General features: G+C 57.5%; 205 protein-coding genes, 6 tRNA genes, 2 pseudogenes and 1 riboswitch. Of the genes and pseudogenes, 72 read left to right on the top strand and 141 right to left on the bottom strand.

Annotation, left to right across the window (positions count from 1 at the left end; all coding sequences use genetic code 11):
• The first annotated feature begins 97 nt into the window (after window positions 1-97).
• From QPL96_RS08910 to QPL96_RS08900, 3 genes are read left to right on the top strand one after another with little or no spacing between them, the layout of a single operon-like run.
• Window positions 98-1666, top strand: coding sequence for a phosphoenolpyruvate carboxykinase (ATP) (locus tag QPL96_RS08910; RefSeq protein WP_303287036.1), 1569 nt, complete (start codon window positions 98-100; stop codon window positions 1664-1666).
• 21 nt (window positions 1667-1687) lie between these two features.
• Entirely contained in the window at window positions 1688-3460 is a 1773-nt protein-coding gene (dauA, locus tag QPL96_RS08905) for a C4-dicarboxylic acid transporter DauA (RefSeq protein WP_303287035.1), read from the top strand.
• On the top strand, window positions 3457-5190 hold the full coding sequence (locus QPL96_RS08900) for an isocitrate/isopropylmalate family dehydrogenase (RefSeq protein ID WP_303287034.1): 1734 nt from the start codon (window positions 3457-3459) through the stop codon (window positions 5188-5190). The genes dauA and QPL96_RS08900 overlap by 4 nt, the downstream gene beginning before the upstream one ends.
• Before the next feature lie 555 nt (window positions 5191-5745).
• On the opposite strand, the gene QPL96_RS08895 is transcribed toward QPL96_RS08900, so the two are convergent.
• From QPL96_RS08895 to QPL96_RS08880, 4 genes are all read right to left on the bottom strand, one after another.
• Window positions 5746-6021 carry a type II toxin-antitoxin system RelE/ParE family toxin gene (locus tag QPL96_RS08895; protein WP_303287033.1) on the bottom strand — a complete coding sequence of 92 codons (276 nt, stop codon included), beginning with the start codon at window positions 6019-6021 and terminating at the stop codon, window positions 5746-5748.
• Window positions 6021-6287, bottom strand: coding sequence for a CopG family ribbon-helix-helix protein (locus QPL96_RS08890; protein WP_303287032.1), 267 nt, complete (start codon window positions 6285-6287; stop codon window positions 6021-6023). The genes QPL96_RS08895 and QPL96_RS08890 overlap by 1 nt, the downstream gene beginning before the upstream one ends.
• Window positions 6288-6337: 50 nt before the next feature.
• Window positions 6338-6490, bottom strand: a complete 153-nt coding sequence (locus QPL96_RS08885; protein ID WP_303287031.1) for a hypothetical protein — start codon at window positions 6488-6490, stop codon at window positions 6338-6340.
• Between the two features lie 269 nt (window positions 6491-6759).
• Window positions 6760-7665, bottom strand: a complete 906-nt coding sequence (locus QPL96_RS08880; RefSeq protein WP_303287030.1) for a LysR family transcriptional regulator — start codon at window positions 7663-7665, stop codon at window positions 6760-6762.
• A 118-nt stretch (window positions 7666-7783) separates the two neighbouring features.
• On the opposite strand from QPL96_RS08880, the gene QPL96_RS08875 reads away from it, so the two are divergent.
• Entirely contained in the window at window positions 7784-8770 is a 987-nt protein-coding gene (locus QPL96_RS08875; RefSeq protein ID WP_303287029.1) for a zinc-dependent alcohol dehydrogenase family protein, read from the top strand.
• Window positions 8771-8980: 210 nt separating this feature from the next.
• A complete protein-coding gene (locus tag QPL96_RS08870; protein WP_303287028.1) occupies window positions 8981-9793 on the top strand; it encodes an SDR family NAD(P)-dependent oxidoreductase in 813 nt (270 codons plus the stop codon).
• On the opposite strand, the gene QPL96_RS08865 is transcribed toward QPL96_RS08870, so the two are convergent.
• From QPL96_RS08865 to QPL96_RS08850, 5 genes are all read right to left on the bottom strand, one after another.
• The gene (locus QPL96_RS08865; protein ID WP_303287027.1) at window positions 9788-10048 is read right to left on the bottom strand and encodes a hypothetical protein; all 261 of its coding nucleotides are present in this window, start codon (window positions 10046-10048) and stop codon (window positions 9788-9790) included. The two genes, QPL96_RS08870 and QPL96_RS08865, sit on opposite strands and share 6 nt — an antisense overlap.
• Window positions 10026-11321, bottom strand: coding sequence for an EAL domain-containing protein (locus QPL96_RS08860; protein WP_303287026.1), 1296 nt, complete (start codon window positions 11319-11321; stop codon window positions 10026-10028). Before QPL96_RS08860 ends, QPL96_RS08865 begins: the two co-directional genes overlap by 23 nt.
• A 197-nt stretch (window positions 11322-11518) precedes the next feature.
• The gene (locus QPL96_RS19455; protein ID WP_368388910.1) at window positions 11519-11620 is read right to left on the bottom strand and encodes a hypothetical protein; all 102 of its coding nucleotides are present in this window, start codon (window positions 11618-11620) and stop codon (window positions 11519-11521) included.
• A 158-nt stretch (window positions 11621-11778) separates the two neighbouring features.
• On the bottom strand, window positions 11779-13356 hold the full coding sequence (locus QPL96_RS08855; protein WP_303287025.1) for a methyl-accepting chemotaxis protein: 1578 nt from the start codon (window positions 13354-13356) through the stop codon (window positions 11779-11781).
• 129 nt (window positions 13357-13485) lie between these two features.
• A complete protein-coding gene (locus tag QPL96_RS08850; RefSeq protein WP_303287024.1) occupies window positions 13486-14958 on the bottom strand; it encodes a sigma-54 dependent transcriptional regulator in 1473 nt (490 codons plus the stop codon).
• A 328-nt stretch (window positions 14959-15286) separates the two neighbouring features.
• Here QPL96_RS08850 and QPL96_RS08845 point away from each other — a divergent pair, with 328 nt between their 5' ends.
• From QPL96_RS08845 to QPL96_RS08820, 6 genes are read left to right on the top strand one after another with little or no spacing between them, the layout of a single operon-like run.
• On the top strand, window positions 15287-16657 hold the full coding sequence (locus tag QPL96_RS08845; protein ID WP_303287023.1) for a TolC family protein: 1371 nt from the start codon (window positions 15287-15289) through the stop codon (window positions 16655-16657).
• On the top strand, window positions 16654-17172 hold the full coding sequence (locus QPL96_RS08840; protein ID WP_303287022.1) for a biotin/lipoyl-binding protein: 519 nt from the start codon (window positions 16654-16656) through the stop codon (window positions 17170-17172). Before QPL96_RS08845 ends, QPL96_RS08840 begins: the two co-directional genes overlap by 4 nt.
• A gap of 12 nt (window positions 17173-17184) precedes the next feature.
• Complete coding sequence (locus QPL96_RS08835) at window positions 17185-17820, top strand: efflux RND transporter periplasmic adaptor subunit (protein ID WP_303287021.1); 636 nt, start codon at window positions 17185-17187, stop codon at window positions 17818-17820.
• Window positions 17813-20980 (top strand): efflux RND transporter permease subunit, encoded by a 3168-nt coding sequence (locus QPL96_RS08830; RefSeq protein ID WP_303287020.1) that lies wholly within the window; start codon window positions 17813-17815, stop codon window positions 20978-20980. Before QPL96_RS08835 ends, QPL96_RS08830 begins: the two co-directional genes overlap by 8 nt.
• Window positions 20974-21675 (top strand): response regulator transcription factor, encoded by a 702-nt coding sequence (locus QPL96_RS08825; RefSeq protein WP_303287019.1) that lies wholly within the window; start codon window positions 20974-20976, stop codon window positions 21673-21675. Before QPL96_RS08830 ends, QPL96_RS08825 begins: the two co-directional genes overlap by 7 nt.
• Window positions 21656-22951 carry a HAMP domain-containing sensor histidine kinase gene (locus QPL96_RS08820; protein WP_303287018.1) on the top strand — a complete coding sequence of 432 codons (1296 nt, stop codon included), beginning with the start codon at window positions 21656-21658 and terminating at the stop codon, window positions 22949-22951. The genes QPL96_RS08825 and QPL96_RS08820 overlap by 20 nt, the downstream gene beginning before the upstream one ends.
• 378 nt (window positions 22952-23329) lie before the next feature.
• Here QPL96_RS08820 and QPL96_RS08815 read toward each other — a convergent pair whose 3' ends face one another.
• The 11 genes and pseudogenes from QPL96_RS08815 to QPL96_RS08765 all read right to left on the bottom strand — a co-directional run bounded on the left by QPL96_RS08815 (window position 23330) and on the right by QPL96_RS08765 (window position 33236).
• Window positions 23330-24109, bottom strand: a complete 780-nt coding sequence (locus tag QPL96_RS08815; protein ID WP_303287045.1) for a zinc-binding alcohol dehydrogenase family protein — start codon at window positions 24107-24109, stop codon at window positions 23330-23332.
• 13 nt (window positions 24110-24122) lie between these two features.
• Window positions 24123-24461: pseudogene (locus QPL96_RS08810) on the bottom strand (transposase); the annotation flags it as partial.
• Between the two features lie 56 nt (window positions 24462-24517).
• Window positions 24518-24952: pseudogene (locus QPL96_RS08805) on the bottom strand (DsbA family protein); the annotation flags it as partial.
• A gap of 86 nt (window positions 24953-25038) precedes the next feature.
• Window positions 25039-25770: an SDR family NAD(P)-dependent oxidoreductase gene (locus QPL96_RS08800; RefSeq protein WP_303287017.1), complete on the bottom strand. Its 732-nt coding sequence runs from the start codon at window positions 25768-25770 to the stop codon at window positions 25039-25041.
• A 128-nt stretch (window positions 25771-25898) separates the two neighbouring features.
• The gene (gene lpoB, locus QPL96_RS08795) at window positions 25899-26498 is read right to left on the bottom strand and encodes a penicillin-binding protein activator LpoB (RefSeq protein WP_303287016.1); all 600 of its coding nucleotides are present in this window, start codon (window positions 26496-26498) and stop codon (window positions 25899-25901) included.
• Window positions 26499-26558: 60 nt separating this feature from the next.
• Complete coding sequence (locus QPL96_RS08790; protein WP_303287015.1) at window positions 26559-26963, bottom strand: YcfL family protein; 405 nt, start codon at window positions 26961-26963, stop codon at window positions 26559-26561.
• Between the two features lie 10 nt (window positions 26964-26973).
• Complete coding sequence (locus QPL96_RS08785) at window positions 26974-28494, bottom strand: COG3014 family protein (RefSeq protein ID WP_303287014.1); 1521 nt, start codon at window positions 28492-28494, stop codon at window positions 26974-26976.
• A 162-nt stretch (window positions 28495-28656) separates the two neighbouring features.
• The gene (locus QPL96_RS08780) at window positions 28657-30882 is read right to left on the bottom strand and encodes a PepSY domain-containing protein (protein ID WP_303287013.1); all 2226 of its coding nucleotides are present in this window, start codon (window positions 30880-30882) and stop codon (window positions 28657-28659) included.
• A 22-nt stretch (window positions 30883-30904) separates the two neighbouring features.
• The gene (locus tag QPL96_RS08775) at window positions 30905-31375 is read right to left on the bottom strand and encodes a DUF2271 domain-containing protein (RefSeq protein WP_303287012.1); all 471 of its coding nucleotides are present in this window, start codon (window positions 31373-31375) and stop codon (window positions 30905-30907) included.
• 58 nt (window positions 31376-31433) lie between these two features.
• Entirely contained in the window at window positions 31434-31835 is a 402-nt protein-coding gene (locus QPL96_RS08770) for a PepSY domain-containing protein (protein ID WP_303287011.1), read from the bottom strand.
• A gap of 87 nt (window positions 31836-31922) precedes the next feature.
• On the bottom strand, window positions 31923-33236 hold the full coding sequence (locus QPL96_RS08765; protein ID WP_303287010.1) for a ferric reductase-like transmembrane domain-containing protein: 1314 nt from the start codon (window positions 33234-33236) through the stop codon (window positions 31923-31925).
• A 168-nt stretch (window positions 33237-33404) separates the two neighbouring features.
• Here QPL96_RS08765 and QPL96_RS08760 point away from each other — a divergent pair, with 168 nt between their 5' ends.
• From QPL96_RS08760 to QPL96_RS08745, 4 genes are all read left to right on the top strand, one after another.
• Window positions 33405-34070 (top strand): response regulator transcription factor, encoded by a 666-nt coding sequence (locus QPL96_RS08760; RefSeq protein ID WP_303287009.1) that lies wholly within the window; start codon window positions 33405-33407, stop codon window positions 34068-34070.
• Window positions 34060-35388 (top strand): ATP-binding protein, encoded by a 1329-nt coding sequence (locus tag QPL96_RS08755; RefSeq protein WP_303287008.1) that lies wholly within the window; start codon window positions 34060-34062, stop codon window positions 35386-35388. Before QPL96_RS08760 ends, QPL96_RS08755 begins: the two co-directional genes overlap by 11 nt.
• Window positions 35389-35858: 470 nt before the next feature.
• On the top strand, window positions 35859-37859 hold the full coding sequence (locus tag QPL96_RS08750; protein ID WP_303287007.1) for a methyl-accepting chemotaxis protein: 2001 nt from the start codon (window positions 35859-35861) through the stop codon (window positions 37857-37859).
• A 108-nt stretch (window positions 37860-37967) separates the two neighbouring features.
• The gene (locus tag QPL96_RS08745; protein WP_303287006.1) at window positions 37968-38924 is read left to right on the top strand and encodes a peptidoglycan-binding domain-containing protein; all 957 of its coding nucleotides are present in this window, start codon (window positions 37968-37970) and stop codon (window positions 38922-38924) included.
• Window positions 38925-39193: 269 nt separating this feature from the next.
• Here QPL96_RS08745 and QPL96_RS08740 read toward each other — a convergent pair whose 3' ends face one another.
• Window positions 39194-39445, bottom strand: coding sequence for a YdcH family protein (locus QPL96_RS08740; protein WP_303287005.1), 252 nt, complete (start codon window positions 39443-39445; stop codon window positions 39194-39196).
• Window positions 39446-39623: 178 nt separating this feature from the next.
• Here QPL96_RS08740 and QPL96_RS08735 point away from each other — a divergent pair, with 178 nt between their 5' ends.
• Both QPL96_RS08735 and QPL96_RS08730 read left to right on the top strand, forming a co-directional pair.
• Window positions 39624-40592, top strand: coding sequence for a beta-ketoacyl-ACP synthase III (locus tag QPL96_RS08735; RefSeq protein WP_303287004.1), 969 nt, complete (start codon window positions 39624-39626; stop codon window positions 40590-40592).
• Window positions 40593-40725: 133 nt separating this feature from the next.
• Entirely contained in the window at window positions 40726-40998 is a 273-nt protein-coding gene (locus QPL96_RS08730) for a YebG family protein (protein ID WP_303287003.1), read from the top strand.
• A 32-nt stretch (window positions 40999-41030) separates the two neighbouring features.
• On the opposite strand, the gene QPL96_RS08725 is transcribed toward QPL96_RS08730, so the two are convergent.
• Together QPL96_RS08725 and QPL96_RS08720 are read right to left on the bottom strand one after the other, a co-directional pair.
• Entirely contained in the window at window positions 41031-43478 is a 2448-nt protein-coding gene (locus tag QPL96_RS08725) for a YbcC family protein (RefSeq protein WP_303287002.1), read from the bottom strand.
• Window positions 43475-45094 carry an NADH-quinone oxidoreductase subunit L gene (locus tag QPL96_RS08720; protein WP_303287001.1) on the bottom strand — a complete coding sequence of 540 codons (1620 nt, stop codon included), beginning with the start codon at window positions 45092-45094 and terminating at the stop codon, window positions 43475-43477. The genes QPL96_RS08725 and QPL96_RS08720 overlap by 4 nt, the downstream gene beginning before the upstream one ends.
• Window positions 45095-45207: 113 nt before the next feature.
• Here QPL96_RS08720 and QPL96_RS08715 point away from each other — a divergent pair, with 113 nt between their 5' ends.
• The 4 genes from QPL96_RS08715 to QPL96_RS08700 all read left to right on the top strand — a co-directional run bounded on the left by QPL96_RS08715 (window position 45208) and on the right by QPL96_RS08700 (window position 49456).
• Window positions 45208-46119 (top strand): LysR family transcriptional regulator, encoded by a 912-nt coding sequence (locus QPL96_RS08715; protein ID WP_303287000.1) that lies wholly within the window; start codon window positions 45208-45210, stop codon window positions 46117-46119.
• Window positions 46120-46209: 90 nt separating this feature from the next.
• Window positions 46210-47700, top strand: coding sequence for an NAD(P)/FAD-dependent oxidoreductase (locus QPL96_RS08710; RefSeq protein WP_303286999.1), 1491 nt, complete (start codon window positions 46210-46212; stop codon window positions 47698-47700).
• 79 nt (window positions 47701-47779) lie between these two features.
• Entirely contained in the window at window positions 47780-48457 is a 678-nt protein-coding gene (locus QPL96_RS08705) for a FadR/GntR family transcriptional regulator (RefSeq protein WP_303286998.1), read from the top strand.
• Between the two features lie 3 nt (window positions 48458-48460).
• A complete protein-coding gene (locus tag QPL96_RS08700; RefSeq protein ID WP_303286997.1) occupies window positions 48461-49456 on the top strand; it encodes a bile acid:sodium symporter family protein in 996 nt (331 codons plus the stop codon).
• 14 nt (window positions 49457-49470) lie between these two features.
• On the opposite strand, the gene QPL96_RS08695 is transcribed toward QPL96_RS08700, so the two are convergent.
• The gene (locus QPL96_RS08695) at window positions 49471-50115 is read right to left on the bottom strand and encodes a J domain-containing protein (RefSeq protein ID WP_303286996.1); all 645 of its coding nucleotides are present in this window, start codon (window positions 50113-50115) and stop codon (window positions 49471-49473) included.
• 149 nt (window positions 50116-50264) lie between these two features.
• Between QPL96_RS08695 and QPL96_RS08690 the strand changes: the two genes are divergently transcribed.
• From QPL96_RS08690 to QPL96_RS08680, 3 genes are all read left to right on the top strand, one after another.
• A complete protein-coding gene (locus tag QPL96_RS08690) occupies window positions 50265-52442 on the top strand; it encodes a TonB-dependent siderophore receptor (RefSeq protein ID WP_303286995.1) in 2178 nt (725 codons plus the stop codon).
• A gap of 95 nt (window positions 52443-52537) precedes the next feature.
• A complete protein-coding gene (locus QPL96_RS08685) occupies window positions 52538-53458 on the top strand; it encodes an ABC transporter substrate-binding protein (protein WP_303286994.1) in 921 nt (306 codons plus the stop codon).
• Window positions 53451-55394 (top strand): response regulator, encoded by a 1944-nt coding sequence (locus QPL96_RS08680; protein WP_303286993.1) that lies wholly within the window; start codon window positions 53451-53453, stop codon window positions 55392-55394. The genes QPL96_RS08685 and QPL96_RS08680 overlap by 8 nt, the downstream gene beginning before the upstream one ends.
• 48 nt (window positions 55395-55442) lie before the next feature.
• Here the strand turns inward: QPL96_RS08680 and gorA are convergent, their stop codons facing one another.
• From gorA to gspE, 11 genes are all read right to left on the bottom strand, one after another.
• Window positions 55443-56804 (bottom strand): glutathione-disulfide reductase, encoded by a 1362-nt coding sequence (gene gorA / locus QPL96_RS08675; protein WP_303286992.1) that lies wholly within the window; start codon window positions 56802-56804, stop codon window positions 55443-55445.
• Window positions 56805-56829: 25 nt separating this feature from the next.
• On the bottom strand, window positions 56830-57501 hold the full coding sequence (locus QPL96_RS08670) for a GNAT family N-acetyltransferase (protein ID WP_303286991.1): 672 nt from the start codon (window positions 57499-57501) through the stop codon (window positions 56830-56832).
• Between the two features lie 55 nt (window positions 57502-57556).
• Window positions 57557-58087, bottom strand: coding sequence for a type II secretion system protein M (locus tag QPL96_RS08665; RefSeq protein WP_303286990.1), 531 nt, complete (start codon window positions 58085-58087; stop codon window positions 57557-57559).
• Between the two features lie 4 nt (window positions 58088-58091).
• Window positions 58092-59396: a type II secretion system protein GspL gene (gene gspL / locus QPL96_RS08660; protein WP_303286989.1), complete on the bottom strand. Its 1305-nt coding sequence runs from the start codon at window positions 59394-59396 to the stop codon at window positions 58092-58094.
• Between the two features lie 2 nt (window positions 59397-59398).
• Entirely contained in the window at window positions 59399-60403 is a 1005-nt protein-coding gene (gene gspK, locus QPL96_RS08655) for a type II secretion system minor pseudopilin GspK (protein ID WP_303286988.1), read from the bottom strand.
• A gap of 6 nt (window positions 60404-60409) precedes the next feature.
• On the bottom strand, window positions 60410-61171 hold the full coding sequence (gene gspJ / locus QPL96_RS08650; protein ID WP_303286987.1) for a type II secretion system minor pseudopilin GspJ: 762 nt from the start codon (window positions 61169-61171) through the stop codon (window positions 60410-60412).
• Window positions 61171-61545, bottom strand: coding sequence for a type II secretion system minor pseudopilin GspI (gene gspI / locus QPL96_RS08645; protein ID WP_303286986.1), 375 nt, complete (start codon window positions 61543-61545; stop codon window positions 61171-61173). The genes gspJ and gspI overlap by 1 nt, the downstream gene beginning before the upstream one ends.
• Complete coding sequence (gene gspH, locus QPL96_RS08640) at window positions 61542-62072, bottom strand: type II secretion system minor pseudopilin GspH (RefSeq protein WP_303286985.1); 531 nt, start codon at window positions 62070-62072, stop codon at window positions 61542-61544. Before gspH ends, gspI begins: the two co-directional genes overlap by 4 nt.
• Before the next feature lie 6 nt (window positions 62073-62078).
• Window positions 62079-62531, bottom strand: coding sequence for a type II secretion system major pseudopilin GspG (gene gspG / locus QPL96_RS08635; protein WP_303286984.1), 453 nt, complete (start codon window positions 62529-62531; stop codon window positions 62079-62081).
• Between the two features lie 68 nt (window positions 62532-62599).
• The gene (gspF, locus tag QPL96_RS08630) at window positions 62600-63811 is read right to left on the bottom strand and encodes a type II secretion system inner membrane protein GspF (protein ID WP_303286983.1); all 1212 of its coding nucleotides are present in this window, start codon (window positions 63809-63811) and stop codon (window positions 62600-62602) included.
• Between the two features lie 3 nt (window positions 63812-63814).
• Complete coding sequence (gene gspE / locus QPL96_RS08625; protein ID WP_303286982.1) at window positions 63815-65323, bottom strand: type II secretion system ATPase GspE; 1509 nt, start codon at window positions 65321-65323, stop codon at window positions 63815-63817.
• A 166-nt stretch (window positions 65324-65489) separates the two neighbouring features.
• On the opposite strand from gspE, the gene QPL96_RS08620 reads away from it, so the two are divergent.
• From QPL96_RS08620 to QPL96_RS08605, 4 genes are all read left to right on the top strand, one after another.
• Window positions 65490-66137 (top strand): type II secretion system protein N, encoded by a 648-nt coding sequence (locus tag QPL96_RS08620; protein WP_303286981.1) that lies wholly within the window; start codon window positions 65490-65492, stop codon window positions 66135-66137.
• Between the two features lie 139 nt (window positions 66138-66276).
• The gene (locus QPL96_RS08615; RefSeq protein ID WP_303286980.1) at window positions 66277-67881 is read left to right on the top strand and encodes an FAD-binding oxidoreductase; all 1605 of its coding nucleotides are present in this window, start codon (window positions 66277-66279) and stop codon (window positions 67879-67881) included.
• An 8-nt stretch (window positions 67882-67889) separates the two neighbouring features.
• Entirely contained in the window at window positions 67890-69488 is a 1599-nt protein-coding gene (locus tag QPL96_RS08610; RefSeq protein ID WP_303286979.1) for a glycerol-3-phosphate dehydrogenase/oxidase, read from the top strand.
• Window positions 69478-71037, top strand: coding sequence for an FGGY-family carbohydrate kinase (locus tag QPL96_RS08605; protein ID WP_303286978.1), 1560 nt, complete (start codon window positions 69478-69480; stop codon window positions 71035-71037). Before QPL96_RS08610 ends, QPL96_RS08605 begins: the two co-directional genes overlap by 11 nt.
• 46 nt (window positions 71038-71083) lie before the next feature.
• On the opposite strand, the gene QPL96_RS08600 is transcribed toward QPL96_RS08605, so the two are convergent.
• The 18 genes from QPL96_RS08600 to QPL96_RS08515 all read right to left on the bottom strand — a co-directional run bounded on the left by QPL96_RS08600 (window position 71084) and on the right by QPL96_RS08515 (window position 89739).
• The gene (locus QPL96_RS08600; protein ID WP_303286977.1) at window positions 71084-72301 is read right to left on the bottom strand and encodes a D-amino acid dehydrogenase; all 1218 of its coding nucleotides are present in this window, start codon (window positions 72299-72301) and stop codon (window positions 71084-71086) included.
• Between the two features lie 163 nt (window positions 72302-72464).
• Window positions 72465-72563, bottom strand: a riboswitch (glycine riboswitch).
• 62 nt (window positions 72564-72625) lie between these two features.
• Window positions 72626-73252, bottom strand: coding sequence for a hypothetical protein (locus QPL96_RS08595; RefSeq protein ID WP_303286976.1), 627 nt, complete (start codon window positions 73250-73252; stop codon window positions 72626-72628).
• Complete coding sequence (locus tag QPL96_RS08590) at window positions 73245-74672, bottom strand: hypothetical protein (RefSeq protein WP_303286975.1); 1428 nt, start codon at window positions 74670-74672, stop codon at window positions 73245-73247. Before QPL96_RS08590 ends, QPL96_RS08595 begins: the two co-directional genes overlap by 8 nt.
• Entirely contained in the window at window positions 74665-77604 is a 2940-nt protein-coding gene (locus QPL96_RS08585; RefSeq protein ID WP_303286974.1) for a hypothetical protein, read from the bottom strand. The genes QPL96_RS08590 and QPL96_RS08585 overlap by 8 nt, the downstream gene beginning before the upstream one ends.
• Window positions 77597-78379 (bottom strand): hypothetical protein, encoded by a 783-nt coding sequence (locus tag QPL96_RS08580; RefSeq protein ID WP_303286973.1) that lies wholly within the window; start codon window positions 78377-78379, stop codon window positions 77597-77599. The genes QPL96_RS08585 and QPL96_RS08580 overlap by 8 nt, the downstream gene beginning before the upstream one ends.
• A 30-nt stretch (window positions 78380-78409) precedes the next feature.
• Window positions 78410-78574, bottom strand: a complete 165-nt coding sequence (locus QPL96_RS08575; RefSeq protein WP_303286972.1) for a hypothetical protein — start codon at window positions 78572-78574, stop codon at window positions 78410-78412.
• 30 nt (window positions 78575-78604) lie between these two features.
• The gene (locus QPL96_RS08570; RefSeq protein ID WP_303286971.1) at window positions 78605-79288 is read right to left on the bottom strand and encodes a TetR/AcrR family transcriptional regulator; all 684 of its coding nucleotides are present in this window, start codon (window positions 79286-79288) and stop codon (window positions 78605-78607) included.
• Window positions 79289-79333: 45 nt separating this feature from the next.
• A complete protein-coding gene (locus QPL96_RS08565) occupies window positions 79334-80038 on the bottom strand; it encodes an ABC transporter ATP-binding protein (protein ID WP_117617010.1) in 705 nt (234 codons plus the stop codon).
• Window positions 80035-80817: an ABC transporter ATP-binding protein gene (locus QPL96_RS08560; RefSeq protein WP_117617009.1), complete on the bottom strand. Its 783-nt coding sequence runs from the start codon at window positions 80815-80817 to the stop codon at window positions 80035-80037. Before QPL96_RS08560 ends, QPL96_RS08565 begins: the two co-directional genes overlap by 4 nt.
• Complete coding sequence (locus QPL96_RS08555; RefSeq protein ID WP_303286970.1) at window positions 80814-81761, bottom strand: branched-chain amino acid ABC transporter permease; 948 nt, start codon at window positions 81759-81761, stop codon at window positions 80814-80816. The genes QPL96_RS08560 and QPL96_RS08555 overlap by 4 nt, the downstream gene beginning before the upstream one ends.
• Window positions 81758-82627 (bottom strand): branched-chain amino acid ABC transporter permease, encoded by an 870-nt coding sequence (locus QPL96_RS08550; RefSeq protein WP_303286969.1) that lies wholly within the window; start codon window positions 82625-82627, stop codon window positions 81758-81760. The genes QPL96_RS08555 and QPL96_RS08550 overlap by 4 nt, the downstream gene beginning before the upstream one ends.
• Window positions 82628-82704: 77 nt before the next feature.
• On the bottom strand, window positions 82705-83928 hold the full coding sequence (locus tag QPL96_RS08545) for an ABC transporter substrate-binding protein (protein ID WP_303286968.1): 1224 nt from the start codon (window positions 83926-83928) through the stop codon (window positions 82705-82707).
• Between the two features lie 181 nt (window positions 83929-84109).
• Window positions 84110-85723: a long-chain-fatty-acid--CoA ligase gene (locus QPL96_RS08540; RefSeq protein WP_303286967.1), complete on the bottom strand. Its 1614-nt coding sequence runs from the start codon at window positions 85721-85723 to the stop codon at window positions 84110-84112.
• A gap of 3 nt (window positions 85724-85726) precedes the next feature.
• Window positions 85727-86092, bottom strand: coding sequence for a DUF6285 domain-containing protein (locus tag QPL96_RS08535; RefSeq protein ID WP_303286966.1), 366 nt, complete (start codon window positions 86090-86092; stop codon window positions 85727-85729).
• Window positions 86089-87114, bottom strand: a complete 1026-nt coding sequence (locus QPL96_RS08530) for a phosphotransferase family protein (protein ID WP_303286965.1) — start codon at window positions 87112-87114, stop codon at window positions 86089-86091. The genes QPL96_RS08535 and QPL96_RS08530 overlap by 4 nt, the downstream gene beginning before the upstream one ends.
• A complete protein-coding gene (locus QPL96_RS08525) occupies window positions 87114-88319 on the bottom strand; it encodes an acyl-CoA dehydrogenase family protein (protein ID WP_303286964.1) in 1206 nt (401 codons plus the stop codon). The genes QPL96_RS08530 and QPL96_RS08525 overlap by 1 nt, the downstream gene beginning before the upstream one ends.
• 10 nt (window positions 88320-88329) lie before the next feature.
• Entirely contained in the window at window positions 88330-89130 is an 801-nt protein-coding gene (locus QPL96_RS08520) for an SDR family NAD(P)-dependent oxidoreductase (protein WP_303286963.1), read from the bottom strand.
• 456 nt (window positions 89131-89586) lie between these two features.
• Complete coding sequence (locus QPL96_RS08515; RefSeq protein WP_303287046.1) at window positions 89587-89739, bottom strand: hypothetical protein; 153 nt, start codon at window positions 89737-89739, stop codon at window positions 89587-89589.
• 221 nt (window positions 89740-89960) lie between these two features.
• Between QPL96_RS08515 and QPL96_RS08510 the strand changes: the two genes are divergently transcribed.
• Window positions 89961-90830 carry a delta-class carbonic anhydrase gene (locus QPL96_RS08510; RefSeq protein WP_303286962.1) on the top strand — a complete coding sequence of 290 codons (870 nt, stop codon included), beginning with the start codon at window positions 89961-89963 and terminating at the stop codon, window positions 90828-90830.
• Window positions 90831-91031: 201 nt separating this feature from the next.
• Here the strand turns inward: QPL96_RS08510 and QPL96_RS08505 are convergent.
• Window positions 91032-91105, bottom strand: a tRNA-Cys gene (locus tag QPL96_RS08505).
• A gap of 60 nt (window positions 91106-91165) precedes the next feature.
• Window positions 91166-91241, bottom strand: a tRNA-Gly gene (locus tag QPL96_RS08500).
• Between the two features lie 287 nt (window positions 91242-91528).
• Between QPL96_RS08500 and QPL96_RS08495 the strand changes: the two genes are divergently transcribed.
• The 4 genes from QPL96_RS08495 to QPL96_RS08480 are packed head-to-tail and all read left to right on the top strand — an operon-like array spanning window position 91529 to window position 95059.
• Window positions 91529-92632 (top strand): ABC transporter permease, encoded by a 1104-nt coding sequence (locus QPL96_RS08495; protein ID WP_303287044.1) that lies wholly within the window; start codon window positions 91529-91531, stop codon window positions 92630-92632.
• Window positions 92633-92643: 11 nt separating this feature from the next.
• On the top strand, window positions 92644-93465 hold the full coding sequence (locus QPL96_RS08490) for an ABC transporter ATP-binding protein (protein WP_303286961.1): 822 nt from the start codon (window positions 92644-92646) through the stop codon (window positions 93463-93465).
• Between the two features lie 5 nt (window positions 93466-93470).
• Window positions 93471-94409 (top strand): MlaD family protein, encoded by a 939-nt coding sequence (locus QPL96_RS08485; protein WP_303286960.1) that lies wholly within the window; start codon window positions 93471-93473, stop codon window positions 94407-94409.
• Window positions 94406-95059 carry an ABC-type transport auxiliary lipoprotein family protein gene (locus tag QPL96_RS08480; RefSeq protein ID WP_303286959.1) on the top strand — a complete coding sequence of 218 codons (654 nt, stop codon included), beginning with the start codon at window positions 94406-94408 and terminating at the stop codon, window positions 95057-95059. Before QPL96_RS08485 ends, QPL96_RS08480 begins: the two co-directional genes overlap by 4 nt.
• Here QPL96_RS08480 and pgsA read toward each other — a convergent pair.
• The 6 genes from pgsA to QPL96_RS08450 all read right to left on the bottom strand — a co-directional run bounded on the left by pgsA (window position 94992) and on the right by QPL96_RS08450 (window position 100675).
• Complete coding sequence (pgsA, locus tag QPL96_RS08475; protein ID WP_303286958.1) at window positions 94992-95570, bottom strand: CDP-diacylglycerol--glycerol-3-phosphate 3-phosphatidyltransferase; 579 nt, start codon at window positions 95568-95570, stop codon at window positions 94992-94994. The genes QPL96_RS08480 and pgsA overlap by 68 nt on opposite strands.
• 7 nt (window positions 95571-95577) lie before the next feature.
• Window positions 95578-97440, bottom strand: coding sequence for an excinuclease ABC subunit UvrC (gene uvrC, locus QPL96_RS08470; protein WP_303286957.1), 1863 nt, complete (start codon window positions 97438-97440; stop codon window positions 95578-95580).
• Window positions 97424-98086 carry a UvrY/SirA/GacA family response regulator transcription factor gene (uvrY, locus tag QPL96_RS08465; protein WP_303286956.1) on the bottom strand — a complete coding sequence of 221 codons (663 nt, stop codon included), beginning with the start codon at window positions 98084-98086 and terminating at the stop codon, window positions 97424-97426. The genes uvrC and uvrY overlap by 17 nt, the downstream gene beginning before the upstream one ends.
• Window positions 98087-98186: 100 nt before the next feature.
• Window positions 98187-98438: a hypothetical protein gene (locus QPL96_RS08460; protein ID WP_303286955.1), complete on the bottom strand. Its 252-nt coding sequence runs from the start codon at window positions 98436-98438 to the stop codon at window positions 98187-98189.
• An 85-nt stretch (window positions 98439-98523) separates the two neighbouring features.
• A complete protein-coding gene (locus tag QPL96_RS08455; RefSeq protein WP_303286954.1) occupies window positions 98524-100143 on the bottom strand; it encodes a methyl-accepting chemotaxis protein in 1620 nt (539 codons plus the stop codon).
• A 127-nt stretch (window positions 100144-100270) separates the two neighbouring features.
• Window positions 100271-100675 (bottom strand): DUF1330 domain-containing protein, encoded by a 405-nt coding sequence (locus tag QPL96_RS08450; protein ID WP_303286953.1) that lies wholly within the window; start codon window positions 100673-100675, stop codon window positions 100271-100273.
• Here QPL96_RS08450 and QPL96_RS19450 point away from each other — a divergent pair.
• On the top strand, window positions 100665-100715 hold the full coding sequence (locus tag QPL96_RS19450; RefSeq protein ID WP_368388909.1) for a hypothetical protein: 51 nt from the start codon (window positions 100665-100667) through the stop codon (window positions 100713-100715). The two genes, QPL96_RS08450 and QPL96_RS19450, sit on opposite strands and share 11 nt — an antisense overlap.
• Window positions 100716-100876: 161 nt before the next feature.
• Entirely contained in the window at window positions 100877-101824 is a 948-nt protein-coding gene (locus tag QPL96_RS08445; RefSeq protein WP_303286952.1) for an AEC family transporter, read from the top strand.
• Here the strand turns inward: QPL96_RS08445 and QPL96_RS08440 are convergent.
• Complete coding sequence (locus tag QPL96_RS08440) at window positions 101821-102594, bottom strand: fructosamine kinase family protein (protein ID WP_303286951.1); 774 nt, start codon at window positions 102592-102594, stop codon at window positions 101821-101823. The genes QPL96_RS08445 and QPL96_RS08440 overlap by 4 nt on opposite strands.
• Window positions 102595-102679: 85 nt before the next feature.
• Here QPL96_RS08440 and QPL96_RS08435 point away from each other — a divergent pair, with 85 nt between their 5' ends.
• Entirely contained in the window at window positions 102680-102955 is a 276-nt protein-coding gene (locus QPL96_RS08435; RefSeq protein ID WP_303286950.1) for an acylphosphatase, read from the top strand.
• On the opposite strand, the gene QPL96_RS08430 is transcribed toward QPL96_RS08435, so the two are convergent.
• A complete protein-coding gene (locus QPL96_RS08430) occupies window positions 102952-103545 on the bottom strand; it encodes a GNAT family N-acetyltransferase (RefSeq protein WP_303286949.1) in 594 nt (197 codons plus the stop codon). The two genes, QPL96_RS08435 and QPL96_RS08430, sit on opposite strands and share 4 nt — an antisense overlap.
• A 27-nt stretch (window positions 103546-103572) precedes the next feature.
• Between QPL96_RS08430 and QPL96_RS08425 the strand changes: the two genes are divergently transcribed.
• On the top strand, window positions 103573-104178 hold the full coding sequence (locus QPL96_RS08425; protein WP_303286948.1) for a DUF938 domain-containing protein: 606 nt from the start codon (window positions 103573-103575) through the stop codon (window positions 104176-104178).
• Between the two features lie 202 nt (window positions 104179-104380).
• Here the strand turns inward: QPL96_RS08425 and QPL96_RS08420 are convergent.
• Window positions 104381-104471: transfer RNA gene (locus tag QPL96_RS08420), tRNA-Ser, on the bottom strand.
• 242 nt (window positions 104472-104713) lie between these two features.
• On the opposite strand from QPL96_RS08420, the gene QPL96_RS08415 reads away from it, so the two are divergent.
• Together QPL96_RS08415 and QPL96_RS08410 are read left to right on the top strand one after the other, a co-directional pair.
• Window positions 104714-105244, top strand: a complete 531-nt coding sequence (locus QPL96_RS08415; RefSeq protein WP_303286947.1) for an isochorismatase family protein — start codon at window positions 104714-104716, stop codon at window positions 105242-105244.
• 68 nt (window positions 105245-105312) lie between these two features.
• Window positions 105313-105972 (top strand): cupin domain-containing protein, encoded by a 660-nt coding sequence (locus tag QPL96_RS08410; protein ID WP_303286946.1) that lies wholly within the window; start codon window positions 105313-105315, stop codon window positions 105970-105972.
• Between the two features lie 62 nt (window positions 105973-106034).
• On the opposite strand, the gene QPL96_RS08405 is transcribed toward QPL96_RS08410, so the two are convergent.
• From QPL96_RS08405 to QPL96_RS08390, 4 genes are all read right to left on the bottom strand, one after another.
• Window positions 106035-106361 (bottom strand): hypothetical protein, encoded by a 327-nt coding sequence (locus QPL96_RS08405; RefSeq protein WP_303286945.1) that lies wholly within the window; start codon window positions 106359-106361, stop codon window positions 106035-106037.
• Window positions 106362-106468: 107 nt separating this feature from the next.
• Window positions 106469-107371, bottom strand: coding sequence for a LysR family transcriptional regulator (locus QPL96_RS08400; protein ID WP_303286944.1), 903 nt, complete (start codon window positions 107369-107371; stop codon window positions 106469-106471).
• Between the two features lie 41 nt (window positions 107372-107412).
• On the bottom strand, window positions 107413-108240 hold the full coding sequence (locus QPL96_RS08395) for a protein-glutamate O-methyltransferase CheR (RefSeq protein WP_303286943.1): 828 nt from the start codon (window positions 108238-108240) through the stop codon (window positions 107413-107415).
• A gap of 37 nt (window positions 108241-108277) precedes the next feature.
• Window positions 108278-109207, bottom strand: a complete 930-nt coding sequence (locus QPL96_RS08390; protein ID WP_303286942.1) for a chemotaxis protein CheV — start codon at window positions 109205-109207, stop codon at window positions 108278-108280.
• A 199-nt stretch (window positions 109208-109406) separates the two neighbouring features.
• Between QPL96_RS08390 and flgA the strand changes: the two genes are divergently transcribed.
• The 3 genes from flgA to QPL96_RS08375 all read left to right on the top strand — a co-directional run bounded on the left by flgA (window position 109407) and on the right by QPL96_RS08375 (window position 111072).
• A complete protein-coding gene (flgA, locus tag QPL96_RS08385) occupies window positions 109407-110108 on the top strand; it encodes a flagellar basal body P-ring formation chaperone FlgA (RefSeq protein WP_303286941.1) in 702 nt (233 codons plus the stop codon).
• 159 nt (window positions 110109-110267) lie between these two features.
• Entirely contained in the window at window positions 110268-110594 is a 327-nt protein-coding gene (flgM, locus tag QPL96_RS08380; protein ID WP_303286940.1) for a flagellar biosynthesis anti-sigma factor FlgM, read from the top strand.
• A 7-nt stretch (window positions 110595-110601) separates the two neighbouring features.
• Window positions 110602-111072: a flagella synthesis protein FlgN gene (locus QPL96_RS08375; RefSeq protein ID WP_303286939.1), complete on the top strand. Its 471-nt coding sequence runs from the start codon at window positions 110602-110604 to the stop codon at window positions 111070-111072.
• A gap of 31 nt (window positions 111073-111103) precedes the next feature.
• Here QPL96_RS08375 and QPL96_RS08370 read toward each other — a convergent pair whose 3' ends face one another.
• A complete protein-coding gene (locus QPL96_RS08370; protein ID WP_303286938.1) occupies window positions 111104-111862 on the bottom strand; it encodes a pilus assembly protein PilB in 759 nt (252 codons plus the stop codon).
• A 220-nt stretch (window positions 111863-112082) separates the two neighbouring features.
• On the opposite strand from QPL96_RS08370, the gene QPL96_RS08365 reads away from it, so the two are divergent.
• The 3 genes from QPL96_RS08365 to QPL96_RS08355 all read left to right on the top strand — a co-directional run bounded on the left by QPL96_RS08365 (window position 112083) and on the right by QPL96_RS08355 (window position 115299).
• On the top strand, window positions 112083-112703 hold the full coding sequence (locus QPL96_RS08365; RefSeq protein WP_303286937.1) for a peptidylprolyl isomerase: 621 nt from the start codon (window positions 112083-112085) through the stop codon (window positions 112701-112703).
• A gap of 4 nt (window positions 112704-112707) precedes the next feature.
• Complete coding sequence (gene mnmC, locus QPL96_RS08360; RefSeq protein ID WP_368388908.1) at window positions 112708-114597, top strand: bifunctional tRNA (5-methylaminomethyl-2-thiouridine)(34)-methyltransferase MnmD/FAD-dependent 5-carboxymethylaminomethyl-2-thiouridine(34) oxidoreductase MnmC; 1890 nt, start codon at window positions 112708-112710, stop codon at window positions 114595-114597.
• Window positions 114598-114669: 72 nt separating this feature from the next.
• Window positions 114670-115299: an HPP family protein gene (locus tag QPL96_RS08355; RefSeq protein ID WP_303286935.1), complete on the top strand. Its 630-nt coding sequence runs from the start codon at window positions 114670-114672 to the stop codon at window positions 115297-115299.
• 11 nt (window positions 115300-115310) lie between these two features.
• On the opposite strand, the gene QPL96_RS08350 is transcribed toward QPL96_RS08355, so the two are convergent.
• The 5 genes from QPL96_RS08350 to QPL96_RS08330 all read right to left on the bottom strand — a co-directional run bounded on the left by QPL96_RS08350 (window position 115311) and on the right by QPL96_RS08330 (window position 125711).
• Window positions 115311-118061, bottom strand: coding sequence for a hypothetical protein (locus QPL96_RS08350; RefSeq protein ID WP_303286934.1), 2751 nt, complete (start codon window positions 118059-118061; stop codon window positions 115311-115313).
• A gap of 136 nt (window positions 118062-118197) precedes the next feature.
• Window positions 118198-120234, bottom strand: coding sequence for an NAD-dependent DNA ligase LigA (gene ligA, locus QPL96_RS08345; RefSeq protein ID WP_303286933.1), 2037 nt, complete (start codon window positions 120232-120234; stop codon window positions 118198-118200).
• A gap of 73 nt (window positions 120235-120307) precedes the next feature.
• Window positions 120308-121405, bottom strand: a complete 1098-nt coding sequence (zipA, locus tag QPL96_RS08340) for a cell division protein ZipA (RefSeq protein WP_303286932.1) — start codon at window positions 121403-121405, stop codon at window positions 120308-120310.
• A gap of 126 nt (window positions 121406-121531) precedes the next feature.
• Entirely contained in the window at window positions 121532-125026 is a 3495-nt protein-coding gene (gene smc, locus QPL96_RS08335; RefSeq protein WP_303286931.1) for a chromosome segregation protein SMC, read from the bottom strand.
• A gap of 1 nt (window position 125027) precedes the next feature.
• On the bottom strand, window positions 125028-125711 hold the full coding sequence (locus QPL96_RS08330; protein ID WP_303286930.1) for a GntR family transcriptional regulator: 684 nt from the start codon (window positions 125709-125711) through the stop codon (window positions 125028-125030).
• Between the two features lie 291 nt (window positions 125712-126002).
• Here QPL96_RS08330 and QPL96_RS08325 point away from each other — a divergent pair, with 291 nt between their 5' ends.
• The gene (locus tag QPL96_RS08325) at window positions 126003-126935 is read left to right on the top strand and encodes a GGDEF domain-containing protein (RefSeq protein ID WP_303286929.1); all 933 of its coding nucleotides are present in this window, start codon (window positions 126003-126005) and stop codon (window positions 126933-126935) included.
• 3 nt (window positions 126936-126938) lie between these two features.
• Here QPL96_RS08325 and rluB read toward each other — a convergent pair whose 3' ends face one another.
• The 13 genes from rluB to sdhC all read right to left on the bottom strand — a co-directional run bounded on the left by rluB (window position 126939) and on the right by sdhC (window position 142074).
• Window positions 126939-127943, bottom strand: coding sequence for a 23S rRNA pseudouridine(2605) synthase RluB (gene rluB / locus QPL96_RS08320; protein WP_303286928.1), 1005 nt, complete (start codon window positions 127941-127943; stop codon window positions 126939-126941).
• 39 nt (window positions 127944-127982) lie between these two features.
• Complete coding sequence (gene scpB, locus QPL96_RS08315) at window positions 127983-128621, bottom strand: SMC-Scp complex subunit ScpB (RefSeq protein WP_303286927.1); 639 nt, start codon at window positions 128619-128621, stop codon at window positions 127983-127985.
• 43 nt (window positions 128622-128664) lie between these two features.
• Entirely contained in the window at window positions 128665-129498 is an 834-nt protein-coding gene (locus tag QPL96_RS08310; RefSeq protein WP_303286926.1) for a ScpA family protein, read from the bottom strand.
• Window positions 129499-129558: 60 nt separating this feature from the next.
• Window positions 129559-130773: a tryptophan--tRNA ligase gene (locus QPL96_RS08305; RefSeq protein WP_303286925.1), complete on the bottom strand. Its 1215-nt coding sequence runs from the start codon at window positions 130771-130773 to the stop codon at window positions 129559-129561.
• A gap of 124 nt (window positions 130774-130897) precedes the next feature.
• Window positions 130898-131770: a succinate--CoA ligase subunit alpha gene (gene sucD / locus QPL96_RS08300; RefSeq protein WP_303286924.1), complete on the bottom strand. Its 873-nt coding sequence runs from the start codon at window positions 131768-131770 to the stop codon at window positions 130898-130900.
• Window positions 131770-132936 (bottom strand): ADP-forming succinate--CoA ligase subunit beta, encoded by a 1167-nt coding sequence (gene sucC / locus QPL96_RS08295; RefSeq protein WP_303286923.1) that lies wholly within the window; start codon window positions 132934-132936, stop codon window positions 131770-131772. Before sucC ends, sucD begins: the two co-directional genes overlap by 1 nt.
• 36 nt (window positions 132937-132972) lie before the next feature.
• A complete protein-coding gene (gene lpdA / locus QPL96_RS08290) occupies window positions 132973-134415 on the bottom strand; it encodes a dihydrolipoyl dehydrogenase (protein WP_303286922.1) in 1443 nt (480 codons plus the stop codon).
• A gap of 35 nt (window positions 134416-134450) precedes the next feature.
• On the bottom strand, window positions 134451-135692 hold the full coding sequence (gene odhB, locus QPL96_RS08285; protein ID WP_303286921.1) for a 2-oxoglutarate dehydrogenase complex dihydrolipoyllysine-residue succinyltransferase: 1242 nt from the start codon (window positions 135690-135692) through the stop codon (window positions 134451-134453).
• A gap of 25 nt (window positions 135693-135717) precedes the next feature.
• Window positions 135718-138555 (bottom strand): 2-oxoglutarate dehydrogenase E1 component, encoded by a 2838-nt coding sequence (locus QPL96_RS08280; RefSeq protein ID WP_303286920.1) that lies wholly within the window; start codon window positions 138553-138555, stop codon window positions 135718-135720.
• Window positions 138556-138866: 311 nt separating this feature from the next.
• Entirely contained in the window at window positions 138867-139571 is a 705-nt protein-coding gene (locus QPL96_RS08275; protein ID WP_303286919.1) for a succinate dehydrogenase iron-sulfur subunit, read from the bottom strand.
• A gap of 14 nt (window positions 139572-139585) precedes the next feature.
• Window positions 139586-141358: a succinate dehydrogenase flavoprotein subunit gene (gene sdhA / locus QPL96_RS08270; RefSeq protein WP_303286918.1), complete on the bottom strand. Its 1773-nt coding sequence runs from the start codon at window positions 141356-141358 to the stop codon at window positions 139586-139588.
• A gap of 3 nt (window positions 141359-141361) precedes the next feature.
• On the bottom strand, window positions 141362-141706 hold the full coding sequence (sdhD, locus tag QPL96_RS08265) for a succinate dehydrogenase, hydrophobic membrane anchor protein (RefSeq protein ID WP_303286917.1): 345 nt from the start codon (window positions 141704-141706) through the stop codon (window positions 141362-141364).
• Window positions 141700-142074, bottom strand: a complete 375-nt coding sequence (gene sdhC, locus QPL96_RS08260) for a succinate dehydrogenase, cytochrome b556 subunit (protein ID WP_303286915.1) — start codon at window positions 142072-142074, stop codon at window positions 141700-141702. The genes sdhD and sdhC overlap by 7 nt, the downstream gene beginning before the upstream one ends.
• Before the next feature lie 477 nt (window positions 142075-142551).
• Here sdhC and gltA point away from each other — a divergent pair, with 477 nt between their 5' ends.
• Both gltA and QPL96_RS08250 read left to right on the top strand, forming a co-directional pair.
• Window positions 142552-143826: a citrate synthase gene (gene gltA, locus QPL96_RS08255; protein WP_303286913.1), complete on the top strand. Its 1275-nt coding sequence runs from the start codon at window positions 142552-142554 to the stop codon at window positions 143824-143826.
• Between the two features lie 116 nt (window positions 143827-143942).
• Window positions 143943-144815: an NAD(P)-dependent oxidoreductase gene (locus QPL96_RS08250; protein ID WP_303286911.1), complete on the top strand. Its 873-nt coding sequence runs from the start codon at window positions 143943-143945 to the stop codon at window positions 144813-144815.
• Window positions 144816-144901: 86 nt separating this feature from the next.
• Here the strand turns inward: QPL96_RS08250 and topA are convergent, their stop codons facing one another.
• The 3 genes from topA to fadB all read right to left on the bottom strand — a co-directional run bounded on the left by topA (window position 144902) and on the right by fadB (window position 151149).
• Window positions 144902-147544, bottom strand: coding sequence for a type I DNA topoisomerase (topA, locus tag QPL96_RS08245; protein ID WP_303286910.1), 2643 nt, complete (start codon window positions 147542-147544; stop codon window positions 144902-144904).
• Between the two features lie 248 nt (window positions 147545-147792).
• A complete protein-coding gene (gene fadA, locus QPL96_RS08240; RefSeq protein WP_303286909.1) occupies window positions 147793-148968 on the bottom strand; it encodes an acetyl-CoA C-acyltransferase FadA in 1176 nt (391 codons plus the stop codon).
• Window positions 148969-149001: 33 nt separating this feature from the next.
• A complete protein-coding gene (gene fadB, locus QPL96_RS08235) occupies window positions 149002-151149 on the bottom strand; it encodes a fatty acid oxidation complex subunit alpha FadB (RefSeq protein WP_303286908.1) in 2148 nt (715 codons plus the stop codon).
• A 427-nt stretch (window positions 151150-151576) separates the two neighbouring features.
• On the opposite strand from fadB, the gene QPL96_RS08230 reads away from it, so the two are divergent.
• A complete protein-coding gene (locus tag QPL96_RS08230) occupies window positions 151577-152395 on the top strand; it encodes a hypothetical protein (RefSeq protein ID WP_303286906.1) in 819 nt (272 codons plus the stop codon).
• Window positions 152396-152556: 161 nt separating this feature from the next.
• On the top strand, window positions 152557-152988 hold the full coding sequence (locus QPL96_RS08225) for a universal stress protein (protein WP_303286905.1): 432 nt from the start codon (window positions 152557-152559) through the stop codon (window positions 152986-152988).
• A gap of 59 nt (window positions 152989-153047) precedes the next feature.
• Here QPL96_RS08225 and QPL96_RS08220 read toward each other — a convergent pair whose 3' ends face one another.
• From QPL96_RS08220 to QPL96_RS08200, 5 genes are all read right to left on the bottom strand, one after another.
• Window positions 153048-153716 carry a hypothetical protein gene (locus QPL96_RS08220; protein ID WP_303286904.1) on the bottom strand — a complete coding sequence of 223 codons (669 nt, stop codon included), beginning with the start codon at window positions 153714-153716 and terminating at the stop codon, window positions 153048-153050.
• On the bottom strand, window positions 153713-155665 hold the full coding sequence (locus tag QPL96_RS08215; protein WP_303286902.1) for an ATP-binding cassette domain-containing protein: 1953 nt from the start codon (window positions 155663-155665) through the stop codon (window positions 153713-153715). Before QPL96_RS08215 ends, QPL96_RS08220 begins: the two co-directional genes overlap by 4 nt.
• A 2-nt stretch (window positions 155666-155667) precedes the next feature.
• The gene (locus tag QPL96_RS08210) at window positions 155668-156486 is read right to left on the bottom strand and encodes an MOSC domain-containing protein (protein WP_303286900.1); all 819 of its coding nucleotides are present in this window, start codon (window positions 156484-156486) and stop codon (window positions 155668-155670) included.
• A gap of 136 nt (window positions 156487-156622) precedes the next feature.
• Window positions 156623-156698: transfer RNA gene (locus tag QPL96_RS08205), tRNA-Gly, on the bottom strand.
• Between the two features lie 163 nt (window positions 156699-156861).
• A complete protein-coding gene (locus QPL96_RS08200; RefSeq protein WP_303286898.1) occupies window positions 156862-157464 on the bottom strand; it encodes a DUF924 family protein in 603 nt (200 codons plus the stop codon).
• Window positions 157465-157565: 101 nt separating this feature from the next.
• Here QPL96_RS08200 and QPL96_RS08195 point away from each other — a divergent pair, with 101 nt between their 5' ends.
• From QPL96_RS08195 to QPL96_RS08185, 3 genes are all read left to right on the top strand, one after another.
• On the top strand, window positions 157566-157940 hold the full coding sequence (locus tag QPL96_RS08195) for a sirohydrochlorin chelatase (RefSeq protein ID WP_303286897.1): 375 nt from the start codon (window positions 157566-157568) through the stop codon (window positions 157938-157940).
• Window positions 157941-158003: 63 nt separating this feature from the next.
• Window positions 158004-158921, top strand: a complete 918-nt coding sequence (locus tag QPL96_RS08190; protein ID WP_303286895.1) for a TIGR01777 family oxidoreductase — start codon at window positions 158004-158006, stop codon at window positions 158919-158921.
• 168 nt (window positions 158922-159089) lie between these two features.
• Window positions 159090-159165 (top strand) — tRNA-Glu (locus QPL96_RS08185).
• Window positions 159166-159211: 46 nt separating this feature from the next.
• Here the strand turns inward: QPL96_RS08185 and ccoM are convergent.
• On the bottom strand, window positions 159212-159364 hold the full coding sequence (gene ccoM / locus QPL96_RS08180; RefSeq protein ID WP_303286894.1) for a cytochrome c oxidase subunit CcoM: 153 nt from the start codon (window positions 159362-159364) through the stop codon (window positions 159212-159214).
• A 240-nt stretch (window positions 159365-159604) separates the two neighbouring features.
• Here ccoM and QPL96_RS08175 point away from each other — a divergent pair, with 240 nt between their 5' ends.
• From QPL96_RS08175 to pta, 3 genes are read left to right on the top strand one after another with little or no spacing between them, the layout of a single operon-like run.
• Entirely contained in the window at window positions 159605-162016 is a 2412-nt protein-coding gene (locus QPL96_RS08175) for an EAL domain-containing protein (protein WP_303286893.1), read from the top strand.
• 27 nt (window positions 162017-162043) lie between these two features.
• A complete protein-coding gene (locus QPL96_RS08170; protein WP_303286892.1) occupies window positions 162044-163261 on the top strand; it encodes an acetate/propionate family kinase in 1218 nt (405 codons plus the stop codon).
• A 6-nt stretch (window positions 163262-163267) separates the two neighbouring features.
• Window positions 163268-165430 carry a phosphate acetyltransferase gene (gene pta / locus QPL96_RS08165; protein WP_303286891.1) on the top strand — a complete coding sequence of 721 codons (2163 nt, stop codon included), beginning with the start codon at window positions 163268-163270 and terminating at the stop codon, window positions 165428-165430.
• A gap of 15 nt (window positions 165431-165445) precedes the next feature.
• Here pta and der read toward each other — a convergent pair whose 3' ends face one another.
• The 13 genes from der to trmJ form a co-directional block, all read right to left on the bottom strand.
• On the bottom strand, window positions 165446-166867 hold the full coding sequence (gene der / locus QPL96_RS08160; RefSeq protein ID WP_303286890.1) for a ribosome biogenesis GTPase Der: 1422 nt from the start codon (window positions 166865-166867) through the stop codon (window positions 165446-165448).
• A gap of 9 nt (window positions 166868-166876) precedes the next feature.
• Window positions 166877-168049 carry an outer membrane protein assembly factor BamB gene (gene bamB, locus QPL96_RS08155; RefSeq protein ID WP_303286888.1) on the bottom strand — a complete coding sequence of 391 codons (1173 nt, stop codon included), beginning with the start codon at window positions 168047-168049 and terminating at the stop codon, window positions 166877-166879.
• A complete protein-coding gene (locus tag QPL96_RS08150) occupies window positions 168049-168705 on the bottom strand; it encodes a tetratricopeptide repeat protein (RefSeq protein WP_303286887.1) in 657 nt (218 codons plus the stop codon). Before QPL96_RS08150 ends, bamB begins: the two co-directional genes overlap by 1 nt.
• A 53-nt stretch (window positions 168706-168758) precedes the next feature.
• Window positions 168759-170039, bottom strand: a complete 1281-nt coding sequence (gene hisS / locus QPL96_RS08145; protein WP_303286886.1) for a histidine--tRNA ligase — start codon at window positions 170037-170039, stop codon at window positions 168759-168761.
• Window positions 170040-170089: 50 nt separating this feature from the next.
• On the bottom strand, window positions 170090-171208 hold the full coding sequence (gene ispG, locus QPL96_RS08140; protein WP_303286885.1) for a flavodoxin-dependent (E)-4-hydroxy-3-methylbut-2-enyl-diphosphate synthase: 1119 nt from the start codon (window positions 171206-171208) through the stop codon (window positions 170090-170092).
• A gap of 35 nt (window positions 171209-171243) precedes the next feature.
• Window positions 171244-172179, bottom strand: a complete 936-nt coding sequence (locus QPL96_RS08135) for a RodZ domain-containing protein (protein WP_303286884.1) — start codon at window positions 172177-172179, stop codon at window positions 171244-171246.
• The gene (gene pilW / locus QPL96_RS08130; RefSeq protein WP_303287043.1) at window positions 172169-172930 is read right to left on the bottom strand and encodes a type IV pilus biogenesis/stability protein PilW; all 762 of its coding nucleotides are present in this window, start codon (window positions 172928-172930) and stop codon (window positions 172169-172171) included. Before pilW ends, QPL96_RS08135 begins: the two co-directional genes overlap by 11 nt.
• A gap of 85 nt (window positions 172931-173015) precedes the next feature.
• Entirely contained in the window at window positions 173016-174128 is a 1113-nt protein-coding gene (gene rlmN, locus QPL96_RS08125) for a 23S rRNA (adenine(2503)-C(2))-methyltransferase RlmN (RefSeq protein ID WP_303286883.1), read from the bottom strand.
• Between the two features lie 62 nt (window positions 174129-174190).
• On the bottom strand, window positions 174191-174619 hold the full coding sequence (gene ndk / locus QPL96_RS08120) for a nucleoside-diphosphate kinase (RefSeq protein ID WP_303286882.1): 429 nt from the start codon (window positions 174617-174619) through the stop codon (window positions 174191-174193).
• Window positions 174620-174687: 68 nt separating this feature from the next.
• Entirely contained in the window at window positions 174688-175836 is a 1149-nt protein-coding gene (locus QPL96_RS08115; protein WP_303286881.1) for an IscS subfamily cysteine desulfurase, read from the bottom strand.
• Between the two features lie 23 nt (window positions 175837-175859).
• Complete coding sequence (gene iscR, locus QPL96_RS08110; RefSeq protein ID WP_303286880.1) at window positions 175860-176357, bottom strand: Fe-S cluster assembly transcriptional regulator IscR; 498 nt, start codon at window positions 176355-176357, stop codon at window positions 175860-175862.
• Between the two features lie 77 nt (window positions 176358-176434).
• Window positions 176435-177208, bottom strand: a complete 774-nt coding sequence (gene cysE / locus QPL96_RS08105) for a serine O-acetyltransferase (protein WP_303286879.1) — start codon at window positions 177206-177208, stop codon at window positions 176435-176437.
• Window positions 177201-178064 (bottom strand): tRNA (cytosine(32)/uridine(32)-2'-O)-methyltransferase TrmJ, encoded by an 864-nt coding sequence (gene trmJ / locus QPL96_RS08100; RefSeq protein WP_303286878.1) that lies wholly within the window; start codon window positions 178062-178064, stop codon window positions 177201-177203. Before trmJ ends, cysE begins: the two co-directional genes overlap by 8 nt.
• Before the next feature lie 183 nt (window positions 178065-178247).
• Between trmJ and QPL96_RS08095 the strand changes: the two genes are divergently transcribed.
• Window positions 178248-179048, top strand: a complete 801-nt coding sequence (locus tag QPL96_RS08095; protein WP_303286877.1) for an inositol monophosphatase family protein — start codon at window positions 178248-178250, stop codon at window positions 179046-179048.
• A gap of 80 nt (window positions 179049-179128) precedes the next feature.
• Here the strand turns inward: QPL96_RS08095 and secF are convergent, their stop codons facing one another.
• From secF to queA, 5 genes are all read right to left on the bottom strand, one after another.
• Window positions 179129-180082 carry a protein translocase subunit SecF gene (secF, locus tag QPL96_RS08090; protein ID WP_303286876.1) on the bottom strand — a complete coding sequence of 318 codons (954 nt, stop codon included), beginning with the start codon at window positions 180080-180082 and terminating at the stop codon, window positions 179129-179131.
• Window positions 180075-181949, bottom strand: a complete 1875-nt coding sequence (secD, locus tag QPL96_RS08085) for a protein translocase subunit SecD (RefSeq protein WP_303286875.1) — start codon at window positions 181947-181949, stop codon at window positions 180075-180077. The genes secF and secD overlap by 8 nt, the downstream gene beginning before the upstream one ends.
• A 96-nt stretch (window positions 181950-182045) precedes the next feature.
• A complete protein-coding gene (gene yajC / locus QPL96_RS08080; RefSeq protein WP_303286874.1) occupies window positions 182046-182408 on the bottom strand; it encodes a preprotein translocase subunit YajC in 363 nt (120 codons plus the stop codon).
• Window positions 182409-182437: 29 nt separating this feature from the next.
• Entirely contained in the window at window positions 182438-183559 is a 1122-nt protein-coding gene (gene tgt / locus QPL96_RS08075) for a tRNA guanosine(34) transglycosylase Tgt (protein ID WP_303286873.1), read from the bottom strand.
• 14 nt (window positions 183560-183573) lie between these two features.
• Complete coding sequence (queA, locus tag QPL96_RS08070) at window positions 183574-184677, bottom strand: tRNA preQ1(34) S-adenosylmethionine ribosyltransferase-isomerase QueA (protein WP_303286871.1); 1104 nt, start codon at window positions 184675-184677, stop codon at window positions 183574-183576.
• 488 nt (window positions 184678-185165) lie between these two features.
• On the opposite strand from queA, the gene QPL96_RS08065 reads away from it, so the two are divergent.
• The gene (locus QPL96_RS08065; protein ID WP_303286870.1) at window positions 185166-185306 is read left to right on the top strand and encodes a cell division topological specificity factor MinE; all 141 of its coding nucleotides are present in this window, start codon (window positions 185166-185168) and stop codon (window positions 185304-185306) included.
• A 78-nt stretch (window positions 185307-185384) separates the two neighbouring features.
• Here the strand turns inward: QPL96_RS08065 and QPL96_RS08060 are convergent, their stop codons facing one another.
• From QPL96_RS08060 to QPL96_RS08040, 5 genes are all read right to left on the bottom strand, one after another.
• Window positions 185385-186587, bottom strand: a complete 1203-nt coding sequence (locus tag QPL96_RS08060) for a branched-chain amino acid ABC transporter permease (RefSeq protein WP_303286869.1) — start codon at window positions 186585-186587, stop codon at window positions 185385-185387.
• Between the two features lie 11 nt (window positions 186588-186598).
• Window positions 186599-187660: a branched-chain amino acid ABC transporter permease gene (locus QPL96_RS08055; protein ID WP_303286868.1), complete on the bottom strand. Its 1062-nt coding sequence runs from the start codon at window positions 187658-187660 to the stop codon at window positions 186599-186601.
• 40 nt (window positions 187661-187700) lie between these two features.
• The gene (locus tag QPL96_RS08050; protein WP_303286867.1) at window positions 187701-188426 is read right to left on the bottom strand and encodes an ABC transporter ATP-binding protein; all 726 of its coding nucleotides are present in this window, start codon (window positions 188424-188426) and stop codon (window positions 187701-187703) included.
• A 2-nt stretch (window positions 188427-188428) separates the two neighbouring features.
• Window positions 188429-189232 (bottom strand): ABC transporter ATP-binding protein, encoded by an 804-nt coding sequence (locus QPL96_RS08045; protein WP_303286866.1) that lies wholly within the window; start codon window positions 189230-189232, stop codon window positions 188429-188431.
• A 125-nt stretch (window positions 189233-189357) separates the two neighbouring features.
• Window positions 189358-190581 (bottom strand): substrate-binding domain-containing protein, encoded by a 1224-nt coding sequence (locus QPL96_RS08040; protein WP_303286865.1) that lies wholly within the window; start codon window positions 190579-190581, stop codon window positions 189358-189360.
• A 342-nt stretch (window positions 190582-190923) separates the two neighbouring features.
• On the opposite strand from QPL96_RS08040, the gene QPL96_RS08035 reads away from it, so the two are divergent.
• The 7 genes from QPL96_RS08035 (at window position 190924) to QPL96_RS08005 (ending at window position 198309) form a co-directional block, all read left to right on the top strand.
• Complete coding sequence (locus tag QPL96_RS08035; protein ID WP_303286864.1) at window positions 190924-191577, top strand: TetR/AcrR family transcriptional regulator; 654 nt, start codon at window positions 190924-190926, stop codon at window positions 191575-191577.
• Window positions 191574-192335 carry an enoyl-CoA hydratase/isomerase family protein gene (locus tag QPL96_RS08030; RefSeq protein ID WP_303286863.1) on the top strand — a complete coding sequence of 254 codons (762 nt, stop codon included), beginning with the start codon at window positions 191574-191576 and terminating at the stop codon, window positions 192333-192335. The genes QPL96_RS08035 and QPL96_RS08030 overlap by 4 nt, the downstream gene beginning before the upstream one ends.
• Window positions 192336-192427: 92 nt before the next feature.
• Window positions 192428-194911: an NHL repeat-containing protein gene (locus tag QPL96_RS08025; protein WP_303286862.1), complete on the top strand. Its 2484-nt coding sequence runs from the start codon at window positions 192428-192430 to the stop codon at window positions 194909-194911.
• Between the two features lie 171 nt (window positions 194912-195082).
• Window positions 195083-196618 carry a long-chain fatty acid--CoA ligase gene (locus QPL96_RS08020; RefSeq protein ID WP_303286861.1) on the top strand — a complete coding sequence of 512 codons (1536 nt, stop codon included), beginning with the start codon at window positions 195083-195085 and terminating at the stop codon, window positions 196616-196618.
• Window positions 196605-197003, top strand: coding sequence for a MaoC family dehydratase (locus QPL96_RS08015; protein ID WP_303286860.1), 399 nt, complete (start codon window positions 196605-196607; stop codon window positions 197001-197003). Before QPL96_RS08020 ends, QPL96_RS08015 begins: the two co-directional genes overlap by 14 nt.
• The gene (locus tag QPL96_RS08010) at window positions 197003-197383 is read left to right on the top strand and encodes a hypothetical protein (RefSeq protein WP_303286859.1); all 381 of its coding nucleotides are present in this window, start codon (window positions 197003-197005) and stop codon (window positions 197381-197383) included. The genes QPL96_RS08015 and QPL96_RS08010 overlap by 1 nt, the downstream gene beginning before the upstream one ends.
• Complete coding sequence (locus QPL96_RS08005; protein WP_303286858.1) at window positions 197377-198309, top strand: alpha/beta hydrolase; 933 nt, start codon at window positions 197377-197379, stop codon at window positions 198307-198309. Before QPL96_RS08010 ends, QPL96_RS08005 begins: the two co-directional genes overlap by 7 nt.
• Before the next feature lie 365 nt (window positions 198310-198674).
• Here the strand turns inward: QPL96_RS08005 and QPL96_RS08000 are convergent.
• The 13 genes from QPL96_RS08000 to QPL96_RS07940 all read right to left on the bottom strand — a co-directional run bounded on the left by QPL96_RS08000 (window position 198675) and on the right by QPL96_RS07940 (window position 210945).
• Window positions 198675-198761, bottom strand: a tRNA-Leu gene (locus tag QPL96_RS08000).
• 82 nt (window positions 198762-198843) lie between these two features.
• The gene (flgL, locus tag QPL96_RS07995) at window positions 198844-200082 is read right to left on the bottom strand and encodes a flagellar hook-associated protein FlgL (RefSeq protein ID WP_303286857.1); all 1239 of its coding nucleotides are present in this window, start codon (window positions 200080-200082) and stop codon (window positions 198844-198846) included.
• A gap of 18 nt (window positions 200083-200100) precedes the next feature.
• The gene (gene flgK / locus QPL96_RS07990; RefSeq protein ID WP_303286856.1) at window positions 200101-202137 is read right to left on the bottom strand and encodes a flagellar hook-associated protein FlgK; all 2037 of its coding nucleotides are present in this window, start codon (window positions 202135-202137) and stop codon (window positions 200101-200103) included.
• 5 nt (window positions 202138-202142) lie between these two features.
• A complete protein-coding gene (gene flgJ / locus QPL96_RS07985) occupies window positions 202143-203129 on the bottom strand; it encodes a flagellar assembly peptidoglycan hydrolase FlgJ (protein ID WP_303286855.1) in 987 nt (328 codons plus the stop codon).
• A gap of 8 nt (window positions 203130-203137) precedes the next feature.
• Window positions 203138-204235, bottom strand: a complete 1098-nt coding sequence (locus QPL96_RS07980) for a flagellar basal body P-ring protein FlgI (RefSeq protein ID WP_053115009.1) — start codon at window positions 204233-204235, stop codon at window positions 203138-203140.
• A complete protein-coding gene (flgH, locus tag QPL96_RS07975; RefSeq protein WP_011784617.1) occupies window positions 204232-204924 on the bottom strand; it encodes a flagellar basal body L-ring protein FlgH in 693 nt (230 codons plus the stop codon). Before flgH ends, QPL96_RS07980 begins: the two co-directional genes overlap by 4 nt.
• Window positions 204925-204952: 28 nt before the next feature.
• Window positions 204953-205741 (bottom strand): flagellar basal-body rod protein FlgG, encoded by a 789-nt coding sequence (gene flgG / locus QPL96_RS07970; RefSeq protein ID WP_011784616.1) that lies wholly within the window; start codon window positions 205739-205741, stop codon window positions 204953-204955.
• Window positions 205742-205828: 87 nt separating this feature from the next.
• A complete protein-coding gene (locus QPL96_RS07965) occupies window positions 205829-206581 on the bottom strand; it encodes a flagellar basal body rod protein FlgF (RefSeq protein ID WP_053115008.1) in 753 nt (250 codons plus the stop codon).
• Window positions 206582-206657: 76 nt separating this feature from the next.
• Complete coding sequence (locus tag QPL96_RS07960; protein WP_053115007.1) at window positions 206658-208547, bottom strand: flagellar hook protein FlgE; 1890 nt, start codon at window positions 208545-208547, stop codon at window positions 206658-206660.
• Between the two features lie 27 nt (window positions 208548-208574).
• Window positions 208575-209252 (bottom strand): flagellar hook assembly protein FlgD, encoded by a 678-nt coding sequence (locus tag QPL96_RS07955; RefSeq protein WP_303286854.1) that lies wholly within the window; start codon window positions 209250-209252, stop codon window positions 208575-208577.
• 18 nt (window positions 209253-209270) lie between these two features.
• A complete protein-coding gene (flgC, locus tag QPL96_RS07950) occupies window positions 209271-209720 on the bottom strand; it encodes a flagellar basal body rod protein FlgC (RefSeq protein ID WP_303286853.1) in 450 nt (149 codons plus the stop codon).
• A 44-nt stretch (window positions 209721-209764) separates the two neighbouring features.
• Window positions 209765-210163 carry a flagellar basal body rod protein FlgB gene (flgB, locus tag QPL96_RS07945; protein WP_303286852.1) on the bottom strand — a complete coding sequence of 133 codons (399 nt, stop codon included), beginning with the start codon at window positions 210161-210163 and terminating at the stop codon, window positions 209765-209767.
• A gap of 230 nt (window positions 210164-210393) precedes the next feature.
• A complete protein-coding gene (locus QPL96_RS07940; protein WP_303286851.1) occupies window positions 210394-210945 on the bottom strand; it encodes a nitroreductase in 552 nt (183 codons plus the stop codon).
• A gap of 156 nt (window positions 210946-211101) precedes the next feature.
• Between QPL96_RS07940 and QPL96_RS07935 the strand changes: the two genes are divergently transcribed.
• Together QPL96_RS07935 and QPL96_RS07930 are read left to right on the top strand one after the other, a co-directional pair.
• Entirely contained in the window at window positions 211102-211413 is a 312-nt protein-coding gene (locus QPL96_RS07935; protein WP_303286850.1) for an Mpo1-like protein, read from the top strand.
• Window position 211414: 1 nt separating this feature from the next.
• On the top strand, window positions 211415-212854 hold the full coding sequence (locus QPL96_RS07930) for an adenylate/guanylate cyclase domain-containing protein (protein ID WP_303286849.1): 1440 nt from the start codon (window positions 211415-211417) through the stop codon (window positions 212852-212854).
• Between the two features lie 48 nt (window positions 212855-212902).
• On the opposite strand, the gene queF is transcribed toward QPL96_RS07930, so the two are convergent.
• The 3 genes from queF to QPL96_RS07915 are packed head-to-tail and all read right to left on the bottom strand — an operon-like array spanning window position 212903 to window position 215462.
• Window positions 212903-213727, bottom strand: a complete 825-nt coding sequence (gene queF, locus QPL96_RS07925) for an NADPH-dependent 7-cyano-7-deazaguanine reductase QueF (protein ID WP_303286848.1) — start codon at window positions 213725-213727, stop codon at window positions 212903-212905.
• A gap of 14 nt (window positions 213728-213741) precedes the next feature.
• Complete coding sequence (locus QPL96_RS07920; protein WP_303286847.1) at window positions 213742-214515, bottom strand: ABC transporter permease; 774 nt, start codon at window positions 214513-214515, stop codon at window positions 213742-213744.
• On the bottom strand, window positions 214512-215462 hold the full coding sequence (locus QPL96_RS07915) for an ABC transporter ATP-binding protein (RefSeq protein ID WP_303286846.1): 951 nt from the start codon (window positions 215460-215462) through the stop codon (window positions 214512-214514). Before QPL96_RS07915 ends, QPL96_RS07920 begins: the two co-directional genes overlap by 4 nt.
• Window positions 215463-215715: 253 nt before the next feature.
• Here QPL96_RS07915 and QPL96_RS07910 point away from each other — a divergent pair, with 253 nt between their 5' ends.
• Entirely contained in the window at window positions 215716-216846 is a 1131-nt protein-coding gene (locus QPL96_RS07910; protein WP_303286845.1) for an organic solvent ABC transporter permease, read from the top strand.
• On the opposite strand, the gene QPL96_RS07905 is transcribed toward QPL96_RS07910, so the two are convergent.
• The 3 genes from QPL96_RS07905 to QPL96_RS07895 form a co-directional block, all read right to left on the bottom strand.
• Window positions 216836-218143 carry an HD-GYP domain-containing protein gene (locus QPL96_RS07905; RefSeq protein WP_303286844.1) on the bottom strand — a complete coding sequence of 436 codons (1308 nt, stop codon included), beginning with the start codon at window positions 218141-218143 and terminating at the stop codon, window positions 216836-216838. The two genes, QPL96_RS07910 and QPL96_RS07905, sit on opposite strands and share 11 nt — an antisense overlap.
• Window positions 218144-218317: 174 nt before the next feature.
• Window positions 218318-218881, bottom strand: a complete 564-nt coding sequence (locus QPL96_RS07900; protein ID WP_303286843.1) for a hypothetical protein — start codon at window positions 218879-218881, stop codon at window positions 218318-218320.
• Between the two features lie 110 nt (window positions 218882-218991).
• Window positions 218992-219270, bottom strand: a complete 279-nt coding sequence (locus tag QPL96_RS07895) for a PilZ domain-containing protein (RefSeq protein ID WP_303286842.1) — start codon at window positions 219268-219270, stop codon at window positions 218992-218994.
• 181 nt (window positions 219271-219451) lie between these two features.
• Between QPL96_RS07895 and QPL96_RS07890 the strand changes: the two genes are divergently transcribed.
• Complete coding sequence (locus QPL96_RS07890) at window positions 219452-220468, top strand: Fe(3+) ABC transporter substrate-binding protein (protein WP_303286841.1); 1017 nt, start codon at window positions 219452-219454, stop codon at window positions 220466-220468.
• A gap of 169 nt (window positions 220469-220637) precedes the next feature.
• Window positions 220638-222326 (top strand): iron ABC transporter permease, encoded by a 1689-nt coding sequence (locus tag QPL96_RS07885; protein ID WP_303286840.1) that lies wholly within the window; start codon window positions 220638-220640, stop codon window positions 222324-222326.
• Window positions 222327-222354: 28 nt separating this feature from the next.
• On the opposite strand, the gene QPL96_RS07880 is transcribed toward QPL96_RS07885, so the two are convergent.
• The 3 genes from QPL96_RS07880 to QPL96_RS07870 form a co-directional block, all read right to left on the bottom strand.
• Window positions 222355-222840 (bottom strand): thioesterase domain-containing protein, encoded by a 486-nt coding sequence (locus tag QPL96_RS07880; RefSeq protein ID WP_303286839.1) that lies wholly within the window; start codon window positions 222838-222840, stop codon window positions 222355-222357.
• 134 nt (window positions 222841-222974) lie between these two features.
• On the bottom strand, window positions 222975-224642 hold the full coding sequence (locus QPL96_RS07875; RefSeq protein WP_303286838.1) for an AMP-binding protein: 1668 nt from the start codon (window positions 224640-224642) through the stop codon (window positions 222975-222977).
• 415 nt (window positions 224643-225057) lie between these two features.
• Entirely contained in the window at window positions 225058-225867 is an 810-nt protein-coding gene (locus QPL96_RS07870) for a DUF6160 family protein (RefSeq protein WP_303286837.1), read from the bottom strand.
• 449 nt (window positions 225868-226316) lie between these two features.
• Between QPL96_RS07870 and QPL96_RS07865 the strand changes: the two genes are divergently transcribed.
• On the top strand, window positions 226317-229580 hold the full coding sequence (locus QPL96_RS07865) for an LAGLIDADG family homing endonuclease (RefSeq protein WP_303286836.1): 3264 nt from the start codon (window positions 226317-226319) through the stop codon (window positions 229578-229580).
• Between the two features lie 27 nt (window positions 229581-229607).
• A complete protein-coding gene (locus QPL96_RS07860) occupies window positions 229608-230303 on the top strand; it encodes an NrdJb (RefSeq protein ID WP_303286835.1) in 696 nt (231 codons plus the stop codon).
• Window positions 230304-230686 lie beyond the last annotated feature (383 nt).

Raw genomic sequence — 230686 nt, 5'->3', positions numbered from 1 at the left:
TGGGTTCTGCCATTGGGTCTGTACGCACTGGATTAGAATGTAATTATAATGTTATTATAATCATATTATGCTGGTTTCAGCAAAGGAGTATGGTTGAATGCACAATTCATCGTTCCTGCAAACGTCGCTCGGCCCCGTCGACCTAATCGAAAAGGCCATTCGCCGGGAGGAGGGTTTTCTTGATCGAAACGGGGCGTTGGTTGTCACCACTGGAAACCGAACAGGGAGATCAACGGCGGATCGCTTCATTGTCCAGGATGATCGCAGCGAGCTTCGAGTGGATTGGGGAAAGGTGAACCAGCCTTTCGATCCCAAGAGATTCGAGAGGTTGTGGGAGCGGGTTAATCACGTCCTGAGAGAGGACGAGCATTTCTGCTCTTGGCACACGGTCGGGGCCCATCCCGACCACGCTGTTCCGGTCAAGGTTTTTACCGACACCGCCTGGCAAAGCCTTTTTGCTCACAACATGTTTATCAAGACAGATGAAGCAGAAGCAACGGACGATCAACCATGGACCTTGGTCAGTTGTACGCGTTTTGTCTGTGATCCGAAGCGTGATGGCACCCACTCAGACGCGGCGTTGATTATCGATCTCACCAACCGCCGCGTGCTGGTTGCGGGTTTGCGCTACGCCGGTGAAATCAAAAAGGCAATGTTCTCAGTACAGAACTATCTGTTGCCTGAAAAGAACGTACTCCCCATGCATTGCTCTGCCAATGTTGGGAAAGCCGGGGATACCTGTCTCTTTTTTGGCCTGTCCGGCACGGGAAAAACGACCTTGTCTGCGGACCCTCAGTGCCATCTGATCGGTGATGACGAGCACGGTTGGGCAAAGGGCTCTGTGTTCAACATCGAAGGCGGCTGTTACGCGAAAACAATCAACCTTTCCCGGGAGCACGAACCGATCATATGGGATGCCGTTCGCTTCGGTGCGTTACTTGAGAATGTCGTCGTGGATCCGGTCACCCGTCAACCTGACTACACGGATACAACCCTGACCGAGAATGGTCGGTGCAGCTACCCTCTGGAGCATGTTGAGAAAAGAACACAGAAAAACCGGGCCGGAGAGCCCAGAACCGTTATTTTCCTGACCTGCGATGTGTTTGGGGTGCTGCCTCCTGTATCCATTCTTTCGCCGGAAGCCGCTGCATACCATTTTCTCAGTGGCTACACTGCAAGGGTGGGGTCAACAGAGATGGGTGGCGAAAAGGGCATAACCCCGACATTATCCGCCTGTTTCGGTGCACCGTTTATGCCTTTGCGCCCCCGCATTTACGCAGAATTACTTATGAAGCGCCTTGCGGAATTCGGATCCAGGGTATACCTCGTCAATACCGGATGGACGGGCGGTTCTGGAACGCCGGATGGAGATGGTCATCGTTTTCCGATTCCGGTCACCCGGGCCATCGTCGAAGCTTGCCGAAATGGGTCGCTCGATTCCGTTGACACCGAACAGCTCGATGTGATGAACCTGAAGATTCCCAAGCAGGTGCCGGGCGTTGACTCGAAGTACCTGAACCCTGCAAAGACCTGGGGCAATACCGATAGCTACTGGAAGGAGGCCACCAGGCTGGCGCGGTTATTTGATGACAACATCCGCCACCATGGCGTTCCTGAGCAGATTTTATGGGCGGGGCCAAGGGTTCGTGAGCAGATTCTGGATTAAGAAAAGGGATTAATTATCGCCATGCGAGAATTTCTGAGCAATTTGCCGGGTATCGCAACGGGGCTGCGTTCCGCCCTGAAAGACGGATACGGGATCGCCGACTTGCGCAAGGATGTGATGGCCGGCCTGACCATAGGTACCGTGGCCGTGCCCCTGTCAATGGCACTGGCCATAGCGACAGGTGTGCCACCGCAGCACGGTCTTTACACGGCCATCGTGGCGGGTGCGCTGATCGCATTGACTGGCGGGGCGCGTTTCAATGTGTCAGGCCCGACGGCCGCTTTTGTGGTAATCCTGTTTCCCATCGTCCAGCAGTATGGTCTGGGCGGCTTGCTCATTGCATCAATGATGGCGGGTGTGATCCTTGTGGCTTTGGGGCTCACCCGGATGGGGCGTCTGATCCAGTTCGTGCCGTACCCCGTGGTGCTTGGCTTTACGGCCGGGATTGCGGTCGTCATTGCTGTCTTACAGGTTCCCGACTTTCTTGGGCTGGAAACCGGAAAGCTGGGCGAACACTTTGTGGAAAATGTCTCGACGATTGTGGCTTCGTTGCCGACCATTAACCCGCTGGAGTTGGGGGTTGGTGCATTTGCCCTGGTGGTGATGCTGCTCTGGCCAAGGCTGCGGTCACCGATTCCGGCACCTCTGGTTGGTCTTGTTGTGGGGGCCGTTGCGGCCTATGGCATAAATGCGCTGACGGGCGATCCGGGATCTGCGGGTGCTGTGGAGACGATAGCCTCGCGTTTCACTTGGGAAGTCGGCAGTCAGACAGGGAGCGGGATTCCACCGATCCCGCCGACGTTCATGGCACCGTGGTCGCTGCCAGGTCCCGATGGTGAACCCCTGACATTGAGCTTTGTGCTGTTCAGTGAACTCCTGGGTCCGGCATTTGCGATCGCGATGCTTGGGGCCATAGAGTCACTGCTCTGCGCCGTGGTAGCAGATGGTCTAACCAAAACGAAGCATGATCCGAATGCCGAGTTAATCGGCCAGGGCCTCGGTAATATTGTTGCGCCGCTGTTTGGAGGCATCACCGCAACGGCAGCCATTGCACGGACCGCCACCAATATCCGGAGCGGCGCGCGATCCCCGGTTTCAGCGGTTATTCATTCGCTTGTCGTCCTGCTTTCCGTCGTTGCCCTCGCCGGCCTGCTCGGACTGGTGCCCATGGCGGCGCTTGCTGCGCTTCTGTTTATCATTGCGTGGAACATGAGTGAGGCAAGGCACTTTTTACATACGTTGCGCTCAGCCCCTGCCGGGGATGTGACGATCCTGGTTACTTGCTTTGGTCTCACGGTGGTTTTCGATATGGTTCTGGCCGTCGCTGTCGGCGTGGCGCTTGCCGCAGCACTGTTCATCAGGCGAATGTCATTGCTCACCGAAGCAAACCTGCTGGAAACCCATCATCACCCGACCAACATCGAGTTCCCTCCGGAAGTCGCAATCTATGACATTAATGGTCCATTATTTTTCGGAGCTGCGGAAAAAGCCCTGACCTCACTTCATTTGGTCGACCCCAAAATCAAAACAGTGATTCTGGATATGCACGACGTGCCGAGCATGGACGGAACGGCTATTGTTGCTCTGCAAGCACTGGTTTCCGAAATGGGCCATGATGGCATTCGGCTTATTATGGTCGGTTTGCAGCCAAGAATGATCGTGAAGCTGCGCCGTGCAGGAATCCAAAAGGTGGCGGGTGCATTGACTTACTGTAGAGACCTGGAACACGGGCAATCAGTGGCCTTGCGTTGGCAGGGAAAATACACTGCCAACATCACAGGGAAACGCCTATGAACAGCAGAATCAAGGTTATATCGCCTTTGGTCATCCTCCACGGGGATGAAATGGCTCAGATCGCGTTCGAACAGATTCTCGAAAAATTCGTGACCGCACGCCTCGATATCCAACTGGAGGAGATTGATCTTTCCGCGGAACATCGCCTGCTGACCAATGGCCAGGTGGTTATTGATGCCATCGATGCCCTCCAGCGTCATGGTGTGGGTGTAAAAAATGCCGGCATGACCGTAAACCGGCAGCAGCTGAAGGACTTGCTTCGCAAGCACCCGGACGTGGACGGCCACAACCTGCATCCTCTGGCGACCAAATCTCCAAACGGCGCTATCCGGAAGGGCATCAGTGGGAATATTACCCGCGAGGACATCCAGTTCCGAAACCTCAACATCCGCCGCCCCCAATGGGTCGGTCGCGACATTGAGGTTGATACCATGGAATTCGGCGGCATCAAGGACAGCTTTAACCAGCTTTCCACGGCAACCGGCATGGTCAAGCTGATGTTTGTAGGCAGTAGCGGCGACCCGGTGGAGCTTCACCGGCGAGAGATCCGCAAGGGCGATCCGTGGCTGCTTGCAACTAATGACATCGAGGATGTGAAAGCCTGGGCGCATCGCTTTTTTCAGCGTGCAATCGCAGAAAAACGGGACGTATACCTGGGCCTCAAGGATACGGTGATCCCCGGCTACGATGGGGCAATGCGCTCGGTGATCGAGGATATCTATTACAGTGACTACAAGAAGCAGATTGAAGACCTGGGGCTGAATTACTACTACGAACTGATCGATGCCCAGGCGGCCCGCATTGTTTCTAACCCGCCGGAGCGTGCGCTCTGGGGTGTGCCGGATAACACCACCGGGCGCAAACTGCTCAAGCTGGTGAATCAACTCAAAGAATTTGGCATCCCAGGCCGCGGAGCCCATGTGTCCATCTCACGGATGAGTGCTGGGGGCGGCGACCAGTATGGTAGCTTCAACATGGCGGCCAAGGAGGATGGCATTCTCAAGGTGATCGTCGACGGTGACGAGAAGCATGCCCGCCGGGTCCGGAAAGGCGATCCAATGTTGCTTATGTCCAATGATCGCGAAGCCATCAAGGACTGGGTTCTTCAGGTCTTCCGCGATGCGTCGCGCAAGGACAAAGAGGTGTATTTTGGCCTCAAACGCGAGTACATGGAATACGACGAGGTCTACAGCGATGTCATTACCGAAGTGCGCCGGGAGCTGGCCAGCGAGCATACACCACCGCCCTCGTTCATGATCATGCGGCCGTCCAGCCAGCTTAAAAAGATGATCACGGATCCGCCGAGAAACGCGCTGTATCCCTCCCAGAACCTGGATGGCGATATCTTCTCGGACATTTCCGCAGCGCTCGGTGGTAGTCTAGCGACTGCTAGTTCGATTATCGAGAGCAAGGACGGCACCATGCTGTTCGAAGCGCCCCATGGTACCGCTCATGATTTGTATCTCAAGTATCTGGAGAGCGACGGGAAAATCGCCCATTTCAACCCCTCGGCGTTGATCTTTGCGTTGGCCAACGCCTTAGAAACCCTCGGTGAGAGAGAGGGTAACGAGCCGCTCAGTCAATACGCCGTTCAATTGAAGGCCGCTTTAACCGATACGGTCGATCGGGGCATTGTTACCGCCGACTTGAAGGGAAAAACCGTCAATCAGGATTCCGAGAAGGTAGTTGATATGGCGGTTTTTTTGGACTCTGTAGAGGCCTTGCTTTAAGCATCGGTCTCAATTGCGCGCCAACTAACAAAGATGTTCACAATTTAAGTATTGAGGAACTATAAAGCGTTGCTTGGCTCTCTTTAAAAACTCAGAAATCTATACACCGATTTATGATGCACGCTTTTCACGGATGTCTTTCTAAAGGCAAATGTTCGCTTTTGTTTAAAAGCAGGTATCAGAAACCAAAGCTCAGCGGGCCGAGGAGGTTCATGAGAAGCACGATTTTCATGCTGTATGAAGTATCTAATGAACCAAGTCACGCCTCTGGCGAGCTAGGCCATTGTTCCATATAGATTTATTGAGGCTGGCTAGTTCGATGAACAACAACACCGCGCATAAGTTAAATAGTATACATCATGCGCAGTTAAGATTCTTAGTATCAAGGCTACCGGACTTAAACATTCAGAATCACCGGCTTTTGCTTCCGATTTCGATTACTAACTTGCCGGAAAACCGCTTGGCCATGAAATCCTCCTGGGCCTGCTCCCCCTTCTCAACCAGGTGGGGCGCAACTTGCGCACGAAGTCATAGTAGGTCGGTGGCAAAGCCATTTCAGCGGTCCTCTCGGGTATGCCACAGCCGCAGCACGTAGATGATCGAATCCTGAAGTTCGTAGCGAACCTCGTACTCCCCGACCAGAATTCGCCGTACCTCGCGCGGCTCGAACTGGAAAAGTTGCTCGCCGATGCGTGGGTTGGTCAGCAGAATGGTCGGGGCCTTGGTCAGCGCCTGCACCGTCCGCGCGGCGGCGGGCTTATTCACCGGAGCCAGGAACTCATACAAGCGCGCCAAATCGGAAAGCGCGTTGCTGGTCCACTTCAACTCCATCAACGTGGCACCGGCAGCGGCTGGTCGGTGCCAAGGCTATCGGCCCACGCTTGCACGGCCCGGTGGTCGATGACATGGCCGGCGGCTACGTCAGCCAGCGCTTCTTGGGTCAGCCTGTCGCGCTCCTCTTCCTGGGCGATCCAGGCGGAAAGCGCCTGCTTCATGATCCAGCCGCGCGAGCGCTCAAGTCGTGAAGCCATCTGATCCACCTTGTCGGCCAACGGAAGCGGCACATGTGCGGTCAGCACTTTGGTTGCTACGGTCATGTTGCACCTCTTATCGGAACTTGATCTTGCCGGAGCCGGAAACGCTGTGGTCACGGTGCGGCGGGTTGCCCATAGGCGGTGACGTCGCCTGAGCCTTCGATTTCGAGGTCCAGGCCCGCTTGCCGCAGATTGACATCGTTCTCAATGCGTTCCCAGGCCGAGTCCTTTTGGTTACTCGTCGCGGGTGGGCGGAAAATGTCCATCGGGCACGATTCTTTCCAGTGTAGCTTGATACATTTCAAATCATAGTGATTAGTTTTTAATCGGTCAAGCAAAATGCCAGATTGAGCTATGCCCCACCGGTCTCAGAGTTATGGTTGATTTGCCCTACACGGCAATCCATCATGCCATCAGTGCGATTGTTAAGGGATTCTCTGAAACAGTATTGCCATGACATCATCAGAACGATGAACCCTAAAGGAATCCTCTCAGGGCTAAACAAGCAGGCGTAAGGCAAAATCGAAAGTGAGGATCACTTCAGCCAAGGTGGCCTCCGGCCGATTCTCTCCACCAGAAAATCAATGAACACCCTGACCTTTGCAGTTAACACATTGGACTTCGGATACACCAACCAGAGCGCCGGCTCAGCGTCCATCCGGTAGTCTTGAAGCACCTGCATAAGAGCCCCCTCCGCAAGTTCTCCATGGACGCTCCACAAGGCATGCAAAGCAATCCCCGCTCCCTCCATGGTCGCAATCTTGTGACTCAAGCCATCGTCAATGATCAGTCGATTTTGCGAGCTGCGAGGGTTGAACTGCCCCTTTTCTCCCTTGGGACCGACCAACGCTATCGTAGTCTGGGATTTGAAGGCGACTAACTGATGAGAATGCAAATCATCCGGGTGCTCCGGCGTTCCCCATTTTGCCAGGTACTCTGGGGAAGCGCAGAATATGCGCCGATCGTCGGCCAGCTTCCGCGCTTTCAGGTTGCTGTCTGGCAGCACGGAATCCCTCAGTGCCAGGTCGAAACTGCCCTGAATGAGGTCCAGCTCCATATCCGACAGTCGCAGGTCCAGGTTGATACCCGGATACGTCTCCAGAAACGCTGGCACCAGTGGCACGATGTATTGCTGGGCGAAGGTACTGGATGCGGTGAATCGCAGGGTGCCAGACACATGCTCATTGCCAAAACCCATCGCGGCCATCGCGGCGTTCTCCTGCGCCAGAATTTCTTTGGCAAAAGGCAGGAACTCCGCGCCCTCAGTAGACAGCGCCACTTTACGGGTTGAACGGCGCAACAAGTCTGCTCCAATGGCTTTCTCAAGCTTGGCCAACCTCGCACTGGCAACGGCTGGCGGCATCCCCAGTTCCCGTCCGGCGGCACTTATGTTGAGCTTTTCAGCAGCCAGAACAAACAGCTTTATTCCTTCGGTGTCCACAACTTTATATCCATTTTACGAATTCTGAAAACCATTATTAGCCATTTATTCGTTTTTTGCGATCCGTTAATCTGTTCTTACACGCTTGGACAAACCACCTACGAACTGGAGTCACACAATGAAAGCAATGGTTCTTAATCAGTACGGCCCTGAGGCAGAGTTTGAGCAGGCCGACATGGCTGCGCCTTCTGCACAACCTGGCCAGGTAATCGTCCGCGTTGCGGCTATGAGCATCAACACCGTCGACACCATGATTCGCCAAATGGGCAAGGATCTCCCGCTGTCCCCGGACCTGCCGGCAGTGCTCGGAATGGACTTCGCCGGAACCATTGAAGCCGTGGGTGAAGGCGTAACCGGTTTTGCTCCCGGTGACGAAGTTTACGGATGTGCTGGCGGCCTTGCAGATCTTCAGGGTGCACTTGCCGAGTTTATGCCTGCCGACGCACGGCTGATTGCCCACAAGCCCAAGAGTCTGTCAATGCGCGAAGCAGCCGCTTTGCCGCTGGTTGGTATCACTGCATTTGAAGGTCTGCAAAGGGCGGGCGTGAAGGCCGGACAGAGGGTGTTGGTTCACGGCGGAACCGGCGGCGTTGGCCATGTAGCAGTCCAACTGGCCAGGCATTTTGGAGCCCATGTTTATTCAACGGCTAGAGGCGAAAAGGCATTCGACATACTCAAAGGCTACGACGCAACGCCGATCGATTACATGGCTGAATCCGTCGCCGACTATGTTGAGGCCCACACATCCGGTGTCGGGTTCGATGTGGTTTTCGATACGGTTGGCGGCGCAAATATGACCAACAGCTTTGACGCGGCTGCCCTGAATGGCCATGTGAGTACAACTGTCGCCATGGTTGAACTGGATCTGACCACCGCTCACTTCAAAGGACTGTCGATTCACGTGGTGTTCATGTTGATTCCCATGCTGCACAACCATCACCGGGAGGCGCACGGGAAGATTCTGGCGGAGCTTGCGCAGATTGTGGATCAGGGTGGCATGAAGCCGCTCCTGGATGAGCAGACATTCAGTCTCTCCGAAGTGGGCAAGGCCCATGATCGCCTGACCAGTGGCCAGGCCACCGGTAAGGTCGTCGTGGAGGTTTAACAATGCCGGCACTGAACGAGAGCACAAAGCCATTTGCCCAGATCAATCGCGGCTATAATGACGTGTTTCAGGCGAATCGATTGGGCATCGGCCTCGTTGCTCCGCAGGAAAGCTATACCAAGAGCCCAGTACCGTCGCGGATATTGAAGAAACGATCCTATACCTCGCAGAGGACCTGCTCCCCGAATTCCGGACACAAGGAAGCAAACCATGACCAAGAAAATACTGATTACCGGCGCCACTGATGGCATCGGGCTGGAAACTGCAAAACGTCTCTATTCCGGGGGCCACACGTTGCTTTTACATGGAAGAAACGCGGAAAAGCTGGCCGCGACAGAAAGAATGTTGGCAGACGGTACAGATGCTGGACGGGTCTATACCTATAAGGCGGATCTGTCGCGTCTGGCCGAAGTGGAATCTTTGGCAGACGCCATCACCAAAGAGCATGACCAGTTGGACATAATCATCAACAACGCCGGCGTCTTGCGTGTTCCTGAAACCGTCACCCAGGACGGACTGGATGTCCGGTTCGCCGTAAATACGGTTGCCCCGTATCTGCTGACTAAACGCCTTTTGCCGATCATGAGGCCGAGTTCACGGGTGGTTAACCTGTCTTCTGCGGCACAGGCTCCAGTGGAACTCGACGCCCTTCGGGGGAAAAAACGCCTTTTGGACGACATGTCGGCCTACGCCCAAAGCAAGCTGGCACTGACCATGTGGAACAATGGACTGGCTGCGTCACTTGGCAGCCAGGGGCCAGTATTCATGGCAGTCAATCCGGGCTCGTTGTTGGCATCAAAGATGGTTAAAGAGGGTTTTGGCGTTGCAGGAAAAAGTCTGTCGATTGGTGCCGATATACTCACCCGCACGGCGCTTTCAGACGAATTTGCCAATGCGTCAGGCCATTATTTTGACAACGACAAAGGTCAATTCGGGCCGCCCCATCCGGACGCTCTGAACAATCAGAAATGCGCTGCGGTCTCAGCCGTTATCGAAGAACTGATTGACCGCGCAAAGTCATGAAACATTCAGTCCGGCAAACGCCCGGCTTGCCGGACTTCTAACCTGCCAATTAAAGATTCTGGCTGGCGACCTCAATCGCCAACTTGCCGGAGAACCGCTTGGCCATTGCGGACCGGCGACCAGATCTGCCACCACCTGAACGCTGTCTTTTTCCAAAACGTCCAGTAGTGACTGGCCCCTTGCAATCACCTGATCAGCGCCGAGCTGACGGACCTCGTCAAACTTGGACTCACTACACACAGCGATCAGGCTCATGGCACGGATCTGTTTTCCACGTCCGCGCCTCCAGACAGGCCATACGTAATACATAGTAAGTTAATTGATGGGAAAGCCCGGCATGCTTCTCGGCTATGGGCACAAACTCGCCGGGACTGACGACACCCAATTCCTCATCATGCCAGCGAGCCAATGCTTCAAACTTTATTACTCGGGTGCCATCCGCAGACCAGATCGGCTGATAGTTCAGAGTAACGCGATGGTTCGTTATGGCCTTCCCGAGGCGGTTCTGAATCAGATAACTGCGCGTCGCACTGGCCTCCTCGCTGGGGTCATAGAAATCAATCTGGGCAGGAGATAACTTACAGGCTCGCTGCGCGCGATCTATCAGAAGCCGAGCCTCACTGCCGTCAGTTGGATAAACACTGATTCCGATACTGAATTCAGGGCGCAAATCGCGACCAGCGAATGCAACGGGTTCAGTCATTATGCCCATAATCCGCAGTGCCATGGTCGACGTCGATTGTCTTGAGTCGAAAGGCACGATCAGAGCAAGCCGGTCAGGTGCTACCCTTCCTGATCCCAATAGGCCTTCATTGTGCATTACAAGTCGATCAACAAACGCTTGCAGCACGCTATTCCAACCAGCACCTCCGCTCAGGCTGGCGATTGCGTCAAAGTTCTCTACGTGCAAGTGCAGGATGGCCAACTGGCTCTGCTCAGCCTCAGCGGTTCTTATCAGGCCCTCCAGAGTTTCCTCCAGTAGCATTTCGCCAGGAAGGCCGGTAAACGAATCCCGTAAAGTCGAATCCCGAAGGATCTGCCAGTCGTCCTTCAGTACCCTGTCGCGTTCGATTTCTGACTCCACCAGTCGAGCAAGCGCTTCAAGCTGGGCTCGTTCATTTTCACTAAGACGCCGGGGTGCATAATCCACCAGGCAAAAGGTTCCTACCGGTTGACCACTCGGACCATGCAGAACCGAGGCCGCATAAAAACGTATTGGAGGCGAGTCATTGACCTCTGGATGTTTTCTGAACAACTCGTCTTCAAAGGTGTCCTCAATCTCCAGAAAACCCAGTCCAAGAGTGTGCTGACATAGACTGTCAGTCCGCTTTACCTCAGGAATTTCGATTCCGAATTTGGATTTGAACCAGAGCCGCTCATGGTCAATGAAAGTAATGAAGGCGGTGGGAACATCGAACACGACTGATGCCAGGTGTAAATGTCGATCAAAACGTTCTTCCGGGGACGTGTCCAATACGTTGAGAGACGACGCCTCGTTGAGGCGGGCAGTTTCATCTAACGGTTTCATTATCCTTAACCTATATCGTTAGTACGCTATCGATATTAAAAGAAAACCACCAAACACCTAATTCTTTAAGGAAGGAGACCTTGGAAACGGCAGAACTGCTGGTTCAGAGGCAGAAGGATCTTTCTTGCGACGTACCACCTGTTGGAGACTGAGCACCGAGTCGTACATCATACCCTGAATATCCATCAGCGCCTTCCTCAGACTGCCAGCGCCCCGCTCTGTCGGGCCTCAATCGTGAACTGAAGACCCCACAACCGGCGCTGGAGACGTTTCGGACTGCGGCAAATCGAGTCGTCAATTAACTTCTTGCTGCACCGAGATCTTTCGGAAATTCACCTCCCAAAAACCATGCGTGTGACGGCCATTTCCTTTGCGGCGATAGTCAAACGTAACTCGCAGAGACCCTGCCCAGCGCATGACCGGACCTATCGGACCTCTGCGTTATTTGTGATCTCGATCAAACCTTGAAATGGGCAACTTGCGTATTGAGCCCCTCGGCAAGTCGCGCCAGCTCTTCACTGGCAGCCGAAACCTGTTCGGTGGAGGCTGCGGACTGATCACCCACATCGCGGATTGAGACGACATTCTGATTGATCTCTTCGGCAACTGAGCTTTGCTCTTCAGCAGCCGTTGCAATCTGACTGTTGTACTGGCGGATATCTTCAACCGCTTGCGCCATTTCCTGAATGACCGTACCGGCCAGTTGCGCTCGCTCAAGTGTCTGTTCCGCGAGTTTATTGCCAGTCTTCATGCTGGAAACGGATGATTCCGCACTGGCAACCAGGTTGCTGATCAGGGTTTCAATCTCGGCGGCGGAGCTTTGGGTGCGTTGCGCCAGTGACCGCACTTCGTCAGCCACCACTGAGAAGCCACGCCCGTGCTCGCCAGCACGGGCCGCCTCTATAGCTGCGTTCAGTGCCAGCAGGTTGGTCTGGTCGGCAACCGACTTGATCACGTCCAGCACAGTCGCAATGTTGTTGGTTTCAGTTTGCAGACCGTTGAGCTGCTCCATCACGTTGGCGCTTTGTGTATTCAAGTTTGCGACCAGTTCCAGCGTTTCCCGGACGGCCTTTTCACCATTGCCCGACTTCTCGCTGGCGTGATTGGCGGCCTCAAAGGCCGCTTCCGCACTTTTTGCCACATCATTGACCGTCGCAACCATCTCATTCATCGCAGTGGCCACCTGATCGGTCTGGGCTTGTTGTTCTGCCACACCCTGGCTGGTCTGGTTGGTTACCGTGGAAAGCTCTTCGGAAGACGAAGCTATGCTGGATGCACCAGTTTCGATTTCACGAATCAGTTCTCTCAGGTTGGTTATCATCGTGCCAAAGGCTGCGAGCAACTGACCAAATTGATCGCCGCGCTGGCTTTGAACATTCACGGCCAGATCGCCTGAGGCAACCTTGTTGGCAATATCTACCGCTTCGTCGATTGGCCGGGTGATTGATCGGGTCAATTTCCATGCAAGAACGATAGCCACAAGGAGCGCGATAATGGTCACGATAAAGATTTCTGCAACCGCGAAGTCATATGTTTCCTGCAACTGTGTCTGCTCACCGTGTTTCAACTTCTCCATCATATCGATGGTACTGGTCGCAACAGCGTACATTTCCTCTTCAAGGGGTCTGACGATATCTATTGGTCCGAAGATGGCCGTTTCGTACCTTTTCAGAAGAGCCTCGTAGGATCTGGCGCCCTCAAGAATCCGTTCTGCCAATTGAGGGCTCTCACTGCCTGCCTCTTGCATTTCAGTCAGAGGCACAAGTGCATTTTCAGCGTGAGCAACAAACTCAATGGCGCGATTTATGTATTTGGAATTCTGTGTGATCGCAAAGTTTCTTTCGTCTCTTTCCGCCTCCAGCAAGTCAATTTCGGCGGCGTTCGCGTGCTTCACAATCGAAACGCCGCGGTGATAGGCATCAAGCGACGAATAACCGACTCCGGATACGATGATGAGAAGGATGAGGAGGATGGCGAAGCTGGTAGCGAGTTTTTTTCCGACGGCAAGATTTCCGAAAAAATGTTTTAGCGGCATTACAATCTCCGATAGAGGGTCTTCTACCGGAAAGGCACTTAGCATGCCAACTGTTCATTATTTATTTTTCAGCGACTTATAGTCATGTCGAGAAATCTCAAATCGCGCATTCTCAAAATGGGATTCAGATTAGTTCCCGGGTATTTGCGCTCTATCCCACTGCTGTTTCTTGCGATAAATGGTTGAGACACCGATTTTCAGAAAGGCAGCAGCCCGCGCCACATTGCCGCCGCACTTATCAATGGCGGATTCGATGATGCGCTTCTCCTCAACCCAGAACGGCAGGATTTCCTGGTTACCTGAATCGGACTGAATCGCAGCAGCAACATCACCGGGACCGCCTTCGGTTCGTGGTACTGTAGCCACTTCCCCAAAGGCCGGAGGATTATTCCCAATCGCCCATGCCCTGCTGCCCTTTGATTTCTGAGACTGAATCGGATTAGGCAGCATCGACATCTCAACGACACTGCCCTCATTCAAAACCACCACATTCCTGATCACGTTGCTCAGCTCCCGGACGTTACCGGGCCAGTCATACTGCATGAAGACATTCTCAACATCCTTGCTAAAACCTCGAAAATCCTTCTTCTCGTCTTCTGCATGCTGTTTTAACAACGACTGAGCGATCAGCATTATGTCGCTTCCACGTTCGCGCAATGGAGGCATATGAACAGGAATTACGTGCAATCGATAATACAGGTCTTCACGAAAACGCCCCTCCTGCACTTCACGGAGCGGATCCCGGTTCGTTGTGCAAATAAAGCGAATATCAACTTTCTGCTCTTTGCTGTCTCCCACTGGAGTAAAGGTTCCCGACTGGATCAGCCTTAAGAGTTTGCTTTGAAGATCCAGCGGCATTTCTCCAATTTCGTCCAGGAAAAGTGTACCTCCAGACGCTCGCAGCGCAGCGCCGTCTCTAGCCGCCGACGCCCCGGTGAATGCGCCTTTTACGTGGCCAAATATTTCGCTTTCAATGAGATCACGGGGAATTGCGGCACAATTCAAAGCAATAAACGGAGCGTTGGCCCGAGGGCTCTCCGCGTGCAGAGCCTCTGAGCACAATTCCTTGCCGGTGCCGCTCTCACCAGTAATAAAAACCGACGCATTGCTCTTCCCGGCACTTTCGACGATACGGTAAACATTCTGCATGGGCAGTGAGGCACCGAGCATCCGATGAAACTGGTCACGCCTGTAGACTTTCTCGTACTGCTGAACAACTTCTTCGAGCTTCTGCTTTTTGAGGATGTTTTTGAGTGTGACCTCGAGACGAGCTTCGTCGAACGGCTTGGAAATAAAATCGCTGGCACCGCGCTGCATGGCATCAACCACCATATCAACGGAACCATGAGCGGTGATTACAATGACCGGCAGTGATGGCATCTCGGCCTGAATCTTATCCAGAACGCTCAGACCGCTCATGTCCGGTAACCTGACGTCGGTGATAACCACGTCAAAGTTCTGCTGGGCTAGCTGTTCCAGAGCTTCTGTGCCTGTATGGGCCACTCGCACAGCATAGTCACTCTGCAGAAAAATTTGATAGGCCTTTGCGCTAAAGGGGCAGTCCTCCACCAAAAGCACGCCCGGACGATTTTCACTCGACATAATCGCTTCTCTTATTGGATGGTTCAAACCACTGTTGTTCAAGATGCCTGCAGATGGACACAATAGCGAGCATATGCAACCTGCATCTTCTCTGCCACCCGCCCTACTCAGGTAATGGCAGCACCATCCGAACAGGCATTGAAGAGACTGGCCAAGTCTTCCAGTTCCTGAGTATTATGGTCAGGCGTTTGATTTCGCGGTTTTGGCGGTCTGCTTGCGCAGGTCTGAAATCACATCCTGCTGATACCAGCCTGCTCTTAACCCCTCCTTAACCCTGCCCACATTAAACTCCTCCCGAACTCAAACAAGCCTCGGGAAAACGGTGAATGTGTCCAAATTAATCTCAAGCGCGCCAATCATTCTTGTATTGAGCGCACTGCTTACAGCCTGCAGTACCCTCGGTAAACATCCGGATTACGAACACCTGGCCGAACAGGACACGATGAGGCTCGAAACCTGGTCCCAGATCAGCAGTGATACCGAGACCACATATCTTAACGAACTCCTGGATAGTCCTGTTCTGGAGGAAATTCTGGGTCAGGCAATGGAGAACAATCCAGAGCTGCAACAAACGCTGCTGGCCCTCGATATTCTGCAAAGCCAATACCTTGCTACCCGCGCCACTCAGTTGCCTACGGTTGACGCCGCCCTCAGTGGCAGCAAGACCGAAGGTGCCAATGCTGATTATACGGGATCAGTGACTGTGAGCTGGGAACTGGATCTATGGTCAAGACTCGCCAACGAGACATCAGCGGCTGCCAACGATGTCGCAGAACAGCAGGCGCTCTATCAGTATGCCCGGGATACCCTAGCAGCGGAGGTGATGCAAAGTTGGCTCAAGCTGATCAACCTCAATCAAGCCATTGCAATTGAGGAGCAACGCGTGGATCTGCTTGAAAGGAATGAGCAGTGGATTCTACAGCGCTATCGCTCGGGCATGGGCGATCTGGAGGATCTCGACAGTGCTCGGAGTACTGCGGCCAGCGCCCGATCAACATTGATTGGCCTCAAGGAATCTCTGCAACAACAGCAAAGGGCAATGAACCTGTTGCTTGGCCGGAGCCAGGGCAGCACTGTAATTGCGTCCGACTATCCGGAGGTCCTGGTTCCACTGGCCGATCTCCCCAACCAGACGTTGCAGCGTCGTCCGGACCTCAAAGCCGCCTACGCAGCCATAAAGGCAAGTGATCTCCGAACATCCGTCGCCTACAAGGAGATGCTGCCATCCATCAACCTCGAAGCCGCCCTCAGCGACACAGGAACCTCACCGGGTGATGCTTTGTTGCGGAATCCGGTGTGGTCATTGCTTGGCCAGCTAACGGCACCATTGTTTCGCGGCGGTGAGCTTCGGGCGAATGCAGAAGCAGCTGAACTGGCCACCGCCCAAAGCTATCAAGCCTATCGAGAGACATTACTGACCGCAGTAAAGGAAGTCGAGAATGCGATTAGCAGGGAATCGAGCCTCGGAGCGCAACGGGAGCAAATAGAAATCGCCCTCTCCAGTGCCCACAGCAACTTCAAACAGTATCAGCAAAAGTACCGGAACGGGCTGGTCTCGGTGCTGGACCTTTTAGAGGTGCAGCAATCGGCCTTCGATCTGGAGTCACAACTCAACGACTTAACTTACGAGCGCCTTGGCAATCGAGTCACGCTGGGACTCGCATTGGGGCTGGGAATCAAGGAGACCGATCAGCGATGATCCGACCATACGCAAAATGGCTAGTTCTGTTTGCCGCCATCGGCGTGCTGATCAGTGTATTTTTCTACAATGGCCAGAAGATCGATCAGCAGGAAAACCGGCCTCTGCCGGAACGAGAAGATAACGGTATTTCACCGGATGTCGGGGTCATTCAGGTAATCACCGAAACCCACACCGTCGCTCTCGAAGCCTTCGGTTCAGCCAGGTCCCGATTTCAGATTACTCTCTCCGCGCAGATTTCCGGCCAGGTCTCGGAGCTGGCGGCAGCTTTCGAAACCGGGCGTATCGTGCACAAAGGTGATCTTCTCTTGAGCCTGGAGGACAGCGATTACCGTGCTGCGCTTGCCAGCGCAAAAAACCAACTTGCCAGTGCGCGGGTTGATCTTCTTGAGGCCGAGAGAGAAGCCGAACAAGCAATAGCCGAGTGGAAGGGGTCCGGCTTGACCGGCGAACCCGACTCTCCTTTGGTCTTGCATGAGCCCCAGGTTGAGGAAGCCAAAGCCGCAGTCTCTTAAGCCAAGGCTGCAGTGGTCAGCGCAGAGAAAGATCTGGCGCAGGCCCATGTACAGGCCCCCTTCGACGCGTTGATTGTCAGTCGCAACGTGTCCCCTGGCAGTTACGTGCAGGCCGGAAGCAGCCTTGCCGATCTCTACAGCGCCGACCGGATCGAAGTCTCCCTGCCCCTTGCTCAGCGTGACTGGCAAAACCTACCGGATATTGAGGTACTTACCCAGGGAAGTTGGCCCGTAACATTAATCTCGGTCGAGACAGGCAAGCAGTGGCAGGGCTATATCCAGCGAACCGAGCTTCATCTGGACGAGTCCACCCGGCAGCGATCTGTTATTGCGGCTCTGGACCGGCCACTGGAAGAGCCGGAAATTCTTTCACCCGGAACCTTTGTGAGAGCCCTAATCCAGGGCAGGGAACTGGAGAATCTCTGGCGCCTTCCACCGTCCTCACTCAGCCAACGGGGAGAAATCTGGTACGAAACCGACGGAGTCCTGGCCAAATTCTCAGCAGATCCGGTCGCCAGTGACGAGCAGTCGATATATGTCCGTCCACCAGCATCGCTCTACAACGACAGTGTGAACGTACTGATTCATCCATTGAGCACCTACATGCCTGGGATGGGCGTCAACCCGGTGGAGACATCCAATGACTGATCAGCATTGGAAAAAAGGGATCATACCCTGGTTCGCCAATAATCCGGTCGCTGCAAATTTGCTGCTGGCACTCGTCATCGGTCTTGGACTGATGCAGGCCGGAGATCTGCGCAAAGAAGCATTCCCCAGCATAGAGCCCGACACTCTGACGATCTCGGTCAGTTACGACAGCGGCTCGGCCAGACAATCGGAGGAAGGCCTGGCTATTAAGATCGAGGAGCAGTTGGAAGAAGTTAACGGTATCAAGGATATCACGAGCTCCTCCACGGCGAGCGGAGCAACGGTCACGGTAGAGAAAAAGAGTGATTACGACCTGGACGTGCTTCTGCGGGACGTCAAGAACAAGGTGGATGCCATCTCCACGTTTCCGGCCAGCGCCAAAAGCCCCGTTATTGAAAAAGCCGAACGAGAGGAACACTCCCTTTGGCTGCAACTGCATGGTGACACGGATCGTCATACTCTGCAGCAATTGGCAGAAGAACTGAAATCCGACCTTCTTGCAAATGCTGACATCAGCCGGGTCAGTAAATCCGGATGGCTTGATCCCATGATGGCCATAGAGATCGATGAGGGGCGATTGCAGGCCTACGGTCTTTCCCTGACGGATGTGGAAGATGCGATTAATCAGGGGTCTTCCAGCACGATGACAGCGGTGCTGAAGAGCGAACAGGTCTACCTGCAACTGAAAGCCTCGCAGCAAGCTTACCTAAAAGAAGAATTTGCAGCGATTCCGCTGGTTACCAGCGGTGACGGTGTGATCGTTTCCCTGGGAGATGTCGCCTCTATCAACGACACCTATGACGACGACACCTCCGTGTTGTCCCGTTTTGCAGGCGAAAACAGTGTGGGCCTTCAGGTCATCACCACGGGTATGGATGACATCACCGAGACAGTTGAAGCCGCCAGGAAGGTTGTCGAGCAATGGCACAGCAACGGCAATCTGCCCCAGGGAGTAGAACTCACCAATTGGTACGATCGCAGCGGTTTTATCAGTGAACGTCTGGATCTGCTCATCAGTAATGCTCTGACCGGCATCGTGATGGTATTCGTGCTTCTCGCACTCTTCCTTAACCTGACGGTCGCCTTCTGGGTTTCCATGGGCCTGCCATTCATCTTTTTCGGAACCCTCTACTTTATGGGCGACCGTTTTGCCGGTCTCTCGCTGAATGAATTCACCACCTTCGGCTTTATCATGGCCCTGGGGATTGTCGTGGATGATGCTGTGGTCGTGGGCGAGAGCGTCTATACGGTTCGGAAGCAGGAGGGCGACACCCTTCGCAACACAATCCGAGGCACTCTCAGGGTCGCTGTACCCACGCTTTTTGGCGTATTCACAACGGTGGTCGCCTTTTATTCCCTGTCGAATCTCAGCGGAAAACTCGGGCAGATATACGCCCAGTTTGCAGCCGTGGTTACAATCTGCCTGTTACTGTCAATCGTGGAGTCCAAGCTCATCCTGCCGGCGCATCTGGCGCACCTCGATACCCATCGCAGAACCAGTCGCAATATTTTCCTTGAGGCCTGGCGACGCACCCAGCACGGCGCAGACTCCGGACTGCAGTGGTTCAACGAGCGTATCTACAAACCGATCATCGAGTGGGCTCTCGCTTACCGCTATGCAGTACTGGTGCTGTTTGCAGCCATGTTCGCACTGGTTATAGCTATGCCTTTCACTGGCGCTGTCCGGACCAGCTTTTTCCCGGATATACCCGGCGATACGATCCGGGCTGAGATTACAATGGAAACAGACGCAAGTTTTGGTCTCACCCACTCAGCCTTGCTGCTCCTTGAACAAAAGGCCCATAAAATCGACGAACAGCTCATTGCTGACGCAGGGGCCGAAGCAGAAACCGGCATCGCCAACCTTCAGGTGCTGGCTGAAAGTGACCAGTCCGGAAAAGTGACCGTAGAATTGACGCCAGATTCCCCCTACGACATCATCACGTTCTCTCGTCTCTGGAAACAGCAGTCCGGGACGCCCGAAGGGGTAAGAACCCTGAGTATTGCCAGCCGACCTGAGATGGTGGACGCGCTTCGTATCGAATTGCGAGCCTCTGACGATGGCCTTCTGACAGCAGCCGGCCGGGACATCAAGGAACAGCTCACCAATATTCCGGCCGTCAGCGGTATTGAAGATAACATCGAAGCCAGTCAGCCCCGACTTTTCCTGGAACTGAACGCTCAGGGCAAGGCACTTGGTGTCAGCATGGACTCCCTCGCCCAGCAAGTTCTTCAGGCCTTCAGTGGTCAGGTGGTCCAACGTTTCCAACGGAGCAATGACGAAGTCGAGGTGAAAGTCCGCTATCCGGAAAACGCACGCGAAAATCCGATCGACGTGCTCAATGCCAGTATCCGGACTGATGACGGCATCGTGCTACCGCTCTCGACGGTTGCCACAACGACCTATGGCTATGACCGAGACACCATTACCCGCATTGACGGCAAGCGTGCCTTGTATCTATCCGCTGATGTGGACAAGGATGTCCTGTCTGCATCGGAACTTGTAGCCAGCCTTCAGAAGGAACTGGTTCCTGCGCTGAAGCGGCAATACCCGGGGCTCGACATCAGTTTTGCCGGCGAAGCAGAGCAGCAGGCCGAAACCCAGACCTCCATGGTGCACGTATTCATGATCGCTATGTTGGTCATCTACATGCTACTGGCAATCCCTCTGAAATCCTATATTCAGCCAGTTCTGATCATGACCGCCATTCCGTTCGGCATCGTCGGAGCCATTCTGGGACACTGGGTGAACGACCTGTCCATCAGCATCCTGTCTCTCAATGGCATCATTGCTCTTAGCGGCGTCGTCGTGAATGACAGTCTTTTACTGGTTTCGCGATACAATGAACTGAAACCCGATGCTGACCACCAGCTCGAAGCCATCAGCAAAGCCTGCCGTAGCCGTCTCCGCGCCGTTTTGCTGACCTCATTCACCACCTTTGCCGGACTTGCACCCTTGTTGTCCGAAACCTCGGCTCAGGCTCAGTTTCTGATACCAGCCGCTGTCGCCCTGGGCTATGGGATTATGTTCGCAACCGTAATCACCCTGATCCTGATCCCGGTTCTCGTGGCTATTCAACACGACGTAGTTGAACGGTTCACAGAGATCCGCCACTGGTTTACTGTGAACCCGGATAAACAAGAGGCTGATCCATGTTAAAACTGCTACTGGCGGAAGACGATCTGGACCTGGCCCAGACACTCGTGCAATACCTCGAACTGGAAGGGTTTATCTGTGACCATGTCAGCAACGGCATAGCCGGATTTAAGCTGGTACAAAAAAACAGTTACGACGTCCTGTTGCTGGACATCAATATGCCCCGTCTTGATGGGCTTGGGCTTTGCCAACAGTTACGTGACCAGGGAAACGATACCCCTGTACTGATGCTGACAGCCCGCGACCAACTGGATGACAAACTCCAGGGGTTCAGTGCCGGCACGGATGACTATCTGGTCAAACCCTTTGAAATGGAGGAGCTACTAGCCAGGGTCCGGGCACTCTCGCACCGGCGGAGCGGCCAGAGCCAGAAACTCACTTGCGGTGATTTGCAAATGAACCTCAGTGAGCGAAGCGTCTGGCGAAGCGGTCAGGCCCTGAAACTGTCGCCCACGAGTTGGCGCTTGCTTGAATGCATTATGCGTGCCTCACCGTCCCCGGTATCAAGGGAGGTACTGATGGACGCTGCCTGGGGGGACGACCACCCCGACAGCAACAGTCTGAAAGTTCACATTTATAACCTGCGCAAGGCCATCGATGGCCCCTTTCCCGAGCCCCTCCTGCACACCATCAGCGGAGCCGGCTTTGCCATCAAACCTCCCGGAACAGGCAAAGCTAATGTTCAAATCCAGGATTAGCCTCAGAGCCGTACTGATTGTGTCCTTTCTGGCCTTGGGACTCATTTTGATCGCCGCCTACTTATTGGTTTCCAAAGAGCATTTCATTCGGGGGCTCGATGCGGCGATGGCGAGTAATATGGAAAAGACAGCCCGCACGTTCAGCGAGGTGATCGGCGCTGGGGAAAGGCAGCAGGCCAGAGAGTTCAGTGGATTTGACGTCGCGACACAATGGAGCAACTTGCCAGCTTATGCCCGTAGCGCCTTTCCCAATGGACCGGGTGAATCCGCCAACTTGCAGAAAAAAGCAGACCGCACTTTGTTCAGCCGCCCGGGGTCCATCATCTTTGCGATGCGCTACGACACTGCAAACGGTCCGCTTTATCTGAGCCAGAAACTCACGTCTCCAGAAGCATCGACAGTGCTCCCCCAAGCCGCCAGGCAAAACCGGATGTTCACCCTGACGGTCAGTGTCCTGGTTATTGGGTTTATTTCTATTGTTGGCTGGCTGCTACTTCGGCACGTGTCCCGCCCCATGGCCAAATTGCGAGCCTGGACCCATTCCCTGGACAACGAAAAACTCTCACATCCTGTGCCAGACTTTTCTTATCTCGAACTGAACGAAATGGCGGAGCTTATCCGAAACAGTCTTTCCTCGGTTCAGCAGGCAGTAGACCGCGAACAACGGTTTCTAAGACACGCCAGCCATGAACTCCGAACACCCATCAGCATAATCCGCTCCAACATCGAGCTGCAGCGAAAACTGGCACAGAAGCGTGAAAGGCTCGCGGACGAACAGAGCATCATAGATCGAATCGACCGCGCCAGTCTGACCATGAAACACCTTACCGAAACCCTGCTCTGGCTGAATTACGAGCCAGATATGCCACTGCAGTCTCAGACTGTCAACTTACCGGAGCTGATACGGGAGTTGGCTGCCGAGATGACGTATCTTTTGGCTGGAAAGCCTGTGACCACAGAAATCAGTACCCTTCCCTACAACTGCACTGTACCTCTGGTTCCTGCGCGCATCATTCTGGGCAACCTGATCCGCAATGCCTATCAACACTGCTGGGAAGGCACTGTCATCGTTGAGCAGCGTGAAAATCGCATTACGATCACTAATCCAGCAGAGTCAGATGCGCAGAACGCTTCCACAAAACCGTCAGAGAGCACCGGCTACGGGCTCGGACTGGAGCTGACCACCACCCTCAGTCAACGGATTGGATGGCATTACACCGCAAGTCGCCAGGGAAACGTTCATCATGTAATCGTTGAGATTGAGGCGTTCACATAAGCGCCTCAGGCAATATGAACTAAAAGAGTCTTTCTCCGTTCTTTACTTCAAAGTCAGGAGCCACAAGCGCTACAGCCCCGGCTTCGGTCTTGAGACCCGTTATCAGGCACTCGGGAACGAAAGGTTCTATCTGTTTGGGCGGAAAATTCGTCACCGCAAGCACTGCTTGCCCAGCAACTCATCCGGCTCATAGTGTAGTCCTCTGGATTGGTGAGAGTTACCGGGCCCACGGTCGATCAGTGTCTTGAGGATTCCCTCAGCGGTGCGATCTGAATCTGCGCGTTCATCCGGGAATTCAAGCGCTTCTACGGGCAGCCGCCGCAGTCGGTAACTATAGCGTTACCAATAACGGCCTGACACTGTCCGAGCACTGGTCGATTATTCGAAACCTTCCAACACAATCTTGCCCACGGCCGTTCCGGACTCGAGCTCAGCATGGGCCGTTCGCAGATGTTCAGCGTTGATTAGCCCAAGATTCTTCCCGGCCGTGGTGCGGATGTGGCCTTGGTCCACCAGGCTCGCCACCGTTTCCAACAGGTCATGCTGAACCTGAATGTCATCGACGCTGTGCATGGAGCGGGCAAACATGAACTCAATGTGCAGCGCCAGACTTTTCGATTTGATTTTCATGACGTCCAGGGACGCCGGGTCGTCAATCATAGCGATCTTGCCAAACGGCCGCAGCACCGCCACGTAGTCATCGAAATACTGATCGGTGGCGTTCAGGCTGGCCACGTGGGTGATCGAAGCAATCTTGCCTTCGGACACCAGCTGTTCGATCTGTGGCTGCAGAGGCTCTCTGTGGCTCACGACAAAATCCGCGCCCAGTGATTCCACCCATTGCCGAGACTCAGGACGGGAGGCCGTGGCAACCACAGTGGCTCCAGTAAGCTTTTTGGCCAACTGTATCAGGATGGAGCCAACTCCTCCGGCAGCACCAACCACCAGAATCACGTCGTCGGTCGGTGTGATTTCCCCGGCCACCCGCTGTTCAAGACCGAAATGGTCGAAGAGCATTTCCCAGGCCGTGATGGTAGTCAGGGGCAACGCAGCCGCCTCTGCATCAAGCAGGCTTGCGGGTTTGCGGCCAACGATACGCTCGTCCACAATCTGGTAATCAGTTGGACAACCTGATGGTGTCCCTAAGCTATGATCCAGTTGTTTCCCTGGCTCAGGCGGCCAAGGCTATGGGTTGCCCGTAGTACACCTCATCGGGTGTCTGGTAATCAAGGGTTTGGTGGTACCGGGTCTGATTGTAATGCCGGAAGTACCGGTGGAGCGCCTGCTTCAAGTGGTGTCCATCCTCGAAGGCTGTGAGGTAGACGCACTCATGTTTGACGCTGCGCCAGAGCCGTTCCACGAAGATGTTGTCATGGTAGCAGCCCTTTCCGTCCATGCTGATCCGGATGCCATGATCTTTGAGAACGCTTGTGAAGGCCTCACTGGTGAACTGGACACCCTGATCGGTGTTGAAGATCTCCGGCGTTCCATGGCGCTGTAAAGCCTCCTCTCCTGTCCAAAGTGCATTTCATCCTTGACGAAAAAGGTTGGGGCTCCGAATACGCCTCGTTGGACTGCGTCGTCCGTCACTTCCACGAGTGCAGTTTTTATTGCGGGCCGGCCAATTGCCGCCATCACTTCATCTGCATCAAATCCCGCTCCGGTCAGCGTATTCCTGAGCACTTCATGTGATGAGAGATCCTGGCCCTTCTCCCAGGCAGCCGAGAACATAGCGCGGTTGTATTCTTCAATCCGGTCCTCGGATAGTGCCCAAAGTGCTCCACGCATTGCGTTGACTGTGCTGAAAATAAAGTGCGGATTCAGTTGAAATGGAATGCCATAGTAATCGGCTTGGCGCTGGAAATCGGCTTTGATCCAATCCCATTTCGCAGGGATTGTGACTGGAGAGGTGTTGCCTGAGCCTTTGAATATGCCTCCAAGCACGATCAGCTTGTAATTTATACGCACAGACCCGCCTTCAGTAAGCTGCAACAACCGCATAAATGCAAAGTAAGACGCAGGGCTTATGAAATCGTAATAGAAGTCGATACGTTTGCTCATATCCAATACCTGTTGTGTGTAATGGTCTACCAGGACTCTGCGAATGGCCGCGCATCTTGCTCGAATGTCCAGGCCGAACAGGGCTGCTTATGGAGCTGCCAGTAGATTTCCGCGAGGTCGTCGGGCTCAATGATGCCCCCATCGCCCTTGCTGGCATAAAGATCAGGCAGAAATTCAGCGGTTGCCTCGTTGCGAATGAGGCCGTCAACAATCACGTAGGCGACATGGATACCCTGGGGGCTCAGTTCCCGGGCCATGCTTTGGGCCAATGCCCTCAAGGCATGTTTGCCACCGGCAAAGGCCGCAAAACCACGCCCGCCTCTGAGGCTGGCCGATGCTCCGGTGAACAGGATGGTGCCTTCGTTGCGAGGCAGCATCTTCCTTGCCACTTCCCGCCCGACCAGAAATCCTGCCAGCGCGCACATTTCCCAGACTTTTCGATAAACCCGGGTGGTGGTCTCGCAGATGTCGAACCGGACATTGCCTCCCACATTGAACACGGCCACCCGAAGGGGGCCCAGCTCGGCTTCCACCCGGTCGATCAGCTCGCTGACCTGTGCCTCGTCACGGGCATCGGAGTGAATCGCCGTCGCACTCGATCCCAGCGCAGTGATTTCGGCGCTCAGTGCACCCAGATCGCCGCGGCGACGGGTGATCACAAGGTGAAACCCTTCCCGCGCAAAGCGCCGGGCTATGGCCGACCCCAGATAGTCTCCTGCCCCGATCACCAAAGCGATTGGCTTGTCTGTGGTAGCCATTTTATTCTCCTGATCCATGCACGGTGCTGGTAAAAGCCTAGTGCACTCTGGTCCGCCGGCCCGCCATTTTTGTCAAAAAGCACAGCAAGTATTCGACGCATTGGCGTAGTCCGGAATTTCCTTCCCGGTCACCAGGCCACACCCTTATCCGACCCCCGCTTGATAATCGGGGTTTCGTTTTCCCAGATGGCCAGGCCGTTTTGGAGGTCGGTGAGGCTGAGCTGGAAGTAGTATTCCACCTGTTGTTCGTCTTTTACTTTATGGTTACGCTGGATGATCTTGCCGGACAGGCTCAGGTCCGGTGCTTTTAATGTGCCTTTTTTCTGCACGCCGGACTGATCGAATTCCTCGGAATTGCGCAGTTCACGGGCGGTTTCATTCATGGCGTCTTCGGCGCCATCAACGCCAACGGCGGTGGTTGTGATGACCTTGCCGGAGCGCAGCAGCCCCACACGGATTTTTTTCACCAGTTGATCCGTATCGATGCGCTGCATGGTGTCATTGACGATCCGGCTTACGGCCATCACGTAGCGATCTCCACCGGGGTTGTCCACGGCACCGCTGGAAAGCAGATCCTGCAACGCGGCGTCGGCGGCCCGTTCAAAGTCGCGGTAGTCCATAGTCATGGTGACCTCGCCATCATCGGCTGCCGGGTCGATGTAACGTGTTGGGGTCGCGCAGGCGGCCAGGAGTGTTGAACACAAAACGACGGGCACCCATTTATTCATAACTCATTCCTTTTTGCATAACGCACAATGACAGTTTTACAGACGGCAATATCATCCGGCTCAGGGTTCGCGGTCCTCACGCAGGTGAAGTTGATAGCTGACAACCTTTTCATGTGGCGCAGTCGCCGTGAAGAAACGGGTCTGGTTCGGGAGCACGCGGGCCGGACGGTATCCTTCACCGACACCGGGCACGACCATGCCCTCTGCATCAAACCAGGTGACAGCCCATTCCATCAGCGTATCCTGATACGCCTGCACCGCGAACTGGATTTTGAGCAGGTCGCCGCCGCCCGGCATGTCGATCCGCTTTTCGAGTAATTCGGTTACCGTCACAAAGCCTCCGATCTCGGGATCGACCCGGAGATCGTCGCGCTGCACGACTTCCCTTTCCGGCTGCAGGGGCGCGCAGGCGCCCAGCAAACTGGTTACGAGTATCAGAACGGCTAACTGCATCATTCTGGACATAGCGTCTCTCCTATAAAGATGCGGACGTCTGGTTTGAGGAGGCTGGCAGCACCAGGTATTGCCCGGGATTGCTGCCTTGCAGATCCAGTAACATTACCGTAGCCGGGCTGGCCGTGGTAGGCCGTTTGACGTAAATCAGCGTGAACGGCTGATCCGGCACCTTTATCTGGCCCAGCAACCCCTGCTGGCTGTCTTCCAGAGTGAGGTTGCCGTCGGCCGGTCGCTCCAGCCGGGCAACCTCCCAGTGATCTGGCAGGGCCTGCCAGCTCCGCAGGTCGGCCTGGGTGGTGGCCAGGGTGTAGATGATTGAGCCAATCTGACCAACAGCGCCCAGTTGTTCGGTGGCCTGATACTGCATGACCCCCTTGACCACCGCCGCTGAAATTGCGCGAGTCAGGATGCCTGGGAAGCGCGCCTGCATTTCCGTACGAATGACCCAGCCCATCCGGGCCATGGTGCCCGTGGTCGCTGACGGGCCGTCACCGGGGCTGACAATCAGGTTGCCGGGTACAGCGCGGCGGTCTTTGTAGCGCGGGAGCGTGATGGTGGCGAAAATCAGTGATGGTCGATCCCGAAGAGTCACAATGAGCGGTACGTCAAAGCGAACTTCCTCGAGTACCGGCCCCAGGCCGTTTTCGTAGAGCACCCAAACCATGGACGGCAACTCTTCCCGCCGGAGTCTGCCAGCAGCCAGTGACTGGGCCAACTCGGCGTCGGTGGCCAGCGTTGGGTTGCCCGGCGTCATACGGGCAACCCGTTCGAAGGAACTGACTGCACGATCAATATCCGACTGGCCGTTACCCGCGGCGAGAAAATACAGGCCGTGCAGGTAGGTACTGGCGGGCACGATATAATCGGCATACACGGCCCAACCCGCCGGATCACCGTAGCGGTCCTCCAGCACTGCGCGGAATTCCCTGCTTTCTGCGTTGCGGCGCACTGAGGCGACATTGGCGGGCCCGGACTGTGCCGCCTCGCGCTGGGTCCGAATGTCTTCGGCAAAATAATCCACCGCACGCCGGGTGCGGTCATCGGCGCGGTTGAATTCAATCCGGGCAAAGTCGCTGTTGCCCTTCGCCAGAAAAGACAGCCCCTTGTAGGTATTCACCAGAATGGCCTCAGACATCAGCGCGCGGTAATCCCGCGATGATTCGTTTACCAGTACCGAGACGACCTTTCCCATCGCAGAAGAAGCCACCGTTTGGGTATCCAGGTACTTCATGCCAGACTCTGCCCGGTCAAAGGCGCTGATGGCGGCATCGTAATCGCCCGCCAGGCGGTAGGCCTCACCCAGGTGCAGCAGTTCCAGTACCCCATCGCCGGAACGGCCGTTCTGCCCGCTGCCTTCCTTTTTCGGAGGCAGCGCCATGGCGTTGGCGGCAGACTGGTAATTGCCCCGATCATATGCATTATTAAAGGTCGCCATCCGGTCACGCTGCTGGAAGGCGGAACAGCCCACAATGCCCGGCAGGAGGATCATTGCTATGGAGAGGTTCAAAAAACGGCTTGGCAATCGGCTGTTCAACATCATTATCCCGAGCGGCGCCTGGAACTGGCAGGTCTGATAGAGAGTCCGAAGTCGTTGGCTTTGCCCCCCCTCAAGGTGAGGAAGAAAACCGCAGTTCGGACTCTGCCATGGCAAGAATACATCAAGTGAACCGGATATGTTGACGGACCACACGATCAGTGGCCCTCAGTAGACATCCTCCAGATACCGCCCCTCGGCCCTGAGAGTTTCTACATCGGTGCGCAATGGCTCAAGAATGTCTTCAATGACCTGCATGACCCCCGCTGCCATATCCCGGCCACCACAGACCAGAATCTGAGCCCCCTTTTCAACCATCTGACGCACGGCGATCTGATCCTGCCTGAGCTTATCCTGAACATAGACACGCTCGTCAGATCGGGAGAACGCCGTATTCAGTGCCGTCAGCCGATGATCTTCAAGGTAGCGCCCCAGCTCGGGTTGATACAGAAAATCCGACTGCGAACTGCGCCCACCCCAATAAAGATACATAGGATGACGTTCGGTATTTTTCCGGATAAAACCGGTCAGCGGGCCAATTCCTGCACCGGCACCAATCAGAATAATCGGAGTGTTACCAGTCGCTGGCCGAAAGCCAGGGTTATGGCGGATAAAGCCATCAATACATTGCCCAGGCCTGAGCTCGTGTAAATATCCGGAGCAAAGACCACCAGGCTGTTTACGTACGCATATCTCCAGAATCCCGTCACTGGCAGAGGATGCCAAAGAGTAAAATCGCGCGACCTGCCCATGCGGAGGCATGATACCAAGCAGATCGCCCGCTTCAAATGGTGGCAGAACTCTGCGGGCCCGGGAGAGAAACTTCGACCACCGGCCGCGGCCTGGCCCTGTCACCCTGAAACGCAGGATGCTGGTCGGTGCCTGCACGGCAAGCCCGTAATCTGCCCGCTCTACAAGTTCCAGCTTTACCGTAGGCGGCGGCAACGGATCGTGGGTCAGCGAAAGCGGAGTTCCAATAAGCTCACCGACCTTATCTCCCCATTCGCTGAATTGCGTGGCGCAACACCGATCAATCAGCTCAATAGTCTGTAATTGGCTCAGGCCTTTACTGGCGAGCGCCCCATCCACGTCCAGGGCAAACTGACAGAAATTCGGAAACTGGCTGTCACCAAAGCCCAGAACGGCATATTTCAGGGTCTTCTCGCCCCTGAAATCACTGAGTCTGGCCATGAACCGGCGAGCTGACGCTGGCGCGTCGCCGTCGCCATAGGTTGAGGTCAGTACAAAAAGCAGGGAAGCCTGCGGATAATGGTCAGCCAATGCGTTCATCTCGCTGCAATGCACGCGAAAACCTGCTTTGTTCAGGCTGCCATGGAGCTCTCGGGCAAACCCCCAGGTAGTATTACCTTCCGAACCGACGAGGATAATAGCATCAGCCTGAGAGACATCGGCATTGTCCGGAACCTGCCCTGAGGACCGGCGGCGTCGCCACCAGATGCTTATCCCTGTCACCGAGAGCACCGGCACGGTCAGAGCCGCAGCTCCGAGAATCAAACCCAGCCACCACAGGCCCTCACCGGTATGCAAACTGACCATCCACTGCTGGAACACGCTACCATCAGAGCGGGGCTGGTACTTCAGCAGCTCACCGGTCGCCTGATCAACAAATCCGGAACCGCCGCTGGTGGTCAGTGAATAGACATCCTGTGGGTCATCAGGATAGGGAAACACCAGTTCCCGAAATTCGCTGAGGTCCACATCCGAGAGGGCGCCCAGCGTTGCCACCGGAGCCGGTTGTCCACCAGAGACCTCAGCAGGAAAAGTCGGCCCGGTTTCGGGAGTTTCCGGCAACAAACCAAAGCGCTGTGCCGACATATAACTGCCGGTCAATGCCGACAGCAGCAACCCGAGAACGGCAAACCGGGCCAGTTCGGAATGAATCCGTTTGCTGCCGGAACCGGCGAATGGCCGTAACAATGCCTTCCAGCCGCCGGTCCGACGGACCAGCAGCAGAATTCCGGAGATGCAGAGAAGTAGCATCACGGCGGCCATCACCCCGGCCAGCCCCCGGCCTGCGTCATCCAGCAGAAACGAGCGATGCAGATCCCTGATCCAGGTAAAAAAAACCGATGGCTCATAGGGTGCAATGCCTTCGCCAGTCAAGGGATTAACGATATCCGCCCCGGGCTGGCCGTCACGGCTGTAATAAACGACTACTCCACCGGAAGGGCCACGCACAATCTGTTCAGTTCCCGGGTAATGGACCAAGACCCGTCCTGCCAGCTCCGCCACGCTTACCTCGCCAACAGCCGGGATCACGGCTGTTGCCCTGTCCATGGCGGGTGCCAGGGCCAGTACCGCCCCGGTGACGGCAAGCGTCACCAGGAACAACGCCACTAGCAGACCCGGTAAACCGTGCAATTGTCGCAACATAGCCTTAGCTCCTCCCAGTCCATCAAAAATCGTAGCGGAATGAACGAACATAGCCACGCCCGGTGACCGGCTTGCCGGAACCTTCAGTGGTCAGTGGTACGGCGACATCCGCCCGGTTGTCCCGCATATCTTCAACGGCGGTGTCGATACGGATCTCATGGCCCTTGTCGATCAGCGCATCGTCCAGGTTCAGGGTTACTTTCAGGGTGCGCCCGCTCGTTATACTGGCTCCGGTCAGGCCATCGTACTCCGCCGGATTAAGCCCGCTGCCTCGGGCCCAGCCACTCAGGTGCTTGTAGTATTTTGATTTTTTCCCCGCAACCCAGAGAGTCCCCTGATATTTGCCGGAAGCATCCGTAAGGTAAAGCGCCAGGTAGGCGCCATCGCCACCGTAGTTGAGTAACTCGGTCGTAAAGGTCACTTCACGAGCCTGTGCAAGAGCGGGTAAAGCAACCGCTATAGCCAGGGCCAGAGCAAAAAAGATCTTTTTCATACAGTCTCTCCGATAGAAACGTACAACGCGTTAAACAAGAACGGTCAGGATTGGCGGATCATTCGACCGTCACACTCGGGCGACCCTTGACGACACCATTTCGCGGAACCGGTGTCTCGCCAGTGCCCTGGCCGCCGTCACGAGCCTTTGCGCGGTTCTCTCCGTCGCTGTCATCGTCGTCATCGTCGTCCTCTTCCTCTCGCTCCATGTCCATCAATATCAGGGAGGCGGGTCTGAAAGAGGCCTCGGCCCGGTTACCCTCCGGGTCACGGCCTTTTACCTCATAACAACCGTCATCCACCTTGATGCGGTATACCGTCCAGCCCTCGGCTTCCAGTTTCTGGCGCAGGTTTTCCCGGGGCTGCCAACTGGCTACCGGGTCATCACAGTCATCATCGGCCAGCAAAGGAGGACTCAGAAACAAAAAAGCGAGGCTTAAAATCATGGGCTTGGTCTTCATGGGATGTCTCCTGTTGAATCCACAACAATCACTCTATGCTGATTACCTGACAATGGCCTGAACGCGCCCGCCCCTGATCGGCGAAGATCAGCGGAACTGGAAAGCCTCTTTATGGAATCGCGTCAGACGGAAGGGCGCAGCCCGCAACCCCTGTTGGATTACCCGCCCCAGTCCTGCAGGGCCACAGAACCATACTTCTTCGCCTGCAGTCGAGGGCCCACCGGTAGACAGCTTCTCTGCCGAAAGCGACTCACCCTTGCTGCTGTCATGAATCTGGAGATTAATGCCGGGAAAGTCCTGGCAAAGCTGCTGTAATCGCGCCACCATGGGGTCCTGGCCGGCATTTCGGGTGCAGTAGTGAAGGTCCGCCTCTGGCACCGTGGTCTTGTTCGTGCCAAGGGCCTCAAGCCACGCCAGGAACGGAGTCACACCGATGCCGCCGGCAATCCAGATCTGGTGGGACTTGCGGTTTCTTCGGTTGAAGTCGAAGCAGCCATAGGGGCCTTCAATCTTCACCGTTTGCCCTACCCTGATTTTGTGGCTGAGATCGCGCGTGAAGTCCCCGAGAGATTTAATGAGGAATGTGACTGTGCCATTTTCCTGGTCAGCACTGGCAATGGTGAACGGGTGGGCACCTTCCATTGTGTTAAAGGTCACCAACGCAAACTGTCCCGCACGGTGACCCCGCCATGCCGGACCCAGATCGCAGGTAACCTCGGTGACATACCGGGCCGGAGTTTTAACCCCGGTGACCGTGCCCCGGACCTGGCGACGACGGCCAACTCTGCCAGCCAGGGAAAGCCCGCTGGCGATGCTGCCTGACAAAAGCAGGACGGCCATCAGCATGCCAACCGGTTGCTGCCACCACTGAAGCGGTGTGAGCCACGCAGCATGGAAGGCAAGCAGCAGGTAAAGCGCGGGCATAACCCGGTGCAGATAACGCCAGTATTTGTAGGGGAACTTTCGCCACAGGGTAATCAGCAACATGGCGAACAATAGGTAAATGGCGAACTCGCCGACGTCTTCAGCGACATCACGCATGGCGTCTATAAACCCGGAATAATCCGGGTCGTGCAGCTTGCCAGCTTCGCCAAAAATCGACTCTATTACGTCATCCCCCATTTCAATCAGCCAGTGGGCGGCGGCGAATACCACCGCCAGAATGCCAGCCCATTTATGGCTGCGATAGATTTGGTCCAGTCCGCCTAGCGGTCGTTCCAGCCAGACCGGGCGCAGCGCCAGCATCATGGCCAGTGACATCAATGCAATGGATAACAACCCGCTGAGCAGCAGACTCTGGTCATAGACCGCCCAAGAGGATGCGGCACCCGGGGCCGCAGGCAGGTTCCAGGCCCAGAGACCGAAAACCAGCGCAATGAAAGGTAAAATTATCCGGATCATGACATCTCCTCCGATCGACACCTGGAATAGTTGGAATAAGGCTATCGTCCAAACCTGACAGCCAGCTGAAGGTCGATGGAGGGCGATTCATAACGTCCGGAGCCATTCAGGCTGCTGTCAGGTCCTGGCTGTAGTATCTTTCTCACTGGGTGGGATTAGAGGTGAACTATGCGGGTACTGTTGGTTGAGGATACTGCAGGGCTTGGCGAGGCCGTGCGGGATCAGATCGCGGATGACGGCCACGCAGTGGATTGGGTGCAAACCCTGGCCTTTGCCGAAGCCAGTGTTCAGACCACGGCTTACGACCTGATTCTGCTCGACCTGATGCTGCCGGACGGCCATGGCTTCGGTTTCCTGAGGGAGCTAAGGGCAACGGGAAACACGACTCCCGTAATCATCCTTACTGCCAGGGATCAGGTGTCTGACCGGATTGAAGGGTTGAACGCCGGCGCCGATGACTATCTGGTAAAACCCTTTGATCTTTCCGAGCTGTCGGCCCGCGTGGCCGCGGTAGCCCGTCGTTACCGGGGTAATCCGAGCCCACGGATACGGGTGGGTCATCTGGAGGTGGATCTTGGTGATCACCGCATCAGTCGCGACGGCAAACCGGTGGAGCTTACCGCTCGGGAGTGGGCGCTGTTCGAGGGCTTCATCCAGCGACCCGGAATGTTATTGTCGCGATCACAGCTGGAGGATCGCCTTTACGCCTTCGGGGCAGAAATCGAAAGCAACACCATCGAGGTTTATGTCAGCCGTTTGCGTAAAAAACTGGGGCGGGACGCCATTATAACGGTCAGGGGGATGGGCTACCGCCTGGAAACACATGACCAATAGAGCCAGCTTACAGAAAAACCTGGCCATCGGCCTCACACTCGGCGTCACCCTTCTCTGGCTGTTCGGCGTTGCCGCTTCCGGACTCGTGGCACAGCACGAAATGAACGAGGTTTTCGACAGTGCCCTGGAGGAAACGGCCCAACGCATTCTGCCGCTGGCCGTTACCGACATCCTGAACCGGGAAACTGGCACCGGAAGCCAACGGGCCCCTGCCCTGAAAGACCATGACGAATACCTCACTTACCTGGTCAGAGACAGGCAAGGCAACCTCCTGCTCCAATCCCACGATGCCGATTCCCGGGTTTTTGGCACATTACCCGGGGAAGGGTTTTCAAACACGTCAACACACCGGATCTACGGAGCATCTGCCGTCAGTGACACCATCTACATTGAGGTGGCTGAACCCCTGGCTCACCGGCGTGAAGCAGCATTGGAGGCGGGTCTGGCATTGCTGTTGCCTCTGATGTTGCTGATTCCGGTCAGCCTGCTGGGTGTCTGGTGGATTGTCCGGCTTTCCCTGCGCAAGGTGGTCGAATTTCAGCAATCGATAGAATCCCGTGGCGCTGGAGATCTGTCCCCCGTTGCGGGGGATCGATTGCCAAAAGAATTTGAGCCGATCGCCGTTGCCGTCAACCGGTTGCTGGAACGGTTACACCGCGCTCTTGAGGCAGAACGGAGTTTTACGGCCAACAGCGCCCATGAATTGCGAACACCACTGGCAACGGCACTGGCCAAAGTACAGCGACTGAAAACCCAGGTACAGAGTCATCAACTGAAGAATAATGTTGCCGAGATTGAGGAAGCTCTGCGGAGCCTCTCGATGCTGTCCGGAAAACTGCTCGAACTGGCGAAAGCCGAAGGAGGGGGCGCAATAGCAGAAAATCAGCACAACCTTGTGCCAATACTGGAAATGATTGTCAGTGATTTTGAGGGGCAGATGCCGGGGAGAATTATCCTCGACCTGCCCGGCAATGAAGTGAACTCCTTGCTGGATCCCGATGCCTTTGCCATCCTCGTCCGTAACCTGATTGAGAATGCCCTCAGGCATGGCGCCCATAAACAGCCTGTGGAGGTCAGCATGGCAAGCGACGGTACGCTGAGGGTATGTAATGATGGAAACATCGTACCCCCGGAACAGCTCGCCCTCTTACGGAACCGGTTTGCACGCTCAAAAACGGATGCTGCCGGTTCCGGCCTGGGCCTGGCCATTGCGGATGCTATTGCCACGGGTGCGGGTCTGATATTGTATTTGCGTTCGCCGGCAACAGGACGCCAGGACGGTTTTGAAGCGGAGCTTAATGTAGCAGGCGCCCGGTAAGTTCGCAGTATTGGCAGCGTGGGCCGATCTCATTACGCCTTGGACTGGGTTATTCCCAGCTGCCTGTTGACTGCATCCCGAATCTCCCGGTAACGACCAGGGTTATTGAACAATGCGAAAAGGCAAGTGACTCTTTTTCAGGATCGGAAATGCACCGCCGCCAGCGCCTTCAAACCGCACATCCGACTTGTACCGGCTTGCAACTCCGCTGCTTTTTGTTTCGACAAGCCAGGTTCCGGACGGGCCTACGATGTACACGCTTTACATGGGTGTCGTATTGGATTTCCCGCCCAGGTGGTTGACGGCATACTCGGCCACTTGCTCCGTCAGGACGCCAAAATTAACATCCGTCCCCGTTTCAATAACGACGGAGGCAGGTGAACTTTGTTGACTAAATTGTCACGTTCCACTCCAGATAATCTCTGTTTGGTCGTTAACTGAGGTATCGGCATTTTCGAAGAGGTTGTACAGTGACTTCCACCCTTGTTGAACCCATTGAGCGTCGCCTCGGCGTGCGCGGCAAGCTGCTGATTGCACCGGTGTTTATCCTGCTGCTGTTTGCGCTCGTCACTTTTTACAGTGTTCGCGAATTCCGGAGCCTGGATGATCGAATGGGCACTGTCGCCAGAGACCTTGCTCCCGAGACGGCGGTTGCAACGGGTGTTCTCATCAACCTTTACCGGTTGAGACTTTGGGTTTTCGACTATTACGCCACGGGTAACGAGGAAATCCTGTCCCGTCTCAAGCATCTGGAGTCTGAATTTTTCAACGACCTGGCAAATGCTCAGGCAAATATCCAGGCACCGGAACGCATCCGCCTGGTCAGGGAAATCGAGCAGGCCACCTCCCGGTACGTTGGTTTCTTCGAAGAGGAATTGGTCCCCGCCAAACAGCAAGTCCAGCGAATTGTTGCCGAAGAACTGGACCAGTATGGCCCTGCTGCTTCCAAAGCATTGCGCAGGGCTATGGACGGCATCACCAACCGGGAACCGGGCAGCCCACTCCGGGTCACGCTTGAGCAGCTGATCCACGACACACTCCTGATGAGAATGGCAACCCAGCGATATTTTTCGGATGGCACTGAAACCTCCGAGAAAGCACTGGGTTACGCCATGGAGGATGTATCGGATGCGCTTTCCTTTCTCGATATGGATGCCGTGCCCGGTTTCATACGCCAATACCTCGATACGGCCATTGAGGCACTGGAGAAATATCAGGCCTCGGTGAACAGTCTTTTGCTTCATCAAGGCGCCATGAACCGAACCAAAACAGAACAACTCGATGTTCTGGGCCCGGAAATTACGCAACTGGCGAGGGAGCTCGAACAAAAGGTTTTCGTTGCGATGGAGGCCGTGGCGGACGAGGCGGAATCAAAAACCGACACTGCTCTGCGCTTCATTATGGCCGCCTTCGCAACCTCTGTCGTGCTGGGGCTGGTGGTTGCCTACCTCCTTAGTCGGATGATGGCCGTGAGTGTGAAACGTGCCCGCGCAGAAATCCTCGGATACCTGGAAGACATTGGCAACAATCGTGGCAATGTCTCAACCCGACTCACCAAAGGACGCCCGGATGAAATCGGGGACTTCATATCAGCCGTCAATTCGTTTCTCGAAACCCTTGAGGACATAATCTCAAGGATTGCCACCGCATCCCGGGGCTTGACCAGCGAATCCGAGTCCCTGTCCGACATTACAGACAGGACGACAAAAAACTCCGAGCAGCAGAGAGACCAGATTACCCAGGTATCGGCGGCGATGCAGGAAATGGTTTCCACCTCCGATGAGATTGCCTCAAACACCAACGACACGGACGAATCTGCCCGGCAGGCCGCACGGCTGGCCGATTCGGGACAGGCAACCGTGACCAATGCAATCCAGTCAGTAACCCGGCTTGCGGAACAGGTGCAGGAAGGTTCCCTGCGTATTCAGCGCCTGGAACAGGAATCCGGTGAAATCGGTGGTGTCCTCGAAGTGATACAGAGCATCGCCGGGCAAACCAACCTCCTGGCCCTGAACGCGGCCATTGAAGCGGCCCGGGCGGGTGAAGCCGGCCGGGGATTCGCTGTGGTTGCGGATGAAGTCCGGGGGCTCGCCAAGCGGGTTCAGGATTCAACGGTTGATATTGAGCGGATTGTTTCGAACCTCCAGAGTGGCGCCGCGGGGGCCGTAGTTGATATGAGCAAGGCCAGACAGATGGCGGAGGAAGCCAGCGACGAGGCTGGCAGGTCCGGCGAAGCGCTGTCGGACATTCTGGCGGCAGTGAACCGGATTGTGGACATGACCACACAGATTGCGAGTGCCACCGAACAACAACGGGCGACCGCCGCGGAAATGACCCGGAATGTCGAGGCCAGCAGTGGCGCCATCGACGAACTGACTGGAGACATTTCTCACGTAAACGATTCCAGCAAGGCGCTTGCAGGCATGGCCGAAGAAATGGACAGCCTTGTTCGCCGGTTCCAGGTCAACTAATTACTCCGGTTGTTAACTGCGTCATAGGCGGCCCCGGTTATTGCTGATACTTTCAGGGCTCACGTTACGAAATGTAAACGTATACGGGCAGCCCGGAGGGATTCCGCCATGAAACGCTCACGCCATTGCCAGTTTCCTGGTTTTCGCACTCAGGCCGTTGTCCTGTTAACGGCGGCCACGGGCTTCAGTGTTGCCCATGCGGCGAACCCGGTGAATGTTATTTTTTCAGCAGAAAATGCCCTTTACGGCGCCGGCTATGACATCGGGCGTGCGGACGGCTGGTATGACAACAAGTTGCGGGCCGCTGTTCGGAACTATCAGGACAAAACCGGCCTTCCCACCAACGGTGACTTGGATTCGCAAACCCTGAAGGCGTTGGGTATACACACCACCGCCAAGACAACAGTCAACAGCAATGCTGTCGCCAGCCGTGAAGACGCTATGGCTGCACTGGGCTTATCGGAACTCAACCTGCGGCCACGGCCTCAAGCTGTGGTGAAAATGGTGCCGCGAAGGGAGGCAAAGCCCGAACCATCTGCACAATTGGTCTCAGCCCCCCAGGAAACGGGAACGGAAGAACCTCCTGCCACCGCTGAGGCGCCTGCAAGTAAGCCACCAGAACCTATCGACGATTCTGATGACAAAATCTTTGATAGTCATTTAGTTAAAAAGGCAACCTCAACTCCTTCTGAAGTTCCATTATCGGCCCCCACGGCCATTTTGGCAGTCGTATCCGAGTCGGCCAGTAAAACTGCGCCAGCCCCCGAACCCGAGACCAAAGTCGTCGACTCCGTACCACCAGCAAATAAAAAACCTGTAACGGCTGTTGCAGTGGTTGCCGTGGAGGCAGACGATTCACCAGCACAGCAACTGCCAGCAGAGCCAACAGGTACAGCCTCCCTTGAGCCTGAAATCGAGCCTGAAATCGACGTTACAGTCGCAGAACAGACTGCCGGCACTGACAACCCTGCTGCAACGAATCAGCCTGCGAAGGAGCCCCGGCGTAGCACCGGGGGCGGATTCTTCCGTGCGTTGTTTGATTTCTTCTTTGGCTGGCTGGTGTGAACGTCAGCCCTGCGCCCGGACACTGAGTTCCGAAAACGCTGAACTGATGATTTTCTCGCCAGCTCAGAAGGTTAGCGGTGCAATTGCCGGTCAGTTCTTCCGGATCAGAATTTCCAGAAAGGCGTGCTCAGTTTCTGTTCAATCAGTTCGGGTGAAAACCCGACATCGTTCAGCAACCGGCGATCCCTTGTCATAACCAGGTGGACGAAGTTGCAACAAGGGCTCTGAGCGCTTTCTCGTTAAATTCCGGTTACACATTCATTACGTTTTCATGATGCCTTGTCGTTTGAAAGCAACGCCTGGTAAAGATTATCTTTAAGCTGTGCACGCTTCTGTTTCATGCGATGCAGTTTGTCGTCACCAATGGGCGAACCCCTCTTTTCCAACCCCTCTATTTCCTGATCCAGCTCCGCGTATTCCCGGAATTTTTCATCGAACCTCGGATCGTTGCTCTTGAGTTCATCAATAAGGTCGCTGTACTGGGGAAATTCTTTGTGAAGCTCATGGCTGGAAATGCCCATCGTCTTGTCCTCCTCTTCTGTGCAGAGTTATGCATCGTGTCGATCAAAGGTGATCACCTTCAGCATAGACGAGCCTGCCAGTTTCTGGGCTTCTTTGACAAATCGCTAATTACCCACGAAGTTGCATGGGTATAGCATGGACGAACGTTAAACCAGTTATGTTTCGGGACACTCGCGAATGACCTTTGCACGAATTACCGGCACCGGCTCTTACCTGCCAGACAATATCGTTACCAATAAAGACCTTGAGAAAATGGTCGACACCACAGACCAGTGGATTCGCGAGCGCACAGGAATCGAACAACGACATATTGCCATTGAGGGGCAGACCACGGTCGACCTGGCCGAGCAAGCTGCGAGGAACGCCATTGACGCCGCTGGCATTAACGCTGAAGACATTGATCTGATTGTGTTCGCCACCTCCACCCCGGACAAGATCTTCCCGAGCTCCGCCTGCATTCTACAGGCCCGGCTGGGAATCCATGGCTGCCCCGCTTTCGATATTCAGGCAGTCTGCAGCGGTTTTGTCTATGCATTGGCAACGGCGGAAAAATTCATCAAAACCGGCAGCAGCAAGAAGGCACTCGTCATCGGGGCTGAGGTGTTCTCCCGCATCATCAACTGGGAAGACCGTGGCACCTGTGTACTCTTCGGGGACGGTGCCGGTGCGGTAATCCTGGAAGCCGATGACGAAACCGGCATTCTCTCCACGCACATCCACGCCGATGGCCAGTATGAAGAATTGCTTCATGTGCCCTGCGGTATTGCGGATGGTTATGACCAGGTAAAAGCCGGGCGCGCGTTTGTGGAGATGAAGGGTAACGAAGTGTTCAAGGTGGCGGTGAACACGCTCGGCAAGATTGTCGACGAAACCCTCGAAGCCAACCAAATGCAGAAATCGGATATTGACTGGCTGGTGCCCCACCAGGCCAATCTTCGAATCATCTCGGCGACTGCCCGAAAACTGAATATGTCCATGGACCAGGTTGTGGTTACCGTCGATCAGCATGGCAACACCTCTGCGGCTTCGATCCCCCTTGCCCTGGATGTCGCTGTGCGCGACGGGCGAATCAAGCGCGATGAGGTGATCCTGCTGGAGGCTTTCGGTGGCGGATTCACCTGGGGTTCCGCACTGCTGAGATACTGATTTTCCCTTCCCGTACCCTGTCTTTCCGGGCTTCGGCTATCGCTGAAGCCCAATTGCCATTGTGTTGGCAGCCCCCGGTCGGATAGACTGTGTTTTTATACAGTACCACTAACGCTCACTGCGAGGAATGACCATGGCAGTACAAGCAGTCTACTTTTCCGATAGGGACGGCCTGGATATGGCACTGAAAAATCCTGACACAATGCTGTTCACCTCAAAAGCCGAAGCCGATGCCCGGGACAAGGTCCTGGAGCTGGCTGAGGAAATTCAGGTATTTCTCAGACGCAAGGTTGAAGGCCTTGGCGATGACCTGGCCGAACGCTGCGCCATGGCTATCGCTGAACAGAAGGATCTGTTTCAGAAATCGCTCAAAAAGCCTGACCTTCTTAACGCGGAGCAGGAATAAGAGTCAGGGCGGCCGGTAAAGGCCGCCCTGACTCACGCTACGCTTCTCCACACCCCCTTCTCGTATTGCTCTACCCCATTCTCAGACATCCGGCACAGGCAGACCCACTGGTTCTGCACCAGGGCCGCCACGTCTGGCTGGCAATGAATCACCGACTCTATCCGCTGTGCCGGAGCATCAATCAGCACCGTCAGCCGAACCGGTTCGTGGCGCCAGAAGGTTCCGTCGTGCACCGATTGCAGGGGCAGGCCGATTCTCAGGTGCGACCCATTGCCCTCTACCACCCCCACATTGCCACCAACGACCGAATGAAGCAGTTTGTTCCCTGAGCCGTAGACGTCCGGAACCGTTACCGAAGCAAAGTACTGAAGGTTAATCCAGTTGGCTACGATCATCGGTGCGGCGAGCAGCCCTTCCAGCAGGCTGCCATCGGCATCCAGGGCGGGATCATAGTCGTGCAGGAATACCCGGCCGGAAAGATTCCTGCCGCGGGTTCTTGTCCGCCTGGCAAAGATGATGGCGGCATTGTTGGCCAACCCCCACTCCGGACGCACCTCCGACCAGTCTCTGGTCCTTGTCTCCATGGCTTCTTTCAACTGGTCATCCCCCAGCCCATTCAGTTTCAGTGGCGTTGCCCGCTCCTTGCGAACCCGAACGCCCGCCTTCTCAAACCCCGCCTCCAGATCCGCCAGCTTGTGAACGTGGGAATCCGGAATCAGGTGGCGGTCAGCAATGGTTACCTTGTCGGTGGCCGTGCAATGTTCGGCAGCCACGGCCCAGGTATAGTCGGGGATTCTTATACCCCGGGCGGCCAGCCCTGCCCGGATTTGGGGTTCGTTGACCAGGCGGGCGGCAAGGCGCGCATTGACGCCGCCACTCTGGCCGCCGCAGGCGCCGCAATCCAGTCCGGCCTGGTTCGGGTTGTTATCGGTATGACTGCCATGGCCAACAAACACCAGCAAGGGCGCAAAGCCGCCGGTTAAGGACATGCCCCGGAGCATGTTTTCTACCAGGGTTACCTTTTCCGCATCGGAAAGAGGATCGCCGCCATGGCTATGAACCAGTCGCCCTTCAACACAATGCTCATCATTGCTGTGCTGGCCACGCTTCAAGCTGTCCTTAAGCAGTTTCCAGGCCCAGGCGAGCCCGGTTGTTTCCACCATGGTGAATGTGGAGAGGCTGCTGTATTTCGCCTTTCTCACCGATTCCCGGACAATTTCTTTCTGATCCGATGCCCTGTTTTCAGCAAAGTCTTCCCGTAAGCTGCCTTTGGTATCGATTAACCGGTATGGCGCTGACAACAGCCCCGGCAGGCGTCGGACCGGCGCGAAAGGCCCGTGCTGCTGGTGCGCAATGGGCATTCCGAAAAAGCCCGCAAAACCGAGCGTCTGAACTCCGGGGTAGACCTCTTCCAGGTGCCGGCGCATTACTTCAGACCGCACATCGATACAGAAGACGGCCTGGGCTTGCGGCGTCTCGTCGCTTGGAACCGCAACCGGCTCGGCCGGTTGCCCGAACCCAAGCGCCTGCCAAAGAGCGCGCTGATAACCAAGCTCAAACGCACGCTGCCACACCCAGAGTCTGTTCCGGTCGCCTGCACGCCGTGCCCAGGCTCTGTGTTCCTGCCATTGGGCTTTCTGGGTGGGCGAGGCAAAGCCAGCGCCGAGCGACTCCCAGACCAACATGATGGCCAGCAGTTCTGCGCAGCGATCAGACGATGCCCCTTCCAGGCCGGCACGCCAGTCCTCTCCACGGCACCAGGACGCCCAGCCGTTCACCCGTAGCAACAGACTGTGGAACAGGGCCTCCAGCTCCTGACCCGAAACCCTGATGGCCTTGATTGATTCTTCAATGGCCTCATCCATGGTGTCCGGTACGGTGTTGAAAAACGCCCGGGCACCGGCCAGACCGGTTCTGAAATCGAGGGAACGATCCTCACGAACCGACTCGAGCCAGAATCCGAACAAACCCGTGTCGCATTCGCCTCGGGTCGCAGGCCAACGGCCCTGGCGCTGGTCAAAAAAAGCGCCACAGGTTTTCGAAACCTGATCACAAACAACTTCAGCCAGGCTCTCCTCACTATTGTCTGCGAAATTTTCCGAGCCTCCAGGAAACGTGCCAGGAATCGAGCCCTGCGCGGGAGCAGAGGTGTTCGGATGGCCAGGCCAGGCCAGATAATCCGAAAGACACCGCTCGTTGCCAAACTCCTCGATACTCGCCCTGAGATCCTCTTCCCGAATCCGGCCACCCTCCCAGGCCTCTCGGTAATACTCCAGGGGCATCAGCAAACTGATCCCGCCCCGCTCGTGCAGGAGCCGGTCTGCTTCCGCCGCCGTACTGTGCCTCAGGCCCCAGAAAGGGTTGACCGCAATCCACTGATCCAGCGGCCACACTGGCGCAATCAGATTACAGGCCTTGCGGAAAGACTCGCGCCAACCATCCTCCATTACCTGCAACTGCGGCACCGGTAAATTGGTCATGATCTTTCCTCCAGTCTGAACGGATGATGGGGAAGTCTACGAAACATTGACGGCACTCTCAGCGCGTCTGCCGCCAGCCTGCGGGTCAGCCGGTCAAACGGCAGGTCGAGGTAGAGCCCTTGCCGGAAGTGGGCGCCGAGCACCCGGGTTACCCGGAAACGGGCGCCCAGAACAATCAACAGCGAACACGCGGCCAGCAACGCGATCATTGCTGCCCCCAGTGCGTACCCGACCGCAGGAACGGCAAACCCCTCATGCACGGGTACAGCAGGCCCTACCAACCTATGGAGCAGTGAATAGACCGGAACCAGCAACACTGCCATACCTGCCAGCCAGAATTTGACTGCAGCCGTTGCGCCGGCCGGTATACCCATCGCCGCAGCCGCCACCGCCAGCACAAGCAGTGCTCCGAAAATCGCGTTGTGCTCCACAATCCAGGGAGCCTGGAACAGAATCAGGGTTGCAACCAGGCCGGTAGAGCCTGCCCAGAACAGCCGGTTGGTCACTGAAGACTCGGCAAAACCACCCGCCGCCGACACCACGACCGTCCGCCCGGAGGCCAGGAAGGAGTGGGCCTTATAAAGCGAGTGAGCCAACAGATGCAGCAGCGCCAGCGTGTAGGCTCCCATGCCGATTTCAAACAGCATGAACCCCATCTGCGCACAGGTGGACCAGGCCAGAGCATGCTTCACCGAGTACTGGGTCATCATGGTGAGAACCGCAACGACCGCTGTGAGGCCGCCAATCACCAGCAGTATCAGGTGTCCGGCGGTGAATCCGTCGAAGACCGGGAACAGCCGCAGCCACAGAAATCCGCCGAGGTTGATCACGCCGGCATGCAACAGTGCGGAAACCGGGGTCGGTGCCTCCATCACCCGGATAAGCCAGCCATGGAAGGGAACCTGGGCACACTTGAGAATGGCCGCCAGGGCCAGGGCCACCGAGGCCATGGTCAGCGCCAGCGAACCGCCTGCACGGGCCGTCTCACTCGCCACCATTTCTGGCAGGTAGAAGGTGCCGTAGTGCAGATACAGCAACACCACGCCGGACATCACCAGAACATCACCGGCGCGACTGACGATAAACTTCTGAACGGCTGCCATTCGAGCCTGTGGCCGGTCCTGGTAAAGTGTAAGGAGGTGGTGCAGGGCCAGGCTGACACCCATCCAGGCGCCCGCCAGAACCAGCAGGTTATTGGTGAAGACCAGAACCAGAACCGAGGCGATGGTCACCAGGAACCAGGGGAGGAAGCGATCACGGCCGGGATCCTGGCTGAGATAGTTGTTCGCATACCGCAGAATCACCCACCCAACGAACGCCACCATCAGGGCCATCCAGACGGCGATGCCATCCGGGTACAGGCCAAAGTGACTGCCGAGGGTGGCCAGGGTGTTGCTGTCGCCAACGACCACGGACTGGACGACAAGCAAGGTTGCAACCAGTAAAGACGAAGCCATTGAGAGCACCATCAGCCAGCCGGCAATGCGCCAGCAGTGATTCAGCTTCAGAGGGCTTTTCAGCCAACCGCTCAATCCGGCCAGGGCAAAAAGAGCCACCGGCAGCATCAGCCAGATGGCCATTACCAATAACGAAGAAAATTCAGCGATGGGATTCATAGGGACAAACCTTCTGTTTGGCGGAACCTTTCGGGAGTACTGTGCCCTTGCTCGAATGATATAAAAAATGGTTTATACTGATCAGTTCATTCTGTTTTTAAGAACAGTTGACGATGAAGCTCAATTACCACCACCTGTATTATTTCTGGAAAGTTGCCCGTACCGGCCACCTCACCCGGGCAGCAGACTCCCTGCATATTTCCCAGTCCGCCCTGTCAGGGCAGATCCGGAAACTGGAGGAAAGCCTCGGCCATGACCTGTTCATTCGGGAGGGGCGCCGACTCAAGCTGTCCGAGGCGGGACGCATGGCGTTCTCCTATGCCGAAGAAATCTTCCGGCAAGGTGAGGAGCTGTCGGCCCTGTTTGCCTCAGGCGCGCAGCCGAACCGGGAAATCCTCCGCATTGGTGCCGTCGCGACCCTGTCACGGAACTTTCAGGAGGGTTTTCTGCAACCCTTGCTGAATCGGGAGGATCTGGAGCTTAGCCTGCAAAGCAGCCACATTGATGAATTGCTGCGGCGTCTTTCAGCCCATCGACTGGACCTGATTCTTGCCAATCAGACAGTGCAGGGGGATGAGCAGAACCCCTGGCGCTCCCGTCTGATCGCCAAACAGCCGGTAAGCATCATTGGCCCGACGGGCCTGGAGATTCAGAGAGAGTTTCCTGAGATGCTCAGACACCGGAGCCTGATTGTTCCGGGCCCGGACAACAACATACGCCAGGCTTTTGATCAGCTTTGCGAATACCACAGGCTGCGCCCGCGCATTGCCGCAGAAGTGGACGACATGGCCATGATGCGACTGCTGACACGGGACACCGGGCACTTTGCCATCATGCCGCCAGTGGTGGTGCGGGACGAACTTAAAAGCGGCGCCCTGTCGGATTATGGCGCCCTGCCCGGCGTCTTCGAGGAATTCTACGCCATCAGCATCCGGCGCCAGTTCGAGTCCCCTGCACTCCGGGAACTGCTCTTGCAGACGTCTGATAATTTTCTTGCCCGACCACCGGTTGATCATTCTGACTAGCCAGTCTGGCCAAAAAAGTCATCCATCGGAGCCGCATAGAACCGTATACTGATCCCGAAAGGCCACAATAATAACGACGGACAGCCCTCAATGACCCAGCCCAGTGAACGTGAACGCCCGTCCATTCTGATCATTGGCGCCGGTTTCGGCGGCCTCGGAATGGCCATAAAGCTGACGCTGGCGGGCTACACCAACCTGACACTGCTGGAGAAGGCAAACCGGGTGGGTGGCACCTGGCGCGACAATACCTACCCTGGCGCGGCCTGCGATGTGCAGTCCCACTTCTACTCCTACTCCTTTGAACCCAAGCACGACTGGTCCAGAAAGTTTGGCCTGCAACGGGAAATCCTCGGCTACATGGAACACTGTGTTGTCAAATACCGGCTGGCCGACCACATCCGTTTGAATTCGGAAGTGCAGAACGCGGCTTTTGATGACAGCAACAACCAATGGACCCTTACCCTGGCCACCGGAGAGCGGTTGACGGCAAGCGTGCTGATCACGGCAACAGGCCAGTTAAATCAGCCCGCCTGGCCAAAACTCGATGGCCTTGAGCGTTTCAAAGGCAAGATGTTCCATTCAGCCCGCTGGGACCATGACTACGATCTGACGGGCAAGCGGGTAGCGGTTATCGGTACTGGCGCGAGTGCCATCCAGTTTGTGCCGGAGATTGCACCCAGGGTGAAACAGCTGGATCTGTTCCAGCGCTCTGCTGCCTGGGTGCTGCCCAAGCCGGATCGCCCCTTCAAACCCTGGGAACAGGCCTTGTTCCAGAAGATCCCGGTCTGGGACCGGATCTACCGCTATCTGATCTACTGGAAAAACGAGAGCCGGGCCCTGGCATTCACCAAATTCAGCGGATTGCTGGAGTTCCATGCCAACCGGGTAAAACGGGAAGCGAGGAAACAGGTTACCGATCCCGCAAAACTGAAACGCATCCTCCCCGACTACCAAATCGGCTGTAAACGCATTCTGATTTCCAACGACTGGTACCCGTCCATTAACCGGCCGAATGTAAATCTGGTGACCGACCCCATTGACCATATTGATGAAACCGGTGTGGTTACCCAGGGCGGCCACCACCATCCAGTGGATGCCATCATCTGCGGGACTGGTTTCCGGGCCTCGGAATTCCTCTCCCCCATGCGGATAGCCGGCCGGCGCGGAAAGACCCTGAACGACGCCTGGCAGAACGGTGCAGCCGCCTTCAAAGGCATCACCGTCAGCGGCTTTCCCAATCTGTTCATGCTGTATGGCCCCAACACCAACCTGGCCCACAACTCCATCCTGTATATGCTGGAGTCCCAGTTCCGTTATGTGCTCGATTGCCTGGATGCGCTCGGGAAATACCCCGGCTCCGCCATGGACGTCCGCCAGGACCGGCAGGACCGGTTTACCCATGTTGTTCAGGAGGGGCTTGAGCACAGTGTCTGGAACTCCGGGTGCAGTTCCTGGTACCTCGACGCCAATGGCCGGAATACCGTTAACTGGCCGGGGTTTACCTTTACCTACCGGTTCGCGACGCGACGGGTGGATACCGCGGACTATCAGTTTATTTATCCCTCTGAGCCACCTGCCTGAGGCAAAACCTTCATCAATGCTTGAAGCTTTCGCAAATTCATAGGATGATCGGTTCATCGGTTTGAGGGATGATAAACATATGCTAGAACGTATCCGCAAAGGCTCGCTGGTGGAAACCGCCATAGAAAACCTTCGAAATGCCATCGAAAGAGACGACTGGCCGGTTGGCCATCGTCTGCCGGTGGAATCGGAATTATCAGACGCTCTCGGGGTAAGCCGGAATACTGTCCGTGAAGCGGTCCGGGTGTTGGTGCATGTGGGAATGCTGGAAACCCGCCAGGGGGATGGCACCTACGTGCGCGCCACCCGGGACGCCGGCGAAACACTTCGCAGGATAGCCCGTACCCAGTTGGCGGATCAGCTGGAAGTGCGCATTATGCTGGAAACCGAAGCCGCCAAGCTGGCTGCGGCAAGGCGCACAGACCAGGATCTGCGAAACATGACCAGCGCCCTCGACGCGCGGGCCAAAGCCGGGGACGACCTGCAAAGCCGCATCCGCCATGATGAAGCCTTCCACCACGCCCTGGTGGCGGCCTCCCATAACCCCGCGCTGGCTGAGCTGTACGATTACTTCTCCCACGCCGTCGGCCAAACCATCGAGCAGACCGAAACCAATACCGATCTGCCGGAGCCCTCCCAGGAGGACCACGAACTTCTGCTGGCCGCGGTCCGTCGGCAGGATGAAACCAGGGCGGAGAACCTTGCCAGGGAATTATTGAAACCCAGCCTTCAGGCGCTCAAGCGGCAGGAGCCCTGAGATATGAAATTCAGGATTGATACCTTCACCCTGCTCCTGCTCGGCGCCATTGTTCTGGCAACGTTTCTGCCCGCCACGGGCCGGGCCGGAGACATGCTGGCGACCACCGGCACCGTGGCCGTCGCCCTGCTCTTCTTCTTCCACGGTGCCGCGCTGTCCCGTGAGCAGATTGTTTCCGGGGCCACCCACTGGCGCCTGCACATTCTGATCACCTCGCTCACGTTCATTTTTTTCCCGCTGGCGGTGTTGCCCATCAACGGACTGAGCGACGTTGTGCCGTCCTGGATGCCGAAAGATCTGGGCCTGGGGTTCCTGTATCTGGGTGTGTTGCCATCAGCGGTCTCCTCTTCCATCGCCTACACGGCCATGGCCCGGGGCAACGTGCCCGCGGCCATCTGCAGCGCCGCCGCCTCCAATGTCTTCGGCATGATGCTGACCCCCTTCCTGCTTCTGCTGTTGGTAAGCACCTCGGGTGGTGGAGACTTTTCGGTGGCCGAAGCGCTGAAAGGCATTCTCCTGCAACTGCTGCTCCCCTTCATGGCTGGCCATGCCATGCGGCCCTGGCTGGGCGGTTACCTGGCGCGGAACGAAAACCTGATGGCGCGTTACGATAAGTGTGTGATCTGGCTGATTGTCTACTCGGCGTTTTCCTTCTCGGTGGAAAGCGGGCTGTGGCAGAAACTGCCATTGCAGGCGATCCTGTTCGCTATCGCCTTGTGCCTGGGCCTGCTCCTGCTGTTTATGGTGTTTGCGCGGTTTCTGGTGCGGCGATTCGGCTTCAGCCTCGAAGACGAGGCAGCCGTGGTGTTTTGCGGTTCCAAGAAGAGTCTGGCATCAGGGTTACCCATGGCGAAGGTATTGTTCTCCGGCCACCCGGGCTTCGGGATGATTGTATTACCGATCATGGCCTACAACCAGATCCAGGTGATCGTCGGAGCCATTCTTGCGCAGAAATACCGTGAGAAAATTGAACAGGCCAATGCAGAAACAAAGGAATAGCCGGGGCCACGGTTTTAACCGCCACCCATTTCTCCAAAGAGCGTGGCAAGAATGACCAGACCCACAATCCAGCCGATGACCGCAGGCCAGAAATTGACCATCTGAGGTGGCTCATCCGCCTGCGCCTGCGCCATCTCCCTTTCTGGGTAATTGCGCTCATCCGGCAGACCCTGAACCTGCTTTATGCTGAACCAGTTAAACCAGTCCCGGAGAAACTGGGCCACAGGAGCCGGAAACGTGCCATTCTCAGCCATTGGGCGCAACTGCGGCTCGAGTTGCCGGCCGATCTCCCGGCGCAGTGGCGTCTGATCCGCCGGCGGTTCATTAAGAATCGCCTTCCAGATACCGACGTCCTTGCTCCGGGAGGCGTCGTTCAACAGTGCCTTGACCTGGATAACCACCTCACGGACAACCTGGCCGTCGCTGGCATCAAGTGGACGAGCAGCCACCTCATCCCCGCCCCGGTCCGGCTCCTGCCGCCGAACGGCTACCGACTCTTCCCCCGCTGGCTCCGGAGCATCACCCAATGCCTCCCGAAGCGCCTGTTCGAGGCGCCGGGCTTCGGCATCCGAGGCAAATTTTAGCTGTTGCTCATACGCATCCTGGATCCGCTGGCGATCACCGGTCGGTTCAATTCCGAGGATTTCCCAACAATTCATACAGCTGTAACTCCCGGCTCTGGCATTCATTACATTTTAGAGAGACAAAAAGACCGCAGTGCCCTACGATAGGCACTAACCTACGATAGGTACTAACCACTATAAAATCGTACCAACCTTATTTATCGGCAGATTATAGAACGTCAACCATGCACCAAGCGACAAAAACGGCAGGAGTCAAAAAGGGCCGCCTTTTCCTGACCTGCTTCAGCACCACTGTGATTGCCAGTGCGTTGTTGCCTTCGACAGGATTCGGCCAATCCTCCACATCTGATCTCATGCCCGGCCTGCTCGCCCTTGAGGGCGTGCAAACCGAGATACCCGAGGTTCTGACAACAACACGATTACGACAGTCAAAACTTCGGGTGCCCGGCACAACCACCGTCCTCACCGGCGACATGATTCGCGACCTGGGCATCATGAATCTGGTTGAAGCCTTCCGGCTGGTTCCTGGCATGGTCGTTGGTGCCTATGGCAGCAACAACCCGGTCGCCGCCTATCACGGAACTTCCCAGTACGAACAACGACGGATGCAGGTTCAGATCGATGGCCGCACGGCTTATCGGGTCAGCCTGGCAGACGTTGACTGGATCACCATGCCGGTGGCCCTGGAAAACATAGAACGGATCGAGGTGAGCCGTGGTCCTAACTCCGCCGCGGATGGTATCAACGCCTTCCTGGGCAGTATCAATATAATCACGCGCTCACCCCAGGACACCGCTGGCGTGGAAGCGTATGCAGCCGCAGGCTCCCGGGGCTTTGTCAGGACCTTTACCTCCGTCGGCGACGCCAGCCAGGCCGGTAGCTGGCGGCTTTCTTACGAAAAGCGCAAATCAGATGGTTTCGACACCACCAGGGATGGAGTAACCCCTTTTCACGATGGCAACAATGTCAACAACTTCAACTTTGACAGCATTATAAACATCGACAGCCGCCACTCCGTGGATGTCCGTGCCGGCGTGACAGATGGCATCAACGAAGAGGATGCTGACAGATCCGGTAAGTTCGGCGCAACAACATCCCCCGATATTATGGCCGATGACTACTACCTGCAGGTTCAGTTCAATGGCGCCACCTCCTCCAATCACTTTTATCACATCCAGGCCAGCCACCAGGTTCAGCAGCGCCGTCAACGCTGGTCTGTCAGAATCCCCGAACTACCGGAACCGGGAGAGGCCCCGCCAACTGCTCCGGATTTTTTGGCGGACCTGTTTCCTCCGGGAGTGCCGCTCCCTTCCCAGACCTCTCCGCTCATCGCAGACCTGAATGAGGATATCGAGGAATCCCGTCATGAATTCGAGTTTCAGGACACCATCATCTTCAATCCAGGCCTGAAACTGGTGTCTGGCCTGGGCTACCGCAACGACGGCTACGACTCGGAAACCTTCTTCAATGGCAAAGGCAGCACTTATCAGAGCCGGCTGTTCGCCAACCTGGAATACTCACCGATCCATTGGCTGACCCTCAATGCGGGCGGAAACTGGGAACGAACCACCACGACCGATGAGGGCTATTTTTCTCCAAGAATCGCATCCAATTTTATTTTGAATAATAACCACGCCCTGCGTTTTGTCTTCTCCCGGGCGGTGCGTACACCGGATGCTTTTGAACAGTCCCCCGACTGGTCCTACCGGCCGGCCAATGTGCGCCCCCCTTTCGAAGCGCTCGAGGGCACCCGCCTGCTGGTTGAGAATCTGGTGGATAGCAGCACCTCCACCTATGGAGAAGATCTCGATGAGGAGTGGATCACCTCCCGTGAAATCAGCTATTTTGGCCAGTTCCGGCTGGAGCAGGCAATCCTGTCCACGGAGATCCGGTATTTCAACGATGATTTTCGGGACATGATCAGCGGGGTCATTAACGAAGAAGAGTGGTTCATCGCTAACAACGTTGCAATGAAGCAGGAAGGGGTCGAACTTGAGACCTCACTCACATTCCCGGGCACCATGCTGCGAGCCACTTATGCTTACCTGGACCAGGAAGGGTATTATACCGGTGATCCTGACGCCCTCTCGCCCAAGGACCAGAGATATGTGGTCGGCCTGCTTTCCCGGCTGTCCGCCCGTCACTCGGGTAGCCTTGCCTGGATACAGGAGCTGCCATTCGAGTTACAGTCTTCGGTATCCTATTACTGGACTAACGAAGTCCGGGAGACTCGCTTCGAGCGCGCGGATTTTCGCCTCGCCAGGCGCGTTGACGGGCCGGACTACAGCTATTTGCTGGCTTTGACGATCCAGCATTATCTTGATCTTCAGGCCTGGATGAGCCCCGACAACCGGATTGAGGATCACAACCAGTTCTTTGTTGAGGCTGGGATTCGCTTCTGAGCACCTATTATGGACAGCATCTGACCCTGGACGGTATGAGGCACACATCAAACAGTTTTTTTGAAACGCGGAACCGAGCGCCGGTCCGAAGACTGGTGCTCCGGCTTTGCTTCGGCCTGCTGATCTGGGCATTTTGCCTCTCGGCTTTTGCCCAGGAGGAAGCCGCCGGGCGAACCGTCTTTCTCGCCGGCTCCGGCAATGGCGCCCTGGACCAGCATTTGACCGGCTTACTTCAGTCGCAAATGGGCGAAGGCGTCAACCTGCGCCCGATAACCGATGACCAGATTCCGATGATCGGGGAGGAGCCAGTCATCACTATTGGCCCCTCCGCCTTTTCACGGATTCGACAGGCCAACCGGAACGTGCCAATACTGGCCATGCTCGTAGACAGGTCGTTTCTGGACGCCTTTGCCGACCGCTCGCCGGGCCGGGTTTCCGGCATTCTTTACGATGTCCCCCTGATCCGCCAGGCACTGACAGGAAAGGCAATCCTGCCCCATGCGACCAGGATTGCCCTGCTGGCAACCGCCGACTCGGTGGAACTCTATGAACCACTGATTGATAAGCTGCCGGCCTACGGCATGTCGGCCAGAATTTTTCTGGTCGAGAGCAGCGACAAGCTGATTCCAACACTTGTTCGTGCCCTGGGCTACGGTGATTTCCTCCTCGCCGCGCCGGACAGCGCAATTTACAACCCGAGGACCATCAAACACATTCTGCTAACCGCCTACCGCCGCAACCGGATTGTCATCGGACCAACCCAGGCCTATGTGAAAGCGGGTTCACTGGCATCCAGTTATGCACCCTTTCCCGAGATGGTTCAGTTGGCCAGCCAATTTCTGGACACCTACTTTGAGACAGGAGAGTTCCCTCCGCCCTCTTACCCGGAGCAGTTCCGGGTAGAAATCAACAGACAGGTCGCGCGTTCCCTGAACATCCCATTGCCCAGCCGGGAGGACATTGCTGCCCGGGTGGATCGACAACTGACCGTCAACGGGGAGGCGGCTGATGAGTAATACACCCGCACTGCAGCGCCCGTTATCCCGCAAGCTGTTGCTCCTTGGGGCTCTGCCCGCCGTTACCATGTTCCTCGTGCTTATGGTGTTTTTCACATCGGCCCGGCTGGAGGATGCCCGCCGCGACTTGTCGGACAGCAGCCAGATGCTGGCAGACAGTCTGGCTCCGGCTCTGGAGTACGCGGTTGTATCCGGCAATACCCCGGCTCTGGACCAGATTCTCTCGCAATCCCTGCGCCGCAGCAGGGCGGGCTGGATTCGGGTATCGGATGTTCTGGGCGAGCAGATTGGCTTCGTTGCCCAAGGACCGGTGAATCCGCAGGAGAACCCGGAACGCTATCAGGTTTTTGAGGCAGAAATTCTCCAGCAACCTCTGGAACTGGGGTCTGAGCGCACTGCGGAGTGGTTTGAACCGGACTATGGCTTTGGTTCCGGCTCGCTGCGATTGGGAACAGTACAGGTCGGTGTCGGCACGGATGTCCTGGCGGAACGTCGCCAGGACATCCTCTGGACATCCACTGCTGTTGGTGTGGCGTTGCTTTTGTTCACCATCCTGATCATCAACCATTTCCTGACCACGATTCTCTCTCCGATCCGGGATCTGGCAGGCCGGATCAGCAAGCTGACCGCTGGCGATTACCAGGAACGGCCGTTGAATACCCATCAGACATCCCGGGAAGTTGTTGCAATTGAAGAACAACTGAATCAGCTCGCAAACCACCTGGCCGGCCTGCAGACCGCCCGGGATCAGACCCTGGCGGCGTCTGAAAGTGCTCGTGAAAGGGCGGAAACGGCAAATCAGGCGAAATCCGAGTTTCTTGCAACAATGAGCCATGAGCTACGTACACCACTCAATGGTGTGCTGGGCATGATTGACCTTGTCCAGGAAGAACCACTCAGCAACCGCCAGCGCGACTACCTCACCACGGCCCGCCAGTCCATGGACGATCTGCTGACCGTTATCGGCGACATCCTCGATTACTCCCGCATGGACAGCGGAACTCTCAAGCTGGAGAGCCAGAAGTTTGACCTCAGACAACTCATCTCGAACTGCACCGCCACCTACCGGCATGTGGCCGAGCAACAGGGGCTGGCTCTGAATCTCACATTTTACGGCGATTGGCCCGAGACCCCACTGGTAACCGGTGACGCCGCGCGCCTTCGGCAGGTGCTCGCCGGGCTGGTGGACAATGCCATCAAGTTTACCAGTGATGGCTTTATCAATATTCAGGCCGGCTGCTTCTGCCTTGAAGACAACTGCGTCATCCTGAACTGCTCAGTCAGCGACTCCGGGTCCGGCATTCCGGTGGAGCGCCTGCACGACATTTTTAATTCCTTTGAACAACTTGATAGCGGAAACGCCCGGCTGCACGGAGGTACCGGGCTGGGCCTGTCCCTGGTGCAATGCCTGGTGGAACTGATGGGCGGCCACATTCAGGTTGACACCGACCTCGGCAAAGGTTCCTCGTTCCGGTTCGAGCTGCCCTTTGAGCTGGCAAACGCCACCAGCCAGCCCGACCCCTCCGGCCCACCGCCACGGGAAGCCATCAACGGCACCCGCCACGCCCTGGTGGTGGAGGACAATCCCGTGAACCAACGCGTGGCCACCGCCATGCTCAGCCGGTTGGGCTTCCAGACGGACTCCGCCAGCAATGGCGAGGAAGCCCTGGAGAAGGTCACCACCAATCACACGGGCTATGACATCATTCTGATGGACTGCCAGATGCCTGTTATGGATGGCTATGAAGCCACGCGTTATATCCGGGAATGGGAACAGAGCAACGGCCAGACCGGCACTCCCATCATTGCGCTGACGGCGGATGTGCTGCCAGGCACGGAAAAAAGCTGCCTTGACAGCGGAATGAATGACTACCTGGCCAAACCGGTCCGAAAGGAAAATCTGCGCGAAGTACTGGGCCGCTGGATACAGCTTTGAGGTGGTTGGCGCCCTTGTGCGGGCGCCTTTCGGTGATTCAGGGCCGGTTCAGGCCACCGGCTCTCTCATGGTGACGAACTCTTCCGCCGATGTCGGATGAATACCCAGCGTGGAATCAAACTGCGCCTTGGTGGCACCGGCCTTGATGGCAATGGCGAGGCCCTGGGTTATCTCGCCGGCATCCGGCCCGACCATATGGGCCCCCAACACCCTGTCATTTTCATCGTCCACCACCAGTTTCATCAGGCTGCGTTCATCCCGTCCGCTGAGGGTGTATTTCATCGGCCGGAATTCAGAGCGATAAATCCGCAGGCGGTGCCCTGCTTCGCGGGCCTCCTCCTCGGTCAGGCCAACCGTACCGATGCTGGGCTGGCAGAACACAGCGGTGGGTATGGCGGAATAATCCATTTCGCCCTGGCCGTCACCGAACAGTCGCCTGGACAGCACCATGCCTTGCGCCAGGGCCACAGGCGTGAGCTGCGGAGTGCCAATCACGTCACCGAGTGCCGTAATTGAGGGGACGGCGGTCTGGAAATGGTCATCCACAACCACATACCCGGACGCGCTCAGCTGGACGCCCAGATCGGTCAGCCCCAACCCGTCGACCAGGGCCCGCCGGCCCGTTGCGGCCATCACCAGGCCGGTTTCCATGACTTCACCGTTACTGAGCTGCACCCGGTAATGGGCATTTTCAGCGTCAACGGATTCAATCGTGACGCCATACTTCAGGATGACACCCTTCTTGCGCATTTCGTTTTCCGTGAACCGGCGGACATCACCATCAAACCCTCGCAGGAACAGATCGCCGCGATACAACAACGTGGTCTCAACACCCAGCCCGGCCAGAATGCCGGCAAACTCAACGGCAATGTAACCACCGCCCCAGACGACTGCCTGTTTTGGCAGTTGCGGCAGGTAGAACATCTCGTTGGAGGTAAGAATGCACTCTTTACCGGGTACGTCCGGAACCACCGGCCAGCTGCCGGTGGCCACGGTAATGTGTTTCGCCGTATATGACGTGTCGCCGACCACCACCGTATGAGCATCAGACAGAGTGGCAGTGCCTTCGATAATCGTAACCCCGGTACTCTCAAGCAGCCGGCGGTAAATGCCGTTCAGGCGCTCAATCTCGGCGTTCTTGTTGGCGACCAGTCTGGGCCAGTCAAAACGGACATCATCAAGCGGGACCTGCCAGCCATAACCAGCCGCGTCTTCCAGCTCATCGTGAACGTGGGCACCGTATACAAACAGCTTCTTGGGTACGCACCCCACGTTGACACAGGTGCCTCCCAGGTACCGTGATTCCACCACGGCAACGCGGGCGCCTCGTTGCGCCGACATACGGGCAAGTCGAACACCGCCGGAGCCGGCTCCGATAACAATCAGATCAAAATCCTGCTGGTCAGACACAGCTTCCCCCGTTAACAATTAAAAATCAGGTACGGCCTGGCGCGGCTGTTTTGCTTTCCGGATGCACTTCCCGGAACAGAACGTGATCCTGAAAATCTCCGAGCTGGATCTTGCCCAGGCTTCGGAAACCTTCCGACTCGTAAAATGGCAGGTAGCGGCTGTTGCCAGTAACCAGAACCAGTCCGTTGCCCCGCGGGTTTTCCGCGCAGAGTTTTTCGACCGTTTTCAGCAACAAACGACCGTAACCCCGATTCTGATACTCGGGATTCACGCCCATCATTGGCAGTTGGTGCGCCAGTGGCTGAGGCAACATGTCACCGATCTTCTCGTGGTAATCCAGGTACCGGCGAGTAGAGGCGAAACCGGTCGTCAGCACCATGCGGATCCGCCAACTGATCTGCTCAGCCAGGTTCATCCGGAGTTCAGGTTTCCCGATGAAAGCAACGGCAACAAGCGTATCGTCCACCATCACGCCAATAGCATCCTGACCGAGCTCGAAGTACAGATCAATCAGTTCGCGTATGGTCGCCCGCACCCGTTGGGCATATCCGGGACGCCGGTGATCAAACAGGTACTGGAATGTCGGCTCATTCCGGTAGGCGTGGAACAGTATGGACCTGGCTTCATTACGCGCCGTTTCGTCCAGGCGAACAATGGCTGGTTCGGATGTGTTCTTGTTGTCGCTGCCGTTACTCATCGCGTCCTCTCCTGCGTCAGTTACGGGTAAGGAGGCCCGGAAACCGTTTTCAGAATCAGATGGCCAGTGTTAAACGAACGGATACCCGCCCCGGTTCACTTGCCCTGTCCATGGCGGCCTGGTCAATTACCACACCATGATTGCCATTCAGCAACTCCAGCCAAACCGCCACCTCTGCAAAAGGCGCGTTCTCAAGCCAGACCCGAATGGCGACATCTCCACTGGGCTCAAATCGCTGAAGCGACAGGCCCGCCTCACCGGCGGAACGGGTCACCAGCGCCATCAGGGCACGACCATCCCCGGGTTTGTCCGCAGTCGCCGCCGGGGTACTGGCGCCGGAACTTCCCAGACGCCGGATCGTCTGTTCGTTCGCCTGCATCCAGGCCAGCAATTCGCCGGCATTGTCCCGCGCAGCCACTGAGTGCTCGTAAAAGCCCGCAACCGGGCGCCAGACGGCAACGTAAAGAATGCCCAGAAACACCGCGATTGCGAGCACCGCCAGAGCCTGCTGGTCGCGCGGGGGCAACTGGTCGTATTGCGCGATGAGTTTGCCGACCACTGGCTGATCCTTGATTCTGGAAAACATACCGTTAGCCTCCTGAAACCGTCAGGCGGCCACGTGCACCGCTCGCTTCGTTAACAACAGAGCCGATCTTCGCCTCAAGGCCCTGGTTTGCCAACCCGTTTCGCAATGCGCTCAGGCGATCATAGCTATCCGCTCTCACATCCACGATCAGCTCACCCCGCGAGCGGCTGTAATTCACCGAGTTGAAGTTCACCGCCCGGCTACCCGGCAGGCGCGCGTATTGTTGGCCGGTGTATTTCATCAGGGTGATGAAGTCCACTTCCGGTCCATTGGAACCGGCAACCCGCAGTTGCCCTTCGATCACGCGCCTGACATTGCCGGCATGGGTCCGACGGTCATTGGGGAAGGCGTCGCGGTAGATGGCCATGGCCTCGCTTTGTAATTCTCCTGCCTGATTCTGGTAATAAAATCCCATTCCGGCATTCAACGCCACCTGAATCACAAACCAGACCGCCGCTACCGCAATCAACGGCTTCCAGGGCTTCAGCGGGCTTGCCTTGCCGGATTTCAAGGAAAACCTGCCCTGGCACAGATTCACCGGCTCACACCGGTGGTGGTGATGAGCGTAGGCCAGCAACTCAAGGGGCATGAGTTCCAGGACTTCCTTGCGCACCGCAAGACGCCCAGAGCCACTCAACTCGGCAATGGCCGATTGCTGGATGTCGAACTCATCGCCGGTACCATAGAGGGTGACCGGTATTTCCGCCACAACCTCTTCAGCGGAGGGTGCCGCAAGGGTATGGGCAAACATACCGAGGTTTGCAGACTGCATGCTCAGCCACTCGCCCCGTTCACTCACCATCATCGCGATATCGCCGTCAAGGCAGACCGACCAGCCTCCATCGGTGCGCGGCAATAACGAAGCGTCCGGATAGATGGCCTCCAGGCGCACGTGCTCCCAGCCGCTGAACAGGTGCACCCACTGCGCCATTCGTTCCCGGTCTATGGCTGCTACGCGGTAGCCCTGTTCGGTATGCCCCCCAAGTGCCAGGTGCACGGAATCAATGTCCTGGGCGATCTGTTCCTCAACAGCATAGGGTAATGCCTGGTTGATAAACCGGCTTTGCTTTGCGGGAATATCGGCCAGGCAGTATATCGCTTCCTCGCCGGGAATAAGGCCGATCAACAGAACGTTATCCAGGGCGTTCTGGCCCAGGGTCTGCTCAATGGTATCGCGACTGTCTCCGATGCCACGGGCCTGGGTATCACCACTGGCGTCGTGCAGCACCCAGTTGAACATCTGGGCACCGGGATCCTGGTCAGCGTCCGCAAACGGCGGTATCGGGCGGACGTAAAGGCGATAAGACATGATTATCCTTCTGAAATGGTAAAAGGCTCTTTGGTAATTCGGTTCTTCTGCCCGATATCCCTGTGGACCGTCTGGACTTCGCCTTCCGGAGTCCGGAACACGGTGCTGACCATATTCACAACACGGTTATCGTAGGTAATCCGTGAGGCAACTTCAAAAAACCGCGTCTGCAGCCCCAGGCCAACCGACTTCAGCCCGAGGCCGGCGAACTCTTGCAGGGCTAGAAAATCCTGAAGGTTCTCGAACCGTTCCTCTTTCCGCCGTGCAAGAATAGATGCGGCCTGGGCGTCCGTCAGATCTTCATGCAGCGAGCGAATCACCATGGCGGTGGCAGTATTCACATTAATTCCCGATCCGTTGACCGGCAGGGCCGCCACGTGGGGCCGCAGGGCCTGATAAATCCCTTTGGTCATGCCCTCGATCAGGCGCAGCTCGGTAACGGTGGTAAACGGCTGGTTGCCGGCCCGGTATCCCGGATTCGCCATCAGGTACTGGCCATCCTCGGCGCCATAGGCGGTGACTGTCTGGTCATCCGCGTCGATCCAGTCCACCAGTGAATCCACGGAAACGGCGGTTATGCCAAGTGCTGCAAAGAGCCGAACAAAACGCTCCCGGGCCACGGGATCCACCTTGCCAGTGCTGTCTGCCAGGTCGTTCAGATTCAGCCGGCCACCAAGGTCGTCAATCTGGACCTCAGCCACGCCATTGTTATCCAGCGGCAATACCGCCGCATTGGCGGCCCAGAACTCGTCCAGACTGTCGACCATCAGGTTTTTTTCCTTGTCCTCATTAAAATCCCTCCGCAGGATCTGACGGGCAAAGACCTCCGCACCGAGCGCGATACTCTGGCCCTGCTGCTGGGCCAGATAGTGGCCCGCCCTGAATACCCGGAGGCTCTGCTGCTGGGTCATGCCCGAGGCAAGCATGACCACCAGCGCCATGGCCAGTAGCACCATGATTAAAGCCACGCCACACTGGCGGTCAGGTAACGCCGGAATACGCGCCATAGCGGCCTAGCCTCCCTGCCCCGGCACGCCGGTGTTTTCACCCGGCTGTTCCTCGGTGCCATTCTCTTCGGTCTTGCTGGCAGCCTGGTTGGCCTGGTTAACGGCACCCTGGGCAATGGCCGGATCAAAATCCGGCAAGGCAAAGGTTCTGACCAGCGTTCCGAAGCGCTCATGCTCCAGGGTCACCTCCATACCCAGTGGCAACGGGGCATCCGGCCGGCTACCGGGTGTCAAGCCGGCCATAACCTCATCCGTCGGCCATTGCGGCTGCCAGCGGCGGTTCCAATCCAGAAACCGCACTTCCAGACGTTTGACACCCTCCAGAAGCAGCACATCGCGACTGTCATCTTCCTGGCCCTGATCCACCATCGGCCAGTACCGGCGCCGCAATTCGCTGCCGGTGTATTCCCAGCCAACGCGTTGCAAGCCACTGCGGCGGATGCCAAGGGGGTTGCGCCACCCCTGGCGGGTCAGCAACAGGGAGAAATCATCCTGACGGCTGGAAAGCGCAGGCAGGAAGTCGCCGTAAATGTCCCGGGCCGGCCTGTTGACCAGTTGCATAACATCGCGCTCCAGCAGCAGCATGGCCCGCTGCAGACCGTCGAACTGTTCAGCCAGCTCATTGACCCGGTCGCGGGAATTCACCACCCCGTTGATGACCTGCCACACTCCGAGACCGATAACAGCCGTGATGGTCACCGCAATCAACACCTCAAGCAGGGTGAAGCCAATTTGCGGGTTTTTACAGGACTGTCGGGACACGGCCATCATTGTGCGCCTACAAAAGCCGACAGGGTATGAACCGGAACCGGTGCCGCACCATCCTCACGGTAACGGGCGACCGTGACTTCAACCCGGCGCATTTTCGCCTCGGCGGTGGCCAGTATTGCTGTCGTCACCCGCCAGCGATATGGCCCGAAGTCGGTATCCTCGGAGTTCTCGGAGATTCCCGGAAGGTTTTCCTGCAGGCGGACTTCGTTGATCCGGTTATCCGCCAGCCAGCTCGCCAGGGTTTTGTCACGCACCCGTTCATAGCTGGAAATGTACTGGCTGCCCACTTCGGCTGCGGCGGTCGCAATCAGGCCGAAAACCAACAGGGCAATGAGCACTTCAATAAGCGTGAAACCTGTCTGCGTTTTCACCCGCCGCTCCCGTCATCGCCCGGTTTGCGCCACCTCATGGGCGACACACCATCAGAGGCCAGCACGTGCAGGGTGTCAGAGCCGTTGCCAATGGTGAACTCCAGCTCGAACGGCGTCGTCTCGCCACTGGAGAAAAACACCACGTCCGGGAGCAGGGTATCCTTTGATGAGACCAGTCTCGGCGCGCCGCTCTCAATGAATTCGGTAACGGTCAGCCACTCCGGAAGGCTTCGGGCCCGGAACAGTCGCTCGCCGGAGGCCTTCCAGTCCCCGGTCTGGTCCCGGAACGCCAGGAACTGGTAGCTGTCTTGCTCAAGCCTGAGCCCCAGTTCCAGATTATTGAGTACCGCCTGTTCGGAGGCCGTCTGCATCAGCAGATACAGTTCCCTGACCTCGTCCTCCAGCTCACGCTGCCGGGAGCTGCCGCCCATGGTAAATACGGCGAGTGACGCCAGCAGCCCCACAACCACCAGGACCACCAGTATTTCAATCAGGGTAAAGCCGGTATGCGGGGCTCTGGGCTGCACAATGGTTCAGCCCTTGGTGTTCCAGACACTGATATCGGCAGCGTCGCCGTCACCGCCTTCCTGGCCGTCGGAACCGTAGGAATAGAGATCATAAGGGCCCTCGGTGCCCGGGCTTACGTACTGGTATTCCGATCCCCAGGGATCTTCCGGCACGTTCTTCAGGTAGCCATCCGGGTTCCAGTTCCTGGGTTCCGGGCTGCCGCTGGGCTTCGAGACCAGCGCTTCGAGACCCTGCTGGGTGGACGGGTAATGGCTGTTGTCCAGGCGATAGAGATCCAGCGCGTTGGCAATGTTGCTCAACTGGGTTTCCGCCACAGTGACTTTCGCCTGATCGCTCCGGCCCATGATGTTTGGTGCCACGATGGCCACCAGCAGGCCCAGAATGACCATAACCACCATGATTTCGATCAGGGTAAAGCCCCGGCTGCGATTGTGTGTATTCAGGTTCTTGATCGTCATTGTCTCACTCGTCATTGGCATGGATTGCTTTCGGTTCGGATTCGTCTCCTGACAATCCGGCGCGGGTTTCATCCCACAAGGTTACTCATATTCAGAATTGGCAGCATGATGGCCAGAACGATGATCAGCACCACCACGCCCATCACCAGCAGCATCATCGGCTCGAACAACCCGACAATGGCGGCGATCCTGGATTGCAGGGTGCTTTCCTGCATGCGCGCTGTCCGCTCCAGCATGCTGTCAAGTTCGCCACTGGCTTCCCCACTGGCGATCATGTGCAGCATCATCGGCGGGAAATATCCGGTCTGGTCCAGAGAACGGTGCAGGGAACCCCCTTCACTGACTTTTCTGGCGGCGTCCCGCAATTCCTGCCTCAGAAAGTCGTTGGAGAGGACCTCACCGGCAATACGCATGGCTTCCACCAGAGGCACACCACTGGTGGTCAGAATGCTGAGGGTACTGGCATATCGAGCGGTATTCACCCCACGCACCATCCCGGAGAGCAATGGCAGATGTAGCAACCGCTTGTGAAACCAAAGCCGGAAACCTGGCTTGGTCAGAAAAAACCGGAACATCATCAACGCGGCGACCAGCAAGATAAACAGATAGACACCGTAATCCGCCAGAAATTCCGACACCGCCAGCATCGCCATGGTGAGCGTTGGCAGTTCCTGCCCCTGTTTCAGGAACACCTCAATAATGTCGGGCACCACGTAGGTGAGCAGGAACACCACGATGGCAATGGCGACAATACTCAGAATGATGGGATAGATGGCCGCCAACTGAATTTTCTGGCGGGCTTCCTGCCGGCTTTCGGTGTAATCCGCCAGCCGGTTCAGCACCAGATCGAGATGGCCGGCATGCTCCCCTGCGGCAACGGTGGACCGGTACAGCCTCGGAAACGCCCGTGGAAACTCCCCCAGGCTATCGGCCAGCGTGTAGCCCTCCATGACCTTGGCGCGAATAGCAATCAGCATGCTGCGTATTCTGGGTTTCGGAGACTGCTGTGCCGCGGCCGAGAGCGCCTGCTCGATGGGAATGCCGGACTGAATGAGGGTCGCCAACTGCCGGGTAACCAGGGCAAGATCCGCCGCGGCCAGGGAGCCCCGGCTGCTCAGAGGATTGCTGCGGGCCTGTTTCTCTGCTGCCGGCTCCACCGCCAGCGGTGTCAGGCCGCGTTCACGCAGTTGCTGGCGCACCGCCCTTGGGGCATCGGCCTCAACCACGCCCTGCTTCTGCTTGCCACGGGCATCCAGCGCCTTATATTCGTACGCCGGCATAGGTTACTGACCCCGGTGTGTAACGCGGAGCACTTCTTCCACGGTGGTTGCACCGTCCAGTATTTTCTGCACGCCGTCGGCGTGAATACTTGGGCCGTGCTGGCGGGCAACCCGCTCCAGGTCCAGCTCTCCGGCCCGTTTGTGGATCAGCGAACTGATTTCCTCAGAGATTTCCACCACCTCATAGATACCGATACGCCCCCGATACCCAAGCTGGTTGCAGTGGCTGCAACCCGTTGCCCGATAGATCGTGGGCGGATTGGCGGGGTCCTGCTGCAGGAATACGCAGTGCTCCTCGGTGGGCGTGTAGGGCTCCCGGCATTCCTTACAGAGCACCCGCACCAGCCGCTGGGCGACTATGCCCACCAGAGACGAGGAAATCAGGAACGGCTCGATACCCATGTCCATAAGCCGGGTGATGGCACCAACAGCGGTATTGGTGTGCAACGTGGAAAGTACCAGGTGGCCTGTCAAACTCGCCTGCACCGCGATTTCAGCTGTCTCCAGATCCCGGATTTCCCCGATCATCACCACATCCGGATCCTGGCGCAGAATGGCCCGAAGTCCCCGGGCGAAGGTCATATCGACCTTGACATTGACCTGGGTCTGGCCAATACCCGGCAGGTTGTATTCGATGGGGTCCTCAACCGTCAGGATGTTGCGACTGCGATCATTGATTTCCTGCAGGGAGGCATAAAGCGTGGTGGATTTACCGGAACCGGTCGGGCCGGTGACCAGCAAGATCCCGTAGGGCCGGTAAATCAGCTTGCGGAGGACTTTCAGGTCCCGCCCCGCCATGCCCAGGGATTCCAGGCGAATGGCGCCAGCCTGTTTGTCCAACAAACGCAGAACCACACGTTCGCCGCTGGACGACGGCATGGTGGACACCCGGATATCGACTTCGCGGCCGGCTACCCGCAGGGCAATCCGGCCATCCTGGGGCACCCGTTTCTCGGCAATATCCAGCTTCGCCATGACCTTGATCCGGGACACCAGCAGAGGTGCCAGCGCCCGCTTGGGTTCGACCACTTCCCGCAACACACCATCCACCCGGAAACGAACCACCAGCCGCTTTTCATAGGTTTCTATATGAACGTCCGAGGCACTGGTTTTCACCGCTTCGGTCAGGATGGCGTTGATCAGGCGGATGATTGGCGCGTCGTCTTCCTGTTCCAGCAAATCCTCGGTTTCGGGCACGGAATCGGCCAGTGACGCCAGATCCATGTCGTCGCCAATGCCCTCCACCATCTGCATGGCTTCGGCGGAATCGTTCTGGTAGGCGGAATTCAGGGCCTGGTCAAACCGGTCCGGACTGATCGTGGCAAAGCGGGCGCGACCGCCACTGATACGATTCGCTTCCGCCAGCGCCGAATGGGACGCCCCGGGCCGGACCAGGATCACCGGCTCGCCGGCCTCCGAACGGGTCAGGATGACGCCATTGCGCTTGGCAAAGGTAAAGGGAAGACGGCCCAGCGGAGCATCCTGAGGGTGAAGTTCAGTGTCTGTGGTCAAGGTCGTCCTCGTTCGTGAAACCCTTTTCGATTCAATCAATTCAGAAAGGCTACCACAGGATATGGACCCGCTGAATAACTCTATGCACTATACTGCCAATAAAACGCTGCAGTCTGATAACCTGTGGGCCTTTTCGCGGCCCACAAACTCGCATTCAGGATAATCAATGCTCCTAAACAATGAACGGCTCCCCGGGATTCTCGCGCTTCTGGCAGGGGCCGCCATGGTAGCCTTGACGACCTGGCAGGGTTACCGTTTCTGGCAGATGGAAAGCCGGCAAGGTGATTATGCCACGGTGCAGCCACTGGTCTCCGAGTCGGCTGCCCGGGAGCCGCCCGGCGTCAACCTGTCGTCCCTGGATCTGTTCGGGGCCGCTTCCCAACAAAGCGCGCCGACGGAGGTGGATACCGAGAACCTGCCTGAAACCAATCTCAGGCTGTTCCTTCGGGGCGTTCTGGCCGCCGATGGTGAGTTTCCCGGCAGCGCACTGATCGAAGACGACAAGAGCAAAACCGAAGCCTACCTGGTGGGTGACGAGCTGCCAGGCAACGCAACCTTGCGTTCGGTGCACCCGAAGCGGGTGATCATCGAGCGCTCCGGAAAACTTGAGAACCTCTATTTCCCGGAATCCGAAGATCGCAGCGGCATGTCCTTCACCGCTGATCAGGAGAACGAGCCAGCCGCCTCAACCCAGCCCATCGTGTCTTCCTCGCCCTCAACAACGCCCGCCACCGCCACCAGCGATGAGCAGCGTCGGGAGGAAATCCGCCGGCGCCTTGAGCAACTCAGGGAGCGTCTCCGGAACAATAACTGAGGCCCGGTTTCTGCCATGACTGCCTTTGAGCTCCGCTGGCGGCAAATGACAGCGTCCCTGGCGCCAACCGACAACGGCGCCCGGCGCAAACCCTATAGAATGCGCTCACATTCGTTTTAAATCCGGGAGGAAGAGAAAGATGCGACGCTGGAACGGCTGGGGCGATGAGACGTTCAATCTGGCAATGCCGGAACAGGGCCAGGACTTTCTGGCCAGCAGGATCGGGAACGGCCGTCCGCTGGCCGACACAACCCTGGAATCGGCTTGTGCCAGGGTGCCGGAAACCCGACTGCGTCCCGGTCTTGACCTGGAGACCCTGATCGATACCTCACCCGAAACGCGGGTTCGGCACGCCCGGGGCCAAAGCCTTGCTGACTGGCTTGCCATGCGCAGCGGCGATTTTGGCGTATACCCTGATGGCGTCGCCTTTCCGGTATCAAACGAAGATGTCCGGAAACTGCTTGCCTGGGCGGAGCAGCAACAGATCAACCTGATTCCCTACGGCGGCGGCACCAGCGTAGCCGGGCATATCAATCCGGTTGACAACGGCAAGCCCGTGCTCACCGTGGATATGGGCAGAATGAACCGCCTGCTGGATCTGGACCCGGACAGCCAGATTGCCACCTTTGGAGCAGGTACCCCCGGTCCACTTGTGGAATCCCAGCTTCGGGCCCACGGCTATACCCTTGGCCATTTTCCGCAGTCCTTTGAACTGTCCACCATCGGGGGCTGGGTGGCTTCCCGCTCCAGTGGTCAGCAGTCCCTGCGCTATGGCCGGATTGAGCAACTCTTTGCCGGTGGCCGAATTGAGACGCTGCAAGGCACCCTTGCCCTGCCCACTCTCCCGGCCTCGAGTGCCGGCCCGGATATCCGCGAGATGGTATTGGGCTCCGAGGGTCGGATCGGTCTCATTACCGAGGTTAAGGTGCGGGTAACCCGGCTACCTGAACACGAGAGCTTCCACGTTGTCTTTTTTCCGGACTGGGAGAATGCCCGCACCGCAAGCAGACTGCTGGTCCAGAACCGAACCCAGCTGTCCATGCTGCGCCTCAGTAACGCCGTCGAGACCGAAACGCAACTCGCCCTTGCCGGTCACCCCCGGCTGATCGGCACGCTGGAGCGCTTCCTGTCGCTCCGCGGCGCAGGAACGGGAAAATGCATGATGACATTCGGAGTCACCGGAAGCCGACGCCAATGCCGGAATGCCCTGCAGGAGGCCCGCAGTCTCTGCAAAGCCCACAAAGGGGTCTACACCGGTACCCGGCTTGGTGATAAGTGGGCCGCCAAACGGTTTACCATGCCCTACCTCCGGGAGGCGCTCTGGCAGATGGGCTATGCCGTCGACACACTGGAAACCGCAACCGACTGGGACAATGTCGATAACCTGCTGGGGCTTATCGAGACCAACCTTCGGGAAGGGCTGGCGGATAAACAGGAAAACACCCACGTGTTTACCCACCTGTCCCATTTCTACGGTCAGGGCTGCAGCATCTACACCACGTACGTCTTCCGGGTAGGCGACAGTTACGAGGAAACCCTCGCTCGCTGGCGAAGGCTCAAGACAAGCACCTCCGAACTGATTGTGAATAACCGGGGCACCATCAGCCATCAGCATGGTGTTGGCAAAGACCATGCGCCCTACCTGCCAGTGGAGAAAGGCGAGCTGGGCATGCTGGCGATCCGTTCCCTGTGCCACAGCTTTGACCCGGACGCCCTTCTTAATCCGAAGACCCTGGTGGAGTGAGATGAACGATGACGCGGGCTGAGACTCTTAAAGCACTGACAACCGACAACGCCGGGTTCGATGTGGTTGTGATTGGCGGCGGCATCACCGGGGCCGGCGTTGCCAGAGAAGCGGCGGGCAGCGGCCTGCGCACCCTTCTGGTTGAACAGAAGGACTTTTCCTGGGGCACGTCCAGCCGTTCCTCAAAGATGGTTCACGGAGGGCTGAGGTACCTGGGCAGCGGGCACTATGGTCTGACCCGGGACGCCGTCCGTGAACGGGAACGATTGATGGCGGAAGCACCGGGGCTTATCGGCCCGCTGCGATTCATCATGCCTCACTTCAAAGGCCAGTTTCCCGGGCCTCGCCTGTTTCAACTGCTGCTCAGGGCTTACGACTTCATCGCTCACTCTCCAAGCCGGCACTTTCTGAGCCCGGCCCAATCGGCGCTGTGGGTTCCCGGACTAACTACCGAAAATCTGGCAGGGGCCAGCGGCTTCACCGACGCCGTTACCGACGATTCCAGGCTGGTACAACGGCTGATTGCAGAGGCCCGCAGGGACGGTGCCATCTGTCTGAACTACACACGTGCCCAAGAAATAAAGCGTAGCCAGGGCAAAGTGTCCGGGCTGGTTATTCAGCCAGAGGAGGAAGACACTCCGATAGAGGTATCCACCGCTCTGGTGATCAACGCAACGGGCGCCTGGGCTGATAGACTCCAGACCGGCGGGAACGCCACCAAGGCCATGACCATCCGCCCCCTTCGCGGCAGCCATCTGGTACTGCCCTGGTCGTGCTTGCCAGTGTCCTGCTCGGTATCGCTGTTTCATCCGCAGGACCGTCGCCCGGTGTTTGCCTTTCCCTGGCAAGGTACAACCGTTCTGGGCACCACCGACCTGGACCATGAAGGCTGCCTGGATCAGGAGCCCGTCATTTCAGAGGCGGAAACCGAGTACCTGCTTCAGATCGCGTCTCGCCTGTTCCCGGGCATTCCCATCTCCCGATCCAACATACTCTCAACCTGGGCCGGAGTGCGGCCTGTGGTCACCGATGGCACGGGTAAAGCACCGTCAAAGGAAAACCGCGAACACTCGGTTCGACAAGACCAGGGGCTCATCAGCATTGCCGGCGGCAAGCTGACGACGTTCCGTGTGATTGCCCGGGAAGCCCTGAAAATGGGTCTCGGGGAACGTGCAGGCAGCCTTCTGCGGCCGGACAGCCTGGCGGTTTTCCAGACTGCGCCAACAGGGGTGCGGCCGGAACAGGTCAGGCATCAGACCTGGCAGAGACTGCAAGGATATTACGGGCCCGACCTGAATCAGCTGGTTGCATCGGGCCCCATGGAGCCTGTGGCGCCAGACCACCATTGGGATTTGCTCTGGGCAGAGCTGCTATGGGCCTGCGAGGCAGAAGATGTTCGACATCTGGACGATCTGCTGCTGCGAAGAACGCGACTTGGCCTGATTCTGCCTGAGGGTGGCAAGGCGCTGTTGCAGGCGATCAAACGACGCTGTCAGGCAGCGCTGGGCTGGGATGACAGGCACTGGGCAGAAGAAGAGACCCGCTACTTCGGTATTTACCGGAGCGCCTATTCCCTGCCCCGGAAGGAATCGCCCAATGCCAGCTAACCCCCTGATTCTGGCCATCGACAATGGCACCCAGAGCATCCGTGCCCTGCTCTTTGACACCAAAGGCAACCTGGTTGGTAAAGGCAAGCAGGAGATCGAACCCTACTTTTCCAGGCAACCCGGCTGGGCCGAGCAGCATCCGGAATACTTCTGGGAGCAGCTCGGTGAGGCCTGCAGACTGTTGTGGCAGACAACCACGGTAACGCCTGACCAGGTGGCCGGCGTTACCGTGACCACTCAACGGGGAACCGTGATCAATCTGGATGGGAACGGCCAACCGCTGCGGCCGGCAATCATCTGGCTGGATCAGCGCCATGCACGGGTTGATGGCCCCGTCAAAGGCCCCTGGGGCTGGCTGTTCAAACTGGCCCGTCTTGAAGACACCATCCATCGGTTCCGCGAGAAAACCCAGGCCAACTGGATTGTCCAGAACGAACCCGAGATCTGGGCCAAAACCCGGCATTTCCTCCTGCTATCCGGCTATCTCAATTACCGACTCACGGGGGAGTTCAAGGATTCGACCGGCAGCCAGGTGGGCTACCTGCCCTTCGATTACAAAAAACACCGCTGGGCCGGCCCCAGGGATTTTAAATGGCAGACCATGCCGGTCGAACCCGCCATGCTTCCGGAGCTGGCGCCGCCGGGGCAACCCCTCGGCTACCTGACCTGCGAAGCCAGTCAGCACCTGGGCCTGAGCAAAAGCCTGCCGGTGATCGCCGCGGCCTCCGACAAAGCCTGCGAGATTCTCGGCTCCGGCGGACTGACACCGGACATCGGCTGCATGAGCTACGGCACCACCGCTACCATCAACACCACCAGCCAACGGTATGTTGAGCCAATCAGGTTGATGCCGCCCTATCCTTCAGCGCTGCCAGGCCACTATTCCACGGAGGTGATGATTTACCGGGGCTTCTGGATGGTGAGCTGGTTCAAACGGGAATTCGGCCTGCGGGAGCGGAAAATCGCCGAACAACGGGGCGTTGAGCCAGAAGCCCTGTTTGATGAACTGGTCAAGGCCGTTCCACCAGGGTCCATGGGCCTGATGCTGCAGCCCTACTGGTCACCAGGGGTACGCCAGCCCGGGCCGGAAGCGAAGGGCTCCATCATCGGATTCGGAGATGTTCACACCCGCTCGCATATTTACCGTGCCATTCTTGAAGGGCTGGCCTATGCACTGCGTGAGGGTAAAGAAAAAATCGAAAAGCGCAGTGGCGTGAAGATCCGAAAACTCCGGGTCGCCGGTGGAGGCTCCCAGAGCGACGCCGCCATGCAACTGACCGCCGATGTGTTCGGACTCCCGGCCGAAAGACCGCACACCTATGAGACCTCCGGGCTGGGAGCTGCCATCGACGCCGCCGTGGGGCTCGGCCTTCATCCGGATTTCGAGACAGCCGTCGCCGAAATGACCCGGGTCGGGGACGTATTCCATCCCAACGAAGAAACCCGGGCTCTCTACCAGCGGCTCTATTCCGAGGTGTACCTGAAGATGTATCCCCAATTGCAGCCGCTGTACCGGAAAATACGGGACATTACCGGCTACCCAAGGTAACACATCCAGATAACGCAGCCGCCCTCCCTCCGCAAGACAGGCAGCCTCAGGAATCCCCGACCGCGCTCTGGGCCACCATCTCAGCGGTGATCGCCGACAGCGTCCAGCCCAGATGACCATGGCCGGTGTTGTAGAACACGGTCGGCAGGCGCCCCGGCCCGACCTTGGGCATCATGTTCGGCAGCATGGGCCGCAATCCAGCCCAGGGAACCACCCGGCGGGTACAAACCCCGGGGAAACACTGCTCAACCCAGCGGGTCAGCGGGCGGATGCGGTCATCCTTGATATCGCGGTTGTAGCCGCTGAACTCGGCGGTACCGGCAACACGGAAGCGGCCATCGCCAAGGCGACTGGTGACAATCTTGGTGGCATCGTCCAGCAGGCTGACCGTCGGCGCCGCTTTCCGGGAGGCCTCGTCGTCCAGCTCAACGGTGATGGAGTACCCCTTCACCGGATAGATGTTTACCCGGTCGCCCAGCTTGGCAGCCAGTGCCCGGCTGCCGACACCGGCACAGATCACCACGCCATCAAAGGTATCGCGGGATTGCTCCTCGCCATCGTGCGCGGTGACCCAGGCATTGCGATCATCGGCATTCAGTTCGGTGACCGTGTGACCATAACAGGTTTTAACACCAAGACGCTGGATCGCATCGGCCAGGCCGTTGGTGAACTTGTGAATATCTCCGGTCGAATCACTCTCGGTAAAAAAACCTCCGTAATAGTTGCCCGCCAGTGTCGGCTCGATGGCCTTCATTTCTTCGGGGGTCACTGCCCGGCGCTCCAGACCACCGGACGCCAGCAGTCTGGAAACTTTCGCGGCATGATCAAAGCCGGCCTTGTCGCGATAGATATGCAGGATGCCCTGTTTCTTGAGATCGAAATCAATCCCCTCCTCCTGCGCCCAGGCAAACAGGTGATCACGGGCGGCAATGGCCAGGCGGGCGGTTTCGGTGGTGTTTTGCTCGTACTGGGGAATGGCGGCAATGAACTCGGCGAACCAGCTCAGTTTGTGCCAGGAGGGTTTGGGGTTGACCAGCAAGGGCGCATCCCGGCGGGACATCCACTTGATGCCCTTGATCACAGTCTGCCAGTTGTTCCAGACTTCCGCATTCGAGGCCGAGAGCTGGCCACCGTTGGCAAAGGAGGTTTCCATCGCCGCATAACGGTGCTTCTCATAAACAGTGACGTCCAGCCCGCGCTTGGCAAGCGTATAAGCTGTAGTAATACCTGTGATACCACCGCCGATTACAGCGATTCGCTTCATTACAATCTCCGTGAGGCGCCCAGGGTTTCCTCTCTGCTCGAAATGGCAGAAAGCACCCCTTCCGTCACGGGACCTGAGAGATTCACGGCCGTTTCAGGGAAACCGGCCGCTTGCTCCTTCGGTGTGCCGACTGACGCGATTGTCGACAGCTCTTCGGAAAGTATTCATATCAGCGGTCCTTTTGCCTGAGAGTTTCCGGGGCAGTTGCTCCTTCGGCGCTGAAGGCTCGCTTGTGCGCTTCAGTCTCTCCCGCTGACATGTCTGATTGGTAATGAACGCCAACCAACGGGGACAAACATAGCAAATAACCGGGAGGCATGAAACCTACCCCTGCTCATACTCCCGAACCAGCTCCTGCAGAAAATAGAGCCCCGCGGAACTCAGGAAACAGCGACCGGCGCCGGAACGAAACAGCAGATTGCGTTTATCCAGATAATCCAGGGCTTCGGGGAAACCTTTTTCGAAGCGCGCTGCCCTGAGAATTTCCTGATATTCCTCATCGGCCGCCAAGGCGCTGAGGTCTTGCTCGTTCAATCCGGCATCCGGGCGGCCAAGGTAGTCCAGATCCCGACCGCTGCGTGCGAAATAACGCCCGATAATCAGCAGTACCACCTGCACCCGGAAGGCGTTTTCATCGTGCTCTTCGCTCTCGTCGTCACTGCTTTCCTTGAGGAAGAAAAACGCGCCGGTCTCATTGAGCACCAGCTCGCTGCCAAGATGCTCATAGAAGGTCCGGAAGTGGGACAGATGATTGTAAAGCAGGTTGTACAGCGGATTGGCGCGCAGCTCGGAGCGGTTGCTGTCCCACACATCACGCACAATCACCCGGCCAGCCTGGAACTCCCGGTAGACAGCGGCGCTGTGTGCGGGCAGGATCTGGTCGAAGATAGTCGACACTTGGGCATTGCCCGCGATTTCGGTGGATTCCATCGTGTCAGAGAATTCAGGCATGGTGTTGCTCTTCCTGGTTTGCCGGGATTTCGGTTTCGAGACGGCGCTTCCGGTAGACAAACTGTTCGCTGTCAGGTGACTGTTCCAGGGTTCGGAAGCGGTTAGTGGTGACAACCCGCAGGCCCTCCGGGGGTGAATTTACCAACCGGTTCAGGGCCGCCAGCAAGTCCGGAAAGCGATAGCCGGGGATAAAACCATCCAGGCGGCCGTGCAGTTCCCGCACCAGATCGGTGGTGGGCCGCAATTCCAGCATTTCCAGCCATTGATAGAGCTGGTTGATGCGATGAACGTCGATACGGGTGTGGCGGCCACTTCCGCCCACTTCCTGAAGAACAGGCACCTCGGCCTTACGGCGAAGATCGTTCAGCCGCAGTGCCAGTTCGCTGAACAGCAACTGATAGTAGCTGGACGAGTTACCGAAGGCGTAATGTTTTGGGCGCGGCTGGGCTCGCAGGCCCACCAGGAAGCCGGTACCACGGGCAAAGTGCCCACCCTCCAGCCACTTGCGGCGCAGGCTGAGGGTCTCGGTTTCACCCTTGAGTTCCTGCAGTTTGCCGTAGAAATACTCCATGGCGTTGTACTGGACCATGCCCTGGCGAGTCTTGCGCAGGAAGTGTTCCACCTCCTGGGCCACTGCCTGAATGGGTTTGTAGAGGGCGTTCAGGCTGATGGAGGAACGGAACAACTGGTCTGCCAGGCTGTGATCACCGTGGCTTTCCAGCAGCCGGACCATGGCTTCGAGGGTCTCAAACAGGTTGCTGCCATCGGGCAGGCGCGTGTCCGGGTTCAAAAACACCAGGGTCGGTTTGATGTGGCGCTCGTACAGGGTAACGATCCGCTCAAACAGGGTCTGGCGGAACTCCAGGTATTTCTCCGGCGCTCGGCTTGCGTCGCCGGACAGGTCCGCAAGCTGCGCACTGATGGTCTGCATGCGCAGGACATTCTGGCGCAGCAAGCCGATGAGCTGGCTCACCCGCTCGTTAAGATCATCCCTCAATTCGGTGTAGTCCGGGTCGGCGTCGCTGAAGCTGCTCGTTTCCAGACGATTGCGCACATCCCGCAACGTCACCAGATGCCCCCTCAAACGGGCATCGGTCAGTTCCTGGTACAGCGAGGCGTTGCAGGCCCGCATCAGGTTGATCAGGGCATCCTGGAACACCAGTCGCCGCTCACCCTCGGCCTTGATGATGTCAATCACCAGGCCGCTGCGGAACAGGTTGTCGGTGTTCAGCGCCAAACGCACCCGATCCCGGTCTGCCTTGCCGAGAGCGCTGGTATAGTCCATCACCTCGGCCACAAGGTCGCTTTCCCGGATATATCGGCTCTCGTTCCGATCCATCCGTTCGATCATCCGGAACAGAATCTTCGGGTGCTCGAACAGCAACCGGGTGGTGTCCAGGGTGCTGAAGCGTTTACTCATCCACCGGCTCCAGCAGGTCGGTCTGGGTCTGATCAGCCCACTGACTTAGCGATTCGCCGCTGGTGAAACCCTCTGCGCCGCCCCAGAACACCAGCGTGCGCTGCGGGCTGTAGGGGCGCGCGGTACGCATCTGTCCCACTTCCAGGTGCCTGCCGATCAAGTAGATCACTTCCGCGCTGGCACTGTGGGTGGCGGCGGAGAACAGGTTGAAGCCCTGGTTGCGTAAACGCTCCAACAACGACGGCATCTGGCTGATGTCCACGCTGGCCAGCTCGTCCAGCACCATGGGGAACGACAGCTGCACGCCGGGATACAGCACCCGCTTCAGCAGCCGGTACACCAGCTCCAGATTAATGAGCGCCGTGGTGGAGGTGGACTGGCCTTTCTTGTCCAGATTGGCGGCGTTTTCCTTGCGGGTGCGGTAGGAAATGCCGGTGATGACCTTGTCCATGGTCAGGCGTTTGCTGCCGCCCTCCCCGAAAAAGTCCGCCACGAACACCCGCAAACGGTCGTAGAACGCGTCCGACTGCAGCTGGTTGCCGTAAGGGTCGATATTGTTGGCTTCTTCCACCAGATTGCGGAATTTCGGGTCGGTGTGGATATCCACCCGGATTTCCACCAGATCGTTAATGCGCACGCCGTCCAGCTCGCGGTTGAGCTGCGCTTCAAAACGGGCAATGTGCTCGTGGTTGGATTTCAGGGCCTGCCGGTAGCTCGCCACGGTTTCGTTGTGGATAGCAACCTGCTGCTCTAATACATTCCAGCGCTCAGCCATGCCGGCAAACAGGTCCGACAGGCTTTTGAACGTTTCCCGGATAACCGATGACGCAGGACCGTCTTTTTGCAACTCGCCTTCGACATCTTCATGGATGCCCAGATAGACGAACTGACGCAGGTGATCGAGGATACTGCGTCGGCGCTCTTCCAGGTCGTCCAACTGGGTTTGCAGGTCATCGAACGCTGCAACAGAAACCTGCCCAATGGCCAGTGGCTGCTCGGCTTCCACGACTTTCAGATGCGAAAAACGGTGCTCCACAGTCCCCACGCTGCGGCTGAGGCCCGCCAGTTCCCGCTCCCGCTCTTCGATACGGTCTTTCTCGGCCCTGGCTTTGGCCGCTTTCTGCTGAACGGCATCCTGCTTTTCCTGCTCCAGTCGGGCCTGATCTTCCAGCCTGGCCAACTGTTCCTCCGCCGCCTGCTTTTCCTCGGTGGCGTCCCTGAGTGTGGTGGCTGCCGCCGGGTAACGGCTCAGGGTGTCCAGGTCTTTTTCGATGGCGCGGATCTCTTTTTCGGTGCGCTCGATCAACCGTGGCCGGTCATGTTGCTGATTGGCGGTGTCGGCCAGCTCAGAGCGTTCCTTTTCCAGGCCATGAAGTTCCCCTTCAATCTGCCGGCGCTGCTCTGCAAAGTCCGTCTGCCGGGCTGGCTGAGCCTGGTATTCGGCATCAAACCAGTCAAAGCCTTTATCACTGGGCACGAACAGTCGCGCGAAGGCTTCGATGGCCGCCTTGCTGTCGGCATCCAGATCCTGGCCCGGGCTGGCCATGACCAATCGGGGATCCACGGCGCGCAGCGGTGCAGCGGTGGCTTCTTCCAACTGGTTCTGCAACTGCCATTGTTGCTTGCTCTCCCGATCCTTCAGGGATTCCAGCTTGCGCTCAAGTTCCTGCCTCTTTTTCTCAATCTGCTCCAGCCGGATTTCCGCCTGGGCGGCACTCTTGAGGGCAGCCAGATGCCCTTTCTTACTATCGAGTTCCTCCCTCTGGATGTCCTCGATTTCCTGCAGGGTCATCTCCCCGTATTGGGACACCAGCAAATCGCCATCTTTCTGGTTCTGCTCGACCTGCTTAATGCGGCGGTCGGCAGAGCGAATCTCGCCTTTCAGGCCGCTCGCATCCTGCTCCAGTTTTTTCAGGGTTTGCACCACATGTCGCAGCGTCTCGTTCTGTTCATTGAACGCCTCCACCGCCGCTTTGCGCCTGGCACCAATGTCCTGCAAGGCGTTGGTGACGCCATCCCGAAAAGCGGCGAAATCGTGCTGACTGCGAAGCAGAGTCTGGTAGGCCTGATAATCCCGGTGGAGTTTTTCGAACCGGGGACGTTCTTTCTCGATTCGTGTCAACTGGGTTTGCTGCTGCTTTAACTGGTCATGCCGATTGAGGAAGTCGTCGATGTTGAAATCGAAAGCGTCGTCGGCAAACTTCTTGTCCGCCTCGATGATGCTGGCCACCGCATTGGCCATGGCCTGATCGTCCGCCTTCATTTCAAACAGCAGCAGGATCAGTGTGCGCAGAGACTGTACCCGGCGCTCGTCGGTCTCACCCAGTGGCAACACGGAATAGCGCACGGCATCCGCGTTCATTAACTCGCTGCTGTACAGCATGCGCTTGAGTCTGGCCGGGTCGCTCACCAGCCGGGTTTCCCTGGAGCGTTTTTTCAGGGTCTCTGACAAACGGCTGAACGACAATTCTGGCACGGCCTGCCCGATACCGTCCTCATCGTCACCATTCCAGAACAGGGGCCGCAGTTGGTCGTAACCCACCGGCACAAACGCTCGGCCATAGCTGAGTTGGCTGGCGCTGTCCCGGTACAGGATCTGGCAATGCACCCCGGCCGGGTTCACCGCTTCCATGATCAGGAAGCTGAACTGGCTGGGAAAGTAATGCTGATAGCTTTCCTCGTTGGTGTAAAAGCTGCCGGCGCTGGCATTGCGGAAAGCAAATTTCTTGCGGCTGTTCTTGAAATTGTTTTCCGGTAACAGGAACAGACGCAGGGAATTCAGCAGGCTGGACTTGCCGAGGTTGCCCGGCCCCAGAATCAGGCCATGGTTATCCACCGGGATTTCCACGTAACAGAAGCCGGCGGAATCCACCAGCACGAGGCGGCGTATGCCGAAGGTGAAATTACTTGGGCTCGCCTGGGGCTCACTCATCCAGAATCATCTCCTGTTCCATGAATTTTCCGGTGGTTCGAAAAGCCTCTGCCAAGGATACAAATCGGAGCGTTTCGGCCAACGAAAGCGCTTTGGTAAACCGTTCGGTGCTATCCGGTATCTTGCAGAAGCGGTTAAGCCACGGCTGCCAGTCGGCGGGTTGCACAAACCGGGCTTTGTCAGTGAGCGAAGCAGCGATCGTCGCAAACATTTGCAGACCACCCGCATCATAATCGAAGGCGCAGAATACGTCTTCATAGCCCATCAACCACTCAAGAATCGCACCCCGGGTAATCCGGTTGCCACCGCCCAACACCACGTCACACCCTGACAACTCCAAAGGTTTGCCCAGCACCTCACTGGCAAAGTTCAGCATCTGTCGATATTGGTGGAAATTACGTTCGTTCTCAACGATCAGCACACAGCGGGCACGCTGAAAGCCCATATCCACGGAATCGCACTCAATGACCACGACATCCGGCCGGCTGGAGGTCAGGCCATGATGGTAAACCAGAAGCAGGCTTACGTCTGTGCCATGGCGATGGGAGTTTCCCTTTTTCGCGGCATCCACTCGGCTCACAGGCGCCTTCGCTTCATTCTGCAGCGCTGCGAACGCGGTTTCATCCAGAACCGTGACGACCCACCGATTCGCTTGCACTTTTTCCGTGGCAAACACCTCCCGGTGGCGGCGGCGATACTGTTCAGGGAGCTTCTTTAAAAAGGCCTCATAGTTAATGGCCTGGCCTTGGAGGATTTTCTGAAGGTAGTCGTTCAAGGGCTTACCACCATCACTCTGGAATTGGCTTTATTTAAAGGTGTCGTCGGCGTTCATATCCGGCACACTGGCCAGACGCTCACCATTGGCCGGATTGGTTACCGGGAGTCGGTTGCCTGAGCGGGCCTGAACCCATTGGCCGTTGATATAGGCGCTTTCGCGCACAAGTTCCGGATTCGTTAATCTGATAGTCATCACAGTCCTCACAGGAGAGAGTCGGCGTCCTCAGAGCAAATAGCTTTCAATTACATCCCTGACAAACGCAGCGTAGTCATCAACGGCAACATTCTGGTCTCGGTATTTTCTGCGCTTCAGGTACCAGTCCTGCAACAGGGCCTTGGCCATCGAGGCAACAAGGCGGGCATTTCTTGAGCGGTAAACCCCCGCCTTGATGCCGTCTTCAATTAACTCCAGGAAGATCTCTTCGATCTCCAGCTCGATCGCAACCGCGTCGCGTTTTTCCTCGGCAGGCAGGCTCTTCGCCTCCATGTAGGAGAAGTAGAACCAGGCCCGCATCAGCTCGCTCAGGTACAGGTGCGCTTTGATCGCAGCAGACAAACGGTCACGGACATCCGGGACCTCTGCGGTGTAATAGAGCAGGGTTCGCCGCGTGATAATGAAGCCGTGGCTCTGGATCAGATGAATCAGGTCGTCCTTGTTGCGGATATAGGCATAGAGGCCACCCATGCTCATCCCGGAATCCGCACACAGGTCCCTGAGGGTCATGGCATGGAAACCCTTGGAGTTGGCCAGCCGCAGGGTCGACTCGATGATCCGGGTCAGGTTTCTGACCGCTGTCGGCTCCTTCTTGATGCTGATTCGTTCCTTGTTCTGACGGTAAACATCGCGGATCACATCCTCCTTGGACATGCTGAGTTCACCACGAAATGCCTCATAATTCTTGATCATAGCTGCCACGCCTGTCTGTTCCTGCGGCGGGGATTATAAGCCAGATTATGCGACCGAGAGGAACCGGTCCTGGGTGGCCTGATCAGCACGCAACTCATCACTGCTCGCTTCATGCACTACCTGACCCTTTTCCAGGATGTAGGCTCGCTGGGCATGCTTGAGGGCAAACCGCACGCTCTGGTCGGTGAACAGGATGGTTGTAGTCTGACTGAGGTCGTCAATCAGCTCACCAATCTGCTGCACAATAACCGGGGCCAGTCCTTCATTGGGCTCATCCAGCAGCAACAGTCTGGGCTGAATCATCAGGGAACGCGCCACCGCCAGCATCTGCTGCTGGCCGCCAGACAGGGTGGCACCGTCCTGGTCCGCCCGCTCACCAAGCATTTCGTACTTCTTGAGGATGCCATCCACCGTCCAGCGGGCGGTACTGCCCTTGCGTTGATAGGAGGCCACATCCAGGTTGTCCCGCACCGTCAGCCCGGGGAATATCCGGCGATCTTCCGGCACATAACCGATGCCTGCGCGGGCAATCCGGTGCGCGGGCCAGCCCTGGACCGGCTTGCCATCATAGATCACCTCTCCGGATCGCGGCGGCGTCAGCCCCATAATACTTTTCAGGGTTGTGCTCTTTCCCGCACCGTTACGGCCAAGGATGCAAACCGTCTCACCGGCTTCGAGCTGAAGGGTAACACCCTGGAGCGCCTGACTCTCACCGTAGAACGTCTGGATATTGCGAACATCAAGAATCATGGATTGGCCTCCTCGACCGCCTCGTCGTCTTCCTCACCCAGGTAGGCGACACGAACCTCCGGATGGTTCTTCACTTCCTCGGGTGTACCGGCAAACAGCTTTTCGCCACGGTGCATGACCAGAATCCGGTCCGCCAGGTTGAAAACCACGTCCATGTCGTGCTCGGTAATCATGAACGTGTAGTCACCACTGTCCGCAAGCTTCTTGATCAGCCGGGTGGTGCGCCGGGTTTCATCCGGGGTCATCCCGGCGGTGGGTTCGTCCAGCAGTACCAGCTTGGGTTGTGTCGCCAGCACCATGGCGATTTCCAGCAATCGCTTGTCGCCGTAACTGATGACTTCGGCACGCTGGTCCCTGAGGCTGTCGATGCCCAGGCGCTGCAGAAACTCGACCGCCTCCTGCTGAATTCCGGTGTTGCGGGAAGCAATGTTGAACAGCTTGCGGCTGTGGCCGTGATAGGCCGACAGCACCACCTCCACATTCTCCTGCACCGTCATCTCCGGGAAGATGTTATTGATCTGGAACGACCGGGATACTCCCAGCCGGCTGATCTTGTGGGGCGGCAGGCCGGTGATATCCCTGCCGTCCAGCATGATCTTGCCTTCAGTCGGCTGCATCCGGCCGGAAACCATGTTGTAGAAGGTTGTCTTGCCGGCACCGTTGGGGCCGATAATGGCAATGGTTTCCTTCGGCATGACCTCCAGGTTAATTCCAGATACCGCAGTGACTCCGCCAAAACGCTTGGTCAGGTTAGCTATGGTAAGGATTGGATTACTCATTTCTTCACCTCCATCCACCAGTCAATGACAGTACCCAGCAGACCCTTGCGGAAGAAAATCACCATCATGGCCAGGATGATGCCCAGAACCAGCATCCAGGACTCTGTATACGTGGTAATCCAGGTTTCCAACAATAAGAACGCCGCAGAACCAATGAAGGGCCCAAGGAAATATCCGGTGCCACCGAGGATGGCCATTAAAATCGGTTCGGCGGACATGGACCAGTGCAGAAGTTCCGGGCTCGCCACCCGCAGGAACGGGGCGATCAGGCCGCCAGCCAGGCCCGCAAAGGTGCCGGCAATGACAAAGGCCACCAGACGGTAGGTGCGTACGTTCAATCCGGCAAAGGACACCCGTTCCGGATTCTGGCGGATGGCCTTGAGAATCATGCCGAAAGAGCTGCGACAGATCACATAGAGCACCACCGAGGCAATGGCAACAATAGCCAGCACTACGTGGTAATAGACCGACGGATTAGCCAGGGTGAGATCAAGGCCGAGCCCGAAGGAACCCAGGGTAAACCCGGCAAGGCCATCACTGCCGTTGGTCACCGAGCGCCACTGGTAAGCGATGGCAAAGACCATCATGCCAAAGGCCAGGGTGAGCATGGCAAAGTACACCTCATTGAGCCGGACACTGAGGAAGCCGATCACCAGCGCCAGCAGTGCGGACGCCCCCATGGAAACCAGCAGGCAGGCCAGTAACGGCCACTCCAGATGGATCAGTACCAGTGCCGTGGCGTAAGAGCCGATGCCGAAGAAGGCGGCATGCCCGAAGCTCAGCATACCGGTATAGCCGAAAATCAGGTTGAAGCTGGCCGCGAACAGGCCCAGGATCAGGATTTCGGTAAAGATAAACACATAGAAATAGGAAGCAATCCAGGGCACTGCAATCAGCCCGGCGATCACCACAGCCAGAATGGCCATCAGAACCTTGGTCTTCATGCGGTTGCCCCCTTGCCCATGATGCCGGTTGGTTTGAACAACAGAACCAGCGCCATGCCCACGAACGGCAACAGCAGGTTCACTTCCGGCAGATAGCGGCCACCAAAGCCGTGAATCAGTCCCAGGATGATGGCACCGAGCAAGGCACCCGGGAAGCTGCCCAGACCGCCGATCACCACCACAATGAACGACTCGATAATGATCTTGTCACCCATGCCGGGATCCAGTGCACGCATGGGTGCGGCCATCACACCACCGACAGCGGCCAGCCAGGCGCCAAAGGCAAAGACGCCGGTCACCACCAGACGGGTGTTGATGCACAGGGCCTCGGCCATGTCCCGGTCCAGTGCGGCTGCCCGCATGACGCGGCCGACGCGGGTGCGGTTGAACAGGTACCACAGTCCGGCCAGCAACAGCAGGCCGACGACAATCACAAACAGGCTGTAGGTGGCAACGGAACTGCCCAACAGTTGCACCGAACCGGAAAGCAGCTGCGGCGGCTGGACCACATGAATACCACTACCCCAGATCATCCGCACACTCTCGTTGATGATCAGCAGGATGGCGAAGGTCAGTAGCAGGCTGTCTGCCACGTCCCGGGCATAAATGAAGCGCAACAGGACCCGGTCGATGATCACCGCCAGGATGGCGACACCCATCGGAGCCAGTATCAGGGCCACCCAGAAGGGCATGCCTGCAATATTGATCAGGGTGAAGGCCAGGTAGGCCCCCAGCATGTAAAGTGCCCCATGGGCAAAGTTGATGATGTTCAGCACACCGAACACGATATTCAGGCCCACTGCGATGATAAACAGCAGCAGCCCGATATCGAGACTATTCAGCAACGCCGCTCCGATGCCAGACATGGATTACCTCATTAGGTTAGGGCCGGTTCCGTAGCGCCCCGGAGGACGCCACGGCAAGCGTAAGAACAACAATCAGATCAGAGCTTGCAACCGGTCTCTTCGATAGTGCGGGCTACTTTTTCGCCGTCAAAGATCCGCAGGTTGGTCAGCGTGCGGATGCCGTGCTCCGGATGCATGGGGCCGGAAACACCCCAGTTCGGACTGACCATCGCCTGGTGATCACCCTCACGGAAAGTCACCGTGCCGTTCGGCGCCTCCAGGCTCATGCCGCTGAGCGCCCTGGCGACGGCAGGACCTTCGGTGGTACCGGCTGTTTCCATGGCCTTTTTATAGGCATAGATAGCCGCATAGGCCCCCTCGGCGTTGTAGCTCGGGGGAGTACCGTAGGCGTCGATGTACGCCTTGACGAAGCGATCATTCACCGCGTTGTCATAGGCCTCATACCAGTAACGCGTGGACAGATGCACACCCTCTGGCATTTCGTCGCCCAGGGCGGAGAGCACCTCGGTCGCGGCACCGACGGTAAACATCACCTCCAGGTCCTTTTCGAAGAACCCACGGGTATTAGCCTGGCGGATAAAGTTGACCAGGTCACCACCCCAGACGGAGATCAGCACACCCTCGGCGTCGGAGCCCATTACACGGTCAATGAACGGGGTGAAATCCTCGGCCCCGAAGCGCGGAAAGTTAGTCTCCGACATCAGGTTCACATCCGGCTTTATTTCCTTGAGGTAGTTACCGAAGAACTCCCAGGACTGATGGCCAAAGGCATAGTCCGGACCAATGGTGGTCCAGTTGGTGGCGTCGGTTTCCGCGGCCACCAGAGCGGCGGCTTTCATGTTCTGGGCCACGTTTACACTGATGCGGTAGGTAAACGGATTACACAGTTTGCCGGTGACATCCGGCGTCGCGGCGTGGGTGATGATCAGCGGCTTCTGCAGCTCTGGCATGGTCGGAACCATACCCTGGGCAACACCCGAGCTGTCCAGACCCACCAGGGCGTCAACACCCTCGGAGTAAACCAGTTTCCGGGCTGCCTGAATGGCTACCGATGCCTTGCCCTGGCTGTCCTCATAGACCATTTCGACCTGGCGACCCAGGATGCCGCCCGAAGCGTTGATTTCGTCCACCGCAAGGTTGATGCCCTTCTGGGCAAACTCACCGTAGGTGGCGGCACTGCCGGAGAGAATGTAGATGCCCCCGATCCGGATCGGATCCTCGGCATAACTGGTACCGGCGGTACCCAGCGTAGCGGCTGCGGTCATCGCAACCAGGAGTTTCCTGATGCTCGTTGTTTTCATGATAATGCTCCTGTGCTCTTGTCTTTGTTGTCACTGGAACTTGCAGGCCCGTTGAATCCGGCCCGGTTTTCATCGCTGTGAATGCGTTGTTCGCGCTATCGCAACCTCCCGCCGACCATGGTCAGCCCAATCATCGGGACAGCCCGGTCATCGTGACAGCCCGGTCATCGTGACAGCCCTGTCATCGTGACAGAGAGTCCCGGAGAATGTTTTTGCGGATCTTGCCGGTGGCGGTCTTGGGCAATTCACCAAGCACCACCTTCCGCGGCGCCTTGAAGTGCGCCATGTGCTCCCGGCAAAAGGCAATAATCTCCTCGGCGGTGGGTGTCTCGCCGCCGTCGACCGGATTGACAAAGGCACAGGGTACTTCGCCCCACTTTTCGTCGGCCATTGCCACCACCGCCGCCTCGGAAACCTTCGGGTGCCGGTAAAGGACCTCCTCGACCTCCAGGCTGGAAATGTTCTCGCCGCCGGAGATGATCACGTCCTTGGCCCGGTCCCGGATTTCAACATAGTGATCCGGATGCATGACGCCCAGGTCACCTGTGTGGAACCAGCCGTCCCTGAACGCCTTTTCCGTGGCTTCCGCATTCTTCAGGTAGCCCTTCATCACGGTATTGCCACGGATACAGATCTCTCCCATGGTGTCGCCATCGGCAGGCAGCGGTTCCCCACTGACCATATCCAGCACTGCGACCTCGTCCAGACCATGGGTGGGAACACCCTGGCGGGACATTTTCACTGCCCGTTCCTCCAGCGGCAGCTGCTGCCATTCCGGCTGGGGCACACACAGCGTCGAAGGCCCGAATGTCTCCGTCAGGCCATAAAGGTGGGTAATCCGGAAGCCGATCTCCTCCGCCTTGTGGATCACGCTGCTGGGGGGCGCCGCCCCACCCAGGGCAAAGTGGGCGGGCCGGGAGAGCGTCAGGCCCTCGCGCCCCAGCTCCTGCAGCAGCATGTTCATCACCACCGGCGCGCCGCACATGTGGGTCACACCGTAGCCCTCGATCCGGCGGTAGATTTCCATGGCGTCCACCTCCCGCAGGCAGACGTGGGTGCCGCCCACCGCCGTGATCGCCCAGGTGTAGGCCCAGCCGTTGCAGTGGAACATCGGCAGGGTCCACAGGTAGACGGTCTCGGCGGTCATATTGAATACCATGGCGTTGGTCATGGCCGCCAGGTAGGCGCCGCGATGGTGGTAGACCACGCCTTTGGGATTGCCGGTGGTACCGGAGGTGTAATTCAGGGTGATGGCGTGCCATTCATCGGCGGGCCGTTGCCAGCAGGCCTCCGGATCGCCCTCCGTCAGCAGATGCTCGTAGCCCAGGTCCGCCAGGCCCGCGCTCGCCCCCGCCTTGCGCTCGATGGCCACCAGCAGCGGCGACACCTCCAGCTCGGCAATAGCGGCCCGGACCTCGTTCTCCCACTGGGTGTCGTAGAACAGTACCCGGGCTTCGCCATGGGCCAGGACAAAGGATATCGTGGCCGCGTCCAGGCGGATATTGATCGAATTGAGCACCGCGCCGGTCATCGGCACCGAGTAGTGGGACTCCAGCATCTCATGACTGTTCGGGCATAGGATGGCCACCGTGTCGCCGGGATTGATGCCGCGGCGACGAAGCGCATCGCCCATCTGGCGACAGCGCTGGTAGAGCTGTTGGTAGGACAGTGTCCGGTCATCGTCGATGACTGCCCGCTTGTCCGGGAAGATCCGTGCCGAGCGCTGAAGCAGACTCAGTGGTGTCAGCGCGGAGTGGTTGGCGGCTGTCTTGTCGAGTTTGTTGTACTTGTTCATGCTTCACCGTTTCAGGTAGCCGGGGTTGTTGATCCGCAACCGGCCCTCCGTGAGGGTTCGGAGCACTGATCGCAGGGCCGGATCCGCTCCATCGAGGTGACGCTCCCGAATGGCCCGGGCAAGGGCTGTTTCATCTTCACCGGCGCTGGCTTCAAGGGATTGCTCTGCCAGGAATGCCTGGACGGTCTGGTCGGTTTGCTCCGACTGGCCCTGTTCGCGCTGCTCAAGCTCCCGGATTGCCATACCCATGGCATTGGCAACCATCAGCGCCTGATACTTGCGCTCTCCCGTCAGTTCCGGGGCCACTGAATCCAGCAACACCTGGCGGGCCTCGGTGAGCAAATCCCGGGTTTCCGGCTGATTGATCATAGCCCATCCTCCCGTTCCTGGATCTGGTTCAGCAGGTCGGATTCCATCTCGGCCACCATGCGGCCGGTCAGTGCCAGCTCCAGCGAACGCTGTTCACCGGACATGTGCCTGCGCGCCTGCTGCAAGGCGATCATCGCCCAGCGCACCAGGGCCATGACTTCCCAGTAACTCACCACCGCCGGATCAAGGCCGGTGCCGCTTGCTTCCCGGTAACCGTCCAGAAGATCCTGTTTAGCTCCAACGCCACCAACTTCCCGGTCATCCGCCCCGAACCGCCAACTGCGGCAACAGAGCCAGCCCAGATCCTCACAGGGATCGCTCCAGGCGGCGAATTCCCAGTCCAGGACAGCGGTCAGCTCGGCGCCATCCATCATGTAGTTGCCGGTCCGGAAATCGCAGTGGCACAGCACCGTCGGGCCCGGTTCCGGCGCATGGTCCTCCAGCCAGTTCAGCGCCCACTCCAGTACCGGATGGGGGTCACCGATTTCTTCCAGATAACGGCGATACAGCGCGACCCGACTCAGGGCCGGATTGTCCGGATCGGGCAGCGCCAGGAAGGCCAGCGACTCCTGCGGTGGCCGCACCATGTGCAGCCTGGCGAGCTCGGCACCCAGCCGACGCACGATGTGGCGACGCTGATCTTCGGTGAAATCCGCCCTGACCAGCTTGCGTGGAGACGCGCTGCCCGGCGCCCGGGTCATGACATAGAACACCCGCCCACTGACCTCAGTATCCTCGCACAGCCAGAGCGGCTCCGGGGCGGTAACCCCGGCCTGAAACGCCGCCTGCAAAACCTGGAATTCCTCGGGCCTGGACAGGCTCTCCGCCACCCCGGAGGGGGCGTCCTGCCGGACCACAAATGCCTGCCGCCCCGGCCGGCTGCCGCCCTCCAACTCCAGGGTCAGCCCGAAGTTGTCCTGGATGGCGCCCCCGGAGAGCTTGTCGAAACCGATAACCCGGGCACTCCGGGCGCCGGCTTGCCGGGCAATGAAGGCGCTGAATGTGTCGGCAAGCGCAGGCATCAGGCCTTCACCCCCCAGTGCCAGAAGTCCGTGCGCTCCGCCAGCAGAGTCTTCGAGAACACCATCTTGTGTATTTCCGAGGCACCATCCACCAACCGCGCCTGGCGGGCATAACGGTAGATCCATTCCAGCGGGGTATCCTTGGAATAACCCCGGGCGCCGCACAACTGAATGGCCGTATCCACCGCCTTGTGCAGGGTGTCGGCCACCGCGACCTTGGCCATGGAAACTTCCTTGCGGGCGAAGTCACCCTGGTCCAGCTTCCAGGCAGCGTGCATGGTCAATAGCCGGCCGATCTGGATCTCCATCGCGGCCTCGCCCAGCAGCCACTGCACGCCCTCGCGCTGGGCCAGGGTCTGACCGAAGGATTCCCGGGTATCGACATACTCGGTGGCAATCTCCAGGGAGCGACGGGCCAGGCCGAGCCAGCGCATGCAGTGGGTCAGACGGGCCGTGCCCAGGCGGATCTGGGTGACCTTGAGGCCGTCACCGACCTCCATCAGCCGGTTCTCATCCGAAATTTCCAGGCCATCGAACCGGAGTTCGCAATGGCCGCCGTGCTCTTCCGGCCCCATGATCGGAATCCGCCGGACGATCTCCCAGCCCGGATCGTCCTTGTGGAACAGAAAGGCGCTAAGTCCCTTGCGGGTGTCGTCAGACGTCCGGGCAATCAGAATGAAATGGGACGCTTCGGCGGCGCCGGTAATATAGTGCTTGTGGCCGTGGATGACCCACCGGTTGCCCTTGCGCGTGGCAGTGGTCTGCATCATGCCGGGATCCGAGCCGCAGCCGGGGGGCGGTTCGGTCATGGCAAACGAAGACCGTACCTTGCCCTCCACGATGGGTTTGAGCCAGCGCTTCTGCTGGGCCTCGGTCGCCACCTTCGCCAGCAGGATCATGTTGCCGTCGTCCGGTGCCGAGGAATTGAACACCACCGGCCCGAAAATCGAGCGGTTCATCTCCTCGTAACAGGCCGCCATACCGGAGACATCAAGCCCCTGGCCGCCCAGGCGCCCAGGAATCTGCAGGCACCACAGGCCCTGCTGTTTTGCCTTGGCGCGCATCTTCTCAAGGTGGTCGTGCGCAATGTTCTCATGCTCATCGTAGGCCTCCGGGTTCTGCTCCAGCGGCAACAGTTCCTGCTCCACAAAATCCCGGATGCGTTTTCGGTACGACTCGTTCCTGGCGTCCAGATTGAAGTCCACAGCCCACTCCTTACAGCGAGGATTGAAGATGACCACCATCCACCACAAGGGTGCTGCCGGTCATGTAGTCGGAAAGTCCTGAAGCCAGAAGCAGCAACGGACCGCTGAGATCATCGGCCTGCCCCAGACGACGCTGGGGGATGCGGCGGATCATTTTCTGGCCGGGTTCACTGGCGAAGAAATCACGGTTCAGGTCGGTTTCAATGTACCCCGGTGCCAGCGCGTTGACGCGGATACCGTAACGGGCCCATTCCAGCGCAAGGGCACGGGTCAGTTGCTCAACACCGGCCTTTGCGGCGGCATAGGGCGCCACGTTGCCGGCCACCCGATGGCCAAGGATGGAAGAAATCATGATGATGCTGCCGCCCTGGTTGATTGCGCAGAGGCGGCGCGCCGCTTCATTGCTGACCAGCCAGCAACCTTTGAGATTGGTGTCGATCACCCGGTCCCAGTCCGAACCGGCCAGGTCCAGGGCCTTCTTGCTGGTCGCCACGCCGGCATTGGAAACCACGACATCGGGGGTGGCGATGTCACCGGCCATGGTGTCGAACGCTTCAGTGACGCTTGCCTCGTCGGTGACATCCATGGTGACCACATGGATGCGGTCGGCATGCTCGGGAAATGCACCCTTGAGGGACTCCAGTGCCTCGCGGCGGCGGCCACTGACAATGACCGTGGCACCGGCCTCCAGCAGACATCGGGTAAAGCTGTGGCCCAGGCCGCCAGCCGCACCCGTAACCAGTGCAGTCTTGCCGTCAACGCGCAGGGGACGGTTTGTATTACCAGGGTTCGTATTATTGGAATTGTTCATATTTCGACCTCCGGAACATAAAAATAGAACGAGCGCTCGAATTATTCAAGCTTTAGATCGAACCAGGACCCGGAAACCAAAAATACCCCGGGGCTTTGAATTACGACCAAACCCGGATCGTGAGCACACTCATTGCGTACACAAATTGTGTAAAGGTTATGCAGACAATCAATGTCCGGGAAATCCGGGAAAAACTCTCAAATCTTCTTTTGTTTCTGGAGAGGTCCTGGAAGATATATTCCTCGACGCCCAAAGCAATGCAGTCATGAGGGGAAAGTCAGAAACTTCCGGTTCGACGCTCCTGGGCTTTTAACTGCTGTGTCGCGTTACTCATGGTATTCCCTGTTCAAAGATCAAACTTGACGGGTCTAGAGTGAAAATCAGGCCAATAGGAGAAGGGCGGTAACCCAACCGTTAAATCTGGTGCACTGGTTGCCCACGGCATCCAGTGCTTGTTCAAGTATCACCGGGCCGCGGAGCTTTCACTTTGTTCGGTGGCAGGTTGTACTGGCTGGTGGTGTTGACCACATGGGCCTTGAGCATCGCCCCGTGCTGGACGATGCGATCAATTTCAGGATAATGGCGGTGAGTGCTATGGTAAAAGTTCATGAGTTTTCACCCTTGTTGTGCTTCGTTGCCTTCCAGCTTGGCGGGCAACCACTAGGCTGAGGAGAAAACTCAATCAGTATCAATACGCGTCACTCGGACGGCCTTTTCGCCACTTTGCTCCGTAAAGCCCGCCAGTGTGCTCCGGGTTAGCGAGTCGTCACCTCCCCCAGCGCCAATAAGACAGACTCTCAACATCCACTAACTAAATAGGAGTTAAAATAATGGAAGCAAAAACGCTTTTCGTTCTAGCAACTGTGGCACTAATGCCATTTAACGTGATCGCCAAAGACACGCTATCTAGCGGTCAAGATCCAGTCTCGGATGAAGTCATTGCCCAGCAACGGGACAAGTTGGCAAAAAATACTGAGGGCAAGGGGTTTGGGCCTCAATCACCACGCGATATTGACTCGGTCAACGGTAGTAACAGTGTTGCTTTCAACGCTGCCCCTGCGTATTCGCAGATGAATCTGTGTAATATACACTTTCACAAAAATGCGGAGCACAAAGGCGGTGAATTCACCAAGTATGCCGGTAATGGTGATGGCCACGGATATCTGAGCGGTTACCAGTATTCAGGGCAATTGACAAAGGCGGAGTTATCCCCTCTCGACCACGAAGTATGCCCAAGCAAACACGGCAGCCTTTATCCTGGAGACACGATTGAGGTCCACTACGTACACTCAACCGCTCAGATAAATCCAGGACCAACTTTGGGTTCTTGTTTCAACGACTCGATTAAGAATCCGCAATTGCGCGTAGAGACTCAAGTTTATGTCCTCGTTAATGACAAAAGTGCAGGTAATTTCGGCGAACTAACCCAGTACGGAGAGAGAAACGGATTTCAACAAGCATTGAATATCCCTAACGATACCGGAACTTCTGTTCAATACGCCGGTTCCACCACAGGGCCTGGTTACAATGAAAAAGGCTCTCCTTTTCAGGTTGCCTGGGGCGTTCGCCCCAAAGTCGCTAAGGTCAATATTGAGTCGGTTGGCAAGTGGTGCAAAGGCAATGCCTTCGATGAAGACCATGCTCATGGGGTAAGAAATCTTGTCATGAACCCGGATCTCCTGTCCAAAATCACGCGATAGTGTTCGCGGAAAGGCCCAAGAATCGCTAACAGGGTCAATTAAGTCGGACTGTGTTGTCAGCGGCTGCGCTACGCTCGCCACTGACAACAGACCACGAGGGCTAACCCCCTAAAAATACTTTGGGTGTAATTTGGATATTTTTCGGGTGAGGAAATCAACAGAACTGAAATGCCATAAGGCATTGGTTTTTTGACATAAAAATGGAGGCGCGGGTCGGAATCGAACCGGCGTACACGGAGTTGCAGTCCGCTGCATAACCACTCTGCCACCGCGCCGGGAAAGATCGAAGAAATCGGATCTTTGTGCTCTCAGGTGGGCATTGAGAGACTTGAAATTGGAGCGGGAAACGAGATTCGAACTCGCGACCCCAACCTTGGCAAGGTTGTGCTCTACCAACTGAGCTATTCCCGCTCTTCGCCAAGAGGCATTGCCCCGTCAACGGCTGCGTATTCTACGGATTACCGTTCAGGCGTCAATAGTTTTTTATCAAGGTTTTGTTTTATGGGGGTTTGTGGGTAAAGTTTGGCCTATCACGAACACAAGATACGATGAAGCAGCTTCCCCACTGGCAGAGATTCACCGCACTCTCTAAGCTAGTGACTGGCCAGTAACATCACTTATGGATTCGACAGAACGTGCCCAGTCCCGTTTCTTCCAAGCAGACCGATCCACAAAGACCTTTCTCCGGCCCGGGCTCCGTGACCGTTGAAGCCGGCACCCTCAGGGTCGCCGGTGACTGGTTACTGAGCCATTACCGGGCGCTGACATCGGTGGCGTCTTCTGTGTCTGTACAAGAGATCAGCAGGTTACCGGTTGACCTCTCCCGATTGGACCGGATTGATACCGCCGGCGCCTCACAGCTGGCCTCGTTGGTCGGGCCGGACCGCTTGCTGGAAGCGGCATCGGCCCCCGGAGAGTTACCCCGCGAGAAATCCGCCCTGATTGCGGCCGTCTGCGAAGCGATGAAAGACCAGCCCCCACCGGGCCGTGCGACCCCCTCCCTGCTCTGGAGCTTTATCACCGGAACCGGCCAGAAGGTGGAAAGCATCTTCCGGCTGCTGTGGATTCTCGTGGGCTTTATCGGCCAGACCCTGGCTACTCTGGTCTGGAACCTGCCCAGGCCAGGACGCTGGCGAATGACGCCGTTTGTAGCGGCTGTTCATGATACCGGGCTGAATGCACTGCCCATCGTGGCATTGCTCACTTTTCTGGTCGGTGCCGTTGTGGCCTTCCTTGGCGCCACGGTACTGGAGAGCTTCGGCGCTACCATTTATACCGTCAACCTGGTGGCATTTTCATTCCTCCGGGAGTTCGGTGTGCTCCTCGCTGCCATTCTTCTGGCCGGCCGCACCGCCAGCGCTTTTACGGCACACATAGGCGCCATGAAGGTTAATGAAGAGCTGGATGCCATTCGCACCCTGGGGCTCAATCCCATTGAACTACTGGTACTGCCACGGGTAATGGCTATGATGGTCAGCCTGCCGATTCTTACCTTTGTCGGAATGATCTCGGGGATAGTTGGCGGGGCCGTGGTGTGTGCCCTGGTGCTGGATATCTCGCCCATTCAGTTCATGGCCATTGCTGAGCGCGATATTGCACTGAAGCATTTCCTGGTGGGTCTGGTTAAAGCTCCGGTTTTTGCCTTTCTGATAGCGGTTATCGGCTGCCTTGAGGGATTCAAGGTTGAAGGCAGTGCGCAATCCGTTGGGGAACACACAACCGCCAGTGTCGTCCAGTCTATTTTCATGGTCATTCTGCTGGACTCCATTGCTGCACTATTCTTTATGGAAATGGGCTGGTAATCATGGCGCTGATGAGTGCAACCCTAAAAACCAAAATCGCTACGGAACCCGTGATCGAAGTGCGCGAACTGTGCAACCGGTTCGGTGACCATATTGTCCATGAAAACCTGGAACTGGACCTTCTCAGGGGCGAAATTCTGGGCGTGGTTGGTGGCTCGGGAACCGGTAAAACCGTGCTCCTGCGAAGTATTGTCGGGCTCATCGCGCCCACCTCCGGCCATATTCGGGTCTTTGACCAGGACCTTACACAACTCCCGGCGAGGGCCCGTTCTAGGGTTGAGCAACGATTTGGCGTTCTGTTCCAGGGGGGCGCCCTGTTCACCTCCCTAAACCTGCAGGAGAATATCGCGGTACCCCTGATTGAACACGCCGGACTGAAAAGGCCGGAGGCGGAAAAGCTGGCAGGAATGAAACTGGCACTTACCGGGCTACCACCGGAGGCCGCCGTGAAATACCCGTCTGAACTCTCCGGTGGCATGGTCAAACGGGCGAGCCTGGCAAGAGCGCTGGCCCTGGATCCCGAAATCCTGTTTCTGGACGAGCCCACCGCCGGGCTGGACCCCATCGGCGCCGCTGGCTTCGACCGCCTCATTGTGACGCTACGGGACGCCCTTGGGCTGACGGTATTCCTGGTCACCCATGACCTCGACACTCTGTATTCAACCTGTGACAGGGTTGCGGTACTGTCACAGCGCCGCGTGCTGGTAGCTGATACTCTGGAGACGGTTGCCACCATGGAGGACACGTGGATTCAGGACTATTTTAACGGCCCCCGCGGCCGCGCAGCCAGTTACGCCTTCAGGGATCATTCACAGATACGAAATCAGGAGTAGTCACCATGGAGCCCAGGGCCCATCACCTGATCATTGGCCTGTTCACCATCATCGCGTTCGGGGCAGCCCTGATTTTTTCCCTGTGGCTGGCAAAATCATCTGCCGACCGGGAATGGGCTTACTACGAAATTGTCTTTGACCACGCTGTCAGCGGTCTGGCTGAAGGTAATCCGGTTCTTTACAGCGGCGTGCAGGTGGGTGATGTGATGACGCTGACCCTCGACTCAGAAAACCCTGGTCGTGTCCGGGTGATTGTTCGGGTTGATCAGTCTGTACCCATTCGTGACAACACCAAGGCAGGGCTCGTGCTGGCGAACATTACCGGGAGCATGAGTGTGCAGTTCAGTGGTGGCACCCCCGACCGGCCTGTACTTAAGGGGGATCGCGACAATCCCCCGGTGATCGTAGCGGCGCCCTCTGCATTCAATAGTCTCCTTACCAACGGCGAGCAACTCCTGGCCAAGGCGGACCTCCTGCTTACCAACGCCACCAAACTGTTGTCCGGGGATAACCTTGAGAACATGGCAGCCATTGCGCAGAACACCCGTGAAGCCACCGACGCCCTGATCGCCCGCCGGGAGCAGCTGTCGGCTCTGCTGGACCGGTTTGATGCTGCCGGCACTCGTGCCGAGGAGGCTGCCATCAAGGTTTCCCGGGTCTCGGATAACGCCAATGAATTGCTGCAGACTGACGGACGGCGGGTTCTGAAGTCCATGGATAAAACCCTAGAGGTTATTTACACCACCATGTCCAGAATCGATCAGCTGACGCGCGACAACCGGGGCGCCATGGATTCCGGGCTTCAGGGGATGGGTGAGCTAGCGCCTGCGCTGAGAGAGCTCAGGTCCACCCTGCGCAGCCTGAATCAGTTTACCCGCCGCCTGGAACAGGATCCCACGGGCACGCTGTTCGGTAATGAAACAATGAAGGAGTTGGCACCGTGACATTGAGCGCAATCGTCAGGCTTACGCTTATTCTTGGTATCGCCCTGGCCGGCGGCTGCACGGTGTTTCCGAACCCGGACCCACCCCGTGTTATGGACTTGGCTCTGCCCGAAGCAATCCAGCAGTCCGGGCAACCGGTTTCGGCCTCCCTTCGCGTCGATACACCCTACGCCTCAGAGCCTTTCAATGGTTCGCTGATTCTGGCCAAGCCAACGCCCCGGGAGTTCAGGGCCTATGAAGGTGTTCGCTGGCGGGATACGATGCCGGCGATGGCCCGGGACATGCTGGTCAGTACGCTTCGCCAGAGTGGCGCCTACACCAGGGTTATTACCGACACCAACCCGACCCAGGCGGAGCTTACCCTGGTAACAGAACTTTCGGGCTTTCACGCGGAGAATCCGGAATCCGAACCAGAGGTGGTAATTGAGCTGCACCTTCAGATGATTCACAACCGATCAAGGGCAAGCCTGTGCACCCGCCATGTCCGGGTTGAGGAGCCTGCTTCGGGCACGTCTGTTGACCAGATTGTTGAAGCCTTCGGCGCCGCTGGCAGCGACCTCGCCGCCAGGGTTATTGAATGGGCTACGAAGTGTGACTATCCGTCTCACCTGCCACCTTCTCCGGAAACAGATCAGCCCAGGCAGCCTTAAGATACAGCACCATGGACCACAGTGTGAGAGTTGCGGCGATGTAGAGCAGTGCCAGCGCAACATCGGCCCAGGGAACGCCGGGAGGAAACGCCAGCAACCCCACAATGGCAGCCATCTGCGCCGTTGTTTTGATCTTGCCGATGTAAGAGACGGCAACGCTGGCACGGCTGCCGATTTCCGCCATCCACTCACGCAGGGCGGAAATGACGATTTCCCGGCCAATAATAACGGTAGCCGGAATGGTCAGCAAAATTGCGGAATGCTCCTCGATGAGCACCGCCAGAGCCACGGCCACCATCAGCTTGTCAGCCACCGGATCAAGAAAGGCGCCAAACGGGGTGCTCTGGTCGAGCTTTCGGGCCAGGTATCCGTCCAGCCAGTCCGTGGCCGCTGCCAGCGCGAAAATTGCGGCACTCACGAGGTAGCTCCACCCCACCGGCAGGTAAAAAATCACCACAAACACCGGGATCATGATGATGCGTGAGAGCGTGAGGATATTAGGTATATTCATGCCGTCCTTACTCGTCGTGCAGTGCTGCGTATATGGTTTCCGCCAGTGACTTGCTGATGCCCGGCACCTTGGCCATTTCATCAACCCCGGCTTTACGGATTTCCTGTATGCCCCCGAAATATCGGATCAGGTCGCGGCGCTTCTTAGGCCCCACCCCTTCAATGCCTTCCAGTGTAGACTGCCGGCGCTTTTTGTCCCTTCGTGCCCGATGCCCGGTGATGGCGAAGCGATGTGACTCATCCCGGATGTGCTGGATCAGGTGCAGCGCCGGAGAATCCGCCGGCACCCGGAACAGGTCGCCGGTCATGGCGTCAATGAGCTGCTCCATGCCCGCGCGACGGGTCACGCCCTTGGCGACACCGATCAGCGGTATATCGGAAATCTCAAGCTCATCAAACACTTCCCGGGCAATGTTCAACTGTCCTTTACCGCCATCGATAAAGACCAGATCCGGGCGTTTGCCGTCTCCGGTCACCATCCGTTTGTAGCGGCGGCTCAGGACCTGGCGCATGGCGGCATAGTCATCGCCGGCGGTCACGCCCCCGATATTGTATAGGCGGTAATCGCTCTTCAGAGGGCCATTCTCATCGAAAACCACGCAGGATGCGACGGTATTTTCCCCATGGCTGTGGCTGATATCAAAGCATTCCATGCGTGAAGGCGTTTCCGGTAATTCCAGCAAATCACGCAGGGCCAGTAGCCGCCGGTACACGGTCTCCTTACTGGCAAGATGCGTGAGCAGGGTCTGGCGGGCGTTGGTCATGGCCAGTTCAAGCCATCGGCGCCGTTCACCGCGGACATTGCCACGAATCCGGGTTTCCCGGTTGGCGGACTCGGTGAGTGCCCGGGCGAGCAACTCCTGGCCCTCCACTTCAACCGGCACAAGGACATCCCGCGGAATCTCCCGGCGGGTGCTACCGCCAAAATAATACTGGCCAAGGAAGGCACTGAGCAGCTCGCCTTCGGTCTGTTCGATGGAGTATCGGGGAAAGTAGTCCTTGGTGCCCAGCACCCGGCCGCCACGAACAACGATAACCACAATACAGACAACCCCGGCATCCTGGGCAATGGCGACCACATCGGCATCTCCGCCTTCGCCATCCACCGACTGCTGTTCCTGAACGTGGCGCAGGTGGTTGATCTGGTCCCGGTAGGCCGCCGCCTTCTCAAATTCGAGGCTCTTCGAGGCCGCCTCCATGGCGTTCATCAGGTCATGGATGATGGCGGGGTTCTTCCCCTCCAGAAACATGGTCGCGTGGCGGATGTCCTGCTGGTATTCCTCCGGCGTGACATAGCCCACACAGGGGGCGGTACAGCGGTTGATCTGATACTGCAGACAGGGTCGCGTCCGATTCCTGAAATAACTTTCACTACAGGATCTTATGCGAAAAACCTTTTGTAGAACATTAAGGCTTTCCTTGACCGCTCCGGAGCTGGGAAACGGCCCGAACCAGGTTCCACCGCCTTTCTTGGTGCGTCCCCGACGAAACGTCAGCGAGGGATAGTCGCTGTGGGAGGACAGGTAGATATAGGGATAGGACTTATCGTCCCGGAGAAGAATATTATACGGGGGGCGCAACGACTTGATCAGGTTCTGCTCAAGCAGCAGGGCCTCGGTTTCACTGCCGGTAATCGTGACTTCGATTGCGGTAATTTTTGCAACCAGTGCTTCGGTTTTCGGCGCCAGGCCAGTCTTGCGGAAGTAGCTGCCGACCCGCTTTTTCAGATTACGGGCCTTGCCGACGTACAGCACCGAGCCACCCTCGTCATACATTCGGTAGACGCCGGGCCGCTCCGTGAGTCGCTTCAGGAAGCTCTTGCTGTCAAACTCCCCTATATTGTTACTCTCAGGGTCAGACCTTGTCGGCATCAAGCAACCCGAGCCGCACTGCCATCAGGGCCAATTCAACATCACTGGAAATTTCCAGTTTCTCGAAAATCCGGTAGCGATAGCTGTTGACCGTTTTCGGGCTCAGGCACAGCTTGTCGGAAATGTCCTGCACTTTCTGGCAGCCTACGACCATCATCGCAATCTGCATTTCCCGCTCTGAAAGCCGGTCAAACAGCGTCAGTTCACCGTCTTCGTCGCGGTCGCCGCCGCCAAGCTGTTTCAGCGCCATTTTCTGGGCGATTTCCGGGCTGATGTAGCGCTGCCCCGTATGGGCCATGCGAATGGCGCGAACCATCTCCCTGATGTCTGCGCCCTTGGTTATATAAGCCGTGGCACCGCTTTGCATCACGCGGGCCGGATAGGGGTCGTCCGCGCAGGCGGTAACAACAATCACACGAAGGGAATCATCAATCCGGAGGATGCGGCGGGTCGCCTCAAGCCCCCCGATGCCGGGCATACGGATGTCCATCAGGACAATGTCCGGACGCTGCTTGCGCACAAAATCAATCGCGTCCTCTCCGGAGGAAGCCTGCCCGATGACTTCTATGTCCGGGTTATCCGCCAGCATCCGGGTAATACCGGATCTCACCAGATCGTGGTCATCAACAACCAGTACCCTGATCAAAATTCACCTCGCACATGGCTTTCGGGAAAACAGCGCGATTGTAACGTTTAGTTCCGGCCCCGGGTAGGTGCAAGCCTAAATACCATAACAGACATGCCGCCTATGCAGGCACATCCAGGCCCGCGGCATTCTCTACGGGGTCAAACCAGACCACCAGATCGCCCCGGCGAACCGCAGCCAGCACTCGATTCCGTTCACCCATGGGGTTTTCGGTGTCGTTCAGTCCGTGAAAACGGGTGCAGTACTCTTCCACCAGGCCCAGAAGCTGATCCTCCGTTAACAGCCCGGTATCAACGGTAAACTTTTCCTGCCTGGGATCCTGCTGGGGCTGATGTTCGGTGCTGCTTGTCATACTACCTCCTGTGGGACCACCATAGTAAGGATAATAGCGGTGAGACAAAAGTCCGGCAGAACACACCGGGCGGGCTGCGCGTCTGTCAGACGTTTTCTCCGGCGGTCCTGAACCGAGCGATCAATTTTCGCATCGAAACGGATTCCTGCCTCAGGGCTTCGCTGATGGTTCGGGTCTGCTCAACACTACGGATCAATAAATCGGCGCTTTCATCGAGCGCCCTGGAACGGCGGCCCACCCGCCCGATCTCATCTCGCTGTAGCGCCACGGCAGAACTGATCTCGGCACTGTGGCTCTCCAGATCAACGAACTGCCCTTTCAACGATTCGAGGTGGCTCTTGAGTGCTGCCAGGTGTTCACGGTTGCTTTGGCCCGCCTCACGCATCTCGTCCAACTGGTCATCAACACTGCTGACTCCGGACACCAGATCCTGAACCCATTGGGAAATATCCCGGGTGGAATCGGACGTGCGGCGGGAAAGAGTCCGTACTTCATCGGCCACCACAGCAAAACCCCGGCCATACTCACCAGCCCGGGCCGCCTCAATAGCCGCGTTCAGGGCCAACAAATTGGTCTGCTCTGCAATATCCGCAATCACGCCGATTACCTGCTCAATCTTGCCGGTGGACTCGTTCAGGGCATGAATGGAACCGGAGACACGGGAAATCACATCCACCGTGTGTTCAGCCGCCGCTTCACTGTTCGTAAGCCGGTTCTGGACTTCGTCGTTAGCTGCAACCGCTGTTTTCACCGTGCTACCCGACTCGTCCGTGGCCCGCTGAATCGCCGAGACCTGATCGGCAATCGCCGCCATAGACTGGCTGACGTCATGGATCTGCTTCCGGGTGTTCTCAGACGCAGCCTGGAGCGACTCTGCACCGCTATCCAGGGCACCGGAGCGTTCATCCAGACTACCAGCGGCAGAGCGGATGTCTCTGATGAAATGCTCAAATCGGGAGACCAGCCCACCCAGTGCCTTTGCCACCCCGGCCACCTCGTCCCGCCCCTTCAGAACCGGTACCCGGGTCAGGTCTGCGTTTTTCTCCATGGCAACGAGATCGCGCTCCATCCACTGTAGTCGCAGGATCACGGACTGTCTCAGCCACCATGTCATGGCCACGACAATGAGCAGGAAGGACACGGAACCGGCGACCAGGAAGTTTTGTTGCCCCGAGAGGAACGAAAGCAATTCGTCGGCCCCGGTCGAAACCGATCCACGGCTTTCGATCTGGCGCTCGCTGATAGCCTCGAGCATCGGCTCCATCGTAGGGAACAAGTCAAAATCCACGACCTGCCCGACACGATAATAACTTTTCTCTCCAATACCCTCTTTCATCCGGGCCATCAGGGCCTGGACCCGTTTAAAGTTCTCCCTGTTCACGTTCGCCCAGCGTTTTAAGCCCTCCTCGGCCTCCAGTCTGGCCCAGTGCCCAGGCAACAGGTTTTCCAACCGGCTGAACTCCGTCTCAATCTCATCCCAGAGCAACAATTGGGCCTTGATCTTGAAGGCGAGATTCTGAAGGTGGCGATGATCCTGCTCCAGGTCAGCCAGTAGCCAAGTTTCATTAAGGTTGGTTTGGATCAGGGTTTCGGAGGCGCCCTCTGCTTTCAGGATAATGCTCCAGGAGAGAGCAGCGAGTCCTGCCAGGGCAAAGGCCGAGAGAAAAGCGAAAAACAAAATCCGGGTTCTTACTGTGCCGAACATGACAACTCCAACAGCGGGCTATGCCGCGGATGGTATGCCAATTTTGTGACCCTTTTATTGCAATCGTTGCGTCAGAAAATCATCTTCACTGTTCGGCTACCTGCCGCCGGACGCGGCGTTTGGTGTGCTAGATTCTGCCCTCAACGCTCGCCACAAGCCGGGAATCCTTCAGTGCCGCGGTGCGGTGCCTGACAACACCCTTGTATTCAGTGCTTTCGATCATGGCCATAAAGGCATCTATGGAGGGGTAGCGAACCAGGACAATCTGGTCCCAGGACTCATCCGGTGGCGCAATCAGCGAGCCGGCACTGCGGCCGGACCAGATAACCTCTGCGCCCACGGATTCCACACAGGCGGCGGCCTCCTTCATATACAGCTTATAGGCCTCCCGGCCGGACCGCTCCGGCGCCTCTTCCTTGTAACTGGCCCGTTCACGGAAACGCAGCAGGTTCAACATAACCACCGGCTGATCCTTGGGGGTATCCGCCAGTACCTTCTGCAGTTGCTCGGGCGTGGGATTAATGGCGTCCATCCTTATCCTCTTATTCTCATGGTTACGGCGCCTACTATAGCCTAGCCCCGATGGATGAACGCAAGGGTTTTCGTTACCTTTCATTCAGGCGGCCACCGGCCGGTGATCAAGGGAAAACCTGATGCCGTTAGGACTCCCAGCTTCCTCCTCGCTTATAATTCCTGTAATCGGTTTATACTCCTCTACCCAAGGCCGCCTTTGATGCCCCTGATTAACCTATTCCTGCAAACCATGGAAACCACACTGCCCGTGTTTGCCATGGTGTTTATTGGCCTCGGGCTTCGAAAGATCGGCTGGATTGACAATGCATTTGTGAACACGGCCTCAGCTCTGGTCTTCAAGGCGACCCTGCCGACCCTGGTATTCCTGAGCATCATCCGGGCCGATCTTGGGACCGCGTTCAATCCCGGGCTTCTGGTGTTTTACCTGGGCGCAACCCTGGCGAGCTTCGCAGCAACCTGGCTCTGGGCCCGCTGGCGCGTTGCCCGGGAAGACCGAAGCGTCTATGTTCAGGGCGCATTCCGGGGCAACTGCGGCATCGTCGGCCTGGCCCTCGCTGCCAACCTTTACGGGGACTTCGGCCTGTCTGCCGGGGGCATCCTGCTTGGACTGGTAATAATTTCCTACAACATACTCTCTGTGATCGTGCTGGTTGCCTACCAGCCCGGCCAGACCACGGACTGGCGGAAGATCTTTCACGATATTGTCCGGAACCCGCTCATCCTGGCGGTGGTTTTGGCCATTCCCGTTGCCGCCCTGGAAATCACACTACCAGGCTGGATAATGACAAGCGGTGACTATTTTGCTTCCCTGACCCTACCGCTCGCCCTACTCTGCATTGGCGCAACGGTATCGCTCAGCTCAATTCGAAGTGACAGCAAAACCGCGTTCAGCTCCAGCCTGATGAAGATGGTGACATTGCCCGCCCTGAGTACAGCTGCGGCCTGGCTTGTGGGCTTTCGTGGCCCCGAGCTGGGCCTGATGTTCCTATTCTTCGCCAGCCCCACCGCCGCGGCCAGTTTCGTGATGGTTAAGGCCTTGGGCGGCAATGATCGGCTGGCAGCCAATATCATTGCCCTGACCACCCTGTTGGCAAGTATTACCGTGACCCTGGGAGTATTCGTATTGCGAAGCGCAGGGCTGATCTAGGCCTTGCCACGGCCTACTGCTTCAATCGCGGCGAAACCAGCCTGGCAGCCTACCAGGTAACCGCCGCCAAACAGGTTGTAGTGGTTCAGGTAGTGGTAGAGGTTATAGATCTCGCGCTTCATGCCATAAACGTGCGTTCTTGGGTAAATCGCGCCGTAGGCCCTGTAGAACGCCTCCCCGAAGCCGCCAAACATTTCAGTCATGGCGATATCCGCCTCGCGGTCACCGCAGTAAACAGCGGGATCAATCAGCCAGGGGCCATCAGCGCCATAGAGCACGTTGCCATTCCAGAGGTCACCATGAAGCAGACTCGGGTGCTCACAATGGGCGTTCAGCCAATCAGTCAGCGTGGCCCCGTGCTCATCCAGAACCTTCTGGAAACGACTCCTCTGGCCCGCATCGCGGACACGTGAGACCTGGTAACCGAGACGGTCCCGAACGAAGAACTCGCCCCAGCTGTCACACCAGCGATTGGGTTGCGGTGACAGGCCAATGTAATTGTCCCGCCCCCAGCCGTAGTTCTTCTGACACAGAGCATGCATTCTGGCCAGCCCTTCGCCCAATACCGCGCGAGCCCAATCTGAGGCACCTGACGACTGTATGGCGGTGATTTCGAGTTCGTTTTCATCCACCCGGTGAACGCGCGGGACGCCAATGCCCATCACACCGGCCTCATCGAGTGCGCTGGCAAGGTATTCCAGGCCCTCAGCCTCGCAGATCAGGGCATCGGCGTAGCCGGTCGAGTTGTGTTTCAGATGCGTATTGGCCATCGGCACCCGCGCTCCTTGAAGTTGTGCTGCCCGAACCGGTAGATTGAAATAAAGCCTGACACGACACAATGAGCGGGGGCAAACCATGGACACCAAACGCTGGCAACTTCTCATATCCGGGCGGGTACAGGGCGTTTACTACCGCGCTTCCACGGAACAGAAGGCGTCCTCCCTGGGCCTGACCGGTTTCGCCCGCAATCTTCCCGATGGTCGGGTCGAGATTATCGCCGAAGGGCCCGAAGACCGGCTGGATCAACTGAAAACCTGGTGCGCGGAAGGGCCACCGGATGCCAGAGTGGACGCGGTTGATATCGCCCCGGAGTCCCCCACCGGGGAATTCAGCAATTTCAGTGTGCGCTAGGCAATTCGTTTGAGCCAGAAGGTCATTGGCTTGCCAGTTTCTTCCGGCTGGCCCACATCCTTCCAGGTGTAGGTAGTGGCCAGCTCCGGTACCTTGCGATAGCCGCGATTGTGCCAGAACTGGTCCAGGGGCTGGTAGCCGGCCGGCCTCAACGGATGGTCTGAGGGCCGCTCTACCGCGCAGAACCAGCAGTGCGTGAAACGACCCTGCTCCCGGGCATGGCCTTCCCGGTGGTCAAAAAAGGCCACCCCGATGCCCTGCCCCCGGTAATCCGGCAGCAGCACCGACTCGCCGAAATAGAAAATCTTTTCCGGATCATAACCCTGCTCGATAAACGGCCCTTTGAATTCTTCCGTTTCGTGATCCATCGGGATACCGGTTGCGGCACCAATAACCGACTCTCCATCCATTGCCAGAACGAACAGGCTCTCTGGCGAGCGGGCGTAGGTATCCAGATACTTACGTTCGTAGGCCATATCGCCGTCGTACAGGTAGGGAAAGCTGCGGAACACTTCGATTCGCAGACGTGCGAGATCATCAATGTATGAGTTAATCTGATCACCGCTGAGCCGGATCATCGATACCGCCATCTAATACCCCCTTTCAAAAGGTCGAGCATGCAACAGGACAAGCCGTTTTCCCAAGCCTGCGAGAACAATAAAGCGCCGATTCTGGAAAAACTGAAGGCACTTTTCAAACAGCCAGGCACCATTCTGGAGATTGGCACAGGCACCGGCCAGCACGCTGTGCACTTTGCCAGCCACTTGCCGCACCTGGTGTGGCAGCCCACCGATCATCCCAACAATGCCCAGCTCTCTCGGGCGTGGATCGATGACTCGGAGCTCACCAATATCAACGCGCCCCTGGCCCTGGACGTGCTCGGTGGAAGCTGGGCCGATCTGCCCGCCATCGACGGCGCGTTTTCTGCCAATACCGCCCATATCATGGGCTGGCAGGAGGTTCAGGCAATGTTTCGCGGTGTCTCGGAGGTGTTGCCGAAAGGGGGAATCTTCTGTCTGTATGGGCCGTTCAGCTATGGCGGTCGGCACACCAGTGAGAGCAATGCGCGGTTTGATCTATCGTTGAGAACGCAGGCGCCGCATATGGGGATACGGGATATGGAGGATCTGAAGGTGCTTGCTGAGGAAACCGGCTTTGTGCTCGAGGAGGATTTCGGGATGCCGGCTAATAATCGGTTGTTGGTATGGAGGAGGACGGAATGAGAAACCAGCGCCCCTTCGATTGCCGGAACCTGGAGAGGGAGGGATTATTCGGGCCTTTGGCCCTCACCCCTTCGGGGCCGTCGTCGCTTTGCTCCGACGTTCCTCAGCCTGCTTTGCAGACTTCGGTCGAACCCACGAGGGTTCTTTCTACCCTCCCTCTCCGCCAATAAAAAACCCCAGCATTTCTGCTGGGGTTTTGTATTGGCGGAGAGGGAGGGATTCGAACCCTCGATACGCTATTAACGTATACACACTTTCCAGGCGTGCGCCTTCAGCCACTCGGCCACCTCTCCAATAAACCGTTTCAAATCAGCGATGTCGTCACTGATTTGAGGGCGCAAACTTTAATGGTTTTACAGGCAATTGGCAACTCCCTTTGGAAAAATCGCCAAAAAATTTCAGGAATCGCCGACATTTCTGTTTACCGGTTGGACAGATTCAGGACTATGGTTAATGATGCCGGCAATAATGGACCAGCGGGCCATGGCGGGTACCTTTGGTCACCAGATGCGATATAGAGACGAGGAGAATAACAATGCTGATGAAAGCCGAGCAATCGACATTACTGCTGATCGACGTACAGGAAAAGCTCATGCCAGCCATAAGCCACGGTGAAGAGGTGGCTGACCGGTGTATTACGCTTGCAACCATAGCTGGCCTGATGGAAGTGCCGGTACTGGCCACCGAACAGCTTCCTGACAAGCTGGGCCATAATGTTGAGGCGATTCGGGAGCTTTGTCATCTGACTCTGGCGAAACACCATTTTGACGCCTGTCCCGACGGGCTCGTCGATCACCTTCCCGAAGGCCGGCAACACATCGTAATGGGCGGTTGCGAGACCCATGTCTGCATGATGCAGACCGCCCTCAGTCTTGTCGACGCCGGCTACAAGGTCTGGGTGGTGGCTGATGCCACGGGCTCGCGGAACGAGTTTGACCGTGACGTAGCCCTGGATCGCCTGTGCGAGAGCGGAGCACGGGTCGTGACCCTTGAAATGGTGGCATTCGAGTGGATGCGCCATTGCAAACACCCGCAATTCAGGAACATCCAGGCGCTGATCAAGTGAATGCACCCAGCACAGCGATGCCGACGTAAACCGGGCCCCGAAACCCCACTCAGTGCTTGAGGTTAGCGATGCTCAACATGGATTTTACCCGTAAGATCGTGATCCGGACTGCCGAGCAGGAATGGATTCCCAGCCCTGCCGGCGGTGTACTCAGAAAACCCCTGGCCAGAGAAGAAGCGGAGCGCGGGCACGCAACCAGCGTTGTTCGTTATGAGCCCGGAGCCTCATTCAAGCGGCACGAGCACCCACTCGGCGAGGAAATTCTGGTTCTCGACGGCGTGTTTTCCGATGAAACCGGCGACTATCCGGCAGGAACTTACATGCGCAACCCGCCAGGAAGTGGCCACGCCCCGTTCAGCAAGGAAGGCTGCACCCTGCTGGTGAAACTGCATCAGTTCAATGAGCGGGATCAGTCAACGGTGCGTATCGACACCACCAATACGCCCTGGCTCCCTGGCATTGGGGGCTTGCAGGTTATGCCCCTGCATGAGTTCGAGCATGAGCATGTTGCCCTGGTGAAATGGCCAGCAAATGAAGTCTTCCAGCCGCACAGACACTTCGGAGGCGAAGAGATTTTCGTACTGTCCGGGGAATTCCGCGACGAACATGGCCGCTACCCTGAGGGCACCTGGATTCGAAGCTCCCACCTGAGCCGGCACCACCCGTTCGTAGACAGAGAGACGATCATCTGGGTCAAAACAGGCCACCTACCGGTTAAAGCCCGATAAAAAGGGCCCCGAAGGACCCCAGGAATGGTTAGAGATCGCTGTGTGTTGCCAGCTGTGACTGCTTAACGGTCGGTCGCGACTTCGTGTGCGGGTCTGAAGACTGTTTCCTCTCCGGCCGGCACCGCGAACACGTGGTACGCCTCCGGACCAAACGGATCCAGTGCCGTATCAACATACTCAAAGCTGTCTGGCACAGGCTCTCCCGAGAAAGCGACGCGGAACTGCCGCTCCAGGGTGGGAGTGGTGACGTTCAAGGGCTGCTCCACCCAGAGGTAGACGGCCTTGTGGGGCACGATATATTCGCTGCGCACCACCCTGTAACCCTCTTTGAGCGTGAGCGTGGTAGGCTCCTTGCCCGGTTCCAGACGGAATTTGTGGATCGTCTTCATAGCTACTGCTCCTCTTCGGGTTGCTGCCTTTCATAAATCCATAATGGCCGGGAACACAGATCGATAAAATAAAATTTCCTGAGGTTTTTACATCGTTTTTTTCGAAGTTACTTCGGACTCTGAAAGTCGGGACGGGCCTCGCAGATAGCCCTGACGCCCTCATGGGCAATTTTTCGGCCACGGGTAATTGCAAAAAGCTCATCCACGACGCCGTTGATTGAGGCGATTTCCTCAACCTCATACTGTCGGCAGACCTCCTCCCGAATGACTGTCGGGGCCACAAACACGCCATAGCCCTGGCTTCCGAATACTTTGATCAATGCGCTGTCGTCTATCCGCGCAACAAGCTTCATCCGCACGCCATTGAGGGAAAACCAGTTCATAAGACGCTCAAAGTACGGTGCATCCGTAGCGTTGGCCAGCAGCGACTGACCATTGAGGGATTCCGGGAATCCGTCTTTCAGCCGGCCTGCCAATGCCGGCGCCGCAAACAGGCTCATGCTTGAGCCTGCCAACGGATGGACAGTAAGAGTGCCGTCCTCCTGAAGCTTTGGCATACAGTCTGTAAGGACCAGATCAAGCTCTTTGCGCTTGAGACTAAGGACCAGGTCTCCAGTGCGGCCCGTCTGGCACTCCAACTGGATTGACCGCTCAACCGCCATCGCCGGTTGCAGGAGATAATAGCCTATCAACTTGTGAATGGATGCGGAAATGCCGGCACGGAGCGGAAGGGGGCGCCCGGAAGGATCAAGCCGCAGGGTTTCAGTGAGCTCGCCGGTAAGCGCAAAAATGTCATCGGCATAACCAAGGATGAATCGCCCCAGATCAGTCAGGATCAGTTGTCGCCGTTCCCGTGAAAACAAACGACCACCGACTGAGGCCTCGAACGTCGCAAGCTGACCGCTAAGAGTCTGTGGCGCCAGTTCCAGAGCTTCGCTGGCCCGGGCAATGGAGCCTTCTCGACTGATCACCCAGAAATAATAGAGATGCCTTAGATTCAGCTGTTCCATTACGACGCCACAATCAGTACCCGGACATTCATGGGCATGGGTTATTTTTTCCTGTAGATAATACCGGGATGGCACTGGACCATCTCGTAAAGGTGAGGCAAACCATTAAGAGATTCAGAGGCACCAAGTACCAGATACCCCTCCGGATTAAGAGTGGCATGAATCCTGGTCAGGATGTCTTTCTTCGATTCCGCCGAGAAATAAATCAGAACGTTACGACACATCACAATATCGAATTTGCCAAGTATGTATCGCTCCAGCAAGTTCAGTTCCTTGAACTCCACCATGGTCTTGATCTGTGGCTTGATTTGCCAGCCACCGTTCAGGGACGGCGTAAAGAACTGTTTCTGTCGCTCCGGTGATAACCCGCGACCAATGGCGATCATCTCGTACTCGCCCTTACGGGCAACCTCAAGCACGCTTTTGGAAATATCAGTTGCGGTGATTCTCACATCACGCAACTTGCCTGGCCGGAGCCTTCGGAACTCCTCCACGATCATGGCAATCGAATAAGGTTCCTGCCCGGTTGAACAAGCGGCAGACCAGATTCGAAGTGGCTGGCTGGAATTGCGCTCTGCAAATTCGGGAAGCAGTTTCTCCCGAAGGATCCGGAACGGATGGTCGTCGCGGAACCACAGGGTTTCATTGGTGGTCATGGCGTCAATAACCACTTCACGCAAGCCACCCCGGCCGGGCCGCCTGAGGCGATCAAGGAGCTCACCGAGCGAGTTCAGGCTGTTCTCCTCGAGAATCCGGCGTAACCGGCTTTTCACCAGGTACTGCTTGTTCTCTCCCAGCAAAATCCCACAGGCATCCTGCAGGAACGACTTGAAGGCTTCATATTCCTGTGGCGTTATATCCGCTTTCATTGAATCTCTGTTCTGAGTGAATCTCTGAGCAGCTTCATCAACCCTGGTCGATGATTTCCATTACCCGCTCGGCGAGTTCGTCCGGACTGAACTTTGCCATGAAGTCGTCGGCACCGACCTTCCTGACCATGGCCTGATTAAAGACCCCACTGAGAGAGGTGTGAAGCATGATAAACATATCAGCAAGGGCCGGATCCCCCTTGAGCTTCGTCACCAGCGTGTAGCCGTCCATCTCCGGCATTTCAACATCGGAAATGATCAGGGAGAAATGATCCTTTGCCCGCGAACCGTCGGCAGTGACTTCCTTCAGGTACTGATAAGCCTGCTTGCCGTCATTCCTGGTGACGACTTCCATTCCGATAGCCGTCAGGCAACGCTCTATCTGGCGACGGGCCACGGACGAATCATCCACCACCAGGATGGGCAGGTGGCCGGGCACCCGATCAGCACTCTTGCTCACCACGGCTTCGGTGACATCCTCACCGAACGGAGAAACTTCTGCAAGAATCTTTTCTACATCAATGATTTCTACCAGCTTGTCATCGATTTTGGTAACAGCGGTAAGATAGACATCCCTTCCAGCACCCTTGGGCGGCGGCAGGATATCCTCCCAGTTCATGTTCATGATCCGGTCAACACCCGTAACCAGGAAGCCCTGGGTTTTACGGTTGTACTCGGTAATGATGACAAAACTGGTTGCCAACTCTTGCTGGGGAATTCCGGGCAATCCAATGGACATGCTCAGATCAATAATCGGAATGGTTTCGCTCCGGATATGGGCGACCCCCCTGACGACGTTCCGGCTATTGGGAATGGATGACAGCTTGGGACATTGCAAAATCTCCTTCACCTTGAAAACGTTAATTCCGTATATCTGACGCCCTCTCAAACGGAAAAGAAGGAGCTCAAGGCGATTCTGCCCTACCAGCTGTGTGCGCTGGTTTACGCTGTCCAACACCCCTGCCATTTTGTTTCTCCTGGCTGGCCGGCTTTACGCCGGCATATATCTTGCTAGCTACTTAATAGACGCTGAATAATCGCCTGATCGACAGAAAACCGTCATCTCAGCAGCGGGTCAGCCAACTTAACGGCCACTTTCCCAGAACCCTTAGCATTGTTCGGGTTTTTCTGCCCTGACATTGACAGCATAGGACAAACTCATACATATGCGCACCACCAATTTTGCCCTACTCCTGCTAATGTCCAGCCTGAGCGGCCCGTTGCTGGCTCAAACCACTGCCGAACAGATCCGGCAGGCCGCCCTGACGTTTCTGGGCGACTTTGCCAACAAACAGACCAGTATGGGCTATACGGTTTCCTTTGAGCCCGAGTCCATCGATAACCGCCTCGCCCTCGCCGAATGCGGACGCCCCCTGAGCGTCGAGTTCAGCGGCGACCCCTGGAAGAGTACAAGCCCGTCCCTGCTGATAGCCTGTGACGGAAACCGCCCCTGGCGAATGTTCGTTACGGCCTCCGTCTCAATCCATGGGTCCGCCCTGATTGCAACCCGCCCCCTGACTCGCGGTGAGCGGATTACCCCAGATCTCGTGACGCACCAGTCCGTGGAGATCAATGCCTCAAGACGCGGAACGATAACCGAAACCGGACAAGCGGTAGGAATGGAGGTTCGGCGATCCATAAATGCCGGTTCTTTGATCACGCCGGATATGCTCTCTGCCCCGGATGCGATAGAGCGTGGGGATCATGTTATCATCACGGCCAGAACCGGCGGATTTTCGGTGCGTTCCCGCGGTAAGGCTCTGGCCAGCGCAGGCATAGGAGAGCAGGTTCTGGTCGAGAATCTGAGTTCCTCACGTACGGTAAAGGCAAACGTTGTCGCCCCCGGCCGTGTTGAGATTCCGATGTAGCCGCGCCTCGGCAGCACTTTGCCGGACCCGGCAAGATTCTGCCGGGCCCGGTGACAGTAGCAAAAAGTTTCTAAAGGTTTCTGCGGTTCCGCCGTTAAGAAGACATAAACTCGAGTAAGCGTCGCAAATGGTTGGCGCATCAGGCAAGCAGGTATCGATATGTCAGTTGACTTCAATGGAATTGGCCCCGGCCAGGTCAACACTCAGAGAACCACGGTCGACAAGGGCGCTGGTGCTCAGAGCAGCCAGCCGGCGACCAACGAGCAGGCAAAAACCCAGACCCTGGGAGCCCGGGGTGAAAACGTAAGCCTGAGCAGTCAGGCCAGGAATCTCAAACAACTGGAACAGAAGCTGGGTGATTATCCTGAGATGGATGATGACCGTATTGAGCAGATCCGTTCCGCTCTCGAAAACGGAACCTACAAAATTGACGCCGAAAAACTGGCCCAGAAAATGCTGGAGATGGATAAAAGCATTTTTGGGTGAGTAAATCATGGCAGCAATCGATGATCTGAAGACACTTCTATCCCAGGATGTCAGCCAACTGGACGCACTCGCTGACATCCTCGGCAGGGAAAAAAACTGCCTTGCCACATCCGATCTCCAGGCTCTGAACGAATTGACCAGAGAGAAAAACGATCTTCTCGGGGCCATTCGTGAGCGGGCAAAGCAGAAAATCCGGACACTGGTTCAGATGGGCTATCGCCCCGAGAGCGGAGAACCCTCCCGTTTTATTCTCAGTGCGGGCCTTTCTGAGCTCTATCAGCTCTGGCAGGAAGCGGACCAGAAACTGCGAGCCTGCCAGACCCTGAACCAGAACAACGGCCGGGTGATCACCCATCTGCAAAAACGCCTGACACGGCTGACCGACATTTTCCGGGGCGCCAACGGCCAGCAGACACTCTACGGAGCACGTGGTGAGCAAACGGCAGTCTCAAGCCGGACAGTGCTCGCAAGCGCCTGAAAACCGCGCTGGTCGTGACTTCTAACCGTTGCTATCGGGTGTAAATGGTCATCCGGGAATCCGGGTGGAACCGGATATCCTGGATGGTTACATTGCCCATTGATGCGCCCTGGCCTCCGGTAACACGGATATTATCCAAGCGGATTTCTTCAATGCGCTCCGGAAAAGCCAGCATCAGCGCCCCGTCTTCCCGAACCGCATAGCGGGGCTCGCCCTCCCGGTAGTGAACGCCGGAAATGGTAAGGTCAGAATCCAGGAAATTCAGAACCGGCACGAAGATATTTGCCGTTAGTTTTATCCCTTCAATAACGTTCGCCGCCGGGCTTCCTCCTTCTTCATCGCGATCAACACCGGCCGGATTCTCCGCCATCGCCCCGATCCGTCCGATCCGCCCCAACAAGGTAGGATCACCCTGCCCCGATACCGCCGCCAGTTCGGTTTCGGTCAGCGGCGCAAGACTCCCTCTCTCATAGAGTTCACCAGCCTCCAACGCCGACTGGGTAGCAGCACCTGCAGTGTTGCTGGCCGCAAACGTCACCAGTGGCTGGAACGGAAGCGTAACCATGGTCACCAGGGCCGCCGCGTTACGATAGCGGGACTGGTGCTTGAGAACCCGGTAAAGTTCCTTTTCCGTGATCCGACCGGTCTGAATAAGCACTTCACCGAGGCGTTGACCGGTTTCGCGCTGAATTCTCAGGCCTTCATCCAACTGGCCTTCAGACAGATACCCGCGATTGACAAGCAATCGCCCAAGGCGTGACTTTTCTTCAAATCCCTGGCGGATTCTCACCCAGTTTCTCCTTATTCATCAGTGAAAACCGTACAACCCTGCCCGGTGAATGTGGTGCAGTCATTCCTGCATCTGAAAAGGTTAGCTGATCACAATCCAATGTGCGTGGATACAGTCCCCGTTTTACAATCACGTTCTGCTAAGATCACACACTGGAAAACAGAATTCATTGAATTGTCGCAGGAAAAGCCCCTGCGAATAACACACAGAGCGGCCGAAAATGACAAATCAGGTAAAACCCTTGAAAAGTGTGACTCACGTACTGTTGATGCTTCTCTCTTTGCTTTTGCCTGCGGGCACTACGCTGGCCCAGAGCAGTAGCCAATCAGCCGATGAACCGCTTCCAAAAGTCCGGATGGTGACCAGCGAAGGTGCCCTTGAACTGCAGCTCCGTCCGGACGTTGCCCCGGCAACCGTTGCCAATTTTCTGGAGTACGCACGGGCCGGATTCTTCGACGGCACCATCTTTCATCGGGTCATTCCCGGCTTCATGATCCAGGGTGGCGGGTTTACCGAAGACCTCTCCCGTAAACCGACCCGCGAGCCCATCAGGAACGAAGCCAGATCCACACTTCCCAACCTCCGTGGAACCATTGCCATGGCCCGAACCAGCTCTCCGGATTCGGCCACGTCACAGTTCTTCATCAACCTGTCAGACAACGATTTCCTCAATGCCGGCGTCCGTGGCCCTGGCTATGCCGTCTTCGGCAAGGTCACCGAGGGCATGGGCGCTGTTGATGCTATCGCCCGCAAGCAGACAACCCGGAAGCGGGGCATGGCCGATGTTCCGGTTGAAACAGTGATCATTGAGAAGGTAACCGTGCTGGATACTGCCGACTGACACCATGAGCCCATCAATGCTGCCTCCCGGAATCGAGCCCGCAGAACTGGTCTGGCGAGAGGGTGTGCCTGAATCTGCCAGGTTTGGTGATGTCTACTTCGACCGTAATAACGGGCTGGAGGAAACGCGCCATGTGTTTCTTTGGCACAACAATGTGCCGGAGCGGTTTGCCAGTGTTGCCCAGGGCGGCCACTTTGTTATCGCAGAGAACGGGTTCGGGACCGGCCTGAATTTTCTGGCAGCGTGGCAGGCCTGGCAGAATCACGGCCCGGCGCATCAGGCAACCCTCCACTTTGTATCAGTCGAACGATTCCCCCTGATCCGGGAGGATCTCATCCGCGCGCTGGCACTGTGGCCGGAGTTGCAGCCCCTGGCTCGGGAGCTCATTCATAAATACCCGCCACTGGTGCGGGGCGTCCACCGCCTGATACTGGCAGAGGGGCGGGTCCGTCTCACCCTCTATTTCGGCGATATCGCCGATGCCTGGCAATCTCTGGATTTTCTTGCCGACGCCTGGTTCATGGACGGCTTTGCTCCCGCACGCAATCCATCCATGTGGCTGGACGAAACGATTGACCAGGTCCGCGCCCACAGCAAGCCCGGCACCACCCTGGCAACCTTTACCGCCGTTGGCAGGGTGCGGCGCGCCCTGGCGGCGGCCGGATTCGACGTGCAGAAGACGCCCGGCTTTGGTCGTAAGCGGGATATGCTCCGGGGCGTGTTACCGGCAGACGGGCAAACGGCGGCGCACAGGCCAGGTTCCATTGCAATCATCGGAGCGGGTATTGCGGGGTGCACCCTGGCTAGAAACCTGGCCGGACGGGGGTTCCCGGTTACCCTGATTGATTCTGCCAACGGGCCCGGCACCGAGGCCTCGGGCAATGTTCAGGGCGCCATGTACGTGAAGCTTGGCGTCGAATTCAATGATCAGACCGAACTGGCGTTACAGGCGCTGACCTATGCCCAGCGCTTCTACGAAACCTGGCGCGGAGAATACTGGCACCCGACTGGCCTGCTCCAGATCGCCCAAACCGCCCGGGAAGCAGACCGGCAGCACCGGTTCCTGCAGCGCAACCTATACCCACGGGAGGTTCTGTATCCGGTGAACAGGGAGCAGGCCCGCGAGCTTTCCGGTGTACCCACGGAATCTGGAGGCCTCTGGTTCCCCGGCAATGGCTGGCTCGAGCCAAAGAGGCTGTGCCAGGCGCTGGCTGACCATCCGACGATAACCCATGCCTGGGGTGTGCATGTGAACCGGTTGCGGCCCTGCGATGGGAAATGGCAGCTATCGGGGGCGCACGGAGCAACCATCGTTGCCGACCGCGTGGTGATCTGTGCAGGACACCACAGTGCCGGACTTATTCCGGTCAAGGGGAAATTCCGGCTTAAAAGCATCCGGGGCCAGGTAACGCACCTGCCGAAGACTGGCCTCCGAAATCCGCGGGTGGTCATTTGTGGCAACCGATACATGAACCCTGCCTTGGGGCAAATCGCCGTAACCGGAGCCACCTTTGACCTGCATAATGCAAACCCTTTAACCACCAGCGAGAGCCATCAGGAAAATATTCGTGAGCTCACGGCGATGTTGCCAGCCATTCTGAAGCGAAAAGATGCCGAAAAACTGGACGTCTCCAACCTGGATGGCCGGGTCGCCTTTCGCTGCACAACCCACGATTATCAGCCCGTGGCCGGCCCGGTTTTTAATGGACAGGACAATGAACTAGAGGGCCTGTTTTTGTTGACAGGCCTTGGCAGCAAAGGTTTAACCTACGCCCCTGTGCTGGCCGAATACCTGGCCGACCGACTGACCGAACAGCCCGCGTGTCTGCCGGCGAAGCTCGCGCGGCGCCTGGAAACCCGACGCCTGTACCAGACGGCTATGGCAATTTCGTAATAAACCTGGCCTGAAGATATCGGGCTGACTGCCGATAACCGGTTATGGCAAGGCGTTGTCAGGGAGAACCACATGTCCATTTTTGTCAGCGAACCCGGCCGGCCGGTCGGAACCCGTCTACCGGAAGCATTCCGGGCCCGGCGCGTGGATGATGTCACCGAGCTGACAGAAACCAGGGCCATTAATCCAGGCCGAAGTGAGGCAACGGATTCGGAGTTACAGCGCGCCGCCAATGCAGGCCGGCACCGGGCCCTTGAGGAATATGGCGCTGCCGCCGGAGAACAGCGGGAAGAGCGCCCTTACCTTCCGGTCTCGAGGATTTCTTCTCCAACGCTCTATTCGGTGCCCGCTACTGCAACCGTTTCCGAGGCGTTATCGGTGATGGATGAGCACCAGGTCAACCACCTGGTGATTACGTCGGGAGACAACGTTGCCGGCCTTGTGGATCTTCGCTGGCTGCTTGGCTGGCTCTACGAGCGGGAAGCCAGCGCCATGAGCGAGAGCCTGGTGCATATCGAACTTCCTGCGTTCCTCACCGCGTCACCGGAGACCGACGCCCATCAGCTTGCGAGACTGATGCTCGCCCACCAACTGAATGCAGCCCTGGTCGTCAACGCCAAGGGCGCAGCCGCCGGTATCGTCACCAGCACCGACTACCTTCGCCTGTACGCCAACGCCGGCCGGCACGAGGGAATCGTCTAGCTCCCGCCCGGCTAGTTCAGCGGTGTCAGGAGTTCGCCTTCAGGGCTGAACAACAACACGAGCCAGTCGTTCCCCACCCGGGCCAGGGCAACCACCTCATCGTCCCGGAAATTTTCAAGGTCGAGAATTTCCGAGTTGTCCTCATCAAGCTGGTAACGCCAGTTATTCCTGAAGGTCGTGTCTTCGGTGTCACTATCTGCCTCCCGAACCAGCGATACCCGGGCCAAAATGCCCTGAGTGGTGCCGGAAACAACGCCACCATTGGCAAAATCGCCATCGGTGTAACCGGCAACGACCATGTCGCCATCAAACCCGCTAAGTCCCGAGAGCTGCACGTTCGCCTGATCATTCTCATCATTGAGGGAAAACGCCCTGCCCGGGTTACCGGCGGAGGAGTAACCAAGCAGGAAACCGGCCGTGCTGGACAGTGGAGCCCTTTCAAGAGCGGGATCCTCGTCTTCCCGTTCCAGAACCGAGTAAAGACCATCACTGCTACCGATCATCCACAGGGCGCCGGCAAAAAACAGCCCACCGGAAACGACCTCGTCGCCTTCGGTGCCAACCTGGTACACATTGAGTTCAGCGTCCGCACCGGAGATATTGTAGAAGAAGGCATCAACACCTCCGATAACCGGAGTTCCTTTCACCGATCCGGCAGCGGAGCCGAACAGCAGCGGCATCACTGAATCGGCACTACCCCCGGCAACCGTGTCGTCGGCTGCGGATCCGGCCTGCCGGGTCCAGGCCACGGCAGGAAGCTGGCTGTTGCCGTCAAGCTCGGTGTCGATCCGCTGGAGGAAACTGTCACGGCCACCCGATCCCTGCTGGCCATCAAAAACGCCATTGGTTTCGCCCGCCAGCAGCACATAACCGGTGTCCCTGCTGATTCCGGCCCACCGGATTTGATCTTCTGCAGCGGTGCCTGTGCGGATGCGCCAGGACGATACATACTCGCCACCGTTGCTGGCAACATCAAACCCGTAAAGAGATGTCACGATGTCCTCTGCCCCGAGCGCGCTTGTCCCTGCAACCGGCTGGTCGGTACTGTAGGAAACAACAAATTCGAAACGGTCGACTTTGATGTTGCCCTGGGTAACCTTACGCTGAACGACGTCAATCACCGGATTCGGTGTTACCAGGCTGTCGACGGCGGCAGACACCGCCACCTGCTGCAGCAGGCTGCCCCGCTGGTCAAAAATCCTTACCTGCACCCGGTCATTGTCCTGGTCATCATAGCCGGAAACAAACACTCGGCCGTCGTGCCCCACGGCCATATCCGTGGCCACAAACCCGCCAGCCCCATTCAGGACGAGCGGTGTTGTCAGTTCGTTGAGACTGACCCGGATCAGGTTGTCGCTTTCACCCCGGGCATAATCCTCCCTGCCGGCCTGAAAGTCCTGGTTGACTCCCAGCAGTATGAACCGGTCACTGAACGCGGAGTTTGTATAGCCGGCTGCGGGAACGCGGATCCGGAACGGCACTTCGTCCGTCCCTTTCGGAAACACCAGTTCATCGTTTTCAACCCAGTTACCGTCTTCCTGACGCTCAATCACAAATTCAGTACCAAGCCTGGCTGTCGAGCCCGCGGTATGGGTCAGTCTGGCGAAAATATCCCGGTCGGGCTTATCCGCGAGTCTGGCCAGGTACTCCCGCACATCGCCAACATTCAGGGTATCCCGGGAGCCACCTTGGACAGTCTCAATCGAAAGAACCGGCTCATTGTCCTGAATTGACAGATTGGAAACCACGCCTCCGTTGCCACTGCCCAGGCCCGCCAGACCAGAGCGCACCTCGGTCAATGCCAGCCTGAGTGACTCTGCAGGTTCGGGAAAGCTGTCGTCAACAACCTCCAGGGGAAGATAACACTCGGTAATGCCGGGCTCGAGCGTGATGACGCCACGGGTATAGAAACCCTCTTCATCCAGTTCATAGTCGATGTAGCTAAGCTCATTTTCTCCGGACTCGTCCCGCGGCATGGGGCTGTTGCTTCCAAGCCCGACAATATCCTTGCCCGGAGTGGCATCGCCCACATTGGAATTACTCTGCTCGCAATTCTGGTGCGGTGGCGAAAAGCCGGCATCGCAACTGGTCGCGTCGTAATCCGACTGTAACTCAAAGGCAACTGCAACCCGGGTCACGGAAGGTTGGTCCAGATTCACCTTCACGAAGACCCTGCGTGTTGGCAGAGTCAGCTCGCGGGTGCCGGACACAGAACCATCATCGTTATACAGGTTGACCGTAAAACTGTGTTCGCCCTCTGCTTCCAGGTCCGGCAAGGCACACTGTTCCCGGTTGCTTCCCGGGATTTCGGGGCTTTCACCTTCGGCAAAGGGCTCAGATTCCAGGGACATCACGTTGTACTTAACATCAACCTCAAAGGGCTGAACGCCTGACATCTGCCCGTCTGTTGTCACCAGATTGATGCCTTCGGTCTTGCCAAGATCCGCCTCACCCCGGTTGCCCCCCGTTAAACCCGGAACGCCCCGCAGGATAATACCCTGCCGGGCCTTGTTGCTGATGTCTTCCAGGGCCAGCCAGGAAGGCGCGTTGGTCAGGGAGTAATCAAGTATACCCTCTCCCCCGTAGGCGCCAAAGTTGTAGGAATACTCCACGCCCAGATAGGCAGACACCGGGGGGACACCCAGAATCGTGGGTTGATCGGCGTCTTTCTCGGTTTTACAGGCGGAGAGCCCCAAAAAAAACAGGCCAAGGATGGCCATGCGAGAGACAGGGTGACTGCGGGAGTAATAATCGGCGCCCATGAAAAAATCCGTTTAAACTGTTGTTGTTATGGCTGCGACGCCCGATGTCACACCGGGCGATTTACACACCGTTACAGAACAGCACCATGGTAGCCAATTTGATCTGCAGGGGATCTGCGCGAGTTCTCAGATTCAGTCAGCCCGGCTCCAGGCCATGTTCTTTCAACAACGCCCGCAAACCCGCTTCATCCAGAACCGGCACGTCCAGTTGCTCGGCCCTGGCCAGTTTGGAGCCGGCGGCTTCACCGGCCACAACACAAGCCGTTTTCCTGGATACGCTCCCGGCCACCCTGGCGCCAAGGGACTCCAGTTTTTCCCTGGCCTCATCCCGGGTCATTTCCGAGAGCGTTCCCGTCAGCACCCAGGTCTGGCCCTTGAGGGGCTGACCGCCCTGCTGTATCGGTTCTTCCTGCCAGCTCACGCCCGCTTCCCGGAGCGCATCCAGGGTTTCCCGGTTGTGGGTCTGTTCAAAGAAACTCCGGATATGCCCCGCCACAATGGGACCGACATCCGGGACCGTTTGCAGGGTTTCCTCGTCTGCGGCGGCAATGGCTTCCAGGGTTCCAAAATGGGAAGCCAGGGCTTTTGCCGTGGCCTCTCCGACCTCCCGGATTCCGAGCGCATAGAGGAACCGCCAGAGTACAGGGTTTCTGGCGCGGTCGATGGCATCCACCAGATTCGAGGCAGATTTCTCACCCATCCGTTCCAGGCGCATCAGATCGTCGGCACTCAGGTGATACAGGTCCGCAACGGTCTCAATCATGCCCCGATCAACCAGGACATCGATCCACTTGTCCCCCAGCCCTTCGATATCGAGGGCCTTACGGGAGGCGTAGTGCCGGATCGCTTCTTTGCGCTGGGCCGGGCAGAACAGGCCACCGGAGCAACGGGCCACGGCCTCCCCTTCAATCTGGATAACATCGGAACCACAAACCGGGCAGGTTGCCGGTAGCTCAACCTGCCGGGCCTTTACCGGCCTCTTTTCCGTAACGACCTTAACCACTTGAGGAATCACATCGCCCGCCCTGCGGATAAACACAGTGTCGCCAATGCGAACGTCGAGGCGGCGGATCTCGTCCATGTTATGCAGGGTGGCATTACTCACTGTTACTCCGCCTACAAATACCGGCTTCAGCCGCGCCACAGGGGTTACCGCGCCGGTCCGGCCAACCTGGAATTCAACGTCCTCAATGACGGTCAGCTCTTCCTGGGCCGGGAATTTTCGGGCGATGGCCCAGCGCGGCGCCCGGGACACAAATCCCAGCGCTTTCTGCTGATCCAGGCGGTTGACCTTGAACACAATGCCATCAATTTCGTAGGGCAAGGTGTCGCGCTTTGCCAACAGTTCGTTATAGGCCTCAAGACACTCGTCCACACCCCGCGCCCTGCGCATCTCCGGGTTGATCCGGAACCCCCAGCTGCGGACCCGCTGAAGACCCTCCCACTGGGTCTCCGGAAGCAGGCTTTCATCCGTAACTGCCACGCTGTAGGCGCACATGTCCAGAGGACGCCTGGCGGTGACCGTGGATTTTTTCTGTCTCAGGCTGCCAGCCGCCGCATTCCGGGGATTTACAAAGGTTTTCTCGCCGCGGTCGGCAAGCCGGCGATTGAGCTGCTCGAAGCCGTCCCTGGGCATGTAGACTTCGCCCCGCACCTCGACAAGCTCCGGCACATCGTCACCTCGCAGTTTGAGGGGAACCGACGGAATGGTCCGGATGTTGGCGGTGATATCTTCACCGGAATAGCCGTCGCCACGGGTTGCGGCGGTTGTCAACGAGCCATTTTCGTAGTGCAGGCTGACTGCCAGCCCGTCCAGCTTGGGCTCACAGACGTATTCCACCTCCTCGCTGAGGCCCAGCCGATCCCGCACGCGCCGGTCAAAATCCCGGAGCTCGTCGTCACTGAATGCATTGTCCAGAGACAGCATGGGCAACCGGTGAACCACTTCGCCGAAACGGGTTTCCGCGGCACTGCCAACCCGGCAGGTTGGTGAATTGTCCGAGGCAAGCTCCGGATAGTCCGATTCCAGCCGCTGCAATTCCCGGAACAGACGGTCGTACTCGGCATCCGGAATACGGGGATCGTCGAGGACATAGTAATAGTAATTATGGTCGTCGATAACCGAACGGAGTTCTTCAACACGCTGGATGGTCTCGGGCGTGGCTTTGCTCATGGACTGCTACTCTCGTCTGTCAAAAAAATGCCCGGATCAAACCGGGCATTACTCAGTCTTGTTTCGCCTGGCCTCAGGTCCGCTGGGAGCGCTGTTTGCGCTCAAACTCCCGGATCCGTTGGCGGCAGTGCTCTATGGTTTGGGGGGTCATGACACTCCGGCGCTCATCCTTCAGTTCCCCACCCAGGTTCCGAACCACGCATTGGGCGGTCTCAAGCATGAAACCAAAGGCCTGTAACGCGTTGGAGGGCCCCGGCATACTCATGAAGAAACTGATGCCCGGAGTCGCCAGTGCCGGCATGTCCCGAGATTTGAACGTGCCGGGCTCCACGGCATTGGCGACACTGAACTGGACCGGACTGGTGGTATCCGACCGCTCATGGCGGTGGTAAATATCCATGTCGCCATACTCAAGACCGCAGGCTTCAAACAGCTTTTTCAGAGCCGGCCCCTTGAACTCTTCGCCGTTACGGGCAAGCACATTGATAACCACCACTTCCCGGGCCTCCGGGCGATTGGCTCCCGCCAAAGGCTGGCCACTGTCGGGGCGGGAAGGTTCGCGCCTGGCCGTATCTTCTTCCACTTCCGTGGTGACGGTCGGCGGCACCGCCCCAGCGTCGTCAGGTCCGGCTTCGGGCTCACCTGCGGCGGTGTCCGGTTCGGAAAGCTGTTCTGACCGGATTACCCGTGGCTCTCCGATGATTTCATCCTCCGGCTCAATCTCATCCTCCGTGGCACCCCAGCCGGAATCCGGCTCCATCCCGGCGGGCTCGCAGTCGATGGGCTCGTGGCTGGACAGGCCATAGCCCGGATCGGTGTCGGACAAATCGTGTCCGGGGTCAGGGGCAGCGGCCTGTTCCGGAGATTTGTTACTGGCAGCGGTGACGGGGCGGGTCGGTTTGGGCCTGGGCGAACCGAACCGGCTCGATTTCTCACGTTTGACGTAGCCACGTTCTTCAAGAGTATCCCGGGAGATGGTCCGTGCGCCGCCGTTTGGCAACTCGGGATTGAATTCGTCATCCAGTGGCGAGTCCCTGAGCTCATCTGCGCCCATCCCCGATGAAATCGCCATGGATTCCTTTCGGGCACGCCGCATACGGCGGACTCCGTCAATAACAATGCCGATGATAACCAGGGTACCGATGGCAATTAACCATTCCCTAAGTGACATAGTGCTGCTGTCCTGTTTGCAAATCCCGTAACCTTGTTACTCTAAGAAAAGCCCGTAATGAATACAACGCACACCCGGGCCAGATGGCCGTTTTGTCATGCTTGCCGGCTTTGTAGCCAGTCGGCCTCAGGCCTCCGCCAGCGCTGCGGCCTCGTCCACATCCACCGATACCAGCCGCGAACAGCCCGGCTCATGCATGGTCACACCCATGAGTTGGTCGGCCATTTCCATGGCAATCTTATTGTGGGTAATGTAGATGAACTGGACCTGTTTCGACATCTCTTTAACCATATTGGCATAGCGGCCAACGTTGGCATCATCCAGCGGAGCGTCCACTTCATCCAGCATACAGAAAGGGGCCGGGTTAAGCTGGAAAATGGAGAACACCAGGGCGATGGCCGTCAGCGCCTTTTCGCCGCCGGATAACAGATGGATGGTGCTGTTCTTCTTGCCCGGAGGGCGCGCCATAATCGCCACGCCGGTCTCCAGCAGATCCTCGCCGGTGAGCTCGAGATAGGCGTTACCGCCACCGAAGACCTTCGGAAACAGAGCCTGGAGCCCGCCATTGACCTGATCAAAGGTTTCCTTGAAGCGTTGCCGGGTCTCCCGGTCAATCTTGCGGATGGCGGTATCCAGCGTTTCCAGCGCTTCCATCAGGTCTTCGTGCTGGGAATCCAGGTAGCTTTTCCGTTCGCTCTGGACCTGGTACTCCTCGATGGCCGCGAGGTTGATGGCACCAAGGCGCTGTATCCGGTTACCGATCCGTTCGAGCTCCTCCGCCCAGTCTTCCTCGCTGGCTCCCTCCGGCAACTGCGGCAGGATATCCTGCAGCTTAACATCCAGCTCCCTGAGCTGGTCGATGTGATTGCCGGAACGGATTTCGAGGGCCTGGGATTCCATTTTCAGCTTCTCCAGCCGGGACCGGACATCCTGGATTCGGTGATCGGTGCCGCTTCGGCCCTGCTCCTTTTCCCGCACTTCCCTGTCGATCTCCTCAAGCGCGTCGCGGGCCGCGCCGAGCTTTTCTTCCTCTGCCAGACGCCGGTCCAGCAGGCCTTCGAGCTGCATCTGCAGATCTTCGATCGGCTCCTCGGCACTCTCCCGGGATTCCCGCAGAATCTCCAGGCGCTCATCAATGCGCTCCTTCTGCATCTGCATCCGGTCGATGGTCTGCCGCAGGCCTTCGCGCTGGCTGTGCAGTGACTGCAACTGGAGTTGCAACTGGTGGGCATGATCCCTGTCGTGCCGGGCTTCCTGACGAAGCCGGTCAAGGTTCTCGCGGAGGCTGTCCCGCTGCTCCAGCAGGCGCTCTTTTTCTTCGTCGCTGTCTTCGGTGGCGGCCAGGGCCTGCTGCCACTCCTCACGGGCCGCCTGCAGGCTCTCCTGCTGGCCTTCAAGATTCCCCGCAACATCCGAGATATCTTCCCGGATTCGCTGCAGCCGGGCGTCAATCTGTTCGGCGCGGGCGCGCAGCCCACTGACCCGTGAGGACAGGGCACCCAGTTCCCGGTCGGCCTCGCTCAGACGGGCCTGGGCTTCGTCCCGTGCCGATTCGGACCGCTCGGCACGCTCCTGGAGGCTGTCCATGTGCTTACAGGCGGATTCCAGGGTTTCCTCGGCCTCCGCCAGTCGCGAGGTCAGTTCCGTGACTTTCTTCTGCCTTTCGATAACACCGACCTGGCCGGCGTCTGAATCCGGCATCAGCACCCAGTCCCTGGCAACCCAGACGCCTCCCGGAGTAATCAGGCTCTGCCCATCCTGCAGCCCGGATCGCATGCCCATGGCATCGGAGAGAGTCTCTATCGCATCAATACCCCGCAGCAAAGCAGCAACGGCCGGAACACCGGACACTTTTGCCGCCAGCCCACCGGTCATATTGCCGCCAGGCACTCTGGAATCAACCAGAGCCAGGCCCTTGGGCGCGTCTTTCATGGCCGGTGAGAGCTGATCGATGCCCGGCAGGCACAAGCCCTGGGTAAACCGCCCGATCACCTGCTCAACCGCAAACTCCCAGCCATCATCAATCTGCAACTGGCTGGCAACACGGGGCATATCGCTCAACGAATTCTCCGACAGCCAGGTTTGCAGGACATCGTCCTGGGACCCCATCTGCTCATCCAGCAGCGCCTGCTGCGATTCCAGTGACGCCCGCAGGCTCTGAACCCGCTGGCGCTCTTCAGACACGGATTGCTCGGCATCACGCTGGCTCTGGCGGGCTTCATAGAGCTCATTCTGAATTCCGGCGATCCGTTCGGCAGCCTCTTCCCGTTGCAGTTCCAGGGTTCCTTGCTGTTCCAGCAATTCTTCCAGCTCAGCCCGGTCCATCTGGCCTTCCAGCACTTCCTGTTCGTCCTGGAGTTTGCGCTGGCGATTCAGCAATTGCTCGATGGCATCCTCGAGGGAACGGATCCGGGACTGGGCCAGTTCGGCCTGGCGGCGAGCGTCCGAGGAGCGGGCGCTGAAATCTTCCCATTTGTGCTGCCAGTCGCCCATGGCATCCTCGGCCTGCTGCAATTTCCCACCGGATTCCTCGGAACGTATGGTGAGCGCCTCCTGTTCAGGCTCCACCATGTCCAGCTCTTCCTGGATACCGGCCAGCTTATCCTGGTCCTGTTCCAGTTCCCGGGCCAGTTCGCGCTGGTTCGCCAGGGCCTGATCAAGCTCCGCGGCCATCTGGCGGCTGCGCTCCCTTTGGTGCTCGAGACTTTGTTCAATACGGGCGATATCGGCGCCAGCCTCATAATAACGGGCCTGGGCGCGATTGAAGTGTTCAGTGCGATCCTGGTGGCTGTCTCGCAGGGATTCCAGCGACGTTTCCAGGCTGACCCGCTCGGTCAGATACTTCTCCAGCTCCAGTTCGGTGTTGCGGATTTTACCCCGCCAGGTCTGGAGGTCGTTGTCCAGGGATTGCCAGCGGAGAACCGTCAGCTCGGCCTTTTTCTGGCGCTCTTCCTGCTTGTAGGCCTTGTACTTTTCCGCTGCAGCGGCCTGGCGTTCAAGATGCTGGAGTTGGCGTCCAAGTTCTTCACGCAGATCCGTCAGGCGCTCCAGATTCTCCTGGGTCCTGCGGATCCGGTTTTCCGTTTCCCGGCGACGCTCCTTGTACTTGGAGATGCCGGCGGCTTCCTCAATGTAGATCCGGAGCTCTTCGGGCTTTGCCTCAATCAGCCGGGAAATCATGCCTTGCTCAATGATGGCGTAACTGCGGGGCCCGAGACCGGTACCGAGGAACAGGTCAGTGATGTCCCGGCGCCGACACCTGGAACCGTTCAGAAAATATTCGGACTGACCTTCACGGGACACCCGGCGGCGAACTGAAATTTCGTTGAACCGGACAAATTCACCGGGGGCGGAGCCGTCGCTGTTATCAAACACCAGTTCGATCGACGCCTGACCCACCGGTTTCCGGGCGCTTGAACCATTGAAGATCACGTCGGTCATTGACTCGCCACGAAGGTATTTCGCGGAACTCTCGCCCATCACCCAACGGACCGCGTCAATAATGTTGGATTTACCGCACCCGTTAGGCCCGACAACGGCGGTCATATTCGATGGAAACGGCACTGTCGTCGGATCGACAAACGATTTGAAGCCGGACAGTTTGATGGACCTCAGACGCATATCAGACGCTCTCCTCCTGCCGGAGAATCGTCAACACCTGCTGCCGCTGGTGTTCCCCGAAAGCCTCGATAACTGCCAGCAGGCGCTCGGCATCGTCGCTCACTGCTGCGTCTGCCAGTTGCCGGAAGAAGGTCGCCGTTTCCCCGATTTCATCCCGGAAATGCTCAAGTGCCACGAAATAGGTGCGACTGACAGCGGGGCGGAAATTCTCGAGGGTTTCCTCAAGAAACGGGTTCTCAACCAGACCATAGGCATAGCGCAGCACGCCGAAGCCGGCGTCAATCACCTGCTCGGCCGCGTCTGCTCTGGTGGTATTCAGGGCGTCAATTACCGCCTGCAGTTCACGCACCTGCCCCATTACCCCGCCAAGCTCCTTACCGGACCAGCGCTCCAGGACCTTGCGCCCGAGCATACACAACAAATCAATGTAGATATCATACAGGCTGTTAACGCTTTCGGGAGTCAGGCTTGAGACCACCGCTCCCCGGCGGGGAAAGATCTCTATCAGGTGGCGTCTTTCGAGAATGAGCAACGCCTCGCGGACCGAACCACGACTGACGTTCAGGTCCCCCGCCACTTTCAGTTCCTGAATGCGTTCTCCGGGTTTGAGATCTCGCGTGATAATCCGCTGCCCAAGGTGCTGGGCAATTTGTTCGGATAGACTTTCCGGGGCCTGAAACCTCATAAAGTTGGTCGCTCACTTCTGCAGACAGCTCAATTACAAGCGCAGGAGTTTACCACACGCACTATTGAGCCCCATCCCCTTCTCTGACATTTCGCTAAGGCGCTGAAGGATCGGCGGCAAAACGCTGCCGTTTTTTTGACGATCACATGCGCATCAGACCTCACTACCTGAATTCCATCCTTGAATACACTCATTACTAACTGTTTTTATTCGTTTTTAATCCTTCAGGAATGGTTTCTGCTAAAAATAAAAATTAGAACACTGTAAACTTCTGCGACAGAGTGAGCCGTAGTGAAAAACATACCATCAATCCACAAGTCCAGCTCCCATTCTCAGCCTCAGAAACTGGCTGCGCTGCGCCAGGCTCATCAGGATTGGACGAATGCCCCGGATGTCCTCACCAGGCTGACCCGTCGCCTCTCTACCACGCTTTCCCTGGAGCAGCAGCTTGCAATCCTGGGCGACGAGCTGGGCGCGATTGTGCCCTTCGACACGCTCAATTACCGTCACAGAATCGGAAACCAGGATTTCGTCTATGCCACCGGCATGGGCGGTCCTCACCGTTGCGAATACCGGTTGGGGCTTGAGGGAACGAATTACGGAACCCTGGTATTGCACCGCCGGCAGAGGTTCTCCGAACAGGAGCTTGAGGGTGTCGAGATGATTCTCAGTGCCGCCATCTGCCCGATTCGGAATGCCTGCCAGTACATTGCCATAGAACAGGCATCCCTGACTGACTCACTGACCGGCATCCCCAACAAGCGTGCAATGGACGACGCCTTGCATCGTGCCAGCCTGTTATCCGAACGGCATAGTGAGCCCTACTCACTCATCCTGTGCGATCTGGACCATTTCAAGGCCGTCAACGACACCCACGGGCATGTTGTCGGCGACCATCTTCTCCAGATTACTGCCGCTGAACTTGAAAAGGCCGTGCGAACCTCCGACAGCGTCTACCGGTTTGGCGGCGAGGAGTTTGCCATTCTCCTGCCCCACACGGCCGAGCAGAACGCCAAAGACGTGGCCGAACGGGTTCGCAAGGCCATTGCGGCGATTCGGATTGACGGAGGCGAAAAAGAAATCCGGGTAACAACCAGTTGCGGAGTGGCCACCTTCCTGCCCAAAGAATCGCCCCTGGAGTGGCTGGCGCGGGCTGATGAGGCCCTTTACCGCGCCAAACACCAGGGCCGGAACTGCACCCGGGTGTTTGCCACCATTTCCTGAGGCTCAGCGACGGGGCGTTTTGCTCCGAGGCTGATCGGATTTTGAGGCTCGGCCGGCAGGTTTGGCTGGCCTGGTATCACTGACCGCCCATTTGTTGCCTGGCGTCTTCTTGCCGGATCGCCCCGGGCTCTTCCGGCGCGAGCGATCATGGGCCGCCTTCTCATCCGGTGTCTTCTGTGGGATATCAACGGTATCGAGCCCGACGCTGCGGCTGAGGGTATCCACGGCCCTCTGGTCGAGTTCCTCCCACTTGCCGACTGTCAGGCGACTGGGCAGGAAAACCGGTCCGTAGCGAACCCGCTTCAGTCGGCTGACCCGAACGCCCTGGGATTCCCAGAGACGACGAACTTCCCGGTTACGACCTTCCAGCAAGGTAACGTGGAACCAGCGATTCATGCCACTGCCACCCGCCGGCGAAAGGTCGCTGAACCTGGCCAGGCCATCTTCGAGCAAAACACCCTGAAGCAGGCGTTCAATCATGGCATCGTCCACTTCCCCGAAGATACGCACCGCGTATTCCCGGTCAACCTGGCTGGAGGGATGCATTAGCCGGTTAGCAAGCTCTCCGTCTGTGGTGAAAAGCACCAGGCCGGTGGTGTTGATGTCGAGCCGGCCGATAGAAATCCAGCGGTGCTCCTTCAGCCTTGGCAGGCGATCAAAGACCGTCGGCCTGCCCTCCGGATCCTTTCGGGTGGTAACTTCGCCTTCGGGCTTGTTATAGATCAGCACGCGACGAAGCACTTCCGAGGCGCCGGAAACCTCCAGGCGTTTGCCGTCAAGTTCAAAACGGTCTTGCACGGTGGCTTTCTGGCCCGGCGCAACGGCCAGGCCGTTTACCGTCAGGCGGCCGGCTGCCATCCAGCCTTCTATTTCCCGGCGTGAACCGATACCCGCCCTGGCAAGCAGCTTCTGGACGCGCTCGGGGCCATCATTGGTAACCTTGTCTTTTGCCTGTTTAGCTGGGTTTTTCGCCGCTCTGGCGGGTTTTTCGGGGCGTTCTGCCGCCATGAAATCAATCCTTAGTCTCTGACTGATACCCGGATGGCATCAGTGAAGTGTCTGACCTGGAGACTCGTCATCGTTCTCCGCGGCGGGCGACTCAAATTCGATCTCCGCCTGTATGTTCTTTTCGATTTCCCGGCCAATTTCTTCGAGATCCCGGACTTCAGACAGAGGCGGCATCTGATCCAGCCCCGTCAGGTTGAAATAGTCCAGAAACTGCCTGGTGGTCGCGTACATGGCCGGCCGTCCTGGAACATCGCGATGGCCGACAACGCGCACCCACTCTCGCTCAAGCAGGGTACGAATGATATTGCTGCTTACCGTAACACCCCGAATATCTTCAATTTCGCCCCGGGTAACCGGCTGCCGATAGGCGATCAGCGCGAGGGTTTCCAGCAATGCCCGGGAATAACGCTGGGGCTTGTCCTCGAACAGGCGGCCAACCCAGGGCGCATACGCCTGCCGGACCTGAAGACGGTAACCACTGGCCACCTTTTTCAGCTCGAACCCACGGCCTTCGCAGGCATTTTCCAGCAGCACCATGACGTGCTCCATAACCTGCCGGGCCGGCCGCTCCTGTTCAGAAAACAGCTCCCGCAACTGGTCAAGGGACAACGGCTTGCCGGCCGCCAGCAGGGCGGCTTCGGCAATCGCCTGGATTCTCAGCAGATGTTCTTCGTTCATGATGATTATCCGTGTTTCCGTGCTTCCGGCCTTGAACAGGTCGCTAACTGACCGCCCGCGCGCGCACATGAATCGGCCCCAGAACCTCGGCCTGCGCAACCTCAATCAATTGCTCTTTCACCAGCTCAAGCGTGGCCAGGAAGGTCACAACAACACCAAGGCGCCCCTCTTCCACGGTGAACAGGCTTTCAAACGTCGCGAAATGGTCACCCTGCAAGGCAGACAGAATGGCGGACATACGCTCGCGGGTCGACAGCCGCTCCCGTTCCACATGGTGGCTGGTAAACAGGTCCGCCCGCCTCAGCACACCCTGCAGGGCGAGCAGCATCTCCCGCAGATCAACATCCGGATGGGGCTGGCTTGAGGGCATGTCTGGCAAAGCCGCGGAGACAGCAAAGGTATCCCGCTCCAGGCGGGGCAAGGCGTCAATATCCTCGGCCGCCTGCTTGAACCGCTCATACTGCTGCAGCCGGCGAATCAGTTCGGCTCTCGGATCGACCTCCTCGTCATCGTCGCTCTCCCGACTGGGGAGAAGCATTCTGGACTTGATCTCTGCCAGGGTTGCTGCCATCACAAGGTATTCTGCCGCCAACTCGAAGCGCATGGCTTCCACGGCGCCGATGTAGTCCATGTACTGCCGGGTAATCTCGCTGACGTCGATATCCAGAATGTTCATGTTCTGGCGGCGGATGAGATAAAGCAGAAGATCCAGGGGGCCCTCAAAGGCCTCGAGGAAAACCGCCAGGGCATCCGGCGGAATATAGAGATCCTTGGGAAGATCCACCACCGGTTTGCCGGAAACCAGGGCAAGAGGTGACTGCTCGGGCACTGTTTCCTGGCTGCCCGGCGTTGCCTGATCAGTGGATTCTTCCGTCATAATCTCTCCCTCCGGACCGGGACTGCCTCAAGCAGCACCGAATCGCCGGCCTGTACGGATTCAGCGGTAATGAACCCCCATGGCCGCCCGGACTTCCTCAAGGGTATCCCGGGCGGCATCACGGGCGTGCTCACGTCCTTCCTGCAGAATCGAATGAACCAGATCCGGATTACCTTCATACTCCCGCGCGCGCTCATGAAGCGGGCGCTGCTCCTCAACAATTGCATCAATCAGTGGCTTCTTGCAGTCCAGGCAACCAATGCCCGCACTTCGACAGCCTTTCTGGACCCATTCCTGGGTGTCAGCGTCGGAATAGATCTTGTGCATACCCCAAACCGGGCATTTTTCGGGCTCGCCCGGATCGGTACGACGGACCCGCTGGGGGTCGGTCTGCATGGTGCGGATCTTCCGGGCAACACTGTCTGGCTCTTCGCGCAGGCCGATGTAGTTGTTGTAGGACTTGGACATTTTCTGGCCATCCAGCCCCGGCAACCTGGACTCGGGCGTCAGCAGTGGCTGGGGCTCTGGCAGAATCACCTTGCCACCACCCTCGATGTAGCCGTACAGGCGCTCGCGATCACCCAGGGAGATATTCTGCTGCTCCTTGAGCAGTGCCCGGGCGGTTTCCAGGGCTTCCATATCGCCCTCTTCCTGATAGCGCTTCTTGAGGGTGCGATACAGCTTGGCGTTTTTCTTGCCCATCTTCACGATGGCGCCCTCCGCCTGCTCCTCAAACCCCGGTTCCCGACCGTAGATATGGTTGAAGCGACGGGCAATTTCCCGGGTAATCTCGACATGGGACACCTGATCAGCACCCACCGGCACCTTGCCTGCCCGGTACACCAGGATATCGGCGCTTTGCAGCAGTGGATAACCCAGGAAACCGTAGGTCGCCAGATCCTTTTCCCGCAATTTTTCCTGCTGGTCCTTGAAGGTCGGGACGCGCTCCAGCCAGCCAAGAGGCGTGATCATGGACAACAGCAGATGCAATTCGGCATGCTCGGGCACCTGGGACTGGATAAATAGGGTGGAGGAGCCAGGGTTCACCCCTGCCGCAAGCCAGTCGATAACCATGTCCCAGACGCTCTGCTCGATTCCCGAGGGGTCGTCGTAGTTCGTGGTCAGCGCGTGCCAGTCCGCTACGAAAAAGAAGCATTCGAATTCGTGCTGGAGTTTCACCCAGTTTTTCAGCACACCGTGATAGTGGCCAAGGTGAAGCTTGCCGGTCGGACGCATGCCGGACAAAATCCTTTGCTGGGAATCTACAGAACTCAAAGCACGAACTCCTTGTTTGGTATCGGAACCGCCATCATAGTTCAGGCGACCCGGCATTATAAATAAAAACCCCCCGCTCTGCAGGGCAGAAACGGGGGGTTTACCGAAAGAAGGCCGGCTCAGCTTACCAGCCAGTGATTTCCTTCAGGGCCTGGCCGATCTCGGCCAGACTGCGGACGGTGCGCACACCGGCGTCTTCCAGGGCCGCAAACTTCTCGTCTGCCGTGCCCTTGCCACCGGAAATGATGGCGCCGGCGTGACCCATACGCTTGCCCGGAGGCGCAGTGACACCGGCGATGTAGGAAACCACCGGCTTGGTGACGTTCTGCTTGATATAGGCCGCGGCTTCCTCCTCGGCGGTACCACCGATCTCGCCGATCATCACAATGGCTTCGGTTTCAGGATCTTCCTGAAGCAGGGCCAGGATGTCGATGAAGTTGGAGCCGGGAATTGGGTCACCACCGATTCCGATACAGGTAGACTGGCCGTAACCGAAGTCCGTGGTCTGCTTGACCGCCTCGTAAGTCAGGGTGCCTGAACGGGACACGATACCCACCTTGCCCTTCTTGTGGATGTGGCCAGGCATGATGCCGATCTTGCACTCGTCCGGAGTGATCACACCCGGGCAGTTGGGACCGATCATGCGAACGCCCTTGCGATCCACGTATTCCTTGGCGTACAGCATATCGATGGTCGGGATACCTTCAGTAATACAAACGATCAGCTGAATGCCGGCATCCGCCGCTTCGATGATGGCATCTTTACAGAACGGCGCCGGAACGTAGATAACGGTGGCTTCGGCACCGGTTGCCTCAACGGCGTCACGCACGGTGTTGAAAACCGGCAGTCCCAGATGCTCGGTGCCGCCCTTGCCGGGGCTCACACCGCCAACCATCTTGGTGCCGTAGGCAATCGCCTGCTCTGAGTGAAAGGTGCCCTGTGCGCCGGTAAAGCCCTGACAGATAACCTTGGTGTCTTTGTTGATCAGGATGCTCATTATTTACCCCCTGCGGCTTTAACGACTTGTTCTGCCGCATTCGACAGACTGGTGGCGGCAATGATATTCAGGCCACTTTCGGCGAGTACCTTGATGCCTACTTCGGCGTTATTGCCTTCGAGGCGAACCACCACAGGAACCTTCACACCCACTTCCTTGACGGCACCGATAATGCCCTCTGCGATCATGTCGCAGCGAACGATACCACCGAAGATGTTGACCAGAACCGCCTGGACATTGTCGTCAGACAGGATGATCTTAAACGCCTCGGAAACGCGCTCCTTGGTCGCACCGCCCCCGACATCCAGGAAGTTGGCAGGCTGGCCACCGGACAATTTGATGATGTCCATGGTACCCATGGCGAGGCCAGCACCATTAACCATACAACCGATGTTGCCTTCCAGGGCCACGTAGTTGAGCTCCCACTTGGCGGCTTCCGCTTCCCGGGAGTCTTCCTGGGAGGGATCGTGCATCTCGTGGATCTTCTTCTGGCGGTACAGCGCGTTACCGTCAACACCAACCTTGGCGTCCAGGCAGTGCAGATCACCGGCCGGCGTGATCACCAGCGGGTTGATCTCGACCAGTGCCAGATCGCACTCTTCGAACAGCTTGGCCAGGCCAATGAAGATCCTGGTGAACTGTCCGATCTGCTTGCCTTCGAGACCCAGCTTGAACGCCAACTCGCGGCCTTGGTATGGCTGCGCGCCGACCAGCGGATCGATTTCCGCTTTCAGGATCTTCTCCGGGGTTTCCTCGGCAACCTTCTCGATCTCGACACCGCCTTCGGTGGAGGCCATGAACACGATACGACGGGTACCACGGTCGACTACTGCGCCCAGGTACAACTCCTGGTCGATGTCGGTGAGGGATTCAACCAGGATTTTGCTGACCGGCTGGCCGTTCTCGTCTGTCTGGTAGGTTACCAGTTTCTGGCCCAGCCACTTCTCGGCAAACTCACGGATCTCGTCTTTGCTCTTGACCAGCTTGACACCGCCAGCCTTACCACGGCCACCTGCGTGAACCTGAGCTTTGACCACCCATGCGTCACCGCCGATTTCACCGGCTGCGTCGACTGCTTCCTTTGGGGTATCACAGGCAATGCCTTTGGATACTGGCAGGCCATATTCAGCGAAAAGCTGCTTGCCCTGATATTCATGCAAATTCATAGTTAATGTCCCGAATTAAAAAATTCCTGGTTTGCGTTACTTCTTCTTGCGGCGATTGGCGATATGAATCGCGCCACCACCGACGGCCAGAGCTGCCTCGTGCACGGACTCCGACAGGGTCGGGTGCGCAAAACAGGTCAGGGCCAGGTCTTCGGCGCTGGAACCGAATTCCATGGCAATGACGCCCTGGGCAACGATTTCAGAGGCCTGGGGACCCACCACATGAAAACCGACAATGCGATCAGTTTTCGCGTCAGCGATGATCTTGACCAGGCCGGATGCCGAGTTTGCAGCCATGGCACGGCCATTGGCGGCGAACGGGAAGGTACCCACGCTGTATTCTTCACCCTCGGCCTTCAACTGTTCTTCGGTCTTGCCGACCCAGGCCACTTCCGGCGCGGTGTAGATCACGTTCGGGATGCAGTCGTAGTTAACCTGAGGCTTGTGCCCGGCAATACGCTCGGCAACCATAATGCCTTCTTCAGAGGCCTTGTGAGCCAGCATCGGGCCACGAACCACGTCACCGATAGCCCAGACACCCGGCGCTTCGGTTTTGCAGTTGTCATCCACAAAGATAAAGCCACGCTCGTCCATCTGGACACCGGCATCCTCAGACAGCAGGTTGTCGGTGTAAGGACGACGACCAACGGCAACAATCAGCTTATCGAACTTGGCTTCGTGCTTGCCCTTGGAGTCCTCATAGGTCACGTTAACCAGCTTGCGCTTGACTTCCGCGCCAGTCATTCGTGCTCCCATGCTAATATTCAGCCCCTGCTTCTGGAATTGCTTCAGAGCGTCCTTGGCAACCTGTTGGTCTACTGTCGGCAGGAAGGTGTCCTGGGCTTCCAGGACGGTTACTTCAGAGCCCAGACGGGCCCATACGCTGCCAAGTTCAAGACCAATAACGCCGGCGCCGATCACACCCAGGCGCTTGGGCACGTCGCTGAACTCCAGGGCGCCCTCGGAATCCACAATGTAATCACCATCGAACGGCGCGGGCGGAATCTGGATCGGCTTGGAGCCGGTCGCCAGAATGACATTATCCGCTTCGTAGGTCGTGGTCTTGCCGTCCTTGTCGGTGACTTCCACCTTGCGGTTTGCCAGCAATTTGCCGTGGCCGTGAATGGATGTCACACCGTTGGACTTGAACAGACCCGCGATCCCGCCCGTCAGTTGCTTAACGATGCCGCTCTTGCGCTCCATCATCTTGCCGATGTCCATTTTGACATCCTTGGCGATGATGCCCTGCATCTCGTAGTCGTGGGTGGTTTCCTCAAACTTATGAGAAATCTCAAGCAGCGCCTTGGAGGGAATGCAGCCAACATTCAGGCAGGTACCACCAAGCACCTGCGCCTTGCCGTCTGCAGCGGTCCAGGATTCCACACAGGCGGTCTTGAGACCGAGCTGCGCCGCTTTGATGGCGGCCACGTAGCCTCCGGGGCCTGCACCAATGACAATGACGTCGTACTTATCAGACATAGTTAATCCCGTTTTCCGATTCGTTAAGTGTCGGCTCAGACGTCCAGCAGAATACGTGCCGGGTCTTCAAGCATTTCCTTGATGGCAACAAGGAACTGAACTGCTTCCTTGCCATCGATCATACGGTGGTCGTAAGAAAGCGCCAGATACATCATTGGCTGAATTTCCACCTTCCCGTTTACTGCCATCGGACGCTCCTGAATCTTGTGCATACCCAGAATAGCGGTTTGCGGCGGATTCAGGATCGGCGTGGAAATCAGGGAACCAAAAATACCACCGTTAGTAATGGTAAAGGTTCCGCCAGTCATATCCTCGATGGCAAGCTTGCCCTCTTTGGCCTTGGTGCCGTACTCGACAATCTTTTTCTCGATGTCGGCCAGACCCATGGCGTCGGAATCGCGTAGTACCGGAACAACGAGACCACGATCAGTGGATACCGCCACACCAATATCCTGATAACCATGGTAAACCATGTCGTTACCGTCAATAGACGCGTTTACCGCAGGGAAGCGCTTCAGGGCTTCGGTCGCCGCCTTGGTAAAGAAAGACATGAAGCCCAGCTTGATACCGTGGCGTTTGACGAAGCTGTCCTGGTATTGCTTGCGCAGCTCCATGATCGGTGCCATGTTGACTTCGTTGAAGGTTGTCAGCATGGCAGCGCTCTGCTGCGCGTTAACCAGTCGCTTGGCGATACTGGCACGCAGGCGGGTCATCGGGACACGCTTCTCCGGCCGTTCGCCGGCGGGCACATTCACCTCTGGCATATCGGCAGCCGGCCTGGGCGCTGCCGCAGCGCTGGAAGACTTGGCACTTTCCACATGGCTCTGAACGTCTTCCTTGGTTACACGGCCATCTTTGCCGGTACCCTTGACCGCGGTCGGGTCAACGTTGTTTTCCTCGGCCAGCTTACGGGCCGCCGGGCTCAGGATGGCCTCGCCGGAAGCGGCATCGCTCTTGGCCTCTTCCTTCGGAGCCTCTTCCCTGCTCTCTTCTTTGTTGCTTTCCGCCTTGCTTTCCGCAGGCCTGGATTCGCCCGCTGCGCCTGCCTTGAACCTGCCGATAACTTCACCGCTTTCAACGGTATCGCCTTCGTTCTTGAGGATTTCCTCGATAACGCCATCAGCGGGCGCTACAACTTCAAGAACAACCTTATCGGTTTCGATATCGACAATCAGCTCGTCACGCGAACAGGCTTCACCCGGCTGCTTGTGCCAGGTCGCGACAGTACCCTCTGCGACCGACTCCGGGAAAACGGGGGCTTTAATCTCAGTTGACATTACAGATCCTTAGCTCGGTAGCTCGTCAAATTTCAAACGCGTCGTTAACCAGTTTCTTCTGCTCTTCAATGTGGACCGACATGTGGCCACAGGCAGGAGCAGCGGAAGCATCACGACCGGCATACTGAAGGTACAGCTTGGGGTTCTTGCGATGCAGGGCATTACGCATGTGATGCTGGCTGCAGTACCAGGCACCCTGGTTCATCGGCTCTTCCTGACACCAGACAACGTGCTTGAGCTTGCTGTAATGGCTCAGGAGTTCATCAAGATCATCACCCGGGAACGGATAGAGCTGCTCGATACGAACGATGGCGACGTCGTCGCGCTCGGCGGCTTTCTTCTTCTCCAGGAGATCGAAATACACCTTGCCGCTGCACATGATCAGGCGCGTCACCTTCTTCGGATCCGACGGCTCCTTCTCGGGAAGTACCGTCTGGAAGGTGCCGCTGGTCAGATCATCCAGATCAGACGTGGCTTCCTTGTGCCGCAACAGGCTCTTCGGCGTAATGGCTACCAATGGCTTGCGCAGCGGGCGCTTGACCTGACGACGAAGCATGTGGAATACCTGGGATGGCGTTGTCGGCACACATACCTGGATGTTGTGCTCGGCAGACAGTTGCAGGAAGCGCTCAAGACGCGCGGAACTGTGCTCTGGCCCCTGACCTTCGTAGCCGTGTGGCAGCAGCAGGGTCAGACCACAGAGGCGGCCCCACTTGTGCTCACCACTGGTCAGGAACTGGTCGATCACCACCTGGGCGCCGTTGGCAAAGTCACCGAATTGCGCCTCCCAGACCACAAGGCCGTCCGGCGCGGTGGTTGAATAACCGTACTCGAACGCCATGACGGCTTCTTCAGAGAGCAGTGAGTCGTAGAGCTCGAACTTCGGCTGGTCTTCGGACAGTTGTTCAAGTGCTATGTGCGTTGAGCCATCTTTCTGATTATGCAACACGGCATGACGATGGGAGAATGTACCCCGACCGACGTCCTGACCCGTAATACGAATCGGATGGCCCTCGTCCAGCAGCGTTGCATAAGCCATAACCTCGCCATAACCCCAGTTAATGGACAAGGCACCTGCCGTCATCTTCTCGCGATCTGAAACGATTTTGGAAACCTGGCGCTGGATACTGAACCCCTCCGGAACCGAGGTCAGCTTCTTACCGAGTTTCTGAATCGTCTTCAGGGCCACACTGGATTTGCATTTGGCGGTCCACTCATGACCAAGGTATGGCGTCCAGTCGACATAGAGCTCCTTGTTGGGCTCCTTGACCAGCGATTTGACCACGTGCTCGCCGTTATCCAGCGCATCACGGTAGTCGCTCTCCATCTGTCTGGCTTCGTCCTCGCTGATCACTCCGGCTTCCATCAACTGGTCAGCATAGAGGTTACGGGTCGTTTTCAGCTTGCGGATCTTCTCATACATGACCGGCTGGGTTGCTGCGGGCTCATCCGCTTCGTTATGACCGCGCCGGCGGTAGCACACCAGATCAATAACCACGTCGTTTTTGAACTCGTTGCGGTAATCCATGGCCATCTGGGTCACGAACATAACCGCTTCCGGATCGTCTGCATTCACGTGCAGGATCGGTGCCTGGATCATCTTGGCGACGTCGGTACAGTATTCCGTGGACCGCGCGTCCTCCTGCTTGCTGGTGGTGAAGCCGACCTGGTTGTTGATGACGATATGGATGGTGCCGCCAACACCGAAACCTCGGGTCTGGGACATCTGGAAAGTCTCCATCACCACGCCCTGACCGGCAAAGGCCGCATCGCCGTGCATGATGATCGGAACAACCTTGCTGCCTTCATTGTCATTGCGACGGGTCTGGCGGGCGCGAACAGAGCCTTCAACCACCGGGGACACAATCTCCAGGTGAGACGGGTTAAAAGCCATGGCAAGGTGAACCTCGCCGCCAGGGGTCATCACGTTGGATGAGAAACCCTGATGGTATTTCACGTCACCGGAACCGGAAGCAGCCAGCTTCTTGCCTTCGAACTCGTCGAACAGTTCTTTCGGGTTTTTGCCGAGGGTGTTCACCAGAACGTTCAGGCGGCCACGGTGGGCCATACCGAGAACAATCTCTTTGGCGCCGTAAGAGCCTGCACGCTGGATCAGTTCATCCAGGCAGGGAATCAGACTCTCGCCACCTTCAAGGCCAAAACGCTTGACGCCCGGATACCGGGAACCCAGGTATTTCTCCAGCCCTTCGGCGGCGGTCAGGCGCTCCAGGATGTGCTTGCGGGTCTTCGCCTCGTACTCCGGCCGTGAGCGAACCGGCTCCATACGCTGCTGAAACCAACGCTTGATACGGGTATCGACAACGTGCATGTATTCCGCGCCGATACTCTCGCAATAAGTCTGACGCAGCCCCTTAATGATATCTCCGAGCTTCATGGTCTCGGAGCCAAGATTCAGGGAACCGGTCTGGAATTCGAGGTCGTTATCGGAATCCGAAAGTTCGTGGAACAGCGGATCCAGATCTTCTACCTGAGGACGCTGCCATACGCCGAGCGGATCCAGCTTTGCTTCCTGATGGCCACGGAAACGGAAGGCGTTGATCAGCTGGAGAACACGAATCTGCTTTTTGTCTGCGTCGGACGTAGCACTGGCGGGAACACCGCCGCTGGCGAGAAAGCGCTGATTGCGCGAGATGTGCTCAAACTGCTCGCGGATGGAAGAGTGGGCAATGTCGCGACCCTGATAGCCATCGACACTGGGAAGCTTGTCAAAATAGCCTCGCCACTCTTCGGGAACGGCGTTGGGGTCTGTCAGGTAGGTTTCAAAAAGCTGTTCAACATAGGCGAGATTACCACCCTGCAGGTGGGAAGTCTGCCATAACTGCTCCATTATGCTTTCGTGCATCTTGAATAGCTCACCTTGGGCTGGTGCGGGGAGCCCGGTATGGTCGGCCAGGGGCAATTCTCAGTCAATACGGGTTTTTACGGGATCGACTTTGACCACCACACCCGACACGGATGTTTTCCGTTCCCCGGTGATTTTTATACTCAGCAAAGCGGGGTGAAAACTTTACAGGTTTCCGCCACGGCTTGCGTAGTGTGCACCCGGGTAAGACCTTTGACTATAAGCCTTTGGTTGAAGGCCCCGCGATTTGCGGGGCCTTCCGGGCACTAACCTTGTCAGAACAGTATAGCGTCTGCCTGAACTCCCGCCGCTTAAGTGGCCCGTTGCAGCAGAAGATTCCGAATGTGGCCGATAGCCCTTGTGGGGTTCAGGCCTTTCGGGCAGACACTGACACAGTTCATGATGCCCCGGCAGCGGAAAACACTGAACGGGTCATCCAGATTGGCAAGCCGCTCGGCCTGGGCCGTGTCGCGGCTGTCCGCCAGGAAGCGATACGCCTGGATCAGGCCAGCAGGACCAATGAACCTGTCAGGATTCCACCAGAACGACGGGCAGGCAGTGGAGCAGCAGGCACAGAGAATACACTCGTACAGGCCGTCCAGCTTTTCCCGGTCTTCCGGAGATTGCAGGCGCTCAATGGCGGGCGCCGGCTTGTCGTTCACCAGGTACGGCATGACCTTTTCGTACTGCTTGTAGAAGATGCCCATGTCAACCACCAGGTCGCGGATAACAGGCAGGCCCGGCAGCGGCCGCAGCACCAGCTTGTTGTTCTTCACAACCCGGGAAACGGGCGTAATGCAGGCCAGGCCATTCCTGCCGTTCATGTTCATGCCATCCGAACCACAAACACCCTCACGGCAGGAGCGGCGGTAGGCCATCGAGGGATCGCGCTCCTTGATGAGATTCAGAACATCAAGGACCATCAGATCCTTGCCTTCCGGAATCTCGACATCTACGTCCTGCATGTAAGGCGCATTGTCGGTTTCCGGGTTATAACGATAAAGGCTTACTAACATTTTCGGCGTCCCCTTTAGTAAGTCCGGATCTTTGGCTCAAACTTATCCACCGTCTTCGGTGCAAAGTTCACATCACGCTTTCCTACGCGCTTGTCCAGCGGGAAGTACATGGAGTGCTTCAACCAGTTCTCATCGTCACGTTCGGTGAAGTCATTCCGGGCATGGGCACCCCGGCTTTCCTTACGCTCAATGGCGGAAATGGCGGTAGCCAGAGCCACTTCGTACAGGTTGTCCAACTCCAGCGCTTCAATACGGGCCGTGTTAAAGGCATTGCTGGTATCCGCCAGCTTTGTGTTACCAACACGCTCACCGATGGCCTCCAGCTTTTTCAAACCCTCTTCCATGCTCTTACCGTCACGGAACACACCAAAATACAGCTGCATGCAGTTCTGGAGATCCTTGCGCACCGAGGCCACACTTTCACCTTCAGACGCATTGTCAAGACGCTCAAGGCGCGCCATGGCGCGTTTGATATCCTCCTCGCTGGCGTCGTCCACCTCGAATCCGCCACGCAACTGCTCTTCGATGTGCAGACCAGCTGCGCGACCGAACACAACCAGATCCAGAAGGGAGTTACCGCCCAAACGGTTGGCACCGTGCACCGACACACAGGCCGCCTCGCCGCAGGCAAACAGCCCCGGGATTGCCTTGTCATTACCATTTTTGTCCTGGGTCAACGCCTGGCCACCAACGTTGGTCGGGATACCACCCATCATGTAGTGACAGGTCGGAACCACCGGAATCGGCTCTTTCACCGGATCCACATGGGCAAAGGTACGGGACAGCTCACAGATGCCTGGCAGACGCAGATTCAGGGTTTCCTCACCCAGATGGTCCAGCTTCAGCAGAACGTGGTCCTTCTCGGGGCCACAACCGCGACCTTCCAGAATCTCGATAACCATCGCCCGGGCCACAACATCGCGACCCGCCAGGTCTTTGGCGTTCGGAGCATAACGCTCCATGAAGCGCTCACCCTCAGCATTGATGAGGTAGCCTCCCTCACCCCGGCAACCTTCCGTCACCAAAGTACCGGCACCGTAGATACCGGTCGGATGGAACTGCCACATCTCCATATCCTGCATCGGGAATCCGGCGCGCAGCGCCATACCGACACCATCACCGGTATTGATGAGGGCATTGGTTGTCGATGCGTAAATGCGGCCTGCACCGCCGGTGGCGAGCACCGTTGCCTTGGACTTGATGTAGGCTACTTCGCCGGTTTCGACCTCGATGGCAACAACACCAACAACCTCGTCCTTGCTGTTTTTGACCAGGTCTACCGCGTACCACTCATTAAGGAAGGTAGTCCCGCCTTTGATGTTAGCCTGGTAGAGAGTGTGCAGAAGCGCATGACCGGTACGGTCAGCCGCGGCGCAGGTACGGGCTGCCTGAGTCGGGTTGTCCGGCCCCTTGGACTGGCCACCAAACGGACGCTGATAGATACGACCCTGCTCGGTACGGGAGAACGGCAGCCCCATGTGCTCCAGTTCAAAGACGGCCTGAGGGCCGACCGAGCACATATATTCGACGGCGTCCTGGTCGGCGATGTAGTCCGAACCTTTCACCGTGTCATACATGTGCCAGCGCCAGTCATCGTTGGGGTCAGCACTTGCGATTGCGCAGGTAATCCCGCCCTGGGCAGACACCGTGTGCGAGCGAGTCGGGAATACCTTGGTAATGCACGCGGTGTTGACACCAGACTCGGTCAACTGCAGCGCAGCGCGCATTCCGGAACCGCCACCACCGATGACGATCGCGTCGTAGGATATGGTCTTGATATTAGCCATCAATTAAAGCCCCCAAAGAATGTGAATGCCCCAGACCACATACACAAACATGGTCAGACCACACGCTGCCTGCACGAGGAACCTCGGGCCCATGGCCTTGATATAGTCAGTGGTTACCGTCCAGAGCCCCACCCACGCGTGCGCGCCAACCGACAGCAGCGCCAGCAGGGTGAAGATGCGGAACCAGAGCTGTTCAAACAAGCCCGACCAGGTGTCGTAGTCGACGTCGGAGGTCAGCACAAAGCCGAGCAGAAAAATTGTATACAAAGCAATAACATAGGCGGTTACCCGCTGGATCAGCCAGTCGTAAACACCACTGCGACCCAGGTTCGTGACGCTGCTTACCATACCCAGACTCCTGCCAGAACGATGAGAATAACGGAAACCACAATCGTGATCTTCGAGGCGAGGCGGCCGCTCTCGAGCTCTTCACCAATGCCCATATCCATGAGCAGGTGCTTGATACCTGCAACCAGGTGGTACAGCAGAGCAGACAAGATGCCCCAGGTGATCAGCCTGGCTAGGAAGCTGTCCAGCAGTTCACTTACTCGGCTGAAGCCCTCCTCCCCGGACAGGGAAAGCTGGAGTCCGTAAAGCATGAACGCAACACCAACAAAAATGATGATGCCGGTGATGCGGTGCAATATGGACGTAATGGCTGGCAGCGGGAAATGGAACTTGCTGAGATCGAGATTTACTGGTCGTTTGCTATTCACAGCGCTCTCACACTCTCTCTTGGATCCGCGGGACCGGAAAGCCGGGTGCGGATGGTTGGTATGTAAGGATCGGATGTTCGATACGGTACCGACAACCGAATGGTTCAGGAGGGCGGACACCAACAGGTAGCTTGCTACGCACAAGCGCCCATGACGATGAATCCCCGATTCCGGGCTAAGGATTATAAGGAGGCGCCCGTATAATTACAAACGCGCAACCCATGCGAAATTCCAGCGAAAACCTTAACAGAGCAGGCTATTAGGCGTATTGACAAATGCTTTTTTTTTGCATCAGACCGAATTATTCGTGATATCCCTGATTTACAACAAGGACCCAATCGCGCGGTCTCTCCACTCTTTCATTGACAAAAAAAGGCAACACCCTATATTTTGCCGCCAGTTTTGCGATAATACGCGACTTCTCGCGCAACTATAAAGGCAGCCCGCGCTGCCAAAGCTGATAAACAGGAGAGCACTATGATCGACAGGAAAGCCACGCTTTCGGTGGGAGACAAGTCCATTGAGCTACCGGTTTATTCCGGCACCGTGGGCCCTGACGTTATTGACGTACGAGGCCTGGTCCAGCACGGCATTTTCACTTATGACCCGGGGTTTGTTTCCACAGCCTCCTGCGAGTCGGCAATCACCTACATTGATGGTGAAAACGGCGTACTCCTGCACCGGGGTTATCCGATCGAGCAGCTCGCAGAGCACTCGGATTACCTGGAAGTCTGTTACCTGCTGCTTAAAGGTGAGCTACCCACCGCTGAGGAGAACAGGCAGTTCCACGAAACCATCAAAAATCACACGATGCTCCACGACCAGATGCGTAATTTCTTCCACGGCTTCCGCCGGGATGCGCATCCGATGGCTATCATGTGCGGTGTGGTCGGAGCGCTTTCAGCGTTTTATCACGACCAGATGGACGTTACCGACGAGCATCAACGGGAAATTACTGCGCATCGACTGATCGCCAAGATGCCGACCATTGCAGCCTGGTGCTACAAGTACAGCATTGGCCAGCCGTTTGTGTATCCAAGGAATGACCTTTCCTACGCCGAGAACTTCCTGCAGATGATGTTTGGCGTTCCCTGCGAGACCTACGAGCCAAACCCGATTCTGGCGAGAGCCATGGACAGGATTTTTATTCTGCATGCTGACCACGAACAGAATGCATCCACGTCTACCGTTCGGCTGGCAGGCTCATCCGGTGCCAACCCTTACGCTTGCATTGCATCTGGCATTGCAGCGCTCTGGGGCCCGGCTCACGGCGGTGCCAACGAAGCTGTTCTCGACATGCTTGCGGAAATCGGTGACGAGTCCAACATTGAAAAGTTCATCGCCAAGGCCAAGGACAAAGACGACCCGTTCCGCCTGATGGGCTTTGGCCACCGGGTGTACAAGAACTTCGATCCACGCGCCAAGGTCATGGCTGAGACAGCGCACGAAGTGCTGAGTGAGTTAGGCCTTGAAAACGATCCACTGCTGAAAATAGCGCAGCGCCTCGAGCAGATTGCCCTTGAAGACGAATACTTCGTAGAGCGCAAACTCTATCCGAACGTAGATTTCTATTCCGGCATTATCCTCAAAGCCATGGGCATTCCGACATCCATGTTTACGGTTATTTTCGCCATGTCGCGGACCATCGGCTGGTTCTCGCACTGGAACGAGATGGTCAGCGGCGACTACCGCATCGGTCGTCCGCGCCAACTGTATATCGGCTCAGACAAGCGGGACTACCCGAAAACATAAATCCGGCGCGCCGGATTCGCCATGCAAAGGCCGCTGATTCAGCGGCCTTTTTTATTCACGGCCTGCCCTGTTCTTCTATGATAAGTTAGCTCAACAAAAACACAGGAGGAAAAGCAATGTCTACAGCAGCGTTTATCGGCCTGGGGGTCATGGGGTATCCGATGGCCGGTCACCTGGCCAAAGCCGGGCTCGCCGTCAGGGTCTGGAACCGGACATCGGCCAAATCAGCGCAATGGGCCAGGGATTACTCCGGAACCTGCTGCGCCACCATTGCTGAAGCCGTTAAGGGTGCAACCATCGTTCTGACCTGCGTTGGCGCCGACAAGGACCTGAAGGCGGTCTACGAGGGCGAAGAAGGCATTCTTGCCAAGGCCTCCGAAGGCACAGTCCTGGTCGACCACACCACGGCCTCTGCCGGCATAGCCGAATACCTCGCCGAGGCCGCCCGCCGCAACGGGATGGGTTTTGTCGATGCCCCGGTTTCCGGTGGCCAGCAGGGTGCTGAAAACGGCAAACTGACCATCATGTGCGGAGGCTCCGAAGCAGACTACGCCAAAGCCCAGCCCGTTATGGAGCACTACGCCCGCGCGCTCAATCTGATGGGCCCTGCCGGTAGTGGCCAGAAAACCAAAATGGCGAACCAGATTGCCATTGCCGGCCTGGTACAGGGCCTGTCAGAGGCACTGCATTTTGCCGAACAGGCGGAACTGGATGTCGCAAAAGTGGTGAATGTCATCTCCAAAGGCGCCGCGCAATCCTGGCAGATGGAAAACCGCTCCGACACCATGATTGCCGGCGAGTTTGAACACGGATTCGCGGTGGACTGGATGCGGAAGGATCTGGCGATCTGCCTGGAGGAGGCACGCAAGGTGAACGCTTCGCTGCCGGTGACAGCGTTGGTGGATCAGTTCTATGCGGATGTGCAGTCCATGGGCGGGAAGCGCTGGGATACTTCGTCGCTCATTCAGAGGTTGAGGAAGTTCCGGTAAAGGCTGAAAACGGGGTCAGATGAAAATGGGGTCAGATGAAAGGTTTCATCTGACCCCATTTTCATCTGACCCCATGTTCGACCGAACTACTTTTTCTTGTCCTGCGGCTGCCATTTCCCGTTTACATACCACGCAGACCAGCCCGTCGCTTTTCCGTCCTTTTCGGACATAATGTACTGCTCCCTGGTCTTGCGGCTGTAGCGGATCACCGTGGGATTGCCTTCCGGATCACGCTCGGGCGCGTCCATCAGGTAGTCGTATTTCGGATCGATTTTCTTGCGGTGCGGCTTGATCTCCGTCACCAGCGGCGGCCGGGTTTCCCGGTTCTTCGGGAATTTGCTGGCCGCGAGGAACAAACCTGAGGCACCATCCCGGAGTACATAGGTGTCGTCCACCTTCTGGCACTGCAACTCCGGCATCGGCACCGGATCCATCTTGGGTGGTGCCGGTTCTCCGCTTTTCAGTAACTTACGAGTATTCTTGCACTCGGTGTTGGTGCAGCCAAAATACTTGCCGAACCGGCCTGTTTTAAGCTGCATCTCGGAACCGCACTTGTCGCACTCGAGTGTCGGACCATCGTAACCCTTGATGCGGAAGGTGCCCTTTTCCACTTCGTAGCCTGAACAATCCGGGTTGTTACCACACACGTGCAATTTGCGGGTTTCGTCAATGAGGTAGCTGTCCATGGCGGTGCCGCATTTCGGACAACGCCGTTTCTTGCGAAGCAGGCGGGTTTCACCTTCACCCTCGACATCATCATCCGCACTGACCACCTCGTCACCTGAAACCAGGTTAATGGTGGTTTTGCAACGCTCTTTCGGGGGCAGTGAATACCCGGAACAGCCCAGAAACACGCCCGTACTGGCCACCCGGATCTGCATGTTGCGACCGCAGTTGGGGCATGGAATATCGGTTTCTGTCGGCGTGTTGGCACGCATGCCGCCATCTTCCGCACTTTCGGCCGTTTCCAGCTGTTGCCGGAAACGGCCATAAAAATCATTCAGCACCTTTTTCCACTGAACCTCACCTTCGGCAATCTCATCCAGCTCGTCTTCCATTTTCGCGGTGAAGTCGAAATCCATCAGGTTCGGGAACGACTCCGACAGTCGCTCGGTAACGATTTCGCCCATCTTTTCGGCGTAGAACCGGCGGTTCTGCAACCGCACATAGCCACGATCCTGGATGGTGGAAATAATGGAGGCATAAGTCGAAGGACGGCCAATGCCCTGCTTTTCAAGCTCTTTAACCAGGCTGGCTTCCGTGTACCTGGGTGCAGGCTTGGTAAAGTGCTGGCTCGGATCCAGCTTTTTCAGATCCAGAATTTCGTCCACCTGAATATCCGGCAACGAAACGTCCTCGTCTTTTTTGGCGGCCTGGGGGGCCGCCTTGAGAAAACCGTCAAACTTGATGATCCGGCCACGGGTACGCAGTTCGTAGTCACCATTAGCCACCACAATGGACGTACTCAGGAACTCGGCATCCGACATCTGGCAGGCAATAAACTGTCGCCAGATCAGCTCGTAAAGCTTCTCTGCGTCCTTCTCAAGGCCGCTGATATCAGCCGGGCGACGGCTGACTTCGGTTGGGCGAATCGCCTCGTGGGCCTCCTGGGCACCCTCCTTGCTACCGTAGACCCGTGGCTTCTCTGGCAGGTACTTATCCCCGAACTGCTTTTGAATGAAATCCCGGCAGCCGCTGACCGCGTCCTGACTCAGGTTGGTGGAGTCGGTACGCATGTAGGTGATGAAGCCCGCTTCGTACAGGCGCTGTGCCAGCATCATGGTTTTCTTGACACTGAACCCCATCCTGTTGCTCGCCGCCTGCTGCAGCGTAGAGGTGATAAAGGGCGCTGATGGCCGGGACCGGGTTGGCTTGTCCTCACGCTTGGCAACCTTGAAGTCACCTGCCTTCAGGCGATTAACGTGCTCAGCGCTTAGTTGCTCGTTAACGGGCCGGTAGGGTTTGTCATTATGACGGGTTACCTCAAACCGGACCGGCTGGCCAGCTCTTTCGGACGCGAGGTCGGCGTGGAGTTGCCAGAATTCCTCCGGTACGAATTTTCGGATCTCACGCTCCCGCTCGGCAATCAGCCGCACAGCAACCGACTGAACCCGACCCGCCGACAGGCCCCGGGCAATCTTGGCCCACAACAGCGGAGATACCATGTAGCCCACGACACGGTCCAGGAACCGCCTTGCCTGCTGGGCATTGACACGGTTTGTGTCGAGATTGCCGGGGGCCTTGAACGCTTCCTGAATGGCGCGCTTGGTGATCTCGTTGAACACCACGCGCCGGTATTTTTCCGGCTCGCCGCCAATCGTTTCCTGCAAGTGCCAGGCAATGGCCTCCCCTTCACGGTCCAAATCCGTTGCGAGGTAGATATGGTCGGCAGACTTCGCCAGGCGTTTGAGTTCGCTAACCACCTTTTCCTTGCCAGGCAGGATCTCGTAACGGGCACTCCAGTCGTGATCCGGATCCACACCCATCCGTGCCACCAGTTGCTCCCGGGCCTTGCGCTTCTTGTGCGCGGCCTTCTCGTCCGGGCTCATCTTCCGGGTAGCCGCGGCCTGTCTGGCCCGCTCCTTGGGATCGGACTGCGATCCACTTCCGCTAACGGGGAGATCACGAATATGCCCGACGCTCGACTTGACGATGAAGTCGGAGCCCAGGTATTTGTTGATGGTTTTCGCTTTCGCTGGCGACTCGACAATAACGAGACTTTTACCCATATCGGAGATCTGTATCCTTGGCGATAATCGGTTAAAAAATCAGCAAACCGTAAACTCGCTGTAAAATCAGTCGGCTAGAAAACACTCAATAGCCGCCACATTGGTATAGCTGCAATGTTTTACAGGGTCAGGAAAAGCAAGACAACCCATTCTTCTGTTTAGGGCCGGCTTTTTTGCACGGCCAAAGACAGGAAAGCCCGGCATTTGCCGGGCCTCCTGAGAGCTTGCTTCCAATTCAGCTTACCGAATCAGAGCCGCTCCCACACAGTTGCAATGCCCTGACCCAGGCCGATACACATGGTGGAAACACCAAGCTTACCGCCTTTGGCCTGCATGACGTTCAGCAGGGTTGTGGAGATACGTGCACCCGAGCAGCCCAGCGGATGGCCCAGGGCAATCGCACCACCGTTCAGGTTTACTTTCTCTTCCATAACACCCAGCAGCTTCAGGTCTTTCAGAACCGGCAGGGACTGGCCAGCAAAGGCTTCGTTCAATTCCCAGAAGTCGATATCCTCAACCTTCAGGCCTGCACGCTTGAGCGCCTTCTTGGTGGCCGGAACCGGGCCGTAGCCCATGATTGCGGGATCACAACCGGCAACGGCCATGCCGCGGATTCTGGCAATCGGCTTCAGGCCCAGGGCCTCGGCACGCTCAGCCGACATGAGAACCATGGCAGCAGCGCCGTCAGTCAACTGCGAGGATGTGCCGGCAGTGACGGTACCGTTCTTAGGATCAAAAGCCGGCTTCAACTGGCCAAGCGACTCGACGGTTGTTTCCGGGCGAATGGTCTCGTCTTCTTCGATCAGCTTCACAAACCCATTTTCGTCGTGGCCCTGAATGGGCACGATTTCGTTCTTGAAGCGGCCTTCAACCGTCGCTTCATGGGCCAGGCGGTGAGACCGGGCACCGAACTCATCCTGCTGCTCACGGGTGATGCCGTGCATCTTGGCCAACATCTCCGCAGTCAGGCCCATCATATTGGACGCCTTGGCAGAATACTTGGATGCAGCCGGGTTGTGGTCGAAGCCTTCGGTCATGGGTACGTGCCCCATGTGCTCGACACCACCAACAACGAACACATCACCGTTGCCGGTCATGATGGCCTGGGCAGCGGTATGGATCGCGCTCATGGCAGAGCCACACAGACGATTCACAGTCTGGGCCGCAGACTCATGGGGAATACGGGTCAGCAGGGAAATCTGGCGCGCCACGTTGAAGCCCTGTTCCCTGGTCTGGTTTACACAGCCCCAGATCACATCTTCAACTTCTTTCGGGTCAAGCTTAGGGTTGCGCTCAAACAGCGCTTCAATCAGAGCGGCGGACAGGGTTTCTGCACGCACGTTCCGGAAACAGCCGTTTTTGGCACGACCCATCGGAGTCCGCACGCAATCGACGACGACAACGTCTCTCGGATTAAGGCTCATAGATCTTTCTCCGTTCGGAAATCTCGTTCAGGGTTAGCCAAAAAACTTTTTGCCAGTCTTGGCCATTTCACGCAGCTTCTCGGTCGGATGGTAAAGAGGACCGAGGTCTGCATACTTGTCTGCCAGCTCGACGAAGGTGTCCACACCCATGTCGTCGATATAGCGCAGGGCACCACCACGGAACGGCGGGAAGCCAATGCCGAAGATCAGACCCATATCCGCGTCTGCCGGATCCTCGACGATGCCGTCTTCCAGGCAGCGTACGGTTTCCAGGCAAAGCGGAATCATCATCCGGGCAATGATGTCTTCCTCATCAAAGTCCTTCTTACCCTGAACTACAGGCTCAATCAGCGTGTAGGTTTCTTCATCCACAACCTTCTTGGGCTTACCTTTCTTATCGGTTTCGTATTTGTAGAAACCCTTGTCGTTCTTCTGACCGTAGCGGTTGTTCTCGAACATCACATCAATGGCGGACTTGTTCTCGTCCTTCATGCGATCCGGAAAACCTTCGGCCATCACTTCGTTGGCGTGCTTGGCCGTATCCATACCAACGACGTCCAGCAGGTATGCCGGGCCCATGGGCCAGCCAAACTTCTCCATCACCTTGTCGATTTTCTGGAAATCCGCACCGTCGCGGACCAGGCCGGCAAAGCCACCAAAGTATGGGAACAGTACGCGGTTAACCAGGAAGCCCGGACAGTCGTTGACGACGATCGGCGTCTTGCCCATGGCTTTGGCGTAGGCAACGGTGGTCGCGATGGCACGATCACTGGTCTTCTCACCACGGATAACCTCAACCAGTGGCATCATGTGCACCGGGTTGAAGAAGTGCATGCCGCAGAAGTTTTCCGGACGCTTCAGGTTTTTGGCCAGAAGGTTGATGGAAATGGTGGATGTATTGGAGGTCAGGATCGCGTCCTCACGAACCGCATCCTCGGTCTCGCGCAACACCGCGTCTTTAACCTTCGGGTTCTCAACAACAGCCTCAACAACCAGGTCTACGTTCTTGAAATCACCATAATTCAGGGTCGGCGTAATGCTGTTGAGGACGTCTGCCATCGTGCTGACGTCCATCTTGCCCCTGGATACACGCTTGGCCAGCAGCTTCTTGGCCTCTTCCAGTCCGAGCCTGATGCCGTCCTGGTTAATATCTTTCATGAGAATGGGCGTGCCTTTCAGGGCAGACTGGAATGCGACACCACCCCCCATGATACCGGCGCCCAACACAGCTGCCAGATTGACGTCACTGGCTTCCTTCTCCCACGCCCTGGCTTTCTTCTTGAGCTCCTGATCGTTCAGGAACAAGCCAACCAGGCAAGCCGCTACATTGGTTTTGGCCATCTTGGCGAAGCCCTTGGCTTCCACTTCGATCGCCTTGTCGCGGGTCATGCCGGCATGTTTCTGCATCACCTTGATGGCTTCAACAGGCGCCGGGTAGTTCCTGCCAGCCTTACCGGCAACAAACGCCTTGGAGATCTCGAATGCCATCATGCTTTCCATGGCATTGAGTTTGATCTTGCCCTTCTTCTCTTCACGACGGGCTTCGTTGTCCAGCTTACCTTCGTTGCACTGGTTAATGATGGCAACGGCGGCTTCAACCAATTTGCCGGACTCAACCACGGCGTCAACGGCACCTACCTTCAGTGCCACGTCCGCGCGGTTCTCAGTACCGCCACTGATCCACTCCACCGCGTTGTCGACACCCACCAGGCGGGACAGGCGCACAGTACCGCCGAAGCCCGGGAAGATGCCCAGCTTCACTTCCGGAAGGCCAACCCTGGCCTTCTTGTCCATAACCCGGTAGTCGGTCGCGAGGCACATCTCGAAACCGCCACCCAGAGCTATGCCATTAATGGCAGTAACGGTGGGGAACGGCAGGTCTTCAACGGCGTTGAAGACTTCGTTGGCCTTGAGGTTGTTGGCAACCAGATCCTCTTCCGAACCGGCAAACAGCTCGGTGAATTCGGTAATGTCGGCACCAACAATGAAGCTGTCCTTGGAGCTGGTAACCACCAGACCCTTCAGGTTCTTTTTCGCCTTCAATGCGTCAGTCGCGGCGCGGAGCTCTTCAATGGTGAGGCGGTTGAACTTGTTTACTGACTCGCCCTGCAAGTCGAAGTTCAACTGAGCGATCCCGCCTTCGATCTCTTTAACCGTGATGGCTTTACCTTCGTAAATCATCAACTGATCTCCAGTCTGTGTTTGGAACTGCTTTCAGCCAAGTGGCACCGCCGCCTGGCTGTTTGTGCAGCGAGATTTCGGTCACTGCCCGGTCATTTGATTCAAAAAATTCATACAGTCGTTTGAATCATGAGGGCACACGATGAAAAAAAACGGCGCGTTTGTCAATTTGTTTCTTTCGCACCGGCTGAAAAAGTCCCGAAAATCCGGGGCAGCCGAAGGAAATTGGAATGGAACTGTTATCTTTCAGTTGACTGTGAGCCACTTCTAAGAAAAAACCGGAACTTCATCACGCAAATTTCAAAGTTGTTTACATTTACCGACACTGAGGCCACCAAAACTGCTTGATTGGCCGGCGCAGTTACTTTACCTTCGATCTACGACTTTGGTCCACAATAATAAAATCGCATGTACGGAGACCCATCCGATGAAAGACACCAACCTGCGGATACGCTCCCTTGTAGCCGCACTCGTTCTCCTTGCACTGATTTCCATGGGTGCCCGCGCCCAGGGCGGCGCCGACGGATTCCTCTCCGACCTCCATAATTTCCGGGTCAGCAACTACATCGCCCTGGACGCCTACTACCGCTTCAGTGGAACTGGCGATACCGATACCCTGAACGAGATTGTGCAGGGCATCAACTCAGCCAACGACTCCATGAATTCCATCGCCGGCAGTAGTTCCGGTGTGCTGTCCGCCGAACAGATTGAAAAGCTGAACCAGGAGTTCGACAAGTTCAAAAACCTGATGCGCAGCAACATCAATGATGTGCGTAACCAGGGCTACCCGGACTTGCGGCTGGTTTCCGATATGGCGAACCAGGCCCTCACCATGAATGAGAAGGCGACCGAACTATATCAGGTAGCCCGGGAAAACTCCGGGACGACAACAACCCCCCGGGTCGAGGCGGCCCGTTCAGCCGCTGTAAAAATGGCCCAGATGATGGCCAAGTATTCAGTGCGCACCAACTCGTCGGTTTCCCAGACCTTCCAGGGCTCCGCTACCGAGACGCCGCTCGACGAGCAGGCGCGGGAACTGGATGCGTTGCTGGAATCTGTTATGCAGGGTCAGGGCTCACCGGAATTAAGCGCGGCGTTTAACAACATCTCATCCAAGTGGCAGTTTATCCGTGGCTCTTATATCAACTACAACGAGAAGAATGTGGGCTTCGTGATCGACCGGTATTCCAAGGGCATCCTGAAGGGCCTGGCTAATGCCATAGAGCTCTTACAAGGCAACGCCTGACCCCTCTCCTCTTTATTCTGGCGGGCCTGATTGCCTGCCAGAAAAGCGCTTTTTCCGCCGCCTTTATTGATGCCTGTCAGTTTCCCGCTACACTTTTGCGATTGGATTTAAGATACTATCCCCTCATGACCATATCATCCCGTGCGCGAAGGAGCGATGCCATGTCCGCCTACAAGAAAATGCTTGTTGCCATTGACCTGACCGAAGAGGCCCCACAGGTGCTCAACAAGGCGAAAGCCATGAGCGAAGCCTATAGCGCAGAGCTGATGCTGGTTCATGTGGTTGAGCCCGTAGGCTACGCCTATGGCGGTGACATACCAATGGATCTGACCGAACTTCAGGATCAACTCGACAAAGCCGCCCGTGAGCAGTTGGGCGCCTACGGTGACCAGTACGGAGTTTCCGGGACAAACCAGGTCGTTACGGTCGGGCGCCCGGAATCAGAAATCCACAGGCTTGCCAAAGAGCAGGATGTGGACCTTGTGATTGTTGGTAGCCACGGGCGAAAGGGCTTCCAGCTTTTGTTGGGCTCAACTGCCAATGGCGTTCTGCACGGCACCGAATGCGATGTTCTCGCCGTTCGGATTCACTGACGGTTGCAGAACAGAAAGCCCGGGATCTGATCCGGGCTTGTACTGTAAGACAGGGCCTGTCAGGCCCCTTCCCCGCCCATTTTTGCCTCAAGCTTACGCAGCTGGCTTTCCAGGGAGAAGCTGACGCTCGACGCCATCGAAAAGAAGTTCAGTAGCGCCTTCAGATTGCTGTCCCCCTTGCAAACCGAATGAATACGCTGCCATAGGGCCTGATTGACCAGCTGCAACCTCTGATTCCTCTCCACAAGGCCCTTCAGGTCCCAGTCCGGGGCTTGGTGATTCCGTTTCGCGAAGTATTGCTGCAACAGGTAGTGGGAAACACTGCGCATGATAAATTCATCGGTATTCGCGAACGGCAGATGATGAACTGCCATTGGCTTGAGCTCTGACAGTACCGGACACCCACTGGTTGCCATTTTCAGCCCGAGCAAAGATCTGAGGGCTTCTTCCAGGGCAGTCTGTTTCAGGTAGCTGCGCCGCTCATCAGTAACCTGAACTTCAACCTTCTGGTAGGCATCTTCCGCCTGAAATGCTTCGACAACGGGCAGTATTTCAGTGGCTGCGGGGCAATAAGGCGTATCTGAAGCCTTCAACGGGCAGTTACTGCACTGACAGTGCCCAAGCTTGGTCCACGAGGGTAAAGGCCCGGATGCCGGCGACGGTCGATCAGTGACTGTAAACTCGACGGTACGCCCGTCCTGAAACCTGAAATTGTAATTGATATTCATTGATTTGCCTGTTCTTCCAGCTCCATCCACCGCTCGATAACCTTCTCCAGACGGTTTTCCTTTTCCGTCAATGCTTCCAGAGTGGCCGAGACTTCGTTCGGTGGGCCTGAGTAAAAATCAGCCAAGGAAATCTTTTCCTTCAGGCCGGCGACTTCCTGCTCCAGCGCCCCGATCTGCCCGGGTAGCTGTTCGAGCTCCAGTTTGAGTTTATAGCTCAGCTTGACAGGCTTGCTCTTTTCCGGGGGCGCTGCCTGTTTTGCGCTTCCTGGCACCTTTTTTTCACTTTCTTTGGCGGTTTCCTTACCGGGTTTTCTGATTTTGTCCTGTTTGTCCGGCCGATTACCAGTCGCTTCGGAGGGAAAACGCCCGCCCTGCCGACGCCAGTCGGTGTAACCGCCGACAAACTCACGCACTTTGCCCGATCCATCCAGGAAAACCGTTTCAGTGATCACATTATCAAGAAACTCCCGGTCGTGACTGATCACGACCACTGTTCCGGCAAATTCCGCCAACTGTTCTTCCAGCAGTTCCAGGGTTTCCACATCCAGATCGTTGGTCGGTTCATCAAGCACCAGAATGTTCGCTGGCTTGCTGAACAGCTTGGCAAGCAGCAGCCTCGCACGTTCACCACCAGAGAACACACTGACCGGCGACCTGGCCCGCTCCGGTGTGAACAGGAACTCCTGCAAATAACCGAGCACATGCTTGCTCTGGCCATTAATATCAATGAATTCCCGACCCTCGGAAAGGTTATCCAGGGCATTCCGGGTCAGATCCAGCTCCCCGCGAAGCTGATCGAAATAGGCCACTTGCAGATTGGTACCCAGACGCACCGACCCTTCAGTTGGTTCCAGGTCTCCGAGCAAAAGCCGAACCAAAGTCGTTTTGCCGGTTCCGTTTTCCCCCACAAGGCCGATCTTGTCACCCCTGAGGATAGTCAGGTTCATATCGCTGATCACCGGCGTACCATCAGGATAGGCGAAGCCTGCATCCCGGGTTTCAACAACCAGTTTTCCGGAACGGGCTGCATCCTCCACCGCGAAGGTTGCGGTACCGCCACGTACCCTGCGTTGCCGGTGTTCCTCGCGCATGGCCCGGAGGGCGCGCACCCGGCCCATGTTGCGGGTTCTGCGCGCCTTGATACCCTGGCGAATCCAGGCTTCTTCCTGCTTGAGCCGCTTGTCAAACAGCGCGTTCTGGCGATCTTCCTCCTCCAGCGCTTTTCCCTTCAGTTCAAGGTAGCGGTCATAGGTGGCGGCAAAGCTCACGAGCCTGCCCCGATCCAGCTCAACAATCCGGGTGGCCATGCGCCGGATAAACGCCCGGTCGTGGCTGACAAACAGCATGGCGCCACGGAACTGGCCCAGAGCCTCTTCCAGCCAGGCGATGGCAGGCACATCGAGGTGGTTGGTGGGTTCGTCCAGCAACAGGATGTCCGGATCAGCTACCAGGGCTTTTGCCAGCAGCACACGGCGTTGCCAGCCGCCGGACAGCGTGTTCAGTGTCTGATCGGGATCGACACCGTACTGGCCGAGAATGGTGGTTACCTTCTGATCCAGCCGCCAGCCATCCAGGGCTTCCAGGCGCTCCTGGACCTTCATCAGGCGGTCCAGGCCCGACTCATCCGCATGCTGGGAAAGCTGATGAAACTCCGCCAGCAAGGTTCCGGTTTCCGGAAACGCACCGGCAACCACTTCATAGGCTGTGCGGGAATCCTCCGATGGCAGGTTCTGCGGCAGCACTGCAAGCACTGCGCCGTCGTCCAGGCGCACCACCCCGCCATCAGGCACCACTTCCCCAGTGACAATCCTGAGCAGGGTCGACTTGCCTTCGCCATTGCGTCCCAACAGGCACGCGCGCTCTCCGGCGTCGATTACCAGCGATGCCTGGTCCAGCAGCGGGTGCATTCCAAAAGCCAGGGAGACTGAGTCCAGCGTTAACAAAGGCACGTTTATTTTGACTCCGATTTGTTGATGGTAACAGGATCACCAACCCGGATACTTCCCGGTGATTCATGAATGGCGTTCTGGCCGAAGATCACGCCGTCCGGCGTCCTGCGATAGCCTGACAGGGTTCTGAGCGGCTGCAAGGCGGCGTCCTTTTTGCCCGTTGCGGGATCCACGGTGGTCACCACACAGCGGGAACAGGGCTTCACAACACTCAGACGGTTGTTGCCAATGGTCAGCTGCTGCCAGCTGTCCTCATCCCAGGGCTGCGCACCCTCCACCACGATGTTGGGCCGGAACCTGCGCATCTCTACCGGAGCATCGAGGCGCCCGTTCAGCTCCATCAGCGAAGCGGTATTGGTAATCAGGAACGGAAAACCGTCAGCAAAGCCTACACGCCGGTATTCATCCACCCGTCCGGCATCAACACGGCGAAATGAACTGTCCGGCATATAGACAAACCGGAGAGACTTGCCGCAGAACCGGCTTAACGCCTCGCCGGCTTCAGGCTGTCCCATAACGGCCTTGACCCAGTCACGCCAGACCAGGACCCGAACCTCTGCGCCGGCCGCATCTGTCTCATCAATAGCCATCAGGGGAAACGCACCCTCACCCGGAATGTCGACAACCACATTGCCACCCTCCAGCGCGGTAGCAACCAGCGCCAGCTCCGGATGCTCCCTCTGGGTCACAAAACGGCGGTCATCGTCGACAATCATCCAGCGTCTGTCGGCGACCGGGCCGAAATCATCAGTGTCAAACCGGCTTACCTCAATGCCGGACAGGGACTTGACGGGGTATATAAACAGTGAATGTACCTTCATGGCGGACATGCCTCCCCCACAGAATCAGGATATGAAACAGGCTGCCGAGTATACCTGACCACGAGCCATGGCGCCGGGTTTGTGGTGGTTGAATACGAAAAAACCCGGCCTTTTTCAAGACCGGGTTTTCTGAATCTGGAGCGGGAAACGAGATTCGAACTCGCGACCCCAACCTTGGCAAGGTTGTGCTCTACCAACTGAGCTATTCCCGCACGGATGATCGGCTGGTACCGACAACGGAGGGGTATTCTACGGATACAACGGGCGCCGTCAACCACTTTTATCAGGTTTTTTCCCGTCGGAATTGTGTTGTCGCACTTGGGGAATCGTTCAATTTCGGCATCTCTGGCCAATAAGGGCTCACAAAAAGCCGCTCTATTGACCAAATCGCCGGCCACTCTGCAAGTAAACCTCTTCTTCTGCCGTGGATGCACGCCCCAGAGCCTTGTTCCGGTGTGGGAAACGGCCGAACCTGATGGTAATGTCGCGGTGATCCCGGGCGGACTGAAGAAAGCTACCCATAAAATCCGCAAGGAGCCCCTCAGCACTCCGGGCAAGCTGCTCGTAGCATTCCACAGACATGTCCTGGTCTTCCTTGCACTCGGAGTGCTGCAGGGGCATATACAGGAAAGCCCTCTGAACCGGAGGAAGCAGCATATCCTGCCCCTTGCGCATGGCCTGCCTGCAGAGTTTCCGGGCCTGCCGATCCTGATCAAACGCCATCGCGCCGCCCCGGAAGATGTTTCTGGAAAACTGATCGAGCAGCAGAATCTCTGCCAGTATGCCACCGGCTTCCCGCCGCCAGTGCTCCAGCCCCTGCTCCGAAGCGAACAGCACCAGGGAAAGGAAGCGGCGGCGGATCTCCTGGTCAAACCCGCGGTCTGACCGGAACCATTTGTTTCTGTGGTCACTGTCTGGCAACCCATGCTCATCCAGTTCACCAAACCAGAAATCCAGAATCTCTTTCCAATCGAACATTCTGTGTCACCCTGTTATTTTAGATGCTGCTACGCCCGATTCCGGGGCTAAGGCTCAGGACCTACGACAGGCCCCATCAGACTGACCACTCAGGAGAAGCAATGAACGGCCCCCGCATTATTCTGTTGGCACACGGAAGCCGTGACAAGCGCTGGTGTGAAACCTTCGAACAGCTTGCCGCACCCACACTCAAGGCTGTCGATAATGCCCGGATTGCCTACATGGAGCTGGCCCATCCATCCATGGACACTGTCATAGCAGAGGGCGTCGCGGAAGGGGCCAAAAGCTTCACCATCGTCCCCCTGTTCCTGGCGGCCGGGCGCCATCTGCGCAAGGATGTTCCCGCGATGATCGAAGAACTCGAGCGCACCCATGGCACCAGCATCCATCTGGCGCCGCCGATCGGTGAAAATCCACTTCTCGGACAGGCCATCCGGGATGCTGTTATGCTTGAACTGGAGCAGACACGATCCTGAATGGGGCGCCTAAATGCACGCGTGTGCAAGCGTATCGACCAGACTGCGACGGGAGGGAACATCATGACAAAGAGGACTCTGATTACCGGCGGTACCGGCTTCATCGGGCACGTGCTGTGCCGTGAACTGCTGGCGCGCAATCATGAGCTGACCGTTTTCAGCCGGCAACCGTCAGAAACGGTCAAAGCCTGCTGCGGCCGGGTTGAAGCCGTCCGTGATTTGCAACAACTCCGTTCCCACCCCGGGTTCGATTCCGTCATCAACCTGGCTGGCGAAGGCATTGCTGACAAACGCTGGTCCGAAGCTCGTAAACAGCAACTCCGGGACAGCCGGATCAATGTCACCGAAACACTCGTGGACGTGATCCGCAGCTGGGAACGGGCTCCCGAGGTCATGGTCTCGGGCTCAGCGGTTGGTTTTTATGGAGACCAGGGCCCGGCCATGGTCACGGAAGAGACCAGCCCACATGATGAGTTTACCCACCGCCTTTGCCGGGACTGGGAAAATGCCGCGCTCCGCCTTGCCGGCGACGGTGTACGAGTGTGCCTGTCGCGAACAGGTGTTGTGGCCGGCCCGGGGGGCGGCTTTCTGGAACGCATGATACTGCCCTTCAAACTTGGCCTCGGCGGCCGGCTCGGCAGTGGCACGCAGTATATGCCATGGGTCCACCGGGACGATGTTGTCGAAGCCCTGATCTGGATGGTCGAGAACACCAGCGCTTCAGGACCGTTCAACGTGGTCAGCCCCAACCCGGTGACCAACGCCGAATTCACCCGTTGCCTCGGCAGGGTTCTGCACCGCCCCACTGTGTTTCCCGCTCCGGCACCGGTGCTCAAGGTCGCACTGGGGGAAATGGCGTGCCTGCTCCTGACAGGCCAGCAGGCCATTCCGGCAAGACTCACCGGGGCTGGATTCCAGTTCCGGTATCCCGAGCTGGAGAAGGCGCTGGCCCATTCCGTGAATCCGGGGGCGGCAAGGTAACAGTAGTCCGAGTATGGACCGGCGCCTCACTGCTGCTGGCAGAGGCCTTCAGCTGGGGCATTCCACCCGTCAACGACTGTAACTTTCTCAAAAAAAGGCGTTGACACTCCCCGGAGCCTTACTTAATATACGCGCCACCTCGACGAGGCAAGGTATTGAAAACGTTGCGTCCCCTTCGTCTAGTGGCCTAGGACTCCGCCCTTTCACGGCGGCAACAGGGGTTCGAACCCCCTAGGGGACGCCAATTTTCCTGATTTGAGGCTCCGGCATTCCTTACCTGCCCGGCCACGTCAAACCGGTTTCTGGCCGTGATCGACTTCTTTCCTGTCCTCATGTCCGTGCGCCTTCTGATCCTTCATCACGAAGATGCCAACACCCAAGAAAAACCCTACCACCAGCAATACAGTTGCGATACCTGCGATAACAACGGCGTCCATATACATTTTTCTTCTCCTTCCGGCAGTAAACTTGATGAAACTCAGATTACGCCCGGCATGCCTGCATGTTATTGATCCAGGTCAACAGAGTACGTGCAGGTTGTATCCGCTTTAATGCTGAATCACAACACATTTCTTTCGATTTTTCCTGCATTTGCAAGGCATTCGAAAGAAACTGCTGCTATAGTCGGAATCAAGGGCAATTCTCCGATCTCCTAACCGGTTTGGGTGGCTGAAGTTTACGACATGCCAAAACTGTCGACGCGTCTCCAAGGTTTTCGCACTGGCTCCCCGCTGTCCTTCAGGCTGCTGGCCTGGATTCTTCTGTTCAGCTCTGCTTTTACCCTGGTAGCCTCGGCCCTGCAGATCTATTCCGATTACCAAAAAGATCTGTCGCAGATTCACGACCGCATGCAGGTTGTTGAAGCCAGCTATGCATCCAGCCTGGCACGGAGCCTCTGGTCTCTGGACCAAAAACTGCTGCAGACCCAGATGGAAGGTATTCTCAGCCTACCCGATGTGATCCACCTGCGACTGCGGATCGACCCGGATTCGGAGCTGGTAATGGGTGACATCCCCCGGGGAGCAAAAACCACGACCCACAGTTTCGGCCTGGTTCACCAGGGCGATGAAATGTTCAGACTGGGCGAGCTTACAATCACAGCGGATCTTGACCGGGTATACGATGAACTGCAGCGCAAAGTAGGGATCATCCTGTTCACCCAGTTCCTGAAGACGTTCTTTGTTTCCATACTGATTATCTGGATCTTCCAGCATTTCGTGGTACGCCACCTGACAACAATGGCCAACTATGCCCGCGACTTTTCACTGAAAACCACTTCGGAACCTCTCACCCTGGACCGTCCGAACACCCCAGCAAACCGTCATGATGAACTCGGGCGGGTTACCGATGCCATCAATCAGATGCGCGAACGGCTTAACGCGGATATGGAGCAGCAGCAAAAAGATGCCGCTGAAATCCGGAAATTTTCCAAGGCCATTGAGCAAAGCCCTTCCTCCGTTCTGATCTGTGACCGGCAGTGGCGTATTGAATTTGCCAACCAGAAATTTACCCAACTAACCGGTTACGACGCCCAATCCATTCTGGGCAAACACCCTGGCGCGCTTGGGGAAAACGACATTGAAAACCGACAAAACCGGCACCTGTGGCAGTCCATTCGACTGCAGGTGCAACGTGTCGGAGTGTGGCAGGGGGAAATAAACAGCGTTCGGCGCAACGGCGAACGGTTCTGGGAACAGCTGATTGTTACCCCCATCAAGGATAAGTCGGGCGGCACTACCGGGCACCTGATCCTTGGCGAAGACATCAGCATCAGAAAACGGTATGAGCAGCAACTGCTGCGCCAGGCCAACTACGACATCCTGACCGGCCTGCCCAACCGGATGCTGGCGCTGGATCGCCTGAAGCTGGCGCTGGCCCAGGCGCGACGCGAGAGCACCCTGGTGGGTGTGATGTTCCTCGATCTGGACAACTTCAAGCACATCAACGATACCCTTGGTCACGACGCCGGCGACAATATGCTGATTGAAGCGGCACGCCGGATCTCCAGCTGCCTGCGGGGCACCAGTACGGTTGCCCGCCTCGGTGGCGATGAGTTTCTTGTCATACTGCCTGGCCTGACCGGTCCGGAGGCCTCGTCCCAGGTTGCAGAGCGTATTCTCAAGACATTCGCACCGCCCTACATACTGAATGGCCAGGAAGTATTCGTGACGACAAGTATCGGGATTGCGATCTTCCCGACAGACTCCGACAACAGCGGCACCCTGCTTCAGCACGCCGATGCCGCCATGTACCAGGCCAAGCACAAGGGTAAGAGCGCCTATGCCCATTTCGCCCCGGAAATGACTGAGGTGTCCCACGAGCGTCTGAAGATGGAGTCCAGTCTGCGGCGTGCCCTGGAGCTAAAGGAATTCGAGCTCTACTTCCAGCCCATCGTGAATACGAATTCCGGCAACCTTTGTGCTGTCGAAGCGCTGCTGCGCTGGAATAATCCCGCCATGGGCATGGTGATGCCGGATCGCTTCATCCCGCTGGCGGAGGAAACCGGCCTGATCACGCCTATCGGCGAGTGGGTTCTCGAGCAGGCCTGCCGGGCGGCGACGGTTTGGAAGCGGTCTACCGGCAGGGACATCGGCATCTCCGTCAATGTCTCCCCCCGCCAGTTCCGGGATCCCGGGTTTACCGAGACCGTGATGCATGCGCTCTCAGCCAGCGGCCTGGCGCCGGAACAGCTGGAACTGGAAATTACCGAACGCCTGATCCTGGACAACTCCATCGAGACCGCGGAAATCCTGCGCCAGCTCGACAAAGCCGGCGTTCGCTTGTCAGTCGACGATTTTGGTACCGGCTACTCTGCGCTCAGCTATCTGAAAAGCTATCCGTTTGATACCCTGAAAATTGACAAGTCCTTTGTTCAGGATGTCATGAAGGAGCCTGAAGATGCCTCCCTTGTCCGGGCGATCATCAACATGGCCCATAGCCTGGGCCTGCGGGTCATCGCTGAAGGGGTGGAAGAAGAAGCACAGACCCATTTCCTGAAAAAGGAAAACTGCGACTTCTCCCAGGGGTATTTCTACAGCCGCCCCCTGCCAGCCCCGGAGTTTGACGCCTGGCTCACCGACAATCATCGGGTATAGATTAAAAACCGCCGGAACCTCAACTCCATGGAAGACACCATACTTGTCGTCAATTGCGGCAGCTCATCGCTGAAACTTGCACTGTTTGACGGCCAACACCGTAAACTGGCGTCGGCTCTGGCAGAGCGTCTTAATCAGAACGATGCCTTTGCACGCATTGCTGGCGATAAGGACACCATTCCCCTGAAGCCGGGCACATCGCATGATGCGGCACTTGAGGCAATGGTCAGTGCATTCCGGGATCGTCAGCTGATAACTTCCGTGCCCGCGGCCATCGGCCATCGGGTGGTTCATGGTGGAGAAACCTTTCGCGAAGCGGCCCTTATCGACGAGGACGTTGTCAGCGCCATTGAAGAGTGCGCCGGACTGGCTCCCCTGCACAACCCGGTCAATCTTTCGGGTATCCGGGCAACCCTCGCGCTGTTTCCCGGTGTCCCTCAGGCGGCGGTTTTCGACACCGCCTTTCACCAGACCCTGCCAAAACATGCATTCCTGTATGCCCTTCCGGAAGCCTGGTATCAGCACTGGGGCGTACGCCGCTACGGATTTCACGGCACCAGCCATGCCTTTATGGCCGCCGAGGCGGCCCGCTTGCTGGCCAGGACACCGGCAACCACGTCTGTCATTTCCGCCCATCTGGGTAATGGTTGCAGCATTACCGCCATCCGCGATGGCAGCAGCGTGGATACCAGCATGGGCCTGACCCCGCTTGAAGGCCTGGTGATGGGCACCCGGAGTGGAGATGTAGATCCGGGCCTGTTTGACTTTCTGCGCAGCAAGGGCGTTGCGGCCGACGAGATTCATCGGGTTTTGAACCAGGAAAGCGGCCTGCTGGGTCTGTCCGGGCAGACCAATGATATGCGGTCATTGTGCGAGCTCGCCGACCACGGCCATGAACCCTCCAGAACAGCCATTGATGTTTTCTGCTTCCGTCTGGCCAGGTACATTGGCGCCATGATGGCGTCGCTCCGGCATCTGGATGCCCTGGTATTCACCGGGGGCATCGGCGAGAACAGCGCCCGGGTGAGGCAGGACACCATCAGCCATCTGCACCTCATGGGTTTTGAGCTCAGCGAGGATCTCAACAAACACCATGGCAAATTCAGTGACCGCCGGATTGACAGTGCCGGTTCCCGGTTCCCGGTTCTGGTGATTCCCACCAACGAGGAGCTGGCTATTGCGCGGGAGGCCTCACGGCTTGCCGGCGCGGCGGACCCGGCCTCACCACCACCCGTTACCAGGTAAACGATAATGGCAAAAAGTCTCTTTATTGCACCAACCTCCATGGACTCCGGCCTGACCGCCGTGTGCCTCGGGCTGTTACGCGCCCTTGAACGGGTTGGCGTGAGTGTCGGTTTCTATAAGCCCTTCAGCCAATCCGTCCACCGTGCCGAATCCAGGCACAACGACGGCCAGGATTCATCGGCGGCCTTTGTCCGGACCAGCAGCCACCTGAATCCGCCGGAACCGATTCCTTTAAAGGAAGCCCAGCAACTGCTCAACCGGGGCAAATCCGATTTCCTGCTCGAAACAGTGGTGGGCGAGTACCAGAAGGTCGCCCGAGAGGTGGATGTGGTGATTATCGAAGGGCTGGTACCGGATCGCAGTGAGGCCTATATTGCACGGCTCAATGTGGAGGTTGCCCGCAACCTGGGGTCGGAGGTTATCCTGGTCAGCACACCCAAAACCCTGGATGCCCAACAAATGGATGAGGAGCTGGATTTTTCCTCGCGCCTGTTCGCCAACCCGAGCGATCCCGATGTTATTGGCGTCATCCTCAACAAGGTCGGAGAGCCGGAACAGGCCGGACTTGAACTCCGTTCCAACAGCAACCACCCGGCCCCGGCCACCATTGATTACCGGAGCCAGTGCAAGGTCTTCAGCGAAGGCCGGTTTCGCCTCATTGCCGAGATTCCCTGGCAGCCGGAGCTGCTCGCCCCGCGGGTTTCCGACATCGCCAGGGAGCTCGGGCTGCCCGTGCTGAATGAAGGCCAGATGCACTCCCGGCGGGTTCAGAAGGTTTCGGTGTGTGCAAGGACCATCCGGAACATGACAGAAACACTGAGGCCAGGCACGTTAATGGTAACGCCGGGAGACCGTGAAGACATTGTGGTCACCACAGCAGTTGCCGCGCTAAATGGTGTTCCGCTGGCGGGGTTGATGCTCACCGGCGGATTCATGCCGGACCAACGGGTGATAGATCTGTGCCACCGGGCCCTCGATACCGGCCTGCCGGTTCTCGGTTCCGATGCCAACACCTATGAGACGGCCCGCATGCTGGCTAACCTGTCTTCCGCCATCCCCATCGATGATCCGGACCGCATCGAAAAGGCCATGGAATCGGTTGCGACCCGAATAGACACAGACTGGCTGCAGCAGCACCTCAAGGTCGAACGCCAGAGCCGGCTTTCTCCCCCGGCTTTCCGGTATCAGCTTTCAGAACGCGCCCGCGCTGCCAATAAACGAATTGTCCTGCCGGAGGGCTGCGAGCCACGAACCGTTCAGGCGGCCATCATCTGTCACCAGCGTAAGCTGGCCCGGTGTGCCCTGATTGGGAACGCGTCCGAGATTCGCCGGGTTGCCGCTTCCCAGGATCTGAAGTTGCCGGAAGATATCGAGATCATTGATCCTTCCGATGTGCGTGAGCGCTATATCGGGCCGATGGTGGAACTGCGTAAACACAAGGGGCTTACCCCGGACATGGCCGAAGCCATGCTTGAGGACAACGTTGTCCTGGGAACCATGATGGTGGCTCTGGATGAAGCCGATGGGCTGGTGTCAGGCGCCATTCACACCACCGCCAACACGGTTCGCCCTGCCCTGCAACTGATCAAAACCCACGACCAGGCGAAGGTCGTGTCATCCGTGTTTTTCATGTTGCTTCCTCAGCAGGTGGTGGTTTACGGCGACTGCGCCATTAACCCCGACCCGAATGCCGAGGAGTTGGCCGACATTGCCATTCAGAGTGCGGAATCAGCCGAAGCCTTCGGCATTGAGCCTCTGGTGGCAATGATCAGCTACAGTACCGGTGAATCGGGGAGCGGTCAGGATGTCGACAAGGTAAGGGAAGCCACCCGTATTGCCCGCAAGCGCAGGCCGGATCTGCTGATTGACGGGCCCTTGCAGTACGACGCCGCAGCGATAGAGAGCGTCGCCAGGAGCAAGGCCCCTGACAGCAAGGTGGCGGGCAGGGCCACGGTGTTTGTATTCCCCGATTTGAACACCGGGAACACCACCTATAAAGCGGTTCAGCGCAGCGCCAATGTCGTCAGTATCGGCCCGATGCTGCAGGGTCTCCGGAAACCGGTCAACGATCTCTCCAGGGGTGCGCTGGTCGAAGACATCGTCTTTACCATCGCGCTCACTGCGGTCCAGGCCAAACAGGTTGAAAACGCCGGGCTCAGCGAAAGCTGAGGTTATACCCCGGAATCAGCGCTTGAGGCTTTTCTGGCGCTTTTTCTTCGGGCTGGGCCCCTGTTTCCGGTCGTTATCCTTTTTCACCTTCTGGCGCGGCGTCAGCCGATCAACCTTGCTGGCAAACGGGTTTTCCCCGGCCCGGAATTCAAACCGGATGGGCGACCCGATAACGTTCAGCACCTTGCGGAAGGTGTTCTCAAGATAACGCTTGTAAGAGCCGGGCAGCGCATCCACCTGATTGCCGTGAACAACAATGACCGGCGGATTCGAGCCACCCTGGTGGGCGTAACGGAGCTTGATTCGCCGCCCCTGCACCATCGGTGGCTGATGCTGGGCGACGGCGTCCTGCAAGATTGCCGTCAGGCGATTGGTTGGCCACTTGGCCATGGCAGAGTCGTAGCAGGCTTCGACCGATTCGTACATAACGCCAACGCCGGACCCGTGAAGTGCAGAGATGTAGTGCTTGTCGGCGTAATCGAGAAAATCGAGGCGACGCTTGACCTGCTCCTTCACCCTGGCCCGGTCTTCGGGGTCCATTCCATCCCATTTGTTCACCGCGATGACCAGTGAGCGGCCCGCATCCAGAACAAAGCCGACCAGGTGCAAATCCTGATCCACCAGTCCCTGCCGGGCATCAATCACCAGAATCACGACATGGGCATCATCAATTGCCTGCAGTGTTTTGATAATGGAAAACTTCTCGACCGCTTCGCTGACATTCTTACGGCGGCGAACACCGGCGGTGTCAATCAGCGTGTACTGTTTGCCCTGGCGCTCGTAGGGGACGTACACGCTGTCCCGGGTTGTGCCCGGCATGTCGAAAACGACCACCCGGTCCTCGCCAAGCATGCGGTTCACAAGGGTCGACTTGCCCACATTCGGGCGCCCCACCACGCCAATGCGAATACCTGGATATCGATCTGCCCGGTCCTCTTCTTCCCGATCTTCCTCGGAGGGCAAGAGAATCTCCAGCATTGACCGGATACCCCGGTTATGGGAGGCGGCAATCAGGAAGGTGGATGCGAAGCCCAGGCTGTAAAAGTCTGCTGCTGCGATATCTGGGTCCTGACCATCGGTCTTGTTCACGACCAGGTGGGCCTGCTTGCCAGAACGGCGCATATGATCAGCAATGAGTTCATCGCCCGCTGTCAGCCCGGCACGGCCATCCACCAGGAACAGAACAATGTCGGCTTCTTCCACGGCCTGCATGGACTGCCGTGCCATCTCAAGATCCAGCCCCTGTTCGTCTCCGGTGAGACCACCAGTATCAATAACAATGAAGCGCTGGCCCTCGTAGCTGCCCTCGCCGTATTTGCGATCTCGGGTGAGGCCGGGGAAGTCGGCAACCAGGGCATCCCTGGAACGGGTCATCTGGTTGAACAAAGTCGATTTGCCAACGTTAGGACGTCCGACAAGGGCAATTACTGGGGTCATAATAGGTGATTAATCCTGCGGCTGAACCTGGAATACGGCCATCTTTCCGCTGTTGCCGAATACCAGCAGGTTACCATTGGCCAGCCGCTGGGCCGGTACGCGGATACCCTCATCATCGAACTCAAGCTGCCCGACCAGGCTGCCATCTTCACGATCAAGGGCGTGCAGATAGCCTTGATAGTCACCGACCACCAGATAGCCTTCGTAGACCATTGGCTGGGTCAGCTGGCGCCACGCCAGACGATCCTGCATCCAGAGTTCCTTCCTGTCCGAGCCGCGAAGGGCAACCAGTTCGCCATTTGCCGATGCAAGGTATATGTCACCCCCGGCTATCATGGGCGAATACAGGCTGGACGCTTTGCGGCTCCATATTTCCTGCCCCGTGCGGATATCAACCAGCGCAAGCTTGCCCTGGTAGCCTACCACCAACACAGCCGTGTCGATCACTAATGGCTGGCCCGCTACATCAACCAGTCGCTCAAGCTCGGTACGCCCTTCCGGCTGACCGACCTCATATTGCCACAGGGGCTGGCCCGAATCCGCAGCCAGCGCCATCAGCTTGCCGCTGGCAAATGAGGCGATGACCATATCAGCACCCACCAGGGGTGCCGCGGCCGCCCTGATCGAAAGCACCGGAACCGAACCATCATACTGCCAGCGCTTTTCCCCATCCGCGGCATTGAAACCCAGTACCTGGCCACTAATCGTCTGGGCGACCACCAGTGCACCATTTGACTGGGGCGCAGAGAGCACTTCAGTCGGCAGTGACCGCCGCCAGACTTCAGAGCCATTCTCTCGGGAAAGTGCGACCAGTTCAGCATTCCGAGTGGTAAGGTAAAGATGTTTACCGTCGCCCCCAAGGCCGGAAAAAACCCGATCCTCCAATTCGGTTTCCCAGATTACGTTGCCGGATTCGGGGTCAACAGCGTAAAGCCCGCCGTCTGCCGAGGCAGCGAAAATCCGGTCACCGGCATTGAGGGGCGCAAGGTAGAGAAAATCGCCATCGTGTCCGTTCCCGACCGACAGGCGCCAAACCCTTTTAAACTCGGCGGACGCTTCAATGTCGGGCACCGGAGCGGGCTGCTCAAAGGTATCAGTGGTGCTGCAGCCGGACAGCCCGGCAAAAACCATCAACCCCAGGAGCAGCCCTCGACTCAGCAACCTGTTGCGAAAAGCCGGCATCAGGCGTCCTCCCCGACACCAAGGTCAGCCAGTTTCATTTCCAATACACCGCTACGCCCCTGCTGGCCCTGTTCGCGGGCGGCAAGATAGGCCTCCCGAGCCCCCTCGAGGTTGCCCTGCGCCAGAAGAATATCACCACGAAGTTCGGAGTAAATGGCGTCGAAAGCGTCGGCACTGCCTGCGGCATCAATTGTTGAAAGGGCTTCATCGTACTGGCCGGCGGAAAACTGGGCGCGGGCTAGACGATTCCGGACAACCAGCGCCAGAGCCTTGTTTTCGCCGGTTTTCTCCAGTGCCCATTTGAGAGAGCCCATGGCCGCCTGGGCATCCGCTGCTTCCATCAGCTGCTGGCGGGCAAGGATCAGATTGCCATATACCGCATAGACGCTCTCCGGATAGTCTTCCCGCAGTGTTTTTGCCACGAAGGCAACGGTTTCGCCGCGGGTTTCATCGGCCTGGTTGCTGAAAGCATTGAGAAGGCTGGCGAATTGGTTCGCCGCTTCGGCCCGCTGCTGCGCCTGGTAGTTTTGCCAGGCCTGCCAGCCAAAGACGATGGCCAGTGCGGCACCAATACCGAGAAGCAGGGAGCTGCCATTTCTCTTCCACCAGTCCTTGATCGCCTGGATCTGTTCTTCTTCGGTGCGCAACTCAGCCATGGGGACTCCTGTAGTCGTATTTTTTGCCGTTATATCGTGGATTTTTATCAGATTCAGCTGGCCAGGGCCTTCGCCAGTGCGGAGGCAAGTTCGTCCTGGGCAATCTCGGCCTGGGGTTCATCGGCCCGCATGGGCTTCAGCCCGGCGGTGCCGTTGGCAATCTCGTTCTCACCGAGAATCACCGTGTACTTCGCACCACTGCGATCAGCTTTTTTCATCTGGCTCTTGAAGCTGCCGCCGCCGCAATGGGAGACAATCACTCTGCCTGGCAATGCCGCTCTCAGTTTTTCAGCGAGCACCAACGCCGGCGCCAGCACCCCGTCACCCATTGCCGTAACGTAGACATCCGCCTCGTTGTTCACGTAACCGGGAACCAGATCCAGCGTTTCAAGAAGGAGAATAAGCCGCTCGAGACCCATTGCAAAGCCAACCGCAACGGTTGGCTTTCCGCCTAGCTGGTCAACCAGACCATCATACCGACCTCCGGCACACACAGTGCCCTGGGCGCCAAGGCTGTCGGTAATCCATTCGAACACCGTCTTACCGTAGTAATCGAGGCCCCGAACCAGCGCAGGATTAACGGAATAACCGACACCCGCTGCGTCCAGTAACGCTTTCAGACGCTCAAAGTGATCCCGGGATTCGTCGTCGAGGAAATCGTCCAGGCTTGGCGCACCCTCAAGGATCCTGCGGGTGGCCGGATCCTTGCTATCGAGAATACGCAGCGGGTTGGTATCCAGCCGCCGCTGGCTGTCCGCATCCAGTTCGGCCCTGAACTGACCGAGGTAGTCCACCAGCGCCGAACGATAGACCCTGCGGGATTCGGACGTGCCGATGGAATTGATTTCAAGGCGCGTGTGCCCGGCAAGACCCAGCTCTTTCCAGAGCCTGGCCGTCAGAATCAGCAACTCGGCATCAATATCCGGACCGCTCATACCAAAACATTCCACCCCAATCTGGTGGAACTGGCGATACCGGCCTTTCTGGGGTCGTTCGTGCCGGAACATGGGCCCGGTGTACCAGAGCCGCCGGGTCTGGTTAAACAGCAGGCCATGTTGTTCCGCTGCCCGCACGCAACCCGCTGTGCCCTCGGGGCGCAGGGTCAGACTGTCCCCATTGCGGTCCTCGAAGGTGTACATTTCTTTTTCGACGATGTCCGTTACTTCACCGATGGACCGCCTGAACAGGTCCGTCTGCTCAACGATAGGCATACGGATTTCCTGGTAGCCATACTGGGCCAATACGTTACGCACCGTGGATTCCACAAACTGCCATACGGGTGTCTGTTCCGGCAGGATATCGTTCATCCCGCGAATTGCCTGAATCTTTGCCAATTTAAACCCTTAACTCTGCCTGGGTGGTGTTGCCTGGAAACGCAAACGGATCAATCGTCGGAACGGGCAATAACCAACTCTTCCCGCGCCTTGCGACGAGCCACTTCTTCGCGAATCAGACGTTCCAGATCGTCGGTCAGTGTGGCGTTCTCCAACTTCTGGCTGGGCTTGCCCGCCATGTAAAACAGGTTTTTCGGGCTTCCGCCGGTCAGGCCGATGTCGGCTATCTTGGCCTCTCCGGGGCCGTTAACAATACAGCCGATAATCGCCACATCCAGTGACGTGTTTACATCCTCAAGCCGCGCCTCCAGATCGTTCATGGTCTGGATCACATCAAAGTTCTGGCGGGAACAACTGGGGCAGGCAATAAAGTTGATGCCCCGGCTACGCAGACGGAGGCTTTTGAGAATATCGAAACCAACCTTGATTTCCTGGACCGGGTCAGCCGCCAGTGACACGCGGATGGTGTCGCCGATCCCATCCATCAGCAGCATACCCAGGCCGATGGAGGATTTTACCGTTCCTGAACGGAAACCGCCGGCCTCGGTGATACCCAGGTGAAGCGGCTGCTCGATCTGGGCAGCGATTTTTCGATACGCAGCCACGGTCATGAACACTTCTGATGCTTTCAGGCTGACCTTGAAGTCCTGGAAATCGTGACGATCCAGGATATCGATGTGGCGCATGGCCGATTCAACCAGCGCGTCCGCCGTTGGCTCTCCGTATTTACGCTGCAGCGACTTCTCGAGGGAGCCGGCATTGACACCGATACGGATCGGAATATTTCCGTCCCGGGCCGCGCTGATAACTGCACTGACACGGTCATCACGGCCGATATTGCCCGGGTTGATACGCAGGCAATCCACGCCAAGCTCCGCAACTCGCAACGCGATCTTGTAATCGAAGTGGATGTCGGCCACCAATGGCAGCGATACCTGCTCACGAATCCTGCCGAACGCCTCGGCGGCGTCCATGGACGGCACCGAGACCCTGACAATATCCGCACCCGCCTCCTGCAACGCCCGGATCTGGCCAACCGTGGCCTCAACATCACAGGTGTTGGTGTTGGTCATGCTTTGCACCGCAATCGGAGCATCACCACCCACAGGAACATTGCCCACCATAATCTGGCGGGATTTGCGTCTGATAATCGGGGAATCCTGTTTCATGTCTTGCTGACCGGTATGGAAAATGTGATCAAATTTCAGATTGTCAGGGAAAACTCTGACCGGTTGTTGACGGAACGATAGTCACCCAGATCCAGCGGTTCACCCTGGAAACGGATGGATTCAACGGCATCAACGGCACCGATGACAACCCTGAGCGGTGCCTGACCGGAAACATCAATCTCGTCTCCGTTACGCAGAAGGGCATTCACCAGCCGCTTCCCGGTCGCATCGCTTACCTGGACCCAGCAGTCATCGATGAAACTGATCTGAAGCCGGACAATGTCAGTGGCCTCCGCCAGCCCGGAGCGGTTTTCCAGAGCCGGATCCGGAGTTTCTACAACCGCCGGAATCTGTTCCGTCAGAGGTCCGGGGGACGTGTCCTCAGCGACCGGATTCTCAACATTCGGTTCCTCTGAAGTGCCCAGGTTACCTGATTCCGCAAGAGCGCCTGGCAACACTGACTGCCCTGAGACGGCACCTTCTCCGGAATCCGTGACTGCCAGCACGTCTGCCGGATCGGATGCCCCTGACTGTACCCCGCCCGCTTCAGGTTCGGGCATCAGCAAAGCAAACGCCAGGTAACCGGCGATGCCCAGAATCGCCAGGAAAATAAGGGTCTTGGCGAGTTGACGTTTTCTGCGTCTGCGGCGCTCAATGTCCACCAGCGGGTTGGCCTCGTGCTCCTGCTCACGCTGTTGACGGATCGGTTCCAGCTCCTGGTCAAGATCCGCTATCACTGCGTCGGCATCCAGCCCTACCTGCTTTGCATAGGTCCTGACATACCCCTTGAGAAAGAGTTCACTGTCAATCTGGCTGTAATTCCCGGACTCGATAGCCTGGATCACCGACGGTCGCAAATGCTGCGCACCGGCCACGTCGCTGACACTTAAACCGGACGCTTCTCTTGCTTTCTGAAGCTGCCGCCCGACGGGCCCTTTCATCGCTGGCTGTGAATTCTCATCAGTTGCCATTAGAAATCAGCACCTTATATTGTTGATATTCCACTGACTCCGGAAAATTGTTCCTGAGCTGAAGCGCCAGACTCCCTTCCTGGTCACCGTTGTTGAAATAGCGGGCAATGCGGATTCCGATGAAAAGACTCTCTGCTGAATGGACGAGACGTGGGTTCCGCTGCATCATGGACGTCAGCCTTGAGTAATATCCGGCGGCGCTTTCATAGTTGCCCACCTCGACAGACACCCGGGCAAGCGCCAGGAGCGGGCGCGCATCGCCTCTCATTAACTCCACCGCCCGCCGGTAAGAAGTCGTCGCTGCTTCCCGTTCACCCAGCCTCTCCTGAGTCATGCCCAGGTTAAAAAACACCGAGCCCCGATCATCATACCCGGTATCCCTTGACGCTGCGTGAAACTGATCGCTGGCGTCGTCCATCCGCCCCTGAGCAAAGAGAAAAGCACCGTAATAGACCCGTGCGCGTGTGTACCCCGGATCCTCGGAGATGGACTTTCTGAAATTCTGTTCTGCCAGCTCGGGCTCGCCCTCGGCGTTGTATATGAGCCCCATCGCGGCCCTTGCGCTGGCGTCGTCCGCGTCAAGCTTGAGGGCCCGGTCGAGGTGGTGGCGGGCCCGCTCAAGATTGCCTTGCCCGAGGTAGGCAGTGGCGAGCTTTACATAATTATCAACCGCTTTCTGGCGATCTGCTTCCCGGGAGAACCGACTGTCCGTGGTAGTGACACAGCCTGTGACAAGCAGGGTGCACAGCATAACGGCCAACACTGAAAAACGTCGGTTTGCTGGTTTGTTTGTCACAGTCTCCCCTTCCTCGATTGGGCTGCTTCAGGTTCGGGACTCAGGGATTAGCCTGCTGAACCTGGATGTACCGCTGGCTCCGGCGTGTTCTGTCTTCAACCCTTCCCACAAGCTGTCCACATGCGGCATCGATGTCATCACCGCGGGTGGTTCTGATTGTCGCGATATAGCCGGCCTCATTGAGGATGGTCTGGAACCGACGGGTCGCGTTCATGCTCGGCCGGCGAAAATCACTCTCCGGAAACGGGTTAAATGGTATCAGATTGATCTTGCATGGCAGATCCCGTAACAACACCACAAGCTCCCGCGCGTGTTCCGGCTGATCGTTCATTCCCTCAATCACCGTGTACTCGATGGTCACCTTACGCTTGTCCGGTAACCGGGCAAAGTACCGCCTGGTGGCAGCCAGCAATTCCGCAATCGGGTACTTTTTGTTCAGCGGAACCAGCTTGTTACGCAGTTCATCATTCGGGGCGTGCAACGAAATGGCCAATGAAACATCGGTAACTTCCGACAGGCGGTCCAGCGCGGGAACAACGCCAGAGGTACTGAGGGTTACCCGACGCTTGGAAATCCCGTAGGCCAGATCTTCCATCATGAGGTTCATGGCATCGACAACGTTGTCGAAGTTGAGCAGGGGTTCCCCCATGCCCATCATCACAACGTTGGTGATCGGCCGGTCCGGGCCTGGCTCGAACGGCATGAAGGCTTTACGGGCCACCCACACCTGGCCAATGACTTCCGCCGCCGTGAGGTTACGGTTAAAACCTCGCTTGCCGGTGGAACAGAAAGTACAGTCCAGACTGCAACCGATCTGGGAAGAAACGCAAAGCGTGCCGCGCTCTCCATCCGGTATCAGAACGGTCTCAACACTGTTGCCGTTGTCCATACGCATCACCCACTTGCGGGTGCCGTCTTTGGACGTCTCGTCGTAAACTACTTCAGGCCCACGGATTTCTGCGACTTCTTTCAGCTTTTCCCGTAACGCCTTGCTCATATTGGTCATTTGATCGAAGTCATCAGCGCCACGCTGATGAATCCACTGCAAAACCTGAGTGGCACGAAAACGCTTCTCCCCCAGGGATTCAAAGAAAGCCTCGAGTTTTGCTTTCGGCATCCCCAGAAGATTGGTTTTTTCAGCGGCCGCTGTCATTTCATAACCTCGATCAGATAACCCATTCGGAGGCGAGCGGATGGCCGCCTCCGAGCAATTCATCAACCCCGCGGGCAGATTTCGTTGTCATTAAAGAAATAAGCGATTTCGCGCTCGGCAGAAGCCGCAGAATCGGAGCCGTGAACGGCATTGGCATCGATGGAAGAGGCGAAATCGGCACGGATGGTACCGGCTTCCGCTTCCTTCGGGTTGGTCGCACCCATCAGATCACGGTTCTTCAGGACGGCACCTTCGCCCTCCAGGGCCTGTACAACAACCGGACCCGAGGTCATGAAGGCAACCAGATCGTTAAAGAACGGGCGCTCTTTGTGCTCTGCGTAGAACCCTTCTGCCTGCTCCTGGGTCAGATGCATCATCTTGGCCGCAACAATGCTCAGGCCGCCTTTTTCAAAACGGCTGTAAATTTCGCCGATCACGTTTTTTGCTACCGCATCGGGCTTGATAATGGAGAGCGTGCGCTCAGTTGCCATGGTCTTTCTCCAGTTTGTTTATGATAAAAATTCTGGCCTGCGATTATACGCAGTCCGGGGCAAACTTCCTACCGCACTGCGCGGAGGCGGCTAACAACATCAACAATTTGCGAACTGGCAAAAGCGACGTCCTCTTCCGTGGTAAAGCGGCCAAAGGAAAAACGCAGTGCGCGATGGGCCTGCTCATCGTTCAGGCCAATGCCACGAAGCACGTAGGAGGGTTCTATTGTGGCCGAAGCACAGGCCGATCCGGAGGAAACGGCCAGATCCCGCAAGCCCAGCATCAGGGATTCCGCCTCTACACCGTCGAACGACAGGTTCACAATGCCAGGTACACGCCGGGACTCGCTCCCATTCAAACTGACACCCTCGAGGGACCCCAGACCCGCCAGGAATGATTGGCGCAGTGTTTCCAGCTTTCGGACTTCATCCTCAAGCCCGGACTGGGCAATCGAAAACGCCTTCCCCATTCCGACAATCTGATGAGTTGGCAGGGTTCCGGAGCGCATTCCTCGCTCATGGCCACCGCCATGGATCTGGGCCTCGATACGAACATCCGGAGAGCGCCTGACATAAAGGGCCCCCACGCCCTTGGGCCCGTATACCTTGTGCCCGGAGAGTGCCAGCAGGTCGACGGGCATCGACGCAACGTCGACCGCCATTTTGCCGGCCGCCTGGGCAGCATCGACATGAAACAGCACGCCCCGCTGCCGTAACTCGGAGCCGATAGCCGCGATGTCCGTGACAGTTCCCAGTTCGTTGTTCACCAGCATGAGGCTGACCAGCGCGGTGTTGTCCCTGAGCGCATCCACCACCTGCTGACAGTTGATGCTGCCATCCGGCGCGGGATCCAGCCAGGTCACTTCCGTGCCATGGTGCTCCAGCCACTTGCAGGTATCGAGAACCGCCTTGTGCTCGATTTTCGACGTTACAATGTGGGCATCCTGGCGGCCGGCAACAGCCCCCTTGATCGCCAGGTTATCGGATTCCGTGGCACCGGAGGTCCAGACGATTTCCCGGGGATCGGCGTGAATCAGGCTGGCAACCTGCTTTCGCGACGACTCAACCGCCGCTTCCGCTTGCCAGCCAAAGGCGTGGGAACGGGAAGCGGGATTGCCAAACACACCATCCGGCGTCAGGTACTTCAGCATTTCATCGGCGACAGAAGGATCAACGGGCGTCGTGGCCGCGTAGTCCAGATATACGGGCTTTTTCATGGTTTCCAGGAGTTTGTTGGTGGTCAGGCCGGCGCCTGGTCAGACAGGCGTTCGGTATTGATCGTTTCAGAACCGCCGTCAGACTGACGGCGGTTCTGCCGGTCCGCAACCTGGCGGATTTCATGCTTTCTCATCAGGTCTCCGAGACTGATCTCGGCGAGAAACTGATGAATCTGATCACTCAGATCAGACCAGAGATGGTGGGTCAGGCATTTCTCGCCGTTCTGGCAATCGCCCTTGTTGCCGCACCGTGTGGTATCCAGTGATTCACTGACGGCATCGACAACTTCGGCAATATAGACATCAGCCGCCGGGCGACTGAGCCGATAGCCGCCACCAGGACCACGAATACTGGTAACCAGTTTCTGGCGGCGGAGACGGGAAAAAAGCTGTTCCAGGTAGGACAGAGAGATTTCCTGGCGGGCCGAAATGTCGGCAAGACTCACCGGCCCCTGGTCTCCATGCAGAGCCAGATCAAGCATTGCCGTGACGGCATAGCGGCCTTTGGTGGTCAACTTCATAATGTCAGCCCCGTGACGGGAACGAATCTCGAAACGCAGGGACGAGTATGAATTGACCCACTAAACCAGTCAAGTATTCAGTTCTGGGTGTCACTTTCATCGCGAACGCAGTCAAAATCCTCTTCATGCAGCGGTGGCAGCTCCCCGTTCTGGTATTCACTGTTTACCTTGCGGAGGGCCTTGCACATGTTTTCGATACGGTCATCCACCGCGTGCATATGGTCGAGCAGCGACCGCATGGCCCGGGCAACGGGATCCGGCATCTCCTCGGTAACCCCGTAGGCATCGAAGCCCATGCGCTCTTCCATTTCCTTGCGGCGAACATCGTCCTCGTTGTGGCTTTTAACAATAACGCGGCCGGGAATACCAACCACCGTTGCCCCGGCAGGGACCGCCTTGGTAACCACCGAATTGGAGCCGATTTTGGCACCCTCACCCACTTCGAAGGGCCCGAGGATCTTGGCTCCGGCGCCAACCACCACACTGTTGCCAATGGTAGGATGGCGCTTACCCTTGTTCCAGCTGGTTCCTCCGAGCGTAACGCCCTGATAGAGCGTTACGTCGTCGCCTATTACGGTGGTTTCGCCAATCACCACGCCCATGCCATGGTCGATAAAAAAGCGGCGTCCGATCATTGCCCCGGGGTGAATTTCAATGCCAGTCAGCCAGCGAGCGATGGTCGAAATGGTCCGTGCCAGCCACTTAAGCCCGAGACTCCACAGCCAGTGCGAAAAGCGATGAAAAAGCAGCGCATGCAAACCGGGGTAGTTGGTAAGCACCTCAAAGGTGTTCCGGGCTGCGGGGTCCCGATGAAAAACGCTATTTATGTCTTCCCGCAAACGCTCAAACATGGCCATTGTCCTGTCCCGTCGCCGTGCTGCCGGCCTCCGCTGGTTTACTGTTGTCCCGGGTGCCCGCCGCCTTCTGTACGGCAGTGAGAATGCCCCGGAGAATATTGATCTCCATCTGATCAAGTCTGGCTCGCTGAAACAGTCGCCGCAAGCGGGTCATCAATTGCCTCGGGTTCTCGCGTCGATGAAAATCCACATCAATCAGCATCTGCTCAAGGTGCCGGAAAAACCCTTCCACATCCTCCACTCTGGCCGGCGACACGTCCCAACCCTCGTCCCCGGGCCGGGTCATCGACTTCAGGGATGGGCTCCCTGCCCCACCGTCAAGGCTGCGCAGGTAATACATTCGTAATTCATAGCACATCACCTGCACGGCCATGGCCAGATTCAGGGAGCTGTAATCCGGATTGGAGGGTATGTGGATGTGATAATGGCAGCGCTGCAACTCATCGTTGCTCAGGCCATGGCTCTCCCGGCCGAACACCAGGGCTACCGGCCCGCCTTCCGCGTGCCCGGCGGCGGCAGCGGCTGCTTCTGGCGGCGCGCAAACCGGCCAGGGCACCTTTCGGCCCCGGGCGCTTGTTCCCATCACCAGAACACAATCCGCCAGCGCCTCATCCAGCGAGGAAACCACCTGCGCATGATCGAGAACATCGGATGCACCCGCTGCACGGGCATAGGAGGCCTCGTCTGGAAAAGCGCACGGATTAACCAGCCAGAGATTACCCAATCCCATATTCTTCATGGCCCGGGCGACAGCACCAATGTTGCCCGAATGGGATGTTTCCACCAGAACAATCCGGATCTGACCCTGAAATGTCTCCGTCCCTTCCTGTGGAAGTGCGCTTTTGTGCATTATCATCAGGCCCAAGGTTGTTGATCAGGGCGGCAATGATATCAGAAACCACCGGCACCCTGCTCCTCCGGAGAACCCGTAACCTATGGTTATCCGTGCTATTGCAGAGTCAAAAAACATACAAGCGGGGTGATCTTTTGCTATCATACGCGGCCTTCACACACCCGGATAATGAACACTCAGATGCAACCAGCGATTAAAATGGCCCTGCGCGTCGCGCGTCAGGGGTCCGATTATCTGAAAGCCCATTTCGAGCGCCAGGAACCCACCGGCAAAGACGACTCAGAACGCCGTCTCCAGCTGGAGCGGGTTGAGCAGTCAATATACGACAATTTTGCCGAGCAGCTCGAAAAAGCCTACAAGGACCACAGCATCGCCGCCCTGAATGAAGCGAGTGCCGGCACCAGCGAGAAAAGCTGGCATGTTTTCCCGGTTCTGGGCCGTGAAAACTTTCTCAGGGGCATCCCTGAATTTGCCCTGGCCCTTGCCCAGAAAAAGAATAACCGTGTTGAAAACCTGCTTCTGGTGAACCCTGTCACCGGCGAGGAATACTCTGCCAGCCGGGGCCATGGCGCCGCCCTGAACAGCCGTCGCGTGCGCACGTCGGAAATCCGGCAGGCGGGACAAGCCGCCATCGCCACCAACCTGCTCGACCAGGCACGCAAGAGCGAAGACCCTCTGCTCTGGGGTGAAATGGCCGCCGTTCTTGCGCGGGATTCCGGCATGTTCCGAACTTCCGGCTGTGTGGTGCTCGATATCGCCCGTGTATCGGCCGGGCTTATGGACGCCGCAATCATTTTCCGTCCGGAAGCCGCGGAACTCGATCTTGGTGTCACACTGGCGATGGAATCCGGCGCGCTGACTGGCGATTTCTCGGGCAACCCGTCCACCGGAAACGCACGCCAACTGGTGGTAGCCAATCCAAAACTGTTCCGCGACGTCCTGAAGGTGCTTCACCCCTTCCGGGGTCGTTTACCCCGCTAAGACTTCAGAATCCTCCTGACACAAAAAACCGCCAACGTCATATTGGCGGTTTTTTGTGTCTGTTAAGGACGCAAAAGCACCTACATCCGGTTCAGCCACTCCGGCGGCTGCTCTTCCTCATCCGCATCCGCAGCACCTTCTTTCGGCGGTATGATCAGGTCTTCACGGGAAACCCCCATCACCATCAGGAGGTTCGCGGATACATAGATCGACGAGTAGGTACCAACCACCACCCCGATAATCAGGGCAAGCGCGAAGTTATTGATCGCCTCACCGCCCCAAAAGTACAGCGCAAGCAGAACCACCAGGGTAGTCCCGGAGGTATTGATTGTCCGGCTAATGGTCTGGTGAATGGACTGATTGATGACATCCCAGGGCTCACCAACCCGTATCTTCCGGAAATTTTCACGAATACGGTCAGCGACAACAATGGTGTCGTTCAGAGAATAGCCGATGATCGCCAAAAGTGCCGCCAGAACGGTAAGATCAAACGTCCACTGAAACAGTGCGAACACGCCAAGCACAATAATAACATCGTGAGCCAGTGGCAAGACCGATGCGATACCGAACTTGAACTGAAAGCGCATGCCTACATAAATCAGCACCACCGCCAGCGCGATCAGCAATCCCAGACCGCTGTCCTCTTTGAGCTGCTTGCCCACCTGAGAGCCGACGAACTCGGAACTGATCAGTTCAAGCTCAACTCCGCCAGCTTCGAGCGTACGGGTAACTGCAGGGGCAAGCTTATCGTTGCCAGCCTCAGCCATCCGTACCAGAACAAGGGTGTCCGCGCCGAAATTCTGTACGGAAAACTGTTCATAACCCGCGGCGTCCAGCCGGGAGCGTATGTCATCGAGCTGCGGCGCCTCCGCATATTCGAACTCGACCGATGTGCCGCCGGTGAAGTCCATGCCGAAATTCAGACCACGGGTAGCCAACAGGGCAACGGACACCAGGACAAGTGTGATCGAAACGACGGAAGCGATCTTCCGGAACCCCATGAAATCAAACGGTTGTTTCTGATCTTCAGACATTGGCGAGCTTTCCTCCGATCGACAGGTTCTCGACCTTGCGGCCACCATAAACCAGGTTAACGATGCCGCGGCTGACCATCAGGCCCGAGAACATCGACGTCAGGATTCCGATGCTCAGCGTTACCGCAAACCCTTTCACCGGCCCGGAGCCCATGGCAAAGAGAATCACGGCAACCAGCAAGGTGGTGATGTTGGCATCAAAAATGGAAACGAAGGCCCGGGAGTAACCGGCGTTGATCGCGGTCTGGGGCGGAGCGCCGGCCTTCAGCTCCTCTTTTATCCGCTCAAAGATAAGGACATTGGCATCCACCGCCATACCCACAGTCAGAACGATACCGGCAATACCGGGCAAGGTCAGTGTCGCGGAAAGGATCGACATGCACGCCACCAGAAGCATCAGGTTCAGTGTCAGTGCAATATTCGCGACCACACCGAATCCACGGTAGTAGGCCAGCATGTAAAGCAACACCAGCCCGAAGCCAAGGGCAACGGACATCACGCCGGCATCAATGTTCTTCTGGCCGAGGCTGGGGCCAATGGTCCTTTCCTGAACAAAGTACATCGGAGCGGCCAGGGCACCAGCACGCAACAGCAGCGCCAGTTCGGCCGCCTCCGGGATGGAATCAAGACCGGTTATCCGGAAGCTGCTGCCCAGGGCGGATTGTACGGTGGCAAGGCTGATAATGCCCTTTTCAACGACGCGGTTTTCCACTTCCCGAGGCTCACCATCGACCATGCGGGTTTCGGTTTCGGTGCGATACTCGATGAAAAGCACCGCCATCCTCCGGCCAATCGCATTGCGGGTGGCCCGGTTCATCAGATCACCCCCAACAGAGTCCATGGTGATATTGACCTGGGGCTGACCATTCTCATCAAAGGCCTGCTGGGCATTGGCTACATTATTACCAGTGGCAATCACCTCCTGCTCGAGGCGGGCGGTGCGCTGGGGCTGGTCCCGGAAACTGAACTCCTCGGTTTCGCCGCTCGACGCGTCCTGGCGGGCTTCCATACGGAACTCAAGGTTCGCCGTGGCACCGAGCACACGCTTGGCCTGGGCGGTATCCTGCACGCCGGGGAGCTCAACGATAATTCGGTCGGCACCCTGCTGTTGCACCAGGGGTTCGGCTACGCCCAACTCGTTTACCCGGTTACGGATGGTTGTAAGGTTCTGTTCCAGGGCATAATCCTGAATCGCTGTCACTTCCGCTTCCGACAGGGTCAGTACGAGAAGGAACTCATCACCTTTTCTCTGCTCGTCCAGAAGGAACTCGTTGTACTGGTCACGAACCAGATCGAAGGCTTTGGTCCGGGATGGCTCATCCCGGAAGCTGAGAACAATCTCCCGGTTATCCTGAACGTCTCCGCCGCGGTAGCGGATCCGACCTTCCCGCAATTCCCGTTTGATCTGGCCGGACATGGCTTCCAGGCGCTGGCTGACCGCCGTTTCCATGTCCACTTCCAGCAGGAAGTGGACACCGCCGCGAAGGTCGAGGCCGAGTTTCATGGGGCCGGCGCCCAGGCTCCGAAGCCACTCGGGCGTTGAGGCAGCCATGTTCAGCGCAACCAGGTATTCGTTACCCAATGCGGCCTGCACAAGAGGGCGCGCCCGCAACTGGCCATCCGAGGTTGTCAGGCGGATCAGGGCATTCCGATCCTGAAGAGTACTGCTTTTCACCTCGATGCCCTGGCTCTCAAGAACATCAACAGCCCTGTCGAGTACGCCGGCATTCACTTCGGTGCTGCTGCGCGCGCCGGTAATCTGGATGGCGTAGTCGTCGGGAAAGAGGTTGGGTAAAGCGTAGATAAACCCGATCACAAGCGTGACCAGGATAACCAGGTTCTTCCAAAGCGGATACTTGTTCAGCATGGGATCCCTTTGTAGCCGGCCAACGGGCCGGCCGTGATGTTTCAGCCAGGAGGATTCAGTCCGGCCACCAGGGATGGCCGGCTAAATGGCCCTCGCTCAGATGTCCTTGAGCGTGCCCTTGGGCAGGGCTGCGGCAACAGCGACTTTCTGGACCTTGACTTCGACATTGTCTGCAATTTCAACAACGATGAAATCGTCCGTTACCTTGGTGATCTTGCCGGCAACACCGCCGGAGGTCACAACTTCGTCACCCTTGTTCAGACCAGACATCAACGCCTTGTGCTCTTTTGCACGCTTGGACTGCGGACGCCAGATCAGGAAGTAGAAAATCAGGATGAAACCACCAAAAAAGATTACCTGACCCATAACGCCCATCCCCGGCGCACCCGGGTCCTGAGCCATGGCCAGCGCGGGCATCAGAGCCATCAGGCCGGCAACGAGCATTTTAATTGATTTCATTGAATATCTCCGTTGGTTAAGCGAATAGATCAAACATTGCCCAATGGTGGAACTGTCTCTCGACGCTGGGCATAGAAGTCGGTTACAAAGTCCGACAATGTACCTGCTTCAATAGCCCCACGCAATCCGGCCATCAGGTTCTGGTAGAATCGCAGGTTATGAATCGTGTTCAACTGAGCGCCCAGAATTTCTCCACATTTATCCAGATGATGCAGATAACTTCTCGAAAAGTTCTGACACGTATAACAGTCACAACGCTCATCGAGCGGCACAGTGTCATGACGGTGCCTGGCATTGCGGATCTTGACGATGCCGGTGGAGGTGAAAAGATAGCCATTTCTGGCATTCCGAGTCGGCATTACGCAGTCAAACATATCCACACCGCGCCGCACTGCCTCAACAATATCTTCCGGGCGGCCGACACCCATCAGGTACCGGGGTTTGTTTTCCGGCATCCTCGGCGACAGGTGATCCAGAATGCGGACCATATCCTCCTTAGGCTCGCCGACCGAGAGACCACCAATGGCATAGCCGTCGAAACCGATATCCGTCAGGCCATCCAGGGAGCGGGCCCGCAGGTTCTCGTACATGCCGCCCTGAACAATACCGAACAGTGCCGCCGGATTGCCTTCATGGGCATCCTTGCTGCGCTGTGCCCAACGCAGGGATAACTCCATGGAATCTTTGGCCTGGCGCTCTGTCGCAGGGTAAGGGGTACACTCATCAAAAATCATGACGATGTCCGAGCCCAGATCCCGCTGAACCTGAATAGCGATCTCCGGCGACAGCTCCACCGGCGAACCGTCCACCGGCGAGCGGAAGGTAACACCCGCTTCCGTAATCTTGCGCATATCACCCAGGCTGAATACCTGGAAGCCACCGGAATCAGTCAGAATCGGCCCCTGCCATTGGGTGAAATCATGAAGGTCGCCATGGGCCCTGACCACTTCCGTGCCCGGCCGAAGCATCAGGTGAAAGGTGTTGCCCAGAATGATTTCCGCACCGATTTCATGGATATCCCTGGGCAGCATACCCTTGACGGTGCCGTAGGTGCCAACGGGCATGAACGCGGGGGTTTCAACGGTACCCCGGGGAAACGTCAGCCGGCCACGACGAGCACACCCGTCCTCACCCAATTTTTCGAACGACATGAAACAGGTCTGTGTCACAAGGCCTCCCCGGCGGTATCGTTGCCGGTTTCATCGGATTCTGAGGCAGATCCCAGCAACATGCCCCGGCTGGGTTCCTGCCCGGCAATAAACATGGCGTCACCGTAACTGAAAAAGCGGTATCGGTCCTTCACCGCCTCTCGGTAGGCCGCCATCACATTGTCATAGCCGGCAAAGGCACTGACCAGCATGATCAGCGTGGATTCCGGCAAATGGAAGTTGGTTACCAGGGCATCGACCGTCTGGAAACGATACCCCGGGTATATAAAGATGTCGGTCTCACCGGTGAAGGTCCTGAGACGGCCGCCACGGCTCGCGGATTCAAGGGAGCGTACCGAGGTGGTGCCCACGGCAACCACACGCCCCCCCCTGGCCCGGGTTCGCTCTACAGCATCAACCGCTTCCCGGGGAACATGCACAACCTCGCTGTGCATTTCATGGTCTTCTATCTTGTCTACCCGCACCGGCTGGAAGGTGCCTGCCCCAACGTGTAGCGTGACAAACGTACTTTCTATGCCGCGGGCGGCCAGTTTTGCCAGCAGTGCCTCGTCGAAATGCAGGCCTGCGGTGGGCGCAGCCACAGCACCGGCTTCCCGGGCATAGACCGTCTGATACCGGTCCCGGTCAGTGGATTCGTCTGAGCGATCAATATAGGGCGGCAACGGCATGTGACCAATGCGCTCAAGCACATCCAGCATGGGTTCTTCAGATTCACACACCAGATGAAACAGTGCCTCGTCCCGGCCGGACATCCGTAAAGATGTACCATCTTCAAGGATGACTTTCTGCCCCTCTTTCAGCGCCTTTGAAGCCCGGACATGGGCAATAATTTCATGCGCTGCGGTTATCCGCTCAACCAGCACCTCTACCTGCCCGCCCGTTTCCTTTTTGCCAAACAGGCGCGCAGGAATCACCCGGGTGTTGTTGAACACCAGCAGGTCGCCGGGCTGAAGCAGTTCGGGAAGGTCGCTGAAGACCCGGTGGTCGAGCTCGCCGGAAAGGCCATCCAGACAGAGCAAGCGGGACGCACTGCGTTCTTTGAGCGGATAGCGGGCGATCAGTTCGTCCGGCAGGTCAAAATGAAAATCGGAGACATTCATGGAATGGACTGTTAACGATGCCGAAGGAAAAAAGATGGTGAGCGGGCGACTCTTACCGCAGTTAAAAATCATGCACTTAGGAAACCAATGACTTCAGATATACAAGACGGTATACACGGTTATTCTTGCTGAAAATTTAACCAGGAGCTTTGCATGTGTCTCATCCCCACGAGTGCTGTCATACCCTCGGGCATCATAGTACCACAATTCTTTTCCTGATTACGCATAAGACTCAGCCATCTTCAGCAGCCTGTAAGTCCTCGGTGGTGTCCTGGCCTGCCAGGGGCAATGGCCTGTTGGGCGTAGGAAGAGGGCGGCTGGCACCGCGATTCCGTGCCGTACTGCTTAAGACACGCCGGTAATGACAGGCCGGGCTGGAACTGGATGGGGCTGCGCGCCATGAGGTTACCTCCTCTACTGGCCATAACACCAGTATAGGCCAAGCCGGCGAAATGGCGTCTGATTAACATGAGTAATCAGGTAAGTTGATGACATTGACCCGTGGGGGCCCCGACTACCCGCCGCAACTACAGGAAGAACTGCTGAGGGTGGTGCAGAAGTACGTGGAGGTGGACCGGGGCTCCGGTTGCGAAATTCCGGAATTGAACATCACTCTACCCGATGAGTAAGCCCGGTTAGGCCAAAGGCCGTCATCGAATACAAGTCGCTGGTGATCGCCGCGACGCCTTGTTCAAGGCGCATGACTACTACGGCTGTCTTAGCTCTCGACCGGCCGCCGACGACGCATGGCCCACCTTCTGTTCGCGGCGCCGCACCGCCCACAGGCGCAACTGACCGACAATCCCGGAGGGGAAGAAATACACGCTCAGAACAAACAACAGACCGAACCACAACAGCCAGCGGTCCGGGCCCGCCAGCTCGGCGAACAGGCTACCCGGTTCCGCTTTTTGCACCAATAAGCCAAGGAAATCCTGCAGAAAATTCTGTGCCAGCAGGAACACCGCGGTGCCGACCACGGCCCCATACAGCGTGCCCATGCCACCGATCACGCACATCAGCAGGATGAACACCATCAACTCGAAGTTAAGGGTGTTCTCCGGATTCACATAACGGTTGATCAACGCGAACAGCACCCCCGCCACGGTGGCCAGTACCGCCGACACAACCACCGCCGCGGTACGGTAAAACACGGTGCGATAACCCAGCGCCTGGGCGCGGAATTCGTTCTCACGAATCGCCTGCAGCACCCGGCCGAACGGCGAGTTAACCACGCGCAACAGGAACAGAAACACCAGCACCGACGTCACAAAAGCGATGTAGTGCATCAAATGGCGGCCATTCACCCGCACCTCAAACATGGCGTCCTGAAACGCCTGGCCGATACTGTCCTGGGTGAACACGCCGGCGATAAAGTCGATCACGCTGAAGCCGGGCACCTTGGAATCGAGCGGCCGGAACGCCGGGCCCAGTTCACGTGGACCACGTACCGCCAAACCGTCTTCACCACCGGTGAGAGTATAAAGCTGCGTTACCAGACTGAGGAACGCGAACGCCACCGCCAGGGTCACCAAAGCGAAGAAGATCGCTTTGACGCGCAGTGATAGAAGACCCAGCAGCAACGACAGCAATACGCTGGCAAACACGGCGCCGCCGATACCGATAAACACGGCGCCGAAACTGGAACCGAACGCGTCCGTGGACATTGCCACGCCATAGGCGCCGATGCCGAAGAACATGGTATGCGCGAACGACACGATGTGCGTGTAACCGAGCATCAGATCGTAGGACGCCACCACGATAATAAACACGCTGATCATGCCCAGCATCGAAAACGCGCGCACACCGGGGAACAGAAAGGGCCCCAGGGCCAGACAAAGACCGATCACTACCAACAGCACGGAAAGCGTGCGGCTGCGCGGATAGTCGCCGGAAAGAATACGATTTAACATGGCGCGCCTCCTCAGACTTTGATGACCGGAATCAGGCCCTGCGGACGCCACATCAGCACGCCCACCATCAGCCCCACCGTGGCCACGGCGGCCAGCCGGGGTTCCAGATAGCCCACATAAAGATTGATCAGACCCACCAACACGGCGCCGTAGAAGCAGCCCTTGATGGAGCCCAAACCCCCGAGGATGATCACCACGATCACCGAGATCAGCAGTTCATCGCCCATGTGGGCGGTGATAATTTCCCGGTACATGGCCCACATCGCGCCGCCAAGGCCGGCCAATGCGGAACCGGCCACGAACACGCCGAGAAACAGCAGGCGGATGTGATAGCCCTGCACTTCCACCATCTCGCGGCTTTCCACCCCGGCGCGGATCAGAATACCGACCCGGGTGCGCTCGATGACCCAGGTCATCAGGCCGTAGATCGCCAGACCCAGCACCACCGCGATCAGTCGATATTTTTCCAGCGCCACACCGCCGATTACCGGCAGGGATTCAGGCAGCAGGAAAGCACCGGTAAGCGCTTCCGGACGCGGCACCGGAATTTCGTTGGGGCCCCACACCACTTGGATCAGCTCCATAATAATGATCGAGCCGCCCACGGTGACCAGAATCTGCTTGAGGTGGTCGCCGTACACCGGCTTGATCACCAGCCGTTCGAACAGCAGCCCGATCAGCCCCGCCACCACCAGCGCAAAGCCCAGTGCCGGCAAAATCGCGATCATATTGACCCACAGCGAAGTTTCATTGACGTGGCTGCTCAGCCATACCAACACGCTGGCGCCGGCAAAGGCACCCAAAGAAATAAAGGCCCCGTGGGCCAGATTGAGGACATTCATCAATCCAAAGGTGAGCGTCATGCCCGAGGCCATCAAAAACACCATGGCACCCATCGCCAGGCCGCTGATAGTCAGCAGCACCCAGGTGCGCGGGTCCATCATTAATAGCGCCACCGCCATCATCACCAGCAGCAGAAAAATATGCGGCTTGTCTTGCCTGAACGCGGCGAAGCGCGCCATAGCGCCTTGGGGCCACCTCTGTTGACCAACAATTTTGTCGTGCGCCGACATGGTCCTGTTCTCCTGTTTTTCTTTATGGGTACTCGTCGGTTTATTGGTGCTCGCCGAGCCCCAGACCCAGCAATTCGTGCTGCAGATCATCGTTATCGGCGAGTTCGGTCATCTGGCCGGACCAGACCACCCCGCCGTCGTTCATCACCGTCGCGGACTGACCCAGACGGCGGGAGAAATTGAAGTTCTGCTCCACCAGCAACACGGTGACTTGTTGTTGTTTGAGTTGTTCGAAAGCCCTGGCCAGGTCGTCAATAATCGCCGGTGCCAGGCCCTTGGTGGGTTCGTCCACCAACAGCAACTCGCGCGGTTCGATAATCGCGCGGGCGATGGCCAGCATCTGCTTCTGACCACCGGACAGATTGCCCGCCGGTCGGTCCCAGAATTTCTTCAGTGGCGGGAAAAGATCGAAAATCCAATCCAGCCGGGCCTCATCCATGGGACCGCTCACCGCGGCCAGCACCATGTTTTCACGCACCGTCAGCAAACTGAAAATGCCCATATTCTCTGGTACAAACGCGATACCTTTGCGGGCGATACGCGGGGTCGGCTGGCCGGTGATATCGTCACCCCGGAAACGCACCTTGCCCTCGGTGACCGTGGTCAGGCCCATGATGGTGCGCAGGGTGGTGCTCTTGCCGGCGCCGTTGCGGCCCAGCAGCACCGTCAGTTCGCCGGCGGGCACTTCCAGGTCCACACCGTGCAGAATGTGGTACTGGTCGATATCGGCGCGCACACCGGACAAAGAAAGAATGGAATCAGCCATGGTCAGCCCTCCTCGCCCGCGGTCTCTTCCCGGGGCGCGCCCAGATAAGCTTCCTGAACGATGGGTGAGGCAATCACCTCCGACGGTTCACCGTCGGCCACCAGTTCACCGTTGTGCAGCACCACGATGCGGTCCGACAAAGAGCGCACCACATCCATCTTGTGCTCGACCAGCAAAATCACTTTGTTCTGCGTGTTCTTGATGTCGGCAATCAGATCGAGGATCACCGGGACTTCGTCGACGCTCATACCTGCGGTGGGTTCATCAAACATGAACACTTCCGGTTCCAACGCCAGCATCAGGGCCACTTCCAGTTTGCGCTGATCGCCGTGAGGCAAATTGGCCACCGGCGTATCGGCACGCTTGCCCAGATTGACCTGTTCCAGATAGGCGGCGGCCCGATCACTGATATCCCGGCGACGGGACGCCATCTGCCAGAACACATGGCCAATGCGATAACGGGATGCCACCGCCAGGCGCACGTTTTCCAACGCGCTCAAGTCGGGAAACAGGCTGGTGAGCTGGAACGCCCGACCCAGGCCCTTGTCGACCCGGGCCGCGGCGCCCAACGCGGTAATATCCTGATCGAACAGATGCACACTGCCGGCACTGGCGGCGAGCTGTCCGGAAATAAGATTGAACCAGGTGGTCTTCCCCGCTCCATTGGGGCCAACGATGGAGGTCAGAGTGCCGGCATGAAACGCACAGGAAACCTTGTTAACGGCGACGTGCCCACCGAAGTTAATGGTCAGATCGCGGGTTTCCAGCACCGGCTGGGCGGAGGGTTGCGATTGCAAGGAGGCCATAGGAGGTCCCTGTTATGGAATATATTCTTGGAATTATGCGATGTTGAACATTAGGTCGGATTAGACGTAGGTCGGGTCAGGCCGAAGGCCGTAACCCGACCTACGGGGTGCATCCGCTCGCGGTCTTAGTGCTTGTTGCGAATCGGGATGTCCATTTCGTCCAGACCGATTTTGCGGATCAGTTCCGGAACGCCAGCTTTCACGGTCCGGTCGGCGAACCAGTCATCACGCTCTTCGACCTTGATGCGGAAGTGGTACATCTCCTGCAGGGCCTGGTGATCCTCTTCACGCAGCACCATTTTGCCCTTCGGAGTTTCGAACACCAGGTTCTCCAAGGCGTCGATCAGGTCTTCCGAATCGGTGGAACCGTCCGCTTCACGGATGGCTGCGGTGATCGCCATAGCTTGGGCAAAACCCTGGGCAGTAAAGAAGTCTGGAGCGGCGTCAAAACGCTCCATGTGTTTCTCCACGAACCAGTCGTTGATTTCATTATCCGGAGATTCGAAATAGTAGAAACCGGCGCCCTGCATGCCCGGTAATTCGGAATAGCTCACCAGCGCCGCCAGGATGTTGCCGCCGGCGGCCAGCTTGATGCCGAAACGATCCGGCTGAAGGTCCTGGATACGGCTGAGCGGGTTCGCGCTGCCGGCCCAGATGGCGAAGATGTACTTGCCTTGCTCGCATTCGTCACGGTCCTTGAGGGCCCCGAACAAACGCTGGGCAGCGGCGGTGAAGTCGGTGGCGTCGGTGGGAAGATACTCTTCATGCACCACTTGCCCACCCTGGGTTTCCATGGCTTCTTTGTAGGCGGCCACACCGTCGCGGCCGAACGCGTAATCCTGAGCGATGGTGGCCACGCAGACGCCCGGCCCGCCCAGCGCCACGGCGTTGGATACGGCGTCCTGGGAAGAGTTACGGCCAACCCGGAACACATAACGGTTCCAGCTCTCGCCGGTAATCGCATCGGCCACACCCTCGGGCATAATAATACGTTCGTACTGCTCGGCGATCGGCAATGTCGCCAGGGCCACCCCGGAAGACACCGGCCCCACTACGATGTGGGCATCGTCCTCGGCGTAGGCTTCTTCCACCAGCGAACGGGCGCGCGCCGGATCCAACTGAGTGTCTTTATCGATGATTTCGACCTTGCGACCTTCAATTTCCATACTGCCTTCGGTGGCGTACTCGAAGCCCATTTCCATGCCCACGCTGAGCTGCTCCGCGTAGGCGGACAACGGGCCGGTGAAACCGGTGACATGGGCGATGCGGATGGAATCGGCCGCTTGCGCCAGAGGCGCGGCGGTCAGGGTGGTGACCGTGAAGGCCGTCGCGGTGATGAGACGCTTCATAGGAATCTCTCCCTTATTTTCCGGCCCGATGGCCGTGATTTATTGTGGTTATTGGCCTGCCCCAGGCGAGCGGCTTACATTCAAAATATGACAACTGATTCATCTTTCCGCAAGAGGGATTCGGAAAAATCCCACAAACGTGAAATTTTCTGCTCGGCCAACCTCGAGCACTTGCAAATGCGGCAATAGCAAGCCTACAGAGCAAAAAAAACCAGCCTACCATCGCTGCTTCAGGTCCGGGGCCGACCCGCTTCCGGTTGACATGGAGGAAGACCAAACCTAACATAGTTGAATACTGATTCATCTGTCAAACAACAAAACCACGAACTCAAGAAGCCCGCCATGACCACTGTCCCCCAGACCAATGACGCCAATACCCACCCTGTCAGCTGCGGTCCCGGCGCCCCTAAAACCGCCCGGGGCGCCCGCACTCGCGCCCGGATATTGAAAGCCGCCGAACACACTTTCGGCACGCTCGGTTATCACCGCGCCGGTATTTCCGACATCACCCGCGCCGCCGGCGTGGCCCAGGGCACCTTCTACACCTACTTCGGCGGAAAGGAAGAAATTCTCCGCGAACTGGTCCTTGATATGGGGCATCAAGTGCGCGCCCATCTGGCCGCCGAAATTCTCGGCGCCGGCGACCGTCTGGAAGCGGAAGAGCGAGGGCTGCGGGCGTTTCTCCAGTATCTGTTCGAGAACCCGTCGCTGTATCGGGTCCTGCAGGAAGCGCAATTCGTGGATGAAACCATCTACCGGGATTACTACGAAGCGTTCGGAAGGGGCTATGTGCGCATGCTCGCCAACGCCACCCGCAAGGGCGAGATCCGGCCCGGCAACAATGAAGTACGCGTGTGGGCGCTGATGGGCATGTCCAACTTCCTCGGGCTGCGCTATGCCCTGTGGGAACAGGACGTACCCTTCGACGAGATCGTCGACACCCTTTCCGACCTGTTCCGCAACGGCCTGACTCTGGACGGCAAGGAGAAATCATGACCACGGCAGTGCAATATCAACGGGAAGGTGATTTGGCGCGCATCACTCTTAACCGGCCACACCGGCACAACGCGCTGGTGCCGGAGTTGCTGGACGGCCTTCGCGCAGCGGTGGCGCACTGCCTACGGGACCAGCCCGCGGCACTGATATTGGACGCCGAAGGGCGCTCCTTCTCCACCGGCGGCGACGTGGGCGGCTTCTATGACACACCGCGTGCCGAACGCCATGACTACGCCGCCAGAGTGGTGGGCACGCTCAACGCGGTGATTCTCGATCTGCTCAGCCTGCCGCTGCCCACAGTGGTCGCCGTGCACGGCATGGTCACCGGCGGCTCCGCAGGTCTGGTGCTAGCCTGCGATATCGCCGTTGCCGGCCCCAAAGCCAGTTTCGCGCCCTGGTATACCGCTGTCGGCTACAGCCCGGACGGCGGCTGGACCGCCTTGATGCCGGAGCGCATCGGCCGCGCCCGGGCACTGGACATTCAACTGACCAACCGTCGCGTCGACGCCGAGGAAGCGCACCGACTGGGCCTGGTCCAGTACCTCACCGAAGAGGGCCACCTGGCCGACCGCACCCGCACCGTGGCCGAGGCGCTGCGCGCTGCCAAACCGGGCAGCGTTCGCCACACCCTGGCGCTGACCCGCCCAGACCTGGATATCGTGGCCGCCGGCCTGGACGCGGAATACCGGCATTTTCTCGAACAAATCGTCAGCAACGAAGCGGACCAGGGCATGGCCACCTTCCTCAACAAACTGTAGCAGAGGGCTGGGCGGTGTTCCGCCCTGCTCACGAAGGACAAGCAACACCGGAAAACCATAACCAGAGAACAATAAATAACGGAAGATAAATCATGAAAATACAAAAAATGACACCACTGGCGTTACTCGCCGGGGCCGTGCTGATGGGCGCGCTTCCACCCACGGCCGGTGCCTTCCAAACCTTCGCCGACGAAGACCGCTCCGCGCAACTGAGCGGCGAACCGGTGCAGCAGCGCTATCAGTTCAACACCCCTACCACCGTCACCTACGACCGCGATAGCTTATCCCAAGGAGCATCCGACACACGCGTCTACGTGGCCGACATGGGCAACCATGAGATCAAGGTGCTGAACCTCAACGGCGCGCTCACCGGCCGGCTCGACGACGCCGACCAGACCCTGGCGGCGGACAGCCCGGCTAGCGCCGTACCCGAGATTCGCGCGCCACTGGGGATCGCTTTCCTGTCCGCCAGCGAGGCGGACGACGACCGTCTTGCCGGCCTCTACGTCAACGACGTGGGCCTCCACCAGATTCATTTCTTCCGCACCGTCAGTGCCGCCGCTGGCGACTTCGAATACGTCACCTCCTTCGGCCAGCCCGGTGACGGTGGCGGCGAGGACATCTACCTGCCGCGCAATATGACCATCACGCCACAGGGCTTTATCTATGTGTCCGATGAGTTCAACCACCGTGTCAAAGCGTTCAGCATTGATCCTGATAACGGTTACCAGGTCAGCCTGATCCAGACCCTGGGGCATCAAGACGGCAGTGGCGACTATGTCGGGGCCGGACCGATCATTCGCGGCGTCGACAAAGACTACGGCGCCGATTCGGCCAACTACGACGACTACGCCGGTGAACCGGCCAAGCGTGACGGCTACCGCATCCCTCAGGGCATGACCTATTATCAGTCCCCGGACAACGGCGCGACCTATCTCTACGTGGCCGACAACGGCAATAACCGCATCAAAATTTTCCGCGTCAACACCAGCACCGGCCAACTGACCCTGGACGACATGCTCGGCCGCTTCCGCGATGGCAGCGGCGATGTGGATCATCTCAAACGCCCGCGCGGCGTGCGCACCGATCTGGACGGCAATCTCTATGTGGCCGACACCTATAACGGTCGCCTGATGCAGTTCGAGAACCTGGCCGCCACCACCGACAGCAACCCGATCCGCTACCGCAGCAGCCAAAGCGCCGACGCCCAGGCCAACTGGGTCTATGGCCGGCTGGGCATCCATCAGGTGGAAATGCGCGCGCCCAGCAGCGCCGGCACCGAAGACGAAGCCTTCCAACTGCCCAACGATCTGGTGCCGATGATCGACGCCAACGGCGACTTTTATCGCGAAAACATCTACGCCTGGGGCTACTACTACTCCAACGCCCGCGTGCATCTGGTCAGCGACTCCGGCAATAACCGCATCAAAAAATGCTGGACCAATTCCAGCGGCACCTCACTGCTGCGTTGTTCGGTCTCCGCCGGTGTCGGCACCGTGGCCGACAATGAATACTGGGGCCACCCACGCACTCTGTCCGGACAACTGCACTCCGCCAGCGGCATGGCCTGGCTCGACAGCAAAGATCAGTTGCTGGTCAGCGACACCCCCAACACTCGCATCAACATCTACGACAGCAACGGCACCTTCCAGGGCCGCTTCCCCGGCACCAACATCAGCTACGGCGTTACCGGTATCGCTACTTTCAGCGACCCCAATATCGGTGAAGCGGTGGCGGTTCTGGTGGGGGCCGACGTCACCCTGCCCTGGCCCTACACCGGCGACGCCAGCCTGCGCATCTATGACGCCAACGGCAATCTGGAAGAGCTGTTCAACCTGAGCTACCGCACCGGCGGCCTGCCGGTTCCGGAAATCGGCCTGAGCACCAGCAACACCAACTACCCAGTGGCGGTGAGCGCAATCAACGACGGCGCCGCCGACCAGCACGGCATTTACATCACCAGCTTCGACAACTACATCTGGCGTTTCGACTACGACAGCGGCAGCAGTACCCTGAACGGCAACTGGTACGCCGGCGGGCCGGATACCGACAAAGGCAACGACCTGGGCGATACCTGGAGCCTGGGCCCGGACTTTTTCGAGCAGGGCGACGCCGGCACCTTTGATCAGATCGGCGGGGTGTTGGCGCTGGATAACCGCGTTTACGTTACCGACCGTCGCAATCAGCGCATTCAGGCCCTCAACCCGGCCAACGGTGCCTTGATCGGTCAACTCGGCCTGGGCGGCGGCACCTACGATCACCCCGACGGCCTGGACCCGGATCGCCTGTTCCTGCCCGCCGGCCTGGCCTACGACGCCCAGCAGGACGCGCTGGTGGTGGCCGACGGCTTCAACATGGTGGCGCGCGCCTGGGCCAACCCGGATCAGTACAGCCCCAACGGCGCCGGCATTATCGACCCGGCCTACCAGGGCCACTGGCTGGACCCGACTCTGGGCACACGGCCCGGCGGCCTGTTCGACACCGAGCAAGTGGCGGTGGGCGACGGCGACGTTTACGTGTTCTCGCTGATCAGCAACCGCATCACCAAGTTCAGCTGGTCAGAAATCAATAACTGATTGTAGGAGCGGGCCTCGCCCGCGAAAGGCAAGCCCGCTTGCCGACAAAGGTTGCCCCGCAGGATTCCATAGACCTGATTCAGTGCCACCAACAAGGTCTCTGGCATCCTGCCGGGTAAGCAAGTTCACCCTTTCGCTTGCAAGGCAAGCTCCTACAGCTCGGGAGAAAATATGGAAATGTTCGACTTGCTCGCCCACCGGGCCCGGGTAACGCCGGAGCGGCCGGCGTTGGAGGACCTGGAAAGCGGCGAACGCTACAACTACCGCCAATTCAACGAACGCGCCGCGCGGCTGGCCGCCGCGGCGCGCGATCACTGGGGGCTCAGCGAGGGCGACCGGCTCGCCTATCTGGGCCACAGCCGCGCCGAGTTCTTCGCCATGCTGTTCGGCTGCGCCAAGGCCGGCTTGATTCTGGTCCCGCTGAACTGGCGTCTGGCGGTGCCGGAACTGGAAACCCTGGTGGAAGACTGTGAGCCCGGCGCCCTGATCTTCGGCGCCGAATTCGCCGACGCCGCCGATCAACTTCAACAACGTTGCGGGCCGCTCACCCTGGTGGCCTTGGAACCGGCCAAACAGGGCGCCGACGGCGCCCCGCACGACTACCAGGCCGACCTCGCCGACACCGCACCGGACCTGAGCGCGCACCCGGACAAGGACCCGGACACGCCCTGGTATCTGCTCTACACCTCCGGCACCACCGGTCGCCCCAAAGGCGTGGTCCAGACTTTCCGCATGATGCTGGCCAACTATCTCAATATTGGTCTGGCGGTAAACCTCAACGGCGACGATGTGCTCCTGAACGTGCTGCCGTTGTTCCACACCGCCGGCATCAATCTGTATTCGTCGGCGGTGTTCATGGTCGGCGGCAGCGTATTGGTGGCGCGCGCCTTTGATCCGGATCAGGCACTGCAAGTGTTGGAAGAAAGAGCAACCATCTTTTTCGGGGTGCCGGCGGTTTACCAGGCGTTGCTCGATCACCCGCACTTCAGCGGCGACCGTTTGCGCCAGGTGCGCTCCTGGGGTTGCGGCGGTGCGCCGCTGTCACTGCCGGTGGCGCAACAGTACGTGGACCAGGGCATTCGCGTGCGCACCGGCATGGGCATGACGGAAACCGGACCCACGGTGTTCCTGCTCGACGAGGACAAAGTGCTCGACAAAATCGGTTCGGTGGGCCGCCCGCAATTGCTCACCGAAGTACGCATTGTCGACCACGACGGTCGGGATGTACCCCAAGGCGAGGCCGGCGAGCTGTTGATTCGCGGTCCCAACATTACCCCGGGCTACTGGAATCGCCCGGACGCCACCGCCGACGCGATCCGCGCGGACGGCTGGTTGCACAGCGGTGACGTGGCCCGCTGCGACGAAGACGGCCAGTATTTCATCGTCGACCGATCCAAGGACATGTACATCTCCGGCGGCGAGAACGTCTACCCGGCGGAAGTGGAAAAAGTGCTGGAACAACACCCGGCGATCACCGAAGTGGCGGTGGTGGGCATGGCCGACGAACGCTGGGGCGAAGTCGGCAAAGCGTATTACGGCGTCCACGCGGATCAGGACGCCCCGGACCCGGAAGCGCTACGCGTGTTTTGCCGCGAGCAACTGGCCGGCTACAAAGTCCCCAAGGTGTTCGAACAGGTCGAAGCCCTGCCCCGCAACGCCCTGGGTAAAGTCACCAAACAGGAGTTGCGTGATCATGCCAAACAATAAAGGCGCGCGCATGGAACGGGACCTGGTGCTCAGCCAGGCGGATTTCGACCGCTTCGCGCGCATCAGCGGCGACCACAATCCGATCCACGTGGACCCGGACTACGCCGCCAGCACCCGCTTCGGCGCCACCGTCTCCCATGGCATGCTGCTGTTCAGCACCGTGTGCGGGCTGATCAACGAGTTTTTTCCCGACGCCCGGCTAGACGTCCAGGACCTGAAGTTCCCGGCACCGGCCTACGCCGACGAACCGCTGATGGTGGTTCTGGAAACCAAGAGTCAGCCGGTGGATGGCATCGTGCACCTGACCACCGAGGTGCTCAAGAAAGACGGCAACCGCTGCCTGCAAGGCACCTGCCGCCTCAAACTCAGTCAGGAGGTGGCGTGATGAATGGCTCCCTGCCCCGATTCAAGGCGCTGCGCCTGGAAGAGCAAGCCACCGTGAAGCGATGTTTCAGCGCCGACGACATCGGCGAGTGGTGCCACATCGCCGATGTCGACGAACACCCCGAGCATGTGCCCGAGCCTCTGATCGCCGGCCTGTTCTCTTACCTGCTGGGCGAAAAATTGCCCGGCCATGGCACCAACTACCTGAAACAACATATGCGTTTCGAGAACGACGCGCGGATTGATGAAACCCTCACCGCCACGGTAACCATCACCCATCTGCGCGGCGATAAAGCACTGGTCAATCTGGATACCCTGTGCACCGGTGAAGACGGCCGGATGATCTGCGCCGGCGATGCTCTGGTGCTGTTTCAATGCTGAACGCTCAATTACAAACCTGGCTGGCACGCCTCAACGAATTGGTGGCGAATCAGAAAGCCGCCGGCGTGGAAGCCACGCCGGCCAGCGTACGCGAAAGCATGGCCGCCATGACCGACAATCTGGTCAGCACCGGACCGACCCTTCCCTGGGTCGGCGACGCCAAGGTGGAATGCGGCGAAACGCCGGTGCCGGCGCGGCTCTATGACCCGGCCCCGGACCAGGACACCCCGGTGTGTTTGTTCTTCCACGGCGGCGGGCACATGGCCGGCGATGTGGCGGTGTACGACCCGATCTGTCGCCGCTTGGCGCAAGCCAGCGGCTGGCTGGTGGCGTCGGTGGAGTACCGCCTCGCGCCAGAGGCGCCCTACCCGCTCGGCCTGGAAGACTGCCACAGCGCGGCGCGGCACATCTGGGCGACTCTGGACGCCGAAGAGCGGCGCTACAGCCGTCGGTTGGCCCTGGCCGGCGATTCCGGCGGCGGCACTTTCGCCGCCACCATCAGTGCCCTGGCGCAAAACGAAGCGTTACTGCCGGTAGAAAAACAGGTGCTGATCTACCCCAGCCTGGATTACACCCTGACCCGGCCGTCGATCCGCGAAAACGGCCAGGGCTATCTGCTGGAAGCAGAGCGCATTGAGTGGTATTTCCGGCACTACTTCCAACACAGTGAGGACCGCCGCGCCGCTTCGCCCCTGTTCATGCCGGTGAGTAACCGCCTGCCCGAGACCCTGGTGATCAGCGCCGGCTACTGCCCGTTGCGTGACGAGGCGCTGGCCTATGTTGAACGGCTGAACGAGACCGGTGCGCCCTGTCGGCACCGGCATTTCGAGGGCATGATCCACGCTTACCTGAATCTGGAAGCGCTGGTTCCCGATGCCTGCGCCGAGACCTACCAGGAGATCGCCGACTTCCTCAACGACGGTTAACGATTCCGCGAGCTTTGCCGGAATGCTCTCTCCAGAGGGGCGCGGGTCTGTGTTCTGGATGGGCACCCCCGATCCCAGTGCCGGCTTTCTGGAGGAAAAGCGCCGTCAAGAACGATCAGAAGTCGCGGGCGCGTTACGCTGCATCAGGTTATCGATGCCGAAGACAGAACACTATCCGCCAGCGGCCTGCGTCTGATCTGCGAGCGCTTCATGTGTTCCTCCGTGTATACCCGAACCGGAGTATACACGCTAATAAACAGTGTCAAAGCGGTGACGCCAGGTTATGTGTGGTTAGCTGATTCTAGGCCTAAAAGCCTGATATAGAGTGGTTTTTCTATGTCTGGTTACGTCAGGATACACTCAAATGGTAGCGGCGGGCGGACTCGAACCGCCACGGGTTTTACCCCAACGGATTTTGAATCCGTCGTGTCTACCAATTTCACCACGCCGCCATCGGAGAGTGTTGGGGATTATACTGAGCTATACCGCGAAAGCAATAAGCCAACGGACAGATCTGCCCGCAGCTTCAGGTCTTTACAACCGGTCAAACAGGGACAGCCGCGAAACCTGCGCAAAAGACTGCTGAGCCGCCTGAAGCACAAAGCTCTGGAAACTCAGGTTACTGATTGCTTCGGCGTAGTCGACATCCTGCAACCGGGAGCGGATTTCGTTGCTATAGACCGACGAATCCTCAAGGAACGTCTTGGTAGACTCCACTGCATTCATCCGCCCGCCCAGTTCCGTCTGCTTGAGAATGATGCTTTCCTGGGCGTTGTCGAGATTGATCAGGGAATTGGCGATCAGGTCATCGTAGGCGGCCCGCCCGCCCGGGCTGCTCTTGTCGATGCTATTGAGGCCGGCAATCAGGTTTTCGATGGTACCGAATACTGACTGTTTTTCGTTGATCTTGAGCGTGAAAACATCGCCGGCGCCCGGAACGGCATCAGCAATGGTTGCCTCAACACCCGCCACGGTAAAAGGCTCCCCGCTCTCGTAAAGAACCGGATCAACGGGTAAAGCGTTACCCTGGCTATCAAACGCTCTCAGCTCGGGAGGATTCCCCGCGCCGGGGTCGATGACCTCTACCGAAATATCATCCGGAAACGATCCGGAATATGCCGCAGCAAGATCCGCTTCGTTAACCAGACTGACTCCAGAAATAGATGCAGCCGGCGTATTCACAGTGCTATGTTCACCAGTAACAGCCGCGGGAACTCTTACGAAGATATCCTTGCCATTGTCGCTTATGGGAACGGTAATGCCGTCGTCAATCTCCAGAATCCGTTGCCCTTCATCGCCCTGATAGATCCAGTTGCCAAATTCATTTTGCTCAAACGCTTTCACCGCCCCCTGAAATCCACTGAAGATGTATTCACCCGAAGCGTCCCGGGTATTGGCGATGTTTGCCAATTGCCCCAGACGCTCCTCCAGCTCTGAGGAAATGGAACGCCTGTCGTTGGCTGACAACGACCCGTTGCCGGCCTGCACCGTCAATTCACGGATGCGCTGGATAACGTCAATAGAGCTTTCCAGCGCGCTCTCCTCCTGCTTCAGGCGATTATCTGCCAGGTCGACATTGCGCTGATAGGTCTCGACCCGCGACAATTCCTGATCCAGCCTCAGAATCCGGGCGGCCGCCACCGGATCATCTGAGGGCTTATTCACCCGTTTGCCAGTAGCGATCTGCTGCTGGGTGTTGTTCAGACTGGTATTAAGCTCCTGAAGGCGGTTGATGCCGCCGGAAAAAATCTGTTGTGATGAAATTCTGATCATGTCACATCACCTCAACCGTTACCGGAAACTCTGTAACAGGGTATTGAACAGGTCCTGAGCCACCGACATCACCTGGGCGGAGGCATTGTATGCTGCCTGGTACTGGATCAGTCGGCCGGCTTCTTCATCCAGGTTGACACCGGAGACCGATTCCCGCTGGTTGGTCGACTGCTCAAGCAGGGTTTTACCGGCATCCACATCCAACTGGCTCTGGCGGGTTTTCACGCCAATATCCTCTACCAGGCCGGCATAGCCCTCGGAGAAACTCTGACTGCCGCCATTCAGCGTATTGGCCGTACCCAAAGCCGCGAGAAGCCCGGCATTGCGGTTATCGGAAACGCCATTGGAGTTGTACCCGATGGTAAAGGTATCACCAACTGCAGGCTCCCCGGTCATCCGGAACTGAAAACCCTGGTAAAGCGCACCTGCTATGGCAGGATTTTCCTCAAAAAGCGTGTTGACCTGCTGTGGGTCGTAGTCTCCGCTCGCAACTACCTGCGTTGAGGGCGGAGCCTCAGTCACCTCATACTGCAAGCCCGTGGGACCGCCGACGGTAAACGACACCGTCAACGGGCCATTGGCCAGTTCGCCCGACGTCTGAAAACCGGGCAGCAGGGAATTGGTGAACGGATTTCGAACGTCCAGCATCGCTCCCTGATCGATTTTACCCGTGCCAATATTATTGGCTGCTGACGTTGCCCGAATGGGACTGGCAAATGCCAGGTCCTCTTCACGACTTACTACGAGACCTATACTCTGCGCCGCATTCCGGCTCGGCTGGATCAGGTATTTATCGCCGGCGTTGAAGGTGCCGCCCTCTACCCGGATGTTGAACCCGGGCATACTGATTTCAGACTGGACGGGGTCCGGGAGGCGCCCTTGGTTTACAGTTTTTCCACTGGCCTGATCAACCAACTCAAAGTTCCGGCCATCGCCACTGAACTGCAAAGTCCACCGGCCCGCAGGAAGCGCAGCGCTGTCGGTAATCTCAACCGCCAGTTGGCCGGTACTGGACAGGGCGTTGTTGCCATCGGCCACTACCCTGCTGCGCTGGATTTCAATGGAGTTGATATCGGTGAAGAACAGCCCGCCAAGGTCTCCCTCCAGATCCATGCCGATTTCATGCTGCTGATTCACTGTATCCGACAATGCAATGGCAATCCGGCCCAGCTCATCAAATGCCGGCTTGAGTCCCTCGTTGTCGAAGCGCAGAAGGCCACCCAGCTTGCCGCCGGTGATCTGCTCATCGATATTCAGAATGCGCCCACCATTGTTAAGTGTGAATTCCAGACGGGTCGGATCTTCGGCGTTTTCCCGAGTGCCAAGGGTTGCCGCATTACTGCCCACGACCAGGGACAGACCGTTGGACAGAGAAACGTTGACCTGGCTGCCATCGGTGGGCGTCACCTTGATATTCACCAGTTCCGAAAGCTGGCGCAGTTTTTCGTCGCGCTTATCCAGCAACTCATTGGGCATCCTGCCCTGGGCGATGCCCGGGGACTCGGATATCGCCAGGTTCAGCTCTGCGATGCTCCTGATCAGGGTATTGCCGTCCTTTACACCCTGCTGCATCTGAGTCTTGATGGACTCCCGCTGCTGGATGAACTCCTGGTTCAGCGCCTGGAACCGGTTAACGACCTGCTGGGCCTCGCTCAGCACCAGTTGGCGCTGAGGCAAAGATGTCGGATCCTCGGCGGCGTTCTGGAGGCTGGCAAAAAAGTTGTTCAGGGCTGTGTTCAGACCAGTGGATTCACCACCGAGCAGGTTATCAAGCCGGGAAAGCTCTGAATTGAGGGCTTCCTGTTCGCCATAAAGAGTGCTGTCTTCCCGCACCTGCTGAACCAGGTATTCATTGGCAAGGCGGCGGATATCGGCAACATTCACGCCACTACCGATGGTCCCGGCTCCGGTGCGCTGCCCTTCCTGGGTTTCAAACAGGACTTCCTGTCTGCTGTAGCCAGGTGTGTTGGCATTTGTGATGTTGTTACCCGTGGTATTCAGTGCCGCCTGATTACTGAGGATGCCGGTCAGACCAATGCCTATCAACCCTGCCATAACGTTTACTCCTTCATCCCGTCACTACCCATGGACAGCGTCATCAGTGAATCACGGCTCATGATCTGGCGGATTTTACTGCCATAGTTCGGGTCGGTTGCGTAGCCGGCTTCCTGGAGTTTCTCCGCAAACACTTCAGGCCTGTCCGCCGCCGACAGCACGTCCCGGTAACGGGGGTTGGATTCGAGGAACGAAACATAGTCCCGGAAGCTGGATTCATAATCCTGGTAGGCCCGGAAACTGGCCTGCTCTTTCATGGGCAGACCCTCGCGGTATTCTGTGGTGGTGAGGGAAACGGCATTACCCTTCCACCGGCTATCCGCTTTGATACCAAAGAGGTTAAAGCTTGGCTCGCCCTGCTCCCCCCGGATCATATGCCGGCCCCAGCCGGTTTCCAGGGCCGCCTGGGCCACCATCAGTTTTGGGTCGATGCCGGTATCCCGGCTGATTCGCTCCGCTACCGGAAGCAAGGCACTCACGAAATGCCCCGGCGAATCGAACCGGTCCGGCAATTCGGACACGTTTTTTTCCGGGGCCGCAGTAAACCCTTGCGCCACCAAAGCGACTTTCTGAACCTGCCCGGGCAAGCTTGCCGAAAGCGCCGGCATACGCCGGTCATAATCCGCGAGGGAAGCCTTGTGGCCAGCCAGCTTATCGCCTTCACTGTCCAGGCCAGGAATTTGTTGGCTCAGTTGCCGGACCAGCGCCTCGGCGAGACCGGTTCCCTGCCCGCCGGCCATGGTCAGACTCACCTGGTTATCAAACATATCGCGATACAGATCCGACTGATTGCTTTTCAGGAAATTACCTTCGGAAAGCACGTCACCGGCCTTGCGCATGGACTTCAGCATCTCAGAAAGGAACAGGCTCTCGAACTGGCGTGCCACCTCTTCCAGCGCCGCCCTCTTGTCCGTCCGGGCCTGCGTTTTCAGCGCGTTCAGCCCGCTGAAATCGGTATATACCCGGGCCTGCTGAAGCGAATAGTCCTGCATCATGCCGCCTAGATAACAATCAGCTCGGCACGCAGCGCACCAGCCTGTTTAAGAGCTTCAAGTACCGCCATAACGTCCCCCGGAGCGGCACCCACCTGGTTCACCGCCTGAACAATCTCGTTCAGCGTGACAGCCGGACCAAACCTGAACATCCTGGCAGGCTCCTCGGTGATTGCAATCTGGGTATCGGGCTCAAGGGCTGTGTCGCCGCCGGCAAACGGATTAGGCTGTACCACCGCGGGATTTTCCTGAATGGTCACCGTCAGGTTGCCGTGGGTTACCGCTGCCGGGCTGACTTTGACATTCTGGCCGACCACGATGGTTCCGGTCCGGCTGTTGATCACCACTTTGGCGGCATCCTGGGCCGGGTCGACTTCAATGTTTTCAAGTATCGAAAGAAAGCTTACCCGCTGGGACGGATCCCGCGGCGCACGCACGGAAACCGAGGTGGCATCGTGGGCATAGGCCATGTCCGGGCCCAGACGATCATTCACCGCCTCAACCACCCGGCGAGCAGTCGTGAAATCCGGTCGCAGGAGATGAACGGTAATGGTGTCGCCCTCCGTAAACGGCGACAAGACCTCACGCTCGATGGTGGCGCCATTCGGGATACGGCCAACGCTGGGAATATTCACGGTAATCCTGGAACCATCCAACCCCTGGGCACCGAAGCCGCCAACCACCAGGCTGCCCTGGGCCACGGCATAAACCTTGTTGTCAGCGCCCTTCAGCGGAGTCATCAGCAAAGTGCCGCCGCGCAGGCTGTCTGCATTGCCAATGGAGGAAACCGTAATATCTATCTCCTGCCCGGCCTTGGCAAACGGTGGCAATGTGGCACTCACGGTTACCGCTGCAATATTGGTGAGTTTCGGGTTAACGCCCTCAGGCAAGGTAATACCGAACTGGTTCATCATGTTCCGGAAGGTCTGATTGGTGAACGGTGCCTTGTCGCCGGTTCCGTCAAGACCAACCACGAGTCCGTAGCCCACCAACTGGTTGTTCCTTACCCCTTTGATCCGGGACAGGTCCTTCAGCCGGTCCGCCATCACCGGTGCCGCACCCACCGTCAGGGCAAGTATCCAGACAAGAAAACGCCGCACGCTCATAGCAGCCACCACTCACTGTTAAAGAAACGGGCAAGCCAGCCCATCTGGTTGGCCTGGTCGAAGTCACCGGTACCGCCATAGGCGATACGGGCATCGGCAATACGGTTTGAGGCAACGGAATTGTCCGGCTGGATATCCCGGGGGCGAACCAGTCCGGTCAGACGGATGTACTCTTCACCATTGGTCAGCGACAGCCACTTTTCGCCCCGGATCCGCAACACGCCATTGGGCAGCACTTCAGTGACCGAGACGGTGATGCTGCCAGCAAGGCTGTTGCTCTGATCCGCGTCGGCCCTGGTTTTAAAATCGCGCTCATTGTTCAGTGACGTGCCGATCCCGAAGTTGCTCTTGCCCAGAATGTTTGGCTCCGGCAACTTGATTTCGTTATCCTTGATGATACGGGTGTCAGCATTCTTGCTGGCACGGGTGGACTCCTGGAGGGTCACTGTCAGTACATCACCCACGTTGAGCGCGACGGTATCCCCGTAAAAGTTATAGTTTCGGGAGACCTGGTAAATCGAACCAGACGCCCTGTCCCTCTGCATCATGGCCTGAGGGCGCACCGGTGCAAACTCGGGGTCATCCGGAATCGCCCGGGGCCGGCTCATGGCCGTGCAACCCTGTAGTAGGATCAGTACCACTAAGGTCGCCAGGGTACTGGCGCCCCGGTTTGTCCGGCTGGATGTCATCGGATTCACGACCTCACCTCTGGCGGCATTAGCCAATGTTGTTGGTAATGAACTGCAGCATCTGATCCGCTGTGGAAACCACTTTCGAGTTCATCTCGTAGGCGCGCTGGGTGGTAATCATGTTCACCAGTTCTTCCACGACCTCCACGTTGGAGGCCTCCAGGGAACCCTGTTCAATGGTGCCAAGCCCGAGCAGACCCGCCTGCCCCTCTATGGGGTTCCCGCTGGAAATGGTTTCCTTGAACAGGTTGTTTCCGATGGCCTGCAACCCCTGGGGATTGATGAAATCCACCAGGGTGATCTGGCCAACGTTCACCGGCGCTGCCTGGTCGTCCGTTATCGCCGTGACCGTGCCGTCGGTGCCAATGGTGATATTGGTGGCGTTATTGGGAACATTGATGGCCGGCTCCAGAAGGTACCCGTCCGGATTGACCACATCGCCGTTGACGTTCAGCTGGAACTGACCGTCCCGGGTGTAGGCAATCTGGCCATCCGGCAGCAGAATCTGCAGAAACCCCCGGCCGTTAATGGCCATGTCCAGCGGCTGCTCGGTAATCTGAAGGTTGCCCTGGGAGAACTGCTTGACCGTGCCCACAACCCGGACACCCGTACCCAGTTGCAGTCCGGAGGGCAGTTCGGAGTTCTGGGTGCTCAGGCCACCGGGTTGCCGGTTGATCTGGTACAGGAGGTCCTGGAAGACCGCCTTGTCCCGTTTGAAGCCGGTGGTGTTGACGTTGGCCAGGTTGTTGGAAATGGTGGACATGTTGATGTCCTGTGCGCTCAAACCGGTCTTGCTGACCCAAAGTGCTGGATTCATGCTGCTTACTCCATACCGGGGGGGGGGCAATCAGGCGGCCAGTTTTTGCCGCTTCAGGCCCGCCAGGCCACTGTGTTCGGTCGTTACTTAAAGGTTCTGCAACAGCCGTGCCGTTGCTTCGGAATTCTCGTTAGCGGTGGTCATTACCTTCACCTGCATTTCGTATTGCCGGGAAAGCTGCAGATTGGAAATCATCTCTTCCACCGCATTCACGTTGGAGCTCTCAAGAAACCCCGAGACCACTCTGAGGTTTGCATCCGGGGGCTCAGGACCATCGATTGCCTGGTCCGGTTTGCGGCGCACATGTCCGTCGAGGCCCTTCTCCAGAGCATCCGGTGGCGGGTTGACCAGCTTCATACGATCCACCTCAACCAACTGATTCGGCGGGCCGCCAACAGGAATAACAGAAATCGTGCCATCAGCGCCGATTTGCACGTTGTCGAAAGGCGGCAGTGCAACCGGTCCACCATTGCCAAGCACAAGCTCACCAGTGCCCAGGCGCACCAGACCATTCACATCGATCTGAAGACTACCGCTGCGGGTAAACACCTCTTCGCCCTGATCATTCTGGATGGCAAGCCACCCTTCACCTTCAACCGCCACATCCAGTTTGCGGCCGGTATCGATAAGGGCGCCTGCGGAAAGGTCTGTGCCGGGTCGTTCTGTCATGGCATAGGCCCGGGTGGGATGGAATTCCCCAAAGACAGGCATGCTACGTGCCTGGGAGAAGTCCTTCTTGAAGCCGGTGGTGCTGACATTCGCCAGATTGTTGGCATGGGCTTGCTGGGCCAGCATGTTCTGCTTGGCGCCAGACATACCGATGTAGAGGGCTTTGTCCATGGGAAAACTCCTGCCGGAATTTTGACTGTTTCCAGTCTTGAAGCAGGAGTCATGCCACGTTCGCAAGTTCGCGAAATTAACGGAGGTTGATGATGGTCTGGGTGACCGCATTGGAGGTTTCGATGGTTTTGGCGTTGGCCTGGTAGTTACGCTGGGCAATGATCAGGTTCACCAGTTCAGCAGACAGATCCACGTTGGATTCCTCGACAGAGCTTGACGCAATGGAACCGAGGGTACCGGTGTCCGGTGCGCCGATGACAGGCTGGCCTGATTCAAAGGTTTCGACCCAGGAAGTATCCCCCACCGGAGACAGGCCATCGGTGTTGCTGAATGTGGCGAGCGCCACCTGACCAAGCGCATTGGATTGTCCGTTGGTGTACCGGGCGAATATGACACCAGCATCCGACACATCGAGGCCCGACAGGCGACCCGTGGTATAACCATTCTGCTGCTGGTCATTAACACCGAATGCCGCGCCGTATTGGGTGGCCTCGCTCAGATCCAGAACGAACGCGGAGCTGGTGGGCGGCTCCGGAATCGGGCTCACGACCGAGGCGGGGTCTGCAGGAGGGCCATCCGCCCCATTAGGGGCGCCACTTGGATCCTTGGGAACCCAGTCAGTCACGACAATCTCACCATTGGAATCACCATTGATGGAAGCCAGCTCGCCGTCCTGGTTGAATATGACGGTATAGGGAGTCTGATCCGTGCCCCCGACCGGCTCACCGTCTACCTGAAGATAAACAGACCACTGACTCTGGCCAACACCATTCCCGGGCGACGGCTCTTTGACATAGAACTGGGTCATCTCATGGGCGTTACCCAGGCTGTCGTAGATGGTGGTTGATGTGGCGTGGTTGTAGGTGCGCTGGTCAATGGGGTTAAAAGCGTTAATGCGCGTGGGTTGCGTATTGTTGTAGGTCGCCACAAACTGAGACCCCACGACATCAGAGGTCACAGTATCCACACTGCGATTTGTGCTTACCGCGATCTCTCCAACGGTGTTCTCAATCGGGTTCGTACTACTACCGTCTCCCCACTGAACGTCAAGCGGTTCACCCGAACTGTCCCTGACCACAAGATTGCCGCTATCCACATTGGCTGAGATGGAGTTATTACCGAAGCTGGAAATAACATTCGCCAGCTCATCGAGTGTCGTCACAGCGCTTACATTCAGGGGCTGACCATTGATCGAGAACTCCAGGCTACCAGACGCAATGGTATTGTTAAGAGTATCGCCGGTCGAGGCGCCATTGGCCGTCGAGTTTATTTCAGCTGTTGTGATACCGGACGCACTCACGCCGGAGGCTGCGGAGATAGCATCGGCAATCTGGCCCGCGGAGTTTATCGGGCTGGGAATAAGAACAGTCTCATCGGCTGAGCCGTCGGAATAGGAAAAAGTAAGCGTTTCACCTGCTGCAAAGTCGCCGGTCTGCAGAGAAAGGTCTCTCACTCTGCGCTCCAGCAAGGATTCACGGGAATCCAGATTCACATCGGTCTGCAGGTTCGTGGTCCTGCGCGGAGCCAGGTTGGCAGTCTCAATCTGCAGGTCTCCACGCACGCCAGACAAATTGCCATCACCATCAGCGGTATAACCCTGCACCTTCATGCCCTGGTTGTTGACCACAAAGCCGTCCTTGTCTACTCCAAACTGGCCGGCCCGGGAGTAGCGCACTTCGCCGCCATTGTTCAGAATAAAGAAGCCATCACCGTCAATTGCCATATCCAGGCCGTTATCAGTGAAGCTGATATTGCCCTGTCCGAAGGACTGTTTCACACCCTGAACCCGGACACCGTCCCCGATCGGGTTGGTGCCTGCGCTCAGGAAGCCACTGGCATAAAGATCGCCGAACTGGGCCTTGCTGCCTTTGAACCCCACGGTGCTGGCGTTGGCAATATTGTTACCGGTGACGTCCAGATCCACCGATGCCGCGCGAAGACCACTCAAACCCGTATTAAATCCCATGGCTCACCTCTTGGTGTTTCACCGGTATCAGTTAATTTGTTTTACATCAGACAGGGCGATGGAGCCCATGCCTGCGAGATTCAGGGTAATGGAGCCGCCCTGACCCAGGGACACGCTGTCAACATTGGCACTTACCATCGTACCCAACTGCTGCGGCCCATCCGGGTAGGAAGCCTCGGCTACAATCCGGTAGGAGCCCGGCGGCAAGGGATTGCCGTTGCCGTCCTGGCCATCCCAGCGGAATGAGGTCACACCCGCCGGACTACTACCCATATCAATCTGTCGTACCAGCTCACCATTCTGTCCCTGGATCGAAAGCCGGAGCCCACCGGTCGATGCCGGCACTTCAATAGTGCCGCTGATCTCACCATCCGCACCCAGAATCCCGACCTGGGAAGGGGCAAGCACGGTTTTGCCGACCATGGCAGAGGCCTGCAGCGCCTGGGTGGAACGGAACTGGCCCACCACATCTTCAACCGTACCTGAGAGGTTCTGCATCTCCTCCAGTGAGCTGAACTGGGCCAACTGGGAGATAAACGCGCCGTTGTCCTGTGGTTCCAGCGGGTTCTGGTTTTTCAGCTGTGCCAGCATCAGTTCCATGAACTCATTCCGGCCGAGCTCACTGGTGCCCTGGCCGCCATTCTGTTGCTTCAGCTGGTATTGGCTCAGAACATCCGACGCGTCTGTTGCATTTACTGCGGTCATGTTGTGCTCCTCACCCTGTTACTGCTGACCAAGAGTCAGAATGCGCTGCATCATGGACTTGGCAGTGTTCATGACATCCACATTCATCTGGAAACTTCTGGACGACGACATCATGTCAGCCATCTCTTCGACCACGTTCACATTGGGGTAATAGACAAATCCATCGTCATTCGCCGCCGGGTGGTAGGGTTCGTAACGCATCTGAAGCTCAGCGTCACTTTCCACGATGCCTTCAACCCTGACGCCGGCACCGGGGCCCTGACCGGCAGCCATCGGCATGCCACCCTGCCCCGGGTTCAGGAGTGATTGCTGAATGGCTGAGAACACCGGCTTTCTGGCCCGGTAGGTTTCACCGGTACTTGAGCTGGCTGTTTCGGCATTGGCAATGTTGGACGCGGTTGTATTCAGCCGCAGCGATTGCGCTGTCATACCGGAACCGGCGATATCAAAAATGCTGCCCAGTGACATGATAATTCTCCTTCGCTAACCTTCGCTAACCCCGTGACTGCGGCTTATTCGCCCTTCAGGGCTTTGGTCAAACCGCTGTACTTGCTGTTCAGGAACTGGAAACTGGCCTGGAAGTCCATGGCGTTACGCATGAAGCGTGACTGCTCCTGCTGGGCATCCACAGTATTACCGTCGACCGACGGCTGGTATGGCACCCGATACAAAAGATCGCTCTCCGACGCAGACCGGGAGGTATCCATGTGAGCCTCGTTTGTTTTCGCCATCCGGAAGCCGCTGACGGACTCCTGGGCCTTCTGCATCATCGCCTGGAAGTCCACATCACGGGCCTTGAAGCCCGGAGTGTCAGCGTTCGCCAGGTTGTTTGCCAGAACTTCGGCACGCCTGACCCGCGTTTCCACCGCGTATTGATGAATACCCAAAGCCTTATCGAACGTAATTGCCATGTTGCCTCCCGAAAACCGCACCAGTACGCCGACCTGATTTTGCCGGCTGTGCTCTCTGACAGAATTAAAGCAAGGTAGATGCCAGAATTTGAAAGACGCTCTGAATAGTACAAAGCGCCAGGGTTCTCAGGGTTAGTGAGAGAAATCGGGAACGGGAGAAGGGGGAAGAAGAGCCTCGAAAGCGGCAAACTGCTTCCCCGACCCTCGCCGGGGAAAGCCGCTGTTACCCGTTAAGGCCAGTGACGGACGAACTCCTCCACCCCGGGCCGGAGAACGGCAGGCTTTGCAGCGGAGACACTCCCCGTATAAAGAAAGCCGATAACCTGCTCATGGTCATCCAGCCCCAGCCCTTTATGCACGGCTGAATGATAGGCGACAGCACCGGTGCGCCACATTACACCATAACCGGCATCCTGAAGGGCCAGCCCAAGAAAGCTCATGCCAGCAGCCGCAGACATCACCTGCTCCACTTCCGGGACTCTGGGGTGGGGCCTCGGCGAGGCAATACCAACAATGACCATGGGTGCCCGCAGAGGCGCGCGCCGGAGCTTTTCGATTTCCTGCTCGTCACTGTTGTTGGCACAGGTGGAGGCAAACAGTTCCCCGAGAGCCTTCAGCCCCTCACCTTCTACGACCAGATAACGCCATGGCCGCAACAAGGCATGATCCGGAGCGCGGGCGGCGCAGGCAAAGGCCGTGTTCAGGGTTTCCCTGTCTGGCGCGGGCGCTTCCAGCCTGGGTTCAGAGGACCGGTTAAGCAGGAAATCCGTAACTGCTGTCATATCGTCTCACTATTTTAGGGCTGTGTGAAAATGGGCATGGGCACAATTACTGGCTGTGAATTGTGGCTTGTACCTAATGCTGTTAATCTTTAGTCGTAGTCGGCGCTGCCAACAATTATAAAATGCCGCAGTCCTGCAACGGTGAGAAGCAACACAATGAGCAACCAGCGAACCTTCAACAGCTTTTCCAAATTCTATCCTTACTATCTTGAAGAACACAGCGATGCAACCTGTCGCAGGCTGCACTTTGTCGGTAGCCTTCTGGTTCTTCTGGTCGCTGTCTGGGCGATCACCTCCGGAAAACTGGCGTGGCTTCTGACCCTGCCGGTCATCGGCTATGGGTTTGCCTGGGCCGGCCATTTCATGTTTGAGAAAAACCGCCCTGCAACCTTCAGGTACCCACTGTACAGCCTGATGGGGGACTGGGTCATGTTCCGGGACATACTTATCGGCCGGATCCGTTTCTGAAATGATGAGCGTACCGGCCGATCTGCGAAAAGCCAGCACCTCCATAGTCAAGTCGATGGCTACCGAGGGCTCCGGCAGTACGATCGTCATACCGCCGATGCCGGATTACAGCGGCCGATTACTGGCGTACACGTCTACGGCGGCGATTATCGTAACAGGTGTTCTCCAGGGCGCCTTTCCGCAGCCGTTGCTGTGGCTGGTAGCAGGTGCTCTCACATGGCCACACATAGCCCACATACTGACCCGTAAGACCTTCCTGAGACATTCCGCCCGCATCCGTCATAAGATGCTCATTGTGGATTGTGTGATTGGCGGCGGGTTTATCGGTTTTATCGGCCTGATTGTCATACCCTCCCTGTCAGTGGCCCTGATGCTGATGTTCAGTTGCCTGATCGTGGGTGGCATCCGCCAGTGGCTGATCGGTACCGGTTTCATGGTGGCGGCAATTGCGATTGTCGTTGCCATCCTCGGCCTGGCCGACGGCCCCCACGCGCCGCTTTTGACCAGCATGGTGTCGATTCTTTCCACCGGACTGTATATCTGCGTTACCGCCTACTATTCACACCAGCAGGCCCGGGCACTGATGCTGGCCAAAACCCAGATCCAGAATCAGCGGGAACAGTCGATTGCCCTGTCTCACAAGCTGTCCAAGTACCTCTCGCCCCAGGTGTGGCAATCGATCTTTACCGGGGAGCGGGATGTACGGCTGGAAACCCAGCGCAAGAAACTGGCGGTATTCTTTTCAGACATCAAGGGTTTCACCGAACTCTCCGAAGAGATGGAGCCAGAGGCGTTGACCGAGCTGCTGAATCACTACTTCAATGAAATGTCTGAAGTAGCCCTCAAATATGGCGGCACCATCGATAAATTCGTGGGCGACTCAATCATGGTATTCTTTGGCGATCCCACCAGCCGGGGCCAGCGGGAAGACGCCTTTGCCTGCGTGTCCATGGCCATTGAAATGCGCAAGCACATGAAGATCATGCGCCAGAAGTGGCGAAGCCAGGGCATCAAGACCCCCCTGGAAATCCGCATGGGGATCAGCACCGGCTACACCACAGTGGGTAACTTCGGGGCTGAAAACCGGATGGATTACACCATCATCGGCAAGGAAGTGAACCTGGCCAGCCGCCTTGAATCCCTGGCGGAACCCGGCGAGATCCTGGTGTCCTACGAGACCTTTTCACTGATCAAGAACAAGATCATGTGCCGGGACAAAGGCGAAATAACCGTGAAAGGATTCGGCAAACCGGTGCCGATATACGAGGTGGTGGATTTCCGGCGGGATATGGGGCCAAACCGCAGCTTCATGGAGCACGAACACAGCGGCTTTGCCATGTACCTGGATTCGGACAAGATCACCGAGAAAGAACGGCAGGCGATTCTCACCGCGCTGGAAGATGCCGCTGATCGCCTCCGGCGGGAAGAAGACGTCTCCTGAGGCGCCGGCGGCGCTCCAACCAACCTTCGTTGCTGAAGACAACCCTGGTTACTGACGGATCAACCGCGGCCCGGCATCCCGGCCGGCTTCGGTACTTCTCCAGGGATTAATATCCAGCCCGCCCCTGCGGGTGTATCGGGCACGCACTGTGAGCGACTCCGGCTTGCAACGGCTCATCAAATCCGTAAACACGGTCTCCACGCAGTGTTCGTGGAAATCCTGCTTCTGCCGAAAACTCACCACATACCGCAGCAACCCGGCCCGGTCGATTTTCCGGCCGGTGTAACTGATCAGCAGAGTTGCCCAGTCCGGTTGCCCTGTCACCGGGCAATTGCTCTTCAGCAGATGGGAACAGAGGTGCTCTGTCACTATTCCGCCTCCGTCGCTGGCGGAAAGTGAGTCCGGTGCATAGTCATAAACCACATCGCTCACCGGCTCATTATCGATCAGCTCAAATCCCCTGGGGCGGCCAACCGCTTTGCCCGACTCATCAACGCTCAACAGCGTCACCTGCACCGCGCCACCACAGGCACTGGAGAGATCTTGAGTAATCGTTTCAGCCACCTGGTCCCGGGATGAATAAACAGCCTGATTCAACGAGTTCAGGTAGAGCTTCATTGACTTGGACTCAATGATCGAAGGCGAAGCCGCCGGAAAGACAATCTCTGCCCACGCCACCTCAGGCACGCCGCCCGGCCTCAGCCAGGAAATTTCCCAGGCCTGCCACAGGTCTTCCCCAAACCAGCGCCAGCGGCCATCGTCCAGGCCAAGGCGGCGACGGTTTTCCTCTCTCGCCACGGGGAACAGCAAGCCGGGGTTGTAGCTGGCCGGGTAATCACTTGTTTTGCCAAGCGGCGCATCATTAAGTGCCATAGGTGTTCCCGAAATCAGTGGCGAATGCCTTTGCCCCGCTCCAGCATCTTCAATGCGATGACTGCCAGCACGGTGATGAAAACCAGAATCATACCAAGAGAAATGAACGGATTAACGTCTGAAACGCCCAGAATCCCGTAACGGAAGCCGTTTACCATGTACAGGATCGGATTGATCAGGGACACGCCCTGCCAGAACCCCGGCAACAGATCGATGCTGTAGAACACTCCGCCCAGATAGGTCAGCGGCGTCAGTATGAAGGTTGGGACAATGGAAATGTCATCAAACTTGGTCGCCAGCATGGCGTTGATGAAGCCGCCAAGGGCAAACAGGGCCGAGGTCAGAAACACCGTCAGAATCATCATTGGCGGGTTGTGTATCGAAAGCTGGGTAAAGGCCAGGGACAGCAGGGTAACAATAAGGCCGATCCCCAACCCCCGGGCCATGCCTCCGGTCACATATCCGGCCAGGATGATCCAGTTCGGCACCGGAGACACCAGCAGCTCCTCGATACTGCGCTGGAATTTCATCGAAAAGAACGACGATACCACGTTCGCGTAGGAACTGGTGATCACCGCCATCATGATAAGGCCTGGCACAATAAAGGACATGTAATCGAACCCGCCCATCTGACCGATACGAGAGCCGATCAGATTGCCGAAAATAATGAAATAGAGCGTCATGGTGACTGCCGGCGGCAGCAGTGTCTGGGGCCAGATCCGGGTAAACCGGCGAACCTCCCGGATAACGATAGTGCCGAATGCCGTGAACAAGGCCTGTGGTGTCATGCTGCACCCTCCACATTCTTGCGGGAATCGAGGGCGTTCTGTTCCACCATGCGAATAAACAGCTCTTCCAGTCGGTTGGCCTTGGTTCTCATGCTGATCACCTTGATGCCCATCTGGTCCAGTTGCACAAACACCTGGTTCAGCCCCTGGCCTTTCTCCACCTCAACCTCCAGGGCACCTTCCCCGTCCAGCCGGGTGTGGAAATCACCCAGCACGGGCGCGGCATCCAGCGGTGACTCGGTATCCAGCACGAAGGTCTCAAGGCCAAGCTGCTGAAGCAGGGCCTTTTTGCTGGTGTGCTTGAGGATCTTGCCGTGGTCAATAATGGCAATGTTGCGGCAAAGCGCCTCCGCCTCCTCAAGGTAATGAGTCGTCAGGATGATGGTGGTGCCCTGGCGGTTCATTTCCTCAAGGAAGGTCCACATCGAGCGGCGCAGCTCGATGTCCACACCGGCCGTCGGCTCGTCCAGAATCAGCAGTTTCGGCTCGTGCACCAGGGCCCGGGCAATCATCAACCGGCGTTTCATCCCCCCGGACAGCATCCGGGCCGGGGTGTCACGCTTGCCCCAGAGACCGAGCTTTTTCAGATACTTTTCTGCGGAAACCGACGCCTGTTTTAACGGAATCCCGTAATAGCCCGCCTGGGTGGTTACGATATCGAATACTTTCTCGAACTGGTTGAAGTTGAATTCCTGAGGCACAACCCCGAGATTCAGCTTGGCATCGGAAAGGTGTGTATCGATGTCGCACCCGAAAACCCGCACCTTGCCGGCTGTCTTGTTTACCAATGAGCAGACGATACCCAGTGTGGTTGATTTGCCGGCGCCGTTGGGCCCCAGCAGGGCGAAGAAATCCCCCTCGGCTACGTGAAGATCAATCCCCTTGAGTGCCTCGAACCCGTCACCGTAAATTTTGGTGAGGCCCTCGATTTCCAGTGCATTGCTCATAAACGATCCCGATTCAGTGGATAGCGGCAAGAAACGGCCCGCCAGAATTCAGACTGGTGTTTATTGTGACAAACCCTCTGATTTCAAGGCCTTTAACGGCCTGAAAGTGTTCACAGGCCAAAACCGGAAACTGCGACAGGAATCCCGATATGAGGCGGTTCCCGCCCCTATAATGCGATTACAATAATTTACAAAAGGCGCTGCCGCACCGCGAGTGCAAGCGCGCTGAACCGAAGGGAATGTACGACAAGCCATGAGATCCGTTCACCGCATCCGATTGTCACTCGCGCTTCTGGGCGCACTTGCGTTCACCGGCTGCCTTGATAACGAGAGTGGCTCCGGCGACGACACCAGCACAGGCAGGCTAAACTTCAATGGTTTCAGTGGTCTCAGCTACCAGACAGCCAGCCAGGCCGGCACCACCAACGCCGCAGGGGAATTCCGTTACTATCCCGGCGAAACCCTGGAATTCCGGGTCGGCGACCTGCCGCTGATCAGTGGGGTTCCTGCACAACAATACATTACCCTCCTCGAATTCTTTGAGCCCACACGGACCGCCCTGCAAACGCCCATGGCGGATGAAGAAGGCCTGACAACGCACACCCTTACCGAGCAACAGGTGCTGGAAAACACCACCCTGATGAACCTGACCCGATTCCTGATGCTGCTGAACTGGAGCGAAGGCATCCCGGAGGGCGAAGGCATCGAACTCCGTACGCGGGTCATCAGCCAGTTGAATGCAGCGCTGCAGGACCTGACCGGGCCCATAGACTTTACCGCGAGCGAACCGGAATTCACTGCCACAACGCCCACGCTCTCCCCGGCCAACCAGCTTCTGGCGGCGATTTGCTTCTATCCGGAAGACGACGAACGGTGCGAGGAGCCACCCTCCCAGGCTGAAATCGACAACGCACCACCCAGGCCGGGAGACGCCGATGAGCGCGATCCGGATGTCGAATACAAGGAAGACCTTCAAGCCAAAAAGGAGCGAATCGAAGGTTCAGTACGCTCGATGGAGGACACCAGCACCGAAGACGCGCAGACTTACCTCACGCGGGAACTCAAGGGCATCAGCACAGCCGTTGCCAAGCGTTACTACCTGGATGACGATGTTGCCAGCTATCCGGCCACCGATACCGCCATCAAACAGGTGGCGGTACGCCGGATCGGCGGGGGCCTGGCTTTGGCTGAGCTGGAAGCGATAAGCACCCGCCCTCAGGATATTCAGGTGTATTCAACAGACTGGCAAAGCGCCGAGGTAGAGTACTTTGTGGCGGGTCCTGTTGCTGGCACTTCGGGCAGAGAATCAGAACTGCTGCTGAGTTTCCGCCCGGAGAACACTTATCGGTGGGTTCGCAAACAGCTGCGAGTGATTATCCGCTGATCAGCCTGGAGAGACTCCAGCGGGATTCCACGCCCGCCAGGTCGTAGTGCGAGGGGTCCAGCCCCTCGGTGCCATGGGGCAGACAATCCCGGATCCGGATCGTTTCTGCTGCCTCTTTCCCTTCATTATAACGGGCAAGATCGATAATTTTGGCGGTTTTAAGGGGCCTGGCGGTGTTGTCGGTCATCACCATCACCTGGGGCCAGAGCCTGCGCTGGGGAGAATGGGAAACCACAATCCCCCGCTGACCGTCTGTCAGCTCCACCAGACTGCCCGTGGGATAAATGCCGATAGCCTGGATGAAGCTCTCCACCAGGTCTTCCTGGAACTCAATGTTGCGCATCTCGTACAGCAAGGTCACCGCCTTGGCGGGTGTCATTGGCTCGGCGTGATCCCTTGGCCCAATCAATGATTCAAAAAACTCCGCAATACCCGCAACCTTCGCCAGCAACGGAATGCGATCACCCCGAACGCCTTCAGGGAAACCCGACCCGTTATGACGCTCCCGATGGCCCTGGACAACACTCAGAACGGCCCGGGACAACCCGCTGCCATCCAGTATATGAGCTCCGAGGTTCACGTAACCCCGGTAGGTAACATATTCCTGAGCGCTTAACTGCCCTTCCCGGGCCAGCATGTCTGCCGGCAGTGCCGTCTTGCCAACCTGGGACAGCAAACAGCCCAGACCAAGGTGGTTCAGAAGACCTTCGTTCAACCCCAGGTGACGCCCGCACACCAGTGCCCACACCGCGGTGTTCAGGGCATGCCGGTACAGATAGCTGTCGTGCGCACGGGTGCGGCTGATCCACAACAGGGCATCCGGCTGACGAATCACACTGCTCACCATCTTGCTGGTGATGGTTGCAATGGCCTTCAGGTCGGCCACGCCCCCTGAACGAAGTGCCTCAAACAGGCTGTCCAGCGCGACCTCAACATCATCAAGCAGCCGCTTTGATGTCTTCATTTCCTTCTTGATGCTGGTGTCCGTGCGGTAACTAACCGGCTCCCGGATGCTCAGCGGGGGCAACTGCAGTTGTTCACGCCCACCCCCGCGCCTGTTGGAGCTCTTGCCAAACACCGGTTTGTTACCGGCTTTGACCTCTCTGGATTCCCGGGCTTCCGCAACATCCACCATTACCCACTTGCAGTGGGAAACCAGCGCACGCATATCATCCTGGGAACGGATATGGAAACCCTGAATCGGGAAAGGAGTCTGGTGCCAGGGCCTGTCCAGATCAGACACGAACATGCCCACTTCCAGATCATGTACTGCCACTTTTTTCTGTTGGACACCCATGTGGCCCACCTCACCAACCAACTTTCAATGGTTACCATTCTGACTGAACCGGGGGAAGACACAATTACAATATCGTATCACCAGGCAACTCAAATGCGACAAAGCGTAACGATAATGTTCACGAGGAAACAAAATGTAGCAATGTGACGATGGTCACACATTCACGTCAGAGTGTCACTCAGCGTTACATGCCATTTCGTCGAACTCTGGCGGCCGTGCGTGCATGGCGCCACGGGGCACCTTGCGTACGTAGACAGTGTAGGGTACCGACGATGCCCGGATGTAATCCAGGTTACGGGACTCGTCACCAGAACCTTCAGTAACAACGGCCGGCGTGCAGGAAACCAGCAATTCCAGTTTTCCGCCAATACCCGTGATACGGGCACCGGGATCCCCGGCGTTGATCGCCATGCACCGGGTGGATTCCGTGGCGGGTTTTCCTGTCCTGGCGACGAGGTTCATGCCGCTCTCCCCGCAGGCCCGGATGCCGGTGCTGCAGGAACCGGCATCCGCATCGTCGCCATCCCGCACACGCCAGACCCGGTCGCTGCACTGGGTCTCAACCTTTACCGATGTAGCCTTGTTGCGGGCAAACCACCAGCCCGGGTACTCAGCACTCTGCCAGGACAGCCGTACCTGCCTGGATTCACCGGAGGAATTCTCCGCCGGAAACATCGCAAAATGCGAATAGTAGCTGGCACACCCCGGCATGGATGCCGCGATGAGAATTGCGATCATTGGCTTGGAAGCTCTGGAGAAGATTGAAAAGATCATCTGGCTGGCGCATTCCCTGACAGCAAATTCGTTGGCCTGCCCATTATCCACAACAGGCCTCGGGAATCCGCCTATCAGTCACCATTTTGATCAAACTGAAGGCCGTATCCGTCATTGGTTTTGCGCACCACCACCATATCCAGCACCGGAGCCGGCACAGGCAGGCCCTGCACCTGCACGGTCACCCTGTCGCCGATCCGCGGGGCAAAAGGCTCCGTGTCAACGACGACAAATACGCCGCCATCGGAAATATCGCGGGTTGAGAATATGAAATCCCCAAGCTCCTCATGGACCAGCTTCACCTTCGCACTCATGGCAGTGCGCATGTGCTCTCTTCGATCATTCCCAGCCATCTTCGGTTTCCACTACTTTTTGCATAGTTTTTATAGTCTTCCGAAGCATAACACCATTTTCAGGAAAATAAGCCAAAGGAGATATTGACTACACACTTAACAGAAATGAGAATGGTTGACGTTTTTAAACACCTGTGAATCTCAGCCATGGGCCGAACATTCAACCTCAAAGGATGCGACTATGCGAATGACACTGGCTGCAACCGCCGCAATCGCCCTCACTGCCATGCCGATGGCTGCCTCTGCTGACGGCGAAGTAAACATCTATTCATACCGCCAGGCGTATTTGCTTAAACCACTACTGAATGCGTTTGAAAAGGAAACCGGCATCCAGAGCAATGTGGTATTTGCCAAACAGGGCCTGGCCGAACGCCTTGAGCGTGAAGGCCGCAACAGCCCGGCTGACGTGGTAATGACTGTTGATATTTCCCGTCTCAACGAACTGGTCGAGCGGGATCTGGTTCAGAGTGTCGACAACGAGGTGCTGGAAGACAACATTCCTGAAAACCTGCGCCACCCGGACGGCAAGTGGTTCGCCCTGACCACCCGCGGCCGCCTGATCTTCGTATCCAAGGAGCGGGTTAAGGAAGGTGAAATCACGACCTACGAACAACTGGCGGACGACAAATGGGACAACCGCGTCTGCACCCGCAGCGGCAAGCACCCGTACAACATTGCCCTGATCTCTTCCATGATCGCCCACCACGGTGAGGCAGAAACCGAAAAGTGGCTCGCTGGCGTGAAAGACAACCTTGCTCGCAGGCCCCAGGGTGGTGATCGCGACCAGATCAAGGCCATTGCCGAAGGTGTTTGCGATGTTTCCATCGGCAACAGCTATTACTACGGCAACATGCTCCAGGATGAGAACCAGCGTGCTATCGCCGAGCAGGTGCGCCTGGTGTTCCCGAACGCCGAAGGCCGCGGCACCCACGTAAACATCAGTGGCATTTCCCTGACCAGGAGCGCGCCCAACCGCGAAAACGCGATCAAGCTGATGGAATTCCTGTCGTCACCGGAAGCCCAGAGCATCTATGCAGAGGCCAACACCGAATACCCGGCTAACCCGAAAGTAAAGCCTACCGGGCTAGTGGCCGAGTGGGGTGAGATCAACCCGGACAACCTCTCACTGCAGGAAATCGCCAAAAACCGCGAAGCCGCAGTCAAACTGGTTGACCGGGTCGATTACGACGGCGAATAAGCCCTTTTTGCGGGCGAGGGTGGTTCCTCTACCCTCGCCCTGCTTTCCCACCGCTCTTTCCGAGGCCAAACCATGACCCAGTCGTTGCAGGCATCATGCCAGGTGTCTACAATCTGCAACCCTCAAACGGACAGCACACCCATTCACACCACTCACACACAGGACAGCTATGAGCGAGGCCGCAACCAGCGTTAACCCCGGGCTATCCCAGCCCCTGCTGGCAAAGCGTACCTCTCGAAAATGGCTTATCAGCGCCTTGCTGACCACCGCCATTGTTGCCTTGCCGGTTCTCTCGGTTATCTTTCTCGCGCTTTCTCCCGAAGAGAATATCTGGCCACACCTTATTGAAACCACACTGCCCCGCTATCTGATCACCACCATCCAACTGATGGCAGGCGTGGGCGTAATCACCCTGGTCATAGGCCTGGCCTCCGCCTGGGCCGTGACCATGTGCGAGTTTCCAGGCCGCAAGTTCTTCGAGTGGGCCATGCTTCTGCCTTTCGCGGTACCGGCCTATGTTATCGCTTATGTGTACACCAGCCTGCTGGATTATGCCGGCCCGGTCCAGGGTGCCCTGAGGGATTGGTTTGGCTGGGAAAACGCCTCCGATTACTGGTTCCCGGAAATCCGCAGCCTGGAAGGCGCCACGCTCATGCTCGGCCTGGTGCTCTACCCCTATGTGTATCTGCTGGCCCGGGCTGCATTCCTGGAGCAGTCGCCATCCCTGTTTGCCGTCAGCCGCAGCCTTGGCCACTCGGCCCTGAGCACCTTCGTCAAGGTTGTCCTGCCCATAGCTCGCCCGGCAGTTGCCGTAGGGCTCTCCCTGGTGCTCATGGAAACCCTGAACGATTTCGGCACCGTGGATTTCTTCGCTGTACAAACCCTCACCGCAGGCCTGTTCGATACCTGGATGAATCTTGGCAATCTCGGCGGCGCCGCCCAGATTGCCACCACCATGCTCATCTTCGTGGTGATTCTGGTAACCCTTGAACGCTATTCCCGCAGGCGCCAACAGCAATACGCCGCCCGGGACAACCGGGAACCGATCCATCGTTTCACCATGTCGTTCCCGCGCCAGATGATCTGTGTGGCCGTGTGTGCGTTGCCTGTACTGTTCGGGTTTGTGATTCCCGGTGCCACCCTCGGTCTCTACGCCTGGGAATACTTTGGTGAAAGCTGGAACCCGGACTTTGTCCGCAATACTTTTAACAGCCTGTTCCTGTCTGGCACTGCTGCGCTGACAACCCTGCTGGTCGGCATTACCCTTGCCTACAGCCGCCGCCTGCACAATACCCGGGGCATGCAAGTATTGATGCGTCTCTCCAGCCTGGGCTATGCCATGCCCGGTGCGGTACTGGCGGTGGGTGTGATTGTACCCCTGGCCGGGTTCGACAACTGGCTGGACAGCCTGATGCGGGAGTTCTTCGGCATCAGCACCGGGCTGTTGCTCAGCGGGTCGGCCTTTGCCCTGGTGTTTGCCTATACCGTGCGCTTCCTGGCGGTTTCCGCAGGCAGCGTGGAAAGTGCATTGCAGAAGATCACACCCAGTATGGACATGGCTTCCCGCTCACTGGGCCACAGCCCCGGTAAAACCCTGGTAAAGGTTCACCTGCCCATGCTGAGGGGAACATTGCTGACCGCTGCGCTGGTGGTTTTCGTGGACTGCATGAAGGAGTTGCCGGCCACCCTGATTCTCAGGCCGTTCAACTTCGAGACCCTGGCCACCTACGTGTACCAGTTTGCGTCTGACGAGCGCCTGTACCACAGCGCCCTGCCCGCCCTGATCATTGTTCTGGCGGGCATCATCCCGATTATTCTGATGAGCCGGTCAATCTCCAACACCCGCTCGATTGCCTGAAAACCCGCGGCCCAGAAGGTTCAGGACATCAGGGAGTCATCCGTGACTCCACATCCTGCACCACAAACCGACCCTGGAAAACCGCCACCGGTTCAACCTCCGGCATGGTTCTGGGTTCGCCACAAAACACTTCAGCCGTGAGGTCCAGCCGGCCCTTGCCGTGCCGCGCCAGACTTTTCCGGAAGCGCTCGGGCACCTCATCGCCGGGCAGACGACAGATTACGTAAAAATCCGAACTGACCGGCTCCAGGTAATCGATATTGCCACTCTGGACAACCACGCTGCCCCGGAGCCCCATATCTGAGAGCGCAAGCTCTGTCAGGCCCCAGGCAGCGGTAACCGCGGCGCAATAGATGCTACCACCGAACCCGGTGCCCTGATGGTTACGGTTCGGCTCCAATGGCGCACTGAGAAGCAGAGAGCGGCCATCCCACGAATGCAGTTGAATCCCCAGCGCCCGTGAAAGGGGAATCTCATCGTGGATACGTTTCTGGAAAAGGGACAACTGGCTCATATCATCCTCCTGATATCGTTCCAGTTTAGGCCGGCTCCTTGCTTTTCCCTATGCGACTATCGTCGGCCATTCCCCCTACGAAACAGGGCCGGCAAAGCCGGGCCTGATCGCATCGTTTCAATCAAGGGCAGATATTACTGCCAGATCACGGGCCGACGCTGTGCATACCAGTTATCCACTTTGTCCTGGTAGGCATCCTCAACCACATTACGTTTGAGCTTCATGGTTGGTGTCAGGAAGCTGTTTTCGATGGACCATTCTTCGTTGACAACCGTGATGAAAGCCAGTTGTTCATGGGGATCCACCGTTTTGTTCACATCGGCGATCAGTTGCCTGAAGCTTTCCTCGATTTCCTTGCGGAACGACTCATCCGCCATCTTCGGCCTTATTTCTTCGCCCAGCAGCACCAGTGCGTGGGGCTGCGTCTGGTTGGCACCGGAGACACACACCATCTCAATGGCGTCATGGGACATCAGGCGGTTCTCGATTGGCGCAGGTGCAATGTACTTACCCTTGCTGGTCTTGAATATTTCCTTGATACGGCCGGTCAGCTTGAGGCGGCCCATTTCATCAATCTCGCCCTTGTCACCGGTTTTCAGGAAACCGTCCTCGGTAAAGGCTTCGCGGGTTTTCTCTTCGTCCTTGTAGTATCCCATCATGGTGGCCGGGCTCTTGATCTGAACCTCACCTTCCGGGCTGATACGCGTTTCAACACCCGGCAGGGACTCACCCACGTAACCGGTCTTTGACCGTCCTGGCTTGCTCATGTGGGAATAGGCAAAGTTCTCGGACATGCCGTAGCCTTCCAGCAGCTCCAGGCCCAGATTGCGATACCAGTCCAGCACATCGCTCGCCAGGGGTGCCGAACCACTGCCGGCCAACTTGACCTTGTCCAGGCCAAGGCCCTTCAGGATCTTCTTCTTGATCAGTTTGTTCACCACCGGGATCTTCAGCAGCCTGTCCAGCTTCTTCTTCGGCAGCTTCTGGAGCACACCGTGCTGGAACTTCACCCACAGCCGCGGCACAGACAGGAAAAGTGTTGGCTGGGCACGCCGCAGATCCTGCACGAACGTCTCCAACGACTCGGCAAAAAAGAGCTGGAAGCCGGCATAAAGAGACGCCAGCTCCACAAAGGTGCGTTCGAATACGTGGGCCAGCGGCAAATAAGACAACATGCGCTCCTCGGAGCCAACACCCAGCACTTCCATACCACCTTCCGCAGCAAAGGCCATGTTGCCAAAACTGAGCATCACGCCCTTGGGCTTGCCGGTGCTTCCGGAGGTATACACGATAGTGGCCAGCTCATCCGCATCGCGGTACACATTCTCCTCAAGGGGCGGGTACCTGGCAACGATGTCGTCCCAGGTTTCAAAATCGTTGGGCGGGCTCAGCGGGAAGGAAATGCAGCGCACGGATTCCGGCACACCCGGTTTCATCATGTCCCAGTCATCCAGCTTACCGACAAACAGAACGTCGCACTCGGCGTGGTTCAGTATGTAGTTCACGGTATCTGCATTCAGGGTGGGATACAGCGGCACCGAAATATGGCCGGCCATCCAGATAGCCCAGTCGGTCATAATCCACTGGGCGCAGTTCTTGGAGATCAGACCTATGCGGCTCTTCTCCGGGAGGTTCAGGGATTTCAGGTAAGACGCCATGCGCCTCGCCTCATCCACTGCCCTGCCCCAGGTATACTCCACTACTTTGCCATTCCCGATGGGTTGCGTCATATACAGCGAGTTGGTCTTGGATTTTTCCCAGTGGTAGACCATATCCAGAGGAAGCTTGCGTGTTGTGTCCATGGACCTTCCTTGTAGTTCATTATTCGAGTTATTGATGAGCTATTATTAGACTTTCGTAGGGTATTTGAACATAACTTGCGGCGTCAAAACGTGAAACAAGCGAAATTATTTTCAACCGCATCCAGTTACGCCAAACCGGGAGCTGGTTTACCGCAACCTCAGTCGCCCTCAAACCCTGCGTCCCCTGCTTGGCACCACCGAACACCTGAATGTGCGCCTGGGTGTGATACCGGAGCCAGCCCCATCCACTCCGGGGCATGAGCCTGGCCGTTAACCAGGGCGAATTTGTAACCACGATTGGCAGCAACCTCAAGGGCTGAAAGTAGGCGACGACTGCCTGCCATTGGGTCAGACGGACGCATGCAGGGAAGCGGAACACGGGGCCTTGTTCGGCCCCGTTTTATGCTGGAAACACTCAGTGCCCGTATATACGCATGGCGGTATTGGATATCGCCAGGTTATCCAGCGCGACCGAGCCGATGGATATGCCACCGATCAGCACCCCACCAATTCTCATGTCTGCCTCGAACGTTTCCATATCCACAGCCAGCACCTCTGTACCGGCTGCGTTGGCGGCCTTGTAGATATCCAGCTCCACATTCGCAAACAACCTCAGCGGCTGCGGTGCAGACAGATCATAATCTGCCCCGGTCAGCCGAAGATCCCGGATGCCCAGTGCGAGATACGGCACGTCGAAATCCATGTCGTCGATCGCAATATCCGTGATCAGATTGAGTTTGTCTGTCGCAGTATCGATCCGGATGGTGCCGGAGCCAATCAGCATATCCATATTGAAGTTATCAAGAATGGTCGTGCTGCCTCCGGTGCCGGTCAAGTTCCAGGCGCCCGTGCTCATCCGGAAATCCACGGCGTTGAAAGTAATCGGCAGGAGGTTGATGATGACGTCACCGTCCCGGGCAATATCAATGTTGATCCGGATGTTATCCAGCCGGTCATTGGCTTGGCCATTGAGGTTCAGATTCATCTCGGAAAACATGTCGGTTCGGTTGGCGCCTCCCACGAAGATATTATTGACCTCCAGCGACCCTTCATCGGTGTAGATGAAGCGATCAATGTTCAGCTTGGTTTCCAGCTCAATGGTGACACCGGCCTGGCCGGTGATCATGCCCATCGCTGAATCATCCAGACTGTGGATCTCGGCCGTGGCTGCAGGTGGAACACCCGCAACGCAGAGCGCTAGCAAGGTAGGTTTCAGGCCTTTCATTTTTGTTTCCTTGTTTTTAGTCTTTGTCACATCCTGTGGGCCACTGCACTTTTCGACACCACATCAGTACTTTAGCGACACGTTCAGAGCGGGTACGTGCAGGTGTCACAATTTGTATGACTTTTCTGATCGCTTAGGGCCGGACCGGGTTTTTCACCACAACATGTAGTGGTTTTGAACCTTTTCATCCAAATCTCTGTTTTAGAAAAATTTTCCCCTTTTCAAGCCGGTTTTGATTGATTTTCTTTGCCCGAAAGCGCCTGTCAATAGTTGCGTTCTTATTCACAAAACACTATATCCTGTTATACTCATCAAAGAATCGACCCATATATAGTGGTTAAAAAGAAAACAGGGCCAAGGCCCAATGCATGAATTCAAAGGGGCATGGCGCCGCCGGCACGAGGCATGGCGCCATCAAAAGAAGACATACCGGAAGACAGAGGGTGGCAATGAACGCTAAGGCACAGGCAGTGGTTACAACAATCCCGATGCAGGAAGCCTCGATCGACATCTGGCACAGCAAGTACCAGTTGAAGACCAAGACCGGCGAGCCCGTGGACAAGGACATCAACGCAACCTACGAACGTGTTGCCAAAGCCCTTGCCGAGGTGGAAAACAAATCCGTACGCACCCAGCACATGAAGAACTTCATCTGGGCCCTGCAGAACGGCGCCATTCCCGCCGGCCGGATTACCTCCAACGCCGGTGCCGAAGCGCACAAACCGGCCACCTCAACCATTAACTGCACCGTTTCCGGCACGGTTCAGGACTCCATGAACGACATTCTGGAAAAGAACCACGAAGCCGGCCTTACCCTCAAGGCAGGCTGTGGTATCGGTTATGAGTTCTCCACCCTGCGCCCAAAAGGCGCCTACGTGGCCGGCGCCGGTGCCACCACCTCCGGTCCGTTATCGTTCATGGATATCTTCGACCGCATGTGCTTCACCGTGTCGTCTGCCGGTGGCCGCCGCGGCGCCCAGATGGCCACCTTCGATGTGCACCACCCGGACGTGATCGACTTCATTCAGGCCAAGCGTGAAGACGGCCGCCTGCGCCAGTTCAATCTCTCCCTGCTGATTACTGAAGACTTCATTGAAGCCGTGCGCAACGGCGACGACTGGCACCTCTCCTTCCCCGTTACCGAAAAAGAAGTGGAAGACGAGCAACTGGACCTGAGCGATGAGAGCCGGTTTGTCTACCGTGATTTCCCGGTGCAGAAAGGCTACGTGATTAACAATGAGGGCAAGGTTGCCTGCCGTATCTACCGCACCCTGAAAGCCCAGTTCATCTGGGACACCATCATGACCAGCACCTACGACTACGCCGAGCCGGGCTTCATCCTGATCGACAAGGTCAATCAGATGAACAACAACTGGTTCTGCGAAGACATCCGGGCTACCAACCCCTGCGTGACCAGTGACACCTGGGTACAGACCAGCCAGGGCCCGCGCCAGGTGAGCGACCTGATAGGCAAACCCTTCGTTGCCATGGTCGATGGCCAGCCTCATGAATCCGGCGCAGAAGGCTTCTTTAAAACCGCCGACAAACAGACCGTGGTCCTTAAAACCGCTGAAGGCTATGAACTCAAACTCACCTCTGACCACCGGGTACGCCGTGTAAGCGCCTTCACCCGCTACCGCACCGAAACCCAGTGGTGTGCCGCCGGTGACCTGAGGCAAGGTGATCGCGTTCTACTCCAGGACCAGCGTGCCTTCGCAGACTGGGATGGCGCCCTTAACGAAGACCAGGGCTATCTGCTGGGCCTCCTCGTGGGTGACGGCACCCTGAAGCAGGACAAAGCCGTGCTCTCCGTATGGCAGCCCGCCATGGCGGTAAACGGCGGCCCCACCGCCAGTGGCCCCACCGCCATCATGCAGGCCGCCGAGATCGCAGCGCGCAGCCTGCCCCACCGCAACGATTTCAACGGCTGGCAGCAAGTCAGCGGTCGCAACGAGTATCGCCTGAGCACCGCCGCACTGAAGCAACTGGCTGAAGACATGGGCATGGCTCCGGGTAACAAGTGTATTACAGAAACTCTGGAAAAAACCTCCTCGGCGGCCTATCGCGGCTTCCTGCGAGGCTTCTTTGACGCCGACGGTTCTGTTCAGGGCAACCAACAGAAAGGTGTAAGCATCCGCCTGGCCCAGTCCGATCTGCAGAGGCTGAAAGCGGCACAGCGCATGCTGTTGCGCCTGGGTATTGCTTCCAGTATCTATGAAGACCGGCGCGCCGCCGACACCGCCACTTTACCCAATGGCAAGGGCGGAAGCCGGGCCTACGCCATCCAGCCCCAGCATGAACTGATCATCACCGGGGAAAACCTGAGCCGTTTTGCTGACGAGATCGGGTTTGTCCACACAGATAAACGGGGCCGGCTCGAAGCAGCACTCGCCAGCTATAGGCGTCAACTGAACCGCGAGCGCTTTGTAGCCCGGGTGACCAGCATTGAAACCGCATCCACCGAAGCCGTGTACGACGTACAGGTGCCTGGCATCAACACCTTTGATGCCAATGGCTTTCATGCCCACAACTGCGGCGAACAACCTCTGCCCCCGTACGGCAGCTGCCTGCTGGGCTCCGTAAACCTGACCAAGTTTGTGGATTACCCGTTCACCGACAAGGCCAGCTTCAACTACGAGAAATACCGCAAGGTGGTGGGTATCTTCACCCGCATGCTGGACAATGTGGTAGAGATTAACGGCCTGCCGCTGGCCGAGCAGCGCCACGAAATCACCTACAAGCGCCGCCACGGCATGGGCATCCTGGGCCTGGGTTCCACCCTCACCATGCTGCGCATGCCCTACGGTTCTGAAGAATCCGTACAGTTCACCGAAGAAGTCGTGCGTGAAATGGCCGTGGAAGGCTGGCGCCAGTCCCTCACCCTGGCCGAGGAGAAAGGCGTGGCGCCGATCATGGACGATGAGTTTGAAGTTACCCCGAAGATGCTGGGCAAATGCCCGCAGCTGTCCGAGGATGGCTACAAACTGGGCGACAAAATCAAAGGCCGCATCCTGCACGCCAAATACAGCCGCTACATGCAGCAGATTGCCAACGTAGAGCCGAAGCTGGTGGAAGAACTGGCCGAAAAAGGTGGCCGCTTCACCCACCACACCTCCATCGCACCCACCGGCACCATCAGCCTGTCTCTGGCCAACAACGCCAGTAACGGCATCGAGCCGAGCTTCTCGCATCACTACGCGCGCAACATCATCCGCGAAGGCCGCAAGACCAAGGAAAAAGTCGACGTATTCTCCTTCGAGCTGCTGGCCTACCGCCACCTGGTGAACCCGGGCGCCATGCCGTTCTCCGAAGATGACGACAAGAAGCTACCGCCCTACTTCACCACCTCCGATGACGTAACGCCGGCGCAGCACGTCGACATCCAGGCTGCTGCCCAGAAGTGGGTGGATTCCTCGATTTCCAAAACGGCCAACGTTCCGACAGACTTCAACTATCAGGATTTCAAGGGCATCTACCTTTACGCCTACGACATGGGCCTGAAGGGTTGCACCACCTTCCGCTTCAACCCGGAAGCTTTCCAGGGCGTTCTGGTCAAAGAGAAGGACCTGGAAAACACGCTGTACGAGTTCACCCTGGACGACGGCAGCAAGGTCACCCTCAAGGGCAACGAACAGGTAGAGTACGACGGCGAAATCCACAACGCCGCCAACCTGTTTGACGCGCTTAAAGAAGGCACCTACGGAAAGTATTGATTCGGGAACCGACACAGGACAAAGAACATGACCGTTAAAATCAGCAACAAAATCGTCGGCTACCGAGTCAAGAAAGCCGACCCTGAAGTAACCGAACACCAGACACCGGTGAAAGCGGAAACCAAGCCCATTCAGATGAACGAATACATCGAGCGGCCGGATTTTCTCCTGGGCACCACCTATAAGATCAAGCCGCCGATCGCTGAGCATGCGATGTACATTACCATCAACGACATCCTGCTCAACGAAGGCACCGACCACGAAAGCCGGCAGCCGTACGAGGTGTTCATCAACTCCAAGTCGATGGAACACTTCCAGTGGGTCATCGCCCTCACCCGCGTAATCTCTGCGGTATTCCGCAAGGGTGGCGACGTCACCTTCCTGGTGGAAGAGCTGCGTAGCGTGTACGACCCCAACGGCGGCTACTTCAAGAAAGGTGGCGTGTTCATGCCCTCCCTGGTGGCTGAAATCGGCGCCGTGATCGAGAAGCACCTGAAGGCCATCGGCCTTCTGGAAAGCGAGGAAATGAGCGAAACCACCAAGCGCATCCTCGCCGAAAAGCGCGCCGAGTTCGAAGCCAGCCACACCACGGCCACGAACGACGAAAAAGCCAGCGACTACCCGCCCAATGCCGCCATGTGCGGCAAATGCAGCACCAAGGCAGTGATCGTGATGGACGGGTGTGCGACCTGCCTGTCCTGTGGCGACAGTAAGTGCGGTTGAGGTGATTAACCTATGAATGGCGAGAAGGCCTGGAGTGAGAGCTTCAGGCCTTCTTGTTTTGGAATGATTGTTTTTATCAAGGACCAGAATGGCTTCAGAGCATCGCAGCAAAAAATGGTCTTAACGACCGTTTTTGTCGGCCATTTTGAGACATGATTCGGCCACAACGCTTTGAACTTAAGCGCTTTTCGGCTAAGTTAAACATAATTTCGTGTTGATATAGTGGTCGCGGAAAAACGGTCACCGAGACCACGATACAAATGTTAAATGCCTGGCTCCCGCGTTCTTGGGTTCGGTGTTCGGGCGCGGTTTGGCAGTTGGTTTCGGGCAAAACACAGCCTTCAGTCTGGCAACGGTTTTTGCGGCCCTTTGGGTGTCTGTGT

The organism is Marinobacter sp. SS8-8 (genome assembly GCF_030540945.1).
GTDB lineage: Bacteria > Pseudomonadota > Gammaproteobacteria > Pseudomonadales > Oleiphilaceae > Marinobacter.
The sequence above is the reverse complement of the archived record's forward strand: the minus strand, read 5'-3'. Positions and strand labels throughout refer to the sequence as shown.

Coding starts and splice junctions, on each gene's coding strand:
- QPL96_RS08910 (WP_303287036.1), top strand. CDS start 98: ATGCACAATTCATCGTTCCTGCAAACGTCGCTCGGCCCCGTCGACCTA.
- dauA (WP_303287035.1), top strand. CDS start 1,688: ATGCGAGAATTTCTGAGCAATTTGCCGGGTATCGCAACGGGGCTGCGT.
- QPL96_RS08900 (WP_303287034.1), top strand. CDS start 3,457: ATGAACAGCAGAATCAAGGTTATATCGCCTTTGGTCATCCTCCACGGG.
- QPL96_RS08895 (WP_303287033.1), bottom strand. CDS start 6,021: ATGGAGTTGAAGTGGACCAGCAACGCGCTTTCCGATTTGGCGCGCTTG.
- QPL96_RS08890 (WP_303287032.1), bottom strand. CDS start 6,287: ATGACCGTAGCAACCAAAGTGCTGACCGCACATGTGCCGCTTCCGTTG.
- QPL96_RS08885 (WP_303287031.1), bottom strand. CDS start 6,490: ATGGACATTTTCCGCCCACCCGCGACGAGTAACCAAAAGGACTCGGCC.
- QPL96_RS08875 (WP_303287029.1), top strand. CDS start 7,784: ATGAAAGCAATGGTTCTTAATCAGTACGGCCCTGAGGCAGAGTTTGAG.
- QPL96_RS08870 (WP_303287028.1), top strand. CDS start 8,981: ATGACCAAGAAAATACTGATTACCGGCGCCACTGATGGCATCGGGCTG.
- QPL96_RS08865 (WP_303287027.1), bottom strand. CDS start 10,048: ATGAGCCTGATCGCTGTGTGTAGTGAGTCCAAGTTTGACGAGGTCCGT.
- QPL96_RS08860 (WP_303287026.1), bottom strand. CDS start 11,321: ATGAAACCGTTAGATGAAACTGCCCGCCTCAACGAGGCGTCGTCTCTC.
- QPL96_RS08855 (WP_303287025.1), bottom strand. CDS start 13,356: ATGCCGCTAAAACATTTTTTCGGAAATCTTGCCGTCGGAAAAAAACTC.
- QPL96_RS08850 (WP_303287024.1), bottom strand. CDS start 14,958: ATGTCGAGTGAAAATCGTCCGGGCGTGCTTTTGGTGGAGGACTGCCCC.
- QPL96_RS08840 (WP_303287022.1), top strand. CDS start 16,654: ATGATCCGACCATACGCAAAATGGCTAGTTCTGTTTGCCGCCATCGGC.
- QPL96_RS08830 (WP_303287020.1), top strand. CDS start 17,813: ATGACTGATCAGCATTGGAAAAAAGGGATCATACCCTGGTTCGCCAAT.
- QPL96_RS08825 (WP_303287019.1), top strand. CDS start 20,974: ATGTTAAAACTGCTACTGGCGGAAGACGATCTGGACCTGGCCCAGACA.
- QPL96_RS08820 (WP_303287018.1), top strand. CDS start 21,656: ATGTTCAAATCCAGGATTAGCCTCAGAGCCGTACTGATTGTGTCCTTT.
- QPL96_RS08800 (WP_303287017.1), bottom strand. CDS start 25,770: ATGGCTACCACAGACAAGCCAATCGCTTTGGTGATCGGGGCAGGAGAC.
- lpoB (WP_303287016.1), bottom strand. CDS start 26,498: ATGAATAAATGGGTGCCCGTCGTTTTGTGTTCAACACTCCTGGCCGCC.
- QPL96_RS08790 (WP_303287015.1), bottom strand. CDS start 26,963: ATGTCCAGAATGATGCAGTTAGCCGTTCTGATACTCGTAACCAGTTTG.
- QPL96_RS08785 (WP_303287014.1), bottom strand. CDS start 28,494: ATGATGTTGAACAGCCGATTGCCAAGCCGTTTTTTGAACCTCTCCATA.
- QPL96_RS08780 (WP_303287013.1), bottom strand. CDS start 30,882: ATGTTGCGACAATTGCACGGTTTACCGGGTCTGCTAGTGGCGTTGTTC.
- QPL96_RS08775 (WP_303287012.1), bottom strand. CDS start 31,375: ATGAAAAAGATCTTTTTTGCTCTGGCCCTGGCTATAGCGGTTGCTTTA.
- QPL96_RS08770 (WP_303287011.1), bottom strand. CDS start 31,835: ATGAAGACCAAGCCCATGATTTTAAGCCTCGCTTTTTTGTTTCTGAGT.
- QPL96_RS08765 (WP_303287010.1), bottom strand. CDS start 33,236: ATGATCCGGATAATTTTACCTTTCATTGCGCTGGTTTTCGGTCTCTGG.
- QPL96_RS08760 (WP_303287009.1), top strand. CDS start 33,405: ATGCGGGTACTGTTGGTTGAGGATACTGCAGGGCTTGGCGAGGCCGTG.
- QPL96_RS08755 (WP_303287008.1), top strand. CDS start 34,060: ATGACCAATAGAGCCAGCTTACAGAAAAACCTGGCCATCGGCCTCACA.
- QPL96_RS08745 (WP_303287006.1), top strand. CDS start 37,968: ATGAAACGCTCACGCCATTGCCAGTTTCCTGGTTTTCGCACTCAGGCC.
- QPL96_RS08740 (WP_303287005.1), bottom strand. CDS start 39,445: ATGGGCATTTCCAGCCATGAGCTTCACAAAGAATTTCCCCAGTACAGC.
- QPL96_RS08735 (WP_303287004.1), top strand. CDS start 39,624: ATGACCTTTGCACGAATTACCGGCACCGGCTCTTACCTGCCAGACAAT.
- QPL96_RS08730 (WP_303287003.1), top strand. CDS start 40,726: ATGGCAGTACAAGCAGTCTACTTTTCCGATAGGGACGGCCTGGATATG.
- QPL96_RS08725 (WP_303287002.1), bottom strand. CDS start 43,478: ATGACCAATTTACCGGTGCCGCAGTTGCAGGTAATGGAGGATGGTTGG.
- QPL96_RS08720 (WP_303287001.1), bottom strand. CDS start 45,094: ATGAATCCCATCGCTGAATTTTCTTCGTTATTGGTAATGGCCATCTGG.
- QPL96_RS08715 (WP_303287000.1), top strand. CDS start 45,208: ATGAAGCTCAATTACCACCACCTGTATTATTTCTGGAAAGTTGCCCGT.
- QPL96_RS08710 (WP_303286999.1), top strand. CDS start 46,210: ATGACCCAGCCCAGTGAACGTGAACGCCCGTCCATTCTGATCATTGGC.
- QPL96_RS08705 (WP_303286998.1), top strand. CDS start 47,780: ATGCTAGAACGTATCCGCAAAGGCTCGCTGGTGGAAACCGCCATAGAA.
- QPL96_RS08700 (WP_303286997.1), top strand. CDS start 48,461: ATGAAATTCAGGATTGATACCTTCACCCTGCTCCTGCTCGGCGCCATT.
- QPL96_RS08695 (WP_303286996.1), bottom strand. CDS start 50,115: ATGAATTGTTGGGAAATCCTCGGAATTGAACCGACCGGTGATCGCCAG.
- QPL96_RS08690 (WP_303286995.1), top strand. CDS start 50,265: ATGCACCAAGCGACAAAAACGGCAGGAGTCAAAAAGGGCCGCCTTTTC.
- QPL96_RS08680 (WP_303286993.1), top strand. CDS start 53,451: ATGAGTAATACACCCGCACTGCAGCGCCCGTTATCCCGCAAGCTGTTG.
- QPL96_RS08670 (WP_303286991.1), bottom strand. CDS start 57,501: ATGAGTAACGGCAGCGACAACAAGAACACATCCGAACCAGCCATTGTT.
- QPL96_RS08665 (WP_303286990.1), bottom strand. CDS start 58,087: ATGTTTTCCAGAATCAAGGATCAGCCAGTGGTCGGCAAACTCATCGCG.
- gspL (WP_303286989.1), bottom strand. CDS start 59,396: ATGTCTTATCGCCTTTACGTCCGCCCGATACCGCCGTTTGCGGACGCT.
- gspK (WP_303286988.1), bottom strand. CDS start 60,403: ATGGCGCGTATTCCGGCGTTACCTGACCGCCAGTGTGGCGTGGCTTTA.
- gspJ (WP_303286987.1), bottom strand. CDS start 61,171: ATGGCCGTGTCCCGACAGTCCTGTAAAAACCCGCAAATTGGCTTCACC.
- gspG (WP_303286984.1), bottom strand. CDS start 62,531: ATGACGATCAAGAACCTGAATACACACAATCGCAGCCGGGGCTTTACC.
- gspF (WP_303286983.1), bottom strand. CDS start 63,811: ATGCCGGCGTACGAATATAAGGCGCTGGATGCCCGTGGCAAGCAGAAG.
- QPL96_RS08620 (WP_303286981.1), top strand. CDS start 65,490: ATGCTCCTAAACAATGAACGGCTCCCCGGGATTCTCGCGCTTCTGGCA.
- QPL96_RS08615 (WP_303286980.1), top strand. CDS start 66,277: ATGCGACGCTGGAACGGCTGGGGCGATGAGACGTTCAATCTGGCAATG.
- QPL96_RS08610 (WP_303286979.1), top strand. CDS start 67,890: ATGACGCGGGCTGAGACTCTTAAAGCACTGACAACCGACAACGCCGGG.
- QPL96_RS08605 (WP_303286978.1), top strand. CDS start 69,478: ATGCCAGCTAACCCCCTGATTCTGGCCATCGACAATGGCACCCAGAGC.
- QPL96_RS08600 (WP_303286977.1), bottom strand. CDS start 72,301: ATGAAGCGAATCGCTGTAATCGGCGGTGGTATCACAGGTATTACTACA.
- QPL96_RS08595 (WP_303286976.1), bottom strand. CDS start 73,252: ATGCCTGAATTCTCTGACACGATGGAATCCACCGAAATCGCGGGCAAT.
- QPL96_RS08590 (WP_303286975.1), bottom strand. CDS start 74,672: ATGAGTAAACGCTTCAGCACCCTGGACACCACCCGGTTGCTGTTCGAG.
- QPL96_RS08585 (WP_303286974.1), bottom strand. CDS start 77,604: ATGAGTGAGCCCCAGGCGAGCCCAAGTAATTTCACCTTCGGCATACGC.
- QPL96_RS08575 (WP_303286972.1), bottom strand. CDS start 78,574: ATGACTATCAGATTAACGAATCCGGAACTTGTGCGCGAAAGCGCCTAT.
- QPL96_RS08570 (WP_303286971.1), bottom strand. CDS start 79,288: ATGATCAAGAATTATGAGGCATTTCGTGGTGAACTCAGCATGTCCAAG.
- QPL96_RS08565 (WP_117617010.1), bottom strand. CDS start 80,038: ATGATTCTTGATGTTCGCAATATCCAGACGTTCTACGGTGAGAGTCAG.
- QPL96_RS08560 (WP_117617009.1), bottom strand. CDS start 80,817: ATGAGTAATCCAATCCTTACCATAGCTAACCTGACCAAGCGTTTTGGC.
- QPL96_RS08555 (WP_303286970.1), bottom strand. CDS start 81,761: ATGAAGACCAAGGTTCTGATGGCCATTCTGGCTGTGGTGATCGCCGGG.
- QPL96_RS08550 (WP_303286969.1), bottom strand. CDS start 82,627: ATGTCTGGCATCGGAGCGGCGTTGCTGAATAGTCTCGATATCGGGCTG.
- QPL96_RS08545 (WP_303286968.1), bottom strand. CDS start 83,928: ATGAAAACAACGAGCATCAGGAAACTCCTGGTTGCGATGACCGCAGCC.
- QPL96_RS08540 (WP_303286967.1), bottom strand. CDS start 85,723: ATGAACAAGTACAACAAACTCGACAAGACAGCCGCCAACCACTCCGCG.
- QPL96_RS08535 (WP_303286966.1), bottom strand. CDS start 86,092: ATGATCAATCAGCCGGAAACCCGGGATTTGCTCACCGAGGCCCGCCAG.
- QPL96_RS08530 (WP_303286965.1), bottom strand. CDS start 87,114: ATGCCTGCGCTTGCCGACACATTCAGCGCCTTCATTGCCCGGCAAGCC.
- QPL96_RS08520 (WP_303286963.1), bottom strand. CDS start 89,130: ATGAACAATTCCAATAATACGAACCCTGGTAATACAAACCGTCCCCTG.
- QPL96_RS08515 (WP_303287046.1), bottom strand. CDS start 89,739: ATGAACTTTTACCATAGCACTCACCGCCATTATCCTGAAATTGATCGC.
- QPL96_RS08510 (WP_303286962.1), top strand. CDS start 89,961: ATGGAAGCAAAAACGCTTTTCGTTCTAGCAACTGTGGCACTAATGCCA.
- QPL96_RS08490 (WP_303286961.1), top strand. CDS start 92,644: ATGAGTGCAACCCTAAAAACCAAAATCGCTACGGAACCCGTGATCGAA.
- QPL96_RS08485 (WP_303286960.1), top strand. CDS start 93,471: ATGGAGCCCAGGGCCCATCACCTGATCATTGGCCTGTTCACCATCATC.
- pgsA (WP_303286958.1), bottom strand. CDS start 95,570: ATGAATATACCTAATATCCTCACGCTCTCACGCATCATCATGATCCCG.
- uvrC (WP_303286957.1), bottom strand. CDS start 97,440: ATGCCGACAAGGTCTGACCCTGAGAGTAACAATATAGGGGAGTTTGAC.
- QPL96_RS08460 (WP_303286955.1), bottom strand. CDS start 98,438: ATGACAAGCAGCACCGAACATCAGCCCCAGCAGGATCCCAGGCAGGAA.
- QPL96_RS08455 (WP_303286954.1), bottom strand. CDS start 100,143: ATGTTCGGCACAGTAAGAACCCGGATTTTGTTTTTCGCTTTTCTCTCG.
- QPL96_RS08450 (WP_303286953.1), bottom strand. CDS start 100,675: ATGGACGCCATTAATCCCACGCCCGAGCAACTGCAGAAGGTACTGGCG.
- QPL96_RS08445 (WP_303286952.1), top strand. CDS start 100,877: ATGCCCCTGATTAACCTATTCCTGCAAACCATGGAAACCACACTGCCC.
- QPL96_RS08440 (WP_303286951.1), bottom strand. CDS start 102,594: ATGGCCAATACGCATCTGAAACACAACTCGACCGGCTACGCCGATGCC.
- QPL96_RS08435 (WP_303286950.1), top strand. CDS start 102,680: ATGGACACCAAACGCTGGCAACTTCTCATATCCGGGCGGGTACAGGGC.
- QPL96_RS08430 (WP_303286949.1), bottom strand. CDS start 103,545: ATGGCGGTATCGATGATCCGGCTCAGCGGTGATCAGATTAACTCATAC.
- QPL96_RS08425 (WP_303286948.1), top strand. CDS start 103,573: ATGCAACAGGACAAGCCGTTTTCCCAAGCCTGCGAGAACAATAAAGCG.
- QPL96_RS08415 (WP_303286947.1), top strand. CDS start 104,714: ATGCTGATGAAAGCCGAGCAATCGACATTACTGCTGATCGACGTACAG.
- QPL96_RS08410 (WP_303286946.1), top strand. CDS start 105,313: ATGCTCAACATGGATTTTACCCGTAAGATCGTGATCCGGACTGCCGAG.
- QPL96_RS08405 (WP_303286945.1), bottom strand. CDS start 106,361: ATGAAGACGATCCACAAATTCCGTCTGGAACCGGGCAAGGAGCCTACC.
- QPL96_RS08400 (WP_303286944.1), bottom strand. CDS start 107,371: ATGGAACAGCTGAATCTAAGGCATCTCTATTATTTCTGGGTGATCAGT.
- QPL96_RS08395 (WP_303286943.1), bottom strand. CDS start 108,240: ATGAAAGCGGATATAACGCCACAGGAATATGAAGCCTTCAAGTCGTTC.
- QPL96_RS08390 (WP_303286942.1), bottom strand. CDS start 109,207: ATGGCAGGGGTGTTGGACAGCGTAAACCAGCGCACACAGCTGGTAGGG.
- flgA (WP_303286941.1), top strand. CDS start 109,407: ATGCGCACCACCAATTTTGCCCTACTCCTGCTAATGTCCAGCCTGAGC.
- flgM (WP_303286940.1), top strand. CDS start 110,268: ATGTCAGTTGACTTCAATGGAATTGGCCCCGGCCAGGTCAACACTCAG.
- QPL96_RS08375 (WP_303286939.1), top strand. CDS start 110,602: ATGGCAGCAATCGATGATCTGAAGACACTTCTATCCCAGGATGTCAGC.
- QPL96_RS08365 (WP_303286937.1), top strand. CDS start 112,083: ATGACAAATCAGGTAAAACCCTTGAAAAGTGTGACTCACGTACTGTTG.
- mnmC (WP_368388908.1), top strand. CDS start 112,708: ATGAGCCCATCAATGCTGCCTCCCGGAATCGAGCCCGCAGAACTGGTC.
- QPL96_RS08355 (WP_303286935.1), top strand. CDS start 114,670: ATGTCCATTTTTGTCAGCGAACCCGGCCGGCCGGTCGGAACCCGTCTA.
- QPL96_RS08350 (WP_303286934.1), bottom strand. CDS start 118,061: ATGGGCGCCGATTATTACTCCCGCAGTCACCCTGTCTCTCGCATGGCC.
- ligA (WP_303286933.1), bottom strand. CDS start 120,234: ATGAGCAAAGCCACGCCCGAGACCATCCAGCGTGTTGAAGAACTCCGT.
- zipA (WP_303286932.1), bottom strand. CDS start 121,405: ATGTCACTTAGGGAATGGTTAATTGCCATCGGTACCCTGGTTATCATC.
- smc (WP_303286931.1), bottom strand. CDS start 125,026: ATGCGTCTGAGGTCCATCAAACTGTCCGGCTTCAAATCGTTTGTCGAT.
- QPL96_RS08330 (WP_303286930.1), bottom strand. CDS start 125,711: ATGAGGTTTCAGGCCCCGGAAAGTCTATCCGAACAAATTGCCCAGCAC.
- rluB (WP_303286928.1), bottom strand. CDS start 127,943: ATGGCGGCAGAACGCCCCGAAAAACCCGCCAGAGCGGCGAAAAACCCA.
- scpB (WP_303286927.1), bottom strand. CDS start 128,621: ATGAACGAAGAACATCTGCTGAGAATCCAGGCGATTGCCGAAGCCGCC.
- QPL96_RS08310 (WP_303286926.1), bottom strand. CDS start 129,498: ATGACGGAAGAATCCACTGATCAGGCAACGCCGGGCAGCCAGGAAACA.
- sucD (WP_303286924.1), bottom strand. CDS start 131,770: ATGAGCATCCTGATCAACAAAGACACCAAGGTTATCTGTCAGGGCTTT.
- sucC (WP_303286923.1), bottom strand. CDS start 132,936: ATGAATTTGCATGAATATCAGGGCAAGCAGCTTTTCGCTGAATATGGC.
- lpdA (WP_303286922.1), bottom strand. CDS start 134,415: ATGTCTGATAAGTACGACGTCATTGTCATTGGTGCAGGCCCCGGAGGC.
- odhB (WP_303286921.1), bottom strand. CDS start 135,692: ATGTCAACTGAGATTAAAGCCCCCGTTTTCCCGGAGTCGGTCGCAGAG.
- QPL96_RS08280 (WP_303286920.1), bottom strand. CDS start 138,555: ATGCACGAAAGCATAATGGAGCAGTTATGGCAGACTTCCCACCTGCAG.
- QPL96_RS08275 (WP_303286919.1), bottom strand. CDS start 139,571: ATGTTAGTAAGCCTTTATCGTTATAACCCGGAAACCGACAATGCGCCT.
- sdhA (WP_303286918.1), bottom strand. CDS start 141,358: ATGGCTAATATCAAGACCATATCCTACGACGCGATCGTCATCGGTGGT.
- sdhD (WP_303286917.1), bottom strand. CDS start 141,706: ATGGTAAGCAGCGTCACGAACCTGGGTCGCAGTGGTGTTTACGACTGG.
- gltA (WP_303286913.1), top strand. CDS start 142,552: ATGATCGACAGGAAAGCCACGCTTTCGGTGGGAGACAAGTCCATTGAG.
- QPL96_RS08250 (WP_303286911.1), top strand. CDS start 143,943: ATGTCTACAGCAGCGTTTATCGGCCTGGGGGTCATGGGGTATCCGATG.
- topA (WP_303286910.1), bottom strand. CDS start 147,544: ATGGGTAAAAGTCTCGTTATTGTCGAGTCGCCAGCGAAAGCGAAAACC.
- fadA (WP_303286909.1), bottom strand. CDS start 148,968: ATGAGCCTTAATCCGAGAGACGTTGTCGTCGTCGATTGCGTGCGGACT.
- fadB (WP_303286908.1), bottom strand. CDS start 151,149: ATGATTTACGAAGGTAAAGCCATCACGGTTAAAGAGATCGAAGGCGGG.
- QPL96_RS08230 (WP_303286906.1), top strand. CDS start 151,577: ATGAAAGACACCAACCTGCGGATACGCTCCCTTGTAGCCGCACTCGTT.
- QPL96_RS08225 (WP_303286905.1), top strand. CDS start 152,557: ATGTCCGCCTACAAGAAAATGCTTGTTGCCATTGACCTGACCGAAGAG.
- QPL96_RS08220 (WP_303286904.1), bottom strand. CDS start 153,716: ATGAATATCAATTACAATTTCAGGTTTCAGGACGGGCGTACCGTCGAG.
- QPL96_RS08210 (WP_303286900.1), bottom strand. CDS start 156,486: ATGAAGGTACATTCACTGTTTATATACCCCGTCAAGTCCCTGTCCGGC.
- QPL96_RS08200 (WP_303286898.1), bottom strand. CDS start 157,464: ATGTTCGATTGGAAAGAGATTCTGGATTTCTGGTTTGGTGAACTGGAT.
- QPL96_RS08195 (WP_303286897.1), top strand. CDS start 157,566: ATGAACGGCCCCCGCATTATTCTGTTGGCACACGGAAGCCGTGACAAG.
- QPL96_RS08190 (WP_303286895.1), top strand. CDS start 158,004: ATGACAAAGAGGACTCTGATTACCGGCGGTACCGGCTTCATCGGGCAC.
- ccoM (WP_303286894.1), bottom strand. CDS start 159,364: ATGTATATGGACGCCGTTGTTATCGCAGGTATCGCAACTGTATTGCTG.
- QPL96_RS08175 (WP_303286893.1), top strand. CDS start 159,605: ATGCCAAAACTGTCGACGCGTCTCCAAGGTTTTCGCACTGGCTCCCCG.
- QPL96_RS08170 (WP_303286892.1), top strand. CDS start 162,044: ATGGAAGACACCATACTTGTCGTCAATTGCGGCAGCTCATCGCTGAAA.
- pta (WP_303286891.1), top strand. CDS start 163,268: ATGGCAAAAAGTCTCTTTATTGCACCAACCTCCATGGACTCCGGCCTG.
- der (WP_303286890.1), bottom strand. CDS start 166,867: ATGACCCCAGTAATTGCCCTTGTCGGACGTCCTAACGTTGGCAAATCG.
- bamB (WP_303286888.1), bottom strand. CDS start 168,049: ATGCCGGCTTTTCGCAACAGGTTGCTGAGTCGAGGGCTGCTCCTGGGG.
- QPL96_RS08150 (WP_303286887.1), bottom strand. CDS start 168,705: ATGGCTGAGTTGCGCACCGAAGAAGAACAGATCCAGGCGATCAAGGAC.
- ispG (WP_303286885.1), bottom strand. CDS start 171,208: ATGAAACAGGATTCCCCGATTATCAGACGCAAATCCCGCCAGATTATG.
- QPL96_RS08135 (WP_303286884.1), bottom strand. CDS start 172,179: ATGGCAACTGATGAGAATTCACAGCCAGCGATGAAAGGGCCCGTCGGG.
- pilW (WP_303287043.1), bottom strand. CDS start 172,930: ATGCTGTGCACCCTGCTTGTCACAGGCTGTGTCACTACCACGGACAGT.
- rlmN (WP_303286883.1), bottom strand. CDS start 174,128: ATGACAGCGGCCGCTGAAAAAACCAATCTTCTGGGGATGCCGAAAGCA.
- ndk (WP_303286882.1), bottom strand. CDS start 174,619: ATGGCAACTGAGCGCACGCTCTCCATTATCAAGCCCGATGCGGTAGCA.
- QPL96_RS08115 (WP_303286881.1), bottom strand. CDS start 175,836: ATGAAAAAGCCCGTATATCTGGACTACGCGGCCACGACGCCCGTTGAT.
- iscR (WP_303286880.1), bottom strand. CDS start 176,357: ATGAAGTTGACCACCAAAGGCCGCTATGCCGTCACGGCAATGCTTGAT.
- cysE (WP_303286879.1), bottom strand. CDS start 177,208: ATGTTTGAGCGTTTGCGGGAAGACATAAATAGCGTTTTTCATCGGGAC.
- trmJ (WP_303286878.1), bottom strand. CDS start 178,064: ATGCACAAAAGCGCACTTCCACAGGAAGGGACGGAGACATTTCAGGGT.
- QPL96_RS08095 (WP_303286877.1), top strand. CDS start 178,248: ATGCAACCAGCGATTAAAATGGCCCTGCGCGTCGCGCGTCAGGGGTCC.
- secF (WP_303286876.1), bottom strand. CDS start 180,082: ATGTCTGAAGATCAGAAACAACCGTTTGATTTCATGGGGTTCCGGAAG.
- secD (WP_303286875.1), bottom strand. CDS start 181,949: ATGCTGAACAAGTATCCGCTTTGGAAGAACCTGGTTATCCTGGTCACG.
- yajC (WP_303286874.1), bottom strand. CDS start 182,408: ATGAAATCAATTAAAATGCTCGTTGCCGGCCTGATGGCTCTGATGCCC.
- tgt (WP_303286873.1), bottom strand. CDS start 183,559: ATGTCGTTCGAAAAATTGGGTGAGGACGGGTGTGCTCGTCGTGGCCGG.
- queA (WP_303286871.1), bottom strand. CDS start 184,677: ATGAATGTCTCCGATTTTCATTTTGACCTGCCGGACGAACTGATCGCC.
- QPL96_RS08065 (WP_303286870.1), top strand. CDS start 185,166: ATGACATTGACCCGTGGGGGCCCCGACTACCCGCCGCAACTACAGGAA.
- QPL96_RS08060 (WP_303286869.1), bottom strand. CDS start 186,587: ATGTTAAATCGTATTCTTTCCGGCGACTATCCGCGCAGCCGCACGCTT.
- QPL96_RS08055 (WP_303286868.1), bottom strand. CDS start 187,660: ATGTCGGCGCACGACAAAATTGTTGGTCAACAGAGGTGGCCCCAAGGC.
- QPL96_RS08050 (WP_303286867.1), bottom strand. CDS start 188,426: ATGGCTGATTCCATTCTTTCTTTGTCCGGTGTGCGCGCCGATATCGAC.
- QPL96_RS08045 (WP_303286866.1), bottom strand. CDS start 189,232: ATGGCCTCCTTGCAATCGCAACCCTCCGCCCAGCCGGTGCTGGAAACC.
- QPL96_RS08040 (WP_303286865.1), bottom strand. CDS start 190,581: ATGAAGCGTCTCATCACCGCGACGGCCTTCACGGTCACCACCCTGACC.
- QPL96_RS08035 (WP_303286864.1), top strand. CDS start 190,924: ATGACCACTGTCCCCCAGACCAATGACGCCAATACCCACCCTGTCAGC.
- QPL96_RS08030 (WP_303286863.1), top strand. CDS start 191,574: ATGACCACGGCAGTGCAATATCAACGGGAAGGTGATTTGGCGCGCATC.
- QPL96_RS08025 (WP_303286862.1), top strand. CDS start 192,428: ATGAAAATACAAAAAATGACACCACTGGCGTTACTCGCCGGGGCCGTG.
- QPL96_RS08020 (WP_303286861.1), top strand. CDS start 195,083: ATGGAAATGTTCGACTTGCTCGCCCACCGGGCCCGGGTAACGCCGGAG.
- QPL96_RS08015 (WP_303286860.1), top strand. CDS start 196,605: ATGCCAAACAATAAAGGCGCGCGCATGGAACGGGACCTGGTGCTCAGC.
- QPL96_RS08010 (WP_303286859.1), top strand. CDS start 197,003: ATGAATGGCTCCCTGCCCCGATTCAAGGCGCTGCGCCTGGAAGAGCAA.
- QPL96_RS08005 (WP_303286858.1), top strand. CDS start 197,377: ATGCTGAACGCTCAATTACAAACCTGGCTGGCACGCCTCAACGAATTG.
- flgL (WP_303286857.1), bottom strand. CDS start 200,082: ATGATCAGAATTTCATCACAACAGATTTTTTCCGGCGGCATCAACCGC.
- flgK (WP_303286856.1), bottom strand. CDS start 202,137: ATGGCAGGGTTGATAGGCATTGGTCTGACCGGCATCCTCAGTAATCAG.
- flgJ (WP_303286855.1), bottom strand. CDS start 203,129: ATGCAGGACTATTCGCTTCAGCAGGCCCGGGTATATACCGATTTCAGC.
- QPL96_RS07980 (WP_053115009.1), bottom strand. CDS start 204,235: ATGAGCGTGCGGCGTTTTCTTGTCTGGATACTTGCCCTGACGGTGGGT.
- flgH (WP_011784617.1), bottom strand. CDS start 204,924: ATGACATCCAGCCGGACAAACCGGGGCGCCAGTACCCTGGCGACCTTA.
- flgG (WP_011784616.1), bottom strand. CDS start 205,741: ATGAATCCAGCACTTTGGGTCAGCAAGACCGGTTTGAGCGCACAGGAC.
- QPL96_RS07965 (WP_053115008.1), bottom strand. CDS start 206,581: ATGGACAAAGCCCTCTACATCGGTATGTCTGGCGCCAAGCAGAACATG.
- QPL96_RS07960 (WP_053115007.1), bottom strand. CDS start 208,547: ATGGGATTTAATACGGGTTTGAGTGGTCTTCGCGCGGCATCGGTGGAT.
- QPL96_RS07955 (WP_303286854.1), bottom strand. CDS start 209,252: ATGACCGCAGTAAATGCAACAGACGCGTCGGATGTTCTGAGCCAATAC.
- flgC (WP_303286853.1), bottom strand. CDS start 209,720: ATGTCACTGGGCAGCATTTTTGATATCGCCGGTTCCGGTATGACAGCG.
- flgB (WP_303286852.1), bottom strand. CDS start 210,163: ATGGCAATTACGTTCGATAAGGCTTTGGGTATTCATCAATACGCGGTG.
- QPL96_RS07940 (WP_303286851.1), bottom strand. CDS start 210,945: ATGACAGCAGTTACGGATTTCCTGCTTAACCGGTCCTCTGAACCCAGG.
- QPL96_RS07935 (WP_303286850.1), top strand. CDS start 211,102: ATGAGCAACCAGCGAACCTTCAACAGCTTTTCCAAATTCTATCCTTAC.
- QPL96_RS07930 (WP_303286849.1), top strand. CDS start 211,415: ATGATGAGCGTACCGGCCGATCTGCGAAAAGCCAGCACCTCCATAGTC.
- queF (WP_303286848.1), bottom strand. CDS start 213,727: ATGGCACTTAATGATGCGCCGCTTGGCAAAACAAGTGATTACCCGGCC.
- QPL96_RS07920 (WP_303286847.1), bottom strand. CDS start 214,515: ATGACACCACAGGCCTTGTTCACGGCATTCGGCACTATCGTTATCCGG.
- QPL96_RS07915 (WP_303286846.1), bottom strand. CDS start 215,462: ATGAGCAATGCACTGGAAATCGAGGGCCTCACCAAAATTTACGGTGAC.
- QPL96_RS07910 (WP_303286845.1), top strand. CDS start 215,716: ATGAGATCCGTTCACCGCATCCGATTGTCACTCGCGCTTCTGGGCGCA.
- QPL96_RS07905 (WP_303286844.1), bottom strand. CDS start 218,143: ATGGGTGTCCAACAGAAAAAAGTGGCAGTACATGATCTGGAAGTGGGC.
- QPL96_RS07900 (WP_303286843.1), bottom strand. CDS start 218,881: ATGATCGCAATTCTCATCGCGGCATCCATGCCGGGGTGTGCCAGCTAC.
- QPL96_RS07895 (WP_303286842.1), bottom strand. CDS start 219,270: ATGGCTGGGAATGATCGAAGAGAGCACATGCGCACTGCCATGAGTGCG.
- QPL96_RS07890 (WP_303286841.1), top strand. CDS start 219,452: ATGCGAATGACACTGGCTGCAACCGCCGCAATCGCCCTCACTGCCATG.
- QPL96_RS07885 (WP_303286840.1), top strand. CDS start 220,638: ATGAGCGAGGCCGCAACCAGCGTTAACCCCGGGCTATCCCAGCCCCTG.
- QPL96_RS07880 (WP_303286839.1), bottom strand. CDS start 222,840: ATGAGCCAGTTGTCCCTTTTCCAGAAACGTATCCACGATGAGATTCCC.
- QPL96_RS07875 (WP_303286838.1), bottom strand. CDS start 224,642: ATGGACACAACACGCAAGCTTCCTCTGGATATGGTCTACCACTGGGAA.
- QPL96_RS07870 (WP_303286837.1), bottom strand. CDS start 225,867: ATGAAAGGCCTGAAACCTACCTTGCTAGCGCTCTGCGTTGCGGGTGTT.
- QPL96_RS07865 (WP_303286836.1), top strand. CDS start 226,317: ATGAACGCTAAGGCACAGGCAGTGGTTACAACAATCCCGATGCAGGAA.
- QPL96_RS07860 (WP_303286835.1), top strand. CDS start 229,608: ATGACCGTTAAAATCAGCAACAAAATCGTCGGCTACCGAGTCAAGAAA.